Raw genomic sequence first — 230,686 nt, 5'->3', positions numbered from 1 at the left:
ATTGGTTCTTGCCATGTCAGCTCTCCGCGGGCATACGGACGGAATGAGATTGCTGGGTGCGTCCCGGCCTTCCTTCTTCATATGCAGCGACTTTCAGCAGATTCGATAGCTGTTCTTTCATGTAAGGGTCAGTGACAACGTTCAGACCATTCGTGCAGGTTTGAGCGGCTTTCTGTTTTTGATGCAAGGCGATGTAAGTTTCGCTCAATCGTACAAAAGCTTGAGGAAACTTCGGATTCAGTTGAATCGCTTGCTCGAAGGCAATTGCGGCTTGTTGAAAATTGGAGAGATGATAGAGCGATTCTCCCAGCCAGTAACGATCTGAAGCTTCGTTCGAGCCGACCTGTAGCAGTCGTTTGTAGACTTCTGCAGCGGCTGCATACTGTCCACTGCTGATCAGAAGCGATGCTTCCGAGCGCATTTGTTGCATTCCATCCACTCGCGGTTGTGCCAGTGCTAATTGCGCGTTAGGCAACGCTGCGGTCTGTGCACCTTGAGCTATTGCACGCGAGGGGCAAGCGACGGCAGCTAAGATCACAAAACTTGTGCCCATCGATAAACGAAATCGAGACATCCTTTCGAAACTCCTTCCCCGCGCCAACTTTCAAGGGGCAACTTACACGCCGAATGTACTGCAGGCGTTGTAAATCGCGACGGAAAAAGTTGTGTCAAATTTGAGTATTGAGTTCCAGAGATAGCAAAAAGCCGGCTCAACAAGCCGGCTTTGGAATTTCTGCAGTGCGTCCTGGCGAGTCCAGGCTGCTATTTCTAATACGCGTACTGGTCGTCTGTACCGTCGTCAGCTCCGGCTGGGTTGCGGTAAGTCGAGTAGCGTGTGTCGATGCTGACTCCTTGCTGACTTCTGGCGTCTGAATAGTAGTCGCCGGTCGGGTTGGATCCGCCTCTGTACGTGTAATAGTTGGTGCTGCCGTCTCCGGTCGGATACTGCGGTTGATCGGTCGGATACTGGTCGTAGTTTCCATCACCGTTATCGTTGACTTGAACGACTCTTCCCCGTCCTCTTCCGCGATTGCAATTGTAATAGTTATCCTCACCAGACTGATACGGCGTTCGCTGCATTATGCGGCAGCCGGGGGTCGGGTCGTAACAACCACTGCGCTGATCGAAGTAAGCGTTTTCTGCGTACACATTGTTGATGATCGCTGCGCCGCCCCGATCAGGTCTTTGCCAGAGCTGATCCTGAGCGCTTCCTGCACCGGGGTAGAAGGAAGTGCCATCATTTCCTGTGCCGTTGTATGGCGTGTCGTTATAGCGCGGGCGCTGACCTCCATCACCACTATAGGCATAGAGATCGCCGTTGCGACCGGGATTCTGTTGCTGACGATCGCCGCTGTATGCGTAGAGATCGTTTCCGCCCATTGGTCCACGTTGGTCGCCGCTGTATCGATAGACATCGTCGCCGCGGTTGGGCAGGCAGCGATCTGGTCGCTCTTGCTGGCAGCCGGGACCCTGGTTGAAGTATGCGTTATCTGTATAGACATTGTTGACGATGACGCGCGGTTTTGAGCGGTAGCCGGGCGGCGTCACTTCGTTGCCTTCGGAATTTTGCGGCAAGCAACGGTCATCTCTGTCGCCGGGATTTTGCTGCTGTCTTCCACCTGGCTCGATGTGCAATTTCCAGCCGTCTCGGATAAAGTCCGGCTTGGTCATCAAACTTGGATACATGCTTTCGTTCAGCTTGGCGATGCGCTGAATTTCCGCTTTGATTTCCTGGTCGGTGCCCTGCTTTCCGTGATCGTGCAGTTCACGTTGCGCAATAGTCCACAGCGAGTCGCCGTGCTGAACTACATGATCCCCGTTTTCGTCGAGATCCAGTTTTTGTTTACGCAGGGCCTGGGATTGTTGAAACCATTCCTGGGCGCTTTTCGAGGAAAGGCTGTAGTCTGGATGCCAATTGGCTGGGACGTTATCATCGCCGCCGGCCGTATTGTCGTTGCCGTTTTGCCTGCCTGAGCCATCGAACTTGTAGAGATCTTGCCCGCCGGGACGGGGGCCGTTTGTGCCATTACCATTACAATCGCCACTCCAGTTATATAGGTCCGCATCGCTTCTGCGCTGAGGTCCGCGGGTGTCTCGTTCGTTGTCGGACATATTCTTTCTCTCTTTTGCTACTCGGTTGTAGGTTGCGGGGGCTATGCAACATCATTCAACGGGGCACCCTAAGTTAAGCTCGTTTCTCTATCTTTGCATATGGGGATATTCCCACGCGCGCGGACTTTTGAACTTTTGTGAGGGTATTTAGAAGATTACATAAACAGTGTGGCACCGTTGTGAAATTTTCCGGACATTTCAATAGATAGGAACTTTGGAAGGGTCCGGTAGCGTTTTCGTAACGTTGAATAGATATGGTCTTGACATTCCCTCCAGAAGTCCCAGGAGAGCTCATGTCAAAACTAGAAGCTGTAACTGCCCAACCAATTGAAGCCAAAAGTTCCGCAGGTGTCTCAGATGTGATCGGCGAGTTCGCCTCATCTGCCTGGAAAGCCGGGGTCGTAAGACCTTTTGTAGGCGTGGCTCAGCTGGCAGGCGCTGATGTGCACATGACTCCAGAGAGGGAATTGACGGGGGTAATGAAGGGGGCGCAGGTTGCCGGTTACGCAGCCGGAACACTAGCCGACCTCGTCCTTTTATCTCGTTATGTCGGCAAAGGAGTGGGCGCACTAGGTGAAGCGACGCAGGCAAAGTCGTTGATGGCTGAGGGAAGTTTGACGCGCAGTTTGACGACGTCGGGCGCAACTGGCTTTGCGGACGGGTTTGCACTTAATCCGACTCAGCAAGGCGAAGGTGTAGGCAACAGATTCGCTCATGGGTTGGCTGAGGGCGCGGGCTTTATGGCGCTCGATGGTTCTGCACGCTTTCTGGGACGTGTCCCCGAAGGCGCCATAGCCAAGACTGTTGACCGCTACACCGGTGATGCTGCAAGCAGGCTCTCTGCTTATACACCAACCTGGGTCAATGACTTCGGTCGCACTGCCGCTGAATCGATTGGTCGTGATGCGAAGCGAGTCAGTGAGGTTGTGACGTCCCGCTTTCCGTCCTTGACTGCGGAGAACATGGCCGGCAACGCTGCCGCAGGTTATCTGGGAGGTAGCGTTTATTACACGACAGACAACCTTTTGAACGGTAAACCTCTGAGCGCGCCGGACAGCGCCAATACGGGTCTGGGTTGGGCTGTAGGCAATGCTCTGCTCGGCGGCAAGCTGCGTCCGGCGGAAATAAAGGCAGAAGCTGCTGCGCCGAAACCTGACGTCGAAGTTAAACCCGATGCCGCGCCGGTCAAACCGGAATTACCGCCGAAGCCTTCCTATAAACCGGAAGCGAAAACGTTGGAAGATGGCGCTCAGCAATGGACATACAAGGATATTCCAAATAAGGGCGACGAAACGGTCTATACAAGACCCGCTAAGGCGCATGAGGGCGCCGCTCCATCTATGGACTGGCAGATCAAAACTGCTGACGGAAAAGTCTACGACCGTAACACAAAAGGACCGTGGGAAATCAATTACCCCGATGGTTCGTCGCTTGCGCGAAATGAATTCAACTATCTCTCTTTCAGCAAGCCGGTAACAATGAATGTCGGTGGAAAAGACTTAGCGGTAAAGGAAGTCACTCAAATGCACGCGGATCAAACTCCCATCGCTAAACAGTGGGTCTATGAAGACCCTGCTGTTCCCGGTCAGACTGTTACTTTCAACGCGGATCGCACCTGGGAAGCCGTCGGCGCTGACGGAAAGAGTTTTAGCTACCGCTCACCTGGTCCGTGGAAAGTAACTAACCTTGACGGTTTCGTTGAGACCTTGCCGGCCGCTGGCAAAGATATTGATGTCGAGCACATCGCCGGACATTCAAACTGGCGAGATTTCGCTCGCTCGTCCGAGCCGCAATCAGAGGGCGGTGCGCGCAAGCCTCGGGCTTTCCGATTGGCTGCCGACGACACGAGCCCAATGAGCTTGTCGGAAGTGGCACGCAATATTGAGATGATCGAAAAGTCGACTCTTGAATAGCTGACTGTTTAACTGCGTCGGCAATCTGTCGCGGTGTCGTATGTGGTGCTATCGCTGTTCGATTCTCGCAAGCTTGAGTGAACCAATTGCAATCTTTGGGTTCGCGTATCGGAAAAAAATAGGCGAAAGGGTTTAGACTAGGGCTGCGTGGCGCTGACCGTTGATTTGGCGGTCGCAGAGAACGCACTGTCGATAGGTCGTTCCTCGTTAGGGTGGGCTGCTAATTGTTTTCAGGAATTATTGAAGAAGTCGGCAAAGTTGTGAAGGTGACAGATAGCGCGGACGGTCGTCGTTTGCAGATTCTGGCGCCTGAAGTGACGCGCGACGTCAAGCTGGGTGACTCTGTCAGCTGCAACGGAACCTGTCTGACCGTCGTTGACTTTGACCAGGAATCGTTCGCAGTTGAGGCTGTCTGGGAGACTTTGCGCCGCACGAACCTCGGTTCTATGACCGAAGGAAGCCCGGTCAATCTCGAACGCGCTCTCAAATTCTCTGACCGATTGGGCGGTCACCTGGTCAGCGGGCACGTCGATGCCGTCGCGACCATCGTCAAAATTGAAAAAGAAGGCTTCTCTTCCGTCCTGTCATTTGAACTTGAGCCTGAACTGGCGCCGTTCTTTGTCGAAAAAGGTTCTGTGGCGATTAATGGCGTGTCGCTCACGGTAGTGGATTTCCCACAAGATAGTAAAGAAAAGTTTGTATTTCGCGTGGCGCTGATCCCCCACACACTGACCGTTACAACCTTCGGGCAGTTAACTGTGGGCAGTCAGGTCAATATCGAAACAGACATCGTTGCTCGCTATGTCGCGCGCTGGCTGGCTCCGAGTCTCGGTCTCGACCCGGAAAAGCTTCCTTTTGCCGCCGGTGCTCAAAAACCTTAACAAAGTCCGGTAAAAACGCCGTTCTTGAGCTAGCAAAGATAGACTATACGCGTCGACACCTAGCGCAGAATGGTATGGAAGATAAGAAAGTGCCAAGCGGCAAAAATGGCAACGGCAAGCACAGCGAAGCTGATTTCGAGAGAATTTTCTGTACAGTCGAAGAGGCTATCGAAGAGATTCGAGCTGGACGATTTGTTGTCGTGGCAGACGATGAGGGGCGGGAGAATGAAGGCGACCTGATCGGCGCCGCTGAACTGGTCACGCCCGAGATGATCAATTTCATGGTCACTGAGGCGCGTGGATGGGTGTGCCTCGCTATCACTCCGGAGAAAGCTGAGAAGCTTCAGCTCCCGATGATGGTGGAAAACAACACCGAGTCGCAGAATACTGCCTTCACCATTACCGTGGATGCTGATACCAGATTCGGTGTTACGACTGGAATCAGCACTTACGATCGTGCCACCACTGTTCGTGTGGTTGCAGATCCAAATTGTAAGCCGGACGATTTGCGCCGGCCCGGTCATATTTCTCCTTTGATTGCCAAGCCTGGCGGCGTGCTGCAGCGTGCCGGTCATACGGAAGCTGCGGTTGACCTGGCTCGATTGGCAGGTTTGACACCGGCTGGTGTGATTTGCGAAATTCTCAACTCAGACGGCACCATGGCTCGTGTTCCTGAGCTTGATAAATTCGCTAAAAAGCACAATCTGAAATTCATCAACATTGCACAGTTAATTGCGTACAGGCTGACTCGTGAGCGTTTCGTGGTGCGTGAAGCTGTCGCTGATTTCCCATCAGCCTATGGCGATTTCAAGTTGTATGCTTATCGAAACACCATCGATCAAATCGACCACGTTGCTTTCGTCAAAGGCGATTTAGAAGGCAAAGAAAACGTTTTGATTCGCGTGCACAGCGAGTGTTTGACGGGTGATGTGTTCGCCAGCTTGCGTTGCGATTGTGGACCGCAGCTTGAAGCTGCTATGGCGATGATTGCGAAAGAAGATGCTGGAGTTCTGGTCTATTTGCGTCAGGAAGGACGCGGCATAGGGCTTCTGAATAAGATCAAAGCTTATGCACTGCAGGATACAGGCAAGGACACTGTGCAAGCCAATGAGATGCTTGGATTCAAGCCGGACCTTCGCGACTACGGAGTTGGTGCTCAAATACTTTGCGATTTGGGTCTGACTTCAGTGCGAATCATCACGAATAATCCGCGCAAAATTATTGGACTGGAAGGATATGGTCTGGTCGTCACCGATCGAGTCACCATGCCGCCTGCCTGCAATAGCCATAACTTGAACTACCTGCTCACGAAGAAAGAGAAGATGGGGCACTGGCTGGAAGACCTCGAAGCTTCTCAACAAGTCAAGTCATAAAATTTAGAAACTACGCCACGAAATAACGAAATTCAACTGCACGAAATCAACTGAAATCGAACAACACTAGAGAGGATGTGTCATGTCAGAAAATAGCTCCGGTCCAAAGGTAATCGAAGGAAGATTGATAGCCACTGGACTCCGCTTCGGAATCGTCGTCAGCCGATTCAATGATTTCATCACCTCGCGTTTGCTTGAAGGTGCTCTCGGCACTTTGCGTCAGCACGGAGCGGAGGATCGCTCTATTGAAATCATGTGGTGCCCTGGTGCCTTCGAAATTCCTCTCGTCGCAAAGACGGCTGCACAGAGCGGCAGATTCGACGCCGTCATCTGTCTGGGTGCAGTCATCCGTGGTGCGACAGCACACTTCGATTATGTCTCGGGTAACAATGCCGCCGGCATTGCCGCTGTGAGCAGCGAAACGAACGTGCCGACGATCTACGGCGTACTCACTACTGACACGATTGAGCAAGCCATCGAGAGAGCCGGTACCAAAGCTGGCAACAAAGGGAACGATGCCGCGATTGCCGCAATTGAAATGGTCAACTTGCTAGCTGCCATAAAAACGCAGACCGAACTAAAACAAGCGACCGCCAAATAACAACGTAACCGCGCCAGTCACAACCGCGCTAGTCACAACCACGCCCGCCATGGAGCGCACCTGTCCCGTGCCAAGGAAAGCGCCCGCCATGGAGCGCACCTGTCCCGGGTGCCAAGGAACGCGCCCGTCCCCGGGCGCACCGCACCTAGTGACTACTAACCGTCTGCTCAGTAGCCAGCGTGCTCAATTCGTTCGAATCAATCGGATGATCTTTCAAGAACTGCTCGATGATTTTAGTCACCTTCAGTGCTTGCAAAAGTGGTCCTTCCACCTGCACTTCGCGAAGCAAGACGGCGCGATGCAACGGCAGTTTGCTCTGGATCAACAGCGTCATGGTGCGACCGCTGAAGTGAAAACATATTTCCGGTCGTGGGCCGGCCGGGTCGAATTTCTCGACATGACCGCTGCCACTTTGGGATGTGACCACCCAACCAAGACCATTTGCGCCTTTGAGTAAGAAACCAACACTGCTGCCCGGCGTGAGCGCCTTCTTGAGATTGTCGTCTTCTTTGAATTTGGATGGGACAAACTCTTCGAAATAATATTGGGTCAATCGGTCAGGTAAACCAATCGATTGCTTTCCTTTCGAGACGTTCGGTCCGCCCCATCGACTTTCGATGCCACGCGCCAGGACCTTCTGGAAGTAGTCTTCGTTCAACCGCAGTGGCGGAAGGTGATATCGTCCGGCTACTTCAAACAAGTTGCGCGTTTTGATTTGCACGTCATCAAGCAACATTTTTCGCATAATGCTGGGCAGATTTAGCGAGTCATGTTCGCTGGGGGTAATCTCGTTCAGTTTCAGCGCGCTGCTCAAATAGTGCATCCACTCTCGGTTCAGAGTAGCCTGCGTTGATACCATGTTGCAGATGCGCGGGCGCAATTCGTCTTCGAGGTACCGCCAGAACATGTAGACGGCTTCGTCGACGGGTAAGAACCACATCGTCGAGTCAGGATTGTATGACAGACGTAAGTTGGTTCCCGAGCGGTTCTGTGCCGCCTGCGCGAGCTCTTTGAAGAGTGCATTGGGTCCGCTGAAGTTCAGTGATTCACCTGTTTCGGAGGCACCAGAAATCATCGGAATGCGCACGAGATACCAGGGCGCTTCCAGCGACGACAATCCATCCAGCAGCTTGTCTTCGTAATGCTGGCAGAGACTCTCCCAGTGCGTTGGTGCTTTGCGGCGCTCGAATTCAAATTCTTCCGGAACGACACGGTCTTGCTGAATACCAGCCCAGATGGAAGAGACGATGAATATAGGCACACCCTTCAAGGCTTTGGAAATGGCGGGCAGTCGTGCCGCCGCCCATGGTGCTCGCGGCGCTCGCGCTTCATCGAAGTTTGGTGGCAATCCGCAGAAAATGACGGCATCATATTTGGTGCCTTTCAGTGCTTCGGCTTCGTCGACCAACCGTAAGCGGTCTTTGAATGTCCTAAATCTTTCACGACCGCCCATCGCTTGTTCGAGCAGCGCCAGCGCCGAAGAATGCAAGTCGAGGGGCGACAGGCTCAGCAAATTGAGCGACGACTTGGTGGCTACCCGCACGTGCCAGCCTTTTGTCACGAGCCAGGCGGCAAGTGGACCGGAGAAGCTGGAGATTGGTCCCCATAGATATGCGACTTTTTGCGTCATAGCGATATTCTCAGCGAGACAGGTTGCGTCCCTGGGAGCTGGTTCCTTGGAATCTGAATCCAGGGTTGTTTCCCTGGGCTCTGAATCCAGAGTACTTCGACCTGGATAATGTTAGCAACTTCAGCGGTTAAACGGGTTGCTAAAGTCCATAGTGGAATCAACAATGGTTGTGCCCGCAAGCTCGTCACCTATTCGCAAACCGTCTTCTCTACTGTATGCGCGGTAGCTTTCAAGCGGTAACACGATAGCAACATAAATCATGCCGACTATGTTAATGAGACTCATCACCGCTTCATTAAACCAGGTGAAAGGGCTGAACTTGAGCAGGAGCGGCACGGTCTGTAGAACCACAAAGGGCGCCATGAGGATGATGTTGCGAAGTACAGATTGCAGTATGGTTGGCGGCTCGCCGGTCTGTGCATCGACGACGCGCAGCCCCATGAGATTTTTGCCGATGCCACGCCCCCCGAAGAGGAAGTCTCGACCGAGCAAAACTGCGACCAGCACTATTTGCAACGGCACGAATCGGTTCACGAAGGGAATCATGGCGACGATGACGCCCACCAGATAGGCTGCCGCAAAGTCGAAAAGAAGCGCCACTATACGCTTATTGGCGTCCGGTTTCTTTGCTTCGATGTACTCGCCCTCTTCATCGCTTGCCTGCTGGCGCGGAGGCGGGGCGCTGCGATTAGCCCAGGATGGCAGGTTCGCCTGCGGTGCGTTCGTTTGGGGCAGCTGGTCAGGGTCTTGCCCGTTTCCGGGCACAGTTGTGCGGTCGGGCTTCGAGCCCCGATTCACTGGTCGGCTGGGCTTTCGCCCGGGAGTGCCAAAAGATTTAGTCATTAACCCAATACCAGGAGTTGCCTAATCATACTGTTCCCTTTAATGACTGAAAATCCGCACTGTTCGAGACGTCTGATAACTCCTGCCATCGGAGTGAAGAAAAGCAGTACTTGGAAATTCGCAAAGGCGAATAAATGGTGATGACCGCGTGATTTTGGCGTTTTCGGCGTTAGTATGAACCTGTATGAACCGGCACAGGCGCATTGTTTGGTGCGTTTGGAAGACAAGGAGTTTCAAGAGATGGTTGATAAGGATTCCCAAACCGTTATCGTCGATGGGCTGCGGTCACCGTTCGGAAAAATGGGCGGCAATTTCAAAGCCGTGGCTGCTCCAGACCTGGCGGCACCGTTGATTAAAGCTTTGCTTGAAAAGTACAAAGTGCCTGGAGAGCGGGTTGATGAGGTGATACTGGGTCAGGTTGTGCAAGCCGGTTGCGGGCAGATTCCTTCTCGTCAAGCTCTGTTGAAAGCTGGCTTGCCGGTCACGTGTGAATCTACAACAGTCAACAAAGTCTGCGCGTCGGGTATGCGCGCCGTCACCATCGGCGACATGCGCATTCGTTCCGGCGAGGGCGACATCATCGTCGCAGGCGGAATGGAATCGATGAGTCAGGCTCCCTATCTTGTAGATGCCAATGCGGCTCGCTTCGGCAAGCGCATGGGGCATGTTGACTTCAAAGACGCCATGTTGCAAGACGGTCTAGAGTGCCCGGTCGCCAACGTGCACATGGCTGTGCATGGCTCGAACGTAGCTCAAGAGTTCAAAATCTCACGAGGAGATCAGGACCAGTGGGCACTGAGAAGTCACCTGCGGGCTATCAAGGCGCAAGAGTCAGGCAAGTTTGCTGAAGAAATTCTTCCGATAGAAGTGCCTCAAGGCAAAGGTCAAACCAAAGCAATTGATAAAGATGAGGCACCTCGTGCTGATACCACCATTGATGCCTTGAAGAACTTGAAACCTGTTTTTGTCAAAGAAGGATCTATCACCGCCGGTAATGCTCCTGGCGTCAATGATGGTGCTGCTGTTTTGCTTCTGATGAGCCCTTCTAAAGCAAAAGAGATGAATGTCAAACCGCTGGCCAAAATCGTCGCCCATGCATCGATTGGTCAGGATGTTCCATATCTTGCCACCGTTCCTGCTCTGGCAATGGAGAAGGCTCTGAAGAAAGCTGGAATGACTGTCGATCAGCTCGAATTGATTGAAATCAACGAAGCATTTGCTTCTGTAGCGCTCAAATCAATTCAGATGCTCGGCGTAGATCCAGAGAAGGTCAACGTCAATGGTGGCGCTATTGCGCTCGGTCATCCGATCGGTGCAAGTGGTGCTCGTATTCTGCTCACTCTTGCAAAGGAGATGAAGAGACGTGGTGCTAAATTCGGTGCCGCAGCGATTTGCTCCGGCACTGCTCAGGGCGATTGCGTAATTCTTTCGCGCGAAGGATTGGATTAAGCAATTGGCATGCAGCAGGCCCTGAGACCCGCATTGGATTGAGCAGTTCGCACGCAGTGGACCCTCCACAAGGATGCAACTAACAAATGACCACAGACCAGCAGACAGTCAGCGCTGAAGAAGCCAGAAAACGTATTGAAGACTTGACTCGCGTAGTCGAGCATCATCGATTCTGTTATTACGTTTTGGATCGTCCCGAAATATCGGACAACGATTTCGACAAGCTTTTTCATGAGCTGGAGGCTCTGGAACATCAGTTTCCAGAGCTTCGTTTGCCTGGCAGCCCGACGCAGACAGTAGGCGCTGCGCCGAGCACTGAGTTCAAATCTGTTAAGCATCGCATTCCGATGCTCAGCCTTGCCAACGCCATGAGTTACGACGATCTCGATCGCTGGCAAGAGCGTCTCGTGCGTGCCCTCGATAATGCCAGGCACGATCTGAAATATGTTTGCGAGTTGAAGATAGATGGATTGTCGATTGCGCTGACTTATAAGGATGGTGTGCTGGTCGAAGGTGCCACCAGGGGTAATGGCGAAGTCGGCGAAGACGTTACTTTGAATTTGCGCACAATTGCCGCTCTGCCGGAGCGGCTTCGACCAGTCACAATTGACGGAAAAGAGCACATGCCGTCGTTAATCGAGGTGCGGGGCGAAGTTTTCATGCCCGTAACCAGCTTCAATGCCCTCAATGAGGGTCTGGAAGAAGAAGGTGAGCCGACATTTGCTAACCCCCGTAATGCCGCCAGTGGATCGCTGCGCCAGAAAGATCCGCGCAAGACGGCTAAACGCAAACTGAGCTTGTGGACTTACTTCATATACATTACTGACGAGCACGTGAAGCAACCGATCACTCATTTTGAAAATTTGGAATTGCTCAAGGAGCTGGGTTTGCCGGTTGAGCCGAACCGTCATCTGGCGGCTTCGATCGATGCGGTGAAGCAATTTTGCAAAGATTGGGATCATAAGAAACACGATCTGGATTATCAAACCGATGGTGTCGTCGTTAAGTTGAACGAACGATTTCTCTGGGACCAGGTCGGCGCGACAGCGCATAGCCCTAGATGGGCAGTGGCGTTCAAATATCCGCCTGAGGAAGCAGACACGATAATCGAAGCGATTCACTTCGATGTTGGTAGAACTGGTGCCGTCACTCCTGTCGCCTGGCTCAAGCCGGTTAAGTTGGCCGGCACCACAGTCAAGCGCGCCACTCTCCACAACGCGGAGCAGATCCGCCGACTGGATATCCGCGTTGGAGATACTGTTGTGGTGCGCAAAGCGGGAGAGATAATTCCCGAAGTTTTGAGCGTAAAGGTTGATAAACGCCCGGCTGATTCAGTCGAATTTGTCTATCCTACTGTTTGCCCTGTCTGCTCGACTGCGCTGGAGCGCATCGGCAACGAAGTTGTCTACAGATGTCCGAACGCTTTCGGCTGCCCTTCGCAGGTGCGCCGTCGTATCGAGCACTGGGTCAGTCGCGATGCTATGGACGTAGACGGTGTCGGTGAGTCTTTGATCGATACGCTTGTCTCAAACGGCATGGTATCAACTGTTTCCGATCTATATCGCCTGACTGAGGAGCAATTGTTGACTCTTCCGCGTCTGGCAAAGAAGTCAGCGCAAAATATTTTGTCAGCCATAGCTGCATCCAAAACACGTCCGTTAGCGAATTTGATTTTCGCTCTCGGTATTCGACATGTTGGAACATCAGGCGCTGAAGTTCTGGCTGAAAAATATCAATCACTGGAAAAGCTTGCGGCTGCCTCTGCTGAAGATATAGCCGGTATCGAAGGCGTCGGACCGGCGATTTCAGTGGGCGTTGTGGAATTTTTCCATCATCCGCAAACAGCCAGGTTAATCGAAGAACTCAAACAAGTCGGCGTTTCGCTCGAAACTCTGGCAACTGAAGAGACTGCGCCTCTAGCACAGACACTTGCGGGCAAAAGTTTCGTTCTCACGGGCACGCTTGAAACTATGGATCGCGATACTGCTGAAAAGGCGATCAAGCGCCGGGGCGGCAAGGTTTCCAGCTCAGTTTCCAAAAAAACTGATTACGTGCTGGTGGGCGCCAGCCCTGGTTCAAAACTTGCGAAGGCACAAGAACTTGGTATAACAATAATTGACGAGGCTCAGTTTCGGCAGCTCATTGAAGAGTAAGCCTTCCGAGTCTCCAGGTTTGTGTATTAGAAGAGCATAGTCGGTCAATAGAGCATAGGGTTTGAAAAAACTTACCAGCGCATTAATTTCGCTCAGTTTGTCACTCACTGTCGCCGCAGCGGTGCATCTCCCGTGCAGCGCTAAAGTGAAGGCGCCCAACACAGAAGACCCCATGGTCAAAAACCACGACCTGGGGCTCGAGTACATCAAAAAAGGCGACTGGGATGGAGCAATAGACGCTTTCTTGCAGTCGATCTACTTTGCCAGAAATAATTATGCGCCTGACTCATACCATTATTTAGCCGTTTCTTACATGGCTAAAAATCAGGACTTGAAGGCTATTGAAGCAGCAAAGAAGGCAATCGAGCAGAGCACCGGAGCTGCTTTCAGAACGCACATTCTTCTTGCGGAAATCTATCTGCGCAACAAACGGCTTGATGAGGCTGAAGCTGAGTGCTCGGAAGCGATGAATGCCGATAGCCATACAGAGGAGAATTTGCGGGGACACTACCTTTATGGCCGGGTCTTCGAGGCTAAAGGCAGTCCCTGGCAGGCTCAGTTGCAGTATGAATATGCGCTGGGCGACAAACCCTGGACATTTACAGATGCGTGGATGGCTTACGCTGAGTTGATGATGAAGCAGAAGAACTGGGTTGGCGCAATCGCTCAGTTTGGCGACATGATCAAGAGCGAAAAAGTGCTCAAAGGCATGAATTATCCACATCTTTACCTTGATCTGGGCATCTGCCTGTTGGCTAAGGGCGATCATCAGGGCGCACTTCAGAATTGGCATAAAGGGCTGAGCTTGAACATGGCGGAGCCGGACATTCATCTGCAGCTGGGCATGATGTTTGACGCCGAGCGGCACATCTCATCAGCAATCAAGGAATATAAGGAGTTCTCACGCTATTCCACCGATCAAATCAAGGTCGCAAAAGCCAAGCAGCGTGTTGAAATGCTTGAGCAGATGGTGGCTCCAGCCGAAGCGCCGTATCAGGTGAAGCCGTCACCGCTCATGCGCAAGCAGCAGGACATGCAGACTAACGGCGGCGAGATGCCAAAAGAAGATCCTTCAATAAACGACAAAGACCCTGGATTCTAATATTTGTCCCGCTTTCTGAACAAAAAATCCGGGCAAAAGAGTAATGACAGAGGCCGGGTTATAGTTTGGCAAACGATAAAATCATCCTTTACGGCGACCGCTGGAGTGCCACCGCTTTGTGGGCCAAAGCGTTGTTCCTTTTGCCGTTTTGGTTTTACTTACTGATTCCGCTGGCCGGTTGGATTCTCTCCCGGCTGGGCAACTTCGCTTTCCAGCTGGGCTATCCGGTCATTCTGGTTGTCGGGTTGATTTACTTTATAGATGACCTTTTACGTCGCAAAATTCGAATCGATGACACTTATATACATCTCGGTCTTTCCAAATACAAACTTGCTGAGTTGCGTTCTGTCGGACTGATTTATTCGCAGAATGGTATTACGCCTGCGTCCCTTTTGCTCTACTTCGGCGCCGGCAACAAATTGTCTCTCAATTTAAACCGGTTGCACTATGACGATTTTGAAAAGCTTCTCAATCTGATCGAAAATCGGGTGCCGCACTGCACTATTGATCCTGTAATTACGACGCTGTGCAAAAGCAAGAAATTGGCGCGGAAAGCTGCTCTTGAAGAAGCCGATCGGACTGAGATCAAATATTATTCTCGGCGCGTTTTAAAGGATATACAGAAGGTTTTCATGGAGACTGCAGAGAGTTGGTCTCGCCTCGGACCGGCGCTGACCTTTGTGGTTGCCACACCGTTGTGGTTGGCGATGGTGAAAGGAGTTTACTCCGTGCCTCTGGGCAGCTACTCGCCGGAATCGACAATTATGTTTCAGGAGCAACTGATTAACACGATTGTGGCAATGGAATCGGCGATCGGAAAAAATATCGGTGATGGCATATCGAGCCTTTGGACGATGGTGTCAAATCCTGCTGTAGCGCTAGTTTTGCTTGTTTGTCTGACGCCTATTTTTTATCAGTTGATGAAATTGTTGCTGAAGCCTAATCGTCTGGTTATGGACGCATCTGGAGCGCAGCTCAACTTAAAGTTGGGAAGATTCAATTTGCCGGTCAGTGCCGCTAGCTGGAAAAATATTTCTGCTGCTTCGCTTGTTAAACCGACTATTTCTGCGGGTCCTGACCACTGGCTTATTCAGCTGCGTGGTGCCTCAAAGAATAAGTTGGATCTGGAGTTGGCTGCCTTGACACCGGAAGATAGATCGCGATTCAGCCGTGCCCTGGAACGATGGGCACCACATTGTGCTGTGGATACAGCTCTGATGGAGACGCTGATGCCCCGGCAGGCGCACAGCTACACGGAATTGTGGTTGCAATCTCTGGCGGCGCCACCTGAGCGTCAGAGTTTGGAACCGCTTTCGGCCGGTCGAGTTTTACATAACGGGCAGTTTGAGGTGCAACGTAGAATCGGTGTTGGAGGCCAGGGCGCGGCTTACCTCTGCACACATCACGTGGGCGACACTCAGCATTCCACAGCGCCTGTGGTGCTCAAAGAAACGATTATTCCAGTATTTGTCGAGGCGGAAATTCGTAAACAGGCGCTTGAGCGTTTCGAGCAAGAGGCTCGAATACTGCGCGATCTGGAAAGTAATCACATCGTCAAATTGTTAGACTACTTTGTAGAAGATCATCGGGGTTATCTCGTTCTCGAATGGGTGGACGGCAAATCGTTGCGACAGATCATCGAAGATCGCGGTGCCATGCCTGAAGACCAGGTCAAAGAGCTCGCCGCTCAAATGTGTACTGTGCTCGATTATTTGCATAGCAAAGGTATTATTCATCGAGACTTCACGCCTGACAATTTGATTCTGCAGAAAGACGGAACGCTTAAGCTAATCGACTTTAACGTTGCCCAGAATGACGAAGAAGGAACCGGCTTGGTTGTTGGTAAACAGGCATACATGCCTGCTGAGCAATTTAGAGGTAAACCAACTGCGCAAAGTGATATCTACGCCATGGGTGCAACTCTGTTCTATATGTTGACGGGGCAGGACCCTGAGCCGATTACGCAGTCGCGAGTACGCGAGACACAGCCTGCTGTTAGTGAAACCATGGATAGTGTCATTCAGGGATGCACCGCTGCTGATTGCGGCGTCCGGTATAAGAGCGTGGATGAGATTGTCAGTGCGCTTTCGGTGCCGTTCGGTAAGGCGCCTGTGGAGTCAGCGGCACAATCTGGTAGTGATGTTGCCGGACCGGCGAGCAGTGATGATGCAACAGTCAGCGGTGACGATTCTGGGCCGGCTAACAGTAGCGATATCGGAGCTACGAACAGTGATACTGGACCTGTGAACAGTGATGATGAAACAGTGCATACGATAAAAATAGTCGAGAAAGAAGCATTGAAGGTAGATGCCTGATGGCCGAGTTAACTGTAACAACAAGCTATGAATCACCTGTGATCAAGACCGCATCGACGGCTTTGCGGTTGACATTTCCTATCTGGGGTATCGTTGCACCATTCATCGGCATCGTTGGTGTGATTGCTCTCGTTACGGCTTTAATTCAGCATGTGTTGGATGCATCGATGATAAATTGGCTGGGAGTTCCTCTCTCCTACATCGCGCTTGCAGTTTGTTGCCTTCTTTCGATGCGAGTTTTATCGAACAATAGTTTGTTGCTGGATAAGAACGGCATTCGCTTCCCCATTCTTTTACGACCGGGTAACAGGTATGTTCCCTGGTCAGCCATTAGAAAAATCGATGTTGTGACTAATGATTCAACGGATCTCGCCGGTAAGAAGTTGGTTTTCTATTTTGCCAGTGGGCGTCCTCTCAAGCTCGATCTGGGAAACATGAAGCCTGGGGAGATCGAACAGATGTTGCTGGCGATAGAAATGTGGGGCGTTGATTGTGAGCGCGATCCAAGTTTGCAGTTGTTGCAAGACACATTTAAAACTCAAACAGTTCAGGAGGGCAGCCTCAGCTACACCGCTATGTGGGAAGACGAGCTGCGCAGGCGCTTTTCCTCTACCACATTTATGCCGCTTGCTCCCGGGCAGGTATTGCGGAACGGTAGTCTGAAAGTCGTTCGGCAGCTTTCACTGGGCGGGCTCGCTGCAGTCTATTTGTGTCAGCTGGATGATTCTAAGCTGGTCGTTCTGAAAGAGGCTGTCTTGCCTGAAGATGGAGCTACGCAGGTGAGCGAAAAGGCAAAAGAACTGTTTGAACGTGAGGCCAAGTTTCTGATGAAGTTGGTTCATCCGGGTGTAGTTTCAGTGCTGGATAGTTTCGGAGAGTCAGGTCGGAATTATCTGATGTTGGAGTATGTCAACGGTCAGGACCTGCGACAATTCGTCAAGCAACACGGCGCTCAGAAAGAAGCCACAGTGCTGGAATGGGCGGTGCAGGCAGCGACTATACTGAAGTATTTGCACGAGCAAGAGCCACCAATCCTGCATCGTGATTTCAGCCCTGATAATCTTGTTCTTCGAGAAGATGGCACGCTTGTGGTCATCGATTTTGGTGCATCGAATGAATTTTTAAGTAAAGCGACAGGTACTTTCGTCGGCAAACAGTCCTTTATAGCCCCCGAGCAATTTCGCGGCAAAGCCGTTGTGCAGAGCGATATCTACGCTCTCGGCTGCACAATGTACTACTGTTTGACGGGTAAGGAGCCTGAAGCTCTTTCCACCTCCAACCCGAAAACTTTGAATGCAGAAGTCTCGGATGATGTAGCTGAGATAGTCACGTCCTGCACGGCTATGGAAGTGAGAGATCGATATCAGTCCGCCGCCCAACTGCTGCCTGTACTGCGACGAATGCAATCCGCAACGACTGCCTGAACGCCAGGGCAAAGTTTGACAGCGTTCACTGTGGCGATATGTTGCATCGGGCAGGTCAGTACAAGCCCGGGATAAGCCGCCAGCGTACTTGTTTTCGGTACTCATCGTAGCCGGGAAGCTCTTCTATCAAACACTTCTCTTCGTCCTCTATGCGCCAGTGCAATGACGGAAGACCGAGAATGGCCAGCACGAGAGCCGGATAGGAAGCCAGCGCCAGCGCCATTCCAACTAATAAAGTTACGGCGCCGCAATACATGGGGTGGCGAACGATTCCATAAAGTCCGGTTGATACAACTTTCTGATCTTGCTCGACTTGAATAGTCGCGGCAGCGAATCGGTTTTGCCTGAAGACAAAGTGGAAGAGTAAATAGCTCAGCGCAATCAGGAGGTCTCCAAGAATTACAAGCCACACCGGCATATGCGACCAGCCTGTGCGATGATCAAGACCGCCAACGATTGGGAGCAAGACAAAAAACCCTACGAAAAGAACCATGATCAGTTTCTGGGCGCTGCGCTTCTCTGCTCGGGGACCTGCTTTCATTCGTCTTCTCAGCAGTTCCGGATCGTTTTTGATCAAATCCGCGGTGTGCAAAGCGGTTGCCACCCAGAATACAGTCACGAATGCCCAGCCTTGCCAGAAATTCAGGGTGCCCGCCGCAAGGAATACAGGCACGCCAAGGAACAGTGGTGTGGTCAGAGCACCCAGGATGGCTTTGGTTGTAAGACTTAAGCTCATGGTTTCAATGACGTATTGTGTGAGAATTGTTCCGCGCCAATCTTATGATGATCATTGAAAAGAGGGGATGATGTGAAAACTCATCCCCTCTTTTGCTTGAATCACGGGCGCTTATTTGCCAGTATAGGCAGGCGTGCGCTTCTCGACGAAAGCTTTGACGCCTTCAGCGAAGTCGTCGCTGCGTCCTGCAATTTCTTGCAAGCTGGCTTCGTATTCGAGCAGTTCTTCAAGATCCGAAAAGATGGCACGATTTACTGCGCGCTTAGTCAGACCGAATGCCTTTGAGGGACCGGCGGCAATCTTTTCTGCAAGTGCAATTGCTTCTGTCATCAAATTGTCTGCAGGAACTACTTTGTTTACGAGACCCAGGCGCAGCGCTTCAGCTGCATCGAGTTTATCGGCTGAAAGCATTAGTTCGAAGGCTCTGGTTACGCCAATCAAACGAGGCAACATGAAAGTGGAACCAGAGTCTGGAACGAGACCGACTTTCGTGAACGACTGAATAAATACTGTATTTTCTGCCGCGATGCGTAAGTCGCAGGCAAATGCCAGGCTAGCGCCTGCACCAGCGGCGACACCATTGACGGCGGCGATTACTGGTTTCTCGATTTTTCGCAGTTTCAAAATGATTGGATTGTAACGGCGACGGATGGAATCACCCAGTGATGGTCGCTGACCCATGTCCTGGCTGATGCTACGGCTTTGCAGGTCTTGTCCAGAGCAGAATCCTCGTCCTGCACCGGTGATTACGATTGCCCGCACCGTGGCGTCTTTCTCCATTTCCTTCAGTGCGTCTTGCACAGAGAAGGTCAACTCGTCGTTAAATGCGTTCAATTTGTCTGGTCGATTGAGAGTGATGATTCCGACACCATTCTTCTTTTCGATCAGCAGAATATTTTCTTCAGCCATTGTTTTGCTCCTGATTACTTCTGGCGGTTTCACAAAGATGATCTAACGTCCCTTGAATGACGCTTGTCGTTTTTCCATAAATGCTTTCATTCCTTCCTTCTGATCTTCCGATGAGAACAGCATGTAGAAGTTTTTGCGTTCGAACTGCAGCCCTTCATTCAAGGTGGTTTCGAACGTCTTCATGATTGCCTCTTTAGCCAGCTTCACCGCAATTGGTGATTTCTTTGCGATCTCTTTAGCCATTGTCTTTGCTTCTTCGAGGAACAGTTCCACTGGGGCGACTTTGTTCACCAATCCCAGCTGCAAGGCTTCATTGGCTGTGAATGGACGACCGGTGAGGATAAGTTCCATGGCTTTGTACTTGCCGACGATGCGCGTTAAGCGCTGAGTTCCACCGGCACCAGGTATGACACCAAGATTGATTTCAGGTTGTCCGAATTGTGCTGTTTCGGAGGCGACGATGATGTCGCAGTTCATGACGAGCTCGCAACCTCCACCCAGAGCGTAGCCGCTTACGGCGGCAATTATAGGCTTTCTGATCAGTTTGATGCGATCCCAGGTCGAGAACTGATCTTTGTCCATGATGCTGACTGTGGTTTCTTCCGACATCTCTTTGATGTCGGCGCCGGCAGCAAAGGCGCGCTCCCCACCGGTGAGAACGATAACGCGAACGGCGTCGTCACGGTCGAAAGCTTCGAGGGCTTTGACTAACTCGCCCATCAATTCATGGTTGAGGGCGTTCAGCACTTTGGGTCGATTCAAAGTAACGATCCCGATTTGATCTTCAACCGCTGTGGTTATGTTCTGATAGGTCAAAGTCATCATCTCCATCTCCTTGTGTGTACTGGTTCGGCGGTCTTCCGTCCAAAATCTTTACTCTATTTTTTCTCCGCATGCGCCGCAGAATTTAAATCCTGCAGGTAAGTGCGAATTGCAAGATTTGCATTTTGCACCTTCTGCCGGTTGGGATGCTCGTGCCCGAATCGCGGCGTAATCCATTTCTGTTTTTTTGCGGAACGCTCTCAAGCCGTCTGCAGTTTCCGGCGCGCCTGCATGTAGTGACAGCCAATCGCGCGCGTGTCCAATAGTCATCGACCATGAGAAATCGCGCCAGAAATTGAGCTGCTGTTTGGTATAGCGAGTGCATTCAGGCAGCTTGTCATACAATTTTTCGGCTAACTTATTCACCGCTTCGTCGAGCATCGAGTATGGAACCACCTGGTTGACCAGTCCCCAATCAAGCGCTGTGTAAGCGTCGATGTTTTCGCACAAGAGGAGCATTTCGCGAGCCCGGCGGTCACCGATAATCAGTGGCAACCACTGTGTGGCGCCACCGGCTGCGACACTGCCTCTGGCTGCTCCGACTTGTTTGATGGTGACATGGTCTGCAGCTACAGCCAGGTCGCAAGCCATGTTGAGCTCGTTACCGCCGCCTACTACCATGCCGTTCAATCTGGCGATTGTAGGCTTTCCGATATTGCGCAAGCGATCGTGCATTTCGATGAACGCGTACATCCACTTGTAATAATCATTCGGCTTCTTGAGAATGTGCTCATCCTGCTCTTTCAGGTCGGCTCCAGTGCAGAATGCTTTGTCGCCAGTGCCTGTAATGACGATCACGGCAATCTTGTCATCGACGCTGGAATCAAGAAAGGCTGTCGCCAGCTCTTTCAAGGTGGTGTAGTCGAAGCAGTTGAGTACGTCGGGGCGGTTGATCGTAATTGTGGATACGAAACCGTTCTTTGCGTAGATGATTCGGCGAAACCCAAATGATTCAGGCGCTGCGCCTGTGATGGAAGTTTCGATCGAAGGCGATTGCGCCATATTCAGGCTCCTTGTTTGCTCGTTTAGAAGAAGCGAATTATTTAAGTGTTGGCGCCGGCGGGTATCTTTTCGATGTCCGCAAACATAAAGTATGCAACGTCCTTGGCGAAACTCATCAGGTTTTTCGTTGAAGCACGTCCTTCGGGCGACGACATTGCAGCTTGCATGTCTTCTTTGCTGTCAAAGTAGAGTTCTGCCATGAGGTGATATTCTGATTCGCCTGCCGGGCTGCCTGTTATGCGTGCAACTTCGACTTTCTTCAAGCCCGGCATCTTGTTGGCTAGCGGCAAGTGAGTATTGAAATACTGGTCGTCGAAGTCCTGTACGTTCGCGGGTTTCTTATATAGTGCAACGAGCTTGACCATTTTTTTTCCTCTATCGTTTGGATTGTTCTGCAGCTGCTACCTGAAAGTTCAGCGCGAGCTGATTGATGAGCGAAAGCTCTTTCATTTTGTTTTCGAGCCAGGTTCGTTCAATTATTGATTGCGTTACTGTGCCGCGGGCAATTTTGCCGCGCGTGTTGAAAGCTTCTACGTCGCAAACGATTTTTTTGTCTCTGATTTCGCTCACTGTCGCCTTGACGCGCACATTCATGCCCGTAACGGTCAGGGTCAGGTGCGATATGTCTACGTGAGAAACCATGCTTTCTTCCGTGGTTTCTAGAAAGGGCATCAGGCATTTACGTGCAGCCCATTCGATATGGTTGACGAGGTCGGAGGTCGAGTACAAATCGTGCACTGTTTCGCCGACGAATTCAGTGCGCATGTCTTTGGTGACTAGAATATCTATCTCCGCAGACTGCCCGATTTCCAATCCCGCCTTCATCCCGACTCTCCTTTTCCGGTAAGCCACTCTGGCTAGTTATTCTCTTTTCTTCGGTCGATAACGCGAACGGCTTTGCCCTCGCTGCGCGCAATCGACTTCGGTTTCAGAAGGGTGACATCTGCTGTCAGACCCATTCCGTCTTTCAGTAATGCTTGAATTTTTTCAGTGAGCGAGGAAAGTTCAACCTGACCATCTTCGAACTTGCCGAAACGCTGCAACAAGTGCTCAGTAATTTCCACCTGCACTTCCAGCGTGTCCAGTGCCTTTTTGCGTTCGAGAACGAGCTGATAGTGTGGTGCCAGCTCGTCTATCTGCATCAGTACTTTCTCAATTTCGGATGGATAGAGATTAACGCCGCGAATGATCAGCATGTCGTCAAGACGGGCTTTGACGCGAGCCATTCGCACCATTGTGCGTCCGCAAGCACAGCGCTCGATGTTCAGTTTCGAGATATCGCCTGTGCGATAACGAATCACTGGAATTGCTTCTTTGGTCAGCGAGGTGAAGACGAGTTCACCTTCCGCGCCGTAAGGCAGTTGTTCGCCTGTTTGGGGATCGATAATCTCCGGCAAGAAATGGTCTTCCCAGATGTGCAATCCACTTCTGCCCTGCAGGCACTCCATTGATACTCCCGGACCCATAACTTCACTCAGTCCATAAATATCGAGAGCTCGAATTTTTAGCAGACCTTCAATCTGAGTTCTGAACTCTTCGGTCCACGGTTCGGCGCCGAAGATTCCAATATCAAGGTTGATGGAATCTCGTTCGATGTTAAGCTCCTGCAGCGTGTAGGCTATATTGAGAGCGTAGGAAGGTGTCGAGCACAGAATTCTTGCTTTGAAATCTTGCAGCAGCAAAATCTGCTGTTGGGTTCTGCCACCAGATGCGGGGACAACAGTCGCCCCCAATTTCTCGGCGCCATAGTGCACTCCGAGTCCACCGGTGAAAAGTCCGTATCCATAGCTGTTGTGAATGATATCGCCCGGGCGGGCGCCGGCAGCAGCAAGCGAGCGAGCTACAACCTCTGCCCAATTCTCGATGTCGGCTTTTGTATAGCCAACGACTGTCGGCTTGCCTTTAGTGCCCGATGAGCAGTGCAGCCGGTTGACGCCGCTTAGAGGTTCTGAAAATAGCCCGAACGGATAATTCTCGCGCAGGTCGGTTTTGCGCGTAAAAGGCAGATGTTTGAGGTCGGCAAGCGACTTGATTGAATCTGGTCGTATGCCGGCCTCATCGAAACCTTTTTTGTAAAAGGGCACGCGTTCGTAAGTGCGATGAGCCGTCTGAATCAGTCGCTGTAGTTGCAACTGCTCGAGGTCGGCTCTGGCCAGACTCTCAATCTGACTATTCCACATGAACACTTCTGACTGTATTGGCACAGACGTTTTTTACAGTGGGAACGAAGCCACCATAATACCGCGTGGACTGCTCTTTTATATCACTCGACAACAGTGATTGCTGGAACAACTAATCCATAACTCTTCAGAAGAGGCGTCATCTCTTCGTACCAGGAGACGCGGACGTCGTGATTGTCGCGTTGTTTGAGCTTGAACTTCTGATATTCCTTATTGCTTTCGGTGTCGGCTTTGCCAAAGACTTTATTGACTTTGGGGAACCAGAAATCGAGCGCGCGCTGTACATCGGCTTTTGTGGCCGGGTCGGCAGCAAGCTTTCTAACCCAGGTTTCGCCGTGTTTGACGTGCATCCATTCTTCTTTTTCGATCTGGATCATCGTGCGCGACCAGGGACCCCAGCTGCATTCGATAGCGTCTTTGAGCTGGTGGCCTGCGGCTCTGTCCATGAGGAAGTTGAACATGACGAGGTCAGCCCATGTCTCGATGGGTTCGTAGAAGACCTGCATGCGATGTTTCATCTTATCTTCATTAATGAGCTTGTAAACGTCGACACCAAGCCGATCGAGAAGGTCGTACATGGCTTTGCCGTGACGCACTTCGTCTTTAACGATGTTGGCCATCGCCAACTTTTCAGCGACCGTCGGAGCGCCTTCGATCCACGGAATGTATCCATAGGCTCCCGCCAATTCGGAGTCGGCTTGAGCAATCATAAGAGTGAGAAGGTGTTCCTTATATTCAGCAGTGATCTCATCAGGAGACTCGAGCTTCTCTCCAGCCTCGATCTTCTTCATCATCGCTTCATGTTTGGCCTTTTCATCCATCACAAGCATGGTCGTCTCCTTATGAGGCTGCGCCTCTGTTCTTGCTGATTGTCTGTCGCTACTTTTAGTTGGACTCGTACGCGAGTGAACTCACTGACGTAAAAGAAATAGAAAAGTTGATGAATTCAATATATCACGAGGAGTACCCCAAATAAAGAGAATTTGTGAGAAGAAAAATCCTTCGAAATCAAGGTAAATACCTTGAAGTCGAGCTTTCGGCATGCCTCGAAATCAAGACACTTTTCCCCAAGATAAATTGGAAGATTGAACACAAAAGAGGCGCCAGAAAATACGGATTATTTCCTGGGGACGATGTCGGCGATTATTATTTGCGGCTTGCACAGAAAGCGCATGCGCGGTGCGAAGTGACGTTCCATTCCTACTCCTCGTGAGAGGATCAGTGTCGTGCCGGGATGAATTTCTTTCACGCAGCCTTGAGCCCACTCTCTTGGTGCATGGCACAAAGTCATGGGTGGACCGTAACCCGGGATAACGACCTGTCCGCCGTGTGTGTGCCCTGCTGTCAGAAGATCCGCATCTGTGCTTGAGAGCGCATAGTCTGGACCGTGACCGACGACGATGTGAAATTTGTCGCTGTGTTTGAACGGATACTTCTGGTTGAACGAGTCTTCGAGCGTCAAGCCTGTCACGACAAAATCGCCGCAATCAATCGTTGCGCTCTCGGGAAAACAGGTGACAGGCAGACCCGAAAAAATCTTCGGCCAATTCTCGTCTTCGCAATTGCCTCCCACTGCGAACACACCTTTAGGTGCAGACAGTTTGACGTCTTTGAAAAGTTGATTGAGCAACACCTTCTGCCGTTCCCAAACTACCGGACCTCGACTGCCGTTTGATTGAACATAGTCACCAGGAAAAACAATGACGTCAGGTTTTTCGGCGAGCACTTTCTCGAGAGCCGATTTCTCGTAATCTGAAACATGGTCTGTCTGTAAATCGGTCACGACAGCAATTCGCATTGGTTGCTTCAGTTTTGCTGATTCGATTTGCACATGGTCCATTTGTAATGAATGAGGCTCGATGAAAAACGCATCGATTCCGATGCCGGCAATTACGATGCACATGAAGACAAAGTAGCCGGCCAGCAGTTTCAGCTTGGGTAGCGCCAGAGCGGTGAACATGGCAAACAGCAGAAAACCGCAGGGGAACGCGCCGATTGACAGCAGGCGGATGAAATCGAAGCCGTCTCCGCGCAGCAGGAACGCAGCAGCAACGGCAATCGCTCCATAGATCAGGCAGGCTACGTTGTACAAAGCGGCTTGTTCGCGTTTCTTCCTCAAGAAATAGAAGATCAAACCCAGCGTGGTCAGCACGATGGCGAGATAAGGAATGGTTGACGCGACGTAAAACAGAAACATCAGTAGGTTCCTGGATACGTCATAGAGCGTGAAGATTGGAGGAAATTCATATGATGCCGGGTTCGACGCTGGCGGTGCGCCAGACGTTCTTTTAAATAGTTTATCTCTACGCCCGGCGTCTGGGCTCGTCAGAGTCCGAATTTAACGTAAGATGTTCTCTCTTGGCATGTGGCGAAATGAACACAGAGCAAGCAATACAACTGCAGACGATATGGCGCTCGAAATTTTTCTGGGCGGCAATACTTTTTTTGTGTGTCGATCTGACTCTGGTAATTGCCAATCCATTCGGAAAAGTGGACCCGACTCGTCTGCCGTCGCCGCACTCGTGGGAGTGGTGGCGCACGCAATCCTACCTGAAGGCGCCGTCGGCACCAGATGTGGTGCTGTTGGGATCTTCGCTGGTTATGATACCTACGCCGATGCTCGATGCAGATTATCTGAACAAGACTTTCGACTGTGTGCATCACGACCACAGCATCTATATGCAAGACCAGCTCTCAGGCTTGATCGGTCCGAAGAAATTCTCGTGCGTCAATCTGGGGCTGCCGGGCGGAATGATCTCCGACGATTACATGGTGGCTCGGTATCTGCTTGACGGTGAGCGCAAGCCCAAAGTTGTAGTGCTTGGTATTACCTTGCGCGATTTCATCGAGCACCATGTTCAATACCCCGCCACCAGTCATCCATACCGATATTTCAGTCAGTTTATGGACGTAGCGGATATCGTCGATATCGCTATGCCGCAAGTATGGCAGCGCGCAGACTACCTGTGGGGACGATATTTCGTGCTCTGGGGTAAGCGCTTGCAAATGCAAGCCATTGCTGAGGAGACCAGTCAGAAATTCCTTTCCCCAATACAGAGTCCTCAAGTAGCTCTTAATCCGGTCACAGACGCCGAACGCAACAAGACGCTCGCCGCCAAGCTGAAAGCCATTGCCGAGGAAGGCGAATTTGTGATGGAGCCTCATAAACTCTCGCTTTATGAGGATAATACAAACGAGTATCGTTCGAGATTTCGTGGTGACAAGAGTGAGTTGTTTCGTGCTGAGTCGCAATTTTTATCAAGGCTGCTCAAGCTCTTGCGTGATAGGAACATCGAAGTGCTCGTCGTTAATATGCCTCTGATGCCGGCAAACATGTCAGTGATGCCGCCTGGAATGTACGACAAGTACATGTCTGTCACTGAAAAGCTGGTGGCAGAAAACAACTGTAAGTTTTTGAATTTGAATGACCCAGCCAGATTCGTCATCAGTGACTTCAGGGATACCGCGCACATGAACGGAAACGGCGGTAAAAAGTTTCTCGATGCCGTTGATATGAAGATTGCCCAGGATTATGGTTTGCGCGCGGCTCTGACCGCTCCGGACGGTCATGCTTCGATTGCCGGTAGAGATGAGTTGGTTCGTTAAGTGACGGAAGCCGGTAGTACCACGAAGAAACGAAATGCCGTTTACGTTTTAACGCGTGCCTCGCGTTGCCATAACTGCGACAAGAAGCTGACGCGAGGCGATGTTGTCAAACTCAATAACATTGAAGACGACACGGAAGCGTTCTGCCAGTCGTGCGCGCAGTTAGATGCGTATGTTCTTGTTCCAAAAGGAAGGGCACAGATTACACGTCTGTCCACCAAATATTCCAAGACCAGCTACGTTGTTTTGCAGTGGGACGAAACCTGGAAGGCGTACAATCGCGTTGGCATTTTGGCTGAGCCTGATGCGGTAAGTCGAGCCGAGAAAGAGATATCAGCGTGAGAATTCAGGATGGACGCCGGTCGTGCGTGAAATGAATTTCCTTTGCACCTTCGACGAGAACTGGGTCCATCAGCCCGAAGTGATAAATCGTCCAGTCTTTTATCTGTCCACGCCTGACCACGTGTAATCGCAGGATAGAATTTTTCAGTCGCGGAAGTTTTGCTTCTATCTCTTGCCATGGAATCGTCGTTCCGTCGCTGCGAACAACCGCACCGGCCTCTTTGGGATGAAGATACTCGGTTGCTTCAGAGCCCAACGCTTCTTTGATTGCATCGTCTGTAGATTCTTTGGGTGGTAATTTCTCTTCGTCGTTTTTCTTCGCACCATTCTTCTGCAATGCTTCAAATTCTGTAGCAGCCTCGGGTGGAAGCGGCTCTGTCGGTGGTGCGATGCTGCCTGGTTTGATGCTGGGTCGAAATCTGAGGGTAAAACCCTTCCAGGAATCCTTGTCAGGATCTTGTAAAAACTTGTCGAATTCTTCTTCCGTCATCGTTTTTCCGTAAGCCATTGGAAGCGGCAGAAATACCGGTGCGTAGCGTTTCTCATCGAATGAGATCGGCACGTCTACTGCAGAATCTTCAGGTCGTTCCCACGGAACCAAATAGGACTTTGTGTTTTCCATTTTTGTCGATGTTGGTTTTCCGATCTCGAAATCATGTCCGGTCATGAATGCAAGATTCGGCTCTTGACCTGACTGATAGATCAAGTATGAGCCCCAACCGCCTTTAGCTGGGCAGCGGCAAGCGTTTCCGCCAAAGTGCTTGACTGTTCTCGCAAGTTTGCCAGATTTGATATCTGTTAAAAATGTGATCGCTTCGTCCTTCGGATCAGCGAATACAAGAGACGAAATCCACGTACTGGCAGAGATAATTGCAAGTAGAATAAAGAGCAACGGGTAGGCGAATCTCATAGCCAGCCTCTTGAAATACAGTCTCAGTCTAACACGCTACATCCATACGAGGTGAGGATCACATGGCTACGTTGTCGACCAACACACTGATCCTATTTTTTGGTACCGCTGCCGTTGTGTTCTTCTGGTTTTTTCTGCGTGGAAAAGAGTGGACTGAGTTGTCAGCCAAAACGCTCGCTCCGTCTTTAAAGGTGGCAGCATTTGTTCTAGTTCCGTTTCTGGCACTGTTTGGCCTGGCTCACCTCGGCGCGCTGACTATAGCTTCTATGGCACTCTATTTCGCTCCTGCCATGTTGGTTCCATTTTTACTTTCCCGATTGAACTTTTTGCCTTTCGAGCGATCGATATTGATGTTGGCTATGTTCGTCGGTGCGTGCATGGCGCTGCCTGCATCGTCGGAGCCTGCGATAGCTGCGATGATTGCCGGTCTTTTCGTGTGGAAAGTTTCGGACAATCTGTTGCAACCGGAAAAATCTACGCTGGAAGATCTCCTGCCCAGCTTGACCTGGTTGGTGACTGTCTACTGGGCGAACGTCGGCGGCAGCACTGTCAGTAATGTCATACAAGAGTCTATAGTGCTGGGCACGATTGCTGTATCGATGTGTTTGCGTTGGCTGCAGAGACCACTGTTTGCAAAAGGCGATAAGGCGTATTTGAAACGAATCATACTTTCCGTCACAGGTGGACTTTATGTCTTATGCATAATCACCAAAGTGATTGATGCCGCCACGATGACAAAGATCGCTGCAATTGCTGGTGCCGGTTTTATCTTTGCGTATCTCTTGCAGACCACGGATGATAAAGAAGAAGATGCAACAGTAAAAGGTCTCAAGCAGCTGATTTATATCGGAATTTTCACACTGGTCGCCAGCCGACTCTTCGGCATGCTGGGTGTGCTGGTGTTGGCGGGTACGATGTTGGTTGCCACCAAATCTGGTACTGCTTACGTGGCTGGCATATTTTGGGCAGTCAAGGCCCTGGTTCAAACATTTGTTGCTCAGTACAATCCCAACGTCACTGGTGTCAACCTCACGCACAGCTACACAAGCGCAGCTCTTTATGCCGGTTTCTTGCTTGTCGTCGTGCTCAGTATCTTTATTAGAGATACAAAAGAGAAGCGCGGTTTGACCGTTTTACTGCTGGCTTCAGCAGTAGCTTTGCCGATTGGATCAAACTACTTCGTGCATCCTGAACCGACATCGGGCATGCTCATCGCAGCCACCGTTGCGGGTATTCTGATGTGTGCGATGGCGCCCGCATTCTATCAACGCCTTGTTGATGGGCACGAGAATTTGATCTTGATTCCAGGGGCTATGGCTGCGAGCGCGCTTCTTTCGCATGAACTGCTTGAGTTGGGTGAGGCTTCGACCGCTCACGACCGACTCATTGCTATCGGCGGTCTTGCGGCTCTGGTTATTGTTCTTGGTATCGTCAACCACTTTATTTTCAACAAGCCTAAACCGTCGCAGCCGCAGCCAGCTGTAACCGCTAGTGAAAGCTAGCGGGTGAGTGCGCCCGGGACGGGCGCGCTCCATGGGTTACTTGTCGAGCAGGTCGTCAACTACCGTGACTGTGTCGCTCACTGGAGTGTAATAGGTTTTGATACCGGCAAATTTGGCTCCGACGTATCCAATGTCGGTTTTGCTACCCAAAATACCGGTCAAAACGTCAAGCACAGACCCTGTGACTTGTATTTGCCTTCTGAAACGAATGCTTCCGGTCAGCCCTGTTGTTTCATACGTGGGGCGCTTGGATGGAGAAGCCGCTTGAGAGAAGGTGAGGGTTGGTTCTGCTGGAGCAATGTTGTCGCCAAAGTCGCTTTGCGCTCCCAGCAACGGGTTGGCTCCGCCACCTTTTGGACCGGGAGGTGGTCCCTTCGCGCCCACTCCGCCAGAACCGTAGTCATTCGAACGGCGGTTCATAGCGATTGACTTGTGTGAGTCTAACGCGTTCATTGCCATGAGTGTGTCATTCAGTGGTTCGCCACCATGCTTTGGAGCGCTGCCAGTCCCTGCTTCCAGGTTTCGACACTGATCTCGAACATAGACATCAATCGCCTGTGTGAATATGATGTTGCCACCTGGGATACCCGGACCACCTTTGTCTTTTTTATCATCAGGTTTGCCAGGACCCTTTCCGCCGCCACCATTGCCAATATCAGGTAACACAACATTGGTGAAAGTTAGAGTTGGTAGTTGAGCCGCCGGCATGATGAAATCTGAAGTTGCAGGCGGTCCGGCATCTTTGCCCAACTTTTCCGCATAAAGTTGTCGATCTCCTACCACTTCGTACGGATATGGCGCGACAGGTTGGCTCTTGTAGACGACATTGCCATTACTGTCGAACTTGTAGATGTGCATAATGCCAAATGGGATTTGTGGTCCGGAAACTGGAGGGGCTGAGAGATTTGTATTTTTCAGCGGAGTGGTGCTGAGTTCTGTGATCCAATCGACGTTGGCTACCGGTGGAGCGTTAAAAGCAGTCTTCTGTGCGTTGACGATGTCGCTGATGTTGGCTCTTACACCACCCCTCCTGAACCAGTCATAAAGGGTTATTCTCCAGACATCGGCAATTTTGTTGTCGGTGACGGTAGTGGGGCAACTTGGGCAAGAATCGTCGAGCATTGACCCGGCATCCTTGGGGTAGTCTCCTACCGATGAGAGGACGTCGCAATCAGTACCCTTGTTGAGGTAGTCGCTGGTGAGAAGTGACGCGGGTTGCACCAGAGTGGGCAGCGGCCCGTCCGGGAACTCTATCGCTACTGCGCCTGGTGCTGGACGAACGTCGAAGACACTGGACGGTTGCGCACAAGCTGCGCTGTGAAAAGTTGCGCCGTTCGGAGTCTGAGAAGTCTTGATGATCTGGTCTGCTTCGGCCTTGACGATCGTTGGTACATGGTAGGGCAGAGACGGAGCGCTTGTCACGAAAACCTTTTCGTCGACCAGTCGGCTTGTTGCTCCGATTCCGCCGAAGACAAAATCCATATTGCCTGTTGGCGTTGCAACTGGAATATTGACGTACGATTTATAATTGCCGTTTTGTTGCAAACTCGGGTTGACCGGGTAGGTTCCCGATGGTTGAGGAACCGGTATGTTCGTGTCAGATGGAGTGGACAACTCGCCCAGTGTCAAAACCAGCGACTTCGGGACGTAATTTGAAGAGCCGGACATACGAATCGAATTCTGCGTGTATGCTGTTTCGGCGTCAGTGTAGACGTTGATCGGATTGCTGTCGCGGTCTAAAGCGAGCGGCGAACCGCTTTGAGTCAGCGATGCTGTGACTACATCCGTCAATTGCTTGATCACGCTTTTGGTGTTGTCCATGTCTAGTTGGACGAGCTCCATCCACACAGGTGAAGAGTCTATTTTGTAGAGCTCAGATGCGATGAGTGCGTCCACTCGAGCCGTTCCGATGAGAGTGTTGACGCCTCTCACGGGGAGGTAGTACTGATCTCCGGCTACAGTTGCCTTGCCGATCGGAGCCTGGTCAGAAAGCGAGACATAGCCGAACTCTGCAGTCGGCAATACTATGGCACTGACATCGGCCGCCGCCGCAAGAGCTGCAGATTCGATGGCTTTCTTTTGTTCCGAGTTGCTTCCCAGTAAGCGCGCGTAGTTTAGACAAAACCAAATCAAAGATACAACGACTCCCAGAGTTACTGCCGCGATGAGAACAAGTGTTGCTCCCTTCTGCGAACGATCTGATTGCATTTTGAAACTTATCGATTTTGCCGTTGGCATAAACACCTCAAGGTGATGCGCGTAAAATTTGATGCCGTGTGTCAGGGTATCTTCTGGAGATGTTCCACGTCTACGTGTGGGCTAATCGCGCTGTCACCACATTTTAACGTGCCGGTGGTATACGGTGTAGCGTGCTTGACTGCGCTTATGCTCTTCTGGGAACGGTCTAATAGTGCGGATCTCCGACTAGTTACCGTCTTTGTTTCTGTATTTCTCCGTTGCCAGTTTTATAGCCTCAGGAATAGGAATTTTTTTGTTTCCATGCTGAGTTATTTCGTCATAGTTCGCCGATATCGCATTAACGACGGCAACAGTTTTTCCTGTGTAATATTTGCACACCGCTCTTGATGCTTGATCGATTGCATCTGCAGTGGCTTCGTTCCTGTCAGTTCCGGTCCCATCAAACTGAGAACCAATAACTCTCAAGCATGCTTCTTTTGCAGCAGATCCTGCATTCTGATAAATGTCTTTAACGATTTGAACGTGACCATTTTCGTGGTCTATGGTCGACTTTTCTTGTTTGCCGATTCGCACCGTAACCGGGCAAGAAATAGTCAGAGTCACTTTCTTGATCCTCAATGAGATTTGATTTGGTTTGAGTGGATTGGTTGTCACATCATAGTCAAAATGCGGATAGCAATGAAAATACCATTCGGTCAATCCCCTGGATGAGTGAATGTTTTGTCTTTCGACGAAAGCTCCTTGCTGCAGATATAGTGGCTTCTGCATTACTTGTACGGCTTTCTCGGGACTTTTCGCTGACTGGTTTGGACTGTCCCCCAGTGGTGTTGAATGCGGTGAGCTTAATTTGACATTGTTTTGAATGCAACCAGACAAGCAACAGCTGGCGAGCAGTGCAGCAACAGATTGTAGTTTCTTTGATGACGTCATGTCTTAACTGCTATTCTTAGGTTATGGCTGAGGATAACACCGCTGACTCACAGTTGAAAAGCCCTGCTTTCAAATTTTCTGCCTATTTGGAAGCGCCTGTAAGTGTTGCATCACTGGCCGTTTTTCGAATTTGCTTTTCTATTTCAATGATTGCTCTTGTGATCGAGTACTTTCGCGAGGGATGGGTCGATATTCTTTCATCGAACTTTCACTTCACCTTCTTTCCAGGGGTGGTGCCATTGCACGGCGTTGGACTGTATATGCATCTTTGGGCTATCGCGATTCTAGCCTTCATGGTAGGCATTGGCTTTTATTACAGAGCTGCGTGCATATTGCTTTTTTTCTCTTATTCGTGGATTTTTTTGTGTGAGAAATCCATCTATCAGAACCATACCTATTTAATTTGTTTGCTCAGTTTGCTTTTTAGTTTAGTCGATGCGCACCGATTGTTTTCCATCGATGCTCACCGGCTCAAGTTAGCACCGATCGTGCCGAGGTGGCAGGTCGATCTATTTAGATTTCAATTTCTGATTGTGTATTTCTATAGTGGTCTTGCCAAGCTCAATGTGGATTGGCTGCAAGGTTATCCGCAATCAGCGTGGATTACTGATCGCGCTGCCCATCCACTTGTAGGTCCGGTTCTGGGTCCGATTGTATCGAGTCTGTTTCTTCAACCGTGGTTTGTACCTCTAGTCACATACGGTGGCATCGTAATTGACTTGACGGCAGGATTCTTATTGTGGTGGCAGCCTACCTTTTTGCCAGCGGCGGTAGTTTTGTGCGTCTTTCATCTATTGAACTCTTCACTTTTCAGCATTGATATTTTTCCTTTCTTCATGATTGCTACACTCGGCATATTCGCTCGTGAAGACTGGCCGCTTAAATTCGCTCAGCGTTGCAAGATTTCCTGCCCTGCGGTTTCTCCCTCTGTTAAGCTGAAAAAAACTCAGCCGCTCTTGATCTGCTTTGTTTACCTTTACATAGCCGTTCAAGTTCTCGTGCCGTTGCGAAGATTTTTATACCCCGGTGATACTAGCTGGACAGAGCAGGGACAGCGTTTTGCCTGGCGAATGATGCTGAGAGACAAAAGTTGCAAAGGATTCAAAATGATTTTTGTCAATCCGGAAACGGGGATGAATGGTGTCATAGAGCCGGAATACTCCATGACGCCATTGCAAGTGCAAAACATGCGAGTGATACCGGATATGATGCTCCAATATGCTCATGCAGTGGCAGCGGGGCTGCAAGGTGATCTGGGGTTCAGACCAATTGTTAGAGTTCAGTCGTTGGTGTCATTAAATGGAAGACCAGCCCAAGATCTGATCGATCGTACGGCTGATCTCGCGTCGACCCCAGTCAGTTTATGGCCGGCTAAGTGGATTCTTCCTCTCAAAGAATCTCGCGCCTCGTGGACGCACTGATGGTTCGCTTGGCGGCAAGTTGTTGGGCTATCCGCTATTTTTCTTTGAAGTCATCCGCGATGTCGAGATCCGGGAAGATCTTGAGAGGATCAGCAGGGTCATTGACGGTGTAGACGATACCGCCATTGATACCGCGACGACCTGCCAGATAGCCTATATCAGTTGGTTCGCTTGAGGTCGGTCCACCGACTGCCAGAGACATATTGCCTGAGATTTGTACCTGCCTTCTGAATCGTATGCTACCCGTCAACGCTGTCTTCTGATATGACTTACGAACTTCGCCTGCGGACTGTCCTAATTCATATTGCACGTACGGAGGGGGATATGAAAAGTTTTTCGCTCGCGCCGTAGGGTTGTCTCCGAAGTCGGACTGCGCCGAGAGGATAGGCGGCGATCCCTGCCCGTTTCCTACTCCGTTGGGAGGTGGCGGTGTAGGGGAGACAAATCCCGAGTCGTACCCTCCTGCTCCGCTGCCGCTGGCTCCATAGTCGAGACCGCCTCGGACAATGTTTGCTGCGATTTCACTTCTTGCATTTGAGTTCAAGTCGAACGCTACAAGCGCGTCGTTTAGAGGCTCGCCGCCATGTTTGCCACCTTTCTGCAGCCCGTTCACTCTGCATTGATCTCGCACATACATGTCAAAGTAGGGAAGGAACGTCACTTCCGCGTGAATCGACCCTGACACCGCTCCCTTCTTCCCTTTGATCCCGGAAGGCATAGGTACTTTGATTTCTTTGAAATCGAGTGTTGGCACTGTACTTGTGAAGGCACCGTTATCGATACCGGCGACTTCGGCATACAGTTGATTTTCGCTTACTACCTCATAAGGATAGGCAACCGTCGTTGTCTGCTTATATTGCACCATGCCGTTTGGATCCCACTTGTACGCGTGCATAGTGCCCATTGGTACTTTCAGTTTACCGGCTGGTGAGAAGGTGCTTGTGATGTTTGTCAGAGGAGGAGTGTTCGATAATTCCGCGTACCAATCCACGTCAGGAGGTGGCGGACCAAAAGCACTGGTTTGCATATTCAAAACGGCAGTGATATTTGCTTTCGTTCCGGCTCGTCTCACCCAGTCATATAGTGTTACTTCCCATGCATCGCGAATGCTGTGACTGTTGACGTTCGGCGGCCACGGGTCGGGGGTGCTGCTCATCCCTGAGGCGGTAACGGGGTAATCGCCGCCGCTCGAGGTCTGTACCGTTGCAGCGACCGACGGAAGCTTCGTTAACAGGTCGCCTGGTTTCTGAAATTCAGGCACCTGACCATCGGGAAATTCGATCGCAATGGCTCCTGGCGCTGGTTTAGGGTCGAACGTGCTGCTTGCCTGTGCGCACGAAGCAGTATGAAATTTAGCTCCGTTCGGAGAAGATGACGTCTTGATGATTTGATCGCATTCGGCCTTCACAATGGTCGGCACTTGATAGGCAACATTTGGATTGCTGGCGACAAAGTGTCCGAGATCGACGAGTCGAGCTGTGTCGCCTATGCCACCAAAAACGTAATTCACTCCTTTATAGGGAATATTCACAAACGCCTTGTAATTGTTTCCCTGCACTAGATTTGCAGGGATCGAGGCGATGTTGGTTGGCTGCGGTATAGGAATGTTTGTGTCACTTGGTATGTCCAGAGACCCGAGAGTCAATTGCATCGAGTTCGGCACGTAAGACGAGGAGCCTGTCATGCGGATGAGGTTTGCAGTGTATGCGTTCTGCGCATCTGCATAAACATTGACAGGGTTGCCGTCCCTATCTTTTGCTAGAGGAGAACCACTTGCAGTCAGGGACTTCTGCAACACAGTAGTTAACTGAGTGATTACAGATTTTGCGGCGGCCAGATCGTTTTGTGCCAAAACCGACATCACCGAAGTATTTGGCATTTTGTCAGCGATAATGGCATCTAACCTGGCTGTGCCGATGATTGTGTTGATGCCGCGAATCGGCAGGAAGTATTGATCGCCGGCTTTGGTCACCTTGCCTACCGGCGCCTGGTCAGACAGTGATACATAGCCCATCTCTGGGGTGTCTATGACAATGCTGCTCATGTCGGCGGCAGCCGCCAATGCTGCGGCGTCGATGGCTTTCTTCTGTTCTGCGTTACTTCCGAGCAGTCTCGTGTAATTCAGGCAGAAGAAAATCAGCGCGACTATCAAGCCCATAGTGATCGCGGCAATCAAAACAAGGGTGTTGCCTTCTTCCTTGCGTGCAATCCGCTTGCCCGGACGGGCGTGCAAATATTTCTCGAGGAGATTCTTTTTTGTCATATGGGGGGGCCCGCCATTTCAACGCTAATAAGTTAAGCGCAGTTAATCTTATCCTATAACCCGATAGTTTTTCCTGTCAACCGCACCTGGCGCGGCTTTCCTGTCGTACTTAAGTGTCATGCGGCATTTGTAGCGCTTCGAGAAGAGCGCTGTTAGAGGCTTATGGCTGATCGTCCACAAAATCCAGGGCAGGATTTTTTGCAAAAAAACAATTTGGGGCAAGTTTAAATCCACCCCTGTGTACGGGCATTATCGGCCACTCCTCAGGGCGCGGCATGTGAGTGATGCCCAGGTTGTACCAGAGTACAATGTCTTTCCCTTCAATAGAACGGTTCGCCTTTACCCAGTCAGAGAGCCCCTTAGAGCCATCTGAGTCGAATGGGTAAGCTCCGGCAGCGTACATCTGTGCAGGGTCGTAGGCAGTAGCCCACACGTGCGAGTTGATAAAGCCCGCTTTTCGGCGCACAAATGATGTTTCCTGAGAATAAGGAATCGAGTTCTCCCCTGGTATCAGCATGTAACCAGTGTTTTGACCAAGTTCATTTCTTTTGATGTCGTTTACGACTTTCCAACGCCGAGTTGTATCAAGATTGATCAGCCGTGCCGCATCTTTTTCGCGAGTTAATCGCTGTTCTGTTATGCAGAAAGCGTTACCGTATGGATTCTTTGATTTGTCTGAGATTGAAATTCCATTCGTTTCGATCAGGCTGTTGTTGGCTGCTCCGTCCACATCCATGTCCAGGCGAAAACAGAAAAAGTGCTGGTGATGCACTGCCTCTATGGTTTTCTCGACAGCGTGAGCATGAAGGTCGGAGCTTGATATGGCGTTAGCCACTCCCTTTGCCAGCATAACTCCTGTCATTCCGGTTTCCATGTCCAGAGAGCCATCTTCATGGAATATCCAGTTGAAACAATAGTCGTAGTTGCTCAGAGTCGTAATGTATGAGAGTACAAGGTCTTTGCCGCGCACCGAAAGCTGGCGATTGTTGGGGCGATCGAAGTGCCGCCACAAGATGCCCCCATCCTTTTCATAGATTGCAACAGAGTTTGGACGTACAACCGGGGCTCCAAGTTGGTCGGCTATTACTGCATCAAAGAACTTTGCGTTCGCGGGTGCATCAGCCAGAGGTTCGAGTGCTGAAATACTGTTGCCGAGACCGTATTGTCCGGCATCGAAGGCGTCGCGGAACGACCATCCGGCTGTGGGGTCAGCGTACGGTACACATAGCTCCGATACCGAGCCCCGATAGAGAACCGAACGCATCTTCCCATGGTCGTCGTATGAAACCGTATATAGTACCAGCCCTTCTCTGGGTTCTACTGCAAAGCGGAAACGCCAGTTTTTCCAGTGGACTTCCTGTCCATTGATCTCCAGATCTGCGATATCTGTGGACTGATTACCGGCAGCTGCCGTTTTAGTCTGAGCCTGAATTTTTATTCGATTTGAGAAAGATGGCGGAATGATCGCTTTTTTGACTGGGGCGATAGGAACAACACCTGAGTCGGAGAGTTTGACAATCTTCTTCTTCGTCACGTCTACGTCTGCCACGACACCCTCAATGGGACGGAAAAAGGCGTTGTCTGAAGGTCCTCGATAAAAGAAGATTGCTTTCAACATGCGGTTTCTATCCGTCGCTGTCTCGGGTAGATAAGCTGATGCCCAGACGGATACGTAAACGTCCGCGAAATTCTGGATGCCGCGTTTGCTCATGGCAGCTTGCCAGGTTTTGTCTTCATAAACGACTTTGCGAACAGTGGTAACGTCTTCCGGTACGAGCGCCTGACCTGCAGCTTGCTTGTACGAGACCAGAGCTTTATTTGTCAGATCTACAATCGCTTCGAAGGTTTTATTGCCGGCAGCCTCATAAATTACTGAGAAGGATTTTCTTGGATTTGGGTCGCCGGGCTTAAAGTTGAGGATGCTCGATTTCTCTGGTTCCAGAAGCGATATTGATGCGAAGCGGCTGGCGTCAGTGATTTTGCCGGACTTCTTCAGAATTTGCGTGGATGCTTCGATTTCGGCTGCGGTCAGCGGATCAAGCGGATGGGCAGCCGTTTTGGAAACGCTTGCGCCACCAGTTGCAGCAGTCTGACCGGTTTCTACAGCGGTCTTGCCTGTGTCTGGCGCAGTCTTGCTACCGTCTGCAGTGGTCTGGCCTGTGTCTGGAGCAATTTTGCCCGTGTCTGGAGCTGGATTACAACCGGATGTAAGTAATGAGATTAAGCAGTAAAGTACTGCGCTGCTTGACTGGAAGCGGCTGGCAAATGCGCTACTAGGTTTGAGGTACCCCGTAAAGGTCATCTGAGATCACCTGGTCGTGCCCCAGTCCTGAGCGAACCACCCTGACGCGCACATGGTCCCGGTCGTTTTTTTGTTGATAGGTGCGGAGGGTGCATACATGAATGTCCGATCTGGTTCCTAATAATTGTACTTTCAAATCTGAACCATCAGGGAAAGCGTGGAACTGAATCGGTGAGTTTGTTTTATTCACAAACGTCAAATCCGATTGTCCATACCAGACTGTAGCATCCAAACCCGGGGCAACTGTTCTTATTGTGCGCAGATGAGGCGTCCGTTTATCAATCGCCATGCCGGACTCCAGGGCAAGCTGATAGATGCATGAAGAGAGCAAGCAGATGCCACCGCCTGTGGTTGAAGGAGTATCGGGTCCGACGTATGACGGGGCGCCTACGTAGCCACGGCGCTCAGTGCGGGGCCCGATCAGGCGGTTGAATGAGAAAGTCTCGCCCGGCTTGATGGTGGCGCCGTCCAGGTATTTGGCGGCAAGACTTATGTTCATTCTCTGGGCTTTGCTCAATTCACCGATAGCCACCGTTTTGCTGGCTACGACATCTGCAAACGGTCTCGTCAACCAATAAGTAATGGCGGCGCCGATGAGCAGCACAAAGACTATCGCATATGACTGCCAGTCTGATTTGATAGCTTGAATGTTCATCGGCGCCACCGTGGTTTGCTCAGTCGTTGATGTGGAGTGAATCGAGTCCTGAATATGCACGCACAGCATTCGTGTACATGCCCTCCAGGCTGACCGGGTTGACCTGAATGTTGCCAGGCAGTTCAAGCCTTATCATCGTGTGGAACTCGGACTTGCCCTGCGGCAGACGTGTTCCGAAATAGACGATGCGGTCATCGAGAATGTCTTGATGCGTCCACCAGGCAGAGCCCCAGTCACCGTCGATGCCTGGTTTGTCGCCTGCTGAAGTATCAGTATTGCTCTCCTGGTCGCCCCCTGCTTCTACGACCTCAGCACCGCTCGGCAGAGCCGCCTGTACCATGATGTATGGCAGGGAGACTGGTGATTCGACGAAGGTCTTCATCATCACCGTTTCGCCGGCTTTGATTTTGCCGTCGGTGATCTCCGCTGTGTGGAAGTGAACTGAGCCATCACTTGTGGTGGCGCCAGGTACCAGGCGATAAAACTTGCGTGTTATCTTCAGTCCCTGTGGCAAGCCTTTCTCAACACTTTGATCGCCGGCTTTCAGATTGCGGAAATATGTGACCAGGGCATTGTAGTAGAGTCTGCCCGGACCGTCTTTAGAGATCGAGAGCGTTCCTTTCTTCTCTGGAATCGGCACCTGGATGGTCTTCTGGCTTGCGTACAGGTTGTCTTCATTCGATATGAAGTCTGTTAGAGCCTTCTGGTCGAAAGTGACGCGAGTAGTGAAGTTACCTTTGCCGAGTTGTTCTCGTGATTGCAGCTCATCCTGCATCAAAACGAGAAAGACTTCAGCGGTGGTTTTTGTGTTGTCCCATCCATCTTTACTGCGCTGCAGCAGAATCCACTTTTTGATAGATTCGATGCGAGCAAAGTTGTTAGGCTCCATCGCCAACACTGCCTTCAGCCCCAGCGCTGTCGATTCGACGCTGGTGAAGCGGTACGTGTAGTCTTCGTCGTTCTTGAGACCAAGTTTGACGTAGAGCGCGTGATTGTGCTCCCAGTTTGTGAACTCCGGAGTCGCATTCGCCATCTGGATCAGTCTGTCGTAGAAGGTCTTGGCAGTCGCATCATCTTTAGATTGATGGAACGCCAGGGCCAGGTAAGCCAGCGACTCAGGTGCCGAATGATTCAGCTCTTTCAACACCAGGGCTCTGGTTGCGGCCGGTATTGGCTCATTCCAGAAGCTCATTGTGTAGAGCATGCGGGCGAAGTCGACTTTGATTTCGCGATATTGCCAATCGTCTTTGACGATTTTTGGATCGGCGAGTTGTTTTGCCAGCTGCACAGAATTTGAGCGCAGCCATTTTCTTCCCCCTGTAATCAGGTCATCAGCCGGTTTATAGCCTACTTCTTTGAGCATGCGCAGACCATCCACGACGATTGATGTCAAATATGGGTTGCTGGTGTCGTTTTCCCACCAGCCCCAGCCGCCATCATTGTGGTGGTAGTCGAGCAGCTTTTGCATCGATTGTTTATAGGCACCTTCGAAGCGCTTCAGGTCGTCCTTGCTGATTGGTTGATGCAGCTTTGTCTGCAACTGCTTGGCCGCTATTGACGGTATCAGCTTGCTCATCGTTTGTTCGGTACATCCATACGGATAATCGATTAAGGCTCCGAAGTTACCGAGCACCGGACCGATCGATGAACTGGCGAGGCTCAGCTCGTACTTGGCGGTGCTGCGTTCTGCGTCAGCACTGAGCCCGACAGGGATATCGATGGTCTTGCTGGTGTCCGTTATCACGCCGGCTTTAGCCGAGAATGCCGGTATACCCAGCGGTCTGACTGGCAGTTTTGTCTCCATGGCATCGCTGACGGTCGAGCCGATCGCTTTGCACTGGATGACGCCTTTTCCGGAACCAGTGATGGATACCGGCCAACTGAAACGTTCTGCTTTTTGCGGAGCTATTTCCAGCTTCTGCGTCAGCGGTACGTTGGTTTTGAATTGACTCGACATCGACATCGTCAGGTGCACACTCTGCGGAATATCCGAGTAGTTGTGCACTACAGCGCTGACGAGACCGTCATCGCCCTGGCTGAAGAATCTGGGCAGAGCCAGGCGGAGGATCAGATCTTGAGTAGAAATGACCTTCTGCGTTTCTGAGCCGACGCATGTCTTCATGTCGATACCGCGCACGGTGGCTCGCCATGTCGTCAAATTGTCGGGCAGTTTGATGCTTGCCACCGCAATGCCTTTGGCGTCTGTCGTGATGTCTGGCACCCATGCGGCTGTGTCTTTGAAGTCTTTACGCATTTTTGGTTCAGCTTTGTCTGGACCGCCTGAGAGTTCTTCAGGGAAAGTACAAGCGGTTTGCACATCGTTTTCTCGGCGGACATAGAAGAACTTTCTGATATCTTCGGCTGTTTCCGCACGAATTGCGTAGATGCTCTCATCGACGACGCCCAGAGAGAGGTCTGTATTGGCGGCAGGAGTGCCGTCGTTGTGAGTGGCTTTGATCGTGTATTTCACGGTCTCGCCAGGCTTGTACTTCTGTTTATCGCTCTCGATTGCAATCTTCAAGAAGTTGTTTTCAGGAGAAACCTGAATCATTTTTTCTTGCGTGTAGAACTTGTGGTGCTTGTCTACAAGTGATGCTGAGATGAACACATTGGGTGCATATTCTTCTTTGATCGGCACTTCGATCAATTTAGCTGTCGCATCCATCTTCACCGCTTTGATGTTGTAGATGCGCGGACCTTCAGTCGAAATTACCGCTTCCACTCCTTCATTGCCGGTAACCGGCGCGGTGATCATGATCTTGGCTACGTCGCCGACGCGATAGACTTCTTTGTCCATCTTGATCGACATAACTTCGCTTTCGGCATCTTCGCCGTAGCGAACATAGGGATCTCGCCAGTTGGAGATCCACAAGCTGTTGCTGTCAAAGATGAAGTGGTTGCCCGCATCTTTCGCTTCTGCCGAAACGTAGAACTCGTCCGACGGCCATTGTTCTTGTGTAGGGAAGACGGCATGTGCTGTTCCTTGCGCGTCGGTGACTACCTTCTGATCTGCCATGAAGATGCGACCGCGGTATTCATGTTTGACCGCATCCCACGGCCATCTTGCTACTTTGACAGTCACCTCTTTGTTTGCAACCGGCTTGCCGTCGTAGTCGAGCGCCTGCACTGTTACAGGAATGGAATCGCCTACCTTGGCTACGTTTGTTTGTGCATTGACAAAGAGAGCGAAATCGCCGGCGGTTGCAAGTAGGGTACCGCTGCCGGTTACTGTCATTCTGCTTATGTCCGTAACTTCGACATCGACTTTATAGTTTTTGTCGAGATAGCTCGAATCGTATGGCTTGGCCGGATCGATTTTTTCTTCGATTGTATCTACGTCAACGATGGCGTCACCATTGGCGTCGAGCTGCACATAACCGTCTTTGAGGAAGTCGCCGCCGTAAGAGCCACTGCTCATTTCGGAACCTTCCCAGTCGTCGAAGAAGCTGTAGTAGCTTGGACGCTTGATCAGGCTGTAGCGCAGACCCCAGTTGGTTGAATCGTATATAGAGTATTTAACTCGTGCGTTAGCTACGGCTCCACCGAAGTAGTAGCTGGCATGCACTTTCATTTTTGCTTTCTGCCCGGCGATGACGCGCGGCGTGATTGGCGTTACTTCCACCTGAAATTCAGGTTTTCTGTATTGTGCTATCTCGAAATATTCGTAGGCGGTTGTGCCGTCTGGATAAGTGAGATTGATGCTGTAGCCACCAGTTTTTCCATCCATAGGTACTTGTACGAGCCCATGGAAAGCGCCGTGCGCATTGGTGGTGACTTCGCCGGTGGAAAGCGAGTTGCCGTCGGGATCTTTCACTTCCATGTCGAGCGTGATATTCGCCCCCGGATTTTTGTATCCGTTGATGGTTTTCTCGCGCGCTAGACCTTTAAAGTAGACAGTTTGTCCCAGGCGGTAAACAGGTCGATCTGTGTAGCAATAGGTCTTGTATCTGTCGCTTTCGCTTGTGTAAAAGTTGACGTCGCCAAAGGCACGATTTGCACCGTAAGTTCCCACTATGTCAAGTGTAGAGCTGCCTGTTTGATGTTGTTCGTCGTCTGTGAAGGGGATGTGTACAAAACCGTCTTTACCTGTCTTTCCTTTTTTTGGAACGGTGAGGTCAAAGCCACAGTTGATGGTGGCACCCTCAATTGGTTTGAGGGTAACCAGGTCGATTGCTCGTACAACGGTTTCGTTAGGTGCTTTCTTCACGATCAAACCAAGATCGGTAACTGTGAACCAGCTGTACTCGGCAGCCGGTGGTGAGCCGTTGATCGAGACGCCAGTCGCTTCGATGACATAGTCACCCGGCGTCAGTACATGGTCGCATTTGATGTGTGCTGTAGAGGAGTCATCAGAATCGCTGACCAGTGAGCGTGAAAATTGTTCGATTGGATTTTCTCTGGTGAACGGTTTTACGAATTTCGCGTCTTGAGTGGCAATCAACTGAAAGTCGGTTCCAAGAGCAAAACCCGGAGTGTGTTTTGAGAAGTCCAGAATATCTTTTTTGAATAGCCTGACCGTTGCTTCTTTGACACCGGTACCATTGACCCAGAAGCTCGGTTTTTCTTTAGACGTGAATACGCGCACGTTGGCACCGACTGAAATGCTCGGTTGGATAAGCGCCATTTTGATCGGGCTTGGAATTTTTGTGACGGCTGAATCTTCCACCAACAGGTTGTCGATGTATTCGTTGCCGAACCCGGGAGCGCGCACTTTGATTTGATATTCGCCTATCGGCAATCTATCGATTTTGAAAGTGCCATCCGGCTTTACCCAAACACCGCGCTCATCAGATGTGGTGCCTCTTGGTCCGATCGCAATTACGTACGCTTTGTTCTTTGTCATATCGTACGAATACAAACCAAACTTTTCTTTTTGCAGCGCGATGGTTCCGGCCAGCGAGCCGGTCGGCTTATCGAGATAGACCGCTACTCCAAGCAGCAACAGTACCTGCAGGATGATGAATTGCCAGGAGACCATGACATTGCCCCTGGTTGAACGAAGCGCACTTTCATTTGAATACATCTGCTTTTATCCTGTAAAGCTGGCACTGTTGGGTCGATGGGATTCCGGCTTTCAACTTGCACATAACTAATTGGTAGTGAGCGTCGATGGCTTCGCCCGGTAAGATGATGGCGCTTTTGCCTCCGGCTTGAACCATCAGTCCAAAGACGAGTGGATTTTGGTTTGCCATTGAGCTTATCGGTTCAATACCTCGAACCACTGTTACTTGTGGCTTGAGCAATTGCCATTCATTTGCTCGTATCTTTTTATATCTGTATTCCTTCGATAGTGCTGACTCCGTTGTATATACGGTGCCAACGACAAGATTAGGATATTGTGGATGGATTGAACCCCAGCATGCGCGTGTTCTGCCTTTCCGGCTCAATGTGACGAAAAGTCCGGCTGGTTTTTTGAATTTATCTGGTACGACGAATGATTGAGCCAGTTCATCGAAGTTTTTGAACTGGGTCGATTCACCAAAATGCAGCGCCAATGTTTGTCGCACTATTTCAGGAAGTGAGTCGGCGGTCTGGGTTGCGGGAGCGGTGGCGGATACTGCTGTAGTGGATGCTGTTGTATTGGATGCAGCTGTACCGGATGCAGCTGTGGAAAGAGGTGTTTCTCCGGTTCCAGACGCAGCCGCCGCAGCCGACTGACAGCCAAGTGCCACCAGAAGCAAGAAATTTGCACAAATCTGTATCAAAGACCGCAATTCAATCTCCAACAATTCTTGAAGAACGTGTTTCCCTTTGCAACTATTATCTAGATGAACCATTAAACTGGTGAGATGACGGTGTTGCATTCCTGTCAGAACAATGTGAAGTAGTTGTTAAGTCGGGAACTTGCTGTAAAGACGCTACTTCGACCTTTTGAATGTCTTGTGCAGCCGATTGAACGTCTTGTGCAGCTGATGCATCTCACAGAGCACTCCGGGAAGGCAAAATGAGCAGCGACGATTCCCAAACGAGAAATAGTATAGGGCGTCGACGCTTTTTAAAGTCCATATTTGGATTAGGCACGCTCCTTGATGATGCAGTCGAAGCAAAAACGCACGATGCGAATTCAAGTGATGCTATAGCGCACAACAAGAAATCAGGCAGTGCAGCGGGTCGTCGTGCAAAGGAAACGCCTCCGTATCCTCCGGTTTTCATTTGGGCTGACCTGAAAAACGGCAATGTCGGTTTTCCGACTGGCCTGGAACTCGGGCGAGGCATGCCCGGTTCGACGATGAAATTAATCGCGGCGGCGGCGCTCCACGAAGAAGCGCTGATCAGTCCGAATCAGATTTACGAGTGCTCCGGTCATATCACTCTTCATAACGAAACGTTCAACTGTTTGCATGCGCATGGTCGCGTCAACTTGACGCATGCGATTGCGAAATCTTGCAATGTATTTTTCGTACAGGCTGCTGAGAAATTGCACACGACAATGTTTCTCGATTACGCACGCAAGTTTGGCATGGACCAGCCTGTGGCGGGGCGAAAATCAGGTCGTTTCCCTGCCGGAGCAAATGGACCCTCTTATCGTTATGTGTTGGGACTTGCTGAGGACATGCAGCCAAGCGCTTTGCAAATTCTTCGTATGAGTGCGATTGTCGGCACCATGGGTGATGTGCCTTTCTTGCATAGTGCAGAAGATCCTGATGACGGAAACAGGTTTCGGCTGCAACTGTCGGAAGGAACCTGGCACCGTTTGCAGCAAGGCATGCAGCTTGCTTGCACAGAGGGTACAGCGCAAAAACTTGATCCCGAAAACAAGTTGCATATTGCTGCTAAAACTGGAACAGCACCAAATGGTTCAAAATTTACTTCATGGATTACTGGTTACTTTCCGATTGAAGATCCCAAACATGCGTTCGTGTTGAATTCTTCAGCCGGTAACAGCCAGGAGGCTGCAGTTCCGCAGGCGCACAAATTCTTGCTGTCTACAACCTGGCCCTAACCATAGAATCCACGGAGCGCACCCGTCTCGGGTGCCATGAACACTCATCCTAAACTCAAGTGTTTCGGATTACTTCAACGGGGCATGGCGCTTGCAGCACCACTTCTTGCGACACGCTTCCAAGCCATAATTTTGTCAGTCCACCGTGTCCGCGGCAACCCATGACGATGAGCTGGGCATCCCACTCGCTCGCTTCTTTCAGTATCTGTTCTCCTGGCGATCCTTCCAGCACTTGCGTAGTTGTTTTGTTAGTGATCGACTGGTTCAATTTTTCCGCTGAGTGAACCAGGAATTCTTTGGTATCTTCGATAGCCTTCAATTTTTTCTCGGCCGAATTGCTTTTATAAAGTGCGCTGAAGCCATCTGCATGTCCGTTGGCGAGTGGATTTAGCACACCAATGAGCTTTATTTCGGCTGATTTCGGCCAGGGCAATTTTGATACCCATTCAATTGCTTTTCTAGAGTGATCTGAATTGTCTATTGCAACAAGCACTCGTTCCAAATTCCAGTCAGTGCTGCCACCAGGTCTGCGTGCAATCTGCGTGGAGCAGGAACCGTATAGCAAAACTGTTTGCGAAACGCTGCCCAGGAGAATGCGCGCCAGCCCGCGTCGTCCTCTAGCGCCCATGATGACGAGGTCAGCTGGCCAGTTGGCTGATTGTTCGAGAATGATGTCTTTGCTTTCGCCTACAATCGCTGCACTGTCTACGGTGGCATGTGGAAATCGTTGCTTGACCCGATCCACAATAGGTGCAATGAATTGCTCTGCTTCGCCCACATGAATGATCAAATCGACTACCGAGAGAATTCTAATTTCGGTGCCGTTCGGCCACTCTCGCATCAGAAGTGCGTCTACAGGCACTTTCGAGTGTTCTGAATTGTCGACGGGCACTAAAATTTTCATAGGATCTCTGTAGTTGAACTGGATACAAGCACATAAAGCTTGCCTGAACTGTCATTCATAGCTCATTGACATGATCTACGTAAAGTCGGCTGCAGGGTTGAGCAACTGCTCGCTTAAGTGCTTCTTATGTCAACGATGTCTTTGAGTGATCTGGACTTCCGTCACTAGACGGCGCTTCATGCGTAAGCTAGACTGCCGCGCAGTCGTTCGCTCTGGTCTGCGCTATTTGATTCTGTTTGCTCTCTTACTGGTCATCTTCTCCGCGTTCGTCGTGCCTCCAGCTGCACGGGCGGACATTCCTGCGCAGGTAACGATAAAGCTGTTCGAGTCTCACGCTGCTTCGAATCGTCTCAATGTGGAAGGTCCATTTCGCATTGTCCAGCCAAATGCACAGTCTGTTCCAGCCGGCAAATACTTTTTCGAGGACGACGGGCACACAATTAGCCTTCGCTCTGCTTTCAATAGTCGCTCATTTAATTTAAACGCGAAAAGATTTTCACTCACTTCAGATCGCGGCCTTGCTATGCAATACAGCACCAGTAAGCCAAGGCGTTACAAGGGAACTATCAATATTTCCAACGAGCGTGGTTGCCTTGAAATTCGTAACCTGGTGTCTTCTCGTGACTACGTAATGAGCGTGGTTGGCAGTGAATCAAATGTCGGTTTCCCTCTCGAAAGCTTGAAGGCACAGGCTATTTTGACTCTTACTCGAGTCTATCGGTTGCGGCCGGGAGAGATTATTGGCGATTCGACTCAGGCTGAGTCATATTTCGGCAGCGACTATGTTTCGCCGCTGGTGCAAAAGGCGGTTGGTGCTGTCTGGGGGCAGATTGTGACCTATCACGGGCAGCCGGTTCAAGTCTTTTATCACTCCACCTGTGCCGGCGGAACAAGTGAGGCTTTCGGTGTCTTCGGTGCGGGCGCAAGTAATTTGCCATACTACAAATGCGTATCCTGTCGCTTTTGCCAGTCTTCTCCGTTCTGGAAGCCTACTGTTACTCAAATCAAGCGTGCGGCTTTCGAGCAGGAGTTCGGTGGGCTTCCAGATGTGAATGTGGTCGATTGCGCGAAACGACCAACAGCTATGACTTTGCATAGCGGTGGCAAGAATATCGACATTTCGGGATATCAGTTCTGGATCAAGCTTGGGCAGAAGTTTGGCTGGGATAAAGCTCCTGGATTGCGTTTTACTCTTCGGTCAAAAGGAGAGCAGATTGAAGTTCAATCTACCGGTGCCGGTCACGGCGTTGGTCTGTGCCAGTGGGGCGCGTCAGCTATGGCGAAGCAGGGCAAAAACTGCGAAGAGATTTTGCAGTTCTATTTGCCTGGTACGAAAATCAGGAGGCTCACATCGTTCCACCGAGATAACGAGTGACGAGCATCAATGCATCGTCCTCTTCTCTTGCGTAACCCGCCAGTAGACTGTCTGCGACGATGCGAGGCTTGCCTTCGATTGGCAGCTCGGCTGCGAAGTCGGGTCTTATACCGGAAGTCGCGAGAATGAGCAGGTCGCCATACTTGACGGGGTTCGTGATCTCGCGAATCTGGAAGCGATTGTCGCCGACAAATCCTTGCTGCAGCTTCAGCCACTGGTAGCGTGGAGTGGCTGAAGGGCTGCGGTGATGCAGATAACCCTGCACGTTGCCTACTCCAAACCATGTGGCTGTGTGGTAGGAAGTATTGAAAATCGTCGCGCTGATTGAGCATCCGCCGGTTTCCTTGGAGCAGCGATCGGCACGATTGAACAGGTCTACTAAAGTGTGGTGGGTGTAGCCCTCGAAAATTTCTGCAGCCGCTTTAGCAGCACTGCAGCCGGGCTTCCCGTCTTGTGTGGCGTCGATTACTGCAATCAGAAAGCCACTGGGTGTCGATTTTACGACCGATGTAAGTGAGGTTAGTTGGTCTACGTCTCTTGAGCGACGTCCAATCGCCCATTCCACCACCGACGCCTGTGTCTGTGGCGCCTGGACGGGTGTCATTTGCATACTCATGGTTGTGTTCCTTGCTGTAGTAAATGCGCATAGCGCTGTCTTTAGTGTTATCATTCCAATTAACTTTGCCGCGGTAACGCTTAGGACGACGCAATGCTTCCCGCCAGAGATGTGCCTCCAGGATTGTCAGCTGATGAGTACTTGAAGTTAAGTATTCAGTATCTGCTTATGAATTGGAAAAAGCAGATGGTTATCGCCGCCAAGAAGGCTATGGAAGGCGGCAATCCTATGAAGAAGCGCCAGATCGAAGGGCTCAGCGACGAAGAGTACAAAAAGCTCGGCATGATGCTCGGTATCGTCGAGACGACTATGGAAATCGGCGATCAGGCAAACGAAGTCGTTCGCGGTGCGTTCGAGGCGATGCAGCAGGCGGCTAACTTTGCAGATCAGGCGCTCAACGAATTTGAGCCGATAAACGAAGTCAAAAATGATTTGCAGAACGCTCTGAAAATTTGGACGGAGCAAGCGACAGATGCGATCAACAGGGCTGTGGAGGAGTTGCTCTTGCCTGCTCTCGGTCTTCCGACCAGAGATGTGCCTCAGGGGCTGTCTGCCGATGAATATTTGCGTATCGCTAATCAGTACAAGTCTATGGGTTGGACGGAGCAAGCCAGAGACGCATTGTTGATGGCAAATGAAGTCGACCCTGTTGACGTAGGTCCGAAGGCGTTGCGTTTTTTGCGCACTAAGATTCCGCGACATCCGGTGCCGCATCATGCCGTCAAGAAAAACATCTGGGGGCACAGTCTGTTTGTGCGGGGCGAGTTGGAAGAAGCGAAAAAAATCTTCCAGGACTTGATCAAAGATTATCCTGATTTTGAATGGCCGTACGGCAATCTGGGCGCAGTCTACATTCAGCAGGGGAAAATCAGCAACGCCAAGGATATTTTGTCCAAAGCAATCGATATCAATGACAATTATTTGAATGCCTGGCTGCATCTGGCACGAGCGCGGGCTGCCGTTCTCGAAGTGCGTGAAGCGCAAAGTTGCGTCGATAAAGCTCTGCGACTCGATCCTGACGATCATGCCGCGCAGTCGTTGAAAACCTTAATTGAGTTTTTGAACTCGATTTGAGCTAGACTTGTCAGCTCAACACCTTAAGGAGCTGATCGATGCAGTCGCAAATCTCGAAAATCGCGTCCGCCAAAGCAAGCCAGTTTCAAGAGTCAGTGATTCGTGAGATGTCCAGGCTGGCTGCAAAGCACAAGGCTGTCAATCTGGCGCAAGGACTGCCTGATTTCCCTTGCCCGCCGGAACTTAAGGTGGCTGGAGCACAAGCTCTTAATGACAACATTAATCAATACGCGGTTACCTGGGGCGATGCGCTTCTTCGGCAGGCGATAGCGGAAAAGACGAAAACTTATTCGGGAATGAATGTCGATCCAGATAGCGAGATTACTGTCACGTGCGGTGCGACCGAAGCGATGGTGGCAACCATGCTGGCGCTCGTCGATCCTGGTGACGAAGTGATCGTCTTCGAGCCGTTCTACGAAAATTATGGACCTGATGCCATCTTATCTGGTGCCACTCCGAAGTATGTTTCCATGCATCCTCCAAATTGGGATTTCGATTTGGCTGAGCTGGAGAAAGCCTTTAACGACAAGACGCGCGCCATCATTTTGAATACACCGCATAATCCGACTGGAAAAGTTTTTTCAAAGGAAGAGTTGCAGGCAATTGCGAAACTTTGTCAAAAGTGGGGCGTGCTAGCTATTACCGATGAAATTTATGAGCATATTTTGTACGACGGCGCCAAGCATTATGCGATCGGCTCATTCCCCGGCATGGAAGATTTGACTGTCACGATTAACAGCTTATCCAAAACATATAGCGTCACGGGCTGGAGAGTAGGCTGGGCTATTGCCAACAAAGAACTGACTCTGCCGATTCGTAAGGTTCACGATTTCTTGACTGTGGGATCACCTGCGCCTTTGCAGCGAGCTGGCGTAACAGCTTTGCAAATGCCGGAGAGCTATTACAAGGGGCTCGAAACCGAGTACACCGAGAGTCGACAATATATGCTCGAAACGCTGGATATGGTAGGCATTCCGTACTTCAAACCGAAGGGTGCTTATTATGCGTTCTGCGATATTAGTGGTTTTGGTTATGATAACGATCTCCATTTCACGCGACATCTCGTGGAAAATCTTGGGGTCGCAGTCGTGCCAGGGGCGAGCTTCTTCGGACCTTCAGCTCCGACCGGCAGAAACTATGTGCGCTTCTGTTTCAGCCGCCAGATGGCTACTCTGCAAGCCGGGCGCGAGCGTCTTCTAAAGCTGAAGCACGCATAAGAAGCACGGAGCGCAAGCGTCCTCATAAACACATGGAGCGCACGCGTCTCGCGTGCCATAAAAATCGCATGGAGATCGCATGCGTCCGTGCGGCGTGTGCGTTCCACGCTGTAACGCCAGGTGTCCGAGAATAATTCGCAATTGCTGGCTATTTCTCTCAGTCAGCGCTAGCATAGCGTTAGCGGACTGAACTTATGGCAGCGAACAAACCGAACCCAACAAATATATCTCTGATTCTTTTTGCAGCTATGTTTTTGCACGGTTGTGAGCGCCATGCCATATCCTCTGAAGTTTTGCCCAGAAGCACGAAGCCTGGTGTTACCGGCACTGCGGTGACTATAAATCCGAAAGCTGCTGAGCTTTCAGGTATCAAGTCTTCATTGATATTCTCAGAACCCGGTAGCACTCAGATACGAACTACCGGTGAGATCAAAGCCGCCGAGCCGAACGTTTTTCACATCAGTTGCATGGTAACAGGGCGTGTTGTCGCAGACAAAGCTAATCTCGGTGATTACATCAAAGCCGGGCAGGTGATGGCACAGGTGCAAAACCCTGAAGTAACCCGCGTCGCGGGCGACTACATGCACCAGCTGCACCAGAACGAAGTTGAGCAGAGGCAAGCTCAGGCAAGACTGGCTCTAGCAGACAAGACGCTTGACCGAGTCAACCAGCTGAATAAAGAAGGCATTGCGCCGATGAAAGATGTACTTGCCGCGCAGAATGCACGAGACATGATTCAGATTGAGTTGCAGGGTTTGAAGGAACACGTAATTCACATAAACTCTGAGACGAGAGCACTCTTGAAACAATATGGCGTGCAGCTCAGTGAAGCTGAAGATATCCGACACATGCCGTCGGCGAGCCCACTTCGGTCGCCCAAGGCTGGTGTGATCATCGAAAAGAGCATCACCCTGGGAGATGTTGTCGATACCACTAAGCCACTGTATGTAGTGGCGGATCTGTCTACGGTCTGGCTCGATATCAATGTCTTCGATAAGGACATCGGTAAGGTGCAGATTGGGCAAACGGTGCAATTTCGAAGTGACAGTTTGCCCGGCAAGACTGTTACCGGTCACATCAGCTACATTCAACCGCAGGCCGGTGATAACAAAACATTTGTTGCCCGTGCTGTGCTCACCAATCCCGGTATGCTACTCAAACCGGGAATGTTCGGACAGGTCGACATAATCACCCAGAATTCCTCGCGTGCCGCCTATGTTCCTGACAGCGCTTTGCAGCAGTTCAACAACGAAAGTTTTGTCTTTATAGACCGTGGAAGCGGTAACTATGTGAAACGAAGAATTGAACTCGGCCAGCGCATTATGGATGGATACCTGGTCAAATCAGGACTCTCCGTTGGTGAGCGTGTCGTTACTGCCGGTGCTCTGACGCTGAAAGCGGAAATGCTGAAGGGCAGCATCGGGGAGAGCGACTAGGTTAATGGAAGAATTTTTCGCTAAGCTGACAAGATTTAGACTCGCTGTTTGTCTTGTTTTCATAGGCTTCTTTGCCGCTGGAGTCTATGCGCTGCTTAACCTTCCGATCGATGCATTTCCTGATCTCGCTAACAATCAGGTGCAGATAATAACTGAAGCTCCAGCTATGGGACCGCTCGAAGTGGAGCAACTGGTAACGATTCCAATGGAATCGATTATGAATGGTCTGCCTAACATTGTACAGATTCGTTCGCTTTCTAAATATGGACTGTCTGTTGTGACTGTGGTCTTCAAAGACAACGTGGATATTTACTTTGCCAGACAAATTGTCTTTGAGCGCATGCAAACGGCTCGCTCGCGTATTCCGCCCGATTGTTCTCCGCAGTTGGGTCCGACAAGCACAGCTATGGGCGAGATCTTTCAGTACACCGTATCTGGTGCCGATAGATCTTTGACCGACTTGAAGACTTTGCATGATTTCGACATCAAGTATCAACTGCGCACCGTACCAGGTGTAGCTGAAGTCAATACCTGGGGCGGATATACAGATGAGTATGTCGTTACGGTTGAGCCGACCAGGCTGCAGCAGTACAACTTGACCGTGCAAGACGTCTTCAATGCGATTCGGCAAAATAACGAAAATTTCGGCGCCGGAATCATCAATCATGAAAAGGAGCAGTACGTTGTACGCGGAATAGGCAGAGTCAATTCGATAGACAACATTGCAAACATCATCGTCAAACGCAAGCAGGGAGTTCCCGTCTTGCTCCAGAACGTCGCCACCGTAGCGCATGGCAATGCGCTGCGTCAGGGCGCTTCCACCAAAGATGGCGAGGGTGAGGCGATAGTCGGGCTGGTCATGATGCTAAAAGGCGAAAACAGCCGAGACGTGATCGCGCGTGTCAAAGACAAAATTCGTGAAGTGCAGAAGACGCTACCAGAGGGTATTTCGCTCAGACCTTTTTACGATCAATCCGGTCTCGTGGAGCAAACAATCGAAACCGTGCGCAGCAACTTGCTGGAAGGCGGTTTTCTTGTAATAGCAGTGCTTTTGCTTATGGTTGGCAACTTGCGGGCTGCATTGATAGTTGCGCTAGCCATTCCCTTGTCTATGACATTTTCATTTATTGGTATGCGTTGGCTTGGTATCACAGCTAATATCATGAGTCTTGGGGCGATCGATTTTGGAATGATTGTGGATGGTTCGATTGTGATGGTCGAAAATATCATGCGCAACATGAGCCATGCCGGTAATGCCACCAAAAATGAGGTGATACAGGTATCGGTGAGGCAGGTTTGCCGTCCCATTCTGTTTGGGATTTTGATAATTGGAGTCGTCTATTTACCGATTCTGTGCCTTGAGGGCATGGAGTACAAGATGTTTGCGCCGATGGTAATTACCGTTTGTTCGGCACTGTTAGGCTCTCTGCTCATATCGTTGGTTCTTGTTCCTGTTTTGTGCAGTCTCTTGCTGCCAAACAGGGTTGTCGAGCGAGAGAGTATTATTCTCAAGGTTGTAACGCCACCATATTTGATGCTTTTTGACCTGGTCCTCAAGCACCGACTGCTCACTATATCATTGGCTACGGTGGCTCTCTGTGCCACGCTTGCATCTGTTCCTTTCCTGGGGACGGAATTCGTTCCTAAGCTGGATGAAGGCGACATATTAGTTGAACTGAAGAACGTTCCCAGCATTTCGTTGCAAGGTCAGCTTGAAGTAGCTACTCATGTCGAATCGCTGATCAAGCAGGTTCCTGAAGTGAAGACGTGTGTGTCCCGTACCGGCAGACCTGATCTTGCTACCGACCCGATGGGAGTCTACGCTTCTGATGTATATGTCAGTTTGAAGCCGAAGAAAGAGTGGAGGGCGGGCGTAACGAAGGAATCCATTACCTCGGATATTCGCAAAATGCTCGAATCGCAAATCGTTGGTGCCCAGTTCAACTTTACGCAACCGATTGCCATGCGAGTAGACGAGCTCGTTTCTGGAGTTCGCGCCGACGTGGCAGTGAAGCTTTTCGGTGACGATATGGACTACTTGCAGCAGGAAGCCGCGGCTATTCAAACAATAGTAGGGTCCGTCAAAGGCGCGACTGACCTGCAGGTAGAGCGGGTTTTCGGAACGGCACAGATTCTCATTATTCCGGATAGAAACAAGTTGGCTCGGTACGGAATAAATGTCGATGACATCAGGCAAATTTCTGAAACAGCCATTATTGGAACGCCTGTTTCGCAGGTGTTGAATGGGCGTAAGCGTTTCGACCTGCGCGTCAAACTTCCTAAAGGCAGTAATCTGGAGCCTGCGAATGTCGGCGACTTGCTGGTCGAAGCCGCCAACGGTCAGAGAATACCGCTCAGTCAACTTGCCGAAATCCGTATGGAGCAAGGCATGGAACTCGTCAATCGAGAGTTTGGACAGCGTCGCATTGTCGTGCAGTGCAACGTGCGCGGTCGAGACGTCGGTTCGTTTGTGGCTGAGTGCCAGCAGAAACTGAACGAGCAGCTCAAATTGAAGCCCGGCTATTACATGACCTGGGGCGGGCAATTTGAGAATCAGGAGCGGGCAATGAAGCGGCTCTCATACGTGGTACCAATTTCAATTCTGATTATCTTTGTCTTGCTGACTTTTACTTTCGGATCGATCAAAGAAGCGCTGATCGTGTTGTTGAATGTTCCTTTCGCATTGATTGGCGGCATTCTGGCGCTCTGGACGAGGGGAATGTATCTGAGCGTGCCGGCCACGATTGGTTTCGTGGCATTGTTTGGTGTTGCCGTCTTAAATGGACTTGTGCTTATATCTGCCGTCAACAGGTCGATTGCAGACGGTGATGACGTCCTGACGGCGCTGCGTAAGAGTGTTGAAACCCGTCTGCGACCGGTTCTGATGACGGCAATGGTGGCGTCGCTGGGATTTCTGCCGATGGCAATTTCACAGGGCGCAGGCGCTGAGGTTCAGAAACCGCTGGCAACCGTTGTCATTGGTGGACTGTGCAGTTCCACCGTGTTGACTCTGCTTGTATTACCAGCCGTCTACGCTCTCGTTTTCGGCAAAAAATCTCGGAAGAAAGAAGAGCTGGAAGTAGAAAGTGTCGCGTCTTAAGCCCTTAAGCCTTTAACCTGCTAAACCAGTTAGACCGGCGTATTAACAAAGGCGACGGCGCTGATTACCTGCCCGATAAAGCAGAAAATCAAAATCAGCCCGGCGGGCATAAACTTTCTGGTCTTTTTCAATCTCATCGCAAAGACAGTATCCAGCAGCGAATAAGTGACAAAAGCACCGATTATGGCTTCTTTCGGATGATCACCAGACAGCGCAAAGATAACGCCGAGGATGACACCGCTGATCACACCTGCAATCAAAGAAGCTTTACTCTGCGCTTTCACAAAGCCCATGACGCCGCCAGCCGCGACAATAATAGCCATAAATAGCGTGTAGTAGCGCGAAACATCGATAAAGTTCATTCGATCACCATCTGCAGTAACGGGCAATAACTTACCATAGTGACATCCTAGTTCTTCGTTAATTTGAACTCGTCCAGCGGTGCGCCGTCTGCTGTTATCTGGCGCACGATCATGGTATCGCCTTTGATATCGCAATGCGTATATGAGTGTACTTCACCGTGGAATTTGTAGACGAATTCAGTTTTGTCGGTCTGTTGTTTTTGTGAATAAAGTTGCGCACCACCGGCGCCAGTGACGACGTATATGACACCTTTGGGTTTGGTTATAGTTTTTCCGTTGTACTCTTTGTCCAACTTATACGTTCCTGGCACTGTGCCATCGGGATTGGGCATTGGTTTGCCGTCTTTGTGCTGGTTTGCCTTGAAATAGAGCGGATATGTCCGCTGGTAGTTATGCACATGCCCGGCCCAGACAACATCGACGCCGGTTTCTTCGAAGATGTCGGAAAGAAGACGCATGCGTTGTTCCATTGAGTGTTCGACATCATCGCTGAATCCGGGTTGATGAAAAGTAACGAATTTCCAGCGCGCGTTTTTGGCACCGGCAATATCCTTTCTCACCCAGTCTCGAAGTTTGCTGTCAGTCCAGTCCATGTAGTAGTTTCCGTCAAGCACAGTCCAGTGTGTGTTTCCATAGTCGAAGGAGTAATTTGCCATGACTGGAAAATTGCGTCCGGCGGTTTTGAAAAAGGCTGCTTGATTCGCTTCGCTGCCAATAATCGGAACAGTGCACTTGGCACCACGGCTGGTGAGCGGCCCATTCAAAGGCTGGGACCACAGGCTGAAGTAAGCTAACGCGTCAGGAAATTTATTCAAATCGGTATTGAAGCTGGTGTGCAAAAATGCAACATCGTGGTTGCCTAGAACCGGCACAAACAGGTGCGAACGCGTCAGCGGTGCGCCAACATCGGGTTTCGCTTCGTCGGCATTATAGACTGGAAAAAATTTCGTCGTGTATTCTCGGAACAATCCGTACTGGTAGACAATGTCGCCTGGCACCACTATCAGATCCGGATGAGCTTTACTGCACTCGTAGGCGATCTTTCGTTGTGATTTAGTGCCTGACGCGCAATCGCCGAAGATGACGATGCTTAGCGGTTGTTTCGCGGTTTTGCGTGCTTGTCCGGTAGCAGAAAAAACTTCTTTTTTGTCCAGTGTGACGCGGTAATCGAATAACTCTCCTGGTTTCAGTCCTGTCAGTGGGCAATTGAAAATTTCCAGATTTGGCTGCAACGAATTAGCCAGCGGGTGGTGCGATATCGGTTTGCGGACAGGCGTCCAGGTCTTGCTTTCATGCGGTTTGACATCAACTGCCCAGTTCTTCGTTTCTTTGCTCAGCCAAAGTAAGTCTTCAGATTCGGTGGTGCCTGGATGTGGATGGTTTCCGAGCTGCAAATATGGTTTCGCAAAAAATGGTGAGGTTGATTCCGGCTTTTCTGAGGCTAGTGTCGTCGTTCCTAACAGAGCCAGGGAAAGCGCTGCCAGTGATGCAAAGTGCATTTTTCTTGATTTCGACATCAAAGATTCCTCAAGTTAGGTTGCCATTTCGTGCACATGAATATCATCAATACGCCTTTACCTGCAAGGATAAAATTATCTTGCAGCGTCAGCCTCGCCAGGAATCGTTCCAGGCCTGGCATTTTGAGCTAGACTGGTCTCATTCACGCTCGCGGTTGTGTCGTATGTTTTTCTGTCCGGACTGTCACGTCTCAAATAGAACTGACGCGAAATTCTGTCGCAAATGTGGAAAGTCGCGCACGGAACTAGAGCGAACTGAAACTCTAGATGAAGCAATCTCGAGCAAAGTTGAGTCGGGTCCAGTTGTTGAGGAAGTTCTAAAGCCGGTTCCGGAAGAAATGCCCGCCGCCGAGACAGGGAGCGCCTCTCAATCAACGAACACCGTCCCATCAGGGAGCGCCGCTCAATCAACGAACGCCGCTCAATCAACGAACACCGCCCCATCGGTGAGCGCCGCCCCATCAGGGAGCGCTGTCCAAGACACATCGGACTCCACGCAGGCGGCACCGGGTCACACTCCCACCGAAGAGGGGCGGAGTGAACGATCTGACGCACCGGCACTGTCCGTCAGACTAGAAGAAGAAGGGGTCTCCCTGAGCGCACCTCCAGATGTCAGCGGTCCGGAGTGTCCGAACTGCTGGAGGGCATTGCGAGCCACCGATAAATTCTGTTGCTGGTGCGGCGAAGCGCAACCGAACCGGGTTTTGCCATTCCTCAAGCTGTGTCTTGAATGCAGCACATTCCTGCCAGAGAAGGCGAATTTCTGCTATTCATGCGGAACTGATGTGGGTTACAGCTCACGGCGTAAAGTGAAAGTGCCGCATGAATTATTCAAAGACGAAGATTCTGAGTTCTTTCCGCGCTTCAATGCGTAGATTCGTGGGCTGAAAGGTTCAGCCGAACGGCTCAGGGTGACTTGCGATATTGACGTCTTCGCGTGTCCTGGCGGATCTCGAGAAGATCTTGCAGAAGCTGTTTCCGCTCTGGTCCGTCCCAGCGCTTCAACCAGTCCGCGGTCGCTTGTTGAATCATGCCACTTTTATCTGGCGAATTAGAGCCGTAGAGCTTCTTCAATTCGAGCCAGATTGATTGCAGCGCTGCTAGCTGTTCCACCGGCAACTTAACCGTGTAGGCAACAAATTTTCGGGAGCCTGTGTTGAACGGGTCAATCACAGCAGGGAAATCGTCAGCATCTGTCAGTTCGTCAGAAGATTTCGCTTGCTTTACATGCTTTTCTTCGTCTTCGTCATCAGCCATCTAATGGTTTCTCAAATTGGGCAGCACAAGTCATTATCGCAACATTGGCAGCCCTGATTGTAGCGGGTAACGTCTAAGGAGTACAAATTCTGTCGCATTCGTGGGAGGATCACTTAGTAGATAGTTGATTTTTGGCGACTTTCGCACAACAATCAGAGGATGTCAGTGAGTAGTTTAGACAACGAGCCGGTAAATGTCCCGGGCAATCCGATGCCCCGGCCGCAGTCTGGACCGCAAAACATGGTGAATTTGGTGATTCAGCGGCTGCTTCGCGACAAAATATTGCTGGGCTTGATTATCGTAGGCGTCCTGACGATATTTGTCGGCGTTGCGTTCACAGGCGATGACCCGAAAGACCCAAACAAGGCGACCCCGTTGGCTACTGCCGGACCTCAGGGCGCAGGGCAGGGGTTGCAGGCTCCGGGCGCGGTTGGAACTCCTACTGCTGCCACACCCGCTCAGCCGGCTGGGCTGACACCGGAGCTCGCTACCAAGTTCGTTACCTGGTGGTTGTCGAAGTCTATGGATTACAGCATGGCGACAGGCAAAGCCAGTCATCAAGAAGCGTTCGGCTGGATGACGCCGCAGACAGTTCAGGCTTTTCAGACCGGATATTGGACTCCTGAGATTGAAAACGCCGTGGTTACAGGCAAAGTTACCGCCGCCTTTCAACCCGTTTCAGTGCAAGCGCAGTTTATAAACCCTGATGGAAGTATCGTTGTTGCCATGACAGGTGCGCTTGTCATGCAGCAGGCCGGCACGCAGACGGCAACTCAACAGCTCTCGGCAGACTTTCTTGTAAAGCAGGAAACCGAGGGATTGCGAATTGTTGGAATCAATATTCATCCGGCGCCTCCGACTACGGCAGCTCCCTACTAATTATTGTTTTTCAGTTGTTAACGTGGCGCCGACACAGTTTATTCGTTGTGGTATATTGAATCCTCGCCTCACTTGAAACCCAAGCGAGTCGCTCTACGCCGAGGTAGCTCAGTCGGTAGAGCAGAGGACTGAAAATCCTTGTGTCGCCAGTTCAATCCTGGCTCTCGGCAAATTACCAGGTCTGCGGACCACTGAACTCGGGGCCACATTTTGGTCCCGAGTTTCTTTTTGTTTTGTTGAACTGGCAATCGCCTGTTCCAGCGGTTTGCTGTCACCGTATCTGGTGGCTTGATCTTTCAGGGACACCGACTTCGGAGTGAAATTAATCGAACCTATTGCCAGAAGGTGACTTGCAGTCGTGTGCTGGCAGACTTTTGGAAAGTTCGAGCTTTTGGAATGTTCGCGCTATTGGAAGGCTGACCAGGTTGTTCGCTTCGCGATTATTTGCGATCAGCTCCAGGGCTTGCTGTAAGGCTTGATTCTGCGTCTTGACTATCTTTCGACACCGTTGCTTTTTCCGGTTTCAAGTGATGATAGAGATAGAAGCCGAAGCCTGCGGCACCAATCAAGACGATGACGAGATCGAACTTATGCCAGAGGTCGCGGAACATTTCCATGTTCTCACCGAACTTTATGCCTACCCAGGTGAGGAAGTAGCACCAGACCAGTGAACCGATGAAGGTGAAAACGCAGAACATGACAAAGTGCGCTTTCAGCACTCCGGCTGGAAAAGAAATAAATGTGCGTACAACCGGCAGCATTCTGGCAACGAAGAACGTGATGTCGCCATATTTGTCGACCCACTTGTCAGCCAGCTCCAGGTCTCTGCTTTTGAGCAAGAACCATTTGCCGTGTTTCTGAAGGAACGGTCGTCCGCCCCACATTCCCAGAAAGTACGAAGGGATAGAGCCAATCACGCACCCAATCGCACCGGCAAGAGCTGCCAGGTGAATGTCCATTTTGCCTTGCTGAACAAGGATTCCCGCGGTCGGCATGATGGCTTCGCTTGGCAACGGTATGTTTGCCGATTCGATTGCCATCATCAGGACGACGCCCAAATATCCCCAGGCCTGGACCCCGTTTTTGATCATTTCCAAAATTGGGTCGATTAATTGGTGCAGCACAGGTATCACCTATATTACGATTGTCACGAACGATGGCATTTTACCGCCGTCTGTCCGCTGTGACCTTTAGGAACTCTCACGGGGCGCATATTCAGTAGATATGAGCGCAGAAACGAAGCCAATTTACTTTACATTTGCCACCGCTGGTCACGTCGATCATGGCAAAACCAGCGTGTTGCGTGCTCTTACGGGCATCGATCCCGATCGTCTGAAAGAAGAGAAGCAGCGCCAGATGACCACAGACATCGGCTTTGCACATCTTAATTTCCCGCAGGAAGCCGACGGCACCCAACTCGTGATTGGGTTTATCGACGTGCCCGGTCACGGCAAGTTCTTGAAAAATATGCTGGCTGGTGTAGGCGGAATTCAAATGGCACTGCTGGTAGTGGCGGCTGATGAGGGTCCGATGCCGCAGACAGTCAGTCATGCAAAGATTCTAAGTCTGCTTGGCGTTCGAAAAGCGCTTGTTGTGCTTACCAAAATCGATGTAGCCGATCAGGCGCGCCAGGACAGTGTCGAGAATTCGGTTCGCGACCTTTTGCGTCGTTATCAAATCGAGTGCATGGGTATCGCACGAGTTTCCAATACTCAAAACACAGGCTTTGAGAACTTGAAGGAAAAGCTCCGCGCTGTGGTGAAAGATGTAGAGCGTCCATCTGCAAACGGTGGTGCCATTCTGCCCGTCGACAGAGTCTTTTCCAAGACTGGCTATGGCGTGGTAGTCACAGGCACGCTGGTGAGCGGGCAACTGGCGGTAGGCGACAGCATTTCGATTGAGCCAGGGGAAATAAAAGGGCGCATTCGAGGACTCGAAACATTTAAAAAGCAAATTCAAAATGCTACCGCTGGGCAACGGTTGGCGGTCAATATTTCATTGAAAGAAAATAAACCGCTCGTGCGTGGGCAGGTTGTCGCTAATTGGAATGTGCCTGTCGTCACGACTATAGTTGCTCGTATCGAACAACTCGGATTGTCGGAAGAGCGAGTCAAGGCGGCAGATATCGAAGACCAACCGGTGCGTTTCTACCATGGTACCGCTGAATGTTTCGGGCACCTCAGGTGGTGCCAGGCGATTGAGGCTGAGCAAGCTCTTATTGCCCAGATCGTTTTGACCGACCCGGTCGTTGCTGAGCCCGGCGATCGATTCGTCATTCGTTATGGCGATGAAGGCATCACCGGCGGAGTGGTCCTGGTGACAAACCGACCGCGTTGGATGACTCGAAATAAATTGAACGTCTTTGCGGATCAATTAGTGCGTCGCGATTACAACGCTGCTGTAGATTTTTATTTGGAGAATATGACTCAACCTGCTGCGAAGAAGGAATCTCTGTCGAGCTTTCTGCCTGTTGCGGAAAGAGAAAGAGCCTTTGTTGCATGCACTCAGGCTGGCACGCTTTTGCAAGAGTCTAATTTCATAATCAATGCCAAGCGCGCTCAGGACGTTAAACAGCGAATCCAGAAGGTCGTTTCTGTTAAGGCGGAACCCGATTCGGAGCCGCCGGAATTTTCGATCGAGTCTGTGCGCATGAAAGTTTCAAATACGCTCGATCGGCAACTATTCCAACACTTTCTGAAAGAGCTTTCTGATGCCGGGCTTATCTCTCGCAACGGCGACAAAATTTCTCAAATGGTAGAAAAAGCGGCGGTCTCGCCGGTACAAACAGAGCTTGCCAATAAAGTGCTGGAAATATTGAATGCGACTATCTGTCTCGAAATCGACGAGATTTGCAAGGTGTTGAAGACTGATCGGAAATTAGTTCAATCAACATTACAGGCTTTGAGCAAGCAGGAATTGGCGTGCATCGTCGATCATGACTATGCCAGTTCTGCTGCTGCTATTCGTAAGGCGCACGCTTGTCTGGCCAAGATTTGGGAGACTAAGAAGGAAATTTCACCTTCTGAATTTCGTGAAAGTCTTGGTACAAGCCGTAAATACGCTATGGCTTTGCTCGCCTATTTCGACAATAAGCTGATTACCCGACGCCTAAATAACACACGCGTCTTGATAAAAGCACCTAAAGACTGAAGTATCGGCAGTTGGTAAAAGATGAAGGTGGAAAACCAGTTTGATTGCGGTCGCAAATTAGTTCTTATGATTTGCAAAACCCCGGTCGCTAAAAGTTGCGTTTGGTCAAGCTTGCGACGCCATATAGCCCAACTCCGAATGCGCCAGCAAAGATTCCGCTGACCGCTCCGATCATAAGAGCAAATTTCAACGATTCTATTTCATCGCCTGGTTGTTGAATCTCCCAACCTGCGAACCGTGCTCTTGCCCTCTGCATGTCTTTAAGCCCGTAGTCATACCAGTGCCAGATGGTGGGGCCGCTGATGATTAGAAAAGGCAGAAAAAAAGCGATGATCAGACCGCGTTTGTTCTTGGTGATGCTCATGAAGATCAGTATAAAACAACTTCGTTTTCACCGCCCAGCGGCTTAGTTTACTGTCCCGGTGGTGCCTGACCTGACGGTGTTGGCGGTTTAAGAGATTCCTTGTGAGCGATGTTGTGTACGTGACTGTTCGCTCTGCCAGTAATTCATTTCGATGATGTTTGATCTATACAATCGTCGGGTGATTTGTTCCGCGAGACGCAGAAGCTCGGCCGCTTTTTCGAGCTGACCGCGGTCAACGTACGCGCTCGCCATTGAAGTTAGCTCTCGTATTGCTTTTTGATCAACTTCGTAATCCATATGAAAACCTACCACCCGTCTTATGTGCTGGGTTGGACGCGGTGCGAATGTGTTTGTTGCGCCCGATCGAGGGATACCGCAGTATTAGGTTCGTGCGATATCAGACAGGGCTTGGTTCTACAGCTCGTTAAAATTTGGAAAAAGGTTGCGGCGTCTATTTCGCGCGATTATTTTGCGTGTGCGACAGCTAGCTCGTCCCAACTCGTTGTGTATTGAGGCGTCTTGTATTCGGCTTTGATCTGCCAGGTCTTCTTTGTTCCCTCCCCGGCGAGGAACAGGGCACCGCGACCGTATTTCTGATTTGTCTGATCGAGCGCCAGCATCATGCGCTTCGACTTGCTGTCATCTTCTTGGGACCTGAAGAGAGAAAGCTGTTGTCCCTCATTGGATACGAGGTTGGATAGAGTTACTGCCGCTTTTTGATAGGTCAAGCCTTCTTTGTATATTTGTCGGAGCCCTTCCATTGCGTGTTTTACGAGAGTCATGGTGTCATCTGTTGGATGGTCAGTTCTAATGCTGGCACTCTCTGCATAAGCATCAGGTAAATACGGATTTGTGCGAATGAATACTGTTATCTCGTTTGCCAGAGTGCCGTCGCCGCGCAATTTCTCGGCGGCACGGCTCGTGTACATGGTGACGGCTTCTTCGAGTTCGAAAAGTTCAGTCACCGGACGTCCGAAAGAACGTGATGAAAGAATTTGCTTTCGTGCCTCGTCGATATTTTCCATATCGATGCAACTGATGCCACGCAATTCAGTGATAGTGCGCTTCATAACTACGCTGAACCGTCTGCTCATTTCTTCGGGATCACTTTCTCTCAAGGCATAGGCGTTCTTGATGCCCAGTAAATTGAGGCGCTCCTTTAGTTTTCTGCCCACACCCCAGACATCTCCGACATCAAATGATTGCAGCAGTTTTATTTTGCGCTCATCAGAGAGCGAATTGTAATCCAGTACGCCGTCCAGTTTGTTGTAAGCTTTCGCTGTTGCGTTACACAATTTAGCCAGGGTTTTTGTTGGCGCTATACCTACGCAGACTGGCAGTCCAAGCCACTGTTTGACCCGCGCGCGAATCTGCGATCCAACTCCTGCCAGGTCGCGCATGCCGGTGAGATGCAAGAAGCTCTCGTCGATTGAATATACCTCTTGCTCCGGAGCAAACTCGCCGATTACGCGCATCACTCTGGCGGACATGTCACCGTACAGTGCGTAATTCGAGGATAGAACCTGAATGTCGTATTGTTTGACGAGCGCGGAGATTTTGAAGAACGGAACACCCATTTTGACGCCAACTGCTTTGGCTTCGTTCGAGCGAGCGACGACACAGCCATCGTTGTTCGAAAGGATTACAACTGGCTTGTTTTGAAGCTTGGGATTGAAGACTCGTTCGCACGAGGCGTAAAAGTTGTTGCAGTCGACCAGGGCAAATTGTTTAGACATTATCACTATAGGTGGTGCACTACACTGGTGGCAACTCCCCAGATTTCAACTGAATCGTTCTCAGACAAATTTATCGATGGCGATTCGTCATCTGCGGTAAGACATAAGCCGCCAGCTTGTTTTTGAAAGCGTCTGACAATGAGTTCTCCATCAACTGTCGCAACTACGATTTTTCCATTGGTCGCAGTGATTGAGCGATCGACGATGAGAATGTCCGCGTCGTGAATACCGCTTGCCAACATAGCGCTGCCTTTGACGCGCAAAAAGAACGTAGCCGGGTGATTTTTGATCAAGAGCTGGTTCAGATCGAGCGGCAGTTGCAGATGGTCGTCGGCTGGAGAGGGAAAGCCTGCAGAAGTCTGCGAGCCAATCTCGTGCTTTGGAATAAGGTTCGATTCTTCCATGCACTAAAGTGTAGCGAAAGCGGGGCGGCTTTTATCGGATACTGCCTTTATTGGAGCCAGCTTTTATCGGAACCAGTTTTTATCGGAACCAGCTTTTATCGGAGCGGGTTCTTATTGGAGAAAGCTTTTGTTGGCTATCAATGTTTGGTTGTGCTGGCGCGCACGATTATTTTTGCGGCACGTGGTCTGCGCGCGGCTTTGGCGCGCTTTGGCATAATCTTATTTGCCACTACAGACTCAATGACCTGTCGATCGACCCATCCGCGTCTGACTAGAATTTCACCCAGTTTTTCACCGCAATGTCTCTGTTCTAAAATCGCCAGCCAGAGTTGATCCATGTCGATGTAGCCGAGACCCATCAATCGCTCGCCCAGTCGTGAACGCATTGGGGGCAAACATTCTTTCAAGCCGGCGTATGGCAGCCAGCCTTTTAACAAACAGATTTCACCGAGGAGTAAACCGGTTTCGGTCTGCAGTTGCAGCGCCTCAATCAGTTTTTCTTCCGATAAAAGACCCGATTCGAGCAATCGTTGCCCGATGAGACTTGCCTGCAATTTGTCCGGTTGAATCACGATGCCTGAAGGTGCCTACGAATCTACCGCGATAACAATGTGGTCTCCTGCAAGGCCTATTCTAGTACCATTTCTGTCTATCGCCCAGGCCCTTCCCTCATATAATCCGAGTCCATTGAAGTTTTTTCGTTCTAATGTCACCGATCCAACCGGCCCAGTACCTTTCAGTTGAGCCGCTGGATTGACGACTGTGCTTGCTTCTTCAGTGTTTTGCGAACTGAACAGAAGGTTGGTTTTGGTGATTTCGAAAATAATTGATTGAGCATCTTTCACGCCGCGAACGTCGTATGTAATTTTGCACTCCGGTTTATCTTTTCCGAGATGCATAAATCCCTTAGTGCCCAGGTAGTCTGACTTTTCGAAGTCGATTATGGGCATTAACTGTTGTGCTGGTATCAACGCAATTGATTTGATGGTCACATCGGACGACTCTGGAAAGAGAATTCTAAAAGCGTGTACGTTTCCGCCCATTGCGAAATCAGGCAGGGCTCGCAAAGGAAACAATATCGCTTGCTCTTTGTCTTCCAATTTCAGATCTGTGTGGACCCTATTGCGGAAGTCTGTCTCAGGAAGCAAGTCGTTCGTGAAAACCAGATCGGCACCGCTATGTTTTACCGGCCCGTGCGTTTTCAGACCACTCAATGTGATTTGCAGGAAATCGGTATTGAAGCTCGGCAGGTTGCTCGGTTTTATGAGCATGGTTGGACGGGCGCGTGGGTTTTCCGTTTGGAGCGCTATACCACCATTTGCTACGTCGATGATTTTGGTCTCACCTGCACCGTAGGCAACTCTGCGCAGGTCTGAACCTGACCACTGTGTGGTGCCGTTTGTTTTTAAATCTTCCGGTTTTGGAACTGTGACCGGGTCGAATTTGAGTGTCGCGGGATTCCACCGTGCCACCTTTATGGCATCTCGATGGAGTGATATCGACTCTTTGAGAAAGCCGAATGGCAGGATCGGTTCGAACTTATTGACCATCAAACAGTTACTAACATCACGAATGAACTGCGGTTTCATGGTCATTCCGGCGACCGCGTTTCGGCAAACGTAGGCGCCATGAATTTCATCGGGAAGTCCAACCAGCATCACTTGCGGGTCACCCGGAAACTGGTTATAGAGTTCGACCAGTCCGGCGCGGATAGCATTGGCTTGTTGCCCGGCTTGTGCCCAGGGGGCGTTGTTGAAGTGGAGGAGCGCGGCGGCGAGAAACCAAACGGCGATGAAGAGCAGTCGCTTGAAATTGACCAGCCAGATTTGTTTTGTGCCACCATTTGCAAAGGCAAGGGCGAGTCCGGCAGTAATCGGCACAGTCGCCAGGAAAGCAAGTCGGCTGCCTTGCATATCATCTGCAATGGCAAAGATTTTGTAGACCGGTGCCAGGCAAAAGGCGGTCCAGATGAGGAAGAATGCCAGGCAGCGAATCAGTCCGCGATTGCGCAGGCAGTTGAAAAGACCTAGGGCGGCCATGCTAATCATTACGACTTCCCAGCCGATGGTGAAGCCGTTGTGATCGCCCATTAAGGTGCGATTGACCGGTACAAAAAGCATTCTCAGCCCATGTAACCAGCCGCCAATGAAGTTATTCCAGTTTGAAATGAAAAGCAGATCGTCGTCGTATCCACCCACGAAGGTTCCAAGCGCCCATCTGCGCACGCCGAAATAAGCGACCAGCAGCAACCAGAAGGGCACGGTCGGCTTGATCATATTTATGATGGCGCTAATACCTGGGAATTTCTTCCAGTCATAGGCAATGCACAACTCGTAGAGCAAGAACGTGGCTGGAATGGTCAGTGCCATTTCTTTCGAAAGCAGACCGAGCACCATAAATATGATTGGCAATATGATCGTGCCGCGTTTTTTGCGCCATCGCATGTAGCACCACAGGCTGGCGAGGAAAAAGGTGGTGACTATATCGTCTACTCGACCTGTGATCCACGAAACTGCTTCAGGGTGCAGCGGATAGAGGGCAAAGAGCCCCGATGCCATGAGCGGAAACCAGAAACTGGTGCGTTCAGTCGAGTCATTCTGGAACTCTCTGACAATGAAATAGAGAAGTATTGATGACGCCAGTAGGAAAAACAGATTGGTAAGATGAAAAGAGATGCCGTTGGTGCCCGATATCAGGTAATCGGTCACCATGAACACAGAGATGAGCGGGCGGTAAAACTTGGTTGTCGTACCGTCGAGCCATGAGCTGTGAAAGTTGCGCAGGATCAATTCAGGATTTTTGACGGCGTCTTTGAGCCACGCCAGGTGAACGAAGTCGTCACCAACAAACCAGTTGAAGAGAACCGAAGAGTAGGCGATTGTGGCAATCAAACACACAGCCGCCAGTGCCGCTATGGTCGCTTGCTTTTCTGTTTTGAAGATTTTGCCGAAGGGATTTTTCGATTCGTCGACAGTAGTGTTAGTGCCGCCACTAAATACGGTGCTCATGTCTATTTCGACTCTTGAGATGATTCCAATGCTACTTCATAGGCGGGGCGATCTTGCAGGTGACAGCGCACTTCATCACGTCGTTTCAAGACCCGGGCTGGCGAACCCGCTGCCACCATACCTTCCGGCACATCTCTGGTAACTACGGAAGCTCCGGCGATGACGCAGTTTTTGCCGATTTTTACCCGCGGCAGCAAGAGCACTTTGGCTCCCACGATTGTGCCACTGCCTACAGTTGGTCCTTCTCTGCCGACCTGGCAGGGCGGGTGCAAGCTGTCTACTGTGCATGACATGGGATAGAAGTGCACGTTGTCTTCAACTGTAGTGTACGTAGCAATAAATACGTTATTGTGAAACCGGCAGTCGTTGCCGACTTTGATCATGCCGTCAGATTGCGAAAGCGTGCCGAAACTGCAATTGTCTCCGAAGTGACTATCTTCGCGGATGACGCAACGGTTGCCCGTTTGAAAGCCTCGTCCCATAGAGGAGCCGGCGTAGAGTATGGCACCAGATCTGATGACGCTGTCGGGCCCGATGCGAAGCTCCGGATTGACGTAGTCGCTGCTTTTCAGATAGCCGCCTAACCTTTCCCCGAGAATGCACTGCGCACCAATGCGTGTGTTTTCGCCCACATGGACGTTTTCGTAGATGATTGTGCCTGGCTCGATTACGACGTTGTCGCCTATTACGCAGCCGGCTGCGATGACAACAAATGGTGCAATGCTTACATTCTTGCCGATTTTAGCCTGAGCACTTATTGATGAGCCGCTAACATCGACAGGTTGAATCATTTTAGCCAGTGAAAACAGGAGTTCCGCCTGCTGCCGGCACAAATGCCGCGCGCTCAGCGATTACGTCTCTCATGGTGGCAACTACGGTCTTGACCTGATCATTCGTCAGCTCTGGATACATCGGCAGCGAGACCACTTCTTTGGCGAGGGTTTCTGCTACTGGGAAGTCTCCATGCTTGTATCCGAGATAGGCGAATGCCTGTTGAACATGCAGAGGCACAGGATAATAGCACATAGAGCCGATTCCACGCTCCGCCAGCTGTTTAACCATTTCGTCGCGAGCGTTGGTGTTTGACTTCTGGTCAGCCAACACGCGCACTGTGTACTGGTGCCAGACGTGGGTGAGCTGTTGTCGAGCCACTGATGCTGCCACTCCAGGCAGGCTGATGCTCGGAGCGATTATGCCCTGAACTCCTTTGAATGCCTGTTCGTACATATCTGCGACAACCTGGCGACCATCATTCCACTTCTTGAGATAAGGCAATTTAGTCAACAGCACTGCTGCTTGAATCTCGTCGAGTCGGCTGTTGACGCCGAGTTCTTCGTGGAAGTATCGCTGCTTCGAACCATGAGCACGCAGGCACTTCAATCGTTCAGCGGTCTCAGGATTGTTCGTGACGAGCATACCCGCATCGCCCGCGGCACCGAGATTTTTAGTCGGGTAGAAACTTGTGCATGCGACATCACCGAATGATCCGGTTGGCTTTCCTTTATATAGAGCGCCAATCGCCTGGGCGTTGTCTTCGATTACTTTGAGGTCGTAACGCTTTGCCACATCCATGATTCTGTCCATGTCTGCAGGCAATCCATACAAATGTACCGGCATGATCGCTTTGGTGCGAGGAGTAATTGCTGCCTCGATCAAGTTTGGATCGATGTTAAACGTCTGTTCATCTGCATCGACGAAGACCGGGGTGGCACCACGGAGGGTGATTGCTTCGACTGTCGCTGCGAATGTGAAAGGAGAAGTGATTACTTCATCGCCAGGTCCTACGTTCAATGCCCATAATGCAAGGACCAGTGCGTCTGTTCCATTCGCCACACCGATACCGTATTTGCATCCGCATATTGCGGCTATTTCTTGTTCGAGCTTGGCACCATTCTGTCCGAGGATGTAACTGCCGCTTCGGAGTACATCAAGTACCGCTTGTTCTATCTCGTTGCCAATTAATCTGTACTGTTCTTTGAGATTCAACAGAGGAATGTTTGTCATGCGTGATTGATACCTGGTAACTACTCGCCTGATGGACGCACAGAGTCTAACTGGTCTTGTCACGTGAGTAACAGGTACACAAAATAAGGTTGCGGAGTGGATTTTGATGAGATGTGGTTAACGCGCTGAATAGCCCGATCTCTGCGTTGTTCGCGAATTAGACGGAGCACATTTATGCTCCTTAAAAATTTCTTCTTATCATCATAGATGTTATCAATAGGAGTCTGAAATGCAAAAAAGGAGACTCTCGCGAATCTCCCTCTTTGAATTCATTTTTCGTGCAGCCTGGACGCTCCATTACTGTTGGATGTCCTACTGCGTCAAAATTTTGGTTCGACCGGTTCGAACTATCTCTTCTTGCCGCCAGAAACTGCGACTTTGCTTGATAGAGCGTTGGTTACGAACAGGTTGAGGCTGACGCCTTCTTTCTCTGCACGATCAACCAGAGCCTGGTGCAAAGACTTCGGCAAACGTACTGTGAATTTGCCGCTGAACTTTGTGTAATCGCTATCAGACTTAGAAGCCGATGGTGCCTTTGCTTTGCTGGTGTGTTTGGCAGCGCTTTTACGAGGAGCAACCTTGCGAGCCAGGCTTACTTTTTTGTGAGCTGCTTTGGCTGGGCGAGCTGATTTAGATGCTGATTTAGCTTTGGCCTTCGCAGGTTTGCGGGCATTTCCTGTCATGTCTCTCTCCTTTGGACTGTGGGGATAGTTGCTCAGAAAATTCCGAGCGTGTACGTGCGAGGGCTGTGACTAGCCCTTGCGAGCCGCTCGTGAGGTTGGTCAGAGCGACCGAGGTTTGGTATGCCACCTACCACCATCTTAGGTGGCAAAACAATTGTATCAAAAGATCTATCCAGTGGCCATGCAATACATATACCAAATGGTGCCCTCTGTTAAACCTGACCTGTGCGCTAATTCGGGAAACGCGCTCCACTGCTGGTGCGGCACCACTTTTAATGGCTGGTATCACCGATGATTAAAAGTTACAGAGTATTACCAAAAGTGGTGCCTAACCACCTGTGGGGCCGGATATGGTGCCCCGAGAGCCTGATAAATTTGGACGCCCAAGCCTGATTTGACGGTATTGGACCCCGATCTGACCGGCTTTGAATCCGAGCGACCCGGAGCGAACCCGATCTGGCTGGATTTGGATCTGAGCGACCCGGAGCGAACCCGATCTGGCTGGATTTGGATCTGAGCGACCGGGAACGAAACCGGTCGGACTGGATTTGGATCCGGGCGACCCGGAGCGAACCCGATCGGACCGGATTGACCTGATTTTGACCCGCAAATATTGCCCGCACTTGTCAGGGCTGGTTTAGAATAGCTGCGCACTCTGTCGCACCACATCCAATCGCGGACAAATGGTCCGCACCAAGCTTGAAATTCCTGATTGTCAAACTGAGTGCCATAGGCGACGTGATACACGCTCTGCCTGTGGCTTCGTACTTGAAGCGAGCCGTGCCCGGCTGCACCGTTACCTGGCTTGTGGAAAAGGCTTCGGCCGGTCTGGTATCAAACAACCCGGCTATAGACGAAGTTGTCATCTTCAGTGGCAAGAAGTGGGTGAAAGAACTTGGCAAACCGGGAGCCTGGCTGAGAAATTTCTCAGAGGCGCGGCAATTTTTCGCGGAATTGCGTGCCGCCAAATATGATGCCGTCCTCGAATTGCAGGGGTTACTGAAGAGCAGTTTGCTTGCCCGGGCTAGTGGTGCCAGAGTGGTGGCAGGTTTCGATGACACCAGGGAGTTTGCCGATCGGTTCCTCACCCATAAGCTGAATGTTGGTGACTACTTTGGGCACGACGTACCGGTTGTCGAACTCAATTTGCGAGTCGCTCACTATGCCCTGACTGTTTTGGGCTTGCCGGCACCAGAGTTGCCGGTTGAGTTCTCCCTGCCATTACTGGATTCCTCTGTTGATGTCAAGGTTGATGCGTTACTTATTTCTGCCAGCTCCACCGCACCGGGAGTAGAGCCAGGTGGAGCAGGCACCAAAAGTGGGACGGTGTCGGTAGCGGTGCCTCAAAATTCGGCACCAGACCTGGCATCAATACCATCGGTGGCGGCAACACCGGATATGGAGGCTTCGGCTAGCCGATTCACTAATAAGGTCGGACCGATCAATATAATATTGATTCCTGGCACCACCTGGGTGACTAAAATCTGGCCTAATTCCAAGTGGATTGAGCTGGGCGAAAAGCTTGCGGACCAATATCCCTGCCGGTTGGTGTTGGTCGGAGGACCTGCCGAAGTTCAGTCTAACTATGCCATCGCCGCTGGCATCGAGGCAAAAAGACCCGAGCAGATGGTTCTTAATCTGACCGGGCAGACCTCCCTTCTCGATCTTATTTCTGTGTTCAGGCGCAGCGCTCTCGTCATCGGCGCCGATACCGGACCCCTTCATTTGGCTGCGGCAACTGGTTATCCGAAGGTCGTCGGCGTGTTTGGCAGCACCCCGGCAAAACGGAATGGACCCTATGGCAAGCAATGCAAGACCGTGCACCTCAGCCTGGAGTGTCAACCTTGCTATTCCAAGACCTGCAAATATGGAACTGTGGCGTGTTTGACCGACCTCGACTCGTCCAAGGTATTTGAAGCCGCCCTCGATATGTAGCGCTGGGGCAGTACCGAGCATGCTACCCAACACAAACCCGTGCTCCGGAATGCGCGTCGCTTTGTTCTTTGCTGCTGTTCTTTGCTTAAGCCGGAGATTTAATCTGCAGGATTAACCTACCGCTGGAAAGAACGATGCTCTTCTTCTTCGTGGCGCTCATAGAACTTTCTTTTGTAAGCCTCAGCCTGTGCTTCATACCAGACTGCGTTTTTGATTGGGTCTGGAAGTCTTAGAGCTTCGGCCACGTTGCGCATTTTATAGGCAGTCTGAGCCTGGTCCCCTGTCTTAGCCATCTGCTGACATTCCATCCACATCGGCATGATTGCGTCACCAAATCCTCTTTCCTGGTGCATACGGATCATCATTGCGAGGTTGTAGCGCTCGTGCCAGTAAGGACCGTGCTCGGGGATGAGCCGTTCGTCTATGTTGTATCGCTGTTTCATGTGTTGCGCGTATCCTTCGAAGAGACGCATCAATGGAGCCGCTTCGCTGGATGACGCTAGACTGTTGGCCATGTTTGAGTAGCGAGAAAAAGAAGAGGTTGCAGTTGTGCCGCCGCGAGGCTGCGGTGTTCGGGCTGCTGACGCCTTCGTGCCCTTCGGTGCAGTCGCCGTCGCGACCGGTGGTGTAGCCGCTGCTGCAGCGGCTGCAGTCGCTTTAGCTCGCTCGCTGACAATCTTCTCTTGTTCGGCAATGCTGTAGTCGAGCTGCTCAAGCTTCTCGGACAGTGGTATCGAATCGCCCGCTTTTGCTAATTCATCAACCGCTTCCAGTTGTGTGAGAAATGGTTTGACTCCCACGCCCTTGGATTTGAGAGCTTTCACCCTGGCTGACAACTTTGCTCTCTCTTCTCGTTTTGCGCCTGCAGGTACTTCCGGCTCAGCCGTTTTTTCTGACGACGTTTGTTCCGCCACTTCAGATGGTTTTGTTTCAGTTTCACCTTTGCTGCCACCACCAATAGTGCTCACTTGCAGTCCGTTCAGCAGCTCTTCTTCAGAAGTAATACCTGCACTGAACGCTTTGATATCCACTGATCGCACGAGAATCTGCGTGTAATGGTCGGTGTTCTCCTTCTCGTGGAATTGAACTTCGACCTTTTGCACATTTTTGTCGGCGCTCATTACTGTTTTGGCAATCAGCACCGCTCTAATTTTTAGTGTGCCCGTGGTTTCTTTGATGTCTTTTTCAGGAAAAATTGAAAAGGAGAGATTAGCTCCTTGCAGTGTCGAGGAAACACGCATGCTAGGACTGATGATTTTTTGCGTCCGCAGCGATTTTTCCAGATCAGGCAGGTTTAGACTGTTGCACACAGCCGGAAAAAGCGCCGATAAACCTATTGTCAGCGCCGCTGCTTTCGCAATCGAGAACCGTTGCACGTTAAGTAAACCTCGATGCACTGCTCAAGGCCAATTGTACCTCGCCCTTGATGCACTTAATCTGAGGTTGGTATCTGGTTCTGCAGCTTCGACCACTTCGAAGCCTCCGGCGATACTTTTACTTTGGGCGGCTTGGTTTGGTTCGCTGAAGTATGAGCTTTAATGAGCTTGTTCGCCTTACTAACATCGCGTGTTCTGGGCGCAACAACCTTCGTCCTGATGGTGTTCCGATGTGGTGTTGGGCTCTGAGTTTGGGACAACTGGTGGGGCAATGCGGCTTTCCCCTGGTTGAGGGGCAAAGCAGATTCACCAGGAATAGCAGTTGCGGTGGTTGGCTTGCTATCAGGTCCAGCTATTTGTTGGGTTGTGTGTTGGGCTTGGTTCGTATTTTGAGCAGGAAGGGTCGCGCTATCGGTTGCCGCAGGAAGGGACGCGCCATCGGTTGCCGCAGGCGTTCTACCGGTTGCCACAGGAAGGGTCGCGCCATCGGTTGCCGCAGGGGTGCTATCGGTTGGCGCAGGAAGGGACGTGTTATTGGTTGCCGCAGGAACTGGTTTGCCCTGGGGCTGCACTAAAATTGGTGGCTTTGACCCAACGAAATTTTTGAAGCCTAGAAAAGCGGCTACCAGTCCCACGCAAACGAAGGCGGCTAAACCCCCTCGCACGAGCCCGTTGTGAATAGATGCAGAACGGACGGGGTCTATACGCGCTCGCAGATTGCGCGCTTCGTTCTTTCTGGGAACAGACGCCTGCAGCTCGCCAGCCAGTTCTTTCATTGTCTGTTGTCTGGCGGCTGGCGATTTCGCCAGAGCTTTCATAACCACCGCTTCCAGTCGCTCGGGAATATAGATGTCGGGTCTTATCTCTGCGAAAGATGCTGGTGTTTGATGAATTTGCTTATCGATCGTTTCGATGGCGTTTCTGCCTTTGTGCGGAACACACCCTGTTAAACATTCATACATCACTGTTGCCAGCGAATAAATGTCGGACCGCCCATCAAGGTCATGACCCAGACATTGCTCAGGGCTCATGTACAGCGGGCTACCAAAGACATCGCCTTTCTGCGTTAGTTCCTGATCTTCGTCACTTTCAAGTACTTTCGCGATTCCAAAATCGACTAATTTGACATAGTCGCCACCATCGGGAGATTCGACCAGCATTATGTTTCCAGGTTTCAAATCTCTATGCACGATGCCGTTTCGATGTGCGTGATCGAGTGCATCACAGACCTGCGTAACGATGTTGATGGTACGTTCGACACCAATCGATCTGCGATCGCGCATCTCCTGGGCTAAACTTTTCCCATTGATGATGTCCATCACCATGTAGATATAGCCGTCTTCGGTTGATCCGAAGTCATGAAGCGTGACGATATTCGGATGCGCCAGTCGACTGGCAGCGATTGCCTCTTGCTGAAAGCGTTTTACGCTCGTCTGGTCTTCAAGGAATTGTTGACGCAACACCTTGATGGCTACCCGGCGCTTCAAGTTTTCTTGCCAGGCTTTGTAGACGACTCCCATTCCGCCCGTGCCGAGCAGGCTTTCGACCTGGTAGCGACCTGCGAGAACTTTGCCAATAAAGGCATCTCGTTTCACTTCCACTAGATCCGTGGCGCCACAGTTCGGGCAGACTCCGACGCTGCGAAAAAAGTCTTGATTGCAGGCAGTGCACGTTTTGCGTGTGACGGTGAGGGAATTGTCTTCAAGCACTATAATCATCCATTGCGATGCGAATATTGGCAGATCGCAGATATTTAGATTCTATTCTAAATGATGGACGGTGGCAGGCTGTTGATGGCTAACCACAAAATACGGCTTCGCCATGAACTGGAGATAGCTAGCCGCGAGATACAGCTTAACCATGAACTGGAGATGGCTAACCGCGAGATACAGCTTAACCATGAACTGGAGATGGCTAACCGTAAAGTACAGCTTAACCGTGAACTGGAGATGGCTAACCGTTCAATACTGCTCGGCAGTGAATGCGGGAAATTGATTGGCGATTTCGTAGAGCTCCGCCGGCAAACCGTCCTGGGGTTTTTGCCAGAAGCCTGTGACATGTTGTACCAGGGCTCCAGGGCTGGCTCCGTCTTTACTATCCTTTGGACCACTAACTCCAAGTGGATCGCGCACATCCACTTTGCAGGTCGAGCCGATCGCTTCCAGAAATGCATCAACGTGCACCACTCGTGACATCATTCCTGGTGCTTGAGTAATTGTATGCGCTTTGCTCGGACCAGCTATTCGATAAAGCGTATCGATTTCTGGCGCGATCCAAACGACGTGATCGTATTGCGAATCCATTTGAGCAAGCAAAGCGAGACCGTCTCGGAATGCCTCATCCGTCAGGTAGCACCATTCTGTCACTTGCAGAATTTTGTCGAAGGAGCCACTGAGATTCCAGATCATGTAGCCGTCTTTGTGTACGAACAGTCGCCGCCGTGAGCCGGGCGGAAAAAGCAGCTGCATCCAACGGAAAGCGCTTCGTTCCATACTTAGATTGAAGTTCTGAATCCATCTTTTATGAATCGCTTTTGCCTGATGCTGTTCACCAAGATCTGTTGCTTTGTATGAGCGCGCGTTTCCTTTGACCTTGTTTAATTTCGCAGTCAGGGTGTCAATTTTATAGCGAACGTCAGTGATCGCCCAACCCATTGCCCCGTAGAACTCGTAGTCGAATGGCCACAAAGCCGATAGCGGCACTTCACGTTTATGCAGTTGTTGCATGCAATCGGTCAATAACTGATTGATCAATTTCTGCCTGCGATATTGAGGCTGCGTAGCGACACCGGCGATGCCACCACATCGAACCCATTTGTCACCAAGATGTGTCGGGAATTCAATTACCGATGCTGTCGCCGCTATGTAGTCGCCGTCGTACGCCGCGACGATGTAGTCTATTCCTTGCTGGCATAGAGAGGTGATGCGATCTCGAGCTGCGCGTGTGCCAATTATCGGATCTGCGTCCTCAATGTTGAACGCCAGCGACCACAGGTCAATGAGCTGGTTGAAGTCACTTCGCGGAACTTCTTTTATTGTGTAAGTAGTCGTTTCTGCTTTGTTCAAAATTATGATCTCTTTTTACGGATTCGTTTGTAGCTCGTACTTCGCAACTTTTCCTTTTTCAAAACAAACAAATAATGTCTCAAAACTAGAACTTGGCGAACCAGCTTTGAATCTACTGTGCAGGTTTTGTGTAGAAGACTGGCGCTGTTGCAGGTTTTGTGCGTTAATAGGTTGACAATAGTTTGCGAGAGTGTGCCATGAAGCATAGATCCTCATATCTGATTGCGGCAAGCCTGGTCGGCGCTTTGACGGTGGCATTAATTCCTTCGTTTGCTGCACCCAGACTTATGTCTGGTAACGTGACTCAAAATAATGTTGCTCAACTGACTCATCAAATCAACTGGCATGCATCATTGCCGCAGGCTGAATATCAAGCTCAGCGGGAAGGCAAGATGATCTTTTGGATGCATATGTTGGGAAATCTAAGCGGCGCCACGTGAAGCGCCGGTAACAGCTTGAGAGCCGTGTCGCTCTCGCAGGATCCCGCCTTTACCGCTCTCAAAGATTATTTCGTATGCGGTACGCAAGACATTACAAACGAGCCCTATTGCGGAATTTCGGGGCGACATGAGGTCGACGGCAAAGCTATTAACACCACCAATGGTGCCGGGCCGCATAATATTCAGATGTTCATGTTGTCTGCAGACGGTACTGTTTTGACATGCCTGCAAGGGTACTGGAACTCGTCGGATCTCGTTTCAGAGATGGGTCTGGCTAACCAGCTCAATCAGGTTTGGTTGAATCCAAATTTATCACGTGCGCAGAAGAATCAAATGTTCTCGCAAATGCACCTCGCTCATGCTGCGAAACATTCTGACGCAACTCGCAAGAGAAGCCATTTACAGGGATTCGATGCGAAGTACGAAGCCAAGCATCGTTTGTATAAATCTGATGTGATTTTGAATCCGCAACTCGCCGCTCAAGCCAATGTGAAAGGTGCGCAAATCCCCTGGGAAGCTTTTCAGACTACGGATCAATTGATGCATCAACGAATGGCGCAAAGACCGTTCGAGCGCTACACGCAGTTCGATGTCGCCAATTACGTTGACTATGGTCGCCAGAAGTATGACAAGCATGAAGATGACCGAGATGCCGATGGCAAGGTAGATAAACAGCTTGCGAAAAAAGAGCAGATAATTGGAAACCCACAAGTGCTGGCCGCGAATAAACAGCAAATGCAGCAAAACAGAATGGCTAATCGTGCTATGCGAGGTGGTCTGAGGAGAATGCTCAGATACGGAATCCGCGCAGCTCTCTAGGAACCGCGCGGACTTCAATGTGATTGGATTGAGATCAATTGATCAGAGTGAACTCAATGTGATCAGAGCGAACCTGGACCATCAGTGCCTATTCAGTGACCCATTTCTGGATTGTTCGGTCCCAATTTTCGATCAATTCTTCTTTCTTGAAGAAGATACCAATCTCGCGCTCTGCGCTAGCTGGGCTGTCGGAACCATGCACTGTGTTACGACCGAGATCGACGGCGAAGTCACCACGAATGGTGCCGGGAGCTGAGTCTTTTGGATTGGTAGCGCCGATTACGTTGCGAGCTAAGCCGGTGGCATTCTTTCCTTCCCAGACCATTGCGACGATAGGTCCTGAAGTGATGAACTTGATCAAACCATCAAAGAATGGTTTGCCTTTGTGCTCGCCATAGTGCTCTTGCGCCATCGCCGGAGGCACGTTCATCATCTTCAGCCCGACAAGCTTGAGACCGCGCTTCTCGAATCTTGCGATGATTTCGCCAACAAGTCCACGTTCCACACCGTCTGGCTTGACGGCTACGAATGTACGTTCTTCAGCCACTTTGATACTCCCTAAACTGTGCTAACCGTTTGCAGCATAATAAGTGCGCCGATTATACGCTCTAAATCAACCACTTGAATTCGCACGTAACGACTGGTGACCAACATATTTGAAAGAAGGTTCTCAAGCGACTCGCTTTTGATGCTTAAGCAACGAGTACGACTTTAGATGAGGCAACAGACTTGTCAGGGTACGAAGACATGTGAGCGCTTGCCGTTTTAGAGCTTACCGTTTTAGAGTTTGATCAATTTCGCAAACTTAGGATCAAGCAGACGCTTTCCGGCGCCTCCCTCGAACTCTACGTTGTAGAGTTCTTTTCCTTTGTCTCCGATGATTTGCACTACTTTGCCTGTGCCGAATTTGACGTGTTGTACTGAATCGCCGATCGACAATTTTTCGAAAGTTTCGGCGGGACCAGCCGGTCTCATCGCATCGTTCTCACGAGGGTTGCTTGAGGCGTAGCGCGGATCATTTTGAGTTTCGCCCGGACGTAGAACTCGTGGCCGCTCGCCATTAGGTTGCCTGTTCTGGTTGGGAGTGTATTTTGAGTGTGCCGGACTGTTGCTGCCCTGCGTCTGTCCGTAACCAGAGCTGGGGGCGCCGTTGCGGTTTGCATATCCACCGCCTCGGTTTCCATAGCCGGAGTTGCCGCCGCCGCCGTAACCACCGCCACCGCCGTAGCCTCCGCCTCCGCGATTTCCATATCCAGAGTTGCTTCCGCCGCGGTTGCCGCCGCCAGCGCCATATCCGCCTCCGCCACCGCCGTAACCACCACCGCCGCGTCCATAGCCGGAGTTGTCACCATATTTGGAGCCGCCGCCGTCATACGAGTTGTCGCGTCCACGATAGCCGCCGCGCGATTCCTGGTTACCGCTATCACTGTAGTCATCCTGATAGCCACCGCCGCCGCGATTGCCGAAGCCACCACGCCCGGTGTTGTAATTGCCGCTTCTTCCGAACTCGCCTTCCCTCGAATAATCAGATGGATCTGAGGCCGGCGTTGGATAGAATCCTTGCACGAGACCAGGCGTGATTTCCTTCAGAAAACGGCTTGGAATGGTGTATGACGAGCTAAAGCTTGCGCCTGCTCCTCGTTGCATCAGCATGCGTTTGCGAGAAAGCGTCATGTAGAGCAAATCAGCGGCTCGTGTGACGCCTACGTACATCAGTCGCCGCTCTTCTTCCATGGCGGAGGGTGAGTCGAGAGAACGGATGTGAGGGAAGAGACCTTCTTCCAATCCCATTAAAAAGACAACTGAGAATTCCAAGCCCTTGGCGCCGTGCAACGTCATCAGCTTGATTGTGTCTTCGTCCATCTTGACTGCGTCCAGATCGCTGACGAGCGAAATGCGTGTCAAGAATGAGTCTAAGTCAGGCTCATCGGCAATGTCTTCGAATTCTTTTGCGACGTTGACGAATTCCTGTACGTTTTCGATGCGTCCGAGTGCCAGTTCATCTTTTGATTCTTTCGCTTCCTGCTCCAATTTTTCGATATAGCGAATGTCGGCGATGATCAATTGAAGCAGCTCTGAGACTGAGCCAACCGTGGCGGCATTTTGCCAGCGGCGCACTTGACCGGCAAACTCGGTCAAACCTTGTTGGGCCTTCGGTGACAGGTCGCGAATTTGCAGCGCCGATTCGCAAGCTTCCAACATGCTGATGTTGTGCTCTTCTGCAAACGACTGAACCTTCTCGAGAGTGGTTTTGCCGATGCCGCGCTTGGGAGTGTTGATGGCGCGATTCAAGGCTTGACCGTCTTTCGAGTTGTAGACCAACTTCAAGTAAGCAATCATGTCTTTGATTTCGGTGCGTTCATAGAATCGAGTCGAGCCGATCAGCGTGTAAGGCATATGGCTGCGCACCAGAACTTCTTCAATGGCTCGGCTTTGTGCATTGGTTCGATAGAGAATGACGCATTCCGAGAGCGTTTTGCCGCGGGCTTTTAAGCGTTTGAGCTCTTCTACGACATAGTGCGCTTCATCGATTTCGTCCTGCGCTTCATAGCACTGAGCTTTTGACCCCTGCCCCTTGTTACAGCGCAAGACCTTTTCCAGGCGCTCCGTGTTGTTTTCGATGATGCTGTTGGCTACTTCCAGAATTGTGCTGGTCGATCTGTAGTTCTCTTCCAGCTTGATCATCGTTGCCATTTTGTAGTCGTTCTGGAAGCCAAGCAAGATTTTGAAATCGGCTTTGCGCCAGGAATAAATCGACTGGTCAACATCGCCAACCACCATGAGAGTTCGTTCTTCCCAGTTGTTGTGCTCATCTATTTTCTGATGCGACGTCGGCCCCGCAATCATTTCAACCAGATCTGCTTGCGATTTGTTTGTGTCCTGGAACTCGTCGACCAGGATGTGGCGGAAGCGTTGTCGCAATCTTGCCAGGCAGTTGGAATTTGTTTTCATCAACTCAGTGAAGATCAAAATCAAATCGTCGAAGTCCATCGCGTTATTGCGCGCCAGTTCAGATTGGTAGGCTGTATAGATTTCCGAAATTCGCTGCTCTTTATAAGAGCGAGCTGACGATGCATATTTGGACGACGTAATGCCGTCGTTTTTCAAGGCAGAAATTTCGTAGCGCGTGCTCTTTGGAACGAAGACCTTTTCGTCCAGGTTCATGCGTTTGATTACGCCTTTGATGATATTTACGGTGTCAGTCTCGTCGTAGATGACGAAATTGTTGGTCCATTTGAAACCTTCGGCGGTCTGATATTCGTCAATTTCGCGGCGCAAGATTCTGGCGCAGACGCTGTGGAAAGTGCCGATAGTGATGCGGCGAGCCTGGTCGAAACCGACTATCTTTTCAACACGGGCTTTCATCTCGCCTGCAGCCTTGTTTGTGAAGGTGACGGCAAGGATCGTTTCGGGGTCTTGACCCAGTTCTGATATCAGGTAGGCGATGCGGCGCGTCAGGACGGTTGTCTTACCGCTGCCTGCCCCAGCTATGACCAGCGCCGGTCCCCACTTGAGTGACACGGCTTCCGCCTGCTGCGGGTTCAAATTTGCCAGCAGATCTTGGTTCGCTGGATAGGCCGAGTTCGAATTTGCCACGACGCCTGTGCTCATATATGTGATGTGTCCCCTTAACGATAGTCGCCGATTAACTGCTCATGACATGCCGCAGTCCGGAATCATGCTATGATTCCGACCGGTAATCCTTCCCAAGCCTGCTTTTGCGCGAATTCAATAAGAAACTTGCGTAAATTCTATATACTCAGTGAGACCTGCTGTCCGAAATAATTGTGTGACAAGAACAGCCAAGCTGTTGATTAAAACTTGTAAACAGCACAGACGTCAGACAGCCTAAGACTCGCTAATACAGGTAATCTAGGGGCGGGCTATCAAATAAGATCTTATCACGGTAATCCAGACTGGTACAAAAACATATGCCATTAGAACCATCCGCCGCGACCATTCCTACAGTTGATGAGCTAGCCAGCGAGCTGCTCCTCATTCAGCAATCCGGACCACGGCGAGTGGCGATAATCGGAACGCGCAACCTGCCCTTGCCTCACCAACAACTCGTCGAGATGCTCAGCTATGCACTCGTGCTGTCAGGCAACCAGGTCGTCACCAGTGGTGGTGCCAACGGTTGCAACATGGCGGTGATTCGTGGAGCTCAACGCGCCAACCCAGATCGCCTGGAAGTGATTTTGCCACAGACGCTCGGTCAGCAGCCCAGTGAAGTGCAAGACCTGTTGATCGGCATCAAAAACATAACTGAATATCCGGAACGTCGCACAATGACGCTGGCTGATGCAAGTAAGATCTGCAACCACGAAATTATCGACCGTGCACAGCAGACTATATGCTTCCTGTATCACACAAGCCACACATTGTTAGAGTCTGTAAGCTACGCCAAAGATCATCGTAAATTAGTCACTAATTTCTATCTTGATTAGGATAGATGGCTGGTTTTTCGTTTTTTTTCGACTAAGATAGAAACTAATTTCTCTATCGTCGAAAGAACACGTTTTGAATTATTTGCCTGGATACACTGAATCTCCGCACCTGCCGTTGTTGGCTCTGGTATCGCTGGCGATATCGTCTGTGCTCCTGTATCCATATATCGGTTGGCTGAAAAAATTCCAGATTCAGCAGTATTTGCGCGAAGATGGACCGAAGAGTCACGCACACAAAGCCAAGACTCCGACATCGGGTGGTGTTTGCATAATCTTAGCCAGTTTCATCACTATGGTGATCTGGATGGTCTGCTTCGAAAAAGCCCTGGATAAATATGTGGCTCTGGTTTTCGTCTGGGGTCTGGTTTGCGGTATTGTCGGGCTTCTCGACGATATGGCTAAAGTCATGCAGAAAGCCAACAAAGGCGTCTCTGGAAAAGTCAGGCTGGGCATTGAAACGGTAGTTGGACTGGGGCTGGGTTTTTTGTTGTACCAAACCGGAACCACCCTATACTTTCCCGCTCATACCGTTACGGCGCCTTCGACGGTATTCGTGCAGGGGCATCATGCCGGGCTCTTCTTTTATCTGATTTTTGGTGCCTTCCTCACGGCCGCAACATCAAACGCAGTCAACTTGCACGACGGCATGGACGGTCTGGCCGCGGGCACGAGCTCACTTGTGTTTGCCACCATGGTTTTTATCTTTCTCGCTACTGGGCAAACCAATTTTGCTGTTATGTCGGCCATCATGGCGGGAGCCGTGATGGGCTTCCTGCTCTGGAACCGCAACCCGGCTGCAGTGTTCATGGGCGACACAGGCAGCTTGTTCATCGGCGGTATCATGGCGGCTCTCGTCATCGCCGGTGGCATTGTGATCTGGTTTGTTCCGCTCTCGCTCATTTATATTGCCGAGGCACTGTCAGTGATGGCACAGGTTTCATACTACAAGCTGACCAAGCCATACACGCCTGAAAAGCCGATGTCGACTCCGCAACTTGTAATCTACAAGCTGACGCATAAGCTGCCCGGGGAAGGCAAACGAATCTTTCGCATGGCACCCCTCCACCATCACTTCGAAGCCGTCCTTGGCGAAAAGGGTGTCGCCGAGTGGCAAGTGGTAGTGATGTTCTGGATCGCTCAATTCATTTTGTGTCTGGGCGTTTTGGGCTTCCTTTACTTCTGGCGCTGAAGTCGCAAGTATTTGCGCTGAAGTCGCAACCATTGGCAGTCAAGGCGACCTTTGCCCGCAGCGCCACTCTGGCGGTGAAATTAGCTCCATGCTGCTCTTCTAGCGCTCGAAAGGGTGATTTCTCGGCTATTCTTATATTGTCATGTTCATGTAGATTCCAAGAATATAGGATGAGGGCATGGAAAAGCTGGGTGGCTCAAGAAAGCAGCCCACTTGAATAGGTGTTAGCGATCGATATCATTTACTAAATGGCAACCAACGTAATGACTGTAGTCAACGATCTCATCTCTCAACAGAGGTGGGACGAGGCTTATTCGACGCTAAACCGTTTCGCGCAGCAGCAGCCCAATGACCCCCAGATCGAGTACGAGCTGGGAGTGCTCTGCTTCAATATGGGTCGATATGCGGACGCGGAAATTCACCTTAAGACGTCGCTGTCAATTTACGCCGACAATCCGGAAGCTCATTATCATCTCGGGCTGACGCTGCTCAAGGAAGATCGCCCGCAAGAGGCGATGCCTGAGTTTCGCGAAGCCTGTGAGCGCAAAGAGAATTTTGCTGTCGGGCATATGCACTGGGGTCTGGCTCTCGTTGCAATGGGCAAATTGAGCGGGGCGCTAGGACAATTTAATCAGGCGATCAAGTGTAATCCGCAGATGACTTCCGCCTATTATCAGGCTGCGGTGGCGTGCTTCAACCAGGGACAGTTTGTCGATGCCGTCAAATATTTTCAGCAGGCGTGCAACGTTGCGCCCAACCTGGGAGAAGCTTACAACGGACTGGGCGTCACCCTTGCCGCGATGGGCAAGTACGAAGACGCCGTGCAGTGTTTTGCCAAAGCCTGGAGCGTCGACAATTCGCTTGCCGTCGTGCAGCGCAACTGGGCATCAGCGCTGGTGCAGCTCGGACAGGTAGAAGAAGCAATCAGGCACTATCAGGAAGCAGTCGGCGTCACGACTCGCGTGCTCTCAGCCAAGGAGCGAGCTGTCACTTACAACGATTGGGGCGTCAATCTATATCGCGCCAATCGCATCGATGAAGCCGCTGAGAAGCTTGTTTATGCCGTCGATGTAGATCCGAATTTCTCGCAGGCGCACCTGAATTTAGGGCTGGTGCGCAACTCCTTGCAGGAGTTCGAGATGGCTGCCGAAGCTTTCGATAAGGCTTTGCAAATCAATCCTGATCAACTGGAAATCGCCTTGAACAGCGCCATCACATATTTGATGGTCGGTCGCTACTCCGAATCGCTCGAACGTTTGCAGCAACTTCAGAACAAAGGCGCAAAAAGCTCTGAACTTGATTTTTGGCTTGGCTATGCCAATCTCGCTCTCGGCAATAGCCAGGCGGCGCAGGAATTTTTTGAAAAGTCTCTCTATTCCAATTCGACAAATTACATGGCGCTGGATGGATTGGGTGTCTGTTTCGCTCTGAATAATCAGCATCCTGAGGCTATAGATAAATTCACGCAGTGCCTTGCTCTCAATCGCGATTATGCGCTCGGTCATCTGCATCTGGCTCGCAGTTTGGAAGCGGTAGGTAGATCTGATGCCGCATTACTTGAATATCGCGAAGCTGTTTCGCGCGATCCAAAATGCCTGCTTCCCGAGAAGGAGACGATTGAAGTCTTATTGCGCGCTTCTCACTATGAACAAGTGATGGACCGTTCCATGAAGTTGCTTGAAATCGTGCCTATGGATGCAGATGCGAAACTCAGTCTGGCCAGGGCTTATCGCGCTCAGAATAAACTGCCTGAAGCAATGGGTCTGCTGGAAGCGATGTTGGCTGTCGACCCGGGTAATGGTCCTGCGCTCGTGCTCATGGGGCAGATTTGTCTGGCGCAGGGGCGATTCGTCGAGGCTGATGAATTGTTTCGAGTCGCTTCCACGACGTTCGATGGAGACGCTGTGCTCTACTATTCCTGGGGCAAGAGCCTTTCATTGTTGGGGATGCACGAGCTGGCGCTGGAAAAATACGCCAAGGCGTCGGAAATTGACCCCTACGATGCAGACGTCTACGAGGCATGGGGCGCCGCTCTCAAGACGCTGGGTCGCTTCGGTGAAGCAGCAGAAGTGTTCAAGCGAGCTTCGGAGTACATGTAATCGTGTCCGAAGAGATCATTGTATTAGAGCCAGTTTCGGACCTCTACCTCAAGACTGAGAAATTGCTTTTCTTCCGGCTTGCTTTCGCCGCAGTGGGCATGATCATCTCGATTGGCATCAATCTCTTTACTCACTCAGACTTTGACTATCAGCCTGTTACCGTCGTAACTGTTTCCATTCTGATTATCTCCGGGCTTGCGCTTCTGGGGGCGCTCAGGTCCCGGTTCGCCGTTACCGATCAACGCTTAATGGTATTGAATGCGGTGATGATTGCTATCGATGTTCTGGCTTTGACCGCCCTCGTGCACATCACGCGCGGTGTTGAGTCTGACTTGTACGTTTTGTACCTGCTGCCGATTCTGCTTTCCAGCTACACTTTCGGGCGTGAGGGCATCACCCGCACCGCAATGTTCGTGTCTTTCTCGTATGTTGGTTTGCTGCTTGCCGAAAACGCCAGTCTCTTGCCCTACTTGCTCGAGCCTGACAAAACGAGCGGTCTGGCAGCAGCTTATTCGCAGCAACTCTGGCGCCGCATTCTCGGTCGCAGTACGTTGCTGGTCAGTGTTGCCTTCATCTGGGGGCGTTTTTGCGAGTATATGTCGGGATTGGCTGAGCAAGGTGCAAACAGGCTGAGAGAGCAGCTCAAGGCCAACGAAGCACTGGTCGCCGAGGTGAAGGGTCAGGCTGCTCGCGAAATTCTCATCAACTCGATTAATTCAGCGCTGCGGAGCACCCTCGATCTCAATCAGATCTTTGAAACCGCTGTAGATGAGCTGGGACGCGCTCTTCAGGTAAGCAGTTGCGCCATCGTCTGTCACAGCTCATACCCTGATGAACCACCAGTGGTGTGCGAATCGATCAGCTCATCTTTGAAGTCGGATACCGGAGAGGCGCGCGGTATCTTCAATTCCGTCGTTTGTGCATTTGTTCTCGAACACAAATCGACTTACGAGCGCGACCCTGTCACAAACAATCTGCTCAAAGTCTTCGTGTTCGATAATCCGGCTGAGAATGAGACATTCAAGCCGATCAAGGAAGAAGTCGAGAAGCTCAATTTCTCCCATCTTGTCATTCAGCCGATGATGTATGCGGACGAGTCAAAGGGTGTTCTGCTGATCGGTGACCGCGACAGCAAGCGGCAGTGGAGTGCCTCTGAGCTGGATTTGATCAAATCTGTAGCCGGGCAGGTAGTGGTTGCCATCGAGCACGCGGAGCTGGTGGACCAGCTTTCGAGAAAGAACAAAGATCTTTTGCAGAAAAACCTCAACCTCGATGCCAAAAACTCCGAACTGCGAACCGTTCAGTCACAGCTCATCCATCAAGAGAAGATGGCTTCCCTGGGTCGACTGGTCGCCGGCATAGCGCACGAGTTGAACAATCCCATCAACTTTGTGCACGGCAATCTGCCCTATCTGCGTGAGTATTTCGACGATCTCAAGAAAATTATCAGCATCGTAGACAAAATCGAGAGCGAGCAGAAAGCAGAGTTTGACGGATTGAAAAGGACCCTCAAATACGACTTTCTCGTCACCGACCTCGACAACATTCTCGCTGATCTCAATGATGGAGCCGATCGCATCAGGCACATCATCCGAAATCTGCGCAGTTTCAGCCGTCTCGACGAAGCTGAGTTGAAAGAAGCTTCCATCCAGGAAGGCATCGAGTCTACATTGAAAATTTTGTCGGAGTTTTACGGGCGTGACAAGATACCGGTTGAAACTGACTTTGCAAACATTCCGCCCATACTTTGTTATCCCGGGCAGCTCAATCAAGTCTGGATGAACTTGCTCTCGAACGCCGCGCAGGCCCTGGGTTCGGTCTCGGAGCCGCTGGTGAAGATTCGGACTGAGGTGGAGAACAATAAAGTTGTAGCCTCAATTTCTGACAATGGGCCTGGTATTAAACCCGAAGTTCAGAGTAAAATCTTCGAACCTTTCTTTACGACCAAACCGGTTGGTCAGGGCACGGGGTTGGGTTTGTCGATCTGCCATTCCATTATGGAGCGGCATGGCGGGCAGATCTATTGCGAATCATCGCCGGATGAAGGCACAACCTTCAGGGTGGAAATTCCCATTTATGCCCGCGCTTCCGATCTCGTCAGGTCTGTACAAGAATCGGCTTATGACCCAGACTAAGTAAATCGGGTTCGGTTGGCAAACGCCTCACGGAGAGCACTGGATGGCACGGCGACACAAAATTCTGCTCGTTGATGACGAAATAGCCAATGTCAGGTTACTTAACCGCGTACTGGGCGACGAGCATGAAGCGTTCATGTGCATGGGTGGCGAGGAAGCCATCAAGGTCTTGAACGAGCATGACATCAGTTTGATTATCACCGACCAGCGCATGCCGGTCATGACGGGCGTCCAGCTTCTGGAGAAGTCTATTGAGATTCGCCCTGACGCAATCAAAATTTTGATCACCGGCTACACCGACGTGCAGGCGCTCATTGACGCCATCAACGCCGGTCACGTCTACAAGTACATTCCCAAACCGTGGGATGCTGATGAGCTAAGGCTGACAGTCAAGCGGGCGCTTGAGACTTATGAGCTGAAGGAAAACAACATCAGACTGATCGCTGAGCTGAAAGAAGCCTTCATGCAGTTGGAAGAGCTTTCCACCGGCGCCATTCGCGCCCTGGCCGATGCTCTCGACGCCAAGTGCGATTACACTTCCGGTCACAGTCTGCGCGTCAGCCGGTTCGCTGTGCTGATCGGTCGAGCCCTGGGACTGCCCACTGAAACTTTGAAAGATGTCGAGCTGGCCGGCGTTCTGCACGACATCGGCAAAATCGGCGTGCCCGAGTCGATTCTCTGGAAGCCCGCCAAATTGACTGAAGAAGAACATAAAATCATGTCCGAGCACCCCATTAAGAGCGCTCAAATCATTGGTGAGCTGAGCTGCCTGGTGCGGGCTCGGGAATATGTTTTGCATCACCACGAATTCCTGGATGGCTCCGGCTACCCTGATGGGCTGAAGGGGGACGAAATTCCGCTCGGCGCTCGCATCATTCTCGTTGCCGACGCGTATGACGCGATGACCACAGATCGCCCTTATCGCAAGGCAATCGGGCATCATCGGGCGCTGAAAGAGCTGCGCGAAAAGTCAGGCACGCAGTTTGACCCTAAAATGGTCAACGCTCTCATCTCAGTTATTGGAGAGGAAGGCGAGCTGCTCGTTAATGGTGAAGTGCCAGAGAGCTTTCTTGGTCTTTCAATTCCGTCAATAAGCACCGCACAGACTGGTACACAGTATCTGGCGGAAGCTGAACGCCGCGAACGGCTAGAGTCGGCTGGGAAGCAGTAGCGGCCCGCAAAGCGACAAAATGCGGGTGTTTGGGCAGGAGCTTTGCTTCGTCTGTTGGTCCGAACATCGCGACGACAGGCTTTCTTGCGCCCACGGCGATGTGCATAGGGGCGGAATCGACGCAGACGAGCACGTCGGAAAGCTTTGTCAATGCCGCCAAGTCAGCCAGGCTCTTGGTCTTGCCGGCTGAAGAGATAAGACGCGTGTTTGACGGCAAGCCTGCCTGAATTTCTTTGATGATCTCAGTGTCGTCTGGACCGCCAGCGAGAATCGGCTGGCAATCAGGGTCACGGTCAAGCTTTTTAATGAACTCAATCCAGTCGTTGATTTCCCAGGTTTTGATTATTCCTTTTTCGACAGCAAGACGGCTGGTACCTGGGTGCAAGAGAATTTTTCTGGCACCGGATTTGGTATCGCTAGTGCGCAGGAATTCTTCCATGCGCGCCAGGCTCTCTTGCGGAATATGTATCTCAGGAATAGTGCCTGTGCCGTTTCTAGCGGCGGAGGGATCCAGCCCGACGGCGAGGTCGTGATACATATCTGATGCGTATTGCTCTCGGTTTAGTTTGACCGGATGCGTCAAAAGCATTCGCGAGAGTGGACCCGAGTCATAGCCGATGCGCCAGTTTGCGCCGCCCAGAAAGAGCAAGATAGAAACCATCTTTGAACTTCCCGACGATAAAATCAGCTCGTACTCTCCGTCTTGCAGCAGTCTTACCAGTTCGACTATATCGGCCAGATAGAGAGGACGTTTTTTGATGTCGAAGGTAATGGTGGCATCGATCAGATCGGTGATTTGTTCGATTGAGCGTGAGCGCGGTTCCAGCAGCAGCGTGATGTGCGCCTTTGGATATGCCTGGCGCAGTGTCTTCAGCGTCGGCAAAAACAAGACTTCATCGCCGATGCCTCCAAAATTGATGGCAAGTATTTTGTTTGTCTTATGTAACCTTGGAATCATCTCACTCGACTCTGGCTGTGGCACTTGATTTGGGCAACGATCATTTTCAGGACCTATAATAGCTCAGAGCGCCCTTAGGAATTCTGTTTTGCGACCGACAAATTGGACTTTTGTTTTGATCGTCTGTGCCGTTGTAGGTGTCATCATCGGCTACATTCTGACGCTTTATTTCAAGCCGACATTGATACCATCTGCGCTGCGCGTCGGCAGTTTGACGCAGCCGACTACGGTTCTTTTGCTCGGCACTGACGTCGTCTATACCGATCTCGGGCGTCATAGCAACAAGAAAATCGATCAAAATGCCTTCACTGGTCGTTCGGATACGATCATGGTCTGCCGCCTCGACCCTGTCCGCGACACGCTCAGTATTCTCTCGATTCCCCGCGACACTGAAGTGCCGATACCTGATAACGGCACCCAGAAGATCAATGCTGCCAACGCCATTGGCGGTCCAAACCTGGCGGTTCGCACTGTGAGCAACTTCTTGCAGATTCCAATCGACCATTACGTGGTCCTGAATGTGCACGGGCTGGTCGATCTGGTCAATGAACTGGGCGGAATCACAGTCGATGTTCCCCAGAAAATGAAATATATGGATTGGACCGCCAAGCTCAAGATCGACCTCGAACCGGGACCACACACGCTCACCGGGAACCAGGCGATGGGATTCGTGCGCTTCCGCCATGATGCGCTGGGAGACATCGGGCGAGTGCAGCGGCAACAAATCTTTATACGCGCAGTGCTGGCAAAAGCAATTCAACCTGAGTCGTGGAGCCATCTTCCGAAGCTTATGGAGATTGCCTCTCAATACATGTCTACAGATATGACAAGCAGCGAGATGATTTCAATGGCTACTTTTGCCCGCGCCGTACCCAAGAAAAATCAGCAGATGATGCTTCTGCCGGGCGACTTCGCCGGCAACGGCTGGAGTTCCAGCAGCTCAGAGGTACGAAATATCGTCAGCCGTTTGATGGGGTCTAGTTTTGTAACGTCATTGCGTAACGAAATACATATCACTATTCAGAACGCGAGTTCCACGCCTGGTGAGGCATTCAAGGTTGCAAAGATTTTGCAACGAAAGGGTTACATCGTCACCGTCAAGCAATCAGCCAGCAAAATCGGACCGTTTCAGAGGACGAGAGTGATTGCACAGAAGGGAAATCCGGATGATGCCGAGCAAGTCATGATGGACCTTGGCGTTCAGGGAGAGATTGTTAATGCCTCGGTGGGAGATATACAAAGTGCTGTCACCGTGCTTGTCGGCGAGGATCTCGTGCCGATTCTGAGCGAAACTAAATAAATAGCTGCCTGGTGAAGAACCGCATGAAAAGCTGGTCTTTGCAATACGAAGGCAAAGCTTTAGACATTGTTATTATTCCTCTTGAAATAGCACTTCGCACATACCATGACATGGTGTACAGTATGTGCGGTTCGCAGCTGTGACCCAGCAACTTTTCTGCGTTCACGCTATTATGAAGCTGACTACATCAAATCCCGGCAGTTAGTCAGAAAGGCAGGCAACATGATCCATTACGTCTATGCAACTCGCGGTGGTTACCTCTATCTAGTAGGCAAGTTTGCCCACAAACCAAAAACACAAAAGCCAGACGAATTTGTTTTGTCTGTTCCAGATAAGACATCACAAAATCAGATCGACACCCTGGCACACCGTCGTTTCATGGACCATTTGAATCGCCCTCGTCGTGCCGCTCATGACCGTCACAAAGCTGCCGAACGCGAATTGGCTACAGTCTAAGCACTAACTGCCTTTCTTCGAAAAGTTTCAAACGTGCTGCTCAAAGCGAGCGGCACGTTTTTGTTTCGAGTATCTCAGCAAGATATTTCGATGTTCTTCTTAGAAGCTCCACTTACTTTGTCACCCGGCAAAATTATTCCGATCATGTTTAATGGATCGGCTGCGCATGCTGAGATGGTCTCGTCTGATGGTTGCTTGTTCTTTGATGCGCGCAATGAATCGGCCGCCTCAGGTAATGCAAACTGTTCACCGATGAAGCCATTTACAAATCGCCCGCCGCGGACCTCGCCGCGATCTTCCATATGACGAAATACTGACAGCAACTCGCGCCAGGGAGGAAGGTTCGTTTCGCGTCGGCAGACATCTCGGAAAACTACTCCGTAACGTGCCAGCAAAACTTTGCACATTGCCTCGAGTCCCTTTGCTTTTTCGATGTTGTAATCGGTGTGCAAAAGTGTCCAACGCCCGTAGTTATCGCGGAAGCGCTTGGCTCGTGGTCCGCTGCGGCGTTTGGGATCAATTAGTGAGCGCAGATTGTCGAAGCCGTCTGCTGTCACCAGTCCGCCTGTAACCAGTTCCCATAATCCAGTTTCGACTTGCGCTTTGAGCAGTCCGGTGCCGCGCACGATATCGGCGAAGAAGCTGGCGCCGCGTTGCTGCAAGAATTGATGCACTGCCTGCGCGGCCGAGCTCAGACCTGAAAGATCGGCATTGATGGCTGATTTCGGCAGGGTCTGCATCCAGTCGGCATCATCTCGGACAAAGAATGTAATGGGCGCAACGCTCGTTGGAATGATGCGTTTTATCGCTCCGGGCGTGAGAGTGAGAACTTCTCCGACACCCTGGTTGTCGTCGCCGGAGAGCGTTTTGTGGAATTTTGTTCGGGCACTTTTCCGCTCTGCGCCCACAGAAATCGGAATCGGCTGTGCTTTGCCAGATGCCGTCTTTCGTGCATCGAGAGGCGCAGGAGCAGGTTCTTCGGTTGCCGCCAGTGCCGGATGCATACTGAGGCGCCCCCAGCCAACAGCACCTTTCATGCACAGTTTGTCGAGCATGTCCGAGCTGTAGTTGCGTACTCGCCTGGCTAGCACGTCTTTCTCCCAGGCGTTAGCTGGAATTTCGAAACCTTGCAACTGGCGTAAAACTTCGAGTAATCCTCGTTCGCCGGCCAACTGCGTGCCCGGTGCTAGATGCTGCCATGCCGCAAGCCAGCGAACATAGGCGCCAGCGGTCACCGGCTCGACTTTTTGACGCAAGCCGCTGATTGTCAATTTGTGAATTTTTGCCAGCAGTCGACGCTCGCACCATTCGTAGGCGGAGATTTCGAGCGACGCGAGACCCTGCACTACATTGGAAAGCTGAACCCGGTCGCTAAACTGCCCTCTGAGAATACCCCCTTCAGATTCGAGCTGAATGAAGGCAATCTCTACATCACGCTTTGATAGAACGAGCAGCTCCGCTATGTCATCAACCATTACCGGACCAATCACCTGCATCCAGCCTCGCACCGCCGATGATACTGCTATGGATCTGTCGGCCGGAGCTTCTCCTATGGCTGTTACTTCGGTTTCAATTTTTGCATCAGGCCAGATCATTCTGGCTGTTTGCAATCGCTCCGTGCATACCCACAGATGAGCCGCTCCGATAATGAGCCTGGTAGCGCGTTTTGTTGCTTTGAGCGATTCGAAATATTGCTGCCATTCCCTTTGAGGCTGCGCAGGTAATCTGCTGTTCGTCTCTGGAATGGCAATCACTGATTTGAGCAAGTCGTGCAATTCGTCTGCGTTGCGAACGTCCGGCCAGGCTTGTTCAACGACTTTGGTGATGGCATTTGGATCGAGTTTGCCCAGTTCTCCAAGCACCGAGTTTGGCAGAACCCTTCTCATCTCGACTGCCCGAGTGCGTCTTTCTTCTACGCCTGCATCATCGAGATAGGCATAGACATTGGCATTGATGATTTCAGCAGCAAATTGGGAAGGTGTTGGAGTGTCTACTGCTACACACTTTATTTCGCCGCTGCGAATATTTTTGAGAATATTTTCAAGCCCTTCCAGATCCATGGCTTCCGTCAGAACATCCTTCATTACTTCTTCGATAAGCGGATGATTGGGTATCTCGACATCGCCGGGAGTGTTGTCCCGGCAGGCGGCAGCGCCGGGAAACACTGCCGAGAGCAGATCGTCAGAACGCAAGCGTTGCAGATAAGGTGGCACCTTCTTGCCGCCCATAAAGCGCAATAGAGCCAGAGAGCGCATGGCGTCCCACTTCCATCGAGTAGCAAATATTGGACCTTGCAGCGCCGCCTGCTCGAGCGTGTGTTTTACATTCTCAGTGGAGAGGTAATAGAACACGTCGCCGAGCGGAAAACTGTGCTGCTCGGCAAGCGCGATACTGATACCGTCTTCGGTTGCAGCTGCTTGCAGCTCCAGGTTGAAATTGCGGCAGAATTTTTTCCGTAATGCCAGCCCCCAGGCTCTGTTGATGCGACCACCGAAAGGAGCATGCAGGATCAGCTGCATTCCACCGCCTTCGTCGAAAAATCGCTCGGCGACGATCTGTTTGGTGGTTGGTACCGCGCCGAGAATGGCACGACCCTGGACGATGTATTCAATTAGCTGTTCGGCGCCTGAGTCATTTACGCCGCATTCTTCCTTGATCCATTCTATGGTTTGAAGGATCTGCGCTGTTTTTTTCGTATGCACTCCGAAATCTACAGGAACATCTTTTGTCATCTCATCAATTTTTCGACGAAGTTCAGAGACGTGGTGTGAAAGTTCATCAGATCGTGCTGGTGCCTCACCGAACCAGAAAGGCACCGACGGCGCGGCGCCATGTGCGTCCTCGACGTAAACTTTGCCTGCTACGTTGTCGATGCGACGAATTCGCCAGGATGTACTGCCGAGTAGAATTACATCGCCGCGATGGCTGTCGATGGCGAAGTGTTCATCCAGCGTGCCAACCGAAACACCGTCTGGTTCCGCTACTACTCCATAAAGCGCGCTTTCTGGAATGGCACCGCCGCTGGTGATCGCTGCCAGTCGGGCACCGCGCCTGGCGCTCAACTTGCCGTTGACCTGGTCCCGCATCAGATAAGCACCATATCGACCGCGCCGAGCCGATATTCCGTCTGACAGCATCTGAATGACCTGATCGAATTTTTCGCGACTCAAATTTCTATATGGATACGCTTTTCTGACATCATCGAAGAGCTGGTCTTCGTGCAAGTCTTCAACGGCAGCCATCGCCACTATCTGCTGAGCCAGAATGTCGATGCTGTTTTCAGGAATTACTAACCTATCCAGATCGTTATGTTTGATCGCTCTTACGAGCGCCGCACTTTCGACCAGCTCATCTCTTGTATATGGAAACAGGCGCCCCTTTGGAATGGCCCCGCGCCAGTGACCAGCTCGACCAATTCGCTGCAAGGCTGTAGCGATTGTTTTGACACCGTTCACCTGGCAGACGAGATCGACAAACCCGACGTCGATACCTAATTCGAGTGATGCCGTAGCGACGAGCACCTTAATTTCGCCATTCTTCAAACGTGTTTCTGCTGCTAGCCTGATCTGTCTCGACAGACTGCCGTGATGGCAGGCAACTTCATCTTCCCCAACTCGCGCCGCCAGGTGCATAGCTACCCGCTCAGCTTGCTTGCGCGTGTTGACGAATACGAGTGTAGAGCGATGAGTGTTCACAAGCTCAGCGATGCGGTCGAAATTCTCCGCTGATAGCTCTTGTGATGCGACCGGCTGCAGAGGTTGGGTGGGAAGCTCGATGGCAATGTCCATTTTTCGGCGATGACCGACATTGACTACTACCGGCGCTGAAATGTTTTTTGAATCGGACTTGCCCGGACCTTTCGTGCCCGGACCATTTGTGCCCGGACCGTCCACGCTCGGCTCGTGTATGCCCAGACCCGTTATCGCGCCCGGGCTGTCTGTACTCTCACCGTCCCTGCTTAGGCCGCATGTGCCCGTCAAAAATTGTGCGACCAGCTCAATTGGATTTTGTGTGGCTGATAAACCAATACGATTCGGCTTTTTATTAGTCACTTTGTCCAGTCGTTCGAGCGACAGCGCGAGATGCGAACCCCGTTTGTCATCTGCTACAGCGTGGATTTCGTCGACGATAACCGTCTCAACATTTGCCAGCAGCTCTCTGCTTTTTTCCGCCGTCAGCAATATAAATAATGATTCGGGCGTTGTCACCAGAATGTGCGGGTGTTTCTTCAACATCGACTGGCGCTCTTTCATAAGCGTGTCGCCGGTGCGAACGGCTGTGCGAATCTCAGCCATGGTTATGCCGCGCAACTCGGCCAGTTCTTTGATTTCCGCTAGCGGCGCATCCAGATTCTTTTGTATGTCGTTGCTGAGCGCCTTGAGTGGTGACACATAGACTACGGACGTCTTGTCGCCCAGATTATCTGTCACTGCCAGGCGAACAAGGCGGTCTATACAGGCAAGGAAGGCTGCCAGGGTCTTACCGGAACCTGTGGGCGCTGAAATGAGAGTGGTCCGGCCGGCTAAAATGTGCGGCCAGCCCTGCTCTTGAGGCTCGGTTGCGGACCCGAATTTGTCCACAAACCAGTCTCGAACCAGCGGATGCGCCCATGCAAGCGCCCCTGTTTCCACCGTTGCTTTCTCCATAATTGACATTGTAATGCGCTTTTGAATCTTTTGGGTGATTGAGTCCGAGGTGCTGAATCACTCTATAGGGTGACTTCTCGAGACTTTTTATAGATATTCGAATGGGCGTTATTTTCAAAACGAGGTTGGGCATCCTTAGGTATACTTAAGGCTGGTTCGCTGCCTGACCCAAATCTGAGGACCCGGAACCACTTCGGGTTTAATCTACGGCAACAGGGCCGAACAAAGGGCTACAATCATTCTGGGGACTGAACTGAGAGGGATAGACATGCGAGTTAGTAAAAAGTTGGTGCGCAACGCGAAGGGTTTTACCCTTATCGAGTTGCTGGTTGTAGTAATCATCATCGGCATCTTGGCTGCGATTGCGCTACCGAACTTCATTGGCGCGCAAGACAAAGCTCGTGAAGCGTCAGTAAAAGCGAATATGCGTACTGCGCAAATCGCTGCTGAGGCTTTCGCCACTGATAACGGTGGCACATACCCGACCGCTGTGGACGCTGCCTATGAGAGCTACTTCCCAGGTGGTAAGAGCGACGGTGCTACAGCCGCCACTGCAGGACCTGTAAATCCATTCACCAACGCCGCTGAGTGGCCGAAAGCATCTTCCCTCAGCGGAACTGTTCAGTCATTGCGTGCTGCAGCTCCTCCGGCCGGACTTGGAAGTCAGGGACAAGTCGTCTATGAGAGTGCGTCGCCTCCTACTACATATGCCATTCTTGGTTGTGGTAAATCGGGTGCAGCGCTTGGCGGAACCTCCGCAAATACAACTCTGGTTTTGTCGAACCAATAATCTTGTTCGGTATGTATAAATTACCGCCTTGCATTTCAACTCCTCTAAGCGAGCGCTTTTGAAATGAAGGCGGTTTTTCTTTGCCTTTTTGTGTTCTTGTGTTGTCTGATCGGCTACTTCCGAAGTGCTGCAAACTTAGCGCTTAGTAGGTACGACACGGTGACTACAGCCATTGATCTGCCCAGGGCTCAGTCCGCAAAGCTTGTAGCTCTTGGCTTTGATAATCTGCTATTCGATTATTACTGGCTCGAGTTCATTCAATACATAGGCGATCAGAAAGGTCGCCAGAGCGATCATTCAGAAAAAGCAGCAAGTTATCTTGAATTGCTGACGGCGATCGATCCACACTTCGTGCCGGCGTATTATTTTGCAGCCATAACTCTGGGAGACCAAAATCAAAGCGCTGCAGCCGCAGCAATAATTGATCGCGGAATCGCGGCCAATCCGGATAACTGGCTGCTGCCATATATCGGAGGCATGAATCAGTTTTTGTTTGCCCATGACGAACATCGCGCTGCTAAATACTACAAAATGGCTGCGCGTTTTCCAGCTGCTCCTGATTGGCTGGAGCGTCAGGCGAATATTTTGGAAGCAAAAATCCCCTCAATGATCAAGGAAATCAATGTTTGGGACAGCATGTATCACAATTCGACCAGTCCGGAAATTAAGCAGCGAGCACAGAATCGCCTGGTTGAGTTGTGGCTGAAAGTTTATAAAACAGCCCCCACAAAAACGATAAAAGAGCGAGCATTGAATCAACTTAGAGACTTAGGCGTTGAGCTTGATGAGAAATCTGTTCACCGTGATACTGAAATTTAGTGAAAAGTTTGAGACTAACTTGCGGCAATGCTCTCATGGCATGCCTTCAAACATTCATCGCACGCTGAACCATACTCTGAAAAAATTCGCCTTCCTCTTTCACCACATATGATGCACGGTGGCATGTTCGGAATGTCTGTGAAAGTGGCGCTCGAATTTTCTTTCGCCTCATCGGCGCCCGTGTGCTCTTGCTGAATGCTGTAAAAATCTCCCACACACAGATCGCATATTGCGCACGTAGGTGACGCGGCTAGGATTTTAGCCACCTGAGTTCTAAGCCGTCCGCAAAATGAACACCACATATTGTCGGACGGTACGTACGAATGATCCTTGAAGCAAGTCAACTTGAGGAGAAGAAACGTGATAGTCGTGTCGTATGGCGCCTCGAATGCACCTAGCCAGCCACTTCTAACAGCAATCCATTGAGATAATTTTTCGGCGAATTCTGCATCGCAAGAAAACTTTCGCTGTGTCGCTAATTCTTTGAGTTCCGCTGTTGCTTCTACAAACGGCTTTATCTCAGCATATGCTTCCGCAGGAATTGAGACATTGTTCCAACTCCACATAAACTCATTGTTGAAATGCGTGCCTACGAGCTGAAGCGGACCGAAAGATACTGCGTCACCATGCATGAGCCCCTTGAAATAGGCTGCTTTTAAATCGACGTCATAGTCTTCGCCATCAAACAAGTTACCGTAATGGCTGACTCTTGCATACAACTTTGAACGTGCTCGCGACATTTCCAAATGCTCATTGTCGAAATGAGTGCGAAAATTGTCGACAGCGGAATTTGATTTCTTTTTGCCGAAACCGAACATCTTTACTCCTTTTGCTCAGTCAGTAGGATCACGATAAGTCTTGGTCAGTAAGTTATCGATGTGTCTTTGCGTTCTATGATTTCTAATTTGTCTTTGAATTCGTGCGATCAGTCAGTCATCTTAAGCTTAGTAGTCGTCAGGAACCATTACTAATTTGTCTTTGGCTTCAATTTGATGTTGTATTTTTGCTCCATTGCCTTGGCTTCGTCCATGCGCCGCAGGTCTCGCATGATGCTTGCGATATCATATGCAAACGCCTGTCTTCGCGCGTATGCATCCATGTGTTTGGGATCTTTCATGCGCTGCTCGACAACGTCCAGACCTCTTTTGTTGTACTCGAGAGCTTCTTCCGCTTTTCCTTCTCTCAGGAGAAGTTTGCCGGTATTAACGCAGGCGTCGCAATAGTGTTCAAGAAGATTGAGTGTATCAGGCATGCCCCCTCGTTCAATCATCTGGATGCCTTTTATGTAACTCGCTTTTTGTTCGGCGGCAGTGGGCAAGCAGCGCCCCATTCTGACTAATGCTGAGGCGTGCCAGTAGAAGTCTCTTGCCGGATTCGGATCGGTTAGAGGCTCTAGTTTCCTGAAGTCTTCCAACGCGGACGCTTTGTTTTTCAGCAGTACATTGCAGTCGCCGGCATCGGTGTAAAACTGCATCTTCTTGGATGATTTGATTGCATCAGGAAATTTTTCGAATAGTTCGATCGCAACGTTGCAATAGCTAACTACTTTCTCCCATTGCCGAAGTAGCTTTGGATACTGGTCCACTTCTTCGATTAAATCGTATATCTCGGGGTGATTGTGAAACATTGTCGCCGGAGCCAATGCAACCAGTCTATCGGAGAATTTAATTGCTTCGGGAAGATTGTGATTTTTACTGGCAGCCGTTGCTGCATCTTTCAATAGTGGCGGTAAGGCGTCATCGTTGCCATTCTTTTCCACCAGTTTGATTGCCTCGTCCAAAAGTTTCGAAGCCTCAGCAAACTGTTTTTGTTCCATGCGAATTTCAGCCGCCTGCTGAAGACAAATGGCTACACCAATTGATCTGGGATTTCGTGATCTGATCTTTTCAAGCTTCGAAATAGTGCTCTCATATCGGGCTGCTAGATTCGGCTGGTTGCTCATTTTCAGTAGTGATTCGCCCTCGTAGTTCACCAGGCGACACTGGGGCATCTTTTCACGCAATTCTTTGATGAACTGAGTCGAGTAAGTCTCCTTTGTAAGTACCAGAGTCGTTAGTGAATTTGAGTGCGTCAACTGTCGAATCTGATCCTCAGTAATGTTGTCGACGCGGTCTATATTTAGAGTCGCTAGCATTTTGAGTTTGACAATATCTGAGATGGCGTTCTTGTTGAGTGTGCTTTTACTGACACTGAGATCATTCAAGTGCGTGAGTTGCGAGAAGTTGTCGATGTCTTGCAGCTCGCCTTTGATATAAAGGCTCAGCAATTTTGATTTTGTCAGGTAGCTCAATCCTTTGTTCGTTACTTCGTGGGAGTTCAAGTCTTGAATATCCAGAGATTGAGCACCTTTGTAGTCTTTGAATGCCGCCAAATCTTGGTCGGAGATTACTCTTCCGGAGAAGACATTTTTGTTCTGCTCGATATCCCTGTTGAACCAGACATGTACCGCATGCGAATCTGGTGCCTGATTTTCGAGTTCGGCTTTAAATGTCTTCGGTGACAATTTTTGAGGAACTGGAGCATTACCCGGCTCAGATGGCGACTTTTTCGGCGCATTATCCTGACTCAGAAACCACAGTTGCATGATGAGAAAAGTCGTTATCGTAGAAATTGCTGCCACTGATCCGAGCCACGCTGCCAGCTGCGGTCGCTTCAGCGATATAGTCGCTTGTGTCTTCTTCGATAGAACGGCATTGCTTTTCCTGTTGATGCTTAGATTCTCAGATTGCCCTTTTCTTATGGCTATGAGATCGTTTGCTGTCTCATTCAAATTCTGGTAGCGATCCTCAGGTTTTTTTGAGAGCATCGTTTTGACGACTTGTTCGAGAGCCTGGTCGTAATTAGTGCCCAGTGACGCTTCTTTTAGCGTTGGTGTGGCTCCGTCTTGATGCATCATCATCGTAGAGAGTGCGCTTTCTCCTACAAACGGCGGAGTGCCTGTCAATGTTTCGAATAGCACGCAGCCCAATGAATAAATGTCTGAATGGTGGTCGATCTGCCCACCGCTACATTGCTCAGGACTCATGTAGATCGGACTGCCGAAAATCTCCCCAGTTCTGGTCATCGACTGTATATTATCGCCGTCATATTGCGTCAACTTAGCAATGCCGAAATCTAAAATTTTGACACTGCCTTCGGTGTCAGTCGACATTCCGTCGATAACCATAATGTTCGAGGGCTTAACATCTCTATGGACGACGCCATTTTTATGAGCATGTGCAAGTCCTGCGCAAACTTGAATAAAAACTTTCAATGCATCGTCAACCGACAATACTTGCGCTTGTATGAGATCGCTGAGAGTGTGACCTTTAACGAACTCCATTGCCAGAAAAGGCGTTTGATCATCGAGCAATCCAAAATCGTGAACTGCCACTATATTCGGATGATTGACCGCGAAAACGGCGCGCGCCTCGGCTTGAAACCTTCGGATTGCGATCTCTGATCTTGACGCGGAATCGATGGTTTTCAGTGCTAGTTCTTTGCCCAGGAATATCTGTTCGGCTTTGTACACGACACCCATGCCGCCTCTCCCGATTAGAGAGATAATGCGGTAACGTCCGCCTACTATGTCATCGGCGCGATACTCCGTGTCACCTGATATGGTGCCAGGCTGATTTGCTTGAATTTCATCTCTTGCACGTTCGGTCAACGGTTTCGATTCCTATTTTGATTTTTCATGCTCGGCGATTCTGTCTGCAAAAAAGTGTTTTCTGATTTCTACATCATGATGCTTTACTTGCTTGAGTGCAGCTTCGGCTTTGTGCAAATATCTCAATGCTTCGGCCTTTTTGCCTTCTTTGTCATACATATTTGAGATGTGAACGCATGCATCACAATAATGTTCCACTACGTTGTACTCTTCGGGGTAGTGCAGTTTTTCCGTCAAATCAAGTGCTTTGTTGTAGTATGCCAGTTGATCTTGAGGGTTTGGTGAAGAGTGACCCATTTCGACCAGCGCACGAATGTATTGCTGCATGGGAAAGTTGTTGAGGTCATTGATTTCATCAGGTTTTAGTACATCATTCTTATGCACTTCCCAGTATTCTAAATTGCGCCGAGCGTACTTCTGTCCTTTTGTAGGCACCTCCAATTCATAATTACTCCAGGCAATAAGTTCGCAAAATAGCGGCAAATATTCTTGATTCTGGTCGGGAAACTGGTCGATTAGATTCAATCCGTCCTGTGCAAATTCAATTACTTTATCGGGGCGTTTAAGTTCCCTGGCAAGGTATATTGCCTCAAGCAACTTAGATGGCAACTTTGCACCGTCATGCATATAGGTGTCTAATAGCAGCTTGACCGCGCGCTCTCTTACCTTCAGCGCTTCCTTCTTGTTGCCGTATTCGTTCAGATACATGGATTCATAAGATAGTGCCTCTGAAAGCACTTCCCAATCCTTACGCTGTTCGCTAATTCTCTTGGCTCTCTGTATTAATTCCCATTCCTGACGACGATTTTTTTGCAGGTAATAGTGCCCCACCATATCTAGAGCGTATCTGGCTGCGTACCTTGATAGTGGGTTGGCTGCCGATACAATTGAGTATTTGATTTTAAGGCGGTCGAAATCATCAGGCATCGTTCGCGTACGTCTGTCTAGATTCGATTCGGAGAAATAATTTCTGAATACGCACTGAGGCAACTTTTCTTGCAGTTTGCCGATCAATGCGCGGTCGAACTTCTTGTCGCTCAGTTGAACTTGTGTCAGGCTCGTTGATTTTGTCAGTTCCAAAAGCCCCTTTTCACTTACGTCGCATCCGCTTATATCGAGCTGATCTAGCATTGGGAGCTCAGCTAACTTTGCCAGTGCGGAGTCTTTAATGCCGGTGTCCTTCATGTTCAAGCGCTGTAGATAAGTCAATTTCGAAATTTCATCGACTGACTTGATGTCTTGGTCTCCTGATACTACTAGTCTCAAAATCTTTGAATCTTGCAGGTTCTTAAACCCAGCGTCTGTTACCTTGCAGTTGGAGAACTCCACAAATTGTGCGTCTTTGTAGCCTTTGAATTGTTCCAAAGTTTTATCTGTTGGATAATCGCCGGCATAAAATATGGGCGAGTGATTTTGGATTTCTTGGGACAGGGTGCTTTCCTGAATATCCTGTTCCTGAGCTGGTTGGCTTGATTTCGTTTTAGAATTTGTGTGATCGGTCGGGTCACCGAGTTTCGCTACATACTTATAGGCTCCGTGCGGGCTGGTGTCCACGACCGGTAAATTTGGCTCTGCAAACGGGTCGGTGGCTTTCGATTTATACGTGCCGGAAGTTGAACTTTTTTTCGAATGCAAATACGTTGAAAGCGTAGCTGTTCCTGCCGAAAATAAGACGGCTGTAGCAGTCAGCAGTAGTATGAAGTTTGTCTTCCCTATCTTCACCATTCCTGGTGCTGTGACTGGTGGGCGTGCCGGTCGTGCGATATTCACTACAGCGCTGATGTTGGATTTTTCGCCGCGTTTCAGAGCAGCCAGGTCGTGCGCTGCCATACCAAGATTTTGATATCTGTCGTCTGGATTTTTAGCCAGAAGCGTTTGAACAATTTCTTCCAGTGCCGGAGGAAACTTTGTTTGTGGTTTTGAGTCTTGCAGTTTCTGGCATTCCGCTCTCTGGTGCATCAGCATAGTATTCATCGCGTTATCGCCCACGAAAGGAGGTTTGCCTGTCAGGGCTTCGAAGAGAACGCAACCGAGTGAATAAATATCGGAACGATGGTCAATTTTTGTGCCCAGGCACTGTTCGGGGCTCATGTAGAAAGGACTGCCGAAAATCTCTCCCGTTCGTGTTAGAGCTTGTATTTCGCCGCCCTCGTGTTGAGTCAATTTGGCAATTCCAAAATCCAAAATCTTGATACTGCCTTCGGTGCCCCAGTCGGCATCGTCCAGAATCATGATGTTATTGGGTTTGATGTCTCGATGCACAATGCCGCTTTCGTGAGCATGTGCCAGCCCGAAGCATATTTGAATGAACAATGTAATCGCTTCGTCGACCGACAAGGGGCTTTCTTTCAGTCGATCGCCAAGCGTTTTGCCTGTGACGATCTCCATTGCCATAAAAGGCGTCTCGTCATCAAGCAAGCCGAAATCGTGTACGGCGATTATATTTGGATGGTGTAGCGAGAACACTGCTCGGGCTTCGGCTTGGAACCGGCGTAGGAGGTTTTCGTTTTTTTCACCCTTGAGTATTGTTTTGAGTGCCAGCTCTTTGCCCAGAAAAATTTGCTCTACCTTGTACACGACTCCCATGCCGCCTCGCCCAAGCAATGAGATGACGCGGTAACGTCCGCCAAGGATTTGATCGGGCTGAAAATCACCGAGCATTTGTGTCGCTCTTGCGCTGGCACGATCGTTAGCGTCTGAGTTATTCATTGCAAATCGGCGCTCCAGCTGAAACCGTATTTGGCAGCCTCTTTCCGCGCTTCTGTTTCGCGTCCAGCTCTGTAGAGCTGTCTTATCACTAGCTTTTTCAAGTAGGTTTTTTGGTCATATGTGTCGTCTTGAATTTCTTCCGCAACCGTGAGACCCCGACGCGCATACTTCACAGCCTCAGTGTGATTCTTTTCGGATTCGAATATTTCCATGAGCGCTACGCTACAGTCGCAGTAGCACTCTTTCAGATTGAGATCAGAAGGATGGTTGAGGCTGTCCATCAGATCAAGAGCTTCGTTCCAGATGCGTTTTTTCTCTGCATTAGTGGGTTCCGCTTTGCCCAGTAAAACAAGCGATAGCGCGTAACGTTTCGGGTTCTGTGCGGATTCCATTTTGCGTATCTTGTAGTTTTCCAACAAGTAGGGCAGCGCCTCCTCGTCTTTTTTTAGAACAATAAGTTCATGTCCTGCTCGCTCGCAGAATCGCGGCAGATAAGTTTGCAACGCTGGAGTTCTACCTTCGTCTTCCTTTATTAGCATAATGGCGATTTTTGAGTACTTCAATGAATTTTCCAGGTATGGGCTATTAAATGGTTGAGCAGTCACCGCCTCGAGTCTTCCCATTAGATCTGGACTATCGTGCATCATCGTCTCTAGACTTAAACGAGCAGATTCGTCAAAAAATTTGTCACACTCTTCGAGCTTATTCTGATGTATCGCAAGCAATCCGCTTTGGGCCAGTATCTGTGACAGAAAGTATTTGTTTCCATTGTTTTCTAGGACTAAGCGAGCCTTTTTTAGCCATTCTTCTGCCTGGGCATAGTCGTGTCGATTTTCGAAATATTGACTTATACCTGCTTCAAGTTGTCCAATTACACTCAAATTTGGATTCACTTGTTGAGCAAGTTCGATCGCTTTCTTATACACTGCGTAGATTTGCTCTGGTTTTATCCTGCTGGTGACTTCCATGCACTTGCTTGGCAATCCGTATCCCTCAAAGGAACATTGCGGCATTTTTTCTCGCAGTCGTAAAATTGCATCTGTAGAAAAATGTTTTTCTGTAAGAACTACATTAAGAAGTGACGTTGAAGTGCTGAGACCCATCAGCCCTTTCTCGGTCACCTTTTTGCAATTGCGAATGGACAAGCTTTTCAGCATTTTTAGTTTTGCTAGTTCGGGCAGCGCTGAATCGTCGATAGCGGTGTCACTCAAATCTAGCGTCTGCAAGTAACTGAGTTTCGAAATGTTTTTTACACTGCTGATGCTGCAGCCACTAACTGTTAATTCAAGTAACCTGGCGTTTTGTAAGACTGCGAGACCGTCGTCATTAACAGGGCACTGTTTGAGCTCCAGCTTCTGAATTTTATCGTAGTTTTTGAATGGTAGAAGATTCTCATTAGTTGTGTCCCAACCTGATTTAAAGGAGACTTTGTTCTTTCTAATATCGGGAGCAAACATTTCGGATGGATCTGATTGTGGCGGCAACGGCGAAATTTCGCTTGGTACCGCAGTAATCGCCGCTGGTTTTTGTGACGCAAGCAGTATGGTGGTCGAGCCAACACCTGATGTTGCGCTCAGAAGAACGGTTCCAACTATTGTGCCAATCAGCGTTTCGCGTCGAATTGAGATGGTTTTGGTGTCCGATTTATTTTTGGCTTTAGCTCCAGATGCGCTTGAAGATTGGTTCGACGCAGAACGAACGTGCTGTAGGTTCTCCCCTCGTTCGAGTGCTGCGAGATCGCTTGCCGCTTCATTTAGCGATTGATAGCGATCCTCGGGATTTTTCGCCAGCATTGTCTGCACGATTTGCTCTAACGCCGGTGGGAAATCATTGCCCAGAGAAGCTTCCTTCAGGCTCGGAACTCGTTCACTCTGGTGAAACATCATTGTTGAAAGAGCGCTTTCTCCAACAAACGGCGTAGTGCCTGTGAGTGACTCGAACATAACGCATCCGAGCGAGTAGATGTCTGAGCGATGATCAACTTTGCTGCCCGCACATTGCTCGGGGCTCATGTAGAGAGGGCTACCGAAAATCTCACCTGTTCGCGTTACTGACTGCACGCCGCCATCTTCTTGATCGCCTAATTTTGCGATTCCGAAATCGAGAATTTTGATACTACCTTCGGTGCCTATCGAAAGCTGATCAAGCAGCATAATATTTCCAGGTTTGATGTCACGATGAACCACCGAATGTTCGTGAGCGTGGGCTAAACCTTTGCAGACCTGGATGAACATCGGTAACACTTCACTGATGGGCAGTGCGCCTCGCTTCAAACGTGCCGCAAGACTCTCTCCCTGTATAAATTCCATTGCCAGGAAGGGCGTCTGGTCGTCGAGTAAGCCGAAATCGTGCACTGAAATTATGTTGGGATGATTCAAGGAGAAAACAGCTTTAGCTTCAGCCTGGAAGCGTCGCACCGATACATCTGTAAGACTGCTGCGATCGATTGTTTTCAGAGCTAATTCCAGTCCTAAATAAATCTGTTCCACTTTGTAGACGATGCCCATTCCGCCGCGTCCTAGCGCTGATACGACGCGATATCTTCCACCAAGAACTTCTCCCGGTTCGAATTCGTTGGACTGTGTTGTCGAGCCGATTGTCAAAGTTTTACTCCATACTTTTTAGCGGCCTTCTCAGCTTCAGATTTGCGACCGGCTGCTGCCAACTGTCTCACCAGACCTTTGCTTAACATGGTTTTTTGCTTGTTCATATCTTCCTGGTGCTTGAAGTGTTGCAATGTGTCGAGGCCTTTTTGAAAGTAGTATGCCGCGTGGGTGTGGTCTCCTTGCGCTCCAAGAATCAGCGCCAGGTTTGTGCATGCATTTAAATAGTGTGCATTTAGGTCTAAAGCTTCAGGCCGTCCGAGTTTATCCAATTGGTCGATCGCCTCAATGTACATTTTTTTCCGGCTTTCGAAGTCTTTTGTCAAAGTGTGTGCATACTCTATCAATGACCTGAGATATGGATTAGGCTGCGAATCTTTATTCACAGTGTTAAGATCGAGGGCTCTTTTGAGATACGGCTGTGCCTCATCCATTTTTTTCTCCGTCCAATACAACCAACCAACACGCTCAAGAAAAGTTGGCAGCATCTGATGTGTTTCGTCGAGTTTTGGATATTTGTCTATAAAACCTATTGCTGTTTTGCAATACTCGATTGCTGGGTCCCACTGCTTCAGACTCAGTGGTAGCAAGGTGAATTCATTAAGTGTATTCAACATGAGTGGGTCACCATCATGAATAATGGTATCCACATAAAGATGTTCGGCACGGTCGTTAAGAGCGATCGCCTTCTCAGTATCTTTGTCCTGCACTGCGACGTAGCCCGATTTTAGTCGAAGTGGAAGTACTAAACTGCGCAAGTCGCCGCTGTGTTCGCAAATAGCAACGGATTTTTCGACGAGGCTGCGGGCATCCTTAAAGAGACCACGCTTTGCGTAAAGATGCGCTAGTTCTACCAGGTAAGTAACATTGCTAGAGTGGTATTTGTTACTCTTCTCTGCTCTGGCAATAATCTTCGAAAGACACTGCGCGCGATCTTTAGAATGATCGGAAAGCGCAATTTCCTGCAACTTCGAATTCTTCTTGTAGGGGCTGATGATGCAGCCCGGCATTTTTTCTGCGAGCTCATTTATAAATGTCGTGGAATATTTCTCAGGAGTTAGATCCAGAGAAGTCAGAGAATTTGACGTTGCCAGTTGCCGCAAGCCATCCTCGGAAATCTGGCACCCTTTCAATTGTAAGTGCCGCAACATTTTCAAATGTGCGAGCACGGGCATGGCGCTGTCTGTAACGTTTGAATTTGTGAGATCGATCACTTGCAGCCACGATAAGTCTGCTAGATTGTCGAATTTGTCGAGTACGCAATTGTCTAGCACCAACCTCAAAACTTTTGAGTCTTTGAGATTTTGGAGTGCTTTATCTGAAAATTGACCATCCTGTAGATTGACCGCCTGTGCAAGTTTGTAACCCTTGAAGATGTTCAGGCTATCATCAGTGGCCAATTTGGAATGGAAATAGTTTGAACCCTCTTTAACGCCGTTTGCAAAGAGTGCTGCATATTCGGTGGGCTCGGTGCTCGCTGCAGCGGAAGATGTGTTCTCACTCGGTGCTTTAGCAGTGCCCGTGCGTTCAGCGCTTGTATTTGCAGCGCTGCCAGTTGTGCTAGTGTCATTTGTGCGTGTGGCATTTGTGTTAGGGGCATTTGTGTTGGGGACATTTGTGCTAGTGGCATTTGTGCTAGTGCCATTACTATTGGTATCGTTAGCAATAGTGCCGTTTGCATTGGTGTTGTTGGTGCCACCATTCGCGTTTTCAGGCGCACCAGACTCCGGCTGTTTTGACGTGTCATTCCCCGGTCGATTCGAGCGAAAGTTTGCTGACTGCGAAAAATACGTGAGGCTGCTTGAAATTAAGAAGGTGACCAATGCTAATGCAAAGACGCCACCGTAAAACTTTTGCTTCTCGATGGTAATAATGCCCGCTCTGTCCTCTTGCCCCGCCGGTCGCTTGGTCGGCAGCAGTAGGTTGTTTGGTGTTGATGGCGAACCGCTTTTCAATGCGCCGAGCTGAAAAGCCGCATCGCTTATGTGTTGCAGTCTGTCATCGGGGTTTTTAGCCAACATCAATTGTACGAGCCGCTCAAGCTCTGGCGGATAGTGCTTATTCTGAGGCGCTTCTTTCAGCGTGGGTATCGGAGCAGTCTGATGCAGCATCATAGTTGCCAGCGCATTCTCGCCGACGAAAGGGGGCGTGCCAGTCAAGCTTTCGTAGATGACACAACCAAGCGAGTAAATATCAGCGCGATGATCGACCTTAGTACCCAGGCACTGTTCCGGGCTCATATAAAGGGGGCTGCCGAATATTTCGCCCGTTCTGGTCAGTGCTTGAATCTCACCGCCTTCACGTTGTGCCAGTTTGGCTATACCGAAGTCTAATATCTTTACTCCGGTATCAATACCTTCTGGTACGTCATCGAGCAGCATGATGTTGTTTGGTTTAATGTCGCGATGAATAACTCCGTGTTCGTGCGCGTGCGCCAGTCCAAAACAGACTTGCACGAATATGGGGATGGCTTCGTCCAGAGAGAGAGGACCACGTTTAAGACGGTCTCCCAGTGTTTCGCCTTGCACGATTTCCATGACGAGAAATGGAGTCTGATCTTCGAAGAGTCCGAAGTCGTGAACGGCAACGAGGTTGGGGTGATCGACGGCAAACGCAGCTCTCGCCTCGGCTTGGAAACGTCGGACAGTGATGTCAGACATTAAATGCCGGTCGATTGTTTTTAGGGCCAGTTCTTTCCCCAGAAAAATCTGCTCAACCCTGTAGACGACTCCCATTCCGCCTCTGCCTAGCAGGGAGATTACCCGATAGCGTCCGCCTAGAATCTCGTCACGTTTATACGGTGCGCTCGACAAACCGGATTCAGTGGCGCCACTGGGTCGAGTGTTCTCGTTTGAATCAGCCGCTGTCAACTATTTGCATCCATTTGGGTCTGCTCAATACATTAGCAGTTAGTCTGTCGAGTTAGCCGATTAATACTATGATGGATATTTGTTTCAGGAATATTTTGAACCACAAATGCGCACAGATCTATCGCAGCTCTGTTGCATTTTTATCGCTTTCCAGAGGAAATACATGAGCGGCTATATCAATGCGCGCTCATCGCGTCTTTGGCTCCGGCCCTGGAAGGATTGGCGAGGAAAAATAACAGAGGCAGGCTGATGATGAAGGCTAAGCCTACCAGTCTGAAGATGTCTGCAAACGAAAGAATCGACGCCTGCACGTTGAGCAGGCCGTTCAGGCTGGCCATGGCTTGTGCCTGCGCAACGCTAGGATCTCCACTGTGAGCCTGGAAGGCGCTCGTCATAGCTGCCAGTCGCTCGCGAAATATTGGATTGTACTCACTGAAATTCGATACCAACATGGCACGGTGGAACGCTTCCCTCTGTTCTAAAACTAGCGTGATGATAGCGATGCCGAGGCTGCCGCCAATTTGTCTTGCCAGGTTGTAGATACCGCTGCCGTCTGGAATAGAAGCTTTCGGCAAAGCGCCTACAGAAGCCATACTCAAGGACATGAACATGAATACGCTGGCTGCACCTCTGAGCAGAAGCGGCCAGAACATAGACTCTGAGCTGGTGTCCGGATTCATCGAGGCAAGCATGAACATTGATATGGCGCTGCCGATTGCACCGCCGCCGATCATTATTCTCGGGTCGACTTTTCCTGAAAGTTTTCCGATCACGGGCATCATAAGACCTGATGCAATAGCGGACGGAAGCATCAGCATGCCCGTTTGCATGGCTGTATAGTGCAAAATGTTTTGACAAAAAATTGGTACGGCGAATGTGGCACCGTAAAGCCCCATACCCAGCATCAGTGAATATAGGCTGCCGCCGCTCAAGGAGCGGTATTTCAGAACGCGCAGGTTGACCGCCGGCGTGTTGGTGCGTAGTTCATGGAATATAAATGCTCCTGCACCAATGACAGCAATCACCGACAGTGTCGTAATCATTCTGGACGAAAACCAATCTTCTTGCTGCCCCTGTTCGAGCACCGTCTGCAAGCAAGATATGAAAACAACGAGCAGAGAAATGCCGATCCAATCCACTTTTGATATTTTGCGTTCATTGTGATTTGGCAGAAAGAGAGCGGCCATTGTTATGGCTAAAATTCCAAACGGAATATTGATGAAAAATATCCAGCGCCAGCCCAGTGTATCAGTGAGAAATCCGCCCAGAGTGGGCCCTATTACCGGCCCGACAATCACACCGATTCCGAATAATGCTTGAGCCATTCCCTGCTCTTCTTTAGGAAAAGTCTCGAAGAGAATAGATTGTGCTTTGGCGATCAGTCCTCCGCCGCAGAGTCCCTGCAAGATACGTCCTGTCACCAGCATGGGCAGGTTGGTGGCAAATCCGCAAAAGACTGAGGAGATGGTGAACCCGATCAGTGAAAACAGAAAATAGCGTTTGCGTCCGAAGAAGTCACCCAGCCATGCTGTAAGCGGAATCATGATTGCGGTCGCGATACCGTATCCGGTGATAACCCAGCCGACTTCGCTTAGCGTTGCGCCGAGATTACCTTGCATATCGGGAAGCGCGACATTGACGATGCTCGAATCTACAACCTCGAGAATGGCAGCAAAAGAGACCGTGATCGCGATCACCCACTTCAACCAGGGCGCATCGGCAAAGCGATCTGGTTTACTCGTGGTTATCGGCTTGGTTAGTGTTGAAGTGGTCATTGTGCGCCCTGGTCGCCGTTCGGATCATGTCGGAGAATGTCGATTGCGTTATTGCCGTCAGTGAACGTTGATTGCCGTCAGTCAATGTTGATTGCTGTCAGCGTGACTATCAACTACCGCTCGGTTGAACTGCTGCCAGGTTTACCGTTACCTGGGCCGACAATCCTGGCGCAATGTACTTTTTGAATTCGGCAATGGAATTTTCATCGAAGACAATCTTGACCGGCAACCTCTGCACAATCTTGGTGAAGTTTCCCGTTGCATTTTCCGCGGGCATCAGTGCGAATTTGGCTCCAGATGCGGGCGCGACGCTGTCTACATGACCGGTGAAATGTTGACCAGGGAATGCGTCAAGAGTTACGTCGACCTTCTGGCCCGGACGCATTCTTCCAATTTGTGTTTCTTTGAAGTTAGCCGTTAGCCATGCTTGATCCGGAATGATTGTGAACAGTGACTGTCCTGGCTGAACTTGTTCGCCTACGTGCGTCGCTTTCTTTCCGATGCGACCGGAAACTGGCGCAACAATCCGGCAATATGATCTCTGCAAAATTGCATTCTGCAAGTCCGCTTTAGCCTGGTCTACAGTCGCTTTTGATACATCGCTGATGTAGCTCTTTACGCTGGTCTGCTCGTGTGCAGCCTGCGCGGATTTGAGGGTGGCTTTTGTTTTGGACAGATCGCTGTATGCCTGCTGCAGATCTGACTCGGCTTTCGCTATATTTGCTCTGGCCTGTTGAATAGCCTGTTCCTCAGCGGCTATCTGCGCTAGTGAAATATCGTACTGAGTCTTTGCCTGATCGTATTGTTGTTTAGAAATTGCGCCCTGTTGTGACAGTCGTGCATAGCGCTTCAAATCGGTTTCGTACTGCTGCTTTTGCGACTGAAGGCTGACCAGTTTCGCTTGCTCCATGCCCAGTGCCGCTTGATAGTTTGCTACCAAAGATTTGGCTGATGCAATCGAGGCATTAGCATGGGATATTTCGCTGGCCGCTGTTTCCGACTGAGCACCCGCTGTTGAATTGGTAACAGCGATGTCGGCAGTATCCGCCTGTTGCTGTCGTTGATTTTTTTCTAGTGCAGCTCTAGCCTGAGCTATTTTGACGTCATAGTCTCTTGGGTCAAGCTCCACAAGAAGCTGACCGGCTTTTACGAATTGATTATCATCGATGAGAACCTGAGAGACCGTGCCGCCTACTCGACTGCTGATCTGAGTAATGTTGCCATCAATATAGGCGTCGTCAGTGCTTTCGTGACTGGCGATGTATTTCCAGCCGATCAACGCAGACACCGCTGCGACAAGCGCTACCAATCCAATGATAGAAAGGATAAGCAGTTTCTTCGGTGATTTTTTCGATAACTTTGTCGGCGATTTTTTCAGCAGAACGTCTGTGTCGAACCGAACGTTCTCGTCGGACTGAAGGTTCTCGTTGGACTGAAGGTTATTGTGGGACTGGACATGCACATCTCGTGCTTCGGTTTGATGCGTTGACTTTTCCATGGTGGCACCATTGCTCATTGTGGGTCTCCTGGTTCGGTATTGAATGCAGTGGCTTCGAGCCCTTTGCCGGTGAGAATACCTGTGAAAAACAAGGTAAGAACACTGTTACTGCGGCTTTCTAGGGTGTCCGTCGATTCATTCATTCGATGCATCAGCACTTGTCCAAACAGAATTTGATTTAGTGTCTCTGCAAGCCACCGAGCATCGAGCTTTCGGATGTAGCCGAGATCCATCATCTCTTTGAAGAAGGCTTCCCATTTTGCTGAGTTCTTGCGGGTGTGTTCCCAGAACGTGCTGCATTTGTGATTTCTAAAAACCGCGCGCTCTTGCATAAACAGTTCAATCAATTCGGGATTCTGGTCGAAGTAGCGCAGGAATGCTTTCACGCCGGCCTGAATTCTCTGAACGCCTACTGCATTCTCGGCGTCTGCGGCATCCTTGATGAACAACAACATGTTTTCCAGGGAGCGGTTGATGGTCGAGAAGAAAAGCTCTTCTTTGGTAGCGAAAGCGCGATAGATCGTCCCTTTGCCTATTCCAAGCTCAGCAGCCAGTACTTCCAGGTCGGTGTTGAAATAACCGCGCTCGGCAAACATTTTGCAGGCAGCGTCCATGATCTGGTTGTTTCGGTCTTCGAAACTGCCGGGATCCTTCTTGGGCCTGCCCCGTGTGACTACTTTAGACATTTGACTTGCCTGGGATGAAATTTCCTTAGGATTAATTGGACGGACGCGTCCGTCCAATTAATAATCTACACCCGTGCGCCCAAATTGGCAAGGGGGCTCCAGGTGCCGCAGAGTCAAGCCAGGTGCCGCAGAGTCAAGCCAGGTGCCGCCGGAGTTAAGCCAGGTGCCGCCGGAGTTAAGCCAGGTGCCGCGAGAGTGGATCAAAGCGCCACGGGGGTCGATACCCCTTCATTTTTGTGTCGATGTTCGTGTTTGCTTATTAATGGATAGACGTACCAGACCGTGGAGAAGAATATCAACACGATGGCACCACATATGATGCCTGCGTACTTGCTCTCCAGTATCATATTTGTAACTAGATAAATGTCGAGCGATATGGAGATCATCAGCATAGCCATACCGGTGCAAACCAATCGTGTTCCTATTGAGCAGAGTGCTGGCGGCATGCTGTGCGGTGATGTAAGGCGATGGTAGGCAGCGGGTCCCATCAATAGCCCGACTGAAGTAACTGTGAAGAAGATTGCCGCGAGGTGCACTTCCTTGTCGAAGATTGCCAATTGGTTGAAACGCTCGTTAAATACCGCTATTAGTTGAAAGCCGAACAGTGCCTGAATGCCAGGAAGAATCATGCGACATTCTTCAAGAATGAACTCGATACAAAGCTTCAGTTGTTTTGCTTCGGCTTTCTTTTCTGCTTTGTCCCGGGCGCTCATCTGCATTGTAGGTATAACCTTCCTATCAACAATTTGGTTCGACACGTTCGCTCGGTTGTTCGTTGTGGCGCTGTCTTGAGACCAGCTCGTCCTTTGACATGCGTCGACAGTAGACTTGATATTGGCGATGCTGTCATTCACCGAACGCTTGCGAATTAGACCGAGCGGGCGTCTTAGAAGTTCCATGCCGATTATTTTCTTCGTCGTCGTCATGACGCGCTATCTTTGTCAACGCCCGGGATTTTTCATGCAACGGTTAATGATCGGCAATCTTCGGTGCGATTGGTGCCGCTGCGTTTTAAAATGTTCCGGTCTCGATAGGTGACGAATGTCCTTGCATTACACACAAAGAGCTTCCGTTTGGTGGCGCTGGTCTCCAGCCCTCAGGCTCTGCTGTCGTGTTTTTTAGCATCGAGATATTCGAACAACGCTGAATTAATACTGACCGCAGGCTGTTAGCAGATGCGGTCTTTCTTTTTGGAGTAATTTATGTCTAGTAAAATCGAGCCTGTTAAATTGAGCTTTCGCATAGCGAGAGCCACCGATGCCGATGAGATTACTGAACTCGTGCAATTGGCGTATCGCGGTGGCAAAGCGACTGTTGATTGGAAGAACGAATCGCACCTTGTCGAGGGACCCAGAATCAATAGTGATGAAGTGATCAGTATTATTCAGAAAGAAGGTAGTGAGATTCTTTTAGTTGAGTCTGACGGTAAAATTATTGGCTGTGTTAAGGTCGAGAAGCTCGGTGATGAGGCTTCAATTGGGCTTCTTGCTGTGAATCCCGACTACCAAAACATCGGATTGGGCAGAAGGCTTGTCCAGAAGGCCGAATCGTTCGCGATTGAGGAATTTTACTGCAAGACAGCCTCCATGACCGTCTTGTCTGGTAGAGACGAACTGCTCAACTGGTATTTGAGCCTGGGATATCGTCTCACCGGAGTTTCAATGGCCTTCGAATGCGGATTGCAACGAGTGAAGATTGAGAATCCGCATTTCCGTGAAATCAGAAAGCCGTTGGTCTCGGTGTAAACTTAGAATGTTAGTCAGCCCGGCGCTGCACAGGTTAATTGTGTGACAGCGTTCCGGAGAAGCAGAACGGGCAAGCCGGGCTGCTTGCATGCAGGAGATTCTATGAAATTCGGAGACTTTGAAATTTCCATTGTGCGCGAGTGCACTATGAAACTAGACGGCGGCGCCATGTTTGGTGTTGTGCCAAAGGTCCTCTGGAACAAAGTTTCTCCTGCTGATGATATGAATCGAATTTTGATGACTTGCAATTTATTGCTCATTGACACCGGCTCACACAAAGTGCTTGTCGAGACCGGCATGGGCGATCGCTGGAACGACAAAGAGCGTGAGCGCTATGAGTTGCATAGTCTGGTAGAACCCGCTGAGATGCTCAAGCCTATCGGTGTGCGCAACGACGAAGTAGATGCCGTAATCATTTCGCATCTGCATTTTGATCACGCCGGCGGCGCTACAAGGTTCGAGGGCGATAAGCTAGTTCCGACTTTTCCAAACGCAAAATATTATGTGCAGAAGGGTGAGTGGGAATTTGCTCATAAGGCAAATGCTAGAGCGCGAGCCAGTTATCGCGCCGACGACTACGAGCCGTTGCACGCGCACGATCAGATCGTATTTATGGATGGCGACACTGAGGTTGTTCCGGGCGTCTGGGCAAAACTGACTGGCGGGCACACGAGCCATCACCAGATTGTCTATTTTGAGTCGAAGGGTAGTAAAGGTGTTTTCTTTGCCGACTTGATGCCAACCAAGAGTCATGTCATGCCGCCGTGGGTGATGGGTTACGACCACTTCCCGTTGCATTCGTGTGATGAGAAAAGCAAGTGGTTGGCGCAGGCTGCTGCTGAAAAATGGTTAGTAGTGTTCGATCATGAGCTTGATGTTCCGTGGGGTCACGTAGCGCTGAACAGCTCTAAAAAATATGAATTTTTGCCTTTATCAGAAGACACACTGAACGCACACGCACGCACTGAAAAAGTTCTGGCGTCTCTGGTTTAGAGCGCGAAAAGCTGTCGCAAAATCGTTATTGAAACTCATTCGCAGTTGGGCCGAATTCGTCACGTTACGAATATGACGAACTTGCGAGTCAGTTGCATTGGTCAATAATCTTGACTGCTAAATCGAGTGCTCATGCGGCTTGTGGACGTAGATGTGCCACTCGTCGGCCGATACTTGCTTCGTCCAGTAATCAAGTCCACGCAAGTCCCAAATGTCAAAAAGTGGTTGCGGTTCCCACTTGTGCTTAATGCCAATGACGCCGCCGGATTTCATGGTGTTTACTGCTGTGTTGATGGGTGGCATCGGATCATCTAGCCGCTCATCGCCTTTCAGTACGTCAACCCAGACAATCTGGCTGTCATCAACCCCTTGCATCCAAACAGGAGCCTGGCTAGTAGAAACCTTTACAGGTGCTCGATCGGGATCGACAACCTCTAGTGGTTCACCAGCCAGGCGGTTAATGTTATCCAGCAGCTCTTGCTCTGGAATGCCTGCCATGTTCGCAATTCTTCGAAGAGTAATGCGCACCGGCATTACTTTTCGCATCAAGGGATTCCGAAGTCTCTCAAAGTCATGGGGATTCAAACTGATGACGTAATCCAGTACAGCGGGATTGCTAGCCAGGGCTACAGAAAGTTTGGTATCGCCATTCATTTGATAGTTAGGAAGGGCTTCGCAGGCCTAAACTATGGCTTTTGAAGTTCTGGCTTCCACTCGTCCAAAATAGCGCCTTCAACTGGACAGGCTGATAAACATGCGCCGCAGTCGATGCAAGTTGCATCATCGATGTAAGGATATTTGGTTCCTTTAGCATTGGTTTTTCCGTCTACCCAGTGAATACACTCAACTGGACAGACAGGAACGCAATCGCCGACTCCTTCGCAAACGTCAGAAACGATAGTGTATGACATGACATGCCTCCTCAATTAACCCGTAACCATTCTAGCGTGTTGATCGAAATGTGGGCCCAAAAAGTGGCAAGTTTTGAAAGCTTATTGGTGTGTGTGAGAATGATTCTCAATCTTGGGAAGGGTTATTGGTAGCTGTTTTTACGTGCCCTGGCTTTTCACGAGGTCCAGGTTCTGAAGGGGATCGATTGTGGTATCGAATATAGTGGCGCATTAGCGCTGGCAATGGCTTGTCGCGCCTATTCAGGACAGGACGGCAGTTGATGCGCTGTCTGAGTCGGCGCTTCTCAATCAGAGGGCTGAATTGTTTTGAATCTTGGAAAGCATGGAGTTCTCAAGGCGCACCCGAGGTGCAGAGGCACTCTCGTTTCTAGCCACAGAGCGAAAGCAGTACAAATTTAGTTCTCGGCAGAAGACGAGCATCAAGATCGCGATCAGAAAAGCGGTCAAATAGATGCTGACTGACCGAGCTTGTTTCGGTGTCAATATTCCAGCCATAAGAACTGCCATTGCATCTGCAAATCTGTCAAAACAGAACCTTAAGCTCAGCAAAGTGTTGTCAAAAACCATAGAAACCAAGCCTCTAGACTGCATCCGGCGCAGTGAGTGGGGCACGTGATCTCGAGTGCGCTCTTGCAGAAGTGGTCTTTCATTGCGTGATCTCAGGTCAATCTGCGCAGTCATGGGACTCCTCATCAAGAACTTGATGGTTGCATCCTACATGCTCAATGTGATGAATATGTGTAGTCGCGAATCGAGCACTACAGAGTCGTTTGCGCGGATGAGTTGAGAAACTTGCTCTGAAGAATATATTGCTCGCGCTTGCGTGGTCCTGTTGTTCTCTCGATGATCGGTTGTGTTCTGATCGGTTGTGTTCTAAGAGTGATGGTCAGCGTTTTTAATTGGTACGTGATCGGTGTTCTTGACTGAATTCTGGTCGGCGTTCTTAGATGAATCGTGGTTGCCTGGACGCCCGTGATTATGGTGGTTGGCACTTTGCAGTTCCGGGTGGAGTGTTCTGTAGCGCTTCCATTCGTGCGCAAGTTTGTCCTGTTTTTTGATAACTTCCAGGACTTGACGCGTTGTTTTCCACTCAGCCGCCAGGGCTATTTCGGCTCGTTCGTAGTCAATCAGTGCCTGATCGACATCTTTCCCCGCGCCGATTCGTTCTATATAAAGTTCAAGCGCTCGTGCGTAAGTATTGCGTTTAGCTTCGACCGTTTTTGACTTCAGCGCTACTTCGCTTAGCTTCTCATCCGAGAGGTCGTCCATGGACCCACTCGGGAGCTCAGTTGCACGCAATGCCTCTATCACTTCCTCCCGCGTTTCGGAACTCCAGGCTGGAGAAAGAGCGAGAGATGTGCATGACGTGAAGGCTAGAAGGGCAATTATTGGCGCAGATTTAGTGAGCATTGAGTTCTCAAGATTGCCGGTCACACTGACTTCGAACCAATAAATTTAGTTCCAAACATCTGATTATCTTTGCACAAATCTGCTCATACCGTTGTGTTTTAACAGCGTTAAAAATTCGGCTCTGGTGGCGAAGTCGGGAATGTGTCCAATATCCATGCGTTTGAGTACTACGCTGATAGGTTGATTATGGCGTAGCACATCGATTTTGACCTCAGTTCCTGGCATACCGGTGAAATAATCCCAGACTTCCTGGGGCGGAAGTTCAAGCGTCGACTGTCCATTTACTGAGGTAATCAAATCACCAGGTTGCAGATCGGCTTGGGCTGCAGGCATACTCGGGAAGCATTTCAGTATCAGAGCATAGCCGCGCTTGTTGGTTGGCACATTCATCAAGAAACCGCACACACCGTATCCGGTATCACGCTCGGCGTACAACTTCTCATAGTCTTTGCTGCGCGTGCCGAGCAAAGCCCTCATGAGCGTGAATGGATCTTGGATGACGGTGCTCGGGATGGTCGCGTGCATCGTGTAAGTGTTGATGTATATGTGTTTCGTTGTTTTTTTGACTTGTCCCGCGTCCGCCTGGTCGACTGGAATATCATCGACTGGAACAGTAGGCGATTGATCGTTTTGGGTGTTTCCATCGTCGAGACGAACCCTCTTGCTTGCTTCCAGCTTATGCAGCTTCATGGGCCGCGAGTTCTCGTCTTCGGTCGGAGTGGTTTGTGGAGGAGGTGTCGAAGAATCAACTTGAGGCGTAATTGATTTCAATTCCACGCTGTCATCTGCCAGAGCGCCCTGCGCCGCCAGCCAGGGCAGTGAAATGACAAAGGCGCTCGCAAAAGCACTCAGTCTGGTTCTGCTGTTAATCTCAAACATTCGTCCCTCGGATTGAGTTAGAGCACCGAGAAAGGCATCCGAATCTCATTATGTTAGTTAATTGTCGAGATTCTGTGAAGTCGGTGAGGAGTGCCCAGTATGCTCGCCCGACATATGGAGTAACCTTTTACCAGATGGAATTAGGAGTGCCGCTGTGAAGTCTTGCATGTTTCGCGTTTCCGCTTTGTCTATGCTGGTTATCGCCAGTTTGTCCGCGGCTCAATCGGGCTCTGCCGCTCAACCTGGCTCCGCCACTCAACCTGGCTCCGCTACTCAACCTGTCTCGGCCGCCAATAAAGAGCCGTTGCAGCCAAAGAAAGTCAAGTCCACCAGTGGAGTCGTCTATACATTATTTCCGCAAGGCAAATTGCATTTCGATTTTGTTGTCTCGCGTCCATCTGAAAAACGTGCTGATATCTATCTGTGCATACCGGCTGCATTTACTACCTCCGAAAATAAAGTCGATGGAGTCTATATCAGCAAGGGCGTGATTGGTGAAGGCGTTAGCCCTAATCAGGAACTGGGGGGTGCCATGGTGATTCGCGGTGGAAAGGGGCAACTGCTCTCCACTGATAAAGGGAAATTGCTCACAGAGAAAATGCTTGAATCGGTTCGAGGTTCGAAAGGTTCCTTGTTTCAGCAATTTTTGATAGTGCATGAATGCAAACCCGCCTCCTTTAGAGACAAGAGCAAGTTTCAACGGCGAGCGGTGTTTCAGACTACGAAAAACACATTCGGTGTCGTCGAGAGCGACAGGCCGATTTCTTTCGACGTGTTCAACAAAGATCTTGTTGAACTTGGAATGAAAGAGGCGCTCTATTGTGATATGGGCGCGTGGGATGAAGGTTGGTATCGAGCGGCATCAAATCACGATGTTGTTAGAATCGGATTGGATCGCTCGCTGACAAATCGTCAGAGCAATTGGTTGTTACTCAAAACCGCACCGTAATTATTGTTTCCCTGCGGCTTCATTTGTCGCATTTTGTTTGCCGGCGTCATTGACTGGAGCAGGTTCTTCCAGCTCCTCGCCGTCTTCGCTGACATTCCACTGCTTCTTGAACATCATCAAGTCAGTCTCAAAAGCTGTTGGACGAACCATTACGTCGCCTTCAAAAGGATCGTCGAAGGCGTAGAGAAGGAAAATATTCAAGCTGATCACAAGTGTCACTATGGCCGTCATGATTACTTGCAGTCTTGTATTTTGTGCGCCGAAAAAGTACGTAAAAGTCATCGTGGCCAGTCCGCCCAGAACCAGAACCCACCAGAGAGCCTGTGGCAAACCGTTGTGTAGTGCCTCGATTCGGAGGCGACGCGCATCGCTCATCTTTACTAACGCAGCTAACATGGCTTGATGGGCGTTGCTTTCCATCTGGTTTTTCGGTTTGTAACCTGTGCACTGTTCCCAGATTGATCGATAAGTTCTGATGGTTGGAACGCTGACTGTATGATTGCTGAGCAACGGCCACTCAATAGTCGTGAGTTGGTCGGCATAGCGAATGCAAAGTCTGCGAATCTCTTTTCTGTCAGCTTTCTGAAGACCTTCTGCAAAATTGAACACGTCAGCAAGTGAGGCTGCTTCTTGCTGCACTGTAGACCGCGCTAGCTCGAAGCGTCCCATGGCGTTGCTGATCATGAATCCGAGCAGCACTGCGAACATCATGCCCACAGTTTGAGAGAGAGGGTCGGTGACGTCGTGGTGGTGTTTAAGATCCGCAGATTGCAGCCATTTGCGGATTCCAAGCAGTCCGCCGACTGAGGAAAAGACGACTGCCGTTATGGCGAATATTCCGACTAAGATGTCGATTCCCAAGGATCTCTCCGCTCTTTATTTGACGGAAGTCTGTGCATTACCGCTCAGACTTCATAGGATGATACAGCATGAGCAGCACAAGCAGGCGATTGGTGGAGCGTCATCGCTCAGTGTAAATCTACGTCTGCCACGCCGACGAATTGCCCGGATAAAGCAAATGGGGCTTTCTCGGTCCTGAACTGTGATTCTTCGCGCTCCAAATAAAAGTGTTTCTGTCGATAGTTTGAAAGCTTAATGACAGGTAAGCTGATTGGCTGTTTTTCAACAATTGATTGATCTTCGAAACCGCTTTGAAAGACTACTGTGTCTTTGCCGTTTCGCTCGATGCCGCCTGTCACGTCATCAAAGTAGACAAGAGGGGTGCCGCGGGTCTTCATCATGCTTCGACCTCTCATGGCGAAAACATAATAAGACATGGACCTGGCGTCGAAGGGCATGTAGTTTGGATAATCTAACCTAAGGTCATTGAGCATCAGGGTTTTATGTAAACCTGGTCCATCGATTTTCAGCCTTTTGAATGTTCGCTTGCCAAAATCTGATTCGCATCGCATTCGGTACCATGTCTTTGGTTCCAGAGGCTGACCAAGATTTTGTATTTTCCAGGCTCGATCGCGACTTGGTTTACCTTGCATAGTTTCATCGGTTCCCCCTGCTATCCAAACGGCGCCGTTACGCTGCAAGCCTACTAAGCCCATCCAATCGCCACCTTTGATATAGAGCGGTTTGTCTACGCCTTCGATTAGTTCTTGATCGATGCCGAAAATTACATCATCAGCGAGTCCCTCCGGAAGGTAAAAATGGGCTTCGACAAACGATGTACCGGGGGTTTCTAGAAATGGTTCAATTGCACGTCCTTTGGAAACAAGGGCGACAACCCCAGAAAGCTGCGATGCCGTGCTCGATGCATACAGTTTAAAAGCGAGTGACAGAATTAGTACAAGTGCAATTGATGCGCCAAAAATGATTCTGAACCGCGTCTTCACTCGCGTCACCGCTGCCGGTGCAGTTCGACTATGGCGACAAGCTCGTCGACCATCCGGCACGCCTTGAACGGCAGCAAATCTCGACCATGCAGGATATGCTGCTGCAAACAGTGATTTACTATCGTGCCGATGAATACTCGAGCAAAGGCTTCCGGATCTTCGAACTTGTAATCTTTTTGGTTATCGATCCGTGAAACGATGAGCGCTAGAACCGGTCGCACCGTGGCGTCTGTGAAAAGCTTGGCTAGCTCGGGAAATCGTTCAGCTTCTCCAATCATGGTGCGCACGAACCTGATATGCTGTGGGTCCTCATGCCTTGCCATAATTGTCTCTGCGATTTTTCTCAGCACTGCCGGTAGTGGCTGATTTGATAGCTCCGGTTTTTTCAAGGCGTTCTGGACATAATCGACCGTAAGCGATGCGATTACTTCCTTAAAAAGTGATTGCTTATCTTGAAAGTGACTATAGATAGTTTGCTTAATCACACCGGCGCGCTCTGCTACCAGGTTCATACTGGCGCCTTCGTATCCCAGCTCAAGGAACGTTTCGAGCGCTGCCTCAACAATTTGAGAACGCTTCTTGCGCGAAACCTCTGAAAGCTCTAGTTCGCCTTCTTCGGTCCAGAATTTTTTTATTTCGCGTCGAGATTTTGGTGAAGCTTTTTCGCGAGCAGAGTTTGTTTTCTTCATGAGACTCGTGTCATACCGATCGGTATGGTAAGATAATACCTCAACTTCAGGAAATTTGCATGGACAGCACCAATGAATCAGTTTCGGCAGGGCAGGGCGGCGGCGGCAACTCAGTAGCGCCGACCTCTCAATTGTCGAGTCAGAGAGGCGGCTCTCCGCCATCTGGAAACGGCAACGGCAATGGGCATGGTCCGAAGAACATTAAGAAGATCGCACGTATCGTTGTCATATTGCTTGTTATCGCTGGAGTCGTAACATTCTTCTTATTGCGAAACAAGCCGGAAGGAAAGCCTGGATGGCTGCGTGTAAGCGGCAGGCTCGAGGGTTATGAAACCAATGTCGGAGCAAAAATCGCCGGGCGTGTGGAGTCGATTTCGAGTCGAGAAGGCGAATTAGTTGAGCGCGGGCAGCTTTTAGTCAAGTTCAGTGATGAAGACATACAAGCTCAGCTGCGTGGTGCAAAAGCAAGATACGCGCAAGCTGAGGAATCCATCAAAGAAGCAGAAGCTCAGCTTGCGGCATCGCAAGAGCAAGTTGAGCAGGCTAAATTGAATGTCAGTCAGGCGAAAGTTGATGCGCAGGGACGTATTCAGCAAGCGCAGGCGAATGTAGCTGCTCAGCAAGCGGAATACGCTCAGGCTGAGGCGCAGGAAGCCCAGGCAAAGGCTGAGTATGAGCTGGCGAAAATCAGAATCAAAAGATATGACGAGTTGGTGGTGCAAGGTGCCGTCACTCAAGACGAAGCTGACCAGGCGCACAGCACGTTCAAGTCTGCAGGCGCTACCCTGAACGCACGCAAAGCAGCGGTAGCATCGGCCGCAAAACAGATCGCCGCCGCCCAGGCTGCTTTTACCCAGGCGAAAAGTAATGCGCTGAATCCGCCGATCAGATTCAGTCAGCAGCAATCAAACGTCAAGACTGTTGCGCAGAATGAGGCTGCAGTTGCGAGAGCAAAACTCGAGTTGCATAACGCGAAGGCATCGATTGATGAGATTCAGTCGAACATCGATTATTTGACGATACGGAGCCCGATCAGGGGCATCGTTACAGCACGTACGGTTGAACCGGGAGCGGTCGTCGCTGCTGGGCAAACTGTTATTTCATTGATCAATCTCGACACGATTTTCATGCGCGCTTACGTGCCTGATAATCAAGCTCCGAAAGTGCGAGTCAATCAAGCGGCGTTGATCTACTACGATTCGGAGCCTAAGAAGGAGGTTCACGGCAAGGTCATCGAAATCGATCCTACCGCTAGTTTCACTCCTGAGAATATTTATTTCAAAGAAGACCGAGTCAAGCAAGTTTTTGGAATCAAGATTTTGATTGATAATCCCGATAACTTTGCCAAACCAGGTATGCCTGCTGACGCAGACATCGACATCAGTCCGTCTTCGGGAGCAAAAAACAGTTGACCAGTGCGGTTATACCTGCAGAAAATAAATCAACTTCGTTAGTCATTGAAGTCAAAAACCTTACAAAAAATTACGGCGATTTTGAAGCCGTTAAGGGTATTTCCTTTTCAATCGACCGCGGTGAAATTTTTGGTTTGATTGGACCAGACGGCGCCGGTAAAACCAGCACTTTTCATGTGCTGGGCGGAGTCATGGACGCCACCTCAGGCGATATCAATATTCTCGGTCAAACACCTCGTCTGGCTCGTAAAAAGATTGGTTATTTGACGCAGCAGTTTTCCCTGCATCTTGATTTGAGCATCGAAGAGAATTTGGTTTACAGCGCCGGTGTTCGTGAAGTTTCTGATGCGCAGTTCAAAGAGCGCAGCAATCGATACTTGCGCTTGATGGATTTGTATAAATTCCGTTCTCGTATGGCGGGGCAACTTTCCGGCGGAATGAAGCAGAAATTGGCACTATGCTGCGCGCTCGTTTCGGCTCCGGAGATTTTGCTTCTGGATGAACCGACTACAGGTGTCGACCCTGTTTCCAGGCGCGAGTTTTGGGATGTGCTCGCCGAGGTGGCTGCAGAAGGTGTAACTACAGCAGTTGCCACTCCGTATCTTGATGAAGCCGAAAGATGTAATCGCGTTGCCCTGATAAATGACGGACTGATCAAACAACTGGGAACTCCGCGCGACTTGATTGCCAATCTTGGAATGCATCGTCTGGAGGTTCATTCCAAAGAGCTAGGCAAAATTGAGTCCGCTTTGACCAACGCTCCAGATAAAGCTGCTGTCGTTTCCGACGTGCAGGAATTTGGAGACAGACTGGATATTTTGACTCCAGACGTCGATAGCGGAAAAGATTTTATTTCTGAGCTTGCGCGGCAGCAAGGCGATACTGATGTTCAGATAAATGTATCGGAGCCCAGCCTTGAAAATGTTTTTGTTAGCACGTTGCGTTCGTCTCCGCAGGGTCAACAAAAAGATGCAGTTTATAAGTTCGGGCAGCGGTCAGATTCCGGGGCGGCAAAAGGCAAAGTGGCTATTGGCGCAGAGAAAATCGGTATCCGATTTGGCGACTTCCAGGCAGTCAAGTCAGTTAGCTTGAAGGTGGGTTACGGTGAAATATTTGGCTTGCTGGGCGCAAATGGTGCCGGTAAAACCACGACGATTAAAATGTTGTGCGGGCTGCTAACACCAAGTCATGGCGAGATGGTTCTTGCTGGAGCTAAGAGTGATTTGCGCAGTTCTGCTCTGCGAAAACGCATTGGCTATATGAGTCAGAAATTCACACTTTACGATGACTTGAGCGTTAAAGAGAACCTGGATTTCTACTGTGGTGTCTATGAGGTTCCGCATAATCAGTGGCGCGAAAAAATCGATTGGGCCCTCGAAAGCTGTGGGCTGAAAGGGCAGGAGAAGATGCTCACAAAGTCTTTGCCTGGCGGCTGGAAGCAGCGTCTTTCGTTTGCCGCTTCGGTAATGCACCAGCCTGAGATTTTGTTTTTGGATGAACCGACTTCGGGCGTCGACCCTTTGGCGCGACGTCAACTGTGGCGCTATATACGTCAGTTTGCTCGCAATGGCACTGCTGTGCTTGTCACCACTCACTTTCTCGAGGAAGCGGAGCATTGTCAAAATCTCGCGTTCATGGTGGCTGGCGAAATCGTGGCGCAGGGTTCTCCGACTGAAATCAAAAAAGAGCAGCCCGGAAAGTTGGTCGAGATCACGGTCGACAATACTCAAGAAGCGGCGCGTGTGATTCGCGAGAGAGTCGAAGCCTGGAAAGTCGCTATTTTTGCAGATGCGCTTCATGTGGCGCTTGATGAGCCTGAGAAGGAGTTGCCGGTTATTCTCAGCCGGCTTCAAAGTGCTGGTATCAGTGTGGTTCGGTATCGCGACATTGGTTATTCCCTTGAAGATGCCTTTATCGGCATTGTGCAGCGTGCGAGCGAAAGAGAGGGGAAATGAAAAAACTTCTCGCGCAGTGCAGAAAGGAATTGAGACAGTTCGGGCGTGACAAGCTGACCGTTGCGCTGGCATTTTTTCTTCCCTTGCTCAGCCTGTTGCTGTTTGGTTACGGCGTGCGTCTGGAAATTAAAGATATTCCTCTCGTCGTTCAAAATTTCGATAGAGGAACCCTGAGTGCCGATTTAATCGATAGAATTTACAACAACGCTCAGTTTGCTGCACATGCCTGGCACGGCGACCATCCTCTCGAAGATGCTCTGGATAAAGGTCGCGCCAAAGCGGCGCTGATCATTCCGCCGGAGTTTTCTCGAACTCTTACAAGTGGTCGACAGGCACATTTTCAAGTTCTGGTAGATGCTACCGATGTAAATAACGCTCGCGTTATTAAGAACAGCATCCTGGCTACTACCAATCGATTCATGACTGACAATCGGCTGGTCGACGACAGTAATCCGGTTTTCGATTCGGATATTCGATTGTGGTTCAATCCCGGGCGGAAAGAGAGTCTTTATGTAGTGCCCGGCGCCCTCGCCGTGTGCCTGTGGATTTATCCATCGCTGCTTGCCGCACTGGCTATGGTGCGTGAAAAGGAGTCGGGTACCATCTTGCAAGTTTATGCATCGAGCATCACAGCGCTCGAGTTCGTCGGTGGCAAAATTCTGGCATACATGGTTGTTGGTGTGCTGGAAGCTCTCTTTCTTATCATCGTTTCCATGTTTTGTTTCGGTATTAGCATTGTCGGCGATCCAACGCCTTACATTGTCGGAGCGCTTCTTTTCATTCTCAGCGCAGTTTCTTTCGGCACGATGATTGGCACGAGGACAAATACTCAGAGCGCAGCGGTGCAAGCAGTGGCGACCGGTGGATTTACGACCGCCCTCTTGCTTTCTGGTTATCTCTATCCCGTCAGAAACATTGTCTATCCGCTTTCTTATGTCACCGTTTTTGTTCCGGCGCGATGGTTTGTGCAACTATCTCGCGACACATTCGTGCGCGGCGCAGGCTGGGTCTACGACTGGTATTTACCGGTATTTCTGGCTGTTGGTGCAATCTTCTTTTTTAACATCGCTCGTAAGAACCTCAGCAAGATGCAGTTGAACGTATGAAACTTTCGAGACGATTGGTGAGCATGATTTTCGGTGAGCGCTTGTGTGCGCTCATCGTCAAGGAAACCAAACAAATTCTTCGAGACCAGCAGCAGCTGTTTTTGTTGATGTTTCCTCCCATTGTGCAAATCTGTCTTTACGGTGCCGCTCTTAATCCAGACGTTCAGTATTTGCGTATGGGTGTCGTCGATGAAGCGAAGACGTACAAAAGCAGAGAGCTGATTTCTGCCATGGTAGAAAATCGTGTCTTCAAAATCGAGCCAGTTGCAGACGATTTGCGTGCGCTCACCAGAGCGATCGAGCGAGGTAAGCTTGATGCGGGATTGGTAATTCCGCCCGACTTCGACCGGCGCATCAGCCAGTCGCGCCCGGCTGGTCTGCAAGTGATTCTCGATGCGGTTGATGCGAACACCGCCGGCATCGCACAGGGCTATTCCACCCAGATGTTGCTCATGTTCTCTAATTTGTTGCGACCGGGCAAAGAGCCGCCAGTTAAAGCGGATGTCACTTATGTGTACAATCCGGGGCTGGTCTCTTCCTGGTTTTTCATTCCCGGTGTGCTTGGGCTGGTGCTGACTTTGACCGGCACGCTCGTATCTTCGGTGACGCTCGTCAAAGAAAAGGATTCCGGAACTCTGGAGCAATTGCTCATGACGCCTGCAGAGTCCTGGGAAATTCTCGTCGCCAAGATCGTGCCGCTGCTCGTGATGTTGAATGGCTCTGTGCTTATTGCTGTCAGTCTGGGGCGCCTTGTTTTTCAGGTGCCGTTTAGAGGTGATTTTTTCATTTATATGTTCGCCTCGAACATTTATATTTTTGTTGTCATTTCGATTGGCATTATTCTTGCCACTATTTCAAAAAATCAACGCCAGGCTATTCTCACTTCCTTCTTCTTTAATCTGCCGCTCATTCAGTTAAGCGGGGCGCTTTCACCAATTGAAAGTATGCCTGATTTTTTCAGGTTGCTCACTTACCTTAACCCCTTGCGGTATTACATTCAGTGCGTTCGCAACATTCTCATGAAGGGTGTTGGTTTAGATGTGATCTGGAAGGACCTGGCCATTTTGCTGTTATTTGCCACCGTCTTGCTCTCGTTTAGCGCCAGCCGTTTCAGGAAACAACTCGGATAATGTTAACTAAAGACTGCAAAATCATTGAACTTAATCATACCGGTTGGTATGATTGTGTCATGGTTAGGAATCCTCAGCTGCTGCGTGTTTTGGTCTTCGGAGCGACCAGTCTATCGCTTCTTGGAAACGTGCCTGTCTATGCTGAAGATAGTGTGCAGCTCAGACCGCCTCAGCCGGCCTCGCCTGTAAGCTCTGCCGATCCGTCTGCTGTCTTGAGAAAACCGGCGGCTGCAAGTGTTGAATCTGATTTCAACGAGCATCGCGCTGGTTTGAAGAAAACAAAAAAATACCAGCCGCCCGCGCCAGCTGCTACAGGCGCATCGAGGGCTGACACGGCTGCTGCTATGGGCGCGCCAAACGGAGGACTTCCTACACCGGCATCGACGACTGGTGATGGTACTGCATCTGGTGACGATATCGCCATCAGCGCCCCTCGTCTGGAATCTCTCATTTCCGTCAACGAGTATCTGAATCCGTTCAGTCTGGATGCTGACGCGTCCAGACCGATCACGCTCAGGGAAGCTTTAGATATTGGACTGGAGCGGAATCTTGACCTTGCTATCAGTCTGACTCAAACGAAGCAAAGCAAATTTTCGTATTACTCTGCGCTGGGTAAGTTTTTGCCTGACGCAACCGCTGGGTTTAGCGAATACTTCGCCAGAGGGCATGTTGGATTACCGTTTAACTTTTTTGCATCTTCATCCGGTGCTTTGAGCAATACAGCATTAGGAACCGCAGCCAGCAATATTTCCAGCAGTGGACGAGACAGTACTGTTACAGTAAATCGACCGTTTGAAATCATGCACGCCGGTGGTGAGTTTTATGCCTACCGCGGCGGTAGTGTTCTTTTCGGTGCTCTGCAGGCTCGCAATACCTACCGGGCAAGAACACAAGGTGAGCGCGCCACTCTCAGCGATACGCTGCTTACGATTGCGCAAAATTACTACAACCTGGTGCTGGCTGAGACTGTACTGCAAATTCGCATCGATGCAGTTAGAACATCCGAAGAGCAGTTGAGACGCAATCAAGCTCGGTTTCACTCTGGTCTTGCTACCAATCTCGAAGTCTTACAATCGAAGACTCAGTTGTCTCGCGACAAACAGGCTCTCGTCGATCAGCAAATTGAGCGGCGGTCAGCTGCCATTGCCCTGTCCAACACTCTAAACATCGACCTGGGCAATGATTTGAAACCTGCCACCACTGTTGTGCAGAAAGTACGTTTGATTGATCCGCACTTGAGTGTTGGTCAGGTGCTGCAGATGGCGATCGATCACCGCCCTGAGTTGAAGCAGTATGAGCAACTTCGCCTGGCGGCGAAAAAAGCAATTATTGTCTCGACGTCGGGGCTGCAACCGACCGTTTCTCTCAGTGGACAGGCTTACGGAATCGGTCCACCTTCTAATGTGAACGCACTGGGCGTGTTCTCGGTAAATGCGAATTGGCGTCTGAAGGGTCTGGCTACAACTGATGCCATGGAAGTTGTCAGAGCCAAGTGGGAAGCTCGTCAGGCTGCTCTTCAGTCACAGAAAGAATTGCAAACGGTGTGCAGTCAGGTGCGGAATTCTTATTTGAAGATTCTGGACAAAGAGCGGAATATTTCTGAAGCGACCAACGAGGTTATCTCTTCTGCAGAAGAACTTCGTTTGGCTGAGCTGCGCAAGACAAGCGGCTTGGGCTTGAATCTCGATATCATCACTGCGCAGCGTGACTACACGCAGGCACGTGTTTCTAAGGCGCAAGCGATTATTGATTACAATATCGCTCAGGTTCAACTTCTTCACGACACCGGTCAGATATCTATTGCCGGGTTGACTTCGGGCCGCATGTTGAATAAAACTGATCTGTAGAGTATCGGGATATCGGTCACTCAACCGTTATCTTTCTTCGAGTTGAGCACTGAATGTAGTGTCATTTTGTGGTTCGGCGCCCAGGCGGGATCTAGACCAGGTATCTGGCGTTCGATTTTGGCGAAGATCTGAAGCTACCGCTTGGGTTATAATAGCCACAGGTGAACTGTTCTGAGAGATATATGAAGAGAGCGACGCAAGCTGCCAAATTGCTCGGTAAACTCGGGGGAGAAACTAAATCAGCTGCTAAGGCTGCGGCTAGTCGTTTGAATGGAGCGAAAGGAGGCAGACCCAAAAGGAGAGAGCAAGACTTGTTTGAAGAGATTCCCCCAATTCTCGGTCCGACTCTTGAGCTGATTAATCAGTTGGAGCGTGAAGGAATAATTGAGAAAGCGACTATTGGTGGTTCAGTGGCAATCATGTACTATGCGCAACCGGTAATAACCGATGATTTAGACATGTTCTGCTATATTCCCAATCAAAGTATTCTCGTTGATTTGGGTCCAATCTATAGACGCTTGGAAGAGCTTGGATGCAAAGCAAGAGACCTGTACATAAACATCCGGGGCGTGGATGTGCAGTTTCTTGTGCCCGCGAATCAACCTCTCGTTGAAGAGGCTCTGGAAAACGCTGTAAACATCATCATTGAGAATGTGGATGCCCGCATATTCGCGTATGAGTACGCGCTTGCTGTTAAAGCCGAAGCCGGTAGAGCCAAAGATTGGGCGCATATTGCAGCAGCTCTTGAGGCAACTACACCCGATACTCAGAAGTTGGAAAGGATTCTCGCTAAGTACGGTCTCTTGGAAAAATGGAGGCAAAAACTCGCCTCATGACAGACTATCGAAGTGTGCGATCGAACGACGATATTTATAAAGCAAAGGCTGATGCGCGAAGACAACGTGCTGCAGAACCATTTGAGCGGAAACTTGTTGCTTTAGTTCGCATGCAGATGCTCAACTATGCTGTAGCCAAATCAGCTGGTCGAACAGCTCGTCCACCATGGCACGCTGAGGATAAGCTTCGAATGAAGAAATATGCCGATACAGCATCGTAGCGAGTAGTGCTTCGCTAGCTCGTGTCATGATTAGTTCATGACATGTATGGCGGCTCTATCGGCGACTCAGCCGCGCATCAGAGCGCAGGCAGGTATAAGATGGACAGAGATTCGCATAAGTTCGTATACTTAGTGGCTCAATCGAGCATAAATAAGGAGCAGTCATGAGCACATTGCTGGAGCAACTTCGAGAGATGACCGTTGTCGTTGCAGACACTGGTGATTTCGATTCGATGACAAAATTCAAGCCGCAAGACAGCACAACCAATCCGTCGCTGATTTTGGCTGCTTCTAAAATGCCTGGATATTCTGCGCTAGTTGATGAAGTTCTGCAGCAAGCAAAGAAAGAAGTTGGTCCGAAAGGTTCTACGAAGGACACTGCAAATTATGCGTTTAAGCATCTGGCGGTGGCTTTTGGTCGAAAGATTCTCACGATCATCAAGGGCCGCGTTTCGACCGAAGTCGACGCCAGGCTCTCATATGATACGGAAGCCACTATTGCTCAGGCTCGCGAAATTATTCAGATGTACGAAGGGTCGGGAATCTCACGCGAGCGTATTTTGATAAAAATCGCTTCTACATGGGAAGGAATCAGAGCCGCTGAAAAGCTGGAGCAAGAAGGAATTCATTGCAATATGACTCTGCTGTTTGGAATTCATCAGGCTGTAGCATGTGCGGAAGCTAAAGTCACGTTGATCTCGCCGTTTGTCGGTCGAATTCTTGACTGGTACAAAAAAGATACAGGCAAAGACTATAAAGGTGCAGAGGATCCGGGTGTCAAATCAGTCACTGAGATTTATCACTACTACAAAAAGTTCGACTATAAGACTGTGGTCATGGGTGCAAGCTTCAGGAACATTGATGAAATTATCGAGCTGGCAGGCTGTGATTTGCTGACGATTTCGCCGAAGCTCCTGGGCGAGTTGGATTCAAGTGACGCGAAATTAGAGCGTAAGCTTGACCCTGAAAGCTCGAAGAAGTCGACGATTCAGCGCATTGAAATGAATAAAGACGTTTTCGACAAGATGCATGCCGAAAACAAAATGGCTAATGAAAAACTCGCCGAAGGAATCCAGGGATTCAGCGATGCGCTGGTTGAGTTAGAGAACTATCTTGAAAGTCGTCTCTCCCAGCTTGCTGCTAAAGCCTAGGACTTAGCCGGTATAAGCGTTCGCAGAACTTAGAACTGAGTGACTCTGTATACGGTGTCACTCAGTTTCTCTTTTGAGACCCTCTAAAGAAATTCTAAAACGTTTGTCTTTGTTTCCGATTTCAAGGAACCAATGACGACACGGATCTGTCTTCGTCGAAACAAAATCTATTTATAAGAACAGGAGTGATTTCAATGAATCAGACAGAGCAAGACGCACGTAAGCCAGAAATGCCGGTATCTGAAGATATTCTGCAACTGCTGCATCGAGACCACATGAAGGTTGACGAGTTATTTTTCCAGTTCGCCAAATCTGAAGATGAAAGTGAGAAGAAGGCAATTGTTGACCAGATTTCGCATGAACTTGGTCTGCACGCGAAGTTGGAGGAAGAGATCGTTTACCCGGAAGTGCGCGACGGTGAGAAAGAGTCAGAGTCAATGATGGACGAGGCTGATACGGAACATCACGTCGTCAAGTTCCTGCTTGCTGAATTGGGCAGTATGAAGCCTTCGGACGATCACTACGATGCAAAAGTAACGGTTCTGTGTGAACTGGTGAAGCATCACGTAGAAGAGGAAGAAGAAGAGATTTTTGAAAAGCTGAAAAATGCTGATGCCGACTTGAATGAACTGGCTCAAAAATTCCTAGAGCGCAAAGCCGCGCTGAGCGCCAAACCGCTGCCCGAAGAGACCTTCCCCGTTATCGGCAACCGAGACCAGCGCGACCGAAAGTCAGCATAACCATGGAGCGCAGTCGTCCCGACTGCCATGGAACGCAGTCGTCCCGACTGCCATGGAACGCAGTCGTCCCGACTGCCATGGAACGCAGTCGTCCCGACTGCATGGAGCGCAGTCGTCCCGACTGCATGGAGCGCAGTCGTCCCGACTGCATGGAGCGCAGTCGTCCCGACTGCATGGAGCGCAGTCGTCCCGACTGCATTAGAAAAATAACGGAGTAATCGATATGACATACACAGTCAGCAAAGTGAATCAAAAGAAACCCACCAATAACAAGCAACCGCAGGCGATGAAAGAAATCGATTTCGACGACGACGACGATGATGAAGAAGGCGACGAGAATAGCGATCAAGTTTCTCCTATGAAGGTTGATCTAATCCAGCTGGTACACGAGAGTAACAGTCGTGCCGCTGAGCTGTTCTTCCAATATTGCCAGTCTGAAGAGGATGACGAGAAACAGGAATTGTTCGATCAGATCAAGTCCGGATTGAAAGTTCACACGCAACTTGTCGAAGAGCTTTATTACCCATTGCTTCCTGAGACAGCAAAGGAAGACGAAAAGGAAGAAGCTCAGGAGCTAGTGTTTGAAGCCGAAGCTTCCAACTATGTAGCATCTATGATCCTCGATGTACTCGAGACTATGAAGCCATCCGACGATTACTTCGACGGCAAGATGGCAGTTCTGCATAAGCTCTGTCGAGAGCAAGTAAAGCGCGAAGAGAAGGATATGTTCGAGAAGCTAAAAGCGGCTGAGACAGAAATCGATTTTGAAGAAATTGGCCAGATCGCACTCGAGAGAAGGATGGAAATCGAGGAAGAAGTTGCGTCGATGAGTAAGCGGTCTAAATCCAAGTCGAAGTCGGCAGTAAAAAACAAAGCAAGGGGCGGATCTTCAACCCGCGGGAAAGCAAAGGCTGCTTCAGCTCGCGGCAAGAAAACCAGCGCCAGGTCTTCCGCCAAAAAAACGGGTGCTAAAGCCAGAAGTGGAGCCAAGGCAAAAGCAGCGGCATCGAGCAAAGGCGGCAAAGGAAAGGCTGCTTCCTCGAAGTCGAAGGCTTCGTCGAAGGGCAAGTCCGCCGGAAAATCTAAAGCAACCGGAAAATCTAAAGCTGCCGGAAAAACTAAAGCCGCCGGAAAATCCAAAGCAGCCGGTCGTGCTAATAACAAATCTGCGAAGAAGCCAGCTTCGAAAGGCAAGAAGTAGTCTGTTTAGAACAAGGAATTCTCAGTATGAAACACAATCAAACGAAAGGAAAAGCCCTTGATGTGAGCGGCATTCCACTACAACAGGCAATCACCCAAATTGACAGCGCTCAGACTGTTGAGACTAACCGAGAAGAGCCTGATGTTAGCTTTAAGAGCGAAACGCCGGAGAATGTTGGGCATACGTACTTTACTGACGAAGAAGCGCGGCTTGGAAACCTCGAGATGCCTTACGTCAGTAATAAGGTTGACGAGAAATGGAGTGACGGAATCGCCGATGAGTGCAACGAAGAGGATGAAGATGATGACGAGGGTCTCTTGCCTGAGACACAACCTCTGCATGTTGATCTTCTGAGTGGTGACGGTGAAGCCGATAATCCAGATGTCGTGTTGCGACCCGACAACGTTGAGGACGATTCGTCTGTTTAAATACTGAGCACATCGACGTGCTCTTGTTGAGTTGTCGTTGTATTAAAGTCGACATTTTGGGGCTGTCTGTTGTAGGATAATAGGCTACACTATTGAGCTCCAGTTCGAGTATGCGTGCGTCAATTCGATTCGGAATCCACTGCTCAGTTAACAAGGAAGTAAAAATGATCCCTGTATTCCATAACCGTTCTCGCATCGCGATTGCAACATTGCTCACAGCAACTACATTGAACCTCAGTGCTGGCGTGCTTTGTTACGCCAAGTCTGACCCAGCCTCTTCACCGGGCGTCTCGTATGATGACAAGGGTACGCAGGCTTCAGGCGATCCAAAAACGCTGCGTGGCACATCAGATGAAACACATCAGGTTAGTGGCGGTAGCATCCCTACTATGACTACGCAACAGGGTGTGCCGATTTCCGATGATCAGAATTCTTTGAAAGCAGGAGCGCATGGTCCGACGCTGTTGGAAGATTTCGTCGGTCGAGAAAAGATTTTTCATTTCGATCACGAGAGGATTCCTGAGCGTGTCGTGCACGCAAGAGGTTTTGGCATGCATGGATATTTCGAGCCGTATAAATCTTTGTCTGATGTCACAAAGGCCGATGTCTTCCAACGCGCGGGTGAGCGGACACCCGTATTCGTGCGCTTTTCCACGGTTGCCGGAAATAAAGGTTCGATGGATCTGGCTCGCGACGTCAGAGGTTTTGCGGTCAAGTTTTACACGAAACAAGGAAACTGGGACTTAGTCGGTAACAACATTCCGGTCTTCTTCATACAAGACGGTCTGAAATTTCCAGACCTGGTTCATGCGGTTAAGCAAGAACCAAATACTGGGTTTCCGCAGGCTCAGAGTGCGCATGACAATTTTTGGGACTTTATTTCGTTGTCACCTGAATCTATGCACATGATTATGTGGATTATGTCTGACCGCGCCATTCCGCGATCATTCCGATTCATGGAAGGATTTGGCGTGCACACGTACAGGCTCGTCAACGAGCAGGGCAAAAGCACCTTCGTCAAGTTTCACTGGAAACCAAAACAAGGTCTTCAATCTGTAGTCTGGAATGAGGCTGTGAAGATCAACGGTGCTGATCCCGATTTCCATCGCCATGACCTCTGGAATTCAATTCAGGCAGGGCAATATCCAGAGTGGGAATTGGGAATGCAGCTCTTTGATGAAGATTTTGCCAAGAAATTTGATTTCAATGTGCTCGATCCGACCAAAATTATTCCGGAAGAACTGGTACCCGTCCAGCGCGTTGGCAGGCTCGTTTTGAACAAAACAGTTGATAACTTTTTTGAGGAGACAGAGCAGGTCGCATTCTGTACGAACAACATCATCCCTGGTATCGATTTCACCAACGACCCGCTTCTGCAGTTGAGAAATTTTTCCTATCTCGACACGCAATTGTCGCGTCTTGGTTCAACGAATTTCACCCATTTGCCCATCAATGCTCCGCGCTGTCCTGTCATGAATTTCCAGCAGGATGGACACATGGCGATGAACAATCCGAAAGGACGGGTCAACTACGAGCCAAACTCGTGGGGCGGACCGCGTGAGAATCCAACAATTGGTTTCAAGTCTTACCCTGAAGAGGTAAGCGGGCAGAAGTTGCGTGTGCGTCCAGAATCGTTTGCCGATCATTACAGCCAGGCCAGACAGTTTTACATTAGCCAAACTCCAAGTGAGCAGACACACATCAGCGATGCGTTGACGTTCGAATTATCGAAAGTCGAGAAGCCCGAAATTCGCTCGCGAATGGTAGGGCACCTGGAGAATATCGACAAAGTGCTAGCGCAGCGTGTTGCTGCCGGGCTTGGCATGAAGAGCTTGCCGCCAGCTGCAGCCACCGCGCATCCTGCAAAAACTGACCTGCCGGAATCGCCTGAGCTTAGCATCATCAAAAATGGACCATCCAGTTTCAAAGGAAGAAAACTTGGTGTGCTGGTTACAGACGGTGTTGACGCGAAGTTGGTCAATGCTCTGCGAAATGCAGCTAAGAATATTGGCGCGGATGTTGCGATTGTTGCTCCAACCATATCTGGTGTTGATGCAAGCGACGGTACTCACATAAAAGCTGACGGCAGGCTGAATGGAACTCCGTCTGTTTTATTCGACTCCGTTGCTGTTTTGACTTCGAGCGATGGAGCCCGAAAATTGGCTTCCGACGCGAACGCGAGAGATTTCGTGTCTGATGCTTATGCTCATCTGAAGTTTATTGCTTTCAATACTGAAGCTGCTCCGTTGCTCGAGAAAAATGGCGTAGCCACTGCTAAAGATGAGGGTGTAATGCAGGTGCGCGATGCCAGTGACGCGAGTAATTTCTTGACGATGTGCAAGAAGCTTCGTGTATGGAATCGAGAGCCTAAAACCAAAATGGCGGCGCTCTAAGCTTCTTCATCATCTTTGTTGATCGGGAACAAAACAGCACGAAAAACTCTCTTCATTGCGGAGGGCGAGATTCTATCTCGACTCTCCGCATGCCTGTAGGGGCCGAGTCTCGCCGGCACCTAGGCAAGAGGATGGGTCTGCAAGGAAGCACGCGGGACGCGTGCGGTCCATGAGTCAACAAAGGAGACCAATTGGAACGGGCAATATCACTGGCATGGAAAAGCGTCTTGTACATGACCGACGGATTCTTTGCAAAATTACCAAACATTCTGGTGGCACTGGCAACTTTGATGTTGTTCGTGTTTGGTGCTCGTCTGGCAAAGAAAGTCGTGGTGAATCTCTGTAGCCGCACACGACTGGACGAGACTTTGAGCCACGCATTGGGCACCATTGTAATTTTCTTCGTCAATCTGCTCGGCATCTTGGTTGCGGCGACGATAGTATTTCCGAGCTTCAGCCCGGGAAACCTGGTGGCCGGGCTCGGTATAACCTCGGTTGCGGTCGGCTTTGCGTTTAAAGACATTCTGGAGAATTTCTTTGCTGGAATTCTATTGTTGTGGCAGAAACCGTTTCGAATCGGCGATGAAATTCGCACGAATGGATTTGAAGGCACCGTCGAAGACATCGATATACGATCGACGAGAATCAAAACTATAGACGGCGAGCTGGTCGTGGTGCCCAATGGCTCCATGCTTTCCAGTCCTATTGTCGTACTCACCGGTTACTCCGTAAGGCGTGTAAAGATGACCGTCGCCGTTCCGCAAGGCAAGTCAGTGGATGAATTGCGAAAGCTGATTTTGGATGTTCTGCATAAATCTGAATCCGTTCAGAAAGACCCTGCGCCGCTCATCTACCAGACCACCGTCGGCTCATCACTCGACATCTTCTTTTGGGCGAACTCGAAGGCAACCTCAATGCAGCAAGCGGTTAGCGATGTGGCATCCGCAATACAGCGCGCTATCAACAGCAAGCCGGTTGTGGAGGCGGGCACTGCGATTGATCAAGGCTTGGGCGGTCAAGACAGGCGTGCTGTTGCATAGCAGTACAGACGCCTGGATGCATAGAAGACTGGATGCATAGAAGACTGGATGCATAGAAGCAGATCTGAATCTTCGCCTGTTCCCTCAGAGCAAATGCGAACCTGACATGTCCCTAACGATCTCGATATCCGGTCTCTTCTGTTGCAGCTTTTTCAAACCATATGCAGTGATCGGACCATCCACACTATATCTAATTATCTTGATATTCTTTGATTTCGAGAGTTCCATTAGACCGGCGTCAGTCACAGCAGTTCTTGATATGTCGGCGTAGAAACACTTCGTTTTCGCGAGAATCTTCATTCCTTTATCAGTGATATTCGTTTTCTCAACGCTGAGATGGAACGGGTGATCCACTGACAGCAGCGCAGTCAGGTCGGAATCTTTCAACCACTCGTCAGAGCGGAGGTCGACTGAACCCATTTGTGGATTTTTCAACAAGCTCATAACGCCGGTCATTGTGATATTGGGACTCTTTTCCAACTCAATTTCGTGCAGCTGCTTCGATGCGGACAGTCGTTTGAGTTGCGCGTCTGTAATCGAGGTTTTGTTGATGTAGAGTATTCTCAGTTGTGGCAACTTGAGCAGAACTTTGATTAAGTCGTCCGACGAATTCATTTCACCTATGCCGAGTAACTCAAGGTCCTTGAGATTTAGCAGCTGAGCGTAGCCGTCTGGAGTAATGCCTGCATTGCCTTCGACTTGCAGACTCTTCAAGGTGGATATTTTGCATATATTTCGCAGGCCTTCGTCATTGAGATCGACGTCTCTGATGGACAGTTCTGTCAGTTTGGGCAGATTTTGCAAATGCTGCCACGCCGATTGCGGCACACGTATTCCGTCCAGTACAAGCGCTTTTAGCGTTTTCATCTTGGAAATTTCAAGCAGTCCGCGTTCTGTTATGCTGCTGCGTTGCATCTCTAATTTGATCAGCGGAATGCGAATCAAATAGGCAAGCCCAGGTCCTTTGATCTCTGAGTTCCCGAGAAAGATGGTTCTTGTAGCGTAAGTCTCAACGGCACCCTCTGTGAATTCTATTAGCGCCTCATCTGTGCAAGCGTCGGAAATGGTCAATTCTTTATCACTTTTATGGGCTCTTATGTGCTGGCGGGCGAAGTCGTTTGCTCTGGCAAACTCGTCTGAGTTTCGCGAAGCAACGGTGTTCTCCACGTGTCTTTTCTGTTCTTCGTACTCCAGGTGCTCTGCTTGTTGAGACTTCTGATTTATCGCGAATATGAGGGCGCATGAAAGTAAAAGCATCACGGCAGCGCTGGAGTAGACAACTAATTTCTTCGTGTTTGCGGCTGTTTTCTTCTCTGGCTGCTCAGTCAAAGTTGCCTCAGATAGTGCAAATCGAAGCTCGTCCATCGAACGAAAGCGTTCTTGCGCATCTTTCTGCAAGCACTTTGTGACGATGGAAGCCAGGCTTTCTGGGACCTTCTGATTGCTTTTTGATTTAACATCAGGTATCTCTGCATTGAGATGCTGGAAAATCATGTCCATAGGTGTTTCGGCCTTGTATGGAGGCGCGCCGGTTAATGTTTCGAACATCACGCAGCCGAGCGAGTAGATGTCGGAGCGGGCATCTTGCGCTGAACCGCTGATTTGTTCGGGGCTCATATAGGCAGGACTTCCTAACAATTCGCCAGTTTGCGTCATGGCGCTGTTGCTTTCTGCCGTCAAGAATTTCGCGATGCCGAAATCTATAACTTTCACTGTCGGTGAGCCGTCAGTACCGAGCTGAACCATGATGTTGCTTGGCTTTAGATCTCTATGTAAAACACCTCGTTCATGGGCGTAGCCGATAGCATCGGCGATCTGAACAAAAATACTTCTGACGGTTTCCAGATCTGTCTCTGTTCCTCTTTTGGCAAGAAATCTGGGCAGTGTTTCGCCGTTGACAAACTCTAGCACCATATACGGTTGCGTTTCTTCCGTGAAGCCGAAATCGTTTACTCTAATGATGTTGTGGTGATTTAAACTGGCAAGCGCGGATGCTTCTTGCTTGAAGCGTTGCAGATGGCGCTCAGCCAAAGAGTCTGTCTTGATCATTTTTATCGCTACGAACTGGTCGATTGCGATGTTTCGCGCTTTGTATATGATGCCCATTCCACCGCTGTCGATGGTCTGAAGAAACTCGTATTGTGCGGCAAGCTTGCCAGTTGGATGTGAGCTTCCCGGCAGCGGTTTTTCTCTGATCTGATCGTCGAGCATAGAAGTTGAGTCGATGGTGTCTTTTGCCGAAAGCCGGCGGCTTATCCGCGGATGAGCCTTATTGTACTTTCTGCCCAGCTCTCTCATTTTGAAAACATAATTCAGAAGTCGGAACCGAAACATAAAGTCTCCGTCAACGGTTTGGTAATACGAAGAAGAGTAAACGCGCAGTCGTTCGCCGCACTCCCGCTCTCAGGTTAGACAACTATATGCTCTGCACCGCATCTGGTGAGTGTAGATGGAGGATCTCATGCGTACATCAGTTCTGTTGTTAGGAACGTCATTCACATGCTTAGTTGGCTCTCTGGCTGCATCTGCAGCTGGTTCCGGCTTGACTGCAATTAGAGGGAGCAGTGTTGCCCCTGGTGCGAATCCAACTCAGTTCGTTATCGCGCCTTTTACTTCCGGCTCGCAAGAATTGTTCAGCGCCTCTATCATTAACGTAAACGCTGCAAATCTAAATTCCATAGCAGGTTTGAGTGGCAACAATGCGGGACCTGCACCCCAAGGTGGGGTTGGTGTTCGACAGGGTGGTCTCGGTTTTGCCACTGTCGGGTTGGCGCTACCTGGAGGTGTCAATCCCGCTACGCAAGGTGCGAATCCATACGGAAACGCCAATATGACTTCAAGCAGTACCGGTTTTTCCTCTGCCAATAATTCCGGTGGTTTGAGCAGTGCTGGCTTCTCTTCGATAAACAATAGCGGTGGCACGAGCAGTGCTGGTTTTTCTTCGATAAACAATAGCGGTGGCACGAGCAGTGCTGGTTTCTCTTCGATAAACAATAGCGGTGGCACGAGCAGTGCTGGCTTCTCTTCGATAAACAATAGCGATGGCACGAGCAGCGCGGGGTTTAGTTCTGCCAACAACACCTCTGGCTCAAGTAGTGTAGGGCAGAACTCTCAGAACTTTTCCAATTCTTCACCGGTGCGGGGCTCAACGACATCAGTGGCGGGGCTGAGCTCTTTGACTAATTCCAGCTCCGGCAACCGTCCTGTGCTCGTTCTTTCGAGTTTGATCAATTCCACAAATCCACGCTTTGGTAGTACCGGCGCAGTGTTTCAGGGCATCTCCAATACACAAATAAGCACTGTGTCGTTTCAATTTGGGGCCCTGGGTGCGCCTGGTAGTCAGGTGATTTCGACGAGCGGTATTGCTCCAGTCTTAGTCGTTGACGACCAACCTAACGGTTCGTTTCTCTCGACTCGATTTATTCCAATCTCTGCCGGAACAATCTCAAATTCCAACAATGGTTCCGGCTTAACCACCGTTTCATTCAATGCAAACCAAATGGGATTGAGTGGACCCGTGCAGCGCATCGGAATAAGTCTTTCGCAGCGGGGCGTTGTTGTTGTCGATAACATTACTGTAAATGGCGCTCCACCTTCTGGCATTTTAGCGCGGGCTCAAGCTTCCTTCCCATTTTAAGTACAAACTCTTTGTACTAATGTGATCCTTTCTCTTCCGTTTTTGCGGCGGTTGTTCGCTGAAAGCAGAGCCTGTATTCCCACGAATCGGCAGCTGGGGTATTCACCGGATTCGTAGGGGTTTTCCGAGTCGTATCCCCGTCCGTTTGTGTAGCACAATAGACTACGATAAAGAAAGAAAAACGCGGAGGCGCGATATGTTGAATAGTAGATGTACAAAGACCACACTTAGCCTGGTACCGGTCTCGAACGGTGTGGAACAGTTGCCTGATCATGACCTGGTCTTGCTTGCTCAAGGCAGAGATAAGCAAGCATTTGGCATCCTCGTCAGGCGGCATCAATCATCTATTCGTGCGCATCTCTATCAGCTTGCGCCCGATAGCAGTGACCGGGCAGACTTCGAGCAAGAAGTGCTTATCCGCATGTGGCGCTCAATTGGTTCGCTTCGCAATACGGCCAGTTTGAAATCGTGGTTGAGACAGATCGCGACAAACATTTTTTACGACAGTCTGAGGAAAAAGCCCGGGCTGAAGGTGGTTTCCCTGGACGAGCCGTATCCTAACGATGGAGACGAAAATGCCACACGGGATATAGCAGACAGTTCGGCTCTACCTGAAGAGGTTATGCAAAGAGCAGAGCTCATGTCGGAAATTGAAATTGCACTGAACAAACTACCGGAACAATTCCGTACTGCCATGATACTGCGTGAAATGCACGGGCTGTCTTATGATGAAATTGCGATTCTGACAAATTCTGAGAAGGGAACTGTTAAGTCACGTATTTCCAGGGCGCGCGACAAAGTGCAGACTTCGATGGCATCATATTTCAAAGACTGCGCGTAAAATCAGCTCTGTCCTTTGGGGGCCGGTGACTTGGGCCCCAAAAAGTGGCGGTTCTTGCCGCCTGGAACGGTACCATCTGCGTTTCTGGTTCGCGTGGGTAACGGCGCGCGATTTTTGTGTCTGTCAGGCACGAGGTAATAAGTTCCGAAAGTGCAAAGTTTTCGAAACAAACAATGTTGTGGTGTAGTAACAACAAAGGGCACCATCTCAACGCCAGCCAGTGTTCAACTTGCTGAGTTGGCAGAAATTTCTTGCACTTATTTGACAGAATTGATCAAACTGCCGGACGCTTGGCATCTGCGAAAACTTGATATTCTAATTTCATAGAGCATTGTGGAGATCAAGCCGCTGCTGATCCGTAGCTTCTTTGCCACACAGAATTGCGCTTATTAGAGTGTGCGAAGCTGCGGAGACGACATGGTGCAAAATTTTTCCTTAGATCCTGCAAGCTGCGAAAACGAGCCAATACAGTTTATTGAATCTATCCAGCCCTTTGGTTCACTGCTGGCTCTGGATATGAGTGGAGAGATCTGCCAGGCTGCAATCAACGACGAGTTTGGTTGGACAGCAGCGGATTTGATCGGCAAAAACATCGAGAATGTTCTGCAAGACTCGAAAAGGGTATTTGACGCGATCAAGGATCGTTCCGAACCAACCAGCCCGATGCTCATCCGGGAGAGTAAATCGCGGCGGTGGATAACCTGCATTGCCCATAAGAAAGACGACCGCGTCATTGTGGAACTTGAGACTTTGCCGTCAGAGCAAATCGACATTGCATCGTTGAAGTTCATGAGCGATCGCCGAGAGTCGCTCGAATCTTATTTGTCTTACATAGCTGAGAACATACGAGGCGTGACAGGTTACGACCGCGTCATGATCTACAAATTTGGCTTGGATTGGCACGGTGAAGTTGTGGCTGAGTCACTTAACTCTGCCGGTTACTCGTTTTATGGTCATCACTTCCCCGCCTCTGATATTCCGGCAATCGCCAGAAATTTATTTACGCAGATGTGGGTGCGCATGATTCCCGATGTCGATTCTGCGAACATACCGCTTGTCAGTGACCGATCTGAAAAGCTGGATTTAAGTCGCAGCGTTTTGCGCGCACCATCACCAATTCATCTGCAATATTTGCGCAACATGGGAGTTGCTGCGTCTATGACGATGTCGTTGATTTGCGATGGGAAACTTTGGGGTTTGGTCGCGTGTCACCACTTTTCGCCCAAGTATCTGATTGCAGAACAGCGCGCCGTTTGCGCTTTGCTGGCTAAGGTCGTGTCGTCGCGAATAACTACTCTTTCAGTCGCTGCCACTATAAATGCCACCGATGATCTCGCGGCGGTTAGCACTCAGTTGTGCAAACAATTCGTTAATGGTGATTTCGTTGAATGCGTCAGAGATAACAAATATGCTCTTTTGCGATTCTTGAGATGCGATGGTTTTAGTTTTGTCGCTGAAGACGGGTCTATAGTCACTGAGGGACATGCGATGTCCACGGACGAGCTGGGGGTGCTTGTCAAAAATTTGAATGATACGAAAATGGAAGTGTTGGCAACGGATTCGCTCGAGAAGAGCTTTCCTGTCCTGGCGAGTTTAAACATGATTGCCGCAGGCATCCTGGCAATCAAGGTTTTGAACAACTGGTTCATCTGGAATCGGCAAGAACTCGTACGCTCATTGTTGTGGGCGGGTGATCCAAATAAGCCGATTTATACGAACAACAGATGTGAGTCGCTCAGTCCAAGAACTTCCTTCGAGTCATGGAAGGAGAATGTGCGAGGCACCTCAGCTGCCTGGGAGCACTTTGAAGTCACCGCCGCCGATCGGTTCAGGCGGAATATCGCTGAGACTGTGGAGCATCGGAGGGTTCCTGTGCGAGCTGATGCGCATGAATATCTCCGGCTGATTCGAAGTGCGATTGACAGTCAAGCTGCTGATTTGCAAAATCAGTTCAAAAACCTCAATCTGGAAGGGATTGAGGTCGAGTGAACGGTCGTCAATTGCTCCGGTCCGCAACATTGAATTCTTGTTAGATCGCTGCAGTGAGCTTGCGGCTGTTGTTGCGTCAGATAGTGGTTCGGCGACCGGTTAAAAGGTCGAACACGAATACAGCTAAAGCAAGCACGAGGAGCCCGTGTATGAAGCCGCCACCAACGTGTGCTACAAGACCAACCAACCAGAAAAGTACTAGCAAAGAGATCAATGTGTAAATCATTTGTCCGTCCTCATTCAGTGTCATTCAGTGCGTGCGTTTCAAGACTCACTTGTGCTGGATTTGTTCCAAACCAGAGTAGGTAAAATGACTAAATCACGCGGTAGGACGGTGGTGATAGGTTGAATGCGGTTTCTTCCTGCTGCACTATATATGGTGTCATTGTTGTGCGGCATTTCTTCTGTGCCCTGGTTTTGAAATGAAAACGGATTCCATTTTTGATTGGAAAGCCGCGTCAAAAGCCTGACTTGCAGAACTTTTTACTTGTCTATTCGGTCTGTGGATGTAGAATGGTATCAAAGTCAACTTGCGTTGAAGGAGAGTCGTTATGGGTGATAAATGTTGTGATGCTGGCTGTAAAAAGTGCAGCGCCAAAGATTGTGCCAAGTGTGAGAAGTGCGAGTGCTGCTGCTCTTGCTGCTCCTGCTCCTCATCGGAGAATTGCGGCTGCGACAAGTAAAGGCAAGATGTTATCTGCCGCTTCGTAGCTATGAGCTCGGAACCTTATATCTCCAGCGGAGTTAGCGCAAAGTAGATGAGCTTTTAAGGCTGAGCAGTCTTGTACTGCTCAGTTCTTTTTTGAGATCGAATACTCAGTTCTTCTTTCGAACAGTTTCTTTTCGATAAGTGTCGCTCTGTTCATAAGCTAGACCCAAGTTCGCACTGATACGTTATGTTTAAGGCATGGATAAGCTAAAGGAAATTGCAGCTCGGCACGGCTTCAGTGTCGAGGCGGTGAGAGTCGTTTTGGACAGTTTGCGGAGCGGTGGCGGAACTATGGCTCAGTTCAACCATCCGGAGCTTGGCGGGATGGGGCAGTGGAGTACCGGCATGCTCATGATCGGGGACATGTCGAACTCGGCACTCAAAGCCCGAGTGCGTACGTTATGTGATGAGCTGTCCCGCTTTGTGGCGCTGGAACCCACTAATTCGCTGAACCGGTTTAAAGGAACAGTGCGTTTTCCCGACGGTGAAACAGTCGTTCCTTTCGATAATCAGTCGATGCGTCCTTTCGATAGTACTGTATGGTGGCCGGAATTATTTGGCGTTCCATCTTCGAGTGGTGCTCAGAATCGGGTTCGCTATGCTTACTTCCCCGCGACATCGCGGCTGGCGATTGAGCGCAGCGGACGTGTCACCGTATATGATACCGGTAAACATAAGATTTATGGTGTTTCTCAGAGCCAGGGGACGTCTGACTCCCTTGTATTTGAAAGTCAGCTGGGACCAGTATCTGAGAACGAATTGACGAAAGTTCGGGATTGACTGAAAGCCGGGATAATATTTCCGCGTTCTACCTGTTGTGAAGTGGCGGTTGTTTTGAGCAAGCCTGTACAGGCTGAGCCGAGTCCCGTGGGTGGGCTGGTAATCCCTGAAGGGGCGTGGAGCTTGCCTTGTCGGCATAAAATTTCAGGGTGGCACATACTTACTGATCTTGGCTGACTCATGTATTCTTGTAAGGTATCCGTCCCCTTCGGAAAACGCATTTACTATGTCGACGACTTCGTGGATCCAAGCTAAAGATGATGCTCTAAAGGCTGAAGCCGAGGGTGATTACGCCTCGGCAGTCACGTACTGGTTGCGCACAGTGGCGCTGCTGCGTGGCTCTGGAGACACGGACCCCAAGGTCCTCTGTGCCGCGCTGGAGAGACTTGCTGCTGTTTACGTCAAAGACCATACTGCCGACCTTGCTATCGAGCCCTTGCGCGAATCTCTGGCGATAAAGATCAAAGAGCTTGGTCATTTACATCTAGCCGTCGGGCACGTTCAAAACGAGCTGGCTAAGGTTCATTTCTTGTCCAAGAACCTCGAAGAGGCGGCAGTGCTTGCCAACGAGTGCTTGAAGTGTTACGAGCTGGGCTACGGCGAAGACAGCCAGGAAGTTGCAACTATTGCATTGAATCTGGCTGCAACGTACCATCTCGGTGGATTATTCGCCGAGGCTGAACCACACTACAAGCGCTCTTTGACGATTAGAACGAAGGGCTTGGGGGCGGATGACCCACATACGATTAAAGTGCTTCAGAATTACGCCAAGTTGTTGCGTGAGATGCACCGTCCGCAAGAGGCTGACTTCCTCGATCAGTGCGCATTTGGTTCTATCACGGGCAGTTGGAAGACGCTCGAAATTCCTCAGGCTGAATCGGTCAGCACAGATGATATTTGCCAGTTCTGCGGACATAAGCTCAATGGCGATACGAAGTGCGAGCGCTGCGGCACGGTTGTTGCTTAGCGCACCGAGGTAGCATTAGTGCCATCGCATATGGTTCGTTAGCCTTGCTTGGCTTGCAGATATTTGTTGTGAAGTTGTCCGCAGGCAGCGTCAATATCCGTGCCGCGTTCCAATCTGATCGTTACTGTCTTGCCGGTGCGCTCGGCTAATTGTTTGAATCGCAACTGCGCTTCGCGGGAAGGTCGTTCATAGATTACTTCGCCCAGATCATTTGCGGTTGGATTGAAGGGTATTAAGTTGATCATGCAATGAACATCCTTGACCATCTCGGCAAGCGCCTTTGCTTGTTCCGGTTTGTCCGTCACACCGGCTAGAAGCACGTATTCGATTGTGACGCGGCGGCGAGTTGAATCTGCGTAGTTTTTCAGTGATTCAATCAATGGACCGATTGGATATTTCTGCGTGATTGGCACGATTTGTTCGCGTGTTTTTGTATCAGGCGCGTGCAGTGAGAGAGCCAGGCAGAGGGGCAAATCTTCTTCTCTCAATCGTTCGATGCCGGGGATGATTCCTGAAGTCGATACTGTTATGTGGCGCGCACCGATGCCGACAGAGTCGATCATCGTATGAATCGATTTGATTACTTCTTCCGTGTTGAGAAGAGGCTCTCCCTGTCCCATGTAAACGATATTGGCAATTCGTTTTCCTGACTCGCGCTGAATCGACATGATTTGATCGACGATTTCTTGTGCGGTTAGATTTCGCTTGAAGCCCAGATATCCTGTTGCACAGAATGTGCACCCGACGGCGCAGCCCACCTGGCTGGAGACGCAAGCGCTCAGGGTCTGGCGATCGTTGAAGGACATCAAGACCGATTCGACAATTTTTCCGTCGGCAAGCCGGAACAGGTACTTGCGCGTTTCATCTCGACTGACCTGCAGGTGAGCGATTTCCAGCGCGCTGATTGTCGCCACCTGCTTCAGCTTATCGCGCACCGGCGCGCCCAGGTTTGTCATCTCATCGAACGATTTGACGTTCTTGGCATAAATCCATGTGTGTATTTGTGCCGCCCTGAACTTGGGCAAACCAAGCTCCAGTACGAATTCTTCCAGCTCGGCAAGTGACAAGCCCGAGAGTGGTTTTAACGTTTTTGAATTGGTTTCAGTGGCGCTAGTCATGGACAATCTAAATATTCTCTGTAGGCGCCTTTTTCAAGGGCAAATTCGACGTGCCCGCAATCGCGCACTGGACTGAGTATATCAATAAGGCTATCCGACTGATTTCTCCGGTGCAGCCTTTCGTAACGCCTGGGATGGCAGGCTCTAAGTTGGTGATGATATGTAAATGCGAAGGCGGAAATGCTCTGCCACGCCAGTTCTATCGACACGCCCCCAATTCTGCCGGGCGGGAGTGCCCCGTCTGTGACTCGCCAAGTGGCTGGCAGTCGGGTTGTCAAAGGGCTGCATGCTAAAATGAAGGGCTGTCTGTAGAGTGACGAAATCAAGGCACGCTCAGAGGTCGGCGTTAGCAGCCGAGTTCAAAGCAAGTAGCCGTCGGAGAATGCAAGTAAATGTCAGAATGGGAAGACCGTGCGCGTGGTTGGCTTAAGGGTTTACTCGGCGACACTAACGAGAAACGCGTAAAGTTTCTTCGTGGTTATGTCGAACGAGCCAACAGTTTTGAGCCCGCCATGGAAAAGCTGAGCGACGATGAGTTGCGAGGCAAAACTGCGGAATTCAAAAACAAGATCGAAAACGCTTTGAGTTCGGTGCAAAACGTCAAGCTGATCGCTGATGATGTGCCGAAGATGCCCGGTCAGATTCGCACCACTCACGACAAGCAGCTTGGCATTATCCTCGAACAGCTTTTGCCGGAAGCTTTTGCAGTCTGCCGTGAAGCGGGCAAGCGCGTTTTGAGTATGCGCCATTTTGACGTTCAGTTTATGGGTGGAGCCGCGCTTCACTTCAATAAGATTGCCGAAATGAGAACAGGTGAAGGTAAGACTCTCGTCGCTACTTTGCCGGCTTATCTGAATGCTCTGGCTGGACGCGGCGTGCATGTCGTCACAGTCAACGATTACCTGGCTCGGCGTGACGCTGAGTGGATGGGGCAGCTCTATCGCTTCCTCGGGCTGACTACAGGGTTGATCTATTCGCACCAACCTGAGCACGAAAAGTATGACGCTTACCGTGCCGACATCTCCTATGGTACGAACCACGAGTTTGGTTTCGACTACCTGCGCGATAACATGCGCACCTCTCTCGATGAGCTGGTGCAGCGTCCGTACTACTTCTCCATCGTTGACGAAGTCGACAATATTCTTATTGACGAAGCGAGAACGCCTCTGATTATCTCCGGTTTCCCCACTGAGTCGTTCCAGGAAATTTACCTGAAGATGGCTCAGATTGCGCCGATGCTCCATAAGGGGAAAGACAAAGACGACGAAGATTGCGATTATTGGGTTGACGAAAAAGGCAAGAACGTTCTGCTCACCGAGCGCGGTATCATCACCGGCGAGAAGGTGCTCGGCGTTCCCGACTTATTCGACGTTCACTACAATTTCGCGCATCACCTTGTGCAGGCTCTGCGCGCCAAAGAGTTGTACAAGCTCGACACTGACTACGTTATCAAAGAGAACGAAGAAGGTAAGCCTGAAATCACGATCGTTGATGAATTCACTGGTCGTATGATGGTCGGCCGCCGCTGGAGTGATGGACTGCACCAGGCTATCGAAGCGAAAGAGCAGGTGCCGATTCAGGAAGAAACGCTGACTTACGCGTCTATCACATATCAGAACTTGTTCCGTCTGTATCCGAAATTATCTGGTATGACCGGTACCGCCATGACTGAAGCGGCGGAGTTCAGCAAGATCTACAACCTTGACGTTGTCTCTATTCCGACTAACAGAGCCAATGTGCGTATCGATAATCCGGACGTTATCTATAAAACAGAAATGCAGAAATTCATTTCTGTGGCTGAAGAAATCGTTGAGATGCATGAGCTCGGCAGACCGGTTCTGGTTGGTACTACAAGTATCGACAAGTCTGAATTGTTGGACGATTTGCTCGGCAAGCCGCAGGCTATGCAGCAATATCTGGTCAACAAAATGAACAAGGCTGTCAACCTGATCAAGCGCGATAACCTCTCTGGTCCAAGCATCGATGCTTTGAACAAAATCTTCGAACGTCCCGGCATGATCGATCTGGCGAAGCTGGAGCAGACGTGCAAAGAAGTTGAGACTGCTTTCCCGAAAAAGGATGAATTCATTGAACGTTGCTGGTCTGTTTTGAAGACGGCTAAAGTTGTCGCCGCCATTCGAAAAGGTCTTGGTCACAACGTTTTGAACGCCAAGCATCACGAAAAAGAAGCGATGATTGTCGCTCAAGCCGGAAGGAAAGGTGCCATCACTGTTGCTACCAACATGGCAGGTCGCGGTACGGATATTTTGCTCGGCGGTAACGCTGAGTATGTAGCTCGCGAAAAGTTAAAGGCAGAAAATCTCGAGCCTGAGACGCCGGAGTTCGAAGAGAAGCTGAAAGCCCTGACTAAGGAAATCAAAGCTGAACTTGCTCCCGCTCATGACGAAGTACTGGCTCTGGGCGGACTGCACATCATCGGTACTGAACGCCACGAAGCACGACGTATCGACAACCAGCTCAGAGGTCGTGCCGCTCGACAGGGCGACCCGGGTACGACGCGGTTCTTCCTTTCGCTGGAAGATACGTTGATGAGAATTTTCGGCGGTGAAAAGATTTCCAGACTGATGGATTTCATCAAGGCTGATGAAGAAATGCCGATCGAATCCGGCATGGTCTCTAAGTCTATCGAGAACGCGCAGAAGAAAGTAGAAGCGCATCACTTCGATATGAGAAAGCACGTTCTGCAATATGACGATGTTTTGAACACTCAGCGTGAAGTTATTTACCGCGAACGGCGCCGCATTTTGGAGCGTGCCGACCTGAAGCAAAACATGCACGACATGCTGGAAGAGCATCTCGATATCGTCATCCAGGCTTATGTTATTCCCGAGACTCAGCCTGAAACATGGGACGATAATTCCCTCTCGGATATTCTGGCCAAGTTGTCCAGCGACGTTCCTATGCTTGGCGATATCAAGCCTGCGGAACTGGAAGGACTGTCTTACGACGACCTGCGTGAGAAGCTCTGGGAATCCATCAAAATTGCTTATCAGGTTCGAGAAGAGCACATCGGAACCGAAACGATGCGTGAGCTTGAGCGACAGATTTTGCTCAGGACAATCGATGGAAAGTGGATCGACTATCTGCATAACATCGACATTTTGAGAGAAGGTATTCACTTGCGTGGTTACGGTCAGCGTGACCCATTGCAGGAATACAAGCGCGAAGCGTTCGACATGTTTAATCAGCTGCTGCGCAGCATTCAGGAAGAATCGATTCAGTTGCTCTTCCATGCGCAACCGATTTCGCAGCAACCTAATTTCGAAGAGATGTTGCCTGACGAGTTCCTCGCTCATCTCAATTCACAAATTGACGGTATGGAAGCGGCGATCAAGCAGTCTGAGCAATACATGGAAGAGCCGCCGGAGCCGGGTAACGTTCATATAACGCTTTCCGCGCCGATGGTGCCACCGCCAAGACCTGCTGCTGCCGCCGAACCTGCGAAGGAGACTAATGGTGGTACCGCATCTGGTGAATCTGGTGCGGGTGAAGAGATGGGGGCATTGTCGAGCGTCGATGAGACTCTGAAAAATCTCGGTAAAGTCGAAACGGAAAAACCGTCCGAGCAGAAGCCTGTCGGTTAAGCGTGCGCATCCTTTCCTTTGATACCAGCACTAACGAGATTCATCTCTCACTGGTTGAGGATGGTCGCGCCGTGAAAGAAATAGTGGTCGCGGAAGCCGACGCGTTGACCAGGCAAGAAGCCGTGGCCGCGCTGATGCCTTCGGTTGTAGAGCTGATGGGGCAAGCGGGATGGCAAAAACCAGACCTTGATTGCATTGTTGTCGGAGAAGGACCCGGCAGCTTTACCGGCGTTCGAACGGGGATAGTAACTGCCCGCACGATAGCGCAGGGTTTGAACCTGCCCCTCGTTCCCGTGCATCTGCTTGATTGTTATGCCAGCCTCTGCCCGCTTCCGGCTGCTGTGGTGCTGGCTGCAGGCAGAGGTCGCTACTTCGTCGCTGGATACACATCGAAGGATGACCGCGATTGTTTTCAGATGTCGGTCGCCCCGGTCTCGGCTTCGGCTGGAGATCTCGGGGCATTGTTGGCTGAGTCGGCGGTCTGGTATGCCGATGAAAAAGCATTCCTTGAACTTGCCGCAAGCGCCCAGAGCGGCAAGGGAACGCTCAATAGCGCCTTGACTGGCACTCTGGATGGACGGTCGCATCAGTTGCTCGCGCTGCCCATACTTGAAAATATTGCTACTAAACAAGCTCAGATCGCCTGGAATAGGGTATCTTTGAATGATTCTCTAGCGGAAGCGTATCCATATCAAACGGTTACACCGTTATATTTGCGCAATCCTTCCATAACCTTGAAGAAAAACGCGCCTGAAAAACCGCATGGTAATTGAAATTCGTTCACTAAACATAAGCGACCTGGAAGAGGTCATGGACATCGAACCGGTGGCGTTCGGCAGTCATCACTGGTCCTATCAATCTTTTGTGAATGAGCTCAATAATTCCCTGGGACGTTATTTTGCCGCATGTGACAGCAAAACAAATCAGCTGCTCGGTTATTCAGGCTTCTGGCTGGTAAATAACAATGAAGAAGCACACGTGACGACGCTGGCGGTCCACCCCGAGCATCGTCGGCAGCATATAGGTGAGAGACTGCTTATAAACAACATCGTCGAAGCCAGGAAGTGCGGCGCTCGCTGGTTGACGCTGGAAGTGCGCATGTCAAACGAGACCGCGCAAAAGCTTTATTACAAGTATGGCTTCAAAAGTCTTGGAGTGCGCAAGCACTACTATCAGGATAACGATGAAGACGCCCTTGTTCTCTGGACCGAGAATATCGAGTCGCCTGATTTCGTAAAGTTGATGCATGAGCGTGTTGTATATATAAAAGGCAAAGGAACCTTTACTGGTCTTGAAACAGCCGAATCTTTTCCTGAAATCAAATCTAATGGAAAAACTGCCGAGGCTGCTGAATCCAGCCGCAAATCCGCGCAGCAAACGGTTTCTCGCGCAACATTCAACAGTGCCGATGAGTGCTGACTACTTGACCTGAGATCGTTAACAATCCACAATACAGTGTGGTCTCCACAAAGTGGGAGCATCAAAAGGTAACGCGTTAATTGCAATTAGTCGCCACCACGAACAAAGTAACTCGCATCCCTAAGGTCAGAAGAAAGTCACTCGCCGGTCAGGGCGTACTCGTTCTTCTTGGGCTGCAGGTGTTCTTCTTCAGTTCGTTCATCGCTTTCGATTTGCCCACAGCAACCGGTCAGAATTTGACGCGATGGGCTCAGGCTCAGGCAAATGACACGATTAGCGAAATACCCCCAGCGGTGAAGCTAAAAATTGATAAGGTCGTGCCTATTCCGGACATACCAATGCCGACCAAGCCTATTCGCATGAGCGTTTACTCGCCTCAGGCGCCGATTGCCATTTTGCTTGGTTACGCTCTCGGGTGGCCAATCGCCACCATATCAGCCGGCATTTTTATCATCATAGGGCTGGTCGGACCTTACTTCGGCTTGAATCCTTTTGCCTCGGGTGGTGGATTGGATTACTACTCACAGCCCGGCTTCGGTTACTTGCTGGGCATTCTTGCGGCAACATTCGTTGTAGCTAAGATCACCGGAGAAAAACGGACTTCTCTCAGGCAGATTGGTGCCCTTGTTGCCGGTCTCATCACTATTCATGCGATCGGTCTGGGCTATTTGATGAGTTCAGCACTGCTGTTTTCTCTATTGGAAGGGGCTGCCCGCCCTGAATGGCTGCCCTGGGTATTCGAGCAGGCCCGGAATTTGAGCTGGGTTTCTTTGCCGTACGACGCGGTTTTCGCGCTGGCGTTGATTGGTTTGGGCTTTCCAATTCGTTACCTCGTCGAAATGCTGACTGCGCCTGACATTGGTCTGAAAACGCAGAACGATCGAGTGGCGCAACAGCGAATTGAAGAACTGTTGCAGTAGACTATTGTTATGAATAAGAAAACACTTCCCCTTCTGGCTGGTTCAGCCATCTTGACCGGGCTTGGCGTCTACCTCTACGCCAGCAAAGTTGAAGCAAAAAATTTCAAGCTCGAAACTGTTCGAGTCACTACATATGGTGCTGATGAGCCGCCGTCAGGCAACGTTAATGGCAACGGCAATCTTAGCGGCAATGGCAACGGCAATATTGGCGGCAATGGTAACGGACACGGGAAGCACGCTGAGAAAAAGATTTTCCGAATCTTGCATCTTTCAGACACACACTTGAGTGAGCCGGAAGCCGAGAAACTGCGCTTTCTGGAAGAAGTTACAGATGGCGATTTCGATCTGGTCGTTCTCACCGGTGATGTTTTTGAAAACTATACTGGCCTGAAGTACGCGTCTTCTTTGTTGTCGAGGCAGCCCAAGCTTGGTGCGTATGCTGTTCTCGGTAATCACGACTATTACAACTACAGTTTCTTCAATAAGATAGTCGGGCGCATCAACCGGCGCTGGCGTCATCCAATGGAATACCGTGACGTGAAGCCGATGATTAAGGCATTGAGTAACACCGGATGGGACGTCCTTCTCAATGAATCGAGAACGCATGCCGAGGGTGTTCATGTCGTCGGTGTAGATTATCCGGGCATTGAACCTGCCGAACTGACCCGACTGGTTTCAGAGGCGCCGGATGGGCACATGAAATTGGCTCTCTTTCATATGCCTCGCTTCCTGCATACCTTTGTAGATGCAGGCGTTGATATTGCTGTCGGTGGGCATACTCACGGCGGTCAGATTCGTGTTCCTGGCGTCGGTGCGTTGATTACCGATTCTGAGTTGTCTCGTAAGGAAGCCTCCGGGCTTATCTATCGCGGAAAGACGGCGTTCCACATTTCTCGGGGCCTGAGCGCAGACCCTCGATCGAACTTCCGGCTCTTCTGCCCGCCGGCAGCGACGATAATCGAAGTCGTTCACAAACCGTATGCGGTGCATCCAGAGCAAGATCTGGTTTACGCTGGACCTCGTGAAAGCAGTTTCGTTGACTAGTTGGTCTAGTCGTTGCCGCCAGCCTGTTCCAGACCTGGTTGCATTGATCCTGCAAATGGTTGGTCAATGTTACTCCGGCTAGTGACCTGATAATCGCTGGTGTTCGGCTCGTTAAATTTGGCGTCCTTCAAAACTTCGTTGGTTGACTGCTCGTTAGAAGTGACGTCCGCGAAAAGCTCGTTATTCGGCTGTTCGTTGAATTTCACATCCATCAAAAGGTCGCTGGGATTTTGCTCCACGGCCTTAGCAATCGACATCAACGTCGTGAATTCGATATCGTTCAACATCGACCATTCGAGTTGCTTGATTAAGTCGATAGAGGTGGCACTTCTGATGGCTACGTCTTCAAGGCTTAAACCTAGCTTTATGCGTCGGTCTCGGATTCTTTCTCCGAGGGTTTTCATGATTGTACGTGTATCCAAGATTTCGTCCAGTTTGCGTTGCAAAGTACACTACATATATACTTCCGCCAAGCTGAACATTATGTGAACACCGTACGGATGAGTCGGAGCCGGGTCGGGCTCTTGCCAACATCGATAAGGGCAAAGAATCTCTTGTTAACCGCTGAAAGGCAAATGTGATTGGATCTGTCGGTAGACTGAAGCGATAGAATTTTTTTCCAATTTGACGGGAAAAACTTGTGCGCCGTCTCGAATCACACCAGATGCAGTGCCATCTTTGATGGTGCCGTGGAAATGGACGGCGCGATATTCCTGCCCTTGATCGACCCATCGTTGCGGCAGTTCGAATGTCAGATCGATCTGCGTATCTGGCTCCAGTTTGGGCGTAGTCATCTCCAGTAGTGCCCCTGACCCGTAGGACAGTTCGCCTTTGATGTTGGCAGCACGCCTTACCAGTGACATACGCACAATGCCCAGTCTGGCGTCATTCGCCGAATATTCGCCCGTTACGTCGCTGAGCATCCAGCTCAGACCCCACCAGCTCATGCAAATTACAAACAGCACGAGACCCATGTTGAGCAGCAGCATCTGCATGCGTTCGCTTGATTGCACGGAGCGTGATGAATTAGCGGAGGATGATCTCAGTGGTCGATTCATGATGTTTACGGTATCAAATCTGGTGTGCAGCGGTAGAGATACCTGATCGTGGCGGCATCATTGGTTGAAATGGCGCCTTTTCCATAGTACACGCTCATCAGATCGCTTGGATAAGGACTATGCCCCTCGATGCCCAGCGCGTGACCGAATTCATGCGCTGCCGAGGCTTTCATCTTGACGAAGGGCATGGTCACACCGTTGCCTTCCGTAGTCCGCAGGAGTGTCACTACTGGTTTAAATTGAGCTTGTTTGCCTGACATGATTGCTTTGTATGGAAAGCTTCGCTTTGCCGTGTAACCGCGAATGTCGTTTTGGAAGAGACCGAGCCCTAATTTATTGACGAAATGATTGGTCCAGAACACATGGATATCGGCTTCAGACGGGTCGTCAACGATTTGAAATTTGATGCCGTCCCGCTCGAATGCTTTCCATGAATTTATGCCTTGAACTGCGGCCTGAAAGTGGTCGGGAACGTAACCCTGGGCGACTTGCAGGGACTGAAACTGTTGTGGATTCGAAATTACATCGGCGACCAGATCGGGCCAGCGATCTCGACCATCGACATTGGTCATTGGTGCGCCCAGCTGAGGATCAATGATGCTGTCCAGGGTCAAGCCTGGCGCTATGTAGACTTTGATCGGCATTTGATCGGAAATCCAGCGGATAGTGCCGTAATTGCTTCGAAATTCTGGATAAACAACACCACCTCCGGGGCGCGCAGCCGGGCGGGCCTGAGTTCGGTAGCCCTGGCTCGGACTGCAGAAGAGGGCTGTCACTGTTGTGATAGCCAGACCAACAGAAACAATTTGAGCTGCCCTGGAGGCTCTTCCAGCCATGCTCTGCTGCTTGTTTTGTTGTCCGTCACGGTCGAATTGGTTTTGCCCGTCTGGCTTTTGAGGTTTCGCTTGAAACATGAATCGTCCGTTGAAAAGGCGTCGTTAAAATGGCATCCGTTGAAAAGCTGTCTGTGGAGAGGTAGCTGCTGCCCGCTTCCCTGATAATACCCTTATTTACCCTGCTATATTGAGATCAGCCGGGGGCGTACGATGGCCGATATCAATAAAGTTGTACCAGACAATGCGCCAGGAAACTTTTTTGTCGATTCGACCTGCATTAATTGCGACACGTGCAGGCAGTTGGCTCCGGGCTCCTTCGCCGACCAGGGCGAACATTCCTATGTCTTTCAACAGCCTGTCGATTCATCCGATGTGAGAGCTGCCACGCGTGCTCTGCTTTGCTGCCCCACCGGGTCGATCGGAACTTTGGCAAACAACGAAGCCAAAGCTGTGATGGCGGACTTGCCGCTGCTGATCGAAGAGGATGTCTATTATTGCGGGTTCAATTCTCCCAAGTCCTATGGGGGCAACAGCTTCTTTCTGAAGCATCCTGATGGGAATTGGCTGATAGATTCGCCTAAATATTTGCCCCATCTGGTCAAGCAATTTCAGCAATTAGGCGGAATCAAATATCTCTTTCTCACGCATCAAGATGACGTTGCCGAGGCATCTCGCTATGCCACTGAATTTGGTGCGGAACGCATTATTCATCGCAGCGAAATTTCGGCGCAGCCCGCTGCAGAGACTGTCATAGACGGTACTGCTGCAATTGAATTCGCACCGGAATTCACAATTATTCCGGTGCCGGGGCATACCCGAGGTCACATGGTGCTTCTCTATAAATCAAAATTCCTGTTTACTGGTGATCATCTCGCTTACGACGCTGTAAGCTCACAACTCGTCGCATTTAGAAGGCATTGCTGGTATTCGTGGGATGAGCAAATAATTTCAATGACGAGACTGGCTCAGTACCGGTTTGAATGGGTTCTGGCTGGTCACGGCAATCGAGGCAGACTTCCCCCAGAACAGATGCACGAGCAATTGCAGAGTCTGATCGAACTAATGAAACTGCCGGCGAATCAGTGGTACGCCCATTTCGGCAATGAATAGCTGCATGGAGTGCGGCGGTCCCGACGACATGGAGCGCAGCCGTCCCGGCAACATGGAGCGCAGCCGTCCCGGCTGCATGGAGCGCAGCCGTCGCGGCTGCACCTTCCTTCGTCCTCAAGTGGATCGTTTTAGCAAATCAATGTTGCAATCAACCCAATATGATATTAAATAGTCTCAAACAAATTGGCTCCGTGAGTAATTCATTCCGTCTGTCGTAACCGAAGCTCCCTGACCGTGTGAGAGTGTCCATTTGGCTAAAATACTCATAGTTGAAGACGACCGAGATTTGGCGCAGGTTTTGAGTGTCACTCTTTCCAGCAAGGGGCACTCAGTGCAGATTGCGGACGGTGGTGCCGTAGCCATCGATTACTTGCGTTCTTTCAAATATGACCTGGTTATTCTTGACTGGATGATGCCTGAAGTGACAGGCATCGACGTGCTCAAAGCCTATCGAGAGAAGGACGGCAAGGCGCCTATTTTGATGCTCACGGCTAAAGCCGAAGTCGCTGACAAAGCGCTCGGATTGGATATGGGCGCCGATGATTACTTGACCAAGCCGTTTCACCCCCAGGAGTTGCTGGCGCGAGTTCGCGCGTTGCTGCGAAGACCGCATTCGCTCGCGGCTTTGTTGCTGACGGCGGGCGATATTACTCTGGACCCCGCTACCTGTCAGGTGACACGCAAGGGTGAAGAAATACATTTGAGACCGAAAGTTTTTAGCTTACTTGAATTTTTCATGCGTCATCCAGATCAAGTATTCAGTTCGGAAGCGATACTCGAGAGAGTTTGGATGGACGACTCTCTTGCCTCACCAGATACGGTGCGCACGCACATCAAACTGCTGCGAAAATCAATCGGGCAAACCGGAGAGAGCGGTCTTATCAAAAATATCCGCAATCGAGGCTACATGCTGAGTAGTTCTTCGAAGTAGCAGAATAGCCCTAATTGAATATTTCAAACCAGAATGTGCTGCCTTTGCCCGGTGCACTTTCTACTCCGATATGTCCGCCGTGTAACTCGACCAGTGATTTGCTGATGAATAGGCCCAGACCCGTGCCGCCTTTGGGGCGCTTGTCGGAGGAGTCTAATTGTTGAAAACGTCCGAACAGTTTACTCATTTCATCTGGTGGAATTCCCGGTCCGTGGTCAATCACGGAGAATCGAGTGCTGTCTGATGAAGGTTTTTCTACCCTCAAAATCACGTTGGCACCCGCAGGCGAATATTTGATCGCGTTGGTGGTGAGGTTGTTGAGAATTTGCACGACTCTGTCCGGATCGAAAAGCAGCGATTGGCTCGTGTGAATTTCCTTGACGAGGGAAATGCGCTGCTCGGCGGCAAGCGGTTTCAGCGTTTCGATGACTGTATCTATTACAGTCACCGGTGGCAATTTCTGCAAACTGAGTTTGAATTTGCCTGCTTCGATTTTCTTGAGGTCCAGAATATCGCTTATCAGTCGCATCAGCCGGTCTGAATTGCCGAGGGCGATTTTGACCATTTTCATGACACTGGCGTTGACCCTGCCTGCAGAGCCGTCTTCGATGACTCGCAAAGCACCGTTGATTGAAGTCAGGGGCGTGCGCAATTCGTGAGAAATTACTGAATAGAATTCAGAAACCCTTCTCTCTGCTTCCTTTCTTGCGCTCACATCATTCTGAATACCGACGAAATTGATTAGTTTGCCCGTGGAGTCAAAAACCGGAGAAACCGTCAATTCGTTCCAGAAGACCTGACCGTTTTTTCGGTAGTTTCGTAGCGTAGTCGTGATTGGCTTGGCTGCATCAATCGCTTTGCGAATTTCAGCGATCTCGGGCTGGTCGCGATCGTCGCGTTGCAGAAAGCGACAGTTGCGACCGATGATCTGGTCGATGCGGAAGCCGGACAATTCAGCAAAGGCTGGATTGCAATAGATGATTGGATTGTCCGGTCTGTTCGGATCTGTAATGACAATGCCGTTGCGGGTCGACTCCACTGCCTGGTAAAGCAGCATCAGTTGGTCAGGCAACTCCTTGACGTTGTCCTGAATTTGGCTCAGCCCGACGACTGGCTGCAATGGAGTCTCTTGCTCTTCTTCTTTTTCGCTGGTTTCATTATCGACGGAGGTCACAAAATTACCTTTTAGAATGGTGGAATTTGCGACCCGGTCGCAGTGTCCATGCTGTCTCTTTGCCGGGTTTCGCCCCTGACGCTACGCAGACTTTCCTAACGTATGCAGGAGTGCTCCCTGCAGATTCGGATATTCGAAGCCGAATTTATTGCCTTCCAAAGCCAGCGGTTCCACTCGCGCACTCGATAAAAGCAGCTCGTCGGCCATTTCGCCCATTATCATCTTGGCAGCGAACGCCGGTAATGGCAACACCGCCGGTCGGTGAAGCGCGTGTCCGAGCGCGTCGGTAAACTCGGAGTTGCGCACCGAGTTCGGTGCAACGAGATTAACAGCTCCTGAGACTGTCTTTGTTTTGATGGCGAATATAAGAGCGTTGACGACGTCGTCGAGCGTGATCCAGCTCATATACTGTTTACCGGATCCGATGATTCCGCCGCCACCGAGTTGAAAGATTGGCAGCATCTTGTGCAGCGCGCCGCCCTCTTTGCTGAGCACAACGCCCAGCCGTGCGTGTACGACACGCACTCCTGCTTCTTTAGCAGCTCTGGTCGACTGCTCCCACTCGCGGCATACATCTGCCAGGAATCCACTGCCCGGTGCACTGTTCTCGGTAAGTGTCTCATCGCCTCGATCACCATAGAAGCCGATTGCTGATGCGCTGACCAGTACTTCTGGTTTATCGGTCATTTTGGCAATCGTGTTGGCCAGCAAGGTTGTGCCTTTGACACGACTGTTGCGAATTCGTTCTTTCTGTTCGGCGCTCCATCTTTTTGCTGCGATATTCTCGCCTGCTAGATTGACAACTGCGTTGCATCCGACCAGCCCGGCTGCATCGATCGTGCCGTTGTCTGGATTCCATAGATATGTGTTGGTGCCATTTGCAGACCCGTGTCGTACATAGATCACGACTTCGTGACCTTCAGACTTCAGCTTCTTGATGAGAGCTGAACCAACCATGCCTGAGGCTCCGGTGACAGCGACTTTCATGATGTGCCCTCCACGCGTGAGATGCTCTACGTTCCTGACTACCGTCATACATGCTAAAACCGCTGTGTGAACGGAACGTGAACGATTATTACAACGGTGCTCCACATCTGGTGCGACGTGGAAGTGCATCTGCTGACTTCTTCAGCCTGTCACGCCGGGGTTTCCATTGCAGAGATGTTGAACGAATTGTTAAAGGGTGGACTTATCAGGAATTTTTCGGGTACAAAATAAGTGTCGAAGTCAGATGTGACTCGGCGACATCGCAGTTACTCCAGTATTGAGGGAATCTAGGGATAGAATCTGTTGGGGCGGCACCAACACTGCGGACAATTATAAGACCCGGCTCACATGAGCCGGGTTTTTCTTTTCATGCATTTTGTGTCTTGCGATTTCTGCGATTCATTTCTGCACCTCCATTTCGAGCTTCAAATACATTCTTCAACTCGTTCATCGATTCCTTATCATCGATTTCGTTATTCAAATCCGAGCTTCTATTTGGTTCGCATGAAATTTTTCAATCTTCTCACTCGAATTTCCCGCGCCACTAAATCTGGTGCGACGAATTGTTGTTTAAGTGCGACATGCTATTCCTATATGTGCTAGGTCTAATGCGCATTCTGTAGCTCATTACAATTCTGTCTGTTGACACGAAAAATGCAGAACAGTGATGTAAACTTACTGTCGATCTGGTTAAGTCAGTATTCGTTAGGTAACCAGGTATCAGGAAACCCCGAATCAATGCGCGCTTTACCACAAACCGAACGGTTGAGTTTGTTTTTCAGTAAAAGAGAAAGATCCAACGGATCGATGCAGGATGGATGTCAACTGCTTGCGCTCGCATTGAGTTTCGGATTGTTTTTCGAACTGGGCTTCGGACTGTCACTGCCTGCAAGTGCACAACCGCAGCCTGGAGGCGCAGGCACAGTCGGTACGAACGCATCCTCACCTGTCGGTCAGAGCGGCGTCAGCCAGAGCAGTTCTGCCACCACTTCGCCTAACGGCACATTGCAAGGTGCGCCTGCGAGTGCACCGAACACCTCAGGTGTTGCGACTCCAGCACTGACTCCTCAGACTGCCTCTCCAAGTCAACGCGCAGCCATCGCCGCTCCTCAGAACGGCGTCGCAGCGCCAGCAATGATTCCAGGCACTGGGGAAGCTGCTCGTCCGTCAGGACTCTCAGATAAAGAACGGCAGGTCGACAAAGATTTCGATGACCAAGAGCAAAAGCAGTTTGGTGAACAATTCCTGCTTGGTGAATCGATCGAGTTGAAATTGCCTAAAGCCAAGGAGTTGATGCCTCTTGGAAATAAACTTCCGCCGATTCGACTGGAAGCGAACTACACAGAACCGATTTCGTTAAAAGATGCCGTCAACTATGCAGTCTCCAACAATCTTGCGATTCGAATTTCATACGCAAATAAAGAGCAGCAAAAGTGGAACTTGATGGGGACGTTGGCGGGATTTCTGCCCAATATTATTCTCAATGGTCAAGATCAGTATTTACAAGGGTCAACGTTGATCGGCGGTGTTGTGCCCGCCACATTTCAAACTCCGAACGTATCTGCCCAGGCTGGTTTCCAGTACTTCGGCTTCCAGGGCGGTTCGGTGCTGTTTGGTTCATTGGCTTCCCTGCACAACTATCGGGCTGCTAAGGCTCAGGTCACCGGGACGATTAACGACACGTTGCTGGCAGTGGCTCGCGGCTATTACAACCTTGTCAACAACCAGGCGTTGCTGCAGATTCAAACTAAAGCGGTGGACGTTTCGAAAGCCCAAGTCGTTCTCAACCAGCAGCTGGAAAGCGCCGGTACCGGCACCAAATTTCAGGTTTTGCAATCAGAAACTCAGCTTGCTCGTGACGAGCAGAACTTGTTGATTCAAGAAGTGGCATTGCGAAACTCTTCAATTGACCTGGCTACAGTTCTCAATCTCAATGCTGCCGTCAATTTCTTGTCAGTGGAATCGACGGTGAAAAAGGTGCGTCTGATCGATCCGAGTGTCGACGTGAACAGACTGATAGCACTGGCTATTCTGAATCGTCCTGAATTGAAACAGTACGAACAACTGCGAATTGCTGCTCGCCGCCAGATTCAGATTGCCGCTGCGCCGCTGTATCCGCAGCTTCAGTTTTACGGAAACATTCTCGGCAATGGTGCCACTTTTTCTAAGAGTTATAACTTCGTGCCTGGCAGTTTCAATTCCGTGCCGCTGGCTGCTCCTGCTGAAGGACCTGTTTTGAATACACAACAGTTCGCAGCGACCGGTTCTACAGCTGCGATAGCCAAGAACGGTCCGGTCGTAGCCGCCGGCGAGCAGTACACTCCAGCTCAGTATTCAAGTCGGCAGATGCGCAAGAGTTATAGCATTGGTTACAGACTCGACTGGAACTTCCCTCAGATGGGAATGGGCTCGGTGGCTGCGATCCAGGCTGCTCGTGCCAACGCACGCATCGCTTTACTCAACTCGAATCAGTCTTTGATCAATATTCTTCAACAGGTCAGGGAATCGTATTTGAACAGTCAGACGGCAGAGCGTCAGATCGAAGTCGCGGATAAAGCTGTGATTTCTTCTACAGAAGAGTTGCGATTGGCTCGCGTTCGACTTGCTAACGGAGTGGGAACGAATATCGACGTGATCAACGCTCAGAGAGACTTCATAACTGCTCTCGTCAACAAAGCCAATGCCATCATCACCTTCAATTTGGCTCAGGTGCAATTGCTGCATGATACCGGGCTAATCTCTGTTGAGACACTTACGTCGGGTCGTCTGGTTCGCCAGTAAAGTTCGTCGCAATTTCGCCGTTGCTTAGTTTCTTGTAATTAACTCGATTGCCGCGATATTTTGCCGGTGGCGATTTCTTCGCGTCTTTTTCCGCAGCCACTTAATTAACTTGCAGCTCTATTTGTCAGTCTGCATTGGAGCCTGCAGCGCAGTTACTGTAAGCTTGGTGGAATAGCCGCGCTTATACATGCAAGCATGAAACATTCACTTGTCATTCCTGTCTACAAAAATCAAGATTCAATCGAGCCTTTGCTCACAGTTTTGAGTCAGCTCAGTAAAGAGCTTGATAATGATCTGGAAGTCGTATTTGTCGTTGATGGTAGCCCTGATAAATCGCAAGCGCGTTTAGAAGAACTGCTGCCGTCCACGAATATACATGCGCAATTACTCAGTTCGTCAAGAAATTTTGGAGCCTTTTCAGCTATTCGTCTTGGGCTGGAAACCGCGACCGGAAGCAGCATCGCTGTCATGTCCGCCGACTTGCAGGAGCCTCCCGAGCTAGCAAAAGATTTTTTTCAAGTCCTCGATGCAAATGAGGCCGATATTGTTTTCGGTGTGCGCGAGTCGCGAGACGATCCATGGTCATCGGCGATTGCGTCGCAGATTTTCTGGTCGTTTTATCGTAAATATGTAGAGCCCGCTTGCCCGGTTGGTGGCGTTGATATGTTCGCTATGACGGCTGCGTTTCGCGATCACATTATCAATATGCGCGAGGCCAACAGCAGTCTTCTCGGGTTGCTCTTCTGGGTTGGCGGCAGAAGAAAGTTTGTGCCATATCATCGTAAAGCCAGAGAACACGGTAAGAGCGCGTGGACCTTTCAGAAGAAAGTGACCTATTTGCTCGATAGCATTTTCGCTTTTACCGATCTGCCTGTTCGACTTATGATCGTGGCTGGGGCGCTGGGTATCGCATTGGCGCTGCTTCTAGGCGTTGTTATCGTCACGTGGCGACTGAGCGGCATCGGGGTGGTGCCGGGCTACGCGGGCACCATGCTGACGATTCTGTTCTTTGGTGCGCTGAATCTTTTCGGGCTGGGTGTGGTTGGAAATTACGCCTGGCGCGGATATGAGAATACAAAGCTTCGCCCTTTGAATATTGTCTCTGAAAAGAAAAAGTTCAATTACGATTGAGGTGCGAATCCATTGTGCCGTACCTCACGCCTTCATTCACTGGAACCATATTCGATACTATGAGGAGCAAAGGGAAATCATGACCAAACGTAGCAACACTCAAGCTGTTCTTCTTGCTGCCGGACAGGGAAAACGCATGAAGTCGTCAAAGCCTAAAGTGCTGCATGATGTGTTGGGAAAGACGGTTCTTGGTCGCGTTCTAGATGCGGTGGACGAGTTGAACATCGATCACGTTCACGTTGTAGTCGGCCATGAGGCTGAGCAAGTCAGGGCTTTCTTGCAGGCGAATCCGCCGAAAACTCCCTTATCAGTGCATCTTCAAGAGCCGCAGCATGGTACGGGACATGCGCTGCAGCAAGTGGTGCCGTCTCTGGAAAATTTCAAAGGTACCTTACTTGTTTCGGTGGCTGACACGCCATTGCTTCAAGGCCGCACACTTGCCGCTCTGGTGGATGGGCATGTCGAGCAGAAAGCTGTTGTCACTCTTTTGACGACTGAAGTCGAAGATGCGAAAAGTTATGGTCGCATTTTGCGGGACAAGAATGGATCTGTTATCGCAATTATCGAAGATAAAGATGCGTCTGAAGAGCAGAAGAAGATTCGCGAAATCAACCCTGCCATTTACTGTTTTGAATGGCCGATTTGCAAAAGCGGACTGTTTACTTTGAAAAATGATAACCGTCAGAAAGAGTATTATTTAACCGACATGGTGGCATGGGCCCACAAAGAGAATCACAAAACTGCCGGCATCAAATCAACCGATTGGCGGGAAGTGGCAGGCATAAATTCTCGGTTGGAGCTGGCTGAAGCGACAAGATTGCTGCGTGATATGTGCATTCACGAGCTTGCACTGGACAGTGGTGTCACGATAGTCGATCCCCTGACGACATGGGTTGCACCGGAAGTTTCTATCGGGCAGGATTCCATGGTTCTGCCAGGTTGCCACTTAACAGGAAAAATTGAAATCGGTTCAAATTGCGTGATCGGGCCGAATACCGTGATCAAAGGTCCTGTAGTTATCGGCGCGAATTCTAGCGTGGTGCAATCAAATGTAAGCAATTCAGTCATCGGCAGCGATTGCAAAGTTGGTCCGTTCTCTCATCTGCGCGACGGTAACGAGATTGCTGATCAAGTCCGGATTGGAAATTTTGTCGAGATCAAAAAATCATCCATCGGCAAGAAGACGAATGTCTCGCATCTTTCTTACGTTGGCGATGCGTCGGTTGGCAGTAATGCGAACCTGGGTGCAGGAACGATTACAGCTAACTATAATCATGCCACCAAGCAGAAAAACCGCACCACCATAGGTGATGGCGCGTCGACAGGCAGCAACTCAGTTCTGGTGGCACCGATCACGCTCGGTGACAAAGCGACGGTAGCAGCGGGAACTGTGGCTACGCGAGATGTTCCGGCTGGTGCTCTGGCTGTAGGCAGAGCTCGTCAGGAAAACAAAGAAGGTTGGTCTGACCGGAAGAAATAACTTGTCCGTGCGAAAACCCTGGTGTTGCTTGGCAACCGGTGTGCGCACTTCGAGTTTGATTCTAATTTTGGGTTCTCAAGGTTCGACGCAAAGTTTGATGCAAGGTTATCCGGGCAGAATGTGTCAGGTGACTTATGGAATCTCGTGTGCTTTGCAACCCAAACAATAAATCAAACAATAAAATTTGGTATCAAGCAGTTTTTTTGCTTTGCATAAATTGAGCAGTATCGTTGTCATGCAGTTAGTATAAATTCAATTGTCTCTGGCAACATGCAATGCAATCTCTGACCAGAATCTCGTTAGTTCTCTAGAGGAATAGTTCATGAATCTCAAAACATTGTCGGCGGTTGCCGCAGTCGCTTTACTAGTTGGCGTACAGTCAGTCGAAGCTCGTGGATCTAGACCAGGCGGCGGTGGTGGCGGCAGCACTTTTCTAGGACCGCGTAATTTCGCCAACTTCTCCACCACTTGTAAAGCACAAGGTGACACTGCTGGTGCATCTTTTGTTAACGTTCCTGGCATCGGCCAGACAGTGCAGCTCCAGACAACTGGAACCGGTGTTGCATCTGCTTCAGTCAAAGGTTTGAACACCTCGACTGTAACGATGCTCGGCGGCATTCAGTTCTACAGTGACGTGCCTGCCAATAACTTGAGCGTGCACATCAACTTCACCATTCCTGGCGGCACAGTCGTTCCATTCGACTACAACCTGGCTCAGGGAAGCCTTCAGAAAGCTGCGCAGCCTAATCTGTACTTCATCGGCACAAACAATGCCAATGGAAATATTCAGCTTCAGCCTGGTTCCAGAATTAACGAAGTTACCTTCAACTTGATCGGTACAGGTAATTCGATTACTGAACATATCTATGGACTGAGCTTCGTTGGTTTCGGTGGCGTAGGGTATGACCTGACTTCACCAGCAGCATTCTGCGGCGCAGCCCAGTAATTACTGCCCAAAATCGCTTTTAAGAACCTGGATGGCTTTTAGCTGTCCAGGTTTTTGATATGTGATCGCTTTACTACTGATGAGTAATCAGAGCACTGGCGCGTTTTACTTTACTTGACTTGTGTGGCTCATTTGTATATACATATGTGTTTCGTTCAGGAAGGTGGCCCGAGCGTGAAATGGTCTGGTTTAGTTAAACCATCGCTATTTCTTACAGATATAAGGTGGAGGCGTAACTAATGCAGACCAAATTGAAACCTATTTTTGCGGCGAGTCTTGCGCTTGCGCTAACCATTTTTGGAGTCAGTAGCGCAGAGGCCGCTACCAGCTCTAATCAGCACTTCAGAGCTGCCGGCCTTGCTTCTCTGACATCGAGTAAAAAGACCAGTGCTCTGTTCACCAGCAATGCAGTGCAAACGGCACTAATAAGCGGTTCTGCCAACGTTCAACCTTATATTTGTATCGACACTGCTACGACGGGTGGTGGCACTTTCGCGAGCTTCACTAACGTAGCTAATAGATTCCCTCTCCTGGCTAATCTTGATGGTCCGCTAGACCAGGTTGGTTTGGTCGTGAACCTTCCATCTGGTGTGCCAACGCATACTGTTTCTTTTGAAGTGGTACCGAATTCAACAACGCGAAACTTGTATATCGCTGTTGGTGGCACCTACATAACTCCAGGCGGCGGCACTGGCTCTTTCCGCAGTGACAATATCCCCAACACGATTTTGGGTAATCAGATCAAGAACAAGAATCTTCAGTACACCTTTGACCTGTCGAACTTGATCAATGGTGTCGGCAACCTGCCTATACCTGCAGGCTCGACTCTCACCTTTTTGTTGATTGATGTGGAAGAGCTCTTTCCGGCACTTGTGCCAGGCAGTGTGTTGATCGATAACGTTCTGGTTAACGGGCAGCCAATCCCAGGCAAGGACGTCACTGTATATCCAACCTGCCCAACTTCGTTCTAGTAAGTCAAGGCAGTATATCTGACTGATAAATCAACTGTTCATAATCGATCTGCTTTATCAAAAGCAGGTCGATTTGGCTTTTGATGCCTGTTTTCGTTCGAAGGAATCTTTTGTTCATCCTTAGTCGTCTGCTTGAATATGAGCACCATATGTGGAGCGAACCTGTATATATTTGAACTTTCTTTGCTTCGATTTTGTTAAACGAGAGGGGGCGTTTTTACGAGTAGTCAAGCCTTGCTCTTTTCCTTGAAGTCTCTAAACTGGCTCCAGTGAAAGGTTTTCACGATATTGACAAATGACCGGATTGCACGGAAGTATCACCTTTATATGACAGTCGTATCAATAACAGATGGCACAAAACGGTCGGATAAGTCGCACGTTTTATATGACAAACTAGAAACGGGAAACAGAATGCAAGAAGACAGCTTGCCGGCAAATCTGATTAAGCGTCTAGAAGAGCTTAAAGGCAGAGAAGCTAGTTATTGGGAAGATGAAATGTACTCGAATGAAGCATTGACTAACTTGCACTATCGAGAACAGCTTGAAGCCGCATTCAAACTTGATCCGCTGGGACCATTGCCGCCTCGGCAATAAAATTGATGCCGTGCAGCGTCAGGTCAGGAGCAATGTGATCGATTTCCTTCGTTAATGGAGCGATTATCGAGGCGTAGCCGCCAGTTGCAATTACAGTCGTCTTGGAACCGAGTTCTCTTTTGGCGACTTTCAGCCACTGTTCTATGATGCCTACCTGTCCATAGATGCACCCGCTGGTGATGGCGTTTTGTGTGTCAAAAGCAAGTGCCAATGGTGGTTGCCCGTTGTGCGATGCTTCGATATCCGGCAGCTGTTCGGTTGATTGATGCAGGGCTCGAAAAGTATTTCCCAATCCAAGCGTTATCAATCCGCCCAGAAATCTTCCATCGTGTGATACCGCAGTCAGTGTCGTTGCCGTGCCGCAGTCAATTACGATAGCGTTGTCTTTCTTCAGGTAGAGTGCGCGAGCGGCTGCGATGTTGGCGATTCTGTCGGCTCCTAGCGAATCATAAATTCCAGTTATTAGGTTCTGAGATTCTCCGCTGACCTGAAATACCTTTTGGTGATGAGTGCTCAAATATTCGATTAAAGAGCGACTCACAGAAGGCACCACGGAACAGATGGCAATCTGTTCTATATGCATGGCGGCTGCATCTTCGGCGATGTCGGCTGCTGCTTTTTGAGTATTGCTCAAAAGGTGGTGCGAGAGATCAACTATCTTATCGTCGAGAAAAACGCCACATGAGATACGCGTATTCCCGATATCAACGACAATTCGGTTGTGCATAGTTCCTCTGGATCCTGTCGAGACGAAGCCCCGGTCGCCTGATCGCCTGATGACCAGTTCGGCAAATATATATTCTATACGGCTAATCAGTGCTTGACTGGTGGATGCAGGTAAGTAAACAAACCTTTTAGGATGCCCTGGGCGGCACGTTGCTGACCATCCGCACTTAAGAGCACGGCGTACTCTTCCGGGTTGATGACAAAACCGACTTCAGCCAGCATGGCGAGCATGCCGCTTGGTCTGGTCAGTGCCAGGTTTTGAAATCTGGAGCCAAAGTCGGGGAAGCCGACTTCTTGCACCATGCCGCTGTTGACGGTTCGAGCAAGCGCGATTGACTGAGGGTGATACCAGTACGAAGATGTGCCATGCTCGCTGAGCGGGTCGCGCCCGTCCGGCAGGGAGTTGTTGTGAACGGACAGAAGAATGTCGGCGTGGGCTTTGTTCGCAATTTCGACCCGCTCGTCAAGAGAAACGTCGCGATCGGCAATTCGAGTCATAATTACTCGTGCTCCGCTGTTTTCGAGCAATGCCTTCAATTTCAGGGCAATGGCAAGGTTAATAGTCGCTTCTTTTATTCCGGAACAGCCGATAGCGCCGGTTTCTTTTCCACCATGTCCCGGGTCGACGCAGATGGTCAGCCCTTGCAAGCTGTCTGGTCGCACATTGGGCTTGGCCTTGATGTGAAGTACGAGGCTGGTTTCGTCGTAATCGGCTTTGAAGCCCCATTGTCTGGTTGATTTTATCGGTACGCTGACTTCGTACACACCATCTGCCGCCTGCTTCCACGAGACACGATCGACCAGCGCGGCTGTCGCGTTGGCGGGCGTAATCCAGTCAGTGTCGGCCGTGACTCCGAATATTCTCAGGATCAGCTCGTTTGGTTTGAGATGTTGTTCGATTTGATAAGGCAGCCTCTGTGAGAGCGGTATCGTCACTGTGACTCCATAATCGTCTGAACCGATGTTGATCGTGCGTGCCACCGAATTCGGTGCCTGCCCGTAATTGCCGGCGTTCGGTTCAAAGATCAAATCGTCTTTCTTGATCCAGAAGTGATGACCGGGTGCAAAGCTGCAGCGAATTTGGTCGCCTTGCCAGCCGTCCACGAAAAACCGAATGCCATTATTTAGAGGAGTAGTGCGACCTGCGCCGGGACCGACTCTTACTATTGTGTCTGAATGAATCGTCTCGGCTAATATGGGCTGGGAAATCGTCGTAAATTTTGCATTGCCAAAAACTGACTTTGTTTTCCCTGCATGATTGAGTGTGTATTTGGCTGGCACGCCGTTCCACTGGTCGTCTGGCTGAACCTTGTAATAACCGACATATAAATCAGGCGGTGACGCTGAACGGCGCTGGTAAACTTTGCCATAGGCGGCATCTAAGCCCTGGTTGACTGGCGATGCGGCTACTGAAGCTTTCACTGATTTTTTGTGATGTCTATTTGCACTTGCCGCTTTTGCTACCGCCGTCGCTGGTCGCAAAATAATCTTGCGTTTTCCGAGGGTGACTACTACTTCCGCTTCTGGTGTTGCTCTGGCGCTGAATTCGATTAAGTCTCCAACGACGATGCCTCGATCATTGTTTGGCTGTAACTGCTCCGCGTCTATTTTGAAAGTGTCAGCGCTGATGGGTGGCGGCGGCATTTCCCGCTTGATGCTCAGCTCCTTTTGTTTAGCTGTCTGTGGCTGTACTAGAAGAAAGCTGTTCTCTCCAGGTTTAAGCGGTACGACATGAACGAAGTAGCCTTCAGGTGAAACGTGCACCGGTGCACCATTACATGTCAGGGTCGTGCCCGCGGCAATGGCTCCGGCAATAAATGTCGAGGCTGCGGGAATGGCAGATCCGCTCGGATATGTCACTTTGATCCATTCGTCGACTGCTGAGCGTTCTACCGCCTGACTGATCTGTCTGGCTGGCTCGCCGCTGCGCTCTCCTCCTGGCTCTCCGCCTGGCTTGAGTGCTTCGGTCGATTTGCAAGAAACTACCAGGAGGCTGCACAAAACGGAAATCGCCACAGTGAATGCAGTTTTATTCATTGACTGGCCTTCTTATCGCTGGTACTGCTAGACGGCGCTGAGCTTTTATCGTTGGTACTGCTAGATGCTGCTGAGCTTTTATCACTGGTACTGCTAGACGGCGCTGCGCTTTTATCGTTGGTCTGCTCGACGTCGTTGAGCCTGTGGTCGTAGTCTCTGAAAAATCTTTTGAGCATGCTCACGTTTGCAGCCGGCACAGATTTCTTCAGGTGAGAAGCGACCAAAATATGTGGTGATTCAAAGTATGCGACGAAATAGTCGTCATATCTCTGAAAGTAGGGGGAGATGTAAAACACATTGGCCACTTCGTCCCAGCGCGTGTTGGCCGGGTCGTTGACGAAGTGGTCCAGAGCTTTTTCTGAATCCGTGATCATGGTTCCGGGCTCAATTGCATGATCAAGCAGGGGGGGCTCGCCTTTCGAACCGCCGCAGACGAGGAATGCCAGAAGAGGATTTCGTTTGAAATACTCATTGAGCTTCAGATCGACAACATCACGAGCTGAATATGTGTCACCACCGATGGTGAATTTTGTGAAGCTGACAGCGTTTCCCAGACGGCGCGGAGAATCAATCGGATAGCGGTCAGCCAGCAGTTTCAGCATGAGCAAATTGTAAGTATTGATCCAATAGGAGGCTTTCTCTTTGTCTGATTCCAGTTTGTCTGGTGCTACGACTGCTAATTCATCCACGGCTTTATTGAGCAGCGGCGATTGCTTCACCAATTTATAGTCGACACTGTCGCCTTTGACGACTTCATGCAATAAGCGGTCATAGGTTTCGAAGCGATAAGTCTTGGGGTGCTCGATTTTCGCAAATGCAGCTTTCACCCAGGATGGGCCGTTTACAAGCACGTGGAAGGCTACCAGGGCAATGCCAATGCCCAGCAGAATCAGAGGTATAGTTTTTTTGCCCGCAGATAGATTCATGTCATGCAACGAATTATTCGAGAATTTCTGTACAGCTGTGCTGCTCGATATAAGCGTTGATTATGGCATTTTAAACTCTAAGGCGCGACAGGCAAGCAACTGGGAACTATCTTGCATGGTTTGACATCGATGTTCTGCCAGACTTTGCCAACCACGTATGGTTCCTTTTCCAGCCAGGCATCAAGCTCGGCGCGGTTCGGAAAGTCGCAAAAGACAACCGAGCCAGTCATTTTTTCTTGCTCGTCCAGCATGGCGGCAGCAAAGAGAAACTTGCCGGCGGCTTGCATTTCGGCGAATTTTTCCAGATGAGCTGGTCTTGCAGCCATGCGCCGTTCCAGCGCTCCGGAGTCGGTTCCATCGAGCCCAGTTACTATGAAATGCACAATATCAACCCTCCCACTGGCGGATGAGAAACGGAAATCATGACCTTAACGGGCTTTCAGGTCTTGCGATAGAAAAATTTGGAGCGTACGAGATTCGAACTCGTGACCTCTTCAATGCCATTGAAGCGCGCTACCAACTGCGCTAACGCCCCGCAAAACGTTTATATAGCATATAACATCTTTTCCAAATAATGGATCTAAATCTCCTTATGAACAAGGATAGTAAATTCGTATTGCCTGTAATTGTGTAAAAGTGCGATGTTACGAGCATACAATCGTTTGCATAGATCAAAGTAAAAACACGGGTCGCCGTAGTAAAGGTCGGACCGCATCTTTTCAGCGTCGGAATATTTGGTCAGGAGGTTGAAAGCAAATCCCTTCTTGCTAAGCCTGTCGATCTTTTCGAGTGTGTCACAAACGTACTGTGTCCAGGTCTCGTCAGGAATCGGTCCTTTCAAATTGAAGACACCCGAGGCAACGGTGTAGTCGGATTCGACGGTCAGTTGCTGACCGTAGATGAACCTTGCACGTTCGATTTTGTCGTGCGTTCTTACTGCCTCTTTAATCATCGCTTCAACAATGTCGAATCCGACGTAATCGACATCGAGTCCGTGCTTCAGGCAGTAGTCCAGCAAAGCGCCGTAGCCACAGCCGTAATCATTCAGTGAATGTGAGCCATCTTCCGGCAGGATTTTTAGCAGTTGTTCGAAACGTACTTCCTGCGCTGCTTCGCTGTTCCAATCGACGCCTTTTGGTGTCGGCCCGTGTTGATTTATTGTTCGCGTGAAAAATTCATTCACGACTTGAAAAATCGCGGCGTTCATTGATTCCAGCCCCTGGGATACCACTCCAATACGTTCTCAGTCTTCGCTTGACCCCCTCGTCAAACCGTTAATTGCGAAAATGCAGGAGCCCAAATCGAAGATGGGCTCCGTCTTTATGGATTGTAAAGGGGGAGATGAGGATTGCTTAAATAAGAGTCCACAGCTCGACAGTTCGCATATTATATACGAACCTCTGGAGTTATCAAGTGGAATATTCAACCTCTGTCTCCGTCGTTATCCCCTGTTACAACAGTCAGGATTCCCTTCCGCAGTTGTTGGAAGAGCTTCGCGCCACTTTAGAAAGCACCGTGCAGGCTTTTGAAATTATTTGCGTGAACGACAACAGCAGCGATGACACCTGGGCTACCATTCTCGCCGCGGTGGAGTCGTATCCACTTCAGGCAATCACGTTGATGCGTAATTATGGTCAGCACAACGCAATTTTGTGCGGTGTGCGTGCCGCTCGTTACGATGTGATTGTCACTCTAGATGATGATTTGCAGAATCCCCCTGCCGAAATTCCGGTTCTGCTGAAGAAGCTTGCCGAAGGCTACGACGTTGTCTACGGCAGACCCGCTACGTACAAGCAGAGTTATTCACGTATGGTCACATCGCGCATGGTGCGCGCGATGCTGCGCCACTTTTGCAAAGTGCAGTCCGCAGGCGAGATTACTTCCTTTAGAGCATTCAGAACTTGCTTGCGTGGGGGCTTCACTGAGTTTCGCAGTCCATTTGTTTCGTTGGATGTTTTGCTCACCTGGGCTACAACGAAAATCACTGCCGTTGCAGTTCAGCATCGAGAGCGTGAATACGGCCGTTCTAATTACAGTTGGGCGCACCTGTTCACTATCGCGATGAATCTCATGACTGCCTACAGCGTTCTACCCTTGCGGGTAGCCTCTTTTTCCGGTTTAGTGTGTTTGTTTCTTGGAAGCGTTCTATTGCTTGGACTCTTCGCCCAGCAGATGATCACTGCTCACGGTTTTGGCGGTGTTCCGGTGCTTGCCGGTGTAGTCAGCCTGCTTTCAGGCGCTCAGCTGCTTGCCATCGGAGTGATGGGTGAATATCTGGCTCGCATCTATTCGACCTCAGTTGCACAACCACCTTACGTGATTAAATCAAAGGTTCTCAGCCGGGGCATGCGAGGTGCGGTTATTCATGGAGAATTCAGCGAACAGCACGCTGTTCCCAATGTCGTGCATTACGCTCATTAGCTTTTAGTCTGAATTTGTACTTTAGTCTCGGCGACGCTATCTTCGCGGCCGGGCGTGGCATCGAATAAATCTGGCGTGGGCGCCTCGTTGCCTGTGCTCAATTTGACCGGTATGACTTCTGTTTCCACATGCTCTTTCGAATTACTCGGCAAGCTTGCAGAGTGGCTTGAGGGCGACGAAATCGGATTTGCACCGATGTGAGTAAATTGCTTTTCTGAGCTACCAGCAATGCGTCTGGTTAATTTCAAACTGGTTCTGCTTTCAACAAATTGTTTGAGCTTTTCTTTGCCCCAGCGCGCTTTGCTCTTCATGTTGAGGAAGAAATATTTGTCGGGCGGCCAGAGGAATGAAGTTTCGAAGTAGCACCAGATCGTGCATCCCTGACAGAAACTCCACGAACCTTCTTCTTTCTTCTTCTTTTGAACTGGAGGGCTGTGCCACAATTCATCCAAATTGGACCGACCGTTTTCATGTTTGATTTTCAATCGTTCATCGTGCATGTGATAGCAGGGTAATAGCAAATGATCGTCGGGCGAAATCACGACCACTGATGAAACCGCTCTGCATCTGGGTTTTGTTATTTGATTGCCACCATCAAGATAGAATTCGAGGAAAGCCCAGTTGACGCAGACGTTATCGAATTGCGCCAACCGTCTGATTTCTTCGATGCCCTGATTGTGCAGCAATTCGTTGTCGCAAAAGTCGAAAACGGGACCGAGGAGAACGACCACACCAAGATCTTGCGCCAGGCGGATCACCTGTTCCATGCCGCCAATGGATTCTGGTGTCGCCGTAGCAATGATGGATGGATGCTCGCCCAGCGATTTAGCCAGTTTGATGCTTTCGATTACCTTTTCAAATCCATTGATGCCGCGCTCAGCTTTGTAGAAATCTGGATCTGTAGTCGAAAGCGAGAATTTCAGGTCGTCGACAAGCCCCTTAATTTCTTCGGCGACTCGGTTATAGAGCGTGCCCGTATTGGCCAGGCTCGTGAAGAAACCCATATCTTTTGCTGCTCGTAACACCTGAGGCAGGTGTTTATAGATAAGGGGTTCGCCGCCCGTAAAGTCGACAGCTTTCACTCCCAGCCGTTTCAAAGCTGCCAGATTTTCGATGATCACTTCCGGCGCAGTTTCTTTGATCTTGATGTTTGCTGGTTTGATCGGGATGTCGCAGTATGTGCAACGAGAATTGCACTTATAGGTCAAATAGTAATTTGCAAGTACAGGTGGCAAAGCTTGTTCTCCCTACGCAACGAGTGTTCCTGCTTACAACCCGGAACAAATGAGCACGTCGTAGAGTATATTAGCTTCGGGTCATTTGATGCTGTTTGTTTTGCCTGTCGTCTGTTACTAATTCCCAACCTTGCCGGAGAAAACACTCATAATGCGCCACCCCCGCGTTCTTGATAGTAAAAAGGCTGTTTTGCTTATTGTAGATGTGCAAGAAAGCTTTCGTAAACATATTCCGGACTTTGCCGATTTAACAAGGAATATTGCGGTCTTGGTGGAGGCGAGCAAGATATTGCAACTGCCGGTCTTCGTCACTGAACAGTATCCTCAAGGCTTAGGAAAGACTGTTGCTGAAATTGCCGCTTGTTTGAGCCAGCATCAGCACTTTGAGAAGAGTTGTTTTAGTTGTTGTGGTGCAGATGCTTTTATGAATGCGCTGGACGATACTGAGAGAAAGCAGGTTATCGTCTGCGGTATTGAAGCCCATGTTTGCATAAGTCAGACGGTCCATGACTTATTGCAGCATGACTATCATCCGCACATTATCACTGATGCTGTAAGCAGTCGGTTGCCGCGGAACAAAGAAGTAGGAATTGCGAAAATGGTGGCATCCGGAGCCGTTCTAAGTACTGTTGAGATGGCTTTATTTGAGATGCTGGTGGAGTCGGGCACCGAAAAGTTTAAAGCGGTGCAGAGGCTCGTCAAATAGCTTCAGCAACTGCAGGAACCTGAGTCACTTCCGCTGCTTCATAAGTCGCAGGTGGTACAGAGTTTCGTTTCTTATGGCTCAGATCGATAAACGGTCTCTCTATAAAATAGAAGGTGGCGGCGCACGTCGCGACGACGATTCCGGCTAATGGCATCACACACATCCAATATGTAGGAGCGGACATTTCGCTGATTGGGAAGATGTGTTTCAGCCCCCACATGCACAGATGTAGAACTATGCCGTGAGCCAGATAAATGCTGTAAGTGGCAGTGCCAAGGAGAACGCTGGCTCGCGAGGTGAACAGCCCGCTGCATGAAAAGCCGTAGATAACAGAAATGAAAAATGGCAGGATCCCGAGTGTCACGAGAAGATACGGAAGATGTGCGTAAGTCGTGGCAACGCAAGCGAGTAATCCGAAAGAAGTGAAACCGAAGATCTTGCTGCTCAGTCCCTCATGTTTGGGGTAGAGAATCATCAGTTGAGCCGCTGCCATTCCTGCGATAAAGTTGCCCACATGTGGCAGCCAATCAAACGATTGAGTCAGTGCCAGCCCCAGAAAGAGGCACGTCAGTACGCTCAGCCTGGCTGGACCGCGCCACAGAAATGCCAGTACGGGCAGTAGCAAATAATATCGCCATTCATAAAATAGACTCCAGACCACGCCACAATTTAAAATGCCGCAGTCGAAATTATTGACAGGTGGCATGCCGAACATACCGCCGCAAGCACCTGCTGCGATGGCACAGAGCATGGAGTCAATCGGTGTTTTTAGTTTGAAGTGTGTAGCCACGCCAATTAAGGTGAGTATGACAAAGTACGTGGCCAGATACATGGGCATGAGGCGCAACACACGCCCTTTCATAAGCTTTGCGTACGAAACAGAGGCTGGATTTTTCAGGGCTTTTGACCAGAACAAAAAACCTGTGATCATGAAAAACAACGCCACACAGCCATCCCCCAGAAAGTGATAGAGAGATGACGCTGGAGCTTTCCACTCGTGAGTGTGCTCGCAAACGTAATTTATTGAGGCGTGATGAATGAAAACTCCCATCGCCAGAAAGCCTCGCAGTCCGTCCAGAGCGCGGAATCGACTGCCGTCGTGCGCTGTTGCGGATTTATAGTAGGGGACTATTCGAGCGATCAGCAGGGCGGAGACCAACGCCACTGCGTAGGTTGCAACCATGTAGACCGGGTTGAATATGTCCGCCATTTGCTTCTTGCGCCTATCAGGCCGGAGTCAAACCAGTATTGTCTTCTGCCGCGCAATAAAGAATATTAACAACTTATCAAGAGAATGGGAGTTCGAACTTTGAAATCTAGTCAGGGCGGCGATTAGAACGTTCTGTCGAGAAATATTGAATGTTTTCGACATCGAAAAAATTCAGCTTCGACTTTGTTTCGATTATCTGTAAGAATTCAAGCCGACGATGGCGAACGGTTGGGCGCCAGACCTTGATGCGGGCCCAGCCCGAGCCACCATTTGAGCAGCCGTTTCCAATTCTGCTTCTGTTTTTCGGCAGCCTCTCTTTTGTTTGGCATTACTATTGCGATCAATGACCACAGGGCAATGCGCAAAATGGAGCCAACCACCATTGCTATGCGCTGAACAGCCGCGCCCAGCTCGCCATAGTGTTTTTTTATGAGTTTCGCAGAGCTGTTTTGAAATTCGCAAAATTGCTGATCTTTTACACCTTCCGAGCTCTGTCCTCCAAGATGCGTGATTTGTGCCTCCGGGCAAAGCATGATCTGCCAGCCAGCCTTCTTTATTCGCATCTGCCAGTCTGTCTCTTCCGCGTACATAAAGAAGAGTTCGTCGAACATACCTACTTCATCTATAACTTCTTTTCTAACGAGCATTGCTGCGCCGATAACAAAATCAACTTCTCTGGCCGTGTCGTGTTTCCAATTGCGATAGTCACCGAATATGGTGCTATCGGGAAAGGCTGCTGTCAATAGAAGATTTTCATTGATGCATCGCAGTGGAGACGGGAATCTGTAGCAAGACATTTGCAGTGAGCCGTCACTGTTTAACAGTCTCGGACCAACTAACCCCACTTTTGGATGATTATCCAGAAAATTACACAGGGTAGCCAGTGCATTGTCGTGCATCAGCGTGTCGTCGTTATAAATGAAGATGTATTCGCCAAGGGAGTTTTTGATGCCGATGTTTTGATTGTGGCCAAATCCGTGTCTTTCCGAATTCCTTATCAATCGTACATTTGGGAATTCAGTTGTTACCATCTGAACCGCTCCATCGGTGGAGACGTTGTCTACGACGATGATTTCAAAATCCAGATCTCTGGTTTGAGCGCAAATGGATTGCAGGCAATTGCGGAGCATTTCCAGCCCCTGATGATGCACTATCGAGATGCTGACCTTCGGCATCCTGGTTAATTGCGCCTGCTCTCAGCTGCCGGTAAAGAACTGTCGATCTGGCTGGCGATGACAGAGACTAACTTTTGCGCGCCTTTTGCATTTAAGTGGGCACTGTCAAGAAAATCACTGGTATTAAATTCAGTACCATTTAGATCGACGAATTTTTGGTGGTTTGCCGAGGCCAGTTGTTCCAGCTTCTGATTGAAAGCTTTGTAAACCGGCTGTGGAATGATGGCGCGGTTTTCTGCAGTTAGTGGCATGCCTAACAAAATCAGTTTTATGTGCCGGTTCGAGCACGTTTCCATCAGCTTTTCCAGAAATGAAATTTGTCGGTCCAGTCCGTTTACTGAAATGTTTTTGTAGTGAGCCTGGTATTCGGGCAGGTTGCGCTGCGGTCCCATGTCGGTCAGTGCCGCCACCGGTGCTGGTTTATTTGCGTGCAAGAGGTCTTTTGTGATTGATTTTGCCAACAGGACGATTTCAGCGTGTTTCGCATAGAGGAAATATGCGTGGTTACCGAGATACGCCGCTTCATCAGACAAGTTACTGAAGTAGTTGTTCCACTTCTCAGTAAATGTGTCCAGTCCGGCAGTTCTTTCGAAATATACGCTGGACTCAGGTTTCTCGATTAAGGCATCGTAAAAATCACGCGGTCCGACGCCGTAGATGAGAAGCGAGGGAGTTTTATCTCCGACTAATTGTGTGTCTATCAAGCGTTCAGCGTCTGCGACGCTGAGCAGTGGCAGTGCTAAATTGCAAATTTCGTGTGGTTGAGCGCATTTGCGATCGACGGCGTCGGAGCGAAACGAATAATAAGCTTCATCAGGCAAGTTATCACCATGATCGGCAAACCACAGTGGAAAGATCATCAAAGAGGAGCCAAGAAGCACGACATCCGGCTTCTTTTTGTCGGCTGCCAGCTTGTGAAACTTTGCATCGAACGTACGTTCATAACCGTCTTGCAATGCCCAGTTGAACATCGGCAAGTCTTTCAGGCAGAGGCGATAATCAAATTTACCGGTTTCACGGGCTGCTCTAACCGCTGCGGAATCCAACTCTGTGACAGAGTAGTAGTAGAGGGCGAGAGCCGTCAGATTGAGAAGGACAAAAAATGAGCACGCGAAAAGTCCAGAGCTGCGGTAAAACGGCTTTAACGCCCTGGGTCTGAGAACCGCTGGCGCTTCTAATGTCGGCTGCTTTTGTAAGTCGATAGTTGCTGCCAAGTGCATATCGCCTGATTGCCGTTTGGGCTCCAGGTCAGATCATGCCTGAGCTCGCGGTAAATGTCATGAGCACAAAATCACTTTGTCGCAATTTGGAGGGCATTCATGATGTGATCAGGATGTCATATACTTCTGCGGACGGTAAATCAAGCTGGCCGACTATCTTGAGCGTGTTCTTATCTAAGACAGCCAGGCGAGCATTTGGTATGGAGTCAGGTCCAATTTCATCAACGCCTCGATGCCTGATTGCGCTCAGCCCAACATAGATGTGATTTTTGCCAAAGGCTAAGCCCCTTGTAAAGGCACCCGGAAAGTGAATTTCAGTTACATGTGCAGGGCTGTTTCGTATCAAGAGTCGATTTGTATCTGAATCGCAAATATATTGCCGACCTTCTGCGTCAGTGCGAGGCGTATGCGGTTTCGTCAGTTTTGACCAGAGCACATCGCCAGACTCAAGGTCGAAAACAACGCCTTCTTCCTTCCATGAGCCTTTGTATTGAGATGGATTGGAGCGGCGACCGAAGCATGAGACGACATAGCGACCGTCCCACACGTCAATACAGTTCAGATGCCATGAAGCTTGTTCGCCTGGAAATTTCCACTGATAAGAGATGTTTCCCTCTGCGTCGAATTGCACTACTTCGTTAGTACCTGTGGATACCGCCATTATTTGACCGAACTGAAATCGCACATCGTGCACTTGTCTAAAATTTGCATTGGCAATGCAGGCGGTGCCATTGCTTGTATAGACGTAGAGAATCATCTGATCGGTGTGGTAAATGCTGCGCACAAACCGATCGCAATCTTTCCACAGTCCAGTCGTAGAAAGTCTATCGACTGTGGTCAATTTTGTCGGGCTACCTTTTTTCAGGGAAAACAATCCGCCCATGAATGGGGGCTTCCACACGGCTGAAATGAGCAAGTCTTCTTCCAGTGCAAAGCCCTCGAGGATTGTCGGTTCAATCAGCAGTGTCTTTGAAAGCCATGATTCGTCAGGCTTTCGACTGGACTCGATTTTTATTACTGGGCGTTCGATTGTCGGTTCCTCTCGCTTATTCGCGTCTATTCCTTACTGTGAGCTTCCCGGCACAACTCTAATAATGCGGAGAGGCGCTCCTTGAGATTGCCACCGCCTGTGGTATAGCACCAATTCTCCGGCAGGTAATTGACGAAAGTATTCGTTCCTCGCAGCTGCAGCAAATTTGATATTGGAAGAACTTTGCGAGTGAATTCAGAAGGCGTGCATGCTGCCCACGAGAATGGCTTGCAATCAGGTTTATCTAAATAGACGGCGATGTCGAATTCGGCAGTGCAGTCGTCGGCTATGTGAGTCCTTGAGAGTGGGTACCATTCTCGCAAAATGAATCCAGGCAATTGGACTCCGGCGCAGCTAAGTTGTTGGCGAACACCGTCGGCTAACTTGCAAGGTGCTGCCAGGCTGATAAGCCGTTCCTTGACGGTATCAACGAGTAGCAAATCGTCTGCAATTACCTTCCATCCGTATCCTAAAGCCAGTGCCAGTGTCATTGTCGTCTTCCCACTGCCAAATTCGCCCGCCAGCAAGACCGTTAGACCGTCAGGGGAACTCAGGCAGGCAGCTTGAATGAACAAGCAATCTCGATGCCTGGCAATCAACTGTTGCATGCATTCTCCGACATCAAGCGACAAACCCATCTGTACATCGATGATTTCGGTTTCGACTGAATTAGCCGGCGCGCCAGAGATAAAGAGTCTGCTAACGACACGTTCGAACTCAGAATCTTGATGAGAGAGCGAAAAACTGGTGTGGCCCAATCGGTAGATTGGCTTAGCCGAGTTCATGTGTACATACCTTTGATTGTTGAAATCAATTCTTGCATTGATTTTTTGCTCCAGCTTCTTGCTCCAATGATAAGCTTTTTACTCTTTGGAGCAAATCTGCTTTCTGATGATTTGCTTGTTTTCGGAAACAAAATATTAGATATGAGAACTCGCTTCTGTCTTGTAATGTTGGTTGCGTTATTGCTGCAGTGCAGCTCAGGCGCGAAAATTGCTGCAGCTTTCAGCGCGACAGAGCCTACGTCTAACTCGTCAACGATGTCTGCGAGTACAGAATCTGACGCGGCAATAGCCGAGCGAGTACTGCGCGAAACTTGTGCCTTTTATAGAAGTCTCCAGGCGTTCTCTTTCCGAATAACGTCAGATTTGAATCTGAAGACCACTGACAAGGTAACCGATAAGATCGATGTTGCCGATCTTCAATTTGAGCGAGCACCCTACTTTAGAGTAAAAACGCGGCGTCCCAAACGAGCGGGAGAAGCGACATTAATTGATTCAAACGCTTCGTTCTATAAACCCGAATGGCGAGTTTATTCAACGCGGAATTTGTCCAATATAAACGAGTTTGTAAAGGATCAGGACTTCGGATGTGTGACGGACGGCGCCCTGAAAGCAGCGTTGTTGGAGGTTTTAACCGCCGACGATCCCTATTCTGAATTGATGAAAAGTCGGAGTATCGAAAGCTATAAGGGGCTTGACACTGTAGATGGTGTCAGCTGCCATCATCTGGTCTTGAGGAGAAAGGGTGCCTCATGCGCTGAGCACTATTATCTGACTGCAGGTAAACAGCCCTGGATTAGGGTCTATCGTCCTGAAGAGAATTGTCCTCTAGTAACATTGCCTGTTGTGGAGACAGCCGCGAAAACAGCAATGACCAGAACATTCACATACACAAACTTTAGACGACGGCAGGCAAGCTCCCATGGACGGAAATTCAAGCCACCGGCGGGCGCCCTGAAAGTTTCTCAGTTGGTTTTCTCATCCGCTAATGATGCCAGGCAGACACTGGTTGGTAAGTCGGCTCCTAAATTTGAAGTTGGTACCGTTAATGGTGCCAACTTCAGTCTTTCCAAACTTCGCGGCAAGGTTGTTGTCATAGAGTTCTGGGCCACCTGGTGTAGCCCGTGCTGTCGCGCCATGCCAGTTATCGATCGGGTATGCGGAGATTTTGCCGGGCAAGGTGTTCAGTTTATTGCGCTGAATCAGAAGGAGGACGCATCAGTAATTAAGTCTTTTCTTCAAAAGAATTCTTTGACCAGTCAAGTTGGTCTTGATGCAAAAGGCCAGGTCGCCGCTCTCTATCATGTGGTTGGTATACCCCAGACGGTAGTTGTTGGAAAAGACGGAAAGGTGAAGTCTGTGCATGTCGGATGTCCGTCCGATTTGCGTGAGATTTTGACACAAGATTTGAGCAGCGCGTTGAAGTTAGCTAACTAATTCCAATATCTTATTGATACGCTCTTGCACAGTTCCGTCCGCAATTTCGACACAAACGCCCTTGCTGACGTACTCGAGCAACTTTTCTCCGGCGCCTTTCATTCGCAGCACGTTTGATACAGGCAGGCATTTTCGTAAGAATTCTGCCGGTGACAGCTCAGTGATTTTATGTGAAGGGTGTTCGCGATCTCGAGTAAAGACTAAAGAGACATCGAAATGCGCTTTCAAATCGCGTGGTGCCACCATAGGTCCCAGCGGAGACCATTCTCCATTGATGATTGGCTCTGGCACTCGACCTATTGAGTCTTGAAGCAATTCCAGTGTGCCTGGCTTGAGTGAAAAAGGTGCACCAAAAGTGATAAGAATATCTTTTGTGTAATCAATCAACAGTATGTCTTCGGCCAGTACTTTCCAGTCGTAAGCCAGCGCCAGCGCCATTGTTGTAGTGCTTTTTCCTGCACCTGACCGGCCGATAATCAGCACTTTCTTTCCGTCAGGAGTGAGTAAGCAACCAGCATCCATCCACAGGCAATCGTCATGCATTTCGTAGATTTGATTTTGCAAAGTACGAAGTGTACTCGGGCTTTGAACAATTTCTTGTGCCTGCTCTTCGCTTTGGGGCAGCAAAGTGTCCAGTTCTGTTCGAAACGATTGATTGCACCCTTCTACTGCAAATGATATGCGACCAAGTTTGTATACAGGTGTTGACTTGGATTTGTCAGGACAGTTCATTTTGTTTGTCTCTTACGGCAGGCTCGTCACAAAGTTGAATTATTCTATCCAGTCTTTGTTTCAAATTTCCTCCAGCCAGTCGATAACAACTATCTTCTGCAACATAGTTGTAAAACTTGTTAGACACCTGGCTGAGTCGGGCGATATTCGATATCGGCAAGAGGGCTCTCATGTAATCGAGGCTTGTCAGGTGATCGCATCTTAGATCGTGGTCGTCGAATTGCTCGAAGACAACAGCATGGTCGAAAGGCGTGCTGAGGTTGCACCCCGTACTGGCATTTTCGAGAGGTGCCCAGCATGTAGGTTTGACGGAGCTCGTATCGAATGAGCTCAGATCCAATGTCTTATCGAATGCTTTTAGAGCATTTTGAATGCTGGACAAAGTGCCTCGTTTCACTGCAAATGGTGATGCGAAATTTATTATCTCGTTTTCGGTTATGTCTATATGTGTGATGTCTTCGGACAGCACCTTCCACCCAAAACCGAAGACGAGTGCCATAGCTGTCGTGCTTTTGCCCGTATGAGATGGTCCGGCAATCAGTAGTTTCCGCCCAGAAGGTGAGACGATACCGGCGCCCAGTATCCATAGCGTTCCTTCATGGCGCTTGTGAATGTGATTGATCAAATCAACGATGTTTTTGATCGAATCGCTTTTTGCATCATAGAAGGTCGTGTTTTCTGCAGTAGCTACGCGACAAATCGGCAGGCAGCTTCGTAATTCCTGTTCCAGAAGTTCATCACAATTAGTGACAGCGAATTTGACCTGCCCCAGCTGGTAAGTTGGAATATTCGCTTTGTCCTGTTGTTGATGCATGAGCAACTTCTTGAGAAATGGTATCCTGAATGGTTTTGCCAAGTCAAATAGCATGGACACAGCTCTTCTGCATATCGAAAATTTTGGACCCGATCTGACTAAGTTTTGGGTGCGTTCTCTCGGCTTTTCGAATGAGTTCACTCACATCAAAACTCTCGAACAATTGTCGGCGGCTGAGAGACTTTTCGCGGCCTTGCTTCGAGATGATTGTGCTGCTGCTCAGGCGATTTTCGCTGGTAAGGATGATTTGAAGACCGTCTGCGAAGCGCTTGCCGAACTGGTTCGCATCGAGTCGTTAGCCTGCATAATTTACGAGAGATTGGTGAAACTAGGGCTTCTGCAAGAGTTTCAGCGCAGCAATGAGCCTTCGATCGCCGAAGCGCTGGATTCAATACGAAGAATGTCAATGGTGAATGCATCCAATCATTATCAACTTGAGCAGAAATTTTCCCGCGTCTTGAGTGTGACAAGCGATTTTCGCGATCACGCGCTGTGGGTGAAGGGTGCGCATTTATCGCGTACTGTGTATGAACCGGCGTACTTCAGACATTTTGGTGATCTTGATGTGATAGTTGAACCTTCCCAGTTGGAGCCATTTGTAGAAAGCTTGCGTAGTGCAGGATTTACTTCTTTTCATTCTCCTGCTTATTGCAACCAGTTGGGCGTCGGTCCCGTCAACCGGCCGTTCGACGTGATCAGGGTGCCCTTACCAGGCTGGATACCAACCGGAGCAATCACCATGAACAGGCAATCTGATGGTGGGCTAGTTGATATAAAAGTCGGACCCTTCGAACGTGGAGTGCAAGCGATCGAGTTCGACAGAATGTTTGCCGAGGCTGAGAAAGCAGCCTGTCTTGGCACGAGCTATCTGGGTCCGTCACGTCCTGATCATCTGGTCATAATGGTTTGCAATTTTGCAAAAAATAGGTTCAAGACCTGGAGAACGTTGCTTGATATTCACATGTTAACGATGTCATTGAACCAAACACCTGGGTCGTGGCAGCGCTTTGTCGCCATCTGCAAAACCGAGTCAGTTAGCGTTGCCGCCTGGGTTTCATTGCGAATCGCAGCTGATCGATTGCACACCCCGATACCAGATTCAGTGCTGCGCGAACTGGCTCCTCGAGAATCAGTATTCACCACTTTATTTAGCTTCACAATCGAGCCTGCCTTTGTCTGGAACTCAACGAGCTTGCCGATGATGCTTTTGAACGCAAGTGTATCTGCTGACCGGAAGCGAAAGTTTGATTTATTGAGCCGCTCAATCCTGCCATCTGCAGAATTTTTGTCTGCTTATTATGGCAAGGGTCAAAGCGGTTCTTCTGTCAGTGATGACGCTGCTTCGCTGAATTCTCGGGACCCTATGCGCCTGATTGATTATCTGCGTTACTTGCTTATGCACTGGTATGTGCTCCTTCTGCCCGCAGGATTTGTCCGCCGCACGTTAGGTCAACAATGGTGGTCTACAAAACCGGGTTTTTGAGCGTCCAGCCGCAGAACTGTTTCTTAAGTAGAAGAAACTGCGCCGGTGATCGTATCCAGGCGTTGATTGAGTTCTCCTCCAGTAACGGTCAGGCACTTCGCTTGTGCAATCGAATCAAAAAATGAATCGGAAGACCCTTTGATTTTGAGCAAATTCGAGACAGTCAGCGCCTTGCGTGCGAATTCGCCGCTACTTATCGGGTTGACGGAGAAGGACGAGTCAGCCTGGTCATCTCTTTCAAGCCAGATGGCTAAATCAAAATTGGGATCGAATGTCCGCTCTCCGATGACGTCGAGTACTGGTGCCCAGACTCTATTTTTCCGCCATTCTAGAGAGTAGGTGCGTTCAGGCGAAACTCCCTGGGTCAGTAAGACTTCCAGAGCCTTTTCATCCAGAGCGGCCGGCGCTAGATGCTTTAGAACGCGTCTGGAGTCGTAGTTGATCAAGCAGAGGTTTTCAGCCAGTATCGACCATCGTTTCCCAAGGCTAAGTGCCAGAGCAGTGGTACTTTTTCCTGATTGCGACTTGCCTGCGATCAGCACTTTTTTTCCTGTTGGCGTCAGCAAACAACTTGCTTCAATCCAGACGTATTTTTGTTTTTGATGCAGGCTGGCAACATGGCGGATTAAGTCAAGAATTTCTTTCGTGCAACCGGTATTGATCTCCTCTATTTCAGGGTGGCTTGAGGGATCACCAGTGAAATGGGGCAATATCTTCTCTACTGTTTGTAAAAACGTCGCATCGCAGTTCTTCAAGGTGAAAACGGCGTCGCCCAGGTGGTAGATTTGCTTTGTCGCGGGAGATGATTCTCCAGTCTGCAAGCTCATCGCGATACTCCATGCTCGGTTGGCGTCATTCTAACCAATTAGGAATTGCATACATTTTAGTTGGGTCTAAGCTTGGTCTTGACCACTCTCCGGTAAGCTCTGAAGATGTCTGCTGAAGCACGAGTTCGGGAGTTAAAGTATTATGATGTATACTTTGCATCCGGCGAAAGAACATAGGCACTGCTCTAATGTCAGATGTGAATGAAAACTCTGTACGAAGCGATTGCGTTCGCAGAGCCGAACTTGCGGATTCGGTGCCATTTTTCCTGCGCGCCTGGTGGCTTCGAGATCGAGCAGGCTTCGAGAATCTTGAATTCGGCCTGGCCGGCGAATCTACACATCCCTTGTGGTCATTGCATTCAGACCCGATTTGCGATGCTGCAAACGTTGACACATTTGGTCTGTGATTTAGAAAGGTGATCGTTTGCGATTTGAAGTCGCAAGCAAACAAATAATGAAGGTTTTGATCCTTTCTTCTACAGATGATAAACACGCTCAGAAGGTCAATGAAATCTTATTGTCCATGAAGGTGGGTGTGGATTTTCTCAAGCTCAATGACTTGATTGAGACTGCTGACATCACCTTTGAAATAGGCACCGGAAATCCGGTTTGCAGTTTCGCAAAGCCGGACAAGGACTTCGATTTGCATGCATATTCCTCGATCTGGTATCGAAGACCCGGGGCGGTGCGAGCCCCCCATTTCTTCGAGCCCTGGATTGGCAAGATGGTTGAAAGCGAAGCTCGCAGCGCTGTTGACGGTATCTTTCGCTCACTGAATTGTCTCTGGGTAAATGCTCCAGCCAATAACCTGGCATGTGCAGACAAGCTGTGGCAGTTACAAATGGCTCAGAAAATGGGCTTCACAATTCCTGAAACTCTGGTGACGAACAAACCGCATTTGGTGCGTGAATTTTTCGACAGGTGCAGTGGTCAGGTCATTTATAAGCTCATGGGTGAACAAACGAATTTAGCTATTCCAGCCAATGAAAATCCTCGTGGCGTTTCAACACTGCCACTGCGTCATGAGGATTTACCGCACCTTGAGCAGGTTTCATTGTCACCACACATGTTTCAAAGATGTGTTCAAAAAGCGTATGACATACGCGTAACCGTTGTTGGAAGCGAAGTTTTTGGTACCAGAATCGACTCTCAGTCTGGTCGTGGAAAAGTTGATTGGAGGCACGATTACTCGGTAGCCATTGAGGCATTCAGTTTGCCGAAAGAGATATCCGATCAATGTCTATTGCTGACAAAAAGGCTTGGACTCAACTATGGCGCGATCGATTTGATTCTGACTGAGGAAGGGCAATACATATTTCTTGAAATAAACTGCGGCGGCCAGTATATGTGGATCGAGGTGCGAACCCAGCAGCCAATTTCCCTGGCCGTAGCTCGATTGCTTGCCGGCAGTATCGATCCACTTGTCAATTGAGGTGAGCCTGAACCTTCGCTGATTTTGCGCTTGGAAACAGTATCTTTCTCAACGTACCTTGCAGGAACATTTAGTAGCCACTACAATGCTGAAGTTGTTTTGTTCAAGAAAAAGTCGTTTACCAGTTCAAGAAGTTAGGAATAGTCATGACTGAAGAATTTGATTCCCAAGCAAGCTCGTGTGAGCAATCATTGACCAGAGCAGAATTTATTACGCGAGTAGTAAAGGGCGCTGCGTTGACAGGCGGGTTGTTGGCTGCGCCTAAGATACTAGACAAGTTTCTCGTTCCACCTGCATTCGCTGGTGCTTCCAGCTGCGTAGTTGGTGCAGGAACCACTCAGGGCGGTGCAGACACCGTTATTGACCTCGGTGGTGGAAGACCAAACCTTTACGTTCAATGTAACGTCAACACGGGTCTTCAATCGACATGCTCCGGTGGCACTGATACTGCGCTAGGAAATTTCTGCCTGTAGCATTGTTCGATGCTATGCATGCTTGCTTTCGATGGATTGTCAGAGGCTGATCTCCCATCGCTAGTTGCTCATTTACCTCACAGTAAGAAGTTGATTGACAAGCTGGCTGTTTTGCAGCTTTCCTTGTCTGCTCCTGCCGCTCAGCTAGTCTGGGGCGAGTTACTAACCGGAAAAAGTGTCTTTTATAACGGATGTGCGGGCTACGCACATCCGGTTTCGTCTTTGAATAATCTGGCTGTCTTCTCTGAGCCGGACTTTCTGGTCAAGCCAGCTCTCATTGAGGTCGAACCAGGCTCCAGGGCTGTATCGATCAATGTTCCTATATTGCGCCCAGATGATGAAAGCAGAGTCTGGTTGTCGGATGGCTCGTTGTCAACAAACAAGTCGGTCAGTCCGGCATCTTTGCGTAAAGAGCAAATCTTTCATGACTACCAGCCAAGACCCTATAAATCTCATGCCGGTGCGATGACACTTCCCCAATCGCAGCTGGTTGAGCGATGTCTGGAAGTTGAGATGGATCGCTTGGCATGCGCGGTAAGTTTGTTCGAGAGAAAGGACTGGTCGAAATTTGTCTATCGACTTACCGTTTTCGATCAGCTTTTTCATTTGTTAGGTTTGAGATATTTAGCTGCAGATAGTTTGGCTGTATTTCCTGCTTTGCAGAAATTCTTGACAGCTCTGGACGAAGCTGTGGTTCTCTTTTTGAAATATCAGCCTGTGAACTTTGCATTGGTCAGTTGTTATTCTCATCAGTCTTGTAAGTCCACGCTCAACTTGAATCTCGTTTTAGAGAGCGGCGGCTTCCTTGAGTTGGCAAGCGAAGAAGAGTTAGCCCGCAGTCGAAGCGATCGTTCTCGGGTCGCGGCGGCTTTGTGGCAACCGTCCACTCATTACTTTAAGACACTGGAGGGGTGCTTGCGGACATCGTCTACTGTGGCTGCATCTCCTGTTTCAGGATGTGTTTATGTGAATAAGAGTAGCGTTTTTGAAGATGGCATCGTCTCCGATGCCGAATACAAGAAGGTGCGTACAGCCGTCGCGGATTATTTGACTGATTTTCTTATGACGCGCTTCGGCAGCAGATTTTCAATTGCGGTTCACCCTGAAGACGTGAATAAAAGCTCTGCACCAGATTTGATTGTAAAGATTGACGGGGTCGAATTCGAAAATCTTAGTCGAGCAGCAGTGCCAGTGATGCCACTCACAACCCACAGCGCTACTGGGTTTGCGTTGATTTCGAAGAAATCGGAGCGTAACAATATGAACGCACCAGATCTGGCATCATTATTGATCGCTTGAGATAATGACCAGATGTAGATACTGTCGGCGATTTGATAACCAATGAATATCACGAAACCAAAACGCAGCCAAGAAATGGAGTCGACCTCCTTGCCGGATGGCATGGTCATTCTCGTCAATAAAAAGACTTCATGGGCTCACACGCTCAGTCCGCTAGGCGCCCTTGTCTGGGAGTTTTGCGATGGAGAAAATTCTGTAGAAGAAATTGTTTCGAATTTGAAAGCAATCCCGGAAGTGGGTAGCAGACCGACGCTCGAGCAAGAAGTCTCAGGTCTGGTCAAAGAGTTCGAGGATGAAGGTTTTTTTAGCGAAGCTGGCGACTGAGTTGCGTCGTTAAGTCGTTCTCCTGTCTCTGGAGTGCACATATCTTGTTGAAGCTGAAATTAGTGCCACAGTCCGTGGTGCTGACCGTAATCACGGTCGTGCTTTGCCTGGCGCCACTATATCTGGTGGAGTCAAAGGCGTCTGCAGGGAGTCCTATATTTCCGATAGCAATGTGCTCGAACGTGAACATATTCACGAATCAAGCATACGTTCCAAAAATTATCGACGCCGGTGCGCGTATGGTGCGGATCGACTTTTCTTTTCGCAGCATCAGACCGAAAGAGGGTGCTGATCCTAATCAATGGAATTGGGTGGAGCTGGACAAGGTGCGTGCTTTGCGAGGGCAGTTCCCGCAGCTCAAGTGGCTTGTGCTCTTAGGTTATGGAGCGGCCTGGGCTGAAGATCCCAAATTTGCAAAGATCCAGGGTGATGGATTTGCGGGTGGAGAGCGCGGTGTGAACATTATGCCGGCTGAGTCGCCTGACAACCTTTATGGTAACTATGTCTACGAGACAGTTCGTCGCTACAAAGATGTGGTGGATTGTTTTGAGAGCTGGAACGAACCGGATCTGCCAGGTCATCCATTTTTCAAAGGCAACGGCAGAGACTTTTTTCCCTATCAACGGGCTTGCTATCTGGCTGCAAAGAAAGCCGATCCGAAGTGCACAGTGCTTTTTGCCGGTCAGACTTTTGCCAATATCGAAGGCTATATGCATGCCCACGGACTCAAACCGCCAACGCTTTCGCCTGCTCCATCCAGTTTCTTTGAGGAGTACCTGCAGGAATGCGTAAAGGATCCTGCGGCCAAGGCTCACAACTATTACTTCGACGTAATGGCTCAACATAGCTATTCTCGAGCGACTGATCTTTTCGACTATGTCGACATCGACAGGGCAATGATGAGAACTTACCTGAAGGAAGAGAAACCTGTATGGATAACAGAATATGGTTTCCCTGCGGTACCTGGGAGCCCCTGGGGAGGCACGGAAGATGAATACTGTGATTACCTGCTTCAATCTTTCGCCTGGGGCAAGCTAGCGGGTGTGGAGCGGTTCTTTCAGTTTCAGCTGGACAATTCCAATGGCTTAGGTCTTTACGAGGCTATGCTCGGCAATCCGCGAAAAGCCTTGAATACTTACAAGAACGTACTCGTTAAGCAATTTGCTGATGCTGATTTTGTAGCGCAGTTGCATGGCAATCGTGGTGTGGGTTTCCTGGCGGGCAATTCACCTTATGTGCCCACCTGGCAGAAGGGATATGACCTGTTCGAGTTCAAAAGCAATGACGGTAAACGTCGCATCTTAATGGCTTTTACTGATACCAGTAAGAAGATGGAAGTTTCTGTGCCGGCTAAGAAAGCGAGTGCAACTTTGATAAATAGGGATGGAGAACAATCCACAATATCCGCCGTGAATGGTGCTTACAAGATTTTATTAGCTGGTGCGACAAATGCAGCCGGTTATCCCATCGACCCGAATCCTGAAGCAAAAGCAATGGGCCAGCCGGAACACCTCGTCGGCGGTGCTACTCAAATAATTGTGGAATAACTGAGCGCTCCGATTTGCCCGAATCTCAATTCAGGAGTGCATCTGTTCATAATGTTTGGCAGTCAAGATCTGATGAAATGAGTGAACCGTCTTAGCTCTATACACGCGAGCGCAACGTTGCGATGAATGCCTTAGCTTCCGCGAGCAAAAGTCCTTTCCATAGAATGTTGCTGCAGATGCAGAAAAAGCCCAGACCGACTAAAGATACGGCGAGCAGTCCGACATAGTAGATGAGAACTTGCGGTAAGCAGATTCGCAAAATGCTGATCAAACCAAAGGTCAGTGCGGCTGCGAGGAGCGACTGCTGAACACAATTTTTCCATAGCTTCATGGGCATCAGTTTCTGTAAGCTGTATACAAAGATCAAGGTGAGTAGCTGATTGGCGATTTGCAGTGCACCAAATCCACTCAGTCCCATTGTGGGCAGTATCAGTGGCAGGGTAATCCAGCTAAGGGTTGTTGTAGCAATCGACAACTTCAGGGGGAGATCGGCTCTATTTAATGCATTGCTGAGCATTGATAGAGGATAAGCAACGCCGGCTACGACGTTTGCAATCAAGAGGCAGTTGATAACGACGACGCAAGGCAGCCATTTATCGCCGAATGCATGTTGGACAATAATGTCAGTGAGAGGCAGCACAATGGCTGTAAATCCTGATACAACCAGGAAATTCCATCGAACAGAAGCTTCTGCTACTTTTATGACCTGGGCCGGTTCGTTTTGCATGCGACAGAAGATGGGGAAATATAGTCTGGCGAATGGAGCCGTCACCATCAGGCTGTAACCAGCGGTGGTGCTAGCAAAATTTACGAAGCCAACAGCGGAAGTGCCTGCTACGAGCCCAACAAAAAGGGGATTTATTGTCTCTTTCAGGAAGCCCAAAATATTCGTGCTCTGAAATTTTAGACCAAAGCCCAGTTTTGCTTTGCATACACCAATGTTCATGCAGAATTTGGGAGTAAATGGCGAGATAAACCGAAGCATAATAATCGCCACAATTTGGCTGGCTATGGAGGCTAGGGCAAATGTCCACGCGCCCATATGTATGAGTGCCATCAATATGGCCGAGACGTTATACGTGAGCGACTGAACCATCTCTATTCGAGCTTGCGAGCCAAAATCCAGTCGTCTTTCCAGCTTGATCATCGGTAACGTAATAAATACTGCCAGTAAGGAGCCGACAGAGAGCATGCGAATCAGTAAAATGCTGCCTGGTGAAAGGTGATAGATGTTTCCAACTGGCACGGCAAATATCTGAACAAGTGTGCAATGTGTCAGCGCTAACAGAAACTGGCACCAAAAGATTGAACTCTCTTCTTCTATGGTTGGCTCCTGCGGCTGCCTGAGCAATGCCACCGCCAGGCCCGCATCGGCGATCAAGCCGAACATTGTGACTGCAAAACAAACGATAGAGTAGATACCAAAATCGCTGGGGCTGAGCAATCGAGCCAGCACAAGCGTACTGCCAAGTCCGAGGAGCTTGGTGACAATCTGTCGAGTTACCACCGCTTTGATGCCGTGGCTCGCTTTGGCCATCAGGTTTGACTGCTGTGGCGTTTCAGTCGTTGTCGCTTCTTCTAATGTGGTTGTCATGATTCGTTAGCGCGCTGCGGCTTTCTGTGGTAGAGCTGGCTTAGCTCGACCGACGCCAACCTGTCCAGTTGATTTTTGCGTTTGATCCAGATAGAGCTTTACGAAGATCAGCATGCCTATGGCGGCCCAGGTCGTTAGTGTGACGCCTCTTCCGATCCAGAAGGTATCTACCATGGCGTGCCAGAATCGGCCGCAAACGGTACCAAGCGCTACTAGGTTTATAAACTGCAAGACTGTATGCACAGGAATTCTTCGGGCGTTATCCAGACCTTGCTTGATCGCTAGAACAATCACCGATATTAGAAGGAGTGGACCGACAATGCTCATCTGCATCCAATCGTATAGAAGTACGTTTGCGCAGTCCCCGTAATACATCTGTTCACCGTGAATGAGCTTGATAAGCGGATTTCCCCAACCCACAGCCGAAAATGGTTCGTCTTTCAATACAGGAAAAATATCCGACCACATTGTCAGACGAATCTCTGTGGTTGACCACTTCTTTGTAGAGACAACGTGTTCTCGGGCCTTGTCCGGCATCAACTTCCACATACCTGCCCCGAGAATAACGCAAGTGGTGGCGAAGATTACGATGTAGCGCGGTTTTGTGCGAGAGGCGATAAATATGACAAACGCGGCGATGATGATACAGACCATGCCCGCTTTTCCCTGCGAGAAAAAACATCCAATTGCGCCAGCAAATGCGAAGAACAACATAATCCATCTGAAATTGGTTCTTCGGCTTGTGACCATCGCCGCAATAGCTATTGTTGACATGATCGAGCACGACCCGGCGATCTGGTTCTTGTGCATACCAAATGTGTAAGTCGCTTCGTTCAGACCCGTCTGAGTGGCGTCTTTACCCGCAAAAAAAACGATAATCAGGCAGAGTGGCAGGTACCATAGAATCGCGAATTTGAGATCTTCAGGTTTCTTGGGTACTAAGGAAAATAGCAGCATTGGCAGGATGATAATCATGGTTCGCTGAACCACTTCTTTACCCCACATGAATTTGTCTGCCGCAAAGAGACCGGAGATGAGCCCGACCAAGAAGTAACACAAAGACATGAAAACTACGGGACGAGACAAGACTGCCATAGGAACTATCGGCTTGCCGACACTGAAGCGGCTATAAAAAACCCATAGAACACCAAGTATGAAAGCAATACTTGGTGGCGTAATCACACCAACTGGTGAAGACATGCCATGCGGCGAAACTGTCAGTGCGAAGGCGACTGTCAGAATTATTGCTGTTTTCTGCTTCCATATCGGCGGTTTTGCACTTTTGGAAGCGCTTAGTATGTTTAGTGGCTGTGCAGTCACGAGGTCTTCCAAGTCAACAGACTCAGTATATACGTGATGTCAGCCCGCCCTGACAACCTTAGAAAGTTTCCACAAAGAGATTGACGGCTGCATCGCGTAAAGTGTCGATGTGTGAGCCCGCACTATCACCTTAGTACTAAGCCAGGTAAAATGCTTAGGTCTGGTCGAGCTGGAAACCTCATGAACGCTTCTCTCAACACTATTCGCGTTGCCCACTTGCTGTTTGGCGATGGCGTCTGGGGTGTGGAAAACTATGTTTACAATCTACTCGCATCTTCGAAATCAAGCTCAGTTAAGCCCGTAATCATCTGTACGGCAGAGGGCGCAATTTCACAAAAATTCGTTGGTGCCAATGCCGAGATCGATTTTGTACCAGTGTCTGGATATTTTGATATTCGCTCAATGGTGGCACTCTCGACATTCTTCAGAAAACACAAGATTGACCTCGTTCACGTTCATCTTGGTTTGGATTCTTTTGTTGGAACAATTGCCGCGAAAATGGTTGATCTGCCAGTAATCATGTCGGTTCATTTCGACAAACCGAACTATATGAGTTATCGTTCACCGGCTCGCGAAATGTGGAACACCTGCCAGATCTTCAAGAATAAGGCTATAGCTCATTTCTTGCCGATTACGAAAAATGTCGCTGCTGAACTCATCCAGAGAGAGGCAGTGGCGGAGCAGAAAACAACTGTTGTTCATCCAGGTATTCCTGTTTTTGATGTCGATCGGTCCGTTCGCAAGGAGACTCGCCGTGAGTTTGCCGCTGACGATGATGAGATAGTGGTAATTGGAGTAGGCCGGCTTGAGCCGGAGAAGAATTTCGACTGTTTGGTTAAGGCGTGTGCGAGACTTGATCCAGATGAGAAAGTGACCGCCTGGATCGTTGGTGACGGCTCTCAGAAGGAAGAGCTTGAGCGACTGGTTCAGACGCTGAATCTGCAAAATCGCGTCAAGTTGCTGGGCTACAGGCGAGACGTGAGAAAATTGCTGGCATCTGCAGATGTTTTTGTATTGCCGTCGAAAGCTGAGCCCTTCGGAATGTCTGCAGTCGAAGCCATGATGTCTGGGCTACCTGTAGTTGGGACGATGGGACCTGGTCTTGGCACGATCGTAGACGACCGGGTGACAGGACTTCTGGTGCCGCCAGATGATGATGCGGCGCTCGGTGAAGCGATTCAACAACTTTCGTCTGATAAGCAGATGCGAGAAAACTTCGGAAACGCCGGACGAGAACGAGCCATGCAAAACTTCAGCAGCGATCAGATGGCTGAGAAAATCGTGAGTATTTATCGTTCAGTTCTATCACCAGCGCCAATTTGATTCAGAGCCTGATCAGAGTGGTTGGATCTGATGCACCGTCTGTGGTGGCGAATGCGCTCACTATTTGCTTTCGTTTTCGGAAGTCTTATCGGCGACTGCAGACTTTTCCGTATCAACGGTTTTGTCAGTCGATTGAGAAAGGTTTGGCGAAGTCATCATCACGTTTTTTGAGACGTTATGAATATCGGCTAGTGAACTGCTAAGTCCGCCCGCCTGCACTAAAAAGCGCTTAGCCTCTTCGTTTTTGCCCATCGCTTCCAGAAGGTCGGCGTAGTTTCGCATGATGATCATCATGTCCGCCTTATTGGCGTCTCTATCGCAGTTTTCCAGAGCTCGACCGTACAGTGAGCTGGCTTTGGCGTAGTCGCCGTGGATTGCGCAGAACAGGGCTAAATTATTCAGTCGTGTAGCAGTCAGAACGCGGTTTTTGCCGAGTCGATTTATATCCTTAACATTTTTGTCGACGAGTTGATCGAATCCAGGCATGGATTTTGCGCGCAACTCTTCTAGCTGCCTGTAGACAGCGTCAGACTCTATCTTTCTGTTTTGAGTTGCGTAGAGTTTTGCCAGTCTCTGCAAAATCTTTGGCTGGGATGTTGCTGCAGTTTCTGAACGCAGCTCGGAGAGCATCAGGGCTTGTCTGAACATCTGTTCAGCTTCTTGAATGCGGTTTTGTTCCTGCATCAGCAGTCCCAGGTCGGTCAAGACATCGACCGTTGTTATAGGTTTGGCTAATCGGCTCTGAAGAGGAGCTTTGTGATGGCGAAAATGTTTTACGAACTCAGTTGAACTTAGGGTATGTTGGCTGTCTATGGTGTCTGTCTGTTCCCAATCCAACGTACCTTCTGGTGGACGGAGCGTAGCCCAGATCTTGGGACCAAGATTGTCTAGAACGGTTCTGTAATTGTTTTCGGCATCTTTGAGATTGTCCAGCCGCTCGCAAACGCGCCCCAGGTAATAGTATGCAATCAGCGAGTCGTCATACTTTCTGGCTGCGCCTACGGCAGAATCCAACAATGCCTTGCATTCTTTGTAATTGCCCTGCTGATACGCTTTTTCTGCGGAGACAAAATAGGTTCGCCACAGCGCATCCTGAGCCTTGACGGGGATACAGCTTAGCGCCGCCGCGAGCAGCAGCAAACTCAGGACGGATGAAAAACTCTTTCGCGGCATTTTTTAGTGACCTTAAGTGCACGCTAAAGTATATCGCATACCACTTGGGTACCTTCATCTGCGCCAACGTAGAAAAATATTAAGATCGGCTCTGGTTGCGCAGCATGATGGCTCTATCGTACATGTCGTGCATAAGCTGTGCCACTTTTCCCCAGGAATATTCACTGCGAGCTCTTTCCAAGCCACGCTCTCTGAGCGTCTTTTTAAGCTCGGGATCTGTTGCCACCCGATTTATTGCCTCGGTTAGTTCGGCAACATCTCCCTCTGCGACAACCAGCCCTGCGTCAGCGACCACCTCGGGCAGACTGCCGGAGTCGAACGCTACGCATGGAACGCCGCAAGCCATTGACTCGACAATTATTCTTCCGAACTGCTCTTTCCAGGTTCGTGTAGTCAGGCTCGGCACCGCAATGAGATCACAAGACCTCATGTAAGCGGGTACTTCGGTACCCGCAACCGGACCTGTCCAGATGATGCGTTCGTTCACCGCGAGATTGCTTGCCAGAGTCCGCAGGTCTGATTCGTAAGGACCACTGCCGACTACCAGCAGCCGCCAGTTTGCTTCTTTAGTGCGAGCGAGAGCTTCAACCAGGTACTGAATGCCTTTGTATGATTCGATGCGCCCGAAATAACCAATCACAAATTGACCGTTCTCGATCTGGTAGTCTGCGCGCTTGTTTGAGCCGACCGAAGTATATAAGTCCAGATCTACGCCCAGCGGAATAACGGCCGAGTTTTGCGCAAATCCTTTCGTCTTCAGAACAGTTTGCACGCCTTCGCTGCAAGGATAAGCTCCGAAAGAGTTTTTGAATACATACTGTTCAGTCCAGCAGAAGGGCGGCGGATAGCGCTTGAGGATGTTTTGTGCGGAATAAAATACACACACTGAATCCGGCGCATAGAGCCGAGAGAGAAGAACACACTCGTAGCCTGATACCGAATATGGTTCTTCATGTACGTCGACTATGTCGGGTTTAAAGTCATGCAGAGCCTTTTTTACTATCAATGGATCAAAAGCGAAGAGGGGCACCGAACCTGTGCCGAAAGTGGCTGCTCGGTAAACCGGGAACCTCTCTTTTATATCTTCGTTCTTGCCACCCAGATGGTCCCAATACTTGGGAGTAATCAATTCCAGCTCTATGCCTTCACGAATTGATAGCTGTCGATCGCGCTCTCTGTAGGCGTCTACCGTGGCACTGTGAGAGATTCGCAGCACCCTCAGCTTAGACTGGCTGCCAGGCGTAGCATGGCCTGACTCCCTGTTTTCGACCGCTTTACTGCCGGACACTGTATTACTCCCGTCTAAGCAACGAGACAACCACGGCTGCCTCAGTATCAAAGTTTAACAACAGTCGAACCTGTTAGTGGTTCAGGTTTCGGAAGGTTATGACTGCCGCTCTTCCAGCCGTTTACTTGGCACATAATGCGAGTACCGCTAAGCTTAGCGCTATGTCATTCAATTTGCTTTGTCCTTCAGCATTCGAACGGAAGTTAATTGCGAAACCGTTGATCGCAAATGTGTTACTGCTAGTGCTTTACGCAGCAGTGACCTGGTTCACCGCGGTTCATCACGAACCCTGGTGTGACGAAGCTGATCCCTGGCTGCTGGCCAGGGATGAAAACTTTTTCAATATCGTGTCGCGCACCGGCTACATTGGTTCTCCAGCCCTCTGGTATCTGTTTCTGGTGCCATTCGCCAAAGCCGGTCTGCCATATTTTGCAATGACTGCAGCCAATCTGTTGATTGCCCTGGCCACTGCAGCAATCATCATCTTCTGTGCTCCGTTCAGCTTTCTGTTGAGAGCCTTGATCTGTTTTTCTTATCTCTTTGTCTATGAATATTCAGTGATTGCCAGAAGTTACGGAATCAGTGTTCTTTCTATCGTTGCTCTGGCCGCACTCTATCATCGACAAAAGCGTATCGGTTTGCTGGCGGCTGTATTGATTGCTGTACTTGCAAATACAAACGTTCACGGCATGCTTGTTGCCATGTCAATTACTGCTGCCTATCTGCTCACCAACTGGCGGCAGAAGGCGAAGATGCTTCTACCATTTCTTGTCTCCAGTTTGGGAATATTGATCGGTATCTTGCAGGTAAGACCGCCAGCGGATGGACAGTTTCCGCCAACAGTTTCATTCAACATTTTGGCTCATCCGGTTTTGAACACGTTCAAAGGCGCTTTTTTCCCGGACCCCGCAACGTCATTGGACCACGGAGTCTGTGCACCGATGTTCAGCGCGTCAGTTCTCTTGATTATGAAGGTTCTTGCATTCGCAACTATTTTTCTGATCGTGAAAAGGCTCTGGAGTAACAGATTTGCGTTGCTGACTTTTTTGTTTTCGTATACCGGCTTGTTTTTGCTATTTGCAATCAAATATTTTGGATCGGTTCGACACTGGGGTTTCTACCTGCTGGTGGCACTCTATTGTCTGTGGATCGATGATAGTCGAGAAGAAAAAACAGCTACACCGCGGCTTGATTCTGTACTGAGTTTAGCTCTCCTATTGAGCTTGATCTATTCTTCCGCCGTTGGCATTTATGCCTGTGTCATTGAGTATCAGCGCCCGTTTTCTGCAGGTGAAGAGACTGTGCAGGTCTTAAGGACACTTGATTTGAAGAATGACCCGGTTGTCTGCTCGCCCAATGTTGGATTGACAGTGCTTCCCTATCTTCCTGATTTGAAGTTGTTTTATCCCAATCTCAATCAATTCGGCACACACGCTCTCTGGAACCGTCCGGAGAAGCGCGTTTTGACCACAGATGAACTCTGTCAGATTATCGATGCTCGTTTTGGCAAAGATAAAAAGCTCTATTTGTTGACTGATAAGGAGTCACCGGAACTGGCGCAGCGCGGATACAAACTGCTCTATCGCAATACGCAACCGCCAATAACGTCGACCGAGACCTTTGTTATCTACGTACGAAATCAGTGAACCGAGTTAGACCGGCACTAGCTCAAGATCTGCTTTAGCTCGGTTGTCAAACGATGACTCGCTCACTAACCACTTTTCACTGCGGTTAAGCAGCTGCTTAACACCTGGTTTTGGACGGCAAATGGCGATGAACTGAAATCCGAAAAGATTTGGAAAAGCTCGAGCCAGTACGTCGCAGACACGACTCAACTCAGTGCCAAGTTTACCTTTCAAGACAAGCTCAAACGGTGGTCCGACAGCTCGCCAATCTTCAATCTCATAGCCGCAATCGACCAGAGTTTGACGCAACGAGGCGCTCGTGAATAACCTCTTGTGGTTGATGTTTAAAATTCCACGGTCTGCATAATTGAATCGACCAAACAGCAGGCCGAGCCTGAGGCTGGCAAAGGCAACGTTCGGAGTTGAAATCACAATCACAGGAGCTTTTGCACCCACGAGATCTGCTGTGGTTTCATTGCGAAGTTTCAAAAGGAATTTCTCTGGAGCGGCCAATTGCTCGATCACATCCATCATCACAACCATGTCGTATGAGAGCGGATCCACAGGCAAGTCGTCAGTTTCCAGATCGGCCTGGTAGTACTTCTCCATTGAATGATTCGTCGGTGCTGAAATCTTATCGATGCCGCTTACTTTTACAGGCATATCTGCGCACGATTTGGCAAGCAGACCCTGACCGCATCCGATCTCGAGCAATCTGGCAGGCTGATACTTCTTAACTTGTTTAAGAGCTACTGCGTGAGAAGAAAATTGCTGGTCTTTTTTGTTTTCGTAGATATTTGTGCCGATGTTGCGATATTTAAGCGAGCAGAACATGCCAAATTTATTCAATTTGTACTGTAGGGTCGCGATGGCAACGTCTTTTGCGTAACGCATTCCGTTTACGCGGCATACTTCATCGCCGTAGTGAGTGGGAATGTGCAGTTCGGCGATTTTGGCGTCAGCCTGGAATGCCTGCAGCAATATCTCGGTGTCGAAGTGGAAATCGTTGGTGTTGACTTCAAATGGCACAGAGCGCAAATATCTTGTGCTGTAAGCTCGATAACCGGTGTGGTACTCAGACAAATTTTTGCCGCAGACTGCATTTTGAAAGTTTGTCAAAATCTTGTTGCCCAGGATTTTGTACAGAGGCATGCCACCTTTGCGGGCACTGACTACTGAGTGCATGCGGCTTCCCAGTACGACATCGGCGTCGGTCTTCTTCCAAATGTCAATGAAGTCGCCGAGCAGTTCCGGTGCGTATTGACCGTCTCCATGCAAGAGAATGACGTAATCGAATCCGTTATCTACGGCATAGCGATAGCCGATTTTTTGATTGCCGCCGTAACCCTGGTTAACCGGGTTGCGCAATATGGTGATGTTCTTGTAACCGTTTTGCTTCACCCACTGTGCCGCTGTCTCGGACGAGCTGTCTGTCGAGGCGTCATCGATGCAGAGGACGTGGATGTCGTCACTTTTCAGCAGTGCAGGATCGATGCGATTGAATACCGACTGGATATGGTCGGCCGCGAAATACGCGACGATGAAAACTAGAATTTTCGGTCCGTTTTTAGACATGATTACTTACCGGATTGGCAGCCTGCTGATGACTTTTGATTCCTGACAATTATATCTGCGAAAGTTCAGAGGGTAATGAATCTCAACGAAGCGTGAGTTAACTCCTCCTCATCAAGCAAGCCGCCCCGAGCCTGAACGGTAATACAGGATGCTGATTACGTAACAGGCTGCTTTGTTGAACTTGTTCTCAGTTTCAATGAGCTCAGGAATGCGATACTTGGCAAATGTCGATGGCTCGGTCTCGGCGCGGTTTGAATGATCAAAACTTCTGCTGACACATCTGAAGTGCCTGTCTCTGCCACCGTAGAAAGTGGCACGGCTTTTGCTGCCAAAAGATTCGTACCTCTGGCTAGTTCAGCGGGTGTAGCCGCTATTGTCACTTTTGCTATGGCCGCTCTGGCTATCTGCATAATGCTGAACGGTGAGTGCAGCCGCCCTCCGCGTGAGTATGGTATCCACTCCCATCTTATTGAGTGGATGGGGTGCGGCGGCCACTACATCTGGCAAAGCAAAGGGTATTTCACTCTGCTGGGTGCCTGCGCCTTGTTTGTCATTGCTGCGCCGTTCATGCGTGACCAGTTGCTCCGCCAGTACAACTCATATGGTGGGCGCTATCTGGTGGCGCTCATAGCCATTGCCGCTTTCCTCTTCAAATCTTTTCAAAATCCGGCTGGAATTGCCTTCGGATTTGTCTGTTTGCCCGTTTTGTATTTTTTCTTCAAGAAGGGTCGGGGCATTCCCAAAATCTTTTACAGTGCGGCGCTGACCTTCTTCGTTGCATTGATGGTGGTTCCAGGGCTGATAGTTGTGCCTGATTTGACTGCCTCGACCGCCGGTAAATTCCTCGAGATACAAACGCACTACAGCGACGTTGTCGGACCAGGGGCATTGCTTGCGGCGGGCAAGCCTTTGTTTCGCGAAGTAGATCCTTTCTACGGTTTGATACAACCTATTTTGATCGCCTTTGTCAGCAGTAAGTCTGGCACTTTCTCTTTTGGCACCTACGTGGAAATGGTGCGCAGTTTTCAAGCCATATTCATCATCACAGCTGCCTTTTTGTTCTATAAACTGTCGGGTCGAGCAAAAGTAGCCAGCCTTTTTGCCATAGCCTTTTTTGCGCCATTGATTCAGCTCAATCAAATGAACGAGTATTTCCCGAATCAAACGGCATGGCGGCTTCTGGGTTTTCCCATCGCCATAGTGACGATGCTTTCATGTCGTTCGCTCTCCAGGCAGGCGCTTGCTTTCACGCTTGGCGCAGTTTCTTGTTTTGTCATTTTCTTCAATCTTGAAACTGGCCTTTGCATAACCGCAGGCTTTCTTGCGTTCTTGTATATGCGAAATCCTGAGAGCGGCTTTGCAAAATTGCTCGGCTTGCTTAAAACGGCTGCGATATTTGTGGGCGGTCTGTTGACTGCTGCCACCGTCGGTTACGCTGCTGCATGGCTAATGCTCGGTTATGCACCTGATTTGAATGCTTACGTGAAACTCGTTCAGAACAAACAGCTGCTGGTGCAGTCCGGTTATCTTGGTGGCGGTCGTCTTGAGTTTCAACCTATTCCATTCCTTATGGTCGTCCATTCGCTATACACGATCTTGCGTATTGCACTGGATACGAGATTTCCTGGTGGTGTTCGTAACTCGTTGCGAGTTGCCACTGCAACTATGTGTTTGCTCTGGTTTACCTATTTCGTCAATAGACCGGCACCAGGCGATCAGTACTTGATTGGCTGCTATTTCTTGTATGCATTTCTGGTGATTGATTTGATCCGGGCTGCAATTGTCGGTGTGAATCGAAAATCTCGCATAATCGAGCCGGCTGTGGTGACCCTTGCAGTTCTATCGCTACTGATTGTGCCGCGCATAAGCCAGCAACTGAAAAACGCCGGCATCACAGCTAAAACTACTGCATTGGAGCTGTTGCATGGTCCAGCTCAGAAGCCGGCAACTATTGTGTCAGGAATATACCTGCCCAGCGCCATGGCGTTGGAACTGACTGAGAAAGCAAATTATGTAAAAGCGTCCAGCCAGAGCGGACCCGTATATTATTTGACCGCGTCATCTTTTATGATCCCCTGTCTCTCCGGTGTCCAGACTGCTGCTCCTGTAATCGATTTGTTCAGCTGTCTCGCCTTTGAAAGCGATACTGATAGACTGGTGGAGCTTCTCGAAAAACGTGACGTTCCAACTGTTCTCGTTGATTCATCGAAAACGGAGTTGGTTGGCTATAAGTCATGGGTCGATTGTTTTGTCGATCTCAGACATCGTCTTTCTCGATACTATCGTCATACGTCAACGCGAGACGGCTGGGAAATCTGGACAAAAGCGAGCGCAGAAGAGAAACCATGAAAAGCAAGAGAGTAGCAATTCTTCAGTCCAACTACATTCCCTGGAAGGGCTATTTCGACTTGATCAATTGTGTCGATGAGTTCATATTCTATGATTGCGTCCAATACACGAAACATGACTGGCGCAATCGAAACAAGATAAAGACGGCAGCCGGGTCGAAGTGGCTGACTATCCCGGTTACAACTACCGATCTCTTTACCTCAACATTTACTGTCGCGCAAGCGCAAGTTGCCGATCCTCAGTGGCGGCGCAAGCACTGGTCGTCTCTCAGTCAAAATTATTCCAGAGCGCGATATTTTCAAGAATACTCGAAAATATTTCAGGCACTCTATGATGACGAGGAGCTCTCGCTCTCTAAAATCAATCAGAGATTTATAAAAACAGTTTGTCAGGTTCTGGGCATTCAAACGAAAATCACAGACAGCACTGAGTACCAATTGATAGGCGATCGCAACGAGCGATTGGTCAATTTATGCAAGCAAGCAGGTGCTACTGTCTACCTCTCCGGCCCTGCCGCTCAGGATTATCTGGATGAATCGTTGTTTGGAAATGAAAGTATTGCAGTGGAGTGGATGGATTACAGCAATTATCCTGAGTACACACAGCTTTTCCCACCTTTCGATCACTACGTGACGGTTCTGGATCTCATTTTCAACGAGGGTCCAAATGCCACCAAATTCATGAAATCATTTGCTGAGGCGTCAGCTCAGAATCTCGTGTCGTCTCAAACTTGATACTATGAGTGGTGCAATACTTTATGCAAGATAAGAGAAGCAAGACTGTAACCGCTGTTGAACTCGCCGCAGTCGAGCATGCCGATCTGGAAGAGATTTTGAAATGGCGCAACGATCGAGAGTTGTCGTTTACGATGACGGCTACACCGATGCCGTCGACTATGCAACAAGTCGAGTCCTGGTATGCCAGCACTAACGCCGATCGTAATCAGGCGCTGCTTGGTATTTACAGTCAAGAACCGAAACAATTGATTGGTCTGTTCCGGCTCATGTACATTGATTGGATTTCCCGTGTGGCCGAACTCGGCATCTATATCGGTCCCAGAGAATTCAGGGGCAGCGGTCGCGGTGCTCAGAGCTTGATTCAAGGCTTGCATTACGGATTTGAGTCTCTCAATTTAAACAAGATCTGGTTGCGAGTAATCTCGACAAATCTGCCTGCGATAAAGCTGTATAAGTCACTTGCCTTTGTAGAGGAAGGACTCTTGAAGGAGCATTTCTTCGCTAAGGGTGAGTATCACGACCTGATAATCATGGCCCTGACCAGGCAGCAATTTGTGGAGAATGTTCGCGGACGCTGAGAACTGAAGGCACAGTCTCCGGAATACAGTCGTCTGTGCGGCGAAGCTCTGAACTGGTTCTTAGAATTCCGAGAATCTCAGAATCGACTCGACTACCTTCATCTGGTCTTCTTCCGTCAGGCTGTTGTAGAAAGGCAGTCTCAGCAAGCGATCGCTTATATCTTCGGTGACCGGGCAATCACCCGCCTGACCGCCGTATTGTTTGCCCATGTCGGAGATGTGCAGCGGCAGATAGTGGTAGACAGCCAGAATGCCGTCCTTTTTGAGATGCGCAATTAATGCCTGTCGCACTTTCAGAGAAGGCAATAGCATGTAAAACATGTGATAGGGCTGTCGGCAGTGCTCTGGCACCGTAGGTAGTGTCACATTGCCTGCGCCGGCCCATTCATGCAGGTGTTCGTGATACATGTTCCAGATTTGCTGGCGTTTCGTTTGGATCGCCTTATTGGCTTGCAATTGAGCGTAAAGGAAGGCTGCTAAAAGGTCTGAAGGCAAATAACTGGAACCCAGGTCAACCCAGCTGTATTTGTCTACCTGTCCTCTGAAAAATCTGCTCCGGTTGGTACCCTTTTCTCTGATTATTTCAGCTCGTTCGATCAACTTCTCATCGTTGAGAATGAGGGCGCCGCCTTCACCACACTGGAAGTTTTTGGTTTCGTGGAAGCTCAAGGTCGACATTTGACCGAATGTTCCTAGCTTTCTGCCTTTATATTCACCGAAAAAGCCGTGAGCATTGTCTTCAACAACGGCTATTTCTGAGCCTGCTGCTGCCATGATTTCGTCCATTTCACAGGCAACTCCGGCGTAGTGCACCGGCACAATGGCTTTGGTTTTTGCCGTTATAGCCTTTGAGACCAGCTTCTCATCGAGGTTAAGCGTGTCCGGGCGCACATCGACAAAAATAGGTTTAGCTCCGCGCAGTACAAAAGCGTTGATTGTGGAGACGAAAGTAAAAGACGGAACGATGACTTCATCACCTTCTTTTATATCCAGAAGGAGAGCAGACATCTCCAATGCGTGTGTGCATGAAGTCGTAAGCAATGCTTTTTTTACGCCCAGGAAATTTTCGAGCAAGCCATGACACTTCTTGGTAAATGGCCCGTCGCCTGAGACGTGACTGTTGGCGATTGACTGCGCTATATATTCTTGTTCAGGACCGGCGAAGCAGGGGCGATTAAAAGGAATCGTGTACCCCGCATTTTTTGTAGAGGTGTCAGCTGCCGGGCTGATGTTCTGTTTCTTCAAAGAATCAATCACTATCGTCACCTCAACGCACTGATGTGAGCTGGCTTGATTTGTCCAGGCGACCTGGAATTTCTTCAAAAGCTTGCAAGGCACCAACTTCCTCTTCTGTCTCTATGACGTAAGTCGGTTTGGCCATTGATTTGGCGTACATACGAGCCAGGTATTCGCCGACAATTCCCAGCGAGAAAAGTTGCGCTCCTGAAAAAATGATCACAACAGATGCGAGAAATGGGAAACCCGGTACGTCGCAACCTTGAATCAGGAATCTACCGAAAACATAGACCAGTAGTATGAATCCCAGACCCAGGCAAATGCACCCATTGAGTGTCGCCAATCTCAGTGGAATGGTGCTGAAACCGGTAACCACATTGATTGCATGTATGAGCAATTTACCGAACGTGTAATTGGAGACTCCGGCGTGTCTGGGGTCATGGCGCACAGGAATAGCGGCAAATTTTGTCGTGCCCCAGGTGAGAAGCGCGTCAACGGAAACTGCTGGACCGTAGTACATGCTGAAAGCGTCGCGCAATTTTGTGCGGAATATTCTAAAAGCGCTGATGTTTCGAGCAGTAGAGGCACCCATGGCTCCGGATAAGACGATCTTGGTCAATTCGGAAGCAAGGTCTCTCCAGATACCGTGCTGTTGCGCTTCAGGTGTTCCGTAGACTACATCCCAACCTTCGTTGAGCGTATCGATCAGTTTTGGAATTTCTTCCGGTGGGTGTTGCAAGTCATCGTCCATCGTGATGATGACAGGAAATTTTGCGGCACGGATTCCGCAGAGCACCGCACTGTGCTGCCCGAAATTGCGCATGAAGTTGATGGCGCGCACCCAGCTGTACTGGTGGGTTAGCTGGGTCAAAATTTCTTTTGTGCTGTTGGTGCTGCCGTCATTTACAAAAATAAGCTCGAAGTCACTTGCTGTCTGGCGCAAAACTGGCTCCAGGCGCTCGATTAGCGTGAACAAGCTACGTTCACTGTTATAGACAGGTACTATGACAGATAACTTCAATTCAATTCCCCAACGAATCGCTCAATTGTAGCGCCTTACAACCAAATAGGGTAAGCGAAATCGATATAAAAAAGATTCGCAACGTGACATTCTCTTATAGAAATAGAGAGATGAAAGCCTCTTTATCTATAGTGTCGAATGTGACTTTTGTATCAGGTTGAAAGTTCTAGCGCGCGGCGACGAGGCTCTTCTGCTGCTTTGTAGTGGCTGTAGCAGGGAGTTTTCGACACTCGAGGAAGAAGCTGTGAGCACCTTCGACAGGATTGCGCAGATCCAGACCTTCAAAGGCAGTTGCCTCCGTGTCATTGAAATCTTTGCGTGCCACCTGGAAGCCTCGCTGCTCGAGGATGCCGCTGAGAGTCTCTTCATCGTAAATGAATGTATGACCCCAGGCTCTCATGCCGCAGTTGAACATCTCTGCAAAGGTCTGGCAGCCTTCATGTTCACGATAAAAATCAAGGTCGCCCTGTGAGCGATCGAGATAGGCACGCATGAAAGATTCCAGGTCCGGCGTACCTACTCTGAGCATGCCGCCCGGCTTGAGGACACGCGAGCACTCGCTGAGAAAATTTTTCGCGCCATCGTAAGTGAGGTGTTCGATCAAGTCTTCTGAGTAGATGTAATCGACACAGGCGTCGCGAAGCGGCAACTTTAGTTGAACATCGATCAAAATATCCGGTTGCGGACGATTCGGAATCAGGTCGACATTGACCCAGCCGTCCAGATGTCTTGGACCACAGCCGAAGTGCAGTTTGACCTCGCCTGATCCAATTGCATCAACGGTTTGTCTGAACTTTGTACAGTAAAACGCTCGCACTGGAGGGGACGTGACGGTCTGCACGATGAGATTGCGGATCGACTGTTTAACTGAATACGGAATGTGTTTCTTGATGTTCATTTCTTAGCCCAATCAAAAGGTCTTAAAACCATAACATAGAGAATTGAAAGCAGAATGTTGTCTGTCTAATGATTCCAAGAAGACAAAAAACTCTGAGACAAATGTTTATCAAAGGTAAGGTGGCACTGAGAAGATGTGATGAAACGGAAGCACTGGCATCGAGTTCAATTGAATAAGGACGTACACGTTGGCTGCGATCATTCCAGCCGCCAATAGAGCCAAAAATGCTTTTTCTGACTGCTTGAACTTTCTGACCACGAAGCAACCACTGGCTATCATCGCTGCGTAGATGATGATTGTGGGGAAGGTTACTCGAGCGGCAAAGTGTGTGATACGTGCGCATGAGTAAATGAAAACCAACATGCATACAGCGTATTGCGTGGCCATAAATAGAGGAAAAAACGGCTTCAGAGTTTTGTTTTGCAGGCAGTCTTTGACGTGCTTCACGACTATGCCGAAAGCTCCGATTAAGCCTAAAGCCGTGAATATGCCAACAATGCTTCTCAGCCAGACTGGAGTGTGGAAGACGTCTCTGTAGTATTGAATTGGCATCCAATAATAGGTTTCGGTCTCCCATAAGAAATGGCGTAATTTTGGCCATTCTCTAAAATCGAATGGCGGTGGATTATTGTTGTAATTGAATTTCGTCAGAGCTGCCTGGGCTGAAAGGTCTCCGTAGAGCACGACATTACGCACAAACCACCAGCCGGCACTGAGACCAACCGCGGAGCCAAAAGCTGCAATAAATTTGGCACTGCGCCAGCGCCAACAAACAATGGCATATACGGGGATGGCGACGACCAGAAAAACCGCTGTTGCTTTCGTGAGAATCGCAACGCCTGTTAGCAAGCCGATCAGAACACCCTTCCTTATGAGATTGGTATCGTCTTGCATGAACTTGAAGCACAGAAGTGAAATCGCCATCGTCAAAACGCATGTCAGGGCATCATTTTGAATACTGGCTGCAATGGAGAGCAAACTGGGGTTGAGCGCCATAAAAGTCGTCGTGGCGAGAACAAACGTCTTGTCCTCTGGCTTGGCGATCGAAGCCAACCTGTAACTAAGGAATACCGTCAAAGGCACGAGGAGCAAGTCAAAAATTCGTAAGGCAAAGAATGCCTCGTGCTCTCCAAGTCCTGCACAAGCTAACCAAACCGGTGCTGAAAGCGCGTAGTAAACCGGACCCATCTGTCCTTCATAAGAGACTTCAGGTTGTCCCAAAATGGGCATGCACTTGTGGCGGGCGTAGTAGATAACATTGGCATAGTGGGCTGGCTCATCGCCAGCACTTCCCGGGCGCGCGTAGAATAAGTACAGTGCACCAAAGATGGTGGCAACTACGGCCAGGGCGATTACATATTGACGTGCGCCAGTCGTCTGTACCACAGCTGCTCGACTGCTACTGAGTTTTGGCTGTATTTGTAGATCGTTTGCCATGCTAGGTTCTAGCTATTTGGAACTGGTTCGCTGGGGAAAAAAATTTTGCTCCGGCTTCGGCGGGTTTGCGAGCTACGGCAACGATGCTCACTCCTGGAACGAAGCTGAGAAACTCCAGTCTTTTTGCGATCGGCAAAATCAAGTTGAACAGCCACATGGCAGAGCCTGAAAGTTCTTTCTCTTGTAACAGGCGGCTGAAGACGAGCCAACCCAGGAAACCTAAACGATTGAAATCTTTCACTGATCGAACTTCGAAACCTGCTTTGGTTAAGAGTTGTTCCAGCTTCTCTTTGTCGTAACGGCGCAGGTGTCCGAATCTGTTGTCCAAGCCGCTGAATAATGCTCCGTGTTGAGGCACCATCAAAATCAGATTGCCGCCTGGCTGCAAGACGTCGTAGAAGTTTTGCAGGGCTTGTTCGTCGTTGTTGACGAGCTCTAGAACATTTAAACAGATGACCGTGTCAGGCGTATTCTTCAGGTTATCTGTTTTCAGGTCGACAATGTCTTGTTTGATGGCGGTGAAATTTTCGAGATGAGAAAACCGTCTGGAGATCAACTCCACAAACAAAGGATCGATATCGACGCAAGTAAGGCTCGATTTGTTGAGCATCATTTCTGAAAGGTTGCCGATACCGCAACCTGCTTCGAGCACATCATTGCCTACAAATGGTTTGATCGTATCGAACATCCAGTGGTTCACACCTGGTCCGCGTACGGCTTTGAGGTGATAGTAACCATCATGAGTGGTGAACTTTCGGTCGATAAAAGCCACCCAGAAAATTACAAACAACGCTTGCACGCCGTCTTTCCAGGTTATCTTCTTTCCTTCTGCATAGCTTCGTCCGGAGTAGCTTATAGGCACTTCATAAATGCGTGCCCCCCACTGAGCTAGACGTACTGTCAGCTCTGGTTCCATGCCGAAGCGTTTCTGTTTGAGAGGTGTTTGCTTGAGAATGTCTGCTCTGACCGCTTTGTAGCATGTCTCCATGTCGGTCAGATCCAGGTCTGTGACAAGATTGGTCAGCCAGGTCAGTGTTTTGTTCATGACCGTATGCATGTAGTACAAAACTCGGCGACATTCTCTGCCTGCGTAACGGCTACCAAAAGACGCATCAGCCCTGCCATCGAGAATAGGCGCGATCACTCTCGGTATTTCATTTGGATCGTATTCAAGATCGGCGTCCTGAACCAGTGCTATGTCACCGGTCATCTCTTTTATAGCTGTGTGAATGGCTCCGCCCTTGCCGGTGTTCTCCGTGTGGAAAACCAGACGGATGCGTGAATCCTCTGCGGCTAGCTCTTGTAAGATCTCGCGCGAACCGTCCCTGCTGCAGTCGTCGACGGCGATTATCTCAAAGGGAATTTGGATCGGAGATTGTAGCAACCGCCGCATTAGAGTTCGTAGCGTTCTGCGCTCGTTGTACACGGGCACGAGAATACTAAGCTTCGGTTCCTTGGTCGTCATACTCACCCCGACTCCTACCTTCGTCACTGCGGGCATAATACACAAACTTGCAAGTAGTCATATAGTGATCACGTCTAATGTGACGAACTGTGCTGTCATTGTGTTTTGGACGTTCGATGACTTTAATCTGTACAGTATTTTATTCAGGGCTACAGTAGATATTGACCAGTCCCTCATTTTTAGCAGGGGGCGGGAAATCTCCGAGCGTTTGATCGTCGACCATGGAGAAAAACTTGTAAGGAGTGATTTTTCCGATAAGCGCTGCTACATCTGATGCTTCCCATCCCATTTTTTCCGCCACTGCAAAGGCATATTCGTAGATAATGTCAGGCTTATCTCTTTCAATGATCGACTGTGTGCCCGCAACTGCGGAGGGTTCGTGCCCTTCGACGTCGAACTTTATAAATCCGATTTCGCCGAGTTTTCGCTCATCGGCAATGGAATCGAGGGTTCTGCTCGGTACTGTGATCTTGATCAGATTTTGATCTCTCTCGATTGCATCGGCATGAATTGACGCTCTATCAGAGTGACCCGGTATCTGGAAGAAAGAAATTTCGCCGTTGGTTTCGCTGATTGCGCCCTTGAATAGTTCCACGTTTGACAGGGAATTTAGAGCAAAGGTGGCGGCTGCTCTTGTTGCGGTCGCATGAACTGGCTCGACTGCGATGACTCGATAATCCGGTCCGAGCAACTTTGCCACTGATGCTGCAACAATTCCCATGTTGGAACCGACGTCGATAAATACTTTGCCGCGCCGGGCTGTCAGTTTTTCGCAGATGAATTTGACAAAATCTAAATGAAAGCTCGGGTCGACGACGAGCAGCACTGAGTAAAGGTCTCGGTAATCTCCGACAAATTTGACACCGGCAGTAGTTGTGCCAATGAAGTATGGCTTCTTTTGATTGCCGAAAGGCTTCAGAGCAGCGTAGGCGCGCTCTGGGAACATGCCGCCGTGCAAACCTGCGCGCCACCGCAGCACCTTCCATAGCCAGTTGTAGTTGGCTATAAATGGCTCTATCTCTGCCAAGCATTGCTTGTAGCTGTCTGGTGTTAACCAGTGCTCGGAGCTCTCGAGCTTTTCAGATTTCAAAGCTTCCCGATTCACTTCTGCCCAGTCCCTGGAGCGCAACAGTCCTCGACGCTCATCCTGGTCTCCGAGCATGTGCCGACTGGACTATTTTAACAATGAGACGCGCTGGTACAAGGTTCATTCAGTTATTTGCGCAATCTTCTGAAAGGAAGTCTCGTTTAATTGATTTAAAGGACGTCTTTATGACCCCAGAACGTAAACCAAACTGTAGTGGAGCAGGTACTGCTTCGTTATCAGTTCAAGATCTGCTTGTAGAGTTCGATGTATTGATCTGTAATCTTTTGCCAATCGAAGCCTTGCACCTGGTCCAGGGCATTTCTACCAAACAGTGCTTGTGACTCTTTGCTCGAGCAAAGTTGATCCATCGCTTGAAACAAGGAAACGTCATCTTCCGGTGGCACCAGCAGTCCATCGACATGATCTCGAACAAACTCTGGTGGACCACCCGTGTTTGTTGCAATCAGCGGTTTTCCGGCGCGCATTGCTTCCAGGCAGACAATGCCGAACGGTTCTACGGGGGAGGGAAGCACAAAGAATAAGCAGGACTTAAATAAGTCGCTTACCTGGGCTCTGCCCTGGCGTCCTAAGAAATGGACTCTCTCGGAGAGAGACAACTCTTTACTCAACGCTTCCAGGTTTTGGCGTTCTTCGCCGTCGCCGGCGAGAATCAGATCGACTTCAGTCTGTGTCTCCGTCAGTCGTTTGAATGCGCGCAGCAGCCAGTCAAAGCCCTTGTTTTTTACCAAGCGACCGATGGCAAAAATGAACGGTCTTGAATGCGGTTTCAATGACGCAGTCAGAGAGTTTTCAGCCAGATCGACACCGTTAAAAACTACTTGCTCGATTGGTGCATTGAAGTTGAACCGCCGTTTTGCATCATCCATGACGTATTGAGAACAGGCAGTCACGCCATTGGCTTTATGAAGCAGCTTAGAGGCGCACAGACGAGCGAAAGCGGAGCGATCGTAGAGACCATTCATGTCCATGAAAAACTCGCCTTGCAGCGTAACCAGCGTTTTCTGCTTGAGCAGTTCCATTGCCACGTAGCCATAGAGCGAATTGGAACTCGGACAGATGAGGTGCACTAAATCTGGTGCAAACGATTTGACGAAAGCGAGATAGTTCTTTGTATTGTGTGGAAAGCGAAACACCGGACCGAGCCCTGATACGGTTTTGCTTGGGTATTCAAAGGCAAAACGATGAACGTCGATGCTTTCGATCTCTTCATGATCGGGTAGCGATGTTGGATGTCTGTTTACTGCAACGGCGACTTCAAAGTTCTTTGCGGCCAAACGATGCGCGAGGTTTCTGCAAATTTCTTCGACGCCGCCGAGGCTCGGATAGAAGGCACTTGGACTCAGTAGGATCCTGATCATTTAGCAAATGTAGCTCACGCCGCTTCGCCTGATCAGTTTTCCATAAAGTCGCTTCATATTAATTAAGACTATCTTTTCCCGGCCACTTTCTCTGTAACCACACTGATGATGACCGCTCTTGTTGGGTATCATGGGTGACTGTAGTTACGTTACAGGTCCGAAGTGCCATGCCGCTGGTAAGCGTTATCATCCCCTGCTATAACCCGAACGCCTACCTCACCGATGCTATTAATTCGGTTTTAAAACAGTCGTTGCAAGATTTCGAAATTGCCGTCATAGATGATGGCTCTACCGTTGATGTGAGCACGTTTTTGCCGACCGACAGCCGCATCAAATACGTTCGACGAGAGCATGATGGCGTGGCTATTTCCAGAAATGTAGGATTCTCGGTAACCACAGGCGATTACATCGCATTTCTTGACGCTGATGACCTGTGGCATGAGAACAAACTTGCTCTGCAAACAAAAATGATGCAAGCAGATCCTGACATGGCTCTTTGTTACACCAATGTGGCCACCCTTGACCAACGCTCTGGGCGTTCAGGAGAGCCAGTCGTGGCTCCAGGAGACTCACATGTAGATTTCTCTCGTTCTGCATTCGAGATTATGGATCAGTGCAACATCTGCACAAGCACTGTGATGATCAGACGCGAGGCTTTGAATATTTGCGGTTGGTTTGATCCATTGCTGTCCTTCAGTGAAGATTATGATTTATTTTTGAGAATTGGCCGGTTTTTTCGGCGGCTCGGATATGTTTCCACGGCTGAAGTGAGTTACAGAATATGGGACTCAAACGTCTCTGCTCGCTACAAGCAAGCCTATCAATTCGGCTGTCAGACACTGAGGCGCCATCACCGTTTCGGTAGTTACATCAAAGACTCTGAGTTGTCCCGGGTTGCAGATGGACTCAGTGATCGCCTCTCACTCTTTTGTGCCGCGAGAGCCTACGACAATTGCCGGGCTCGTTTGAAAAATCGTGAAATTATAGGCTTTGCACAAGAGTTTATATCGGCGTTGTTCTTGAATCCCCAGGTCGTTTACGAAGGACTGTCAAGTTGGGTTGGGAAGCGCTTACCGCGAGTTTCTCAAAGTGACTGAAAAGATAAGTGTGATCATCGCCGTCGAGAGCAGCCGTGAGCGCATGCAGCAAGCGGTGGAATCGGTTTTAAGTCAGAGAAGCGAGAACTACGAGCTGATAATCGTTGACGAGGAATTCTCACCGTTTTTAGAGAGTGCAAGCAACACTCATTCAAACATCAAACTGGTTTGTCAGCCGAATCGAGGCATTGCGTGTGCTCGTAATGCTGGTTTGGGAGCTGCGTCTGGTGAATTTATCGCCTTCCTTGATCCCGATGACAGATGGATGCCAGGCAAGTTGGCTGCTCAAATCGATGTATTCAGGACAAATGCAGACATTGCCTTTTGTTTTACAGAATTCAGTAGTGCCAGTGTTGTCGACGTAAGAGAATCAGCACACTCAAAGTTGGCTTCCCTTGAGCAGCTGTTTGAAATCGAATTAGATGCAGCAAAGATAAGAACCTTCCGCACGAAAGCGGTCGAGCGCGATGTTGCTGCTCTGATGTTTCTCGAGGAACAATGCATTCCTTTGAGCACAGTTATGATACGGCGAAGCTGTCTGCCATACACAGGTTTGTTCGACCCGATGTTGGGCATCGGGGCCTCCTGCGATATGTGGGTAAAAATCCTTCGGCACTTCAATGCGGCACAGGTGATGGAACATCTGGTCACTTGTTTTTCGCGTGAATTAGCTGGGAACGAGGCTGCTGCCAACGCCTTTGACCACTCCGAAATTTATCAGAAATATATTCAATATGGCAGTGCAGTTGCTAACGAAAAACTGGTCGCATTTGCCAGGACACTGTTAGAGAGGTCTGCACACACGATGCGGTGTCATCGGTTTGCATGAACGCACATGTGCACCTTTATGACGATGACATAAACATTCCAGTTAAGTGGAGTTAAGGGAGCGCGCGTGAGGGCATTGCTAAGATCACTTGTCATTTGCCGCACGCAAATGCTGTTTTCAAAAGCGCTTTCAAGGATATAGTCATTTGACCCTGGCTGCTCAAACGAAGCCCATTAAGTCAGTCGAGCTGCCTCAGTCTCAACCAGGTCATGGCGGTGCCGCGCCGCCTGTGAAAAATCGCTATTTGTTCATTGACGGTTTGCGCGGAATAGCCGCTCTTTGTGTGTTGTTTCATCATTGTCTCCTGGGCACTTCGATGGAAGTGCCACTGCGCATGATATTGCCTCAAGTAGTTCAACTTGTGTGCTCGTATGGTGCTTTTGGCGTCCAGATTTTTTTTGTCATCAGCGGATTTGTAATTGCTCATTCTATGCGCAGAATGGCATCAGCAAAGGATTTCACAAAATTCGTTCTAAGAAGACAAATTCGTCTCGATCCACCTTACTGGTGTGTACTGGCGCTCTCATTTGCGGCTCTGGCGGCGGAGCGTTTTATGCCGGGGTTGCAGTCTGAGCCGGTTCCTGATCTGCGCGAGGTTTTGCTCAACCTCTTTTATCTTCAGGGTGTTACTCACGTTCGAAATATTGTCGCGGGCTCGTGGACTCTCTGTCTCGAGGTGCAATTTTATCTACTCACAGCTTCCTTTCTTATGTTTGGCCATTTTATTGCCAAACGCACGAGCGCAAAAGTTGGAGACTTTACAGTCTCTCTCTTGATCACAGCACTGGCTGTCTTTTCCAACATTCGCGCTTTTCACGGCGCACTGGGCCCCTGGTTTTTTGATTTCTGGTTCTATTTTGCCAGTGGACTTCTCTGTTATCGCGCTTACAAAGGCACGACTTCACCGCTTTTCTTCGGTGTTGCGGCTGCAGTTTTGATGATTACTGGAATAGTCGGAGTAAACGTGGCATTGCTGGTTGGCGCGGTTACAGCTGTCGCGGTATTCGTTGCCTGCCGTCTGAACAAGCTTGGTTCATGGCTCGCTCATCCGATTTTTCAATATTTTGGGAAAATCTCCTACAGTCTTTATTTGATCAACGTTCTCAGCGCCATGTCGATTCTGAGAATCGGCTACAAAATAACTGGAAACAACACGACCTTTGCTGTGGTCTGGTTTGTTTTCGCTGCTGTTGTGAGCATAGCAGCGGCGCACCTTCTCTATGTATTCGCTGAAAAGCCAAGCCTTGCACTGGCAGAAAGATTGAAAGCAAAACTGTGGGTCGACAATTGACACCACATTTAGATTTGCTTGGTCTACTGGTTTAGTGCTGCCAGGTATGCATTGGAAGTGGCTTCAGCTGTTCGTTCCCAGCAAAAATCTTCTTTGATGTGATTGATGAATTCTTGATTGGGGGGGCGCTGGAAGGCCGCCTGAATTGCTCTGGCGATACCCTGAATATCGTTTGGATGGCAATATTCAACATGATCGCCGAGATATTCTCGCGCGAAGCCCTGGTTTGTTGAAACTACACCGCATCCGCATAGTGCTGATTCCAGCGAAACGAGCCCGGTTGTTTCAAACCAACTGGGGACTGCATGAACTTTGACCGAATTATATAGAGCCACCAGATCTTCTTGCTTTTGTAATGCCAGAAACTTGATATCTGCACCCTGCGCTTCGCGGACGCATGTGTCGTAATAGTGCTGATGGTGCGGATGGCTCGGACCCACAATTGTGAGCGGCACATTGATGCTTTTGGCCGCCCTGATCAAATTTAGTTGATTTTTGTGAGGTTCGATTCTCCCGCAATACGCGACTGAATTTTTTCTGTTTTGCCAGGGCTCTGTTATGCGAAAAATATTACGGTCTGCCGAATTCGGAACGATCATCTGGGGAGTAGTCGTGCCCAGTTCGCGAATTATGCATTCCTTTTCAAGTTGCGAGTTGGGTAATAAAATGTCGGCAACATCATAGCGGGCTTTCTGTGAATAGGCTTGCTGGGCTAATTTGAGACCTGCTGCACTACCTGTACCCCTGATTATTTGCAGTCCGGTCTTGATTGCAAGTTTTGAGCGCCCCAATTTCTGGCGCAGCCAGTCAGAAGTTCTGTAGGTCGGATAGCCATATTCGACTGACCAGTAAACGGTCGATAGAAGTACTGCTGCACCGCGCGTTTTGCATTCAGTTATTTGACGCGGCGTTAGACCGAGCCCTTGCACGACTTTAAATCTGGATAGATCAACTTCTGGCGTGAAGTCAACAGTTACGTCCCAGCCCAGGGCGCGCAAGTAGGTCGCTGTGCGTTCAAACTGAATCGTATGTCCGCCAAAGATCTGCAAGGACCCAGGAATCCATAGAAGAACCGGAAATTGGCTGAGGTCTTTCGGTTGTGGAGTCATAAGTTGCTTCTGATAGACTGCACTTATTAAGAGCGTCTCAAAGAACCCCTTTCTGGCGGCTGATTGTTCATAATACTAGACTGACCGGCTGCATCCTATCTGCCCATCGCAGAATAAACAATTACTACATTTGTGAACAGAGCAAGAATTTTTGGCGATGATGGGCGAGCTCTTCTAGGATTGGCCATAATCTGTCTTGCCATTTTTGTTCCAATCTGTTTTTTGACGCCGTGCTACTACGCAGATGACGGCGGATATATGCAGATGCTGAACTATTTTGTTCAGACTGGAAAGGTCGATTTGATGCGCTGGTCTCAGCCGACTGCGGTCGGTTTACTGCTGCCGGGGTGGCTGGTGGCGTGTACTGCGGGCAGTGGTTTTGTGCAATTGGACCTTGTCGGCGTAGTCTTCGCTCTGGCAGCTCTGGCTGGACTCTACACGCTCTTTCGTGCACTCTCGTTACCAACAACGCTATCTTTTTTATTGGTTTTATCGATTTTTTGTTTCAACGAAATTACTTTTGTTACACCCACTTTCATGACAGACATGCCATTTCTGGCTTACTGCATCTGGTGGCTTGTTTTAACGCAGCGAATTCTGCGCAGTACCGAAGGGGTGAATGCTTTAGATGCACTGCTCTGGTGCACTTTACTGATTTTGGCTCTTCTGACTCGCAGCACAGGTCTTATGGCTTTGCCGGCTTTGATGGCGGCAGCAGTCTTATGTAGTAACAAGCGGAAACAGTTGCTGACGTTGACAGGATTGTTCATTTTGAGCTGGGTTATATCAGCAGGCGTGGCTCGAATGTTGACTATTAATCCTCTCTCTTTCCTTCAAACTACGGCTTTGAAGGAGATATTTCAGCTTCATGATTTTGCACGCTTCAATCTGCGTGCGGGAGCTATTGCCACACTCAGTGTGATATTCGCTGCCAGTCCGGTTCTCGTGGCGGTGAGCGGCGACAGAAAATGGCGCTTGCTTCAATTTCTCTGTGCTGCCGTATGTGCAGTGGCTGCCATTTACTTTTCATACAAAGGATTATTTCAACCGCTCGAGGGTTGGTTGCGTCCGGTCGCCGTCGTCTTTGTCGCGCTGGGAGCATTTCACCTGCCGCCGGTTTTCGCTGAGGCGCTCAGAAACAACCGCTCTCTGTCGATAATTCTGCTTGTGTTTATGGCTCTTGGGCTCGCTGTTTTGCCAATTATGGCACATCCGCTGGTGCGTCACGTGATACCGGCCATGGTATCGCTTATCGCTCTAACGGCGATTGCTAACAAGTGGAGAGTCAAATCAGCACAGATCATTTTTGTCTTGAGTAGCTTGCTTTTGATCACAAATGTGCTGAAACTACAGCAGATCCGAATGGTGGACTATGCTGGATTGAACATTGCGCAAAGGCTGATTGAGAGAGGCTTTCGACCTGATCAAATTGATGCTGGTTGGGCCTGGTTCTGTCATGAGTCTCTCAAGCCGGGCGTCAATGAGCCGCAGAGCTATGTGGAGCGTTATGGGAGTTGGCAACGGCAGGCTAAGTTTGCGGTCGGCTCAAAACTAGAGACTTCCACTGAGGCTCGTGAATTAATTCGTTTGCCTGTGACGAATTTCGCATTCAAGGACGTCGTCGTTCTTGCGCTCAAACAGTTTTCCAACTGAAGTTGACGCCGATTTACCAGCTCGCTTCAGCTGCTTCAGCTGCTTCGCTTATCTGTACGTTTCCTGACGCTACTTGCTGCGGTGCCATTGCTACGGCTTGAGCCCCTGCTTGCGGCGCACTTGACGTAACGTTGGCTGCGAGGGTTCGTTCGCTAACATCATTGATAATGAGGAACGATTCAGCTGTCGGTAACATAGCCAATTGAGCCGCCAGTGTTTTCATCGAGCCGAGCAGCGTCTTTCCAATACGGGCCACGACTAGAAGATGCGTTTCTGTTTTGGGCAGAATCAAATCATTTAGTGCTGAGCCGGCTCGGGGTGAGTCGATCAGGAACACGTCCACTTTGGGATCGAAATACTTGAGCAGACTATTGAAGGCTGCCGAACCGATTGGGTTGTTGTCTGGATCGATTCTGCCTGCCGGGATGAGCATCAATCTTTCGTTGACCACACGCACGCTTTCTTCGGCTTGCTCAGCACTGGGTTCTTCCATAAAGTCAGCCAGACCGGGTGACGCTTGCTCTCGGCAGAAGATGTGCAGTGTGGGATGACTCAGGTTGGCGTCTATGAGCATAACCCTCGTTCCGTTTTCGGAAAGGGTCAGGGCCAGAGCATATGCAATGGTGGATTTGCCGTCATGCGTATCGGCGCTGGTCACCATCACTACCTTTTCGCCCTGGTTTGACCAATTTTGAATTGTTATGCGGAGCTTCTGAAGCGATACGAGCGTTTGAGCAATAGAAGTACCTGGCTTCAGCTTGGGGAACCAGCCTTCGATAGGCAGGCGCAGGCGACCAGTGATCTGTCCAATTCTTAGTGCTTTAGGATCAAACACATATTGCAAGACTGCAACGAATATGGCTAGACCAAAAGCCGTCAGCAAGCCGTTGCTGGCTACATTCGGTGTGCACTCGGATACTTGTGGGCGGTCGATCACCTTCAGGTTGGATACACCCATCGCTACCGATTCAGTCAGGATAACGTTTTGCAGTTCTTTCTCAACACCGGCTAACGAATCTGTGGCAACCGCATCGGCGCGAACTAATTCTGCTAGACCTACTTGTTGTTTGGGAATCTGAGACAGTTTGCTTTTAACAGTCGCCAGTACCGATTGCAGTGACACCAGTCTTTGGGCTGATGCGACTTCACTGGCTTGAATCTGCACCATCTCGTCGAGCATCTTGCCGCGCACTTCGCTATCGCCCAGATCTGAAGAGATATTGGTGTTGGCTGCTGCTGAACCGATCAATTCTTTGGTTCGATTGGCCATTGCTTGTTTTGCTTCATCAAGCGCGGCTCTCAGGCGCTTCATCTTAGGATGTTCTTCCTGATATTTGGCTCGCAGGTCCACGAGTTTGACCTCGTATTCTGCAATTGTCATTCTCAAGCCTTTTAAAATCGTATCCTTGGCCAGCGCGTCTACGTTCATCACGTCACTGCCGCTGAAACCCAATTGCTTTTCCAGAAATTGCAGCTTTCTTTTCTGCGAGTCTGCCATCTGTTGAACCTGGATGATCTCTTTCTCCAGATCATCCTTCTCCGAGAGAAGAGACCCTGATTGGGCTTCTAAGTTGATTGTTTGCGTGGCTTCCTGGAACTGTCTGAGATTGTTATGAGTTTTTTGACTGAGCGCCTTCGCTTCTTCCAGTTGTTTCTGCAGGTAGAACTTTGATTTGGTTGCATTACCAACCATCGCGACGGTGTTCTCGTGGAAAAAAGCATCTATAAAGGATTGCAAGCAGGTTAGAGCTATCTTATCGTTGCCGCATACGTAGTTCAGCTTGATGATATCTGCGTCCTTAACCAGCTCGATCTTGAGGTTGCCGTTCATCTCCGCTGCAGATGGACAAAATTTTGCTGGTACGGTTTGAGCGGTTTGTTCACGCGCAGCCGTGACTACAGCTTCAGATTTGATAACTTCGCAAGCTGTTGCCAGGGCGTTCATCCCTGTGGTCAGGGGGGAGCTCAAATACTGTGCGCCGGTGCCGTTTCCGTTCATGTCGGCTCCGCGCGTCTGCACCCAGATTCTTGCTGTGGCTTGATACTGTTTCGGAATTTGCGCTGTGCGGACAGCCGCGACACCAAGTGCAGCACTGAGCACTATCAGCGGCAGAGCAATCTTTGCAGGCAATGAGAATAGTATCGACATAATGGACTGAGGCTTAATCACAGCTTCGGCTCCTCGATGCGCGTTAAGGGCAGTTAAGAAAAACTACCTACGTTGTCATATGAGTATACTGCACAACGACATAATGGATTGTTGACGAAGATTCATTAATGTGTGGTACCACTCTCGGTACCGGACGTCTTCTGTCCTGAAACTAGCTCGTATATCTTAGTGTGCATGGCTCTAACGTTTTCATCGTCTGGATAGAGCCTCTCGGCCTCAGCTAATGCCGTAATAGCAGCGGCAAGGTCGTTTTGAAGAATTTTTCTGTTTACAGTCGCTAATGGATCGACTTTTTCAGTTATCGGAACACTTTCCCCTGTAGTCGAATTATTCTTCACAATTTCAGCATGGGTCTTCAATTGCGTAATAGATGCGTCTGTCTGGAGATTGGCGAGTTCTCCTTCACTCTTAACACTGGTAACGTTTGGCACATATTTCGGTGCTTGCAACGTTTCTGTTAGTTGCAGTTGAAGAGGCGTTCCCTCCGGCAAAACTACTGAATCGCCCTTGCGCACTATGGGGTCAAAAACTGTCAGACCGGCGCCTTCCCAAGCTCCGCGCACCGTGCCCTGAATGCGTTTCCCTTTCTCAGAAAATGCTAATCCGATTGCAGCGCCGGCACCCGCCGTGATGGCGATGGACATGCCGCCTGAGCCGATTGCGGCCGGCACGGCGATTCTTGTCACGGTCATAAGAATGCCGCGAATTTTTTGTTTTTTCGTGGTGAGGTGTACGGGTGAGGGCTTGAGTGTGTGGTCATCCGTGTCGGGTGTCGTGAACAACTCAACACGACGGTTGTCTATCTTGGCGGCGTAAAATCTGATTACCAGAGCGCCGTCGGTCTGTCCGTATGTGGCTTTCTTTGCCGATTCCACACACCCCTCGAGGATTGCGCCTTCCTGAAGCCAGGGTTTTCCGTTTTCACCTTGCGAGCCGACAACCACTGCTCGCACGACATCGCCGCTCATGTTGAACGAAGAATTTAAGGGCGTTAATAACCGCACGAAAATAAGACCGTTCCGAACTGTCACTGTCTCTGGTTTCGGAACACCTACTGCCGTGCTGTGCGCCACGAATTCGTTTACCGTTTCCAGTGGCGTTGGCGGTGCCTCCATAGCGTCTCGGATGGCACGTTCAGTCTCTCGATCTTCTTTGCTTTCAGCTGGCTGAATCATGCCAGCTGCTGATATCCACGCAACCAGCATCATGCAGACTAAGCGTCGAAACCGAGCGTTCATCTGCCGCTGCTGGTATTGCTGTTGTTAGCTTGTCTGAGCATCAACATCATGGCCGCCTGCATGAACATCTGAGGAACCATTCGTCCCGTTGTTGTCAGCGCCACCTTGGTGTACGACGTTTTCGCCATGATAATGTCGCCGGGGCGAACCTTTACGCGCGCCCGCGATTCGGGATTTTTCAGTGCGTTCTTTCCGATCGGTACCTTTTCCATCTTCACGCTGCCATCACGGCTGGTGCGAGCAAGGACCACATATCCGTTTTTCGCCGTGTCTGTTAATCCACCGGCTTTAGCAATTACAGAAAACAGGTCGTCGTCTCCAGACATCATTACCAGTCCCGGTGATTTAAAGGCACCCATGACGCGCACTTTATTGCCGTTGCTTACGACCTTACCGAAATCAGCGCTGTTGAAGTCTGCACCACCTTTCGGTACGTACACCACGTCTCCCGGCTGCAGCACCAGATCTTCGCTGACATCACCGTCAAGCATGAGTTTCCATAGATCGACGTCGATTACTTGCTTTGGGTGCAGGCGGGTGACATGAATATGTCTTATATCGGCTGTGTCTTTCAATCCGCCTGCCATTTCCAGTGCGGACGATACGGTGAAGATGGAACTGGCAGTCGCCGATGCAGGTGTTGATTTCCCTTCGCTGCTGCCCAGTTCGCTGCTGGCGTCTGTGCTTCCTTTTGAAGCACCGCCGTCAGGACTGTACAGTCCTGGGTGAGAGACTTCGCCCAGTAAGTAAACTTGTGTGGCGCGTTGCTTGGCCAAATTTATTACGATATCGGGGTTTACAAACCACTTCTTCGCTTTCTCGTTAACTAACTCGTTTATTTGTCGTAGCGACAGTCCGGCTGCTTCGATAACGCCGCAGTAATTGATCACGGCTGTACCGTCAGGTAGAACTGGTGCAAGGACAGTTGCTGTCGGCTTATCATCGTCTGATGACAGATCCGTTACAGACATTACGTCTCCGGGACCGAGCACATACTCCTGGGTAATGCCGGCGTTGAGTTTGAAAGTCTTCGGCATCGGCGTGGTTCTGGCCAACTGTGGGGCCCGTGCCGGTGGCGCTGTCGGAGTGGTGTCGGTGGCCGGGGACAATTCCTTAAGAACCGGGGTAACAGTGCCCGCCAAACAGAAAGCACTACCGCTCATTGTAGTTACAGATGCTGTGATGGCGCAGGCCGTAACTTTTCTAACCAGACCGAACATGACGTTCCCCGTACTCATAACCGTATTCAGAATGTCAACAGAATACTACAGATGCAAGGTGTAACCGCAGGCTCCGGACCGAATGGGTCCTTGAAATTCATTAACGAAGCCAGAAAACGGTGATTGTACAGCCTTTGTACATGAAGAACGTGACATTCTTGAAAACTAAATGCTACGTAATGCGCTTCGTCCGTATTCATGCTCTTAATACCTATAATTCTGAATAGTCTGTCGGTTCGGAGCATTAATAAACTTTGGTTTCAGTAGTTCAAATCTCAACATTTTTCTCGGACCACGGAGGCGTAGAGAAATCTGTCTCCGATCTCGTTTCCGGCTTGAAGCGGGAACATGACGTTCACGTTCTTTGCACTCATAATGTTGTTAAGACTAAACGAGAAGAGCGCGATGGGGTAAAAGTCACTGCAGTCGGTGCTCCGTTCGGAATTCAAGGACGACCGCTCTCAGCTACTTTTCCACTTGAACTCGGACGTCAGGAATGTGATGTCGCACACTATCATTTGCCGTTTCCTCTGGCCATGGCATCACACATTCTGAGAGCGCCGCGGGCTCGTCTGACCGTGGCGACCTGGCATCATGATCTGGTTCGTCACGCTCGGTTCAATAAAATGATTCAGCCGTTGCTTGAATCATTCCTGGACAAAGTAGATGTGATTATTGTCACAGCCCCGGCATTGATTGATCACACTCCAGTACTGGCAAAACGTCGACACAAGTGTCGAGTCATTCCACTGGGCATCGAAGAAGGTCGCTTTAAAGAGGAAGGAGTGAATCCATCTCCTGATCAGATCAAGTATGGTGCCGACGTTCTATTTGTCGGTCGACTTGTGTACTACAAAGGTTGTAATGTTTTGCTCGACGCCATTAGTAAGGTCGACGCTACTCTAGCGCTGGTTGGTGAAGGTCCGTTACGCGCTGATCTGGAAGCGCAGGCGGCAGAGCTCGGTATAGCTGAGCGAGTACGCTTTATGGGGCGTGTCTCTGATGAAGAGCTGGCCAAAATGTATAAAGCCAGCTCAATATTTGTTTTGCCTTCTATTTTTGCAACAGAGTGTTTCGGACTTGTTCAAGTCGAAGCAATGCTTAACGGCAAGCCCGTAATCAACACTGATTTACCGACGGGCGTACCCTGGGTCAGTTTGCACAACGAAACTGGGCTGACAGTGCCTCCTAATGATGCTGAAGCGCTTGCAGGCGCGATAAAATTATTGTTGAATGATTCTGGGTTGAGACAGAAACTTGGTGCACAGGCGGCGCATCGAGCCCATCAGATGTTTACGCTTAAGCATCACGTCAAAGCTGTTTCCGATCTGTACTCTGAGTTGCTGACAAATTGACGGTTGACCATACAGTTTTCAGCTCCGTATATTTTAAGGCAGTTTAAGGAAATTCTTGTGAGACAACCGTTTTTTGAAAGCTCCTATATACTGACAAAGGTGTAAGAGGTCAAAGAAGTTGAAAGCACACGTTATAGCCGGACTGGCGCTGACAATTCAAATAGCCTTCCCGATGGCTGCTTTCTGTGATGATGATAGTAAGTGGGCTTCCGGGCGCGATCCCCTGGCTGATTTTTGCAATAACATCACCAGCGGACTTTCGAATTTTTTGAACGGACACACAACTGCCCCCGCTGATGGTGATTCAGCCGGCTGGGGCACCAGGCGTGGTGGCTGGAATTTCAATCCGCAGCCGGCAAACGCTAACGCCGGAATTGTTTATATAGATTCGAACAAAAAAGTCATTGAGAATCGTGTTCAAGTCAAGGCTGCTGACGGTTCCCGAATGACTCGACGACTTACCCCCAATGAAAAATCCAACATTCCATTGAAGAAAATGATTGACTCTGGAAGTTCGTCTTATTCACTTGGATCATATGGAAATTCTCGTTACTATCCTATGGGGTCAGGCTCTGTCTCTGGTTATCGTTCTGGTGGTGGCACGCGCGGTTGGGGCAACTACGGTGGTGGTGACCCGTCCGGCGGAATGAATCCCTACGGCTCATCCCATTATGCCTTTGGCTCAGGTGCCGGAACCGGCATAGGGCGTGGGGGTGGAGTGTTCGGCGCCTCATCTGGACGGTCCGTTGCGGGGGCTGGTGGCATGGCGGGTGGCGCTGCCTACTGATCTCGATGTTGTTTGGTTTTGCTTGTGTCGGGCGGAACAACTAGTGCCGCATCGCTGACTCTGGCACTAAATACAGTCTCATGGCTGTGTATTTAACAGAGCGGAGAGGGTGCTGTAGTGCGCACCAGCAGTGCTTTGCAGTCCTTTGGGCGAGCCTGCTATAGGAACTCAGGCGTAACCAACAGAGGCAGCATTCGCGACCGTTTAAGCCTGCCAGACAGATGTAAATTCGCCGTGAATTAGCCCGCCAGGGTGATTCCAGCTGCCATCAATGATAAGAGCAGTGCTCCACCGGCCATCAGTGCGTAACAAACATGGCGGCAGATTATCAGCGCCTTGATGAAGATCTGACCATCTAAGTAGAGACTCCAGTTGGTCTCGTACTCGTTGTTGTAACTGAAGCGCTCCAGGTAAGTCATTTCTTTGTTTCGATTGACCTGTTCTAGACCGACAAGACCGGGTCTAGCGCTAGGGAAAAAGCCTGGATATGACGACCAGATGTTGAAGTGTTTGATGATGTATTCCGTTTCGTCTACAGACAACGGTCGCGGACCGATCAGCGACATATCACCATTTAAAACATTGACGAGCTGCGGCAATTCATCGATGTTTGTAGCCCGAAGTAATTTGCCGGTAACCGTTAATCTGCGATCGTCTTTTGCTGTTTTAAAGCCGTCGGTATCGGCACCGGAAAACATTGTGCGAAGTTTGTAAATATCGAAAATTTGTCCATTCCGGCCGATTCGTTTTTGAATATAAATTGGACTGCCGGGGCTTTCCAAAGCCACGAGCGCGAGAAAGAAAAGCAGGACGGGAGCGCTCAGGGTCAATCCGACCACTGCCACACAAATATCTATTAACCGTTTGGTTGTGTTCTCTGCGACTCGAGCGTACTCGACAGGCCGCCTCTCCTGCGCCTCAAATTTTTCTGCGACTCTGGCGACGGTTTCCGAAGGCATTGGCATTCCAAATCTTTGAACAGCTAGTAAACAAGTTATGTGCACGAGTATACAGTAGGTGTTTAGACTGCGCCTTACTGACAACTGTTTGTTCGTAGTAAGATTCTTT

General features: G+C 49.8%; 184 protein-coding genes, 2 tRNA genes and 5 pseudogenes (1 of these 191 running past the window's edge). 91 read left to right on the top strand and 100 right to left on the bottom strand.

What is annotated here, in order from left to right; genetic code table 11:
* From EKK48_01195 to EKK48_01185, 3 genes are all read right to left on the bottom strand, one after another.
* Positions 1 to 15 carry the 5' portion of a hypothetical protein gene (locus EKK48_01195; GenBank protein RTL45984.1) on the bottom strand. 522 nt of this gene lie to the left of the window's left edge, so 15 of the gene's 537 nt are visible here — the first part of the coding sequence; its start codon is at positions 13 to 15; its stop codon lies beyond the left edge, outside the window.
* Position 16: 1 nt separating this feature from the next.
* On the bottom strand, positions 17 to 574 hold the full coding sequence (locus tag EKK48_01190) for a tetratricopeptide repeat protein (protein RTL45983.1): 558 nt from the start codon (positions 572 to 574) through the stop codon (positions 17 to 19).
* Between the two features lie 194 nt (positions 575 to 768).
* Positions 769 to 2,112: a LysM domain-containing protein gene (locus EKK48_01185; GenBank protein RTL45982.1), complete on the bottom strand. Its 1,344-nt coding sequence runs from the start codon at positions 2,110 to 2,112 to the stop codon at positions 769 to 771.
* 293 nt (positions 2,113 to 2,405) lie between these two features.
* Here EKK48_01185 and EKK48_01180 point away from each other — a divergent pair, with 293 nt between their 5' ends.
* The 4 genes from EKK48_01180 to EKK48_01165 all read left to right on the top strand — a co-directional run bounded on the left by EKK48_01180 (position 2,406) and on the right by EKK48_01165 (position 6,880).
* Entirely contained in the window at positions 2,406 to 4,025 is a 1,620-nt protein-coding gene (locus EKK48_01180) for a hypothetical protein (protein RTL45981.1), read from the top strand.
* Positions 4,026 to 4,249: 224 nt separating this feature from the next.
* Positions 4,250 to 4,906, top strand: a complete 657-nt coding sequence (locus tag EKK48_01175) for a riboflavin synthase (GenBank protein ID RTL45980.1) — start codon at positions 4,250 to 4,252, stop codon at positions 4,904 to 4,906.
* Between the two features lie 143 nt (positions 4,907 to 5,049).
* Positions 5,050 to 6,279, top strand: coding sequence for a bifunctional 3,4-dihydroxy-2-butanone-4-phosphate synthase/GTP cyclohydrolase II (locus EKK48_01170; protein ID RTL46244.1), 1,230 nt, complete (start codon positions 5,050 to 5,052; stop codon positions 6,277 to 6,279).
* 82 nt (positions 6,280 to 6,361) lie between these two features.
* Entirely contained in the window at positions 6,362 to 6,880 is a 519-nt protein-coding gene (locus EKK48_01165) for a 6,7-dimethyl-8-ribityllumazine synthase (protein RTL45979.1), read from the top strand.
* Between the two features lie 145 nt (positions 6,881 to 7,025).
* On the opposite strand, the gene EKK48_01160 is transcribed toward EKK48_01165, so the two are convergent.
* The gene (locus EKK48_01160) at positions 7,026 to 8,510 is read right to left on the bottom strand and encodes a hypothetical protein (GenBank protein RTL45978.1); all 1,485 of its coding nucleotides are present in this window, start codon (positions 8,508 to 8,510) and stop codon (positions 7,026 to 7,028) included.
* Between the two features lie 120 nt (positions 8,511 to 8,630).
* On the bottom strand, positions 8,631 to 9,353 hold the full coding sequence (locus EKK48_01155; protein RTL45977.1) for an RDD family protein: 723 nt from the start codon (positions 9,351 to 9,353) through the stop codon (positions 8,631 to 8,633).
* 240 nt (positions 9,354 to 9,593) lie between these two features.
* On the opposite strand from EKK48_01155, the gene EKK48_01150 reads away from it, so the two are divergent.
* From EKK48_01150 to EKK48_01130, 5 genes are all read left to right on the top strand, one after another.
* Entirely contained in the window at positions 9,594 to 10,802 is a 1,209-nt protein-coding gene (locus EKK48_01150) for an acetyl-CoA C-acetyltransferase (protein RTL46243.1), read from the top strand.
* A gap of 86 nt (positions 10,803 to 10,888) precedes the next feature.
* Complete coding sequence (ligA, locus tag EKK48_01145) at positions 10,889 to 12,955, top strand: NAD-dependent DNA ligase LigA (GenBank protein ID RTL45976.1); 2,067 nt, start codon at positions 10,889 to 10,891, stop codon at positions 12,953 to 12,955.
* A 61-nt stretch (positions 12,956 to 13,016) separates the two neighbouring features.
* On the top strand, positions 13,017 to 14,057 hold the full coding sequence (locus tag EKK48_01140) for a tetratricopeptide repeat protein (protein RTL45975.1): 1,041 nt from the start codon (positions 13,017 to 13,019) through the stop codon (positions 14,055 to 14,057).
* A 65-nt stretch (positions 14,058 to 14,122) separates the two neighbouring features.
* The gene (locus EKK48_01135) at positions 14,123 to 16,372 is read left to right on the top strand and encodes a serine/threonine protein kinase (protein ID RTL45974.1); all 2,250 of its coding nucleotides are present in this window, start codon (positions 14,123 to 14,125) and stop codon (positions 16,370 to 16,372) included.
* Positions 16,372 to 17,796: a serine/threonine protein kinase gene (locus EKK48_01130; protein RTL45973.1), complete on the top strand. Its 1,425-nt coding sequence runs from the start codon at positions 16,372 to 16,374 to the stop codon at positions 17,794 to 17,796. The genes EKK48_01135 and EKK48_01130 overlap by 1 nt, the downstream gene beginning before the upstream one ends.
* A 55-nt stretch (positions 17,797 to 17,851) precedes the next feature.
* On the opposite strand, the gene EKK48_01125 is transcribed toward EKK48_01130, so the two are convergent.
* The 9 genes from EKK48_01125 to EKK48_01085 all read right to left on the bottom strand — a co-directional run bounded on the left by EKK48_01125 (position 17,852) and on the right by EKK48_01085 (position 25,642).
* The gene (locus EKK48_01125) at positions 17,852 to 18,532 is read right to left on the bottom strand and encodes an isoprenylcysteine carboxylmethyltransferase family protein (protein RTL45972.1); all 681 of its coding nucleotides are present in this window, start codon (positions 18,530 to 18,532) and stop codon (positions 17,852 to 17,854) included.
* 111 nt (positions 18,533 to 18,643) lie between these two features.
* A complete protein-coding gene (locus EKK48_01120; GenBank protein RTL45971.1) occupies positions 18,644 to 19,441 on the bottom strand; it encodes a 2-(1,2-epoxy-1,2-dihydrophenyl)acetyl-CoA isomerase in 798 nt (265 codons plus the stop codon).
* A 42-nt stretch (positions 19,442 to 19,483) separates the two neighbouring features.
* Positions 19,484 to 20,263: an enoyl-CoA hydratase gene (locus EKK48_01115; GenBank protein RTL46242.1), complete on the bottom strand. Its 780-nt coding sequence runs from the start codon at positions 20,261 to 20,263 to the stop codon at positions 19,484 to 19,486.
* 51 nt (positions 20,264 to 20,314) lie between these two features.
* Entirely contained in the window at positions 20,315 to 21,265 is a 951-nt protein-coding gene (locus tag EKK48_01110; protein ID RTL45970.1) for a hypothetical protein, read from the bottom strand.
* A gap of 41 nt (positions 21,266 to 21,306) precedes the next feature.
* Positions 21,307 to 21,630, bottom strand: a complete 324-nt coding sequence (locus EKK48_01105; GenBank protein ID RTL45969.1) for an EthD family reductase — start codon at positions 21,628 to 21,630, stop codon at positions 21,307 to 21,309.
* 10 nt (positions 21,631 to 21,640) lie between these two features.
* Positions 21,641 to 22,090, bottom strand: coding sequence for a thioesterase (locus EKK48_01100; protein RTL45968.1), 450 nt, complete (start codon positions 22,088 to 22,090; stop codon positions 21,641 to 21,643).
* Positions 22,091 to 22,122: 32 nt separating this feature from the next.
* Positions 22,123 to 23,445, bottom strand: a complete 1,323-nt coding sequence (locus EKK48_01095; protein ID RTL45967.1) for a phenylacetate--CoA ligase — start codon at positions 23,443 to 23,445, stop codon at positions 22,123 to 22,125.
* A gap of 83 nt (positions 23,446 to 23,528) precedes the next feature.
* Positions 23,529 to 24,275, bottom strand: a complete 747-nt coding sequence (locus EKK48_01090; protein ID RTL45966.1) for a hypothetical protein — start codon at positions 24,273 to 24,275, stop codon at positions 23,529 to 23,531.
* 287 nt (positions 24,276 to 24,562) lie between these two features.
* Positions 24,563 to 25,642: a hypothetical protein gene (locus tag EKK48_01085; GenBank protein RTL45965.1), complete on the bottom strand. Its 1,080-nt coding sequence runs from the start codon at positions 25,640 to 25,642 to the stop codon at positions 24,563 to 24,565.
* 176 nt (positions 25,643 to 25,818) lie between these two features.
* On the opposite strand from EKK48_01085, the gene EKK48_01080 reads away from it, so the two are divergent.
* On the top strand, positions 25,819 to 27,051 hold the full coding sequence (locus EKK48_01080; GenBank protein RTL45964.1) for a DUF1574 domain-containing protein: 1,233 nt from the start codon (positions 25,819 to 25,821) through the stop codon (positions 27,049 to 27,051).
* The gene (locus tag EKK48_01075) at positions 27,052 to 27,393 is read left to right on the top strand and encodes a hypothetical protein (GenBank protein ID RTL45963.1); all 342 of its coding nucleotides are present in this window, start codon (positions 27,052 to 27,054) and stop codon (positions 27,391 to 27,393) included.
* Positions 27,394 to 27,397: 4 nt separating this feature from the next.
* On the opposite strand, the gene EKK48_01070 is transcribed toward EKK48_01075, so the two are convergent.
* Positions 27,398 to 28,303, bottom strand: coding sequence for a hypothetical protein (locus EKK48_01070; protein ID RTL45962.1), 906 nt, complete (start codon positions 28,301 to 28,303; stop codon positions 27,398 to 27,400).
* A gap of 62 nt (positions 28,304 to 28,365) precedes the next feature.
* Between EKK48_01070 and EKK48_01065 the strand changes: the two genes are divergently transcribed.
* Positions 28,366 to 29,805, top strand: coding sequence for a hypothetical protein (locus EKK48_01065; GenBank protein RTL45961.1), 1,440 nt, complete (start codon positions 28,366 to 28,368; stop codon positions 29,803 to 29,805).
* 36 nt (positions 29,806 to 29,841) lie between these two features.
* On the opposite strand, the gene EKK48_01060 is transcribed toward EKK48_01065, so the two are convergent.
* Entirely contained in the window at positions 29,842 to 32,043 is a 2,202-nt protein-coding gene (locus EKK48_01060; GenBank protein RTL45960.1) for a hypothetical protein, read from the bottom strand.
* 186 nt (positions 32,044 to 32,229) lie between these two features.
* Positions 32,230 to 32,934 (bottom strand): hypothetical protein, encoded by a 705-nt coding sequence (locus EKK48_01055; GenBank protein ID RTL45959.1) that lies wholly within the window; start codon positions 32,932 to 32,934, stop codon positions 32,230 to 32,232.
* 23 nt (positions 32,935 to 32,957) lie between these two features.
* On the opposite strand from EKK48_01055, the gene EKK48_01050 reads away from it, so the two are divergent.
* Positions 32,958 to 34,355 (top strand): hypothetical protein, encoded by a 1,398-nt coding sequence (locus EKK48_01050; GenBank protein RTL45958.1) that lies wholly within the window; start codon positions 32,958 to 32,960, stop codon positions 34,353 to 34,355.
* 34 nt (positions 34,356 to 34,389) lie between these two features.
* Here the strand turns inward: EKK48_01050 and EKK48_01045 are convergent, their stop codons facing one another.
* From EKK48_01045 to EKK48_01025, 5 genes are all read right to left on the bottom strand, one after another.
* On the bottom strand, positions 34,390 to 36,618 hold the full coding sequence (locus EKK48_01045) for a hypothetical protein (protein ID RTL45957.1): 2,229 nt from the start codon (positions 36,616 to 36,618) through the stop codon (positions 34,390 to 34,392).
* Between the two features lie 160 nt (positions 36,619 to 36,778).
* Entirely contained in the window at positions 36,779 to 38,920 is a 2,142-nt protein-coding gene (locus EKK48_01040; GenBank protein ID RTL45956.1) for a primary-amine oxidase, read from the bottom strand.
* Positions 38,892 to 39,644 (bottom strand): hypothetical protein, encoded by a 753-nt coding sequence (locus EKK48_01035; protein ID RTL45955.1) that lies wholly within the window; start codon positions 39,642 to 39,644, stop codon positions 38,892 to 38,894. Before EKK48_01035 ends, EKK48_01040 begins: the two co-directional genes overlap by 29 nt.
* On the bottom strand, positions 39,595 to 44,598 hold the full coding sequence (locus EKK48_01030) for a hypothetical protein (GenBank protein ID RTL45954.1): 5,004 nt from the start codon (positions 44,596 to 44,598) through the stop codon (positions 39,595 to 39,597). Before EKK48_01030 ends, EKK48_01035 begins: the two co-directional genes overlap by 50 nt.
* Complete coding sequence (locus EKK48_01025) at positions 44,585 to 45,379, bottom strand: AMMECR1 domain-containing protein (protein RTL45953.1); 795 nt, start codon at positions 45,377 to 45,379, stop codon at positions 44,585 to 44,587. The genes EKK48_01030 and EKK48_01025 overlap by 14 nt, the downstream gene beginning before the upstream one ends.
* A gap of 140 nt (positions 45,380 to 45,519) precedes the next feature.
* Between EKK48_01025 and EKK48_01020 the strand changes: the two genes are divergently transcribed.
* The gene (locus EKK48_01020) at positions 45,520 to 46,518 is read left to right on the top strand and encodes a hypothetical protein (GenBank protein ID RTL45952.1); all 999 of its coding nucleotides are present in this window, start codon (positions 45,520 to 45,522) and stop codon (positions 46,516 to 46,518) included.
* Between the two features lie 55 nt (positions 46,519 to 46,573).
* Here the strand turns inward: EKK48_01020 and EKK48_01015 are convergent, their stop codons facing one another.
* Positions 46,574 to 47,422, bottom strand: a complete 849-nt coding sequence (locus tag EKK48_01015) for a universal stress protein (protein RTL45951.1) — start codon at positions 47,420 to 47,422, stop codon at positions 46,574 to 46,576.
* 178 nt (positions 47,423 to 47,600) lie between these two features.
* On the opposite strand from EKK48_01015, the gene EKK48_01010 reads away from it, so the two are divergent.
* Positions 47,601 to 48,797 carry a SpoIID/LytB domain-containing protein gene (locus tag EKK48_01010; protein RTL45950.1) on the top strand — a complete coding sequence of 399 codons (1,197 nt, stop codon included), beginning with the start codon at positions 47,601 to 47,603 and terminating at the stop codon, positions 48,795 to 48,797.
* Here EKK48_01010 and EKK48_01005 read toward each other — a convergent pair.
* The gene (locus EKK48_01005) at positions 48,769 to 49,413 is read right to left on the bottom strand and encodes a hypothetical protein (protein ID RTL45949.1); all 645 of its coding nucleotides are present in this window, start codon (positions 49,411 to 49,413) and stop codon (positions 48,769 to 48,771) included. The two genes, EKK48_01010 and EKK48_01005, sit on opposite strands and share 29 nt — an antisense overlap.
* 93 nt (positions 49,414 to 49,506) lie before the next feature.
* Here EKK48_01005 and EKK48_01000 point away from each other — a divergent pair, with 93 nt between their 5' ends.
* From EKK48_01000 to EKK48_00985, 4 genes are all read left to right on the top strand, one after another.
* Positions 49,507 to 50,487 (top strand): tetratricopeptide repeat protein, encoded by a 981-nt coding sequence (locus EKK48_01000; GenBank protein ID RTL45948.1) that lies wholly within the window; start codon positions 49,507 to 49,509, stop codon positions 50,485 to 50,487.
* A gap of 38 nt (positions 50,488 to 50,525) precedes the next feature.
* Positions 50,526 to 51,704: an aminotransferase class I/II-fold pyridoxal phosphate-dependent enzyme gene (locus tag EKK48_00995; GenBank protein ID RTL45947.1), complete on the top strand. Its 1,179-nt coding sequence runs from the start codon at positions 50,526 to 50,528 to the stop codon at positions 51,702 to 51,704.
* A gap of 194 nt (positions 51,705 to 51,898) precedes the next feature.
* Positions 51,899 to 53,140: an efflux RND transporter periplasmic adaptor subunit gene (locus tag EKK48_00990; GenBank protein RTL45946.1), complete on the top strand. Its 1,242-nt coding sequence runs from the start codon at positions 51,899 to 51,901 to the stop codon at positions 53,138 to 53,140.
* Positions 53,141 to 53,144: 4 nt separating this feature from the next.
* Positions 53,145 to 56,240 (top strand): efflux RND transporter permease subunit, encoded by a 3,096-nt coding sequence (locus EKK48_00985; protein RTL45945.1) that lies wholly within the window; start codon positions 53,145 to 53,147, stop codon positions 56,238 to 56,240.
* Positions 56,241 to 56,269: 29 nt separating this feature from the next.
* Here the strand turns inward: EKK48_00985 and EKK48_00980 are convergent, their stop codons facing one another.
* Together EKK48_00980 and EKK48_00975 are read right to left on the bottom strand one after the other, a co-directional pair.
* Positions 56,270 to 56,563: a hypothetical protein gene (locus tag EKK48_00980; GenBank protein RTL46241.1), complete on the bottom strand. Its 294-nt coding sequence runs from the start codon at positions 56,561 to 56,563 to the stop codon at positions 56,270 to 56,272.
* An 86-nt stretch (positions 56,564 to 56,649) separates the two neighbouring features.
* Complete coding sequence (locus tag EKK48_00975; GenBank protein ID RTL45944.1) at positions 56,650 to 58,119, bottom strand: hypothetical protein; 1,470 nt, start codon at positions 58,117 to 58,119, stop codon at positions 56,650 to 56,652.
* Between EKK48_00975 and EKK48_00970 the strand changes: the two genes are divergently transcribed.
* A complete protein-coding gene (locus EKK48_00970) occupies positions 57,999 to 58,994 on the top strand; it encodes a hypothetical protein (protein ID RTL45943.1) in 996 nt (331 codons plus the stop codon). The genes EKK48_00975 and EKK48_00970 overlap by 121 nt on opposite strands.
* Before the next feature lie 31 nt (positions 58,995 to 59,025).
* Here the strand turns inward: EKK48_00970 and EKK48_00965 are convergent, their stop codons facing one another.
* Complete coding sequence (locus EKK48_00965; protein RTL45942.1) at positions 59,026 to 59,376, bottom strand: hypothetical protein; 351 nt, start codon at positions 59,374 to 59,376, stop codon at positions 59,026 to 59,028.
* 165 nt (positions 59,377 to 59,541) lie between these two features.
* Here EKK48_00965 and EKK48_00960 point away from each other — a divergent pair, with 165 nt between their 5' ends.
* Together EKK48_00960 and EKK48_00955 are read left to right on the top strand one after the other, a co-directional pair.
* Positions 59,542 to 60,255, top strand: coding sequence for a hypothetical protein (locus EKK48_00960; protein ID RTL45941.1), 714 nt, complete (start codon positions 59,542 to 59,544; stop codon positions 60,253 to 60,255).
* A gap of 97 nt (positions 60,256 to 60,352) precedes the next feature.
* Positions 60,353 to 60,425: transfer RNA gene (locus tag EKK48_00955), tRNA-Phe, on the top strand.
* Between the two features lie 270 nt (positions 60,426 to 60,695).
* On the opposite strand, the gene EKK48_00950 is transcribed toward EKK48_00955, so the two are convergent.
* A complete protein-coding gene (locus EKK48_00950) occupies positions 60,696 to 61,346 on the bottom strand; it encodes a DedA family protein (GenBank protein RTL46240.1) in 651 nt (216 codons plus the stop codon).
* 133 nt (positions 61,347 to 61,479) lie between these two features.
* On the opposite strand from EKK48_00950, the gene selB reads away from it, so the two are divergent.
* Positions 61,480 to 63,405 carry a selenocysteine-specific translation elongation factor gene (selB, locus tag EKK48_00945; GenBank protein ID RTL45940.1) on the top strand — a complete coding sequence of 642 codons (1,926 nt, stop codon included), beginning with the start codon at positions 61,480 to 61,482 and terminating at the stop codon, positions 63,403 to 63,405.
* Between the two features lie 88 nt (positions 63,406 to 63,493).
* Here the strand turns inward: selB and EKK48_00940 are convergent, their stop codons facing one another.
* From EKK48_00940 to EKK48_00905, 8 genes are all read right to left on the bottom strand, one after another.
* The gene (locus EKK48_00940) at positions 63,494 to 63,769 is read right to left on the bottom strand and encodes a hypothetical protein (GenBank protein RTL45939.1); all 276 of its coding nucleotides are present in this window, start codon (positions 63,767 to 63,769) and stop codon (positions 63,494 to 63,496) included.
* Positions 63,770 to 64,233: 464 nt separating this feature from the next.
* Positions 64,234 to 65,505 carry a Y-family DNA polymerase gene (locus EKK48_00935; protein ID RTL45938.1) on the bottom strand — a complete coding sequence of 424 codons (1,272 nt, stop codon included), beginning with the start codon at positions 65,503 to 65,505 and terminating at the stop codon, positions 64,234 to 64,236.
* A 5-nt stretch (positions 65,506 to 65,510) separates the two neighbouring features.
* Complete coding sequence (locus EKK48_00930; GenBank protein RTL45937.1) at positions 65,511 to 65,909, bottom strand: translesion error-prone DNA polymerase V autoproteolytic subunit; 399 nt, start codon at positions 65,907 to 65,909, stop codon at positions 65,511 to 65,513.
* A 137-nt stretch (positions 65,910 to 66,046) separates the two neighbouring features.
* Positions 66,047 to 66,481, bottom strand: a complete 435-nt coding sequence (locus tag EKK48_00925) for a hypothetical protein (GenBank protein RTL45936.1) — start codon at positions 66,479 to 66,481, stop codon at positions 66,047 to 66,049.
* 15 nt (positions 66,482 to 66,496) lie between these two features.
* Positions 66,497 to 68,917, bottom strand: a complete 2,421-nt coding sequence (locus tag EKK48_00920; protein RTL45935.1) for a hypothetical protein — start codon at positions 68,915 to 68,917, stop codon at positions 66,497 to 66,499.
* Positions 68,918 to 68,919: 2 nt separating this feature from the next.
* A complete protein-coding gene (locus EKK48_00915) occupies positions 68,920 to 69,708 on the bottom strand; it encodes a hypothetical protein (GenBank protein RTL45934.1) in 789 nt (262 codons plus the stop codon).
* Between the two features lies 1 nt (position 69,709).
* A complete protein-coding gene (locus tag EKK48_00910) occupies positions 69,710 to 70,921 on the bottom strand; it encodes a DegT/DnrJ/EryC1/StrS family aminotransferase (protein RTL45933.1) in 1,212 nt (403 codons plus the stop codon).
* A gap of 347 nt (positions 70,922 to 71,268) precedes the next feature.
* Complete coding sequence (locus EKK48_00905; protein RTL45932.1) at positions 71,269 to 71,604, bottom strand: toxin-antitoxin system HicB family antitoxin; 336 nt, start codon at positions 71,602 to 71,604, stop codon at positions 71,269 to 71,271.
* Positions 71,605 to 72,303: 699 nt separating this feature from the next.
* Here EKK48_00905 and EKK48_00900 point away from each other — a divergent pair.
* Entirely contained in the window at positions 72,304 to 73,539 is a 1,236-nt protein-coding gene (locus EKK48_00900; GenBank protein ID RTL45931.1) for a glycosyltransferase family 9 protein, read from the top strand.
* Between the two features lie 116 nt (positions 73,540 to 73,655).
* Here the strand turns inward: EKK48_00900 and EKK48_00895 are convergent, their stop codons facing one another.
* The 3 genes from EKK48_00895 to EKK48_00885 all read right to left on the bottom strand — a co-directional run bounded on the left by EKK48_00895 (position 73,656) and on the right by EKK48_00885 (position 77,980).
* Positions 73,656 to 74,915: a hypothetical protein gene (locus EKK48_00895; protein RTL45930.1), complete on the bottom strand. Its 1,260-nt coding sequence runs from the start codon at positions 74,913 to 74,915 to the stop codon at positions 73,656 to 73,658.
* A 56-nt stretch (positions 74,916 to 74,971) separates the two neighbouring features.
* Positions 74,972 to 76,633 carry a serine/threonine protein kinase gene (locus EKK48_00890; protein ID RTL45929.1) on the bottom strand — a complete coding sequence of 554 codons (1,662 nt, stop codon included), beginning with the start codon at positions 76,631 to 76,633 and terminating at the stop codon, positions 74,972 to 74,974.
* A 243-nt stretch (positions 76,634 to 76,876) separates the two neighbouring features.
* Complete coding sequence (locus EKK48_00885) at positions 76,877 to 77,980, bottom strand: GNAT family N-acetyltransferase (GenBank protein ID RTL45928.1); 1,104 nt, start codon at positions 77,978 to 77,980, stop codon at positions 76,877 to 76,879.
* A gap of 197 nt (positions 77,981 to 78,177) precedes the next feature.
* Between EKK48_00885 and EKK48_00880 the strand changes: the two genes are divergently transcribed.
* Together EKK48_00880 and EKK48_00875 are read left to right on the top strand one after the other, a co-directional pair.
* The gene (locus EKK48_00880; GenBank protein RTL45927.1) at positions 78,178 to 78,420 is read left to right on the top strand and encodes a hypothetical protein; all 243 of its coding nucleotides are present in this window, start codon (positions 78,178 to 78,180) and stop codon (positions 78,418 to 78,420) included.
* Between the two features lie 24 nt (positions 78,421 to 78,444).
* Positions 78,445 to 79,239 carry a hypothetical protein gene (locus EKK48_00875; protein RTL45926.1) on the top strand — a complete coding sequence of 265 codons (795 nt, stop codon included), beginning with the start codon at positions 78,445 to 78,447 and terminating at the stop codon, positions 79,237 to 79,239.
* Positions 79,240 to 79,327: 88 nt separating this feature from the next.
* Here EKK48_00875 and EKK48_00870 read toward each other — a convergent pair whose 3' ends face one another.
* The gene (locus EKK48_00870) at positions 79,328 to 79,786 is read right to left on the bottom strand and encodes a nucleoside-diphosphate kinase (GenBank protein ID RTL45925.1); all 459 of its coding nucleotides are present in this window, start codon (positions 79,784 to 79,786) and stop codon (positions 79,328 to 79,330) included.
* A gap of 666 nt (positions 79,787 to 80,452) precedes the next feature.
* Between EKK48_00870 and EKK48_00865 the strand changes: the two are divergent.
* Positions 80,453 to 80,554 (top strand): annotated as a pseudogene (locus EKK48_00865) (DUF2497 domain-containing protein).
* 344 nt (positions 80,555 to 80,898) lie between these two features.
* Here the strand turns inward: EKK48_00865 and EKK48_00860 are convergent.
* Positions 80,899 to 82,020: pseudogene (locus tag EKK48_00860) on the bottom strand (AAA family ATPase).
* A 1,151-nt stretch (positions 82,021 to 83,171) separates the two neighbouring features.
* On the opposite strand from EKK48_00860, the gene EKK48_00855 reads away from it, so the two are divergent.
* The 5 genes from EKK48_00855 (at position 83,172) to EKK48_00835 (ending at position 90,281) form a co-directional block, all read left to right on the top strand.
* Positions 83,172 to 83,687: a DNA recombination-mediator protein A gene (locus EKK48_00855; protein ID RTL45924.1), complete on the top strand. Its 516-nt coding sequence runs from the start codon at positions 83,172 to 83,174 to the stop codon at positions 83,685 to 83,687.
* A gap of 46 nt (positions 83,688 to 83,733) precedes the next feature.
* Positions 83,734 to 84,876, top strand: a complete 1,143-nt coding sequence (gene mraY, locus EKK48_00850) for a phospho-N-acetylmuramoyl-pentapeptide-transferase (GenBank protein RTL45923.1) — start codon at positions 83,734 to 83,736, stop codon at positions 84,874 to 84,876.
* A gap of 248 nt (positions 84,877 to 85,124) precedes the next feature.
* On the top strand, positions 85,125 to 86,975 hold the full coding sequence (locus EKK48_00845) for a tetratricopeptide repeat protein (GenBank protein ID RTL45922.1): 1,851 nt from the start codon (positions 85,125 to 85,127) through the stop codon (positions 86,973 to 86,975).
* A 2-nt stretch (positions 86,976 to 86,977) separates the two neighbouring features.
* Entirely contained in the window at positions 86,978 to 89,110 is a 2,133-nt protein-coding gene (locus EKK48_00840) for a GAF domain-containing protein (GenBank protein RTL45921.1), read from the top strand.
* A 43-nt stretch (positions 89,111 to 89,153) separates the two neighbouring features.
* Positions 89,154 to 90,281, top strand: a complete 1,128-nt coding sequence (locus EKK48_00835) for an HD domain-containing protein (protein ID RTL45920.1) — start codon at positions 89,154 to 89,156, stop codon at positions 90,279 to 90,281.
* On the opposite strand, the gene EKK48_00830 is transcribed toward EKK48_00835, so the two are convergent.
* Positions 90,154 to 91,239 (bottom strand): lipopolysaccharide heptosyltransferase family protein, encoded by a 1,086-nt coding sequence (locus EKK48_00830; GenBank protein RTL45919.1) that lies wholly within the window; start codon positions 91,237 to 91,239, stop codon positions 90,154 to 90,156. The two genes, EKK48_00835 and EKK48_00830, sit on opposite strands and share 128 nt — an antisense overlap.
* An 88-nt stretch (positions 91,240 to 91,327) precedes the next feature.
* Here EKK48_00830 and EKK48_00825 point away from each other — a divergent pair, with 88 nt between their 5' ends.
* Together EKK48_00825 and EKK48_00820 are read left to right on the top strand one after the other, a co-directional pair.
* Positions 91,328 to 92,539 (top strand): LytR family transcriptional regulator, encoded by a 1,212-nt coding sequence (locus tag EKK48_00825; GenBank protein RTL45918.1) that lies wholly within the window; start codon positions 91,328 to 91,330, stop codon positions 92,537 to 92,539.
* Between the two features lie 222 nt (positions 92,540 to 92,761).
* A complete protein-coding gene (locus EKK48_00820) occupies positions 92,762 to 92,995 on the top strand; it encodes a hypothetical protein (protein ID RTL45917.1) in 234 nt (77 codons plus the stop codon).
* Between the two features lie 992 nt (positions 92,996 to 93,987).
* Here the strand turns inward: EKK48_00820 and EKK48_00815 are convergent.
* Both EKK48_00815 and EKK48_00810 read right to left on the bottom strand, forming a co-directional pair.
* Positions 93,988 to 96,783 (bottom strand): annotated as a pseudogene (locus EKK48_00815) (DEAD/DEAH box helicase).
* 183 nt (positions 96,784 to 96,966) lie between these two features.
* Positions 96,967 to 97,641, bottom strand: a pseudogene (locus EKK48_00810) (DEAD/DEAH box helicase).
* Between the two features lie 268 nt (positions 97,642 to 97,909).
* On the opposite strand from EKK48_00810, the gene EKK48_00805 reads away from it, so the two are divergent.
* The gene (locus EKK48_00805) at positions 97,910 to 98,431 is read left to right on the top strand and encodes a type II secretion system protein (GenBank protein RTL45916.1); all 522 of its coding nucleotides are present in this window, start codon (positions 97,910 to 97,912) and stop codon (positions 98,429 to 98,431) included.
* Positions 98,432 to 98,590: 159 nt separating this feature from the next.
* Complete coding sequence (locus tag EKK48_00800; protein ID RTL45915.1) at positions 98,591 to 99,250, top strand: hypothetical protein; 660 nt, start codon at positions 98,591 to 98,593, stop codon at positions 99,248 to 99,250.
* Between the two features lie 14 nt (positions 99,251 to 99,264).
* Here EKK48_00800 and EKK48_00795 read toward each other — a convergent pair whose 3' ends face one another.
* The 9 genes from EKK48_00795 to EKK48_00755 form a co-directional block, all read right to left on the bottom strand.
* Positions 99,265 to 100,068, bottom strand: a complete 804-nt coding sequence (locus tag EKK48_00795) for a hypothetical protein (GenBank protein ID RTL45914.1) — start codon at positions 100,066 to 100,068, stop codon at positions 99,265 to 99,267.
* Between the two features lie 149 nt (positions 100,069 to 100,217).
* Entirely contained in the window at positions 100,218 to 102,899 is a 2,682-nt protein-coding gene (locus tag EKK48_00790) for a serine/threonine protein kinase (protein RTL45913.1), read from the bottom strand.
* Positions 102,900 to 102,911: 12 nt separating this feature from the next.
* Positions 102,912 to 105,608 (bottom strand): serine/threonine protein kinase, encoded by a 2,697-nt coding sequence (locus EKK48_00785; protein RTL45912.1) that lies wholly within the window; start codon positions 105,606 to 105,608, stop codon positions 102,912 to 102,914.
* The gene (locus tag EKK48_00780; protein ID RTL45911.1) at positions 105,605 to 108,211 is read right to left on the bottom strand and encodes a serine/threonine protein kinase; all 2,607 of its coding nucleotides are present in this window, start codon (positions 108,209 to 108,211) and stop codon (positions 105,605 to 105,607) included. Before EKK48_00780 ends, EKK48_00785 begins: the two co-directional genes overlap by 4 nt.
* Entirely contained in the window at positions 108,208 to 111,081 is a 2,874-nt protein-coding gene (locus tag EKK48_00775; GenBank protein RTL45910.1) for a hypothetical protein, read from the bottom strand. The genes EKK48_00780 and EKK48_00775 overlap by 4 nt, the downstream gene beginning before the upstream one ends.
* A gap of 176 nt (positions 111,082 to 111,257) precedes the next feature.
* On the bottom strand, positions 111,258 to 112,856 hold the full coding sequence (locus EKK48_00770) for a DHA2 family efflux MFS transporter permease subunit (protein ID RTL45909.1): 1,599 nt from the start codon (positions 112,854 to 112,856) through the stop codon (positions 111,258 to 111,260).
* Between the two features lie 109 nt (positions 112,857 to 112,965).
* Complete coding sequence (locus EKK48_00765; protein ID RTL45908.1) at positions 112,966 to 114,372, bottom strand: HlyD family secretion protein; 1,407 nt, start codon at positions 114,370 to 114,372, stop codon at positions 112,966 to 112,968.
* Complete coding sequence (locus tag EKK48_00760; protein RTL45907.1) at positions 114,369 to 115,040, bottom strand: TetR/AcrR family transcriptional regulator; 672 nt, start codon at positions 115,038 to 115,040, stop codon at positions 114,369 to 114,371. Before EKK48_00760 ends, EKK48_00765 begins: the two co-directional genes overlap by 4 nt.
* A gap of 200 nt (positions 115,041 to 115,240) precedes the next feature.
* A complete protein-coding gene (locus tag EKK48_00755; protein RTL45906.1) occupies positions 115,241 to 115,966 on the bottom strand; it encodes a hypothetical protein in 726 nt (241 codons plus the stop codon).
* Between the two features lie 276 nt (positions 115,967 to 116,242).
* On the opposite strand from EKK48_00755, the gene EKK48_00750 reads away from it, so the two are divergent.
* Together EKK48_00750 and EKK48_00745 are read left to right on the top strand one after the other, a co-directional pair.
* The gene (locus EKK48_00750) at positions 116,243 to 116,785 is read left to right on the top strand and encodes a GNAT family N-acetyltransferase (GenBank protein RTL45905.1); all 543 of its coding nucleotides are present in this window, start codon (positions 116,243 to 116,245) and stop codon (positions 116,783 to 116,785) included.
* A 102-nt stretch (positions 116,786 to 116,887) separates the two neighbouring features.
* The gene (locus EKK48_00745) at positions 116,888 to 117,778 is read left to right on the top strand and encodes an MBL fold metallo-hydrolase (GenBank protein ID RTL45904.1); all 891 of its coding nucleotides are present in this window, start codon (positions 116,888 to 116,890) and stop codon (positions 117,776 to 117,778) included.
* A gap of 117 nt (positions 117,779 to 117,895) precedes the next feature.
* Here the strand turns inward: EKK48_00745 and EKK48_00740 are convergent, their stop codons facing one another.
* The 4 genes from EKK48_00740 to EKK48_00725 form a co-directional block, all read right to left on the bottom strand.
* The gene (locus EKK48_00740) at positions 117,896 to 118,432 is read right to left on the bottom strand and encodes a DUF2249 domain-containing protein (GenBank protein ID RTL45903.1); all 537 of its coding nucleotides are present in this window, start codon (positions 118,430 to 118,432) and stop codon (positions 117,896 to 117,898) included.
* Positions 118,433 to 118,464: 32 nt separating this feature from the next.
* On the bottom strand, positions 118,465 to 118,689 hold the full coding sequence (locus tag EKK48_00735) for a 4Fe-4S dicluster domain-containing protein (protein RTL45902.1): 225 nt from the start codon (positions 118,687 to 118,689) through the stop codon (positions 118,465 to 118,467).
* A gap of 873 nt (positions 118,690 to 119,562) precedes the next feature.
* Complete coding sequence (locus EKK48_00730) at positions 119,563 to 120,099, bottom strand: hypothetical protein (protein RTL45901.1); 537 nt, start codon at positions 120,097 to 120,099, stop codon at positions 119,563 to 119,565.
* Between the two features lie 63 nt (positions 120,100 to 120,162).
* A complete protein-coding gene (locus EKK48_00725; protein ID RTL45900.1) occupies positions 120,163 to 120,978 on the bottom strand; it encodes a PDZ domain-containing protein in 816 nt (271 codons plus the stop codon).
* A 166-nt stretch (positions 120,979 to 121,144) separates the two neighbouring features.
* Here EKK48_00725 and EKK48_00720 point away from each other — a divergent pair, with 166 nt between their 5' ends.
* Positions 121,145 to 121,927 carry a hypothetical protein gene (locus tag EKK48_00720; protein RTL45899.1) on the top strand — a complete coding sequence of 261 codons (783 nt, stop codon included), beginning with the start codon at positions 121,145 to 121,147 and terminating at the stop codon, positions 121,925 to 121,927.
* Here EKK48_00720 and EKK48_00715 read toward each other — a convergent pair whose 3' ends face one another.
* From EKK48_00715 to EKK48_00705, 3 genes are all read right to left on the bottom strand, one after another.
* Complete coding sequence (locus tag EKK48_00715; GenBank protein RTL45898.1) at positions 121,928 to 122,788, bottom strand: DUF4239 domain-containing protein; 861 nt, start codon at positions 122,786 to 122,788, stop codon at positions 121,928 to 121,930.
* A gap of 107 nt (positions 122,789 to 122,895) precedes the next feature.
* Positions 122,896 to 123,771 carry a hypothetical protein gene (locus tag EKK48_00710; GenBank protein RTL45897.1) on the bottom strand — a complete coding sequence of 292 codons (876 nt, stop codon included), beginning with the start codon at positions 123,769 to 123,771 and terminating at the stop codon, positions 122,896 to 122,898.
* Positions 123,772 to 123,776: 5 nt separating this feature from the next.
* Positions 123,777 to 124,622 (bottom strand): TetR/AcrR family transcriptional regulator, encoded by an 846-nt coding sequence (locus EKK48_00705; GenBank protein ID RTL45896.1) that lies wholly within the window; start codon positions 124,620 to 124,622, stop codon positions 123,777 to 123,779.
* On the opposite strand from EKK48_00705, the gene EKK48_00700 reads away from it, so the two are divergent.
* The 13 genes from EKK48_00700 to EKK48_00640 all read left to right on the top strand — a co-directional run bounded on the left by EKK48_00700 (position 124,520) and on the right by EKK48_00640 (position 139,920).
* Positions 124,520 to 125,872, top strand: a complete 1,353-nt coding sequence (locus tag EKK48_00700; GenBank protein RTL45895.1) for an HlyD family secretion protein — start codon at positions 124,520 to 124,522, stop codon at positions 125,870 to 125,872. The genes EKK48_00705 and EKK48_00700 overlap by 103 nt on opposite strands.
* Positions 125,869 to 127,827, top strand: coding sequence for an ABC transporter ATP-binding protein (locus EKK48_00695; GenBank protein RTL45894.1), 1,959 nt, complete (start codon positions 125,869 to 125,871; stop codon positions 127,825 to 127,827). Before EKK48_00700 ends, EKK48_00695 begins: the two co-directional genes overlap by 4 nt.
* A complete protein-coding gene (locus tag EKK48_00690) occupies positions 127,824 to 128,933 on the top strand; it encodes an ABC transporter permease (protein RTL45893.1) in 1,110 nt (369 codons plus the stop codon). The genes EKK48_00695 and EKK48_00690 overlap by 4 nt, the downstream gene beginning before the upstream one ends.
* Positions 128,934 to 128,956: 23 nt before the next feature.
* Positions 128,957 to 130,063 carry an ABC transporter permease gene (locus tag EKK48_00685; protein ID RTL46239.1) on the top strand — a complete coding sequence of 369 codons (1,107 nt, stop codon included), beginning with the start codon at positions 128,957 to 128,959 and terminating at the stop codon, positions 130,061 to 130,063.
* Entirely contained in the window at positions 130,063 to 131,910 is a 1,848-nt protein-coding gene (locus tag EKK48_00680; protein RTL45892.1) for a TolC family protein, read from the top strand. The genes EKK48_00685 and EKK48_00680 overlap by 1 nt, the downstream gene beginning before the upstream one ends.
* A gap of 182 nt (positions 131,911 to 132,092) precedes the next feature.
* Positions 132,093 to 132,746 carry a hypothetical protein gene (locus EKK48_00675; GenBank protein RTL45891.1) on the top strand — a complete coding sequence of 218 codons (654 nt, stop codon included), beginning with the start codon at positions 132,093 to 132,095 and terminating at the stop codon, positions 132,744 to 132,746.
* Positions 132,743 to 132,967, top strand: a complete 225-nt coding sequence (locus EKK48_00670) for a hypothetical protein (protein RTL45890.1) — start codon at positions 132,743 to 132,745, stop codon at positions 132,965 to 132,967. Before EKK48_00675 ends, EKK48_00670 begins: the two co-directional genes overlap by 4 nt.
* A gap of 164 nt (positions 132,968 to 133,131) precedes the next feature.
* Positions 133,132 to 134,118, top strand: coding sequence for a transaldolase (locus tag EKK48_00665; protein ID RTL45889.1), 987 nt, complete (start codon positions 133,132 to 133,134; stop codon positions 134,116 to 134,118).
* Positions 134,119 to 134,312: 194 nt separating this feature from the next.
* On the top strand, positions 134,313 to 134,858 hold the full coding sequence (locus tag EKK48_00660) for a hemerythrin domain-containing protein (GenBank protein RTL45888.1): 546 nt from the start codon (positions 134,313 to 134,315) through the stop codon (positions 134,856 to 134,858).
* Between the two features lie 223 nt (positions 134,859 to 135,081).
* Entirely contained in the window at positions 135,082 to 136,059 is a 978-nt protein-coding gene (locus tag EKK48_00655) for a hypothetical protein (protein RTL45887.1), read from the top strand.
* Positions 136,060 to 136,085: 26 nt separating this feature from the next.
* The gene (locus EKK48_00650; protein ID RTL45886.1) at positions 136,086 to 136,487 is read left to right on the top strand and encodes a hypothetical protein; all 402 of its coding nucleotides are present in this window, start codon (positions 136,086 to 136,088) and stop codon (positions 136,485 to 136,487) included.
* Positions 136,488 to 136,651: 164 nt separating this feature from the next.
* Entirely contained in the window at positions 136,652 to 138,880 is a 2,229-nt protein-coding gene (locus tag EKK48_00645; protein RTL45885.1) for a catalase, read from the top strand.
* A gap of 191 nt (positions 138,881 to 139,071) precedes the next feature.
* Positions 139,072 to 139,920: a mechanosensitive ion channel gene (locus EKK48_00640; GenBank protein ID RTL45884.1), complete on the top strand. Its 849-nt coding sequence runs from the start codon at positions 139,072 to 139,074 to the stop codon at positions 139,918 to 139,920.
* A gap of 84 nt (positions 139,921 to 140,004) precedes the next feature.
* Here EKK48_00640 and EKK48_00635 read toward each other — a convergent pair whose 3' ends face one another.
* On the bottom strand, positions 140,005 to 142,254 hold the full coding sequence (locus tag EKK48_00635; GenBank protein RTL45883.1) for a serine/threonine protein kinase: 2,250 nt from the start codon (positions 142,252 to 142,254) through the stop codon (positions 140,005 to 140,007).
* Between the two features lie 127 nt (positions 142,255 to 142,381).
* On the opposite strand from EKK48_00635, the gene EKK48_00630 reads away from it, so the two are divergent.
* The 3 genes from EKK48_00630 to EKK48_00620 all read left to right on the top strand — a co-directional run bounded on the left by EKK48_00630 (position 142,382) and on the right by EKK48_00620 (position 146,387).
* Positions 142,382 to 143,557 carry a hypothetical protein gene (locus tag EKK48_00630; GenBank protein ID RTL45882.1) on the top strand — a complete coding sequence of 392 codons (1,176 nt, stop codon included), beginning with the start codon at positions 142,382 to 142,384 and terminating at the stop codon, positions 143,555 to 143,557.
* Between the two features lie 196 nt (positions 143,558 to 143,753).
* A complete protein-coding gene (locus EKK48_00625) occupies positions 143,754 to 144,398 on the top strand; it encodes a sigma-70 family RNA polymerase sigma factor (GenBank protein RTL45881.1) in 645 nt (214 codons plus the stop codon).
* A gap of 417 nt (positions 144,399 to 144,815) precedes the next feature.
* Complete coding sequence (locus tag EKK48_00620; protein ID RTL45880.1) at positions 144,816 to 146,387, top strand: GAF domain-containing protein; 1,572 nt, start codon at positions 144,816 to 144,818, stop codon at positions 146,385 to 146,387.
* Positions 146,388 to 146,463: 76 nt separating this feature from the next.
* Here the strand turns inward: EKK48_00620 and EKK48_00615 are convergent, their stop codons facing one another.
* Positions 146,464 to 146,613, bottom strand: a complete 150-nt coding sequence (locus EKK48_00615; GenBank protein RTL45879.1) for a lmo0937 family membrane protein — start codon at positions 146,611 to 146,613, stop codon at positions 146,464 to 146,466.
* A 681-nt stretch (positions 146,614 to 147,294) separates the two neighbouring features.
* Here EKK48_00615 and EKK48_00610 point away from each other — a divergent pair.
* Complete coding sequence (locus tag EKK48_00610) at positions 147,295 to 147,876, top strand: hypothetical protein (GenBank protein ID RTL45878.1); 582 nt, start codon at positions 147,295 to 147,297, stop codon at positions 147,874 to 147,876.
* 226 nt (positions 147,877 to 148,102) lie between these two features.
* On the top strand, positions 148,103 to 148,843 hold the full coding sequence (locus tag EKK48_00605) for a tetratricopeptide repeat protein (GenBank protein RTL45877.1): 741 nt from the start codon (positions 148,103 to 148,105) through the stop codon (positions 148,841 to 148,843).
* Positions 148,844 to 148,881: 38 nt separating this feature from the next.
* Here EKK48_00605 and rlmN read toward each other — a convergent pair whose 3' ends face one another.
* Positions 148,882 to 149,961, bottom strand: coding sequence for a 23S rRNA (adenine(2503)-C(2))-methyltransferase RlmN (gene rlmN, locus EKK48_00600; protein ID RTL45876.1), 1,080 nt, complete (start codon positions 149,959 to 149,961; stop codon positions 148,882 to 148,884).
* A gap of 392 nt (positions 149,962 to 150,353) precedes the next feature.
* Between rlmN and EKK48_00595 the strand changes: the two genes are divergently transcribed.
* From EKK48_00595 to EKK48_00575, 5 genes are all read left to right on the top strand, one after another.
* Positions 150,354 to 153,566, top strand: a complete 3,213-nt coding sequence (locus tag EKK48_00595) for a preprotein translocase subunit SecA (GenBank protein ID RTL45875.1) — start codon at positions 150,354 to 150,356, stop codon at positions 153,564 to 153,566.
* A 2-nt stretch (positions 153,567 to 153,568) separates the two neighbouring features.
* Positions 153,569 to 154,339 (top strand): tRNA (adenosine(37)-N6)-threonylcarbamoyltransferase complex dimerization subunit type 1 TsaB, encoded by a 771-nt coding sequence (gene tsaB, locus EKK48_00590; GenBank protein ID RTL45874.1) that lies wholly within the window; start codon positions 153,569 to 153,571, stop codon positions 154,337 to 154,339.
* Positions 154,329 to 154,985 (top strand): ribosomal-protein-alanine N-acetyltransferase, encoded by a 657-nt coding sequence (gene rimI / locus EKK48_00585; GenBank protein ID RTL45873.1) that lies wholly within the window; start codon positions 154,329 to 154,331, stop codon positions 154,983 to 154,985. Before tsaB ends, rimI begins: the two co-directional genes overlap by 11 nt.
* Positions 154,986 to 155,065: 80 nt before the next feature.
* Complete coding sequence (locus EKK48_00580) at positions 155,066 to 155,905, top strand: biotin transporter BioY (protein RTL45872.1); 840 nt, start codon at positions 155,066 to 155,068, stop codon at positions 155,903 to 155,905.
* 9 nt (positions 155,906 to 155,914) lie between these two features.
* The gene (locus EKK48_00575; protein ID RTL45871.1) at positions 155,915 to 156,949 is read left to right on the top strand and encodes a hypothetical protein; all 1,035 of its coding nucleotides are present in this window, start codon (positions 155,915 to 155,917) and stop codon (positions 156,947 to 156,949) included.
* A gap of 5 nt (positions 156,950 to 156,954) precedes the next feature.
* Here the strand turns inward: EKK48_00575 and EKK48_00570 are convergent, their stop codons facing one another.
* The 3 genes from EKK48_00570 to EKK48_00560 all read right to left on the bottom strand — a co-directional run bounded on the left by EKK48_00570 (position 156,955) and on the right by EKK48_00560 (position 158,921).
* Positions 156,955 to 157,371: a hypothetical protein gene (locus tag EKK48_00570; GenBank protein ID RTL45870.1), complete on the bottom strand. Its 417-nt coding sequence runs from the start codon at positions 157,369 to 157,371 to the stop codon at positions 156,955 to 156,957.
* Between the two features lie 135 nt (positions 157,372 to 157,506).
* Positions 157,507 to 158,007 (bottom strand): hypothetical protein, encoded by a 501-nt coding sequence (locus EKK48_00565; protein RTL45869.1) that lies wholly within the window; start codon positions 158,005 to 158,007, stop codon positions 157,507 to 157,509.
* Positions 158,008 to 158,012: 5 nt separating this feature from the next.
* Positions 158,013 to 158,921: a matrixin family metalloprotease gene (locus EKK48_00560; protein RTL45868.1), complete on the bottom strand. Its 909-nt coding sequence runs from the start codon at positions 158,919 to 158,921 to the stop codon at positions 158,013 to 158,015.
* Positions 158,922 to 159,053: 132 nt separating this feature from the next.
* On the opposite strand from EKK48_00560, the gene EKK48_00555 reads away from it, so the two are divergent.
* Together EKK48_00555 and EKK48_00550 are read left to right on the top strand one after the other, a co-directional pair.
* Positions 159,054 to 159,953, top strand: coding sequence for an MBL fold metallo-hydrolase (locus EKK48_00555; GenBank protein ID RTL45867.1), 900 nt, complete (start codon positions 159,054 to 159,056; stop codon positions 159,951 to 159,953).
* Positions 159,954 to 160,203: 250 nt separating this feature from the next.
* Positions 160,204 to 160,884 carry a response regulator transcription factor gene (locus tag EKK48_00550; GenBank protein RTL45866.1) on the top strand — a complete coding sequence of 227 codons (681 nt, stop codon included), beginning with the start codon at positions 160,204 to 160,206 and terminating at the stop codon, positions 160,882 to 160,884.
* Between the two features lie 10 nt (positions 160,885 to 160,894).
* Here the strand turns inward: EKK48_00550 and EKK48_00545 are convergent, their stop codons facing one another.
* Together EKK48_00545 and EKK48_00540 are read right to left on the bottom strand one after the other, a co-directional pair.
* Complete coding sequence (locus EKK48_00545; protein ID RTL45865.1) at positions 160,895 to 162,058, bottom strand: PAS domain-containing protein; 1,164 nt, start codon at positions 162,056 to 162,058, stop codon at positions 160,895 to 160,897.
* Between the two features lie 81 nt (positions 162,059 to 162,139).
* The gene (locus EKK48_00540; protein ID RTL45864.1) at positions 162,140 to 163,045 is read right to left on the bottom strand and encodes a TIGR01777 family protein; all 906 of its coding nucleotides are present in this window, start codon (positions 163,043 to 163,045) and stop codon (positions 162,140 to 162,142) included.
* A 654-nt stretch (positions 163,046 to 163,699) separates the two neighbouring features.
* On the opposite strand from EKK48_00540, the gene EKK48_00535 reads away from it, so the two are divergent.
* From EKK48_00535 to EKK48_00510, 6 genes are all read left to right on the top strand, one after another.
* Positions 163,700 to 165,826 (top strand): hypothetical protein, encoded by a 2,127-nt coding sequence (locus EKK48_00535; GenBank protein ID RTL45863.1) that lies wholly within the window; start codon positions 163,700 to 163,702, stop codon positions 165,824 to 165,826.
* A gap of 195 nt (positions 165,827 to 166,021) precedes the next feature.
* Positions 166,022 to 166,957 carry a glycosyltransferase gene (locus EKK48_00530; protein ID RTL45862.1) on the top strand — a complete coding sequence of 312 codons (936 nt, stop codon included), beginning with the start codon at positions 166,022 to 166,024 and terminating at the stop codon, positions 166,955 to 166,957.
* 79 nt (positions 166,958 to 167,036) lie between these two features.
* Positions 167,037 to 168,437, top strand: coding sequence for a UDP-N-acetylglucosamine diphosphorylase/glucosamine-1-phosphate N-acetyltransferase (gene glmU / locus EKK48_00525; protein ID RTL45861.1), 1,401 nt, complete (start codon positions 167,037 to 167,039; stop codon positions 168,435 to 168,437).
* A 322-nt stretch (positions 168,438 to 168,759) separates the two neighbouring features.
* Positions 168,760 to 169,383, top strand: a complete 624-nt coding sequence (locus EKK48_00520; protein RTL45860.1) for a hypothetical protein — start codon at positions 168,760 to 168,762, stop codon at positions 169,381 to 169,383.
* A gap of 239 nt (positions 169,384 to 169,622) precedes the next feature.
* Positions 169,623 to 170,354 carry a hypothetical protein gene (locus EKK48_00515; GenBank protein ID RTL45859.1) on the top strand — a complete coding sequence of 244 codons (732 nt, stop codon included), beginning with the start codon at positions 169,623 to 169,625 and terminating at the stop codon, positions 170,352 to 170,354.
* A 327-nt stretch (positions 170,355 to 170,681) separates the two neighbouring features.
* Positions 170,682 to 170,948, top strand: coding sequence for a hypothetical protein (locus EKK48_00510; protein ID RTL45858.1), 267 nt, complete (start codon positions 170,682 to 170,684; stop codon positions 170,946 to 170,948).
* Here the strand turns inward: EKK48_00510 and EKK48_00505 are convergent.
* The 6 genes from EKK48_00505 to EKK48_00480 form a co-directional block, all read right to left on the bottom strand.
* Positions 170,908 to 171,675, bottom strand: a complete 768-nt coding sequence (locus tag EKK48_00505) for a type III pantothenate kinase (GenBank protein RTL45857.1) — start codon at positions 171,673 to 171,675, stop codon at positions 170,908 to 170,910. The two genes, EKK48_00510 and EKK48_00505, sit on opposite strands and share 41 nt — an antisense overlap.
* An 86-nt stretch (positions 171,676 to 171,761) precedes the next feature.
* Positions 171,762 to 173,711 (bottom strand): N-acetylmuramoyl-L-alanine amidase, encoded by a 1,950-nt coding sequence (locus tag EKK48_00500; GenBank protein ID RTL45856.1) that lies wholly within the window; start codon positions 173,709 to 173,711, stop codon positions 171,762 to 171,764.
* On the bottom strand, positions 173,708 to 174,637 hold the full coding sequence (locus EKK48_00495) for a DUF547 domain-containing protein (protein RTL45855.1): 930 nt from the start codon (positions 174,635 to 174,637) through the stop codon (positions 173,708 to 173,710). Before EKK48_00495 ends, EKK48_00500 begins: the two co-directional genes overlap by 4 nt.
* A gap of 77 nt (positions 174,638 to 174,714) precedes the next feature.
* Positions 174,715 to 175,020, bottom strand: a complete 306-nt coding sequence (locus EKK48_00490; GenBank protein RTL45854.1) for a hypothetical protein — start codon at positions 175,018 to 175,020, stop codon at positions 174,715 to 174,717.
* A 79-nt stretch (positions 175,021 to 175,099) separates the two neighbouring features.
* Positions 175,100 to 175,172: transfer RNA gene (locus tag EKK48_00485), tRNA-Ala, on the bottom strand.
* 45 nt (positions 175,173 to 175,217) lie between these two features.
* Positions 175,218 to 175,844: a class I SAM-dependent methyltransferase gene (locus EKK48_00480; GenBank protein ID RTL45853.1), complete on the bottom strand. Its 627-nt coding sequence runs from the start codon at positions 175,842 to 175,844 to the stop codon at positions 175,218 to 175,220.
* A 149-nt stretch (positions 175,845 to 175,993) separates the two neighbouring features.
* On the opposite strand from EKK48_00480, the gene EKK48_00475 reads away from it, so the two are divergent.
* Entirely contained in the window at positions 175,994 to 177,058 is a 1,065-nt protein-coding gene (locus EKK48_00475) for a glycosyltransferase (protein RTL45852.1), read from the top strand.
* Here the strand turns inward: EKK48_00475 and EKK48_00470 are convergent.
* Positions 177,055 to 178,293, bottom strand: a complete 1,239-nt coding sequence (locus EKK48_00470; protein ID RTL45851.1) for a radical SAM protein — start codon at positions 178,291 to 178,293, stop codon at positions 177,055 to 177,057. The genes EKK48_00475 and EKK48_00470 overlap by 4 nt on opposite strands.
* A 151-nt stretch (positions 178,294 to 178,444) precedes the next feature.
* Between EKK48_00470 and EKK48_00465 the strand changes: the two genes are divergently transcribed.
* A complete protein-coding gene (locus tag EKK48_00465) occupies positions 178,445 to 178,999 on the top strand; it encodes a hydrolase (protein RTL45850.1) in 555 nt (184 codons plus the stop codon).
* Here EKK48_00465 and EKK48_00460 read toward each other — a convergent pair.
* From EKK48_00460 to EKK48_00440, 5 genes are all read right to left on the bottom strand, one after another.
* On the bottom strand, positions 178,992 to 180,209 hold the full coding sequence (locus tag EKK48_00460) for an acyltransferase (protein RTL45849.1): 1,218 nt from the start codon (positions 180,207 to 180,209) through the stop codon (positions 178,992 to 178,994). The two genes, EKK48_00465 and EKK48_00460, sit on opposite strands and share 8 nt — an antisense overlap.
* A gap of 206 nt (positions 180,210 to 180,415) precedes the next feature.
* Positions 180,416 to 181,384: a glycosyltransferase family 2 protein gene (locus tag EKK48_00455; GenBank protein ID RTL45848.1), complete on the bottom strand. Its 969-nt coding sequence runs from the start codon at positions 181,382 to 181,384 to the stop codon at positions 180,416 to 180,418.
* A gap of 5 nt (positions 181,385 to 181,389) precedes the next feature.
* Positions 181,390 to 182,598 (bottom strand): hypothetical protein, encoded by a 1,209-nt coding sequence (locus tag EKK48_00450; GenBank protein ID RTL45847.1) that lies wholly within the window; start codon positions 182,596 to 182,598, stop codon positions 181,390 to 181,392.
* Between the two features lie 103 nt (positions 182,599 to 182,701).
* Complete coding sequence (locus tag EKK48_00445; GenBank protein ID RTL45846.1) at positions 182,702 to 183,520, bottom strand: DUF4915 domain-containing protein; 819 nt, start codon at positions 183,518 to 183,520, stop codon at positions 182,702 to 182,704.
* Positions 183,521 to 183,660: 140 nt separating this feature from the next.
* Positions 183,661 to 184,419: a hypothetical protein gene (locus EKK48_00440; protein ID RTL45845.1), complete on the bottom strand. Its 759-nt coding sequence runs from the start codon at positions 184,417 to 184,419 to the stop codon at positions 183,661 to 183,663.
* On the opposite strand from EKK48_00440, the gene EKK48_00435 reads away from it, so the two are divergent.
* A complete protein-coding gene (locus EKK48_00435) occupies positions 184,363 to 185,853 on the top strand; it encodes a redoxin domain-containing protein (protein ID RTL45844.1) in 1,491 nt (496 codons plus the stop codon). The genes EKK48_00440 and EKK48_00435 overlap by 57 nt on opposite strands.
* Here EKK48_00435 and EKK48_00430 read toward each other — a convergent pair.
* Positions 185,842 to 186,585, bottom strand: coding sequence for a hypothetical protein (locus tag EKK48_00430; GenBank protein RTL45843.1), 744 nt, complete (start codon positions 186,583 to 186,585; stop codon positions 185,842 to 185,844). The genes EKK48_00435 and EKK48_00430 overlap by 12 nt on opposite strands.
* Positions 186,572 to 187,399 carry a hypothetical protein gene (locus EKK48_00425; GenBank protein RTL45842.1) on the bottom strand — a complete coding sequence of 276 codons (828 nt, stop codon included), beginning with the start codon at positions 187,397 to 187,399 and terminating at the stop codon, positions 186,572 to 186,574. Before EKK48_00425 ends, EKK48_00430 begins: the two co-directional genes overlap by 14 nt.
* On the opposite strand from EKK48_00425, the gene EKK48_00420 reads away from it, so the two are divergent.
* Entirely contained in the window at positions 187,398 to 188,882 is a 1,485-nt protein-coding gene (locus EKK48_00420; protein ID RTL45841.1) for a hypothetical protein, read from the top strand. The two genes, EKK48_00425 and EKK48_00420, sit on opposite strands and share 2 nt — an antisense overlap.
* 23 nt (positions 188,883 to 188,905) lie before the next feature.
* On the opposite strand, the gene EKK48_00415 is transcribed toward EKK48_00420, so the two are convergent.
* The gene (locus EKK48_00415) at positions 188,906 to 189,709 is read right to left on the bottom strand and encodes a hypothetical protein (protein ID RTL45840.1); all 804 of its coding nucleotides are present in this window, start codon (positions 189,707 to 189,709) and stop codon (positions 188,906 to 188,908) included.
* A gap of 188 nt (positions 189,710 to 189,897) precedes the next feature.
* Between EKK48_00415 and EKK48_00410 the strand changes: the two genes are divergently transcribed.
* The 6 genes from EKK48_00410 to EKK48_00385 all read left to right on the top strand — a co-directional run bounded on the left by EKK48_00410 (position 189,898) and on the right by EKK48_00385 (position 194,784).
* Positions 189,898 to 190,116, top strand: a complete 219-nt coding sequence (locus tag EKK48_00410) for a hypothetical protein (GenBank protein RTL45839.1) — start codon at positions 189,898 to 189,900, stop codon at positions 190,114 to 190,116.
* 47 nt (positions 190,117 to 190,163) lie between these two features.
* Complete coding sequence (locus EKK48_00405; protein ID RTL45838.1) at positions 190,164 to 191,141, top strand: hypothetical protein; 978 nt, start codon at positions 190,164 to 190,166, stop codon at positions 191,139 to 191,141.
* A gap of 146 nt (positions 191,142 to 191,287) precedes the next feature.
* Positions 191,288 to 191,614 carry a hypothetical protein gene (locus EKK48_00400; GenBank protein RTL45837.1) on the top strand — a complete coding sequence of 109 codons (327 nt, stop codon included), beginning with the start codon at positions 191,288 to 191,290 and terminating at the stop codon, positions 191,612 to 191,614.
* 9 nt (positions 191,615 to 191,623) lie between these two features.
* Positions 191,624 to 192,913: a hypothetical protein gene (locus tag EKK48_00395; GenBank protein ID RTL45836.1), complete on the top strand. Its 1,290-nt coding sequence runs from the start codon at positions 191,624 to 191,626 to the stop codon at positions 192,911 to 192,913.
* 42 nt (positions 192,914 to 192,955) lie between these two features.
* Complete coding sequence (locus EKK48_00390) at positions 192,956 to 193,237, top strand: PqqD family protein (protein ID RTL45835.1); 282 nt, start codon at positions 192,956 to 192,958, stop codon at positions 193,235 to 193,237.
* Positions 193,238 to 193,281: 44 nt separating this feature from the next.
* Entirely contained in the window at positions 193,282 to 194,784 is a 1,503-nt protein-coding gene (locus EKK48_00385) for a hypothetical protein (protein ID RTL45834.1), read from the top strand.
* A 97-nt stretch (positions 194,785 to 194,881) separates the two neighbouring features.
* On the opposite strand, the gene EKK48_00380 is transcribed toward EKK48_00385, so the two are convergent.
* Positions 194,882 to 196,378: a hypothetical protein gene (locus EKK48_00380; GenBank protein ID RTL45833.1), complete on the bottom strand. Its 1,497-nt coding sequence runs from the start codon at positions 196,376 to 196,378 to the stop codon at positions 194,882 to 194,884.
* Positions 196,379 to 196,384: 6 nt separating this feature from the next.
* Positions 196,385 to 197,698, bottom strand: coding sequence for a hypothetical protein (locus EKK48_00375; GenBank protein RTL45832.1), 1,314 nt, complete (start codon positions 197,696 to 197,698; stop codon positions 196,385 to 196,387).
* Positions 197,699 to 197,848: 150 nt separating this feature from the next.
* Here EKK48_00375 and EKK48_00370 point away from each other — a divergent pair, with 150 nt between their 5' ends.
* Positions 197,849 to 199,021, top strand: a complete 1,173-nt coding sequence (locus EKK48_00370) for a glycosyltransferase family 1 protein (GenBank protein RTL45831.1) — start codon at positions 197,849 to 197,851, stop codon at positions 199,019 to 199,021.
* 60 nt (positions 199,022 to 199,081) lie between these two features.
* Here EKK48_00370 and EKK48_00365 read toward each other — a convergent pair whose 3' ends face one another.
* Both EKK48_00365 and EKK48_00360 read right to left on the bottom strand, forming a co-directional pair.
* Positions 199,082 to 200,194, bottom strand: a complete 1,113-nt coding sequence (locus EKK48_00365) for a tetratricopeptide repeat protein (GenBank protein RTL45830.1) — start codon at positions 200,192 to 200,194, stop codon at positions 199,082 to 199,084.
* 79 nt (positions 200,195 to 200,273) lie between these two features.
* On the bottom strand, positions 200,274 to 201,533 hold the full coding sequence (locus EKK48_00360) for a glycosyltransferase family 1 protein (GenBank protein RTL45829.1): 1,260 nt from the start codon (positions 201,531 to 201,533) through the stop codon (positions 200,274 to 200,276).
* A gap of 110 nt (positions 201,534 to 201,643) precedes the next feature.
* Between EKK48_00360 and EKK48_00355 the strand changes: the two genes are divergently transcribed.
* A complete protein-coding gene (locus EKK48_00355) occupies positions 201,644 to 203,128 on the top strand; it encodes a hypothetical protein (GenBank protein RTL45828.1) in 1,485 nt (494 codons plus the stop codon).
* A gap of 825 nt (positions 203,129 to 203,953) precedes the next feature.
* Here EKK48_00355 and EKK48_00350 read toward each other — a convergent pair.
* Positions 203,954 to 204,682, bottom strand: a pseudogene (locus EKK48_00350) (glycosyltransferase family 2 protein).
* Between the two features lie 255 nt (positions 204,683 to 204,937).
* On the opposite strand from EKK48_00350, the gene EKK48_00345 reads away from it, so the two are divergent.
* The 3 genes from EKK48_00345 to EKK48_00335 are packed head-to-tail and all read left to right on the top strand — an operon-like array spanning position 204,938 to position 208,346.
* The gene (locus EKK48_00345) at positions 204,938 to 207,031 is read left to right on the top strand and encodes a hypothetical protein (protein RTL45827.1); all 2,094 of its coding nucleotides are present in this window, start codon (positions 204,938 to 204,940) and stop codon (positions 207,029 to 207,031) included.
* Positions 207,028 to 207,765 (top strand): hypothetical protein, encoded by a 738-nt coding sequence (locus tag EKK48_00340; GenBank protein RTL45826.1) that lies wholly within the window; start codon positions 207,028 to 207,030, stop codon positions 207,763 to 207,765. Before EKK48_00345 ends, EKK48_00340 begins: the two co-directional genes overlap by 4 nt.
* A 23-nt stretch (positions 207,766 to 207,788) precedes the next feature.
* Positions 207,789 to 208,346, top strand: a complete 558-nt coding sequence (locus EKK48_00335; protein RTL45825.1) for an N-acetyltransferase — start codon at positions 207,789 to 207,791, stop codon at positions 208,344 to 208,346.
* Positions 208,347 to 208,406: 60 nt separating this feature from the next.
* Here the strand turns inward: EKK48_00335 and EKK48_00330 are convergent, their stop codons facing one another.
* The 7 genes from EKK48_00330 to EKK48_00300 form a co-directional block, all read right to left on the bottom strand.
* Entirely contained in the window at positions 208,407 to 209,576 is a 1,170-nt protein-coding gene (locus EKK48_00330; protein ID RTL46238.1) for a dTDP-4-amino-4,6-dideoxygalactose transaminase, read from the bottom strand.
* Positions 209,577 to 209,613: 37 nt separating this feature from the next.
* Positions 209,614 to 210,609: a glycosyltransferase gene (locus EKK48_00325; protein RTL45824.1), complete on the bottom strand. Its 996-nt coding sequence runs from the start codon at positions 210,607 to 210,609 to the stop codon at positions 209,614 to 209,616.
* A 160-nt stretch (positions 210,610 to 210,769) separates the two neighbouring features.
* Positions 210,770 to 211,501 carry a methyltransferase domain-containing protein gene (locus EKK48_00320; protein ID RTL45823.1) on the bottom strand — a complete coding sequence of 244 codons (732 nt, stop codon included), beginning with the start codon at positions 211,499 to 211,501 and terminating at the stop codon, positions 210,770 to 210,772.
* 108 nt (positions 211,502 to 211,609) lie between these two features.
* Positions 211,610 to 212,938: a DUF2142 domain-containing protein gene (locus tag EKK48_00315; protein RTL45822.1), complete on the bottom strand. Its 1,329-nt coding sequence runs from the start codon at positions 212,936 to 212,938 to the stop codon at positions 211,610 to 211,612.
* A 1-nt stretch (position 212,939) separates the two neighbouring features.
* Complete coding sequence (locus EKK48_00310) at positions 212,940 to 214,403, bottom strand: glycosyltransferase (GenBank protein ID RTL45821.1); 1,464 nt, start codon at positions 214,401 to 214,403, stop codon at positions 212,940 to 212,942.
* 139 nt (positions 214,404 to 214,542) lie between these two features.
* Positions 214,543 to 215,565 carry an FkbM family methyltransferase gene (locus EKK48_00305; GenBank protein RTL45820.1) on the bottom strand — a complete coding sequence of 341 codons (1,023 nt, stop codon included), beginning with the start codon at positions 215,563 to 215,565 and terminating at the stop codon, positions 214,543 to 214,545.
* Between the two features lie 161 nt (positions 215,566 to 215,726).
* A complete protein-coding gene (locus tag EKK48_00300; GenBank protein RTL45819.1) occupies positions 215,727 to 216,869 on the bottom strand; it encodes a glycosyltransferase family 1 protein in 1,143 nt (380 codons plus the stop codon).
* A 167-nt stretch (positions 216,870 to 217,036) separates the two neighbouring features.
* On the opposite strand from EKK48_00300, the gene EKK48_00295 reads away from it, so the two are divergent.
* From EKK48_00295 to EKK48_00285, 3 genes are all read left to right on the top strand, one after another.
* Positions 217,037 to 217,966 (top strand): glycosyltransferase, encoded by a 930-nt coding sequence (locus EKK48_00295; protein ID RTL45818.1) that lies wholly within the window; start codon positions 217,037 to 217,039, stop codon positions 217,964 to 217,966.
* Positions 217,959 to 218,795, top strand: a complete 837-nt coding sequence (locus EKK48_00290) for a glycosyltransferase (protein ID RTL45817.1) — start codon at positions 217,959 to 217,961, stop codon at positions 218,793 to 218,795. Before EKK48_00295 ends, EKK48_00290 begins: the two co-directional genes overlap by 8 nt.
* A gap of 88 nt (positions 218,796 to 218,883) precedes the next feature.
* Positions 218,884 to 220,086, top strand: a complete 1,203-nt coding sequence (locus EKK48_00285; protein RTL45816.1) for an acyltransferase — start codon at positions 218,884 to 218,886, stop codon at positions 220,084 to 220,086.
* 23 nt (positions 220,087 to 220,109) lie between these two features.
* On the opposite strand, the gene EKK48_00280 is transcribed toward EKK48_00285, so the two are convergent.
* Positions 220,110 to 221,195 (bottom strand): glycosyltransferase family 1 protein, encoded by a 1,086-nt coding sequence (locus tag EKK48_00280; protein RTL45815.1) that lies wholly within the window; start codon positions 221,193 to 221,195, stop codon positions 220,110 to 220,112.
* 132 nt (positions 221,196 to 221,327) lie between these two features.
* Between EKK48_00280 and EKK48_00275 the strand changes: the two genes are divergently transcribed.
* Positions 221,328 to 222,848, top strand: coding sequence for a hypothetical protein (locus EKK48_00275; GenBank protein ID RTL45814.1), 1,521 nt, complete (start codon positions 221,328 to 221,330; stop codon positions 222,846 to 222,848).
* A 13-nt stretch (positions 222,849 to 222,861) separates the two neighbouring features.
* On the opposite strand, the gene EKK48_00270 is transcribed toward EKK48_00275, so the two are convergent.
* From EKK48_00270 to EKK48_00260, 3 genes are all read right to left on the bottom strand, one after another.
* On the bottom strand, positions 222,862 to 225,018 hold the full coding sequence (locus EKK48_00270) for a hypothetical protein (GenBank protein ID RTL45813.1): 2,157 nt from the start codon (positions 225,016 to 225,018) through the stop codon (positions 222,862 to 222,864).
* 104 nt (positions 225,019 to 225,122) lie between these two features.
* Positions 225,123 to 226,193, bottom strand: coding sequence for a hypothetical protein (locus EKK48_00265; protein ID RTL45812.1), 1,071 nt, complete (start codon positions 226,191 to 226,193; stop codon positions 225,123 to 225,125).
* 59 nt (positions 226,194 to 226,252) lie between these two features.
* Complete coding sequence (locus EKK48_00260) at positions 226,253 to 227,494, bottom strand: hypothetical protein (GenBank protein RTL45811.1); 1,242 nt, start codon at positions 227,492 to 227,494, stop codon at positions 226,253 to 226,255.
* 236 nt (positions 227,495 to 227,730) lie between these two features.
* Between EKK48_00260 and EKK48_00255 the strand changes: the two genes are divergently transcribed.
* Positions 227,731 to 228,831 carry a glycosyltransferase gene (locus EKK48_00255; protein RTL45810.1) on the top strand — a complete coding sequence of 367 codons (1,101 nt, stop codon included), beginning with the start codon at positions 227,731 to 227,733 and terminating at the stop codon, positions 228,829 to 228,831.
* Positions 228,832 to 228,949: 118 nt separating this feature from the next.
* Positions 228,950 to 229,618 carry a hypothetical protein gene (locus EKK48_00250; GenBank protein RTL45809.1) on the top strand — a complete coding sequence of 223 codons (669 nt, stop codon included), beginning with the start codon at positions 228,950 to 228,952 and terminating at the stop codon, positions 229,616 to 229,618.
* 239 nt (positions 229,619 to 229,857) lie between these two features.
* Here the strand turns inward: EKK48_00250 and EKK48_00245 are convergent, their stop codons facing one another.
* Complete coding sequence (locus EKK48_00245) at positions 229,858 to 230,583, bottom strand: sugar transferase (protein RTL45808.1); 726 nt, start codon at positions 230,581 to 230,583, stop codon at positions 229,858 to 229,860.
* Between the last annotated feature and the right edge of the window lie 103 nt (positions 230,584 to 230,686).

The organism is Candidatus Melainabacteria bacterium (assembly GCA_003963305.1).
Lineage (GTDB): Bacteria > Cyanobacteriota > Vampirovibrionia > Obscuribacterales > Obscuribacteraceae > PALSA-1081.
This window is presented reverse-complemented; position numbering and strand designations above follow the sequence as displayed.

Bases quoted from the DNA above. Each gene is read 5' to 3' on its own strand.
- EKK48_01110 (RTL45970.1), bottom strand. From the start codon at position 21,265: ATGGCGCAATCGCCTTCGATCGAAACTTCCATCACAGGCGCAGCGCCT.
- rlmN (RTL45876.1), bottom strand. From the start codon at position 149,961: ATGACTAGCGCCACTGAAACCAATTCAAAAACGTTAAAACCACTCTCG.
- EKK48_00650 (RTL45886.1), top strand. From the start codon at position 136,086: ATGAAACACAATCAAACGAAAGGAAAAGCCCTTGATGTGAGCGGCATT.
- EKK48_00970 (RTL45943.1), top strand. From the start codon at position 57,999: ATGGTTTCGCAAAAAATGGTGAGGTTGATTCCGGCTTTTCTGAGGCTA.
- EKK48_00760 (RTL45907.1), bottom strand. From the start codon at position 115,040: ATGTCTAAAGTAGTCACACGGGGCAGGCCCAAGAAGGATCCCGGCAGT.
- EKK48_00420 (RTL45841.1), top strand. From the start codon at position 187,398: ATGAGCAACTTCTTGAGAAATGGTATCCTGAATGGTTTTGCCAAGTCA.
- EKK48_00575 (RTL45871.1), top strand. From the start codon at position 155,915: ATGAATAAGAAAACACTTCCCCTTCTGGCTGGTTCAGCCATCTTGACC.
- EKK48_01005 (RTL45949.1), bottom strand. From the start codon at position 49,413: ATGAGTATGCAAATGACACCCGTCCAGGCGCCACAGACACAGGCGTCG.
- EKK48_00555 (RTL45867.1), top strand. From the start codon at position 159,054: ATGGCCGATATCAATAAAGTTGTACCAGACAATGCGCCAGGAAACTTT.
- EKK48_00615 (RTL45879.1), bottom strand. From the start codon at position 146,613: ATGATTTACACATTGATCTCTTTGCTAGTACTTTTCTGGTTGGTTGGT.
- EKK48_00750 (RTL45905.1), top strand. From the start codon at position 116,243: ATGTCTAGTAAAATCGAGCCTGTTAAATTGAGCTTTCGCATAGCGAGA.
- EKK48_01095 (RTL45967.1), bottom strand. From the start codon at position 23,445: ATGTGGAATAGTCAGATTGAGAGTCTGGCCAGAGCCGACCTCGAGCAG.
- EKK48_00730 (RTL45901.1), bottom strand. From the start codon at position 120,099: ATGCTCACTAAATCTGCGCCAATAATTGCCCTTCTAGCCTTCACGTCA.
- EKK48_00690 (RTL45893.1), top strand. From the start codon at position 127,824: ATGAAAAAACTTCTCGCGCAGTGCAGAAAGGAATTGAGACAGTTCGGG.
- EKK48_01160 (RTL45978.1), bottom strand. From the start codon at position 8,510: ATGACGCAAAAAGTCGCATATCTATGGGGACCAATCTCCAGCTTCTCC.
- EKK48_00595 (RTL45875.1), top strand. From the start codon at position 150,354: ATGTCAGAATGGGAAGACCGTGCGCGTGGTTGGCTTAAGGGTTTACTC.
- EKK48_00705 (RTL45896.1), bottom strand. From the start codon at position 124,622: ATGGCGGAGAGCCGCCTCTCTGACTCGACAATTGAGAGGTCGGCGCTA.
- EKK48_00915 (RTL45934.1), bottom strand. From the start codon at position 69,708: ATGATTCAACCTGTCGATGTTAGCGGCTCATCAATAAGTGCTCAGGCT.
- EKK48_00905 (RTL45932.1), bottom strand. From the start codon at position 71,604: ATGACAGGAAATGCCCGCAAACCTGCGAAGGCCAAAGCTAAATCAGCA.
- glmU (RTL45861.1), top strand. From the start codon at position 167,037: ATGACCAAACGTAGCAACACTCAAGCTGTTCTTCTTGCTGCCGGACAG.
- EKK48_00745 (RTL45904.1), top strand. From the start codon at position 116,888: ATGAAATTCGGAGACTTTGAAATTTCCATTGTGCGCGAGTGCACTATG.
- EKK48_00685 (RTL46239.1), top strand. From the start codon at position 128,957: ATGATTTTCGGTGAGCGCTTGTGTGCGCTCATCGTCAAGGAAACCAAA.
- rimI (RTL45873.1), top strand. From the start codon at position 154,329: ATGGTAATTGAAATTCGTTCACTAAACATAAGCGACCTGGAAGAGGTC.
- EKK48_00455 (RTL45848.1), bottom strand. From the start codon at position 181,384: ATGCCGAAGGTCAGCATCTCGATAGTGCATCATCAGGGGCTGGAAATG.
- EKK48_01125 (RTL45972.1), bottom strand. From the start codon at position 18,532: ATGAGCTTAAGTCTTACAACCAAAGCCATCCTGGGTGCTCTGACCACA.
- EKK48_01045 (RTL45957.1), bottom strand. From the start codon at position 36,618: ATGACAAAAAAGAATCTCCTCGAGAAATATTTGCACGCCCGTCCGGGC.
- EKK48_00425 (RTL45842.1), bottom strand. From the start codon at position 187,399: ATGCATCAACAACAGGACAAAGCGAATATTCCAACTTACCAGCTGGGG.
- EKK48_00675 (RTL45891.1), top strand. From the start codon at position 132,093: ATGAAGAGAGCGACGCAAGCTGCCAAATTGCTCGGTAAACTCGGGGGA.
- EKK48_00820 (RTL45917.1), top strand. From the start codon at position 92,762: ATGATCCATTACGTCTATGCAACTCGCGGTGGTTACCTCTATCTAGTA.
- EKK48_00855 (RTL45924.1), top strand. From the start codon at position 83,172: ATGCCATTAGAACCATCCGCCGCGACCATTCCTACAGTTGATGAGCTA.
- EKK48_00770 (RTL45909.1), bottom strand. From the start codon at position 112,856: ATGACCACTTCAACACTAACCAAGCCGATAACCACGAGTAAACCAGAT.
- EKK48_00515 (RTL45859.1), top strand. From the start codon at position 169,623: ATGCAGACCAAATTGAAACCTATTTTTGCGGCGAGTCTTGCGCTTGCG.
- EKK48_01065 (RTL45961.1), top strand. From the start codon at position 28,366: ATGGCTACGTTGTCGACCAACACACTGATCCTATTTTTTGGTACCGCT.
- EKK48_00305 (RTL45820.1), bottom strand. From the start codon at position 215,565: ATGCTCGGAGACCAGGATGAGCGTCGAGGACTGTTGCGCTCCAGGGAC.
- EKK48_00500 (RTL45856.1), bottom strand. From the start codon at position 173,711: ATGAATAAAACTGCATTCACTGTGGCGATTTCCGTTTTGTGCAGCCTC.
- EKK48_01120 (RTL45971.1), bottom strand. From the start codon at position 19,441: ATGGCTGAAGAAAATATTCTGCTGATCGAAAAGAAGAATGGTGTCGGA.
- EKK48_00805 (RTL45916.1), top strand. From the start codon at position 97,910: ATGCGAGTTAGTAAAAAGTTGGTGCGCAACGCGAAGGGTTTTACCCTT.
- EKK48_01025 (RTL45953.1), bottom strand. From the start codon at position 45,379: ATGCAACACCGTCATCTCACCAGTTTAATGGTTCATCTAGATAATAGT.
- EKK48_00440 (RTL45845.1), bottom strand. From the start codon at position 184,419: ATGAACTCGGCTAAGCCAATCTACCGATTGGGCCACACCAGTTTTTCG.
- EKK48_00315 (RTL45822.1), bottom strand. From the start codon at position 212,938: ATGGCAAACGATCTACAAATACAGCCAAAACTCAGTAGCAGTCGAGCA.
- EKK48_00605 (RTL45877.1), top strand. From the start codon at position 148,103: ATGTCGACGACTTCGTGGATCCAAGCTAAAGATGATGCTCTAAAGGCT.
- EKK48_00460 (RTL45849.1), bottom strand. From the start codon at position 180,209: ATGGCGGACATATTCAACCCGGTCTACATGGTTGCAACCTACGCAGTG.
- EKK48_00830 (RTL45919.1), bottom strand. From the start codon at position 91,239: ATGATTCCAAGGTTACATAAGACAAACAAAATACTTGCCATCAATTTT.
- EKK48_00430 (RTL45843.1), bottom strand. From the start codon at position 186,585: ATGAACTGTCCTGACAAATCCAAGTCAACACCTGTATACAAACTTGGT.
- EKK48_00280 (RTL45815.1), bottom strand. From the start codon at position 221,195: ATGACTCCACAACCGAAAGACCTCAGCCAATTTCCGGTTCTTCTATGG.
- EKK48_01030 (RTL45954.1), bottom strand. From the start codon at position 44,598: ATGTATTCAAATGAAAGTGCGCTTCGTTCAACCAGGGGCAATGTCATG.
- EKK48_00735 (RTL45902.1), bottom strand. From the start codon at position 118,689: ATGTCATACACTATCGTTTCTGACGTTTGCGAAGGAGTCGGCGATTGC.
- EKK48_01130 (RTL45973.1), top strand. From the start codon at position 16,372: ATGGCCGAGTTAACTGTAACAACAAGCTATGAATCACCTGTGATCAAG.
- EKK48_00765 (RTL45908.1), bottom strand. From the start codon at position 114,372: ATGAGCAATGGTGCCACCATGGAAAAGTCAACGCATCAAACCGAAGCA.
- EKK48_00320 (RTL45823.1), bottom strand. From the start codon at position 211,501: ATGAACATCAAGAAACACATTCCGTATTCAGTTAAACAGTCGATCCGC.
- EKK48_01180 (RTL45981.1), top strand. From the start codon at position 2,406: ATGTCAAAACTAGAAGCTGTAACTGCCCAACCAATTGAAGCCAAAAGT.
- EKK48_01185 (RTL45982.1), bottom strand. From the start codon at position 2,112: ATGTCCGACAACGAACGAGACACCCGCGGACCTCAGCGCAGAAGCGAT.
- EKK48_00560 (RTL45868.1), bottom strand. From the start codon at position 158,921: ATGTTTCAAGCGAAACCTCAAAAGCCAGACGGGCAAAACCAATTCGAC.
- EKK48_00465 (RTL45850.1), top strand. From the start codon at position 178,445: ATGCGCCACCCCCGCGTTCTTGATAGTAAAAAGGCTGTTTTGCTTATT.
- EKK48_00265 (RTL45812.1), bottom strand. From the start codon at position 226,193: ATGATTCAGCCAGCTGAAAGCAAAGAAGATCGAGAGACTGAACGTGCC.
- EKK48_01085 (RTL45965.1), bottom strand. From the start codon at position 25,642: ATGTTTCTGTTTTACGTCGCGTCAACCATTCCTTATCTCGCCATCGTG.
- EKK48_01080 (RTL45964.1), top strand. From the start codon at position 25,819: ATGAACACAGAGCAAGCAATACAACTGCAGACGATATGGCGCTCGAAA.
- EKK48_01155 (RTL45977.1), bottom strand. From the start codon at position 9,353: ATGACTAAATCTTTTGGCACTCCCGGGCGAAAGCCCAGCCGACCAGTG.
- EKK48_00835 (RTL45920.1), top strand. From the start codon at position 89,154: ATGGCACGGCGACACAAAATTCTGCTCGTTGATGACGAAATAGCCAAT.
- EKK48_00610 (RTL45878.1), top strand. From the start codon at position 147,295: ATGGATAAGCTAAAGGAAATTGCAGCTCGGCACGGCTTCAGTGTCGAG.
- EKK48_00370 (RTL45831.1), top strand. From the start codon at position 197,849: ATGCTTAGGTCTGGTCGAGCTGGAAACCTCATGAACGCTTCTCTCAAC.
- EKK48_01060 (RTL45960.1), bottom strand. From the start codon at position 32,043: ATGCCAACGGCAAAATCGATAAGTTTCAAAATGCAATCAGATCGTTCG.
- EKK48_00295 (RTL45818.1), top strand. From the start codon at position 217,037: ATGCCGCTGGTAAGCGTTATCATCCCCTGCTATAACCCGAACGCCTAC.
- EKK48_00910 (RTL45933.1), bottom strand. From the start codon at position 70,921: ATGACAAACATTCCTCTGTTGAATCTCAAAGAACAGTACAGATTAATT.
- EKK48_01115 (RTL46242.1), bottom strand. From the start codon at position 20,263: ATGACTTTGACCTATCAGAACATAACCACAGCGGTTGAAGATCAAATC.
- ligA (RTL45976.1), top strand. From the start codon at position 10,889: ATGACCACAGACCAGCAGACAGTCAGCGCTGAAGAAGCCAGAAAACGT.
- EKK48_01070 (RTL45962.1), bottom strand. From the start codon at position 28,303: ATGAGATTCGCCTACCCGTTGCTCTTTATTCTACTTGCAATTATCTCT.
- EKK48_00535 (RTL45863.1), top strand. From the start codon at position 163,700: ATGCAGAACAGTGATGTAAACTTACTGTCGATCTGGTTAAGTCAGTAT.
- EKK48_00655 (RTL45887.1), top strand. From the start codon at position 135,082: ATGACATACACAGTCAGCAAAGTGAATCAAAAGAAACCCACCAATAAC.
- EKK48_01015 (RTL45951.1), bottom strand. From the start codon at position 47,422: ATGAAAATTTTAGTGCCCGTCGACAATTCAGAACACTCGAAAGTGCCT.
- EKK48_00990 (RTL45946.1), top strand. From the start codon at position 51,899: ATGGCAGCGAACAAACCGAACCCAACAAATATATCTCTGATTCTTTTT.
- EKK48_00300 (RTL45819.1), bottom strand. From the start codon at position 216,869: ATGATCAGGATCCTACTGAGTCCAAGTGCCTTCTATCCGAGCCTCGGC.
- EKK48_01090 (RTL45966.1), bottom strand. From the start codon at position 24,275: ATGCTTGTGATGGATGAAAAGGCCAAACATGAAGCGATGATGAAGAAG.
- EKK48_00980 (RTL46241.1), bottom strand. From the start codon at position 56,563: ATGGCTATTATTGTCGCGGCTGGCGGCGTCATGGGCTTTGTGAAAGCG.
- EKK48_00310 (RTL45821.1), bottom strand. From the start codon at position 214,403: ATGACGACCAAGGAACCGAAGCTTAGTATTCTCGTGCCCGTGTACAAC.
- EKK48_01100 (RTL45968.1), bottom strand. From the start codon at position 22,090: ATGAAGGCGGGATTGGAAATCGGGCAGTCTGCGGAGATAGATATTCTA.
- selB (RTL45940.1), top strand. From the start codon at position 61,480: ATGAGCGCAGAAACGAAGCCAATTTACTTTACATTTGCCACCGCTGGT.
- EKK48_01150 (RTL46243.1), top strand. From the start codon at position 9,594: ATGGTTGATAAGGATTCCCAAACCGTTATCGTCGATGGGCTGCGGTCA.
- EKK48_01000 (RTL45948.1), top strand. From the start codon at position 49,507: ATGCTTCCCGCCAGAGATGTGCCTCCAGGATTGTCAGCTGATGAGTAC.
- EKK48_00670 (RTL45890.1), top strand. From the start codon at position 132,743: ATGACAGACTATCGAAGTGTGCGATCGAACGACGATATTTATAAAGCA.
- EKK48_00985 (RTL45945.1), top strand. From the start codon at position 53,145: ATGGAAGAATTTTTCGCTAAGCTGACAAGATTTAGACTCGCTGTTTGT.
- EKK48_00400 (RTL45837.1), top strand. From the start codon at position 191,288: ATGACTGAAGAATTTGATTCCCAAGCAAGCTCGTGTGAGCAATCATTG.
- EKK48_00380 (RTL45833.1), bottom strand. From the start codon at position 196,378: ATGACAACCACATTAGAAGAAGCGACAACGACTGAAACGCCACAGCAG.
- EKK48_01040 (RTL45956.1), bottom strand. From the start codon at position 38,920: ATGACCTTTACGGGGTACCTCAAACCTAGTAGCGCATTTGCCAGCCGC.
- EKK48_00725 (RTL45900.1), bottom strand. From the start codon at position 120,978: ATGTTTGAGATTAACAGCAGAACCAGACTGAGTGCTTTTGCGAGCGCC.
- EKK48_00995 (RTL45947.1), top strand. From the start codon at position 50,526: ATGCAGTCGCAAATCTCGAAAATCGCGTCCGCCAAAGCAAGCCAGTTT.
- EKK48_00405 (RTL45838.1), top strand. From the start codon at position 190,164: ATGAAGGTTTTGATCCTTTCTTCTACAGATGATAAACACGCTCAGAAG.
- EKK48_00510 (RTL45858.1), top strand. From the start codon at position 170,682: ATGACAGTCGTATCAATAACAGATGGCACAAAACGGTCGGATAAGTCG.
- EKK48_00260 (RTL45811.1), bottom strand. From the start codon at position 227,494: ATGAGTACGGGGAACGTCATGTTCGGTCTGGTTAGAAAAGTTACGGCC.
- EKK48_01105 (RTL45969.1), bottom strand. From the start codon at position 21,630: ATGGTCAAGCTCGTTGCACTATATAAGAAACCCGCGAACGTACAGGAC.
- EKK48_00480 (RTL45853.1), bottom strand. From the start codon at position 175,844: ATGAACGCCGCGATTTTTCAAGTCGTGAATGAATTTTTCACGCGAACA.
- EKK48_00335 (RTL45825.1), top strand. From the start codon at position 207,789: ATGCAAGATAAGAGAAGCAAGACTGTAACCGCTGTTGAACTCGCCGCA.
- EKK48_00785 (RTL45912.1), bottom strand. From the start codon at position 105,608: ATGAATAACTCAGACGCTAACGATCGTGCCAGCGCAAGAGCGACACAA.
- EKK48_00890 (RTL45929.1), bottom strand. From the start codon at position 76,633: ATGATTATAGTGCTTGAAGACAATTCCCTCACCGTCACACGCAAAACG.
- EKK48_00660 (RTL45888.1), top strand. From the start codon at position 134,313: ATGAATCAGACAGAGCAAGACGCACGTAAGCCAGAAATGCCGGTATCT.
- EKK48_00930 (RTL45937.1), bottom strand. From the start codon at position 65,909: ATGGAAGAATCGAACCTTATTCCAAAGCACGAGATTGGCTCGCAGACT.
- EKK48_00845 (RTL45922.1), top strand. From the start codon at position 85,125: ATGGCAACCAACGTAATGACTGTAGTCAACGATCTCATCTCTCAACAG.
- EKK48_00680 (RTL45892.1), top strand. From the start codon at position 130,063: ATGTTAACTAAAGACTGCAAAATCATTGAACTTAATCATACCGGTTGG.
- EKK48_00365 (RTL45830.1), bottom strand. From the start codon at position 200,194: ATGCCGCGAAAGAGTTTTTCATCCGTCCTGAGTTTGCTGCTGCTCGCG.
- EKK48_00645 (RTL45885.1), top strand. From the start codon at position 136,652: ATGATCCCTGTATTCCATAACCGTTCTCGCATCGCGATTGCAACATTG.
- EKK48_00340 (RTL45826.1), top strand. From the start codon at position 207,028: ATGAAAAGCAAGAGAGTAGCAATTCTTCAGTCCAACTACATTCCCTGG.
- EKK48_00625 (RTL45881.1), top strand. From the start codon at position 143,754: ATGTTGAATAGTAGATGTACAAAGACCACACTTAGCCTGGTACCGGTC.
- EKK48_00880 (RTL45927.1), top strand. From the start codon at position 78,178: ATGAAGCATAGATCCTCATATCTGATTGCGGCAAGCCTGGTCGGCGCT.
- EKK48_00435 (RTL45844.1), top strand. From the start codon at position 184,363: ATGAGAGAGCGAAAAACTGGTGTGGCCCAATCGGTAGATTGGCTTAGC.
- EKK48_00345 (RTL45827.1), top strand. From the start codon at position 204,938: ATGATCAAAACTTCTGCTGACACATCTGAAGTGCCTGTCTCTGCCACC.
- EKK48_01050 (RTL45958.1), top strand. From the start codon at position 32,958: ATGGCTGAGGATAACACCGCTGACTCACAGTTGAAAAGCCCTGCTTTC.
- EKK48_00700 (RTL45895.1), top strand. From the start codon at position 124,520: ATGGACAGCACCAATGAATCAGTTTCGGCAGGGCAGGGCGGCGGCGGC.
- EKK48_00530 (RTL45862.1), top strand. From the start codon at position 166,022: ATGAAACATTCACTTGTCATTCCTGTCTACAAAAATCAAGATTCAATC.
- EKK48_00935 (RTL45938.1), bottom strand. From the start codon at position 65,505: ATGTCTAAACAATTTGCCCTGGTCGACTGCAACAACTTTTACGCCTCG.
- EKK48_00415 (RTL45840.1), bottom strand. From the start codon at position 189,709: ATGAGCTTGCAGACTGGAGAATCATCTCCCGCGACAAAGCAAATCTAC.
- EKK48_01020 (RTL45952.1), top strand. From the start codon at position 45,520: ATGAGCAGCGACGATTCCCAAACGAGAAATAGTATAGGGCGTCGACGC.
- EKK48_01055 (RTL45959.1), bottom strand. From the start codon at position 32,934: ATGACGTCATCAAAGAAACTACAATCTGTTGCTGCACTGCTCGCCAGC.
- EKK48_01010 (RTL45950.1), top strand. From the start codon at position 47,601: ATGCGTAAGCTAGACTGCCGCGCAGTCGTTCGCTCTGGTCTGCGCTAT.
- EKK48_00505 (RTL45857.1), bottom strand. From the start codon at position 171,675: ATGCACAACCGAATTGTCGTTGATATCGGGAATACGCGTATCTCATGT.
- EKK48_00795 (RTL45914.1), bottom strand. From the start codon at position 100,068: ATGTTCGGTTTCGGCAAAAAGAAATCAAATTCCGCTGTCGACAATTTT.
- EKK48_00950 (RTL46240.1), bottom strand. From the start codon at position 61,346: ATGATCAAAAACGGGGTCCAGGCCTGGGGATATTTGGGCGTCGTCCTG.
- EKK48_00410 (RTL45839.1), top strand. From the start codon at position 189,898: ATGTCAGATGTGAATGAAAACTCTGTACGAAGCGATTGCGTTCGCAGA.
- EKK48_00245 (RTL45808.1), bottom strand. From the start codon at position 230,583: ATGCCAATGCCTTCGGAAACCGTCGCCAGAGTCGCAGAAAAATTTGAG.
- EKK48_00540 (RTL45864.1), bottom strand. From the start codon at position 163,045: ATGAAAGTCGCTGTCACCGGAGCCTCAGGCATGGTTGGTTCAGCTCTC.
- EKK48_00565 (RTL45869.1), bottom strand. From the start codon at position 158,007: ATGAATCGACCACTGAGATCATCCTCCGCTAATTCATCACGCTCCGTG.
- EKK48_00495 (RTL45855.1), bottom strand. From the start codon at position 174,637: ATGAATCTATCTGCGGGCAAAAAAACTATACCTCTGATTCTGCTGGGC.
- EKK48_00390 (RTL45835.1), top strand. From the start codon at position 192,956: ATGAATATCACGAAACCAAAACGCAGCCAAGAAATGGAGTCGACCTCC.
- EKK48_00720 (RTL45899.1), top strand. From the start codon at position 121,145: ATGTTTCGCGTTTCCGCTTTGTCTATGCTGGTTATCGCCAGTTTGTCC.
- EKK48_00940 (RTL45939.1), bottom strand. From the start codon at position 63,769: ATGAGCATCACCAAGAACAAACGCGGTCTGATCATCGCTTTTTTTCTG.
- EKK48_00755 (RTL45906.1), bottom strand. From the start codon at position 115,966: ATGACGACGACGAAGAAAATAATCGGCATGGAACTTCTAAGACGCCCG.
- EKK48_01035 (RTL45955.1), bottom strand. From the start codon at position 39,644: ATGCTGTGCGTGCATATTCAGGACTCGATTCACTCCACATCAACGACT.
- EKK48_01165 (RTL45979.1), top strand. From the start codon at position 6,362: ATGTCAGAAAATAGCTCCGGTCCAAAGGTAATCGAAGGAAGATTGATA.
- EKK48_00975 (RTL45944.1), bottom strand. From the start codon at position 58,119: ATGTCGAAATCAAGAAAAATGCACTTTGCATCACTGGCAGCGCTTTCC.
- EKK48_01190 (RTL45983.1), bottom strand. From the start codon at position 574: ATGTCTCGATTTCGTTTATCGATGGGCACAAGTTTTGTGATCTTAGCT.
- EKK48_00620 (RTL45880.1), top strand. From the start codon at position 144,816: ATGGTGCAAAATTTTTCCTTAGATCCTGCAAGCTGCGAAAACGAGCCA.
- EKK48_00965 (RTL45942.1), bottom strand. From the start codon at position 59,376: ATGGCTGATGACGAAGACGAAGAAAAGCATGTAAAGCAAGCGAAATCT.
- EKK48_00740 (RTL45903.1), bottom strand. From the start codon at position 118,432: ATGAATGGCGATACCAAACTTTCTGTAGCCCTGGCTAGCAATCCCGCT.
- EKK48_00665 (RTL45889.1), top strand. From the start codon at position 133,132: ATGAGCACATTGCTGGAGCAACTTCGAGAGATGACCGTTGTCGTTGCA.
- EKK48_00355 (RTL45828.1), top strand. From the start codon at position 201,644: ATGTCATTCAATTTGCTTTGTCCTTCAGCATTCGAACGGAAGTTAATT.
- EKK48_00395 (RTL45836.1), top strand. From the start codon at position 191,624: ATGCTATGCATGCTTGCTTTCGATGGATTGTCAGAGGCTGATCTCCCA.
- EKK48_00635 (RTL45883.1), bottom strand. From the start codon at position 142,254: ATGTTTCGGTTCCGACTTCTGAATTATGTTTTCAAAATGAGAGAGCTG.
- EKK48_00920 (RTL45935.1), bottom strand. From the start codon at position 68,917: ATGAGCACCGTATTTAGTGGCGGCACTAACACTACTGTCGACGAATCG.
- EKK48_00520 (RTL45860.1), top strand. From the start codon at position 168,760: ATGAATCTCAAAACATTGTCGGCGGTTGCCGCAGTCGCTTTACTAGTT.
- EKK48_00630 (RTL45882.1), top strand. From the start codon at position 142,382: ATGCGTACATCAGTTCTGTTGTTAGGAACGTCATTCACATGCTTAGTT.